The sequence below is a fragment of the Streptomyces sp. NPDC046909 genome, from assembly GCF_040644695.1.
GTDB lineage: Bacteria > Actinomycetota > Actinomycetes > Streptomycetales > Streptomycetaceae > Streptomyces.
Window position 1 is genome coordinate 592,983 of the sequence record NZ_JBEYXC010000004.1, and the last position, 228,669, is coordinate 821,651.

The 228,669-nt window shown below is 70.3% G+C and carries 202 protein-coding genes, 5 tRNA genes, 1 pseudogene and 2 riboswitches (2 of these 210 running past the window's edge); of the genes and pseudogenes, 137 read left to right on the top strand and 71 right to left on the bottom strand.

The window, feature by feature from the left end; genetic code table 11:
• From ABZ928_RS15730 to thrC, 8 genes are all read right to left on the bottom strand, one after another.
• Positions 1-1,322 carry the 5' portion of an MFS transporter gene (locus ABZ928_RS15730; RefSeq protein WP_361518513.1) on the bottom strand. It extends 136 nt beyond the left edge of the window, so the window shows 1,322 of its 1,458 coding nt (coding positions 1-1,322); the start codon lies at positions 1,320-1,322; its stop codon lies off the left edge, out of view.
• A 128-nt stretch (positions 1,323-1,450) separates the two neighbouring features.
• Positions 1,451-2,305, bottom strand: coding sequence for a metallophosphoesterase (locus ABZ928_RS15735; RefSeq protein WP_361518515.1), 855 nt, complete (start codon positions 2,303-2,305; stop codon positions 1,451-1,453).
• A 45-nt stretch (positions 2,306-2,350) separates the two neighbouring features.
• Complete coding sequence (locus ABZ928_RS15740) at positions 2,351-2,959, bottom strand: GNAT family N-acetyltransferase (RefSeq protein ID WP_361518517.1); 609 nt, start codon at positions 2,957-2,959, stop codon at positions 2,351-2,353.
• Positions 2,960-3,189: 230 nt separating this feature from the next.
• The gene (locus ABZ928_RS15745; protein ID WP_361518519.1) at positions 3,190-4,320 is read right to left on the bottom strand and encodes an NADH:flavin oxidoreductase; all 1,131 of its coding nucleotides are present in this window, start codon (positions 4,318-4,320) and stop codon (positions 3,190-3,192) included.
• Positions 4,321-4,507: 187 nt separating this feature from the next.
• Positions 4,508-6,130, bottom strand: a complete 1,623-nt coding sequence (gene groL, locus ABZ928_RS15750) for a chaperonin GroEL (RefSeq protein ID WP_059195844.1) — start codon at positions 6,128-6,130, stop codon at positions 4,508-4,510.
• A gap of 328 nt (positions 6,131-6,458) precedes the next feature.
• Positions 6,459-6,662: a cold-shock protein gene (locus ABZ928_RS15755; protein ID WP_004986573.1), complete on the bottom strand. Its 204-nt coding sequence runs from the start codon at positions 6,660-6,662 to the stop codon at positions 6,459-6,461.
• A 441-nt stretch (positions 6,663-7,103) separates the two neighbouring features.
• Positions 7,104-7,379: a ubiquitin-like small modifier protein 1 gene (locus ABZ928_RS15760; protein WP_059195843.1), complete on the bottom strand. Its 276-nt coding sequence runs from the start codon at positions 7,377-7,379 to the stop codon at positions 7,104-7,106.
• Positions 7,376-8,677, bottom strand: a complete 1,302-nt coding sequence (gene thrC / locus ABZ928_RS15765; RefSeq protein ID WP_361518522.1) for a threonine synthase — start codon at positions 8,675-8,677, stop codon at positions 7,376-7,378. Before thrC ends, ABZ928_RS15760 begins: the two co-directional genes overlap by 4 nt.
• A 17-nt stretch (positions 8,678-8,694) precedes the next feature.
• A riboswitch (SAM riboswitch) is annotated at positions 8,695-8,850 on the bottom strand.
• A gap of 136 nt (positions 8,851-8,986) precedes the next feature.
• Here thrC and ABZ928_RS15770 point away from each other — a divergent pair.
• Both ABZ928_RS15770 and ABZ928_RS15775 read left to right on the top strand, forming a co-directional pair.
• Positions 8,987-9,931 carry a glucosyl-3-phosphoglycerate synthase gene (locus ABZ928_RS15770; RefSeq protein ID WP_361518524.1) on the top strand — a complete coding sequence of 315 codons (945 nt, stop codon included), beginning with the start codon at positions 8,987-8,989 and terminating at the stop codon, positions 9,929-9,931.
• A gap of 126 nt (positions 9,932-10,057) precedes the next feature.
• Positions 10,058-11,455 (top strand): trehalose-6-phosphate synthase, encoded by a 1,398-nt coding sequence (locus tag ABZ928_RS15775; protein ID WP_361518526.1) that lies wholly within the window; start codon positions 10,058-10,060, stop codon positions 11,453-11,455.
• Between the two features lie 4 nt (positions 11,456-11,459).
• On the opposite strand, the gene otsB is transcribed toward ABZ928_RS15775, so the two are convergent.
• Complete coding sequence (gene otsB / locus ABZ928_RS15780) at positions 11,460-12,320, bottom strand: trehalose-phosphatase (protein ID WP_361518528.1); 861 nt, start codon at positions 12,318-12,320, stop codon at positions 11,460-11,462.
• A gap of 287 nt (positions 12,321-12,607) precedes the next feature.
• On the opposite strand from otsB, the gene gatC reads away from it, so the two are divergent.
• The 4 genes from gatC to gatB are packed head-to-tail and all read left to right on the top strand — an operon-like array spanning position 12,608 to position 16,178.
• Positions 12,608-12,904, top strand: a complete 297-nt coding sequence (gatC, locus tag ABZ928_RS15785; protein ID WP_007384860.1) for an Asp-tRNA(Asn)/Glu-tRNA(Gln) amidotransferase subunit GatC — start codon at positions 12,608-12,610, stop codon at positions 12,902-12,904.
• A gap of 5 nt (positions 12,905-12,909) precedes the next feature.
• Complete coding sequence (gatA, locus tag ABZ928_RS15790; RefSeq protein ID WP_361518530.1) at positions 12,910-14,412, top strand: Asp-tRNA(Asn)/Glu-tRNA(Gln) amidotransferase subunit GatA; 1,503 nt, start codon at positions 12,910-12,912, stop codon at positions 14,410-14,412.
• Positions 14,409-14,648, top strand: coding sequence for a hypothetical protein (locus ABZ928_RS15795; protein WP_361518532.1), 240 nt, complete (start codon positions 14,409-14,411; stop codon positions 14,646-14,648). Before gatA ends, ABZ928_RS15795 begins: the two co-directional genes overlap by 4 nt.
• 15 nt (positions 14,649-14,663) lie before the next feature.
• Positions 14,664-16,178, top strand: coding sequence for an Asp-tRNA(Asn)/Glu-tRNA(Gln) amidotransferase subunit GatB (gene gatB / locus ABZ928_RS15800; RefSeq protein WP_361518534.1), 1,515 nt, complete (start codon positions 14,664-14,666; stop codon positions 16,176-16,178).
• A gap of 55 nt (positions 16,179-16,233) precedes the next feature.
• On the opposite strand, the gene ABZ928_RS15805 is transcribed toward gatB, so the two are convergent.
• Positions 16,234-17,055: a methyltransferase domain-containing protein gene (locus tag ABZ928_RS15805; protein ID WP_361518536.1), complete on the bottom strand. Its 822-nt coding sequence runs from the start codon at positions 17,053-17,055 to the stop codon at positions 16,234-16,236.
• A 138-nt stretch (positions 17,056-17,193) separates the two neighbouring features.
• On the opposite strand from ABZ928_RS15805, the gene ABZ928_RS15810 reads away from it, so the two are divergent.
• The 7 genes from ABZ928_RS15810 (at position 17,194) to ABZ928_RS15840 (ending at position 24,897) form a co-directional block, all read left to right on the top strand.
• Entirely contained in the window at positions 17,194-17,499 is a 306-nt protein-coding gene (locus ABZ928_RS15810) for a hypothetical protein (protein WP_361518538.1), read from the top strand.
• Positions 17,500-17,691: 192 nt separating this feature from the next.
• Entirely contained in the window at positions 17,692-19,920 is a 2,229-nt protein-coding gene (locus ABZ928_RS15815; protein WP_361518540.1) for an MMPL family transporter, read from the top strand.
• Positions 19,898-20,470, top strand: coding sequence for a GNAT family protein (locus ABZ928_RS15820; RefSeq protein ID WP_361518542.1), 573 nt, complete (start codon positions 19,898-19,900; stop codon positions 20,468-20,470). The genes ABZ928_RS15815 and ABZ928_RS15820 overlap by 23 nt, the downstream gene beginning before the upstream one ends.
• 35 nt (positions 20,471-20,505) lie before the next feature.
• Positions 20,506-21,120, top strand: a complete 615-nt coding sequence (locus ABZ928_RS15825) for a hypothetical protein (RefSeq protein ID WP_361518544.1) — start codon at positions 20,506-20,508, stop codon at positions 21,118-21,120.
• A 198-nt stretch (positions 21,121-21,318) separates the two neighbouring features.
• Entirely contained in the window at positions 21,319-21,504 is a 186-nt protein-coding gene (locus tag ABZ928_RS15830) for a hypothetical protein (RefSeq protein ID WP_361518546.1), read from the top strand.
• A 116-nt stretch (positions 21,505-21,620) separates the two neighbouring features.
• Positions 21,621-24,665, top strand: coding sequence for an AAA family ATPase (locus ABZ928_RS15835; protein WP_361518934.1), 3,045 nt, complete (start codon positions 21,621-21,623; stop codon positions 24,663-24,665).
• Between the two features lie 37 nt (positions 24,666-24,702).
• On the top strand, positions 24,703-24,897 hold the full coding sequence (locus ABZ928_RS15840) for a DUF6191 domain-containing protein (RefSeq protein ID WP_361518548.1): 195 nt from the start codon (positions 24,703-24,705) through the stop codon (positions 24,895-24,897).
• A 26-nt stretch (positions 24,898-24,923) separates the two neighbouring features.
• On the opposite strand, the gene ABZ928_RS15845 is transcribed toward ABZ928_RS15840, so the two are convergent.
• Together ABZ928_RS15845 and ABZ928_RS15850 are read right to left on the bottom strand one after the other, a co-directional pair.
• Positions 24,924-26,132 (bottom strand): PQQ-dependent sugar dehydrogenase, encoded by a 1,209-nt coding sequence (locus ABZ928_RS15845; RefSeq protein WP_361518549.1) that lies wholly within the window; start codon positions 26,130-26,132, stop codon positions 24,924-24,926.
• A 98-nt stretch (positions 26,133-26,230) separates the two neighbouring features.
• Positions 26,231-27,229 (bottom strand): aldo/keto reductase, encoded by a 999-nt coding sequence (locus ABZ928_RS15850; protein ID WP_361518550.1) that lies wholly within the window; start codon positions 27,227-27,229, stop codon positions 26,231-26,233.
• 77 nt (positions 27,230-27,306) lie between these two features.
• Here ABZ928_RS15850 and ABZ928_RS15855 point away from each other — a divergent pair, with 77 nt between their 5' ends.
• The 6 genes from ABZ928_RS15855 to serA all read left to right on the top strand — a co-directional run bounded on the left by ABZ928_RS15855 (position 27,307) and on the right by serA (position 37,546).
• Positions 27,307-28,272, top strand: a complete 966-nt coding sequence (locus tag ABZ928_RS15855; protein WP_361518552.1) for a 2-hydroxyacid dehydrogenase — start codon at positions 27,307-27,309, stop codon at positions 28,270-28,272.
• A gap of 417 nt (positions 28,273-28,689) precedes the next feature.
• Positions 28,690-31,701 carry an EAL domain-containing protein gene (locus ABZ928_RS15860; RefSeq protein ID WP_361518554.1) on the top strand — a complete coding sequence of 1,004 codons (3,012 nt, stop codon included), beginning with the start codon at positions 28,690-28,692 and terminating at the stop codon, positions 31,699-31,701.
• 343 nt (positions 31,702-32,044) lie between these two features.
• Entirely contained in the window at positions 32,045-33,898 is a 1,854-nt protein-coding gene (locus ABZ928_RS15865; protein ID WP_361518556.1) for an acetolactate synthase large subunit, read from the top strand.
• Positions 33,899-33,919: 21 nt separating this feature from the next.
• Positions 33,920-34,444 (top strand): acetolactate synthase small subunit, encoded by a 525-nt coding sequence (ilvN, locus tag ABZ928_RS15870; RefSeq protein ID WP_361518558.1) that lies wholly within the window; start codon positions 33,920-33,922, stop codon positions 34,442-34,444.
• Between the two features lie 118 nt (positions 34,445-34,562).
• Positions 34,563-35,561 (top strand): ketol-acid reductoisomerase, encoded by a 999-nt coding sequence (gene ilvC / locus ABZ928_RS15875; protein ID WP_361518559.1) that lies wholly within the window; start codon positions 34,563-34,565, stop codon positions 35,559-35,561.
• 395 nt (positions 35,562-35,956) lie between these two features.
• Positions 35,957-37,546, top strand: a complete 1,590-nt coding sequence (gene serA / locus ABZ928_RS15880; RefSeq protein ID WP_361518561.1) for a phosphoglycerate dehydrogenase — start codon at positions 35,957-35,959, stop codon at positions 37,544-37,546.
• Between the two features lie 66 nt (positions 37,547-37,612).
• Here the strand turns inward: serA and ABZ928_RS15885 are convergent, their stop codons facing one another.
• Positions 37,613-39,148 carry an MFS transporter gene (locus tag ABZ928_RS15885; protein ID WP_361518562.1) on the bottom strand — a complete coding sequence of 512 codons (1,536 nt, stop codon included), beginning with the start codon at positions 39,146-39,148 and terminating at the stop codon, positions 37,613-37,615.
• A 102-nt stretch (positions 39,149-39,250) separates the two neighbouring features.
• Between ABZ928_RS15885 and ABZ928_RS15890 the strand changes: the two genes are divergently transcribed.
• Positions 39,251-39,835 (top strand): TetR/AcrR family transcriptional regulator, encoded by a 585-nt coding sequence (locus ABZ928_RS15890; protein ID WP_361518564.1) that lies wholly within the window; start codon positions 39,251-39,253, stop codon positions 39,833-39,835.
• Here ABZ928_RS15890 and ABZ928_RS15895 read toward each other — a convergent pair.
• The 5 genes from ABZ928_RS15895 to ABZ928_RS15915 all read right to left on the bottom strand — a co-directional run bounded on the left by ABZ928_RS15895 (position 39,822) and on the right by ABZ928_RS15915 (position 46,363).
• A complete protein-coding gene (locus ABZ928_RS15895; RefSeq protein ID WP_361518565.1) occupies positions 39,822-40,520 on the bottom strand; it encodes a dipeptide/oligopeptide/nickel ABC transporter ATP-binding protein in 699 nt (232 codons plus the stop codon). The genes ABZ928_RS15890 and ABZ928_RS15895 overlap by 14 nt on opposite strands.
• On the bottom strand, positions 40,517-41,764 hold the full coding sequence (locus tag ABZ928_RS15900; RefSeq protein ID WP_361518566.1) for an ABC transporter ATP-binding protein: 1,248 nt from the start codon (positions 41,762-41,764) through the stop codon (positions 40,517-40,519). Before ABZ928_RS15900 ends, ABZ928_RS15895 begins: the two co-directional genes overlap by 4 nt.
• A complete protein-coding gene (locus ABZ928_RS15905; RefSeq protein WP_361518567.1) occupies positions 41,754-43,529 on the bottom strand; it encodes an ABC transporter permease subunit in 1,776 nt (591 codons plus the stop codon). Before ABZ928_RS15905 ends, ABZ928_RS15900 begins: the two co-directional genes overlap by 11 nt.
• The gene (locus ABZ928_RS15910; RefSeq protein WP_361518568.1) at positions 43,526-45,007 is read right to left on the bottom strand and encodes an ABC transporter substrate-binding protein; all 1,482 of its coding nucleotides are present in this window, start codon (positions 45,005-45,007) and stop codon (positions 43,526-43,528) included. The genes ABZ928_RS15905 and ABZ928_RS15910 overlap by 4 nt, the downstream gene beginning before the upstream one ends.
• 66 nt (positions 45,008-45,073) lie before the next feature.
• Complete coding sequence (locus tag ABZ928_RS15915; RefSeq protein WP_361518570.1) at positions 45,074-46,363, bottom strand: MFS transporter; 1,290 nt, start codon at positions 46,361-46,363, stop codon at positions 45,074-45,076.
• A gap of 47 nt (positions 46,364-46,410) precedes the next feature.
• On the opposite strand from ABZ928_RS15915, the gene ABZ928_RS15920 reads away from it, so the two are divergent.
• The gene (locus tag ABZ928_RS15920) at positions 46,411-47,820 is read left to right on the top strand and encodes a PLP-dependent aminotransferase family protein (RefSeq protein ID WP_361518571.1); all 1,410 of its coding nucleotides are present in this window, start codon (positions 46,411-46,413) and stop codon (positions 47,818-47,820) included.
• A gap of 49 nt (positions 47,821-47,869) precedes the next feature.
• On the opposite strand, the gene ABZ928_RS15925 is transcribed toward ABZ928_RS15920, so the two are convergent.
• From ABZ928_RS15925 to ABZ928_RS15935, 3 genes are all read right to left on the bottom strand, one after another.
• Positions 47,870-48,526 carry an HAD family hydrolase gene (locus tag ABZ928_RS15925; protein WP_361518572.1) on the bottom strand — a complete coding sequence of 219 codons (657 nt, stop codon included), beginning with the start codon at positions 48,524-48,526 and terminating at the stop codon, positions 47,870-47,872.
• 3 nt (positions 48,527-48,529) lie between these two features.
• Positions 48,530-49,228, bottom strand: a complete 699-nt coding sequence (locus ABZ928_RS15930; protein ID WP_361518574.1) for a LysE family translocator — start codon at positions 49,226-49,228, stop codon at positions 48,530-48,532.
• A 97-nt stretch (positions 49,229-49,325) separates the two neighbouring features.
• A complete protein-coding gene (locus ABZ928_RS15935) occupies positions 49,326-50,573 on the bottom strand; it encodes a helix-turn-helix domain-containing protein (protein WP_361518576.1) in 1,248 nt (415 codons plus the stop codon).
• A gap of 182 nt (positions 50,574-50,755) precedes the next feature.
• Here ABZ928_RS15935 and ABZ928_RS15940 point away from each other — a divergent pair, with 182 nt between their 5' ends.
• From ABZ928_RS15940 to ABZ928_RS15950, 3 genes are all read left to right on the top strand, one after another.
• Positions 50,756-51,682 (top strand): proline dehydrogenase family protein, encoded by a 927-nt coding sequence (locus ABZ928_RS15940; RefSeq protein ID WP_361518578.1) that lies wholly within the window; start codon positions 50,756-50,758, stop codon positions 51,680-51,682.
• A 38-nt stretch (positions 51,683-51,720) separates the two neighbouring features.
• Positions 51,721-53,352 (top strand): L-glutamate gamma-semialdehyde dehydrogenase, encoded by a 1,632-nt coding sequence (pruA, locus tag ABZ928_RS15945; protein ID WP_361518580.1) that lies wholly within the window; start codon positions 51,721-51,723, stop codon positions 53,350-53,352.
• Between the two features lie 79 nt (positions 53,353-53,431).
• A complete protein-coding gene (locus ABZ928_RS15950; RefSeq protein ID WP_361518582.1) occupies positions 53,432-54,268 on the top strand; it encodes an alpha/beta hydrolase in 837 nt (278 codons plus the stop codon).
• 2 nt (positions 54,269-54,270) lie between these two features.
• Here the strand turns inward: ABZ928_RS15950 and ABZ928_RS15955 are convergent, their stop codons facing one another.
• Entirely contained in the window at positions 54,271-55,266 is a 996-nt protein-coding gene (locus tag ABZ928_RS15955) for an NADP-dependent oxidoreductase (protein WP_361518584.1), read from the bottom strand.
• A 104-nt stretch (positions 55,267-55,370) separates the two neighbouring features.
• Between ABZ928_RS15955 and ABZ928_RS15960 the strand changes: the two genes are divergently transcribed.
• Positions 55,371-56,282, top strand: coding sequence for a LysR family transcriptional regulator (locus ABZ928_RS15960; protein WP_361518586.1), 912 nt, complete (start codon positions 55,371-55,373; stop codon positions 56,280-56,282).
• Positions 56,283-56,513: 231 nt separating this feature from the next.
• Entirely contained in the window at positions 56,514-56,645 is a 132-nt protein-coding gene (locus ABZ928_RS15965) for a hypothetical protein (RefSeq protein WP_257540238.1), read from the top strand.
• Between the two features lie 57 nt (positions 56,646-56,702).
• On the opposite strand, the gene ABZ928_RS15970 is transcribed toward ABZ928_RS15965, so the two are convergent.
• Positions 56,703-58,286: a metallophosphoesterase family protein gene (locus ABZ928_RS15970; protein WP_361518589.1), complete on the bottom strand. Its 1,584-nt coding sequence runs from the start codon at positions 58,284-58,286 to the stop codon at positions 56,703-56,705.
• A gap of 143 nt (positions 58,287-58,429) precedes the next feature.
• On the opposite strand from ABZ928_RS15970, the gene ABZ928_RS15975 reads away from it, so the two are divergent.
• Both ABZ928_RS15975 and ABZ928_RS15980 read left to right on the top strand, forming a co-directional pair.
• Entirely contained in the window at positions 58,430-59,473 is a 1,044-nt protein-coding gene (locus ABZ928_RS15975) for a 3-isopropylmalate dehydrogenase (protein ID WP_361518591.1), read from the top strand.
• Positions 59,474-59,728: 255 nt separating this feature from the next.
• Complete coding sequence (locus ABZ928_RS15980; RefSeq protein WP_361518593.1) at positions 59,729-60,817, top strand: branched-chain amino acid aminotransferase; 1,089 nt, start codon at positions 59,729-59,731, stop codon at positions 60,815-60,817.
• Between the two features lie 22 nt (positions 60,818-60,839).
• On the opposite strand, the gene ABZ928_RS15985 is transcribed toward ABZ928_RS15980, so the two are convergent.
• The gene (locus tag ABZ928_RS15985) at positions 60,840-62,282 is read right to left on the bottom strand and encodes a cytosine permease (RefSeq protein ID WP_361518595.1); all 1,443 of its coding nucleotides are present in this window, start codon (positions 62,280-62,282) and stop codon (positions 60,840-60,842) included.
• A gap of 122 nt (positions 62,283-62,404) precedes the next feature.
• On the opposite strand from ABZ928_RS15985, the gene ureA reads away from it, so the two are divergent.
• The 8 genes from ureA to cimA all read left to right on the top strand — a co-directional run bounded on the left by ureA (position 62,405) and on the right by cimA (position 72,859).
• Positions 62,405-63,100, top strand: a complete 696-nt coding sequence (gene ureA, locus ABZ928_RS15990; RefSeq protein ID WP_361518597.1) for an urease subunit gamma — start codon at positions 62,405-62,407, stop codon at positions 63,098-63,100.
• Entirely contained in the window at positions 63,097-64,809 is a 1,713-nt protein-coding gene (locus tag ABZ928_RS15995; RefSeq protein ID WP_361518598.1) for an urease subunit alpha, read from the top strand. The genes ureA and ABZ928_RS15995 overlap by 4 nt, the downstream gene beginning before the upstream one ends.
• A gap of 8 nt (positions 64,810-64,817) precedes the next feature.
• Positions 64,818-65,837, top strand: a complete 1,020-nt coding sequence (locus tag ABZ928_RS16000; protein WP_361518599.1) for an agmatine deiminase family protein — start codon at positions 64,818-64,820, stop codon at positions 65,835-65,837.
• A 9-nt stretch (positions 65,838-65,846) separates the two neighbouring features.
• Positions 65,847-66,446 (top strand): TetR/AcrR family transcriptional regulator, encoded by a 600-nt coding sequence (locus ABZ928_RS16005; protein WP_361518601.1) that lies wholly within the window; start codon positions 65,847-65,849, stop codon positions 66,444-66,446.
• Positions 66,447-66,569: 123 nt separating this feature from the next.
• Positions 66,570-67,628, top strand: a complete 1,059-nt coding sequence (locus ABZ928_RS16010; RefSeq protein WP_361518602.1) for a protein TolB — start codon at positions 66,570-66,572, stop codon at positions 67,626-67,628.
• A complete protein-coding gene (locus ABZ928_RS16015; protein ID WP_361518603.1) occupies positions 67,628-69,688 on the top strand; it encodes a hypothetical protein in 2,061 nt (686 codons plus the stop codon). Before ABZ928_RS16010 ends, ABZ928_RS16015 begins: the two co-directional genes overlap by 1 nt.
• Before the next feature lie 59 nt (positions 69,689-69,747).
• The gene (locus ABZ928_RS16020; RefSeq protein WP_361518604.1) at positions 69,748-70,944 is read left to right on the top strand and encodes a hypothetical protein; all 1,197 of its coding nucleotides are present in this window, start codon (positions 69,748-69,750) and stop codon (positions 70,942-70,944) included.
• A 310-nt stretch (positions 70,945-71,254) separates the two neighbouring features.
• Positions 71,255-72,859 (top strand): citramalate synthase, encoded by a 1,605-nt coding sequence (gene cimA / locus ABZ928_RS16025; protein ID WP_361518606.1) that lies wholly within the window; start codon positions 71,255-71,257, stop codon positions 72,857-72,859.
• Between the two features lie 43 nt (positions 72,860-72,902).
• On the opposite strand, the gene ABZ928_RS16030 is transcribed toward cimA, so the two are convergent.
• The 3 genes from ABZ928_RS16030 to ABZ928_RS16040 are packed head-to-tail and all read right to left on the bottom strand — an operon-like array spanning position 72,903 to position 76,717.
• Entirely contained in the window at positions 72,903-75,719 is a 2,817-nt protein-coding gene (locus ABZ928_RS16030; RefSeq protein WP_361518608.1) for a hypothetical protein, read from the bottom strand.
• 6 nt (positions 75,720-75,725) lie between these two features.
• On the bottom strand, positions 75,726-75,914 hold the full coding sequence (locus ABZ928_RS16035; RefSeq protein WP_361518610.1) for a DUF397 domain-containing protein: 189 nt from the start codon (positions 75,912-75,914) through the stop codon (positions 75,726-75,728).
• The gene (locus ABZ928_RS16040; protein WP_361518611.1) at positions 75,911-76,717 is read right to left on the bottom strand and encodes a helix-turn-helix transcriptional regulator; all 807 of its coding nucleotides are present in this window, start codon (positions 76,715-76,717) and stop codon (positions 75,911-75,913) included. Before ABZ928_RS16040 ends, ABZ928_RS16035 begins: the two co-directional genes overlap by 4 nt.
• A 112-nt stretch (positions 76,718-76,829) precedes the next feature.
• Between ABZ928_RS16040 and ABZ928_RS16045 the strand changes: the two genes are divergently transcribed.
• The 3 genes from ABZ928_RS16045 to ABZ928_RS16055 all read left to right on the top strand — a co-directional run bounded on the left by ABZ928_RS16045 (position 76,830) and on the right by ABZ928_RS16055 (position 81,822).
• Complete coding sequence (locus tag ABZ928_RS16045; protein WP_361518613.1) at positions 76,830-77,255, top strand: ATP-binding protein; 426 nt, start codon at positions 76,830-76,832, stop codon at positions 77,253-77,255.
• Positions 77,256-77,350: 95 nt separating this feature from the next.
• On the top strand, positions 77,351-80,371 hold the full coding sequence (locus tag ABZ928_RS16050) for a glycoside hydrolase family 3 N-terminal domain-containing protein (protein WP_361518615.1): 3,021 nt from the start codon (positions 77,351-77,353) through the stop codon (positions 80,369-80,371).
• Between the two features lie 74 nt (positions 80,372-80,445).
• The gene (locus ABZ928_RS16055) at positions 80,446-81,822 is read left to right on the top strand and encodes a hypothetical protein (RefSeq protein WP_361518617.1); all 1,377 of its coding nucleotides are present in this window, start codon (positions 80,446-80,448) and stop codon (positions 81,820-81,822) included.
• 51 nt (positions 81,823-81,873) lie between these two features.
• On the opposite strand, the gene ABZ928_RS16060 is transcribed toward ABZ928_RS16055, so the two are convergent.
• Entirely contained in the window at positions 81,874-84,246 is a 2,373-nt protein-coding gene (locus ABZ928_RS16060) for a tetratricopeptide repeat protein (protein ID WP_361518619.1), read from the bottom strand.
• A gap of 132 nt (positions 84,247-84,378) precedes the next feature.
• Here ABZ928_RS16060 and ABZ928_RS16065 point away from each other — a divergent pair, with 132 nt between their 5' ends.
• The 3 genes and pseudogenes from ABZ928_RS16065 to ABZ928_RS16075 form a co-directional block, all read left to right on the top strand.
• Positions 84,379-85,860: an ATP-binding protein gene (locus tag ABZ928_RS16065; protein WP_361518620.1), complete on the top strand. Its 1,482-nt coding sequence runs from the start codon at positions 84,379-84,381 to the stop codon at positions 85,858-85,860.
• A gap of 100 nt (positions 85,861-85,960) precedes the next feature.
• Positions 85,961-86,107 (top strand): hypothetical protein, encoded by a 147-nt coding sequence (locus ABZ928_RS16070; RefSeq protein ID WP_361518621.1) that lies wholly within the window; start codon positions 85,961-85,963, stop codon positions 86,105-86,107.
• 168 nt (positions 86,108-86,275) lie between these two features.
• A pseudogene (locus ABZ928_RS16075) lies at positions 86,276-86,467 on the top strand (DUF899 family protein); the annotation flags it as partial.
• Between the two features lie 138 nt (positions 86,468-86,605).
• Here the strand turns inward: ABZ928_RS16075 and ABZ928_RS16080 are convergent.
• Complete coding sequence (locus tag ABZ928_RS16080) at positions 86,606-87,391, bottom strand: serine protease (RefSeq protein ID WP_361518623.1); 786 nt, start codon at positions 87,389-87,391, stop codon at positions 86,606-86,608.
• A gap of 124 nt (positions 87,392-87,515) precedes the next feature.
• Positions 87,516-88,556 carry a hypothetical protein gene (locus ABZ928_RS16085; RefSeq protein ID WP_361518624.1) on the bottom strand — a complete coding sequence of 347 codons (1,041 nt, stop codon included), beginning with the start codon at positions 88,554-88,556 and terminating at the stop codon, positions 87,516-87,518.
• Between the two features lie 125 nt (positions 88,557-88,681).
• Here ABZ928_RS16085 and ABZ928_RS16090 point away from each other — a divergent pair, with 125 nt between their 5' ends.
• Positions 88,682-89,296, top strand: a complete 615-nt coding sequence (locus ABZ928_RS16090; protein ID WP_361518625.1) for a YdeI/OmpD-associated family protein — start codon at positions 88,682-88,684, stop codon at positions 89,294-89,296.
• 81 nt (positions 89,297-89,377) lie between these two features.
• Here the strand turns inward: ABZ928_RS16090 and ABZ928_RS16095 are convergent, their stop codons facing one another.
• Complete coding sequence (locus ABZ928_RS16095; RefSeq protein WP_361518627.1) at positions 89,378-89,932, bottom strand: YceI family protein; 555 nt, start codon at positions 89,930-89,932, stop codon at positions 89,378-89,380.
• Between the two features lie 151 nt (positions 89,933-90,083).
• Here ABZ928_RS16095 and ABZ928_RS16100 point away from each other — a divergent pair, with 151 nt between their 5' ends.
• From ABZ928_RS16100 to ABZ928_RS16115, 4 genes are all read left to right on the top strand, one after another.
• The gene (locus ABZ928_RS16100) at positions 90,084-92,411 is read left to right on the top strand and encodes a polysaccharide lyase 8 family protein (protein WP_361518629.1); all 2,328 of its coding nucleotides are present in this window, start codon (positions 90,084-90,086) and stop codon (positions 92,409-92,411) included.
• A gap of 154 nt (positions 92,412-92,565) precedes the next feature.
• Positions 92,566-94,149 carry an acyl-CoA carboxylase subunit beta gene (locus tag ABZ928_RS16105; RefSeq protein ID WP_361518630.1) on the top strand — a complete coding sequence of 528 codons (1,584 nt, stop codon included), beginning with the start codon at positions 92,566-92,568 and terminating at the stop codon, positions 94,147-94,149.
• A gap of 57 nt (positions 94,150-94,206) precedes the next feature.
• On the top strand, positions 94,207-94,401 hold the full coding sequence (locus ABZ928_RS16110) for an acyl-CoA carboxylase subunit epsilon (RefSeq protein ID WP_361518632.1): 195 nt from the start codon (positions 94,207-94,209) through the stop codon (positions 94,399-94,401).
• 99 nt (positions 94,402-94,500) lie between these two features.
• Positions 94,501-94,965 carry a hypothetical protein gene (locus ABZ928_RS16115; RefSeq protein WP_361518634.1) on the top strand — a complete coding sequence of 155 codons (465 nt, stop codon included), beginning with the start codon at positions 94,501-94,503 and terminating at the stop codon, positions 94,963-94,965.
• A gap of 77 nt (positions 94,966-95,042) precedes the next feature.
• Here the strand turns inward: ABZ928_RS16115 and ABZ928_RS16120 are convergent, their stop codons facing one another.
• The 8 genes from ABZ928_RS16120 to ABZ928_RS16155 form a co-directional block, all read right to left on the bottom strand.
• Positions 95,043-95,624: an ATP/GTP-binding protein gene (locus tag ABZ928_RS16120; protein ID WP_026248371.1), complete on the bottom strand. Its 582-nt coding sequence runs from the start codon at positions 95,622-95,624 to the stop codon at positions 95,043-95,045.
• Positions 95,605-96,192 (bottom strand): DUF742 domain-containing protein, encoded by a 588-nt coding sequence (locus ABZ928_RS16125; protein WP_361518636.1) that lies wholly within the window; start codon positions 96,190-96,192, stop codon positions 95,605-95,607. Before ABZ928_RS16125 ends, ABZ928_RS16120 begins: the two co-directional genes overlap by 20 nt.
• A 97-nt stretch (positions 96,193-96,289) precedes the next feature.
• Complete coding sequence (locus ABZ928_RS16130; RefSeq protein ID WP_004983065.1) at positions 96,290-96,703, bottom strand: roadblock/LC7 domain-containing protein; 414 nt, start codon at positions 96,701-96,703, stop codon at positions 96,290-96,292.
• 10 nt (positions 96,704-96,713) lie between these two features.
• Entirely contained in the window at positions 96,714-100,007 is a 3,294-nt protein-coding gene (locus tag ABZ928_RS16135; RefSeq protein ID WP_361518638.1) for a nitrate- and nitrite sensing domain-containing protein, read from the bottom strand.
• Positions 100,008-100,386: 379 nt separating this feature from the next.
• Positions 100,387-100,962, bottom strand: coding sequence for an ATP/GTP-binding protein (locus tag ABZ928_RS16140; RefSeq protein WP_046258886.1), 576 nt, complete (start codon positions 100,960-100,962; stop codon positions 100,387-100,389).
• A complete protein-coding gene (locus ABZ928_RS16145) occupies positions 100,943-101,338 on the bottom strand; it encodes a DUF742 domain-containing protein (RefSeq protein WP_030611532.1) in 396 nt (131 codons plus the stop codon). The genes ABZ928_RS16140 and ABZ928_RS16145 overlap by 20 nt, the downstream gene beginning before the upstream one ends.
• A 113-nt stretch (positions 101,339-101,451) precedes the next feature.
• Positions 101,452-101,865, bottom strand: a complete 414-nt coding sequence (locus tag ABZ928_RS16150) for a roadblock/LC7 domain-containing protein (RefSeq protein WP_003973453.1) — start codon at positions 101,863-101,865, stop codon at positions 101,452-101,454.
• Between the two features lie 9 nt (positions 101,866-101,874).
• Complete coding sequence (locus ABZ928_RS16155; protein WP_361518640.1) at positions 101,875-105,750, bottom strand: nitrate- and nitrite sensing domain-containing protein; 3,876 nt, start codon at positions 105,748-105,750, stop codon at positions 101,875-101,877.
• 566 nt (positions 105,751-106,316) lie between these two features.
• Between ABZ928_RS16155 and ABZ928_RS16160 the strand changes: the two genes are divergently transcribed.
• The 9 genes from ABZ928_RS16160 to ABZ928_RS16200 all read left to right on the top strand — a co-directional run bounded on the left by ABZ928_RS16160 (position 106,317) and on the right by ABZ928_RS16200 (position 110,315).
• On the top strand, positions 106,317-106,502 hold the full coding sequence (locus ABZ928_RS16160; protein WP_361518642.1) for a hypothetical protein: 186 nt from the start codon (positions 106,317-106,319) through the stop codon (positions 106,500-106,502).
• 114 nt (positions 106,503-106,616) lie between these two features.
• Positions 106,617-107,393 carry a fumarylacetoacetate hydrolase family protein gene (locus ABZ928_RS16165; RefSeq protein ID WP_361518644.1) on the top strand — a complete coding sequence of 259 codons (777 nt, stop codon included), beginning with the start codon at positions 106,617-106,619 and terminating at the stop codon, positions 107,391-107,393.
• Complete coding sequence (gene gltX, locus ABZ928_RS16170) at positions 107,386-108,870, top strand: glutamate--tRNA ligase (protein ID WP_361518646.1); 1,485 nt, start codon at positions 107,386-107,388, stop codon at positions 108,868-108,870. Before ABZ928_RS16165 ends, gltX begins: the two co-directional genes overlap by 8 nt.
• Before the next feature lie 94 nt (positions 108,871-108,964).
• Positions 108,965-109,696, top strand: coding sequence for an HAD family hydrolase (locus ABZ928_RS16175; RefSeq protein ID WP_361518648.1), 732 nt, complete (start codon positions 108,965-108,967; stop codon positions 109,694-109,696).
• 90 nt (positions 109,697-109,786) lie between these two features.
• Positions 109,787-109,858 (top strand) — tRNA-Gln (locus ABZ928_RS16180).
• Positions 109,859-109,898: 40 nt separating this feature from the next.
• Positions 109,899-109,971, top strand: a tRNA-Glu gene (locus ABZ928_RS16185).
• 62 nt (positions 109,972-110,033) lie between these two features.
• Positions 110,034-110,106, top strand: a tRNA-Glu gene (locus tag ABZ928_RS16190).
• Positions 110,107-110,126: 20 nt separating this feature from the next.
• Positions 110,127-110,198, top strand: a tRNA-Gln gene (locus ABZ928_RS16195).
• Positions 110,199-110,242: 44 nt separating this feature from the next.
• A tRNA-Glu gene (locus tag ABZ928_RS16200) sits at positions 110,243-110,315 on the top strand.
• A gap of 46 nt (positions 110,316-110,361) precedes the next feature.
• On the opposite strand, the gene ABZ928_RS16205 is transcribed toward ABZ928_RS16200, so the two are convergent.
• Positions 110,362-111,006, bottom strand: coding sequence for a MerR family transcriptional regulator (locus tag ABZ928_RS16205; protein WP_361518650.1), 645 nt, complete (start codon positions 111,004-111,006; stop codon positions 110,362-110,364).
• Positions 111,007-111,095: 89 nt separating this feature from the next.
• Between ABZ928_RS16205 and ABZ928_RS16210 the strand changes: the two genes are divergently transcribed.
• Complete coding sequence (locus tag ABZ928_RS16210; protein ID WP_361518652.1) at positions 111,096-111,623, top strand: DUF4188 domain-containing protein; 528 nt, start codon at positions 111,096-111,098, stop codon at positions 111,621-111,623.
• Positions 111,624-111,696: 73 nt separating this feature from the next.
• Here ABZ928_RS16210 and ndgR read toward each other — a convergent pair whose 3' ends face one another.
• A complete protein-coding gene (gene ndgR, locus ABZ928_RS16215; RefSeq protein ID WP_189188940.1) occupies positions 111,697-112,413 on the bottom strand; it encodes an IclR family transcriptional regulator NdgR in 717 nt (238 codons plus the stop codon).
• A gap of 192 nt (positions 112,414-112,605) precedes the next feature.
• On the opposite strand from ndgR, the gene leuC reads away from it, so the two are divergent.
• From leuC to ABZ928_RS16235, 4 genes are all read left to right on the top strand, one after another.
• Positions 112,606-114,030 carry a 3-isopropylmalate dehydratase large subunit gene (leuC, locus tag ABZ928_RS16220; protein ID WP_361518654.1) on the top strand — a complete coding sequence of 475 codons (1,425 nt, stop codon included), beginning with the start codon at positions 112,606-112,608 and terminating at the stop codon, positions 114,028-114,030.
• 5 nt (positions 114,031-114,035) lie between these two features.
• Positions 114,036-114,629 carry a 3-isopropylmalate dehydratase small subunit gene (gene leuD, locus ABZ928_RS16225; protein WP_361518655.1) on the top strand — a complete coding sequence of 198 codons (594 nt, stop codon included), beginning with the start codon at positions 114,036-114,038 and terminating at the stop codon, positions 114,627-114,629.
• Between the two features lie 277 nt (positions 114,630-114,906).
• Complete coding sequence (locus ABZ928_RS16230) at positions 114,907-115,137, top strand: hypothetical protein (protein ID WP_361518657.1); 231 nt, start codon at positions 114,907-114,909, stop codon at positions 115,135-115,137.
• A 137-nt stretch (positions 115,138-115,274) separates the two neighbouring features.
• Complete coding sequence (locus tag ABZ928_RS16235; RefSeq protein ID WP_361518659.1) at positions 115,275-115,928, top strand: HU family DNA-binding protein; 654 nt, start codon at positions 115,275-115,277, stop codon at positions 115,926-115,928.
• Between the two features lie 77 nt (positions 115,929-116,005).
• Here the strand turns inward: ABZ928_RS16235 and ABZ928_RS16240 are convergent, their stop codons facing one another.
• Both ABZ928_RS16240 and cofC read right to left on the bottom strand, forming a co-directional pair.
• Positions 116,006-116,197 carry a hypothetical protein gene (locus tag ABZ928_RS16240; protein WP_361518661.1) on the bottom strand — a complete coding sequence of 64 codons (192 nt, stop codon included), beginning with the start codon at positions 116,195-116,197 and terminating at the stop codon, positions 116,006-116,008.
• A gap of 106 nt (positions 116,198-116,303) precedes the next feature.
• The gene (cofC, locus tag ABZ928_RS16245; protein ID WP_361518663.1) at positions 116,304-116,942 is read right to left on the bottom strand and encodes a 2-phospho-L-lactate guanylyltransferase; all 639 of its coding nucleotides are present in this window, start codon (positions 116,940-116,942) and stop codon (positions 116,304-116,306) included.
• Positions 116,943-117,096: 154 nt separating this feature from the next.
• Here cofC and ABZ928_RS16250 point away from each other — a divergent pair, with 154 nt between their 5' ends.
• Genes ABZ928_RS16250 through ABZ928_RS16260 form a run of 3 tightly spaced genes read left to right on the top strand, consistent with a single transcriptional unit; the run spans position 117,097 to position 120,085 of the window.
• On the top strand, positions 117,097-117,861 hold the full coding sequence (locus ABZ928_RS16250) for a lysophospholipid acyltransferase family protein (protein WP_361518664.1): 765 nt from the start codon (positions 117,097-117,099) through the stop codon (positions 117,859-117,861).
• Positions 117,858-118,868, top strand: a complete 1,011-nt coding sequence (locus ABZ928_RS16255; RefSeq protein WP_361518666.1) for an NAD(P)H-dependent glycerol-3-phosphate dehydrogenase — start codon at positions 117,858-117,860, stop codon at positions 118,866-118,868. The genes ABZ928_RS16250 and ABZ928_RS16255 overlap by 4 nt, the downstream gene beginning before the upstream one ends.
• Positions 118,869-118,927: 59 nt before the next feature.
• Positions 118,928-120,085: a D-alanine--D-alanine ligase family protein gene (locus ABZ928_RS16260; protein WP_361518667.1), complete on the top strand. Its 1,158-nt coding sequence runs from the start codon at positions 118,928-118,930 to the stop codon at positions 120,083-120,085.
• Positions 120,086-120,123: 38 nt separating this feature from the next.
• Here the strand turns inward: ABZ928_RS16260 and ABZ928_RS16265 are convergent, their stop codons facing one another.
• Both ABZ928_RS16265 and ABZ928_RS16270 read right to left on the bottom strand, forming a co-directional pair.
• Positions 120,124-120,633: a DUF3515 domain-containing protein gene (locus tag ABZ928_RS16265; RefSeq protein ID WP_361518668.1), complete on the bottom strand. Its 510-nt coding sequence runs from the start codon at positions 120,631-120,633 to the stop codon at positions 120,124-120,126.
• A 20-nt stretch (positions 120,634-120,653) separates the two neighbouring features.
• Positions 120,654-120,887: an Lrp/AsnC ligand binding domain-containing protein gene (locus ABZ928_RS16270; protein WP_003997603.1), complete on the bottom strand. Its 234-nt coding sequence runs from the start codon at positions 120,885-120,887 to the stop codon at positions 120,654-120,656.
• 206 nt (positions 120,888-121,093) lie between these two features.
• Between ABZ928_RS16270 and ABZ928_RS16275 the strand changes: the two genes are divergently transcribed.
• Both ABZ928_RS16275 and thiD read left to right on the top strand, forming a co-directional pair.
• Positions 121,094-122,059, top strand: coding sequence for a thiamine-phosphate kinase (locus tag ABZ928_RS16275; RefSeq protein ID WP_361518670.1), 966 nt, complete (start codon positions 121,094-121,096; stop codon positions 122,057-122,059).
• Between the two features lie 5 nt (positions 122,060-122,064).
• A complete protein-coding gene (gene thiD / locus ABZ928_RS16280; RefSeq protein ID WP_361518936.1) occupies positions 122,065-122,853 on the top strand; it encodes a bifunctional hydroxymethylpyrimidine kinase/phosphomethylpyrimidine kinase in 789 nt (262 codons plus the stop codon).
• An 87-nt stretch (positions 122,854-122,940) separates the two neighbouring features.
• Here the strand turns inward: thiD and rpmB are convergent, their stop codons facing one another.
• On the bottom strand, positions 122,941-123,126 hold the full coding sequence (gene rpmB, locus ABZ928_RS16285) for a 50S ribosomal protein L28 (protein WP_003993230.1): 186 nt from the start codon (positions 123,124-123,126) through the stop codon (positions 122,941-122,943).
• Between the two features lie 259 nt (positions 123,127-123,385).
• Here rpmB and ABZ928_RS16290 point away from each other — a divergent pair, with 259 nt between their 5' ends.
• Positions 123,386-125,107, top strand: coding sequence for a DAK2 domain-containing protein (locus tag ABZ928_RS16290; RefSeq protein WP_361518672.1), 1,722 nt, complete (start codon positions 123,386-123,388; stop codon positions 125,105-125,107).
• A gap of 18 nt (positions 125,108-125,125) precedes the next feature.
• Here ABZ928_RS16290 and ABZ928_RS16295 read toward each other — a convergent pair whose 3' ends face one another.
• Positions 125,126-128,221 (bottom strand): tetratricopeptide repeat protein, encoded by a 3,096-nt coding sequence (locus ABZ928_RS16295; RefSeq protein WP_361518673.1) that lies wholly within the window; start codon positions 128,219-128,221, stop codon positions 125,126-125,128.
• On the bottom strand, positions 128,221-130,059 hold the full coding sequence (locus ABZ928_RS16300; RefSeq protein ID WP_361518674.1) for an HSP90 family protein: 1,839 nt from the start codon (positions 130,057-130,059) through the stop codon (positions 128,221-128,223). Before ABZ928_RS16300 ends, ABZ928_RS16295 begins: the two co-directional genes overlap by 1 nt.
• Positions 130,060-130,224: 165 nt before the next feature.
• On the opposite strand from ABZ928_RS16300, the gene recG reads away from it, so the two are divergent.
• The 8 genes from recG (at position 130,225) to mutM (ending at position 137,411) form a co-directional block, all read left to right on the top strand.
• Positions 130,225-132,423: an ATP-dependent DNA helicase RecG gene (gene recG / locus ABZ928_RS16305; RefSeq protein ID WP_361518675.1), complete on the top strand. Its 2,199-nt coding sequence runs from the start codon at positions 130,225-130,227 to the stop codon at positions 132,421-132,423.
• A gap of 39 nt (positions 132,424-132,462) precedes the next feature.
• Positions 132,463-133,050 carry a 16S rRNA (guanine(966)-N(2))-methyltransferase RsmD gene (rsmD, locus tag ABZ928_RS16310; RefSeq protein WP_361518677.1) on the top strand — a complete coding sequence of 196 codons (588 nt, stop codon included), beginning with the start codon at positions 132,463-132,465 and terminating at the stop codon, positions 133,048-133,050.
• A 26-nt stretch (positions 133,051-133,076) separates the two neighbouring features.
• Positions 133,077-133,556: a pantetheine-phosphate adenylyltransferase gene (gene coaD / locus ABZ928_RS16315; RefSeq protein ID WP_289922877.1), complete on the top strand. Its 480-nt coding sequence runs from the start codon at positions 133,077-133,079 to the stop codon at positions 133,554-133,556.
• 57 nt (positions 133,557-133,613) lie between these two features.
• The gene (locus ABZ928_RS16320; RefSeq protein ID WP_361518679.1) at positions 133,614-134,663 is read left to right on the top strand and encodes an ATP synthase F0 subunit B; all 1,050 of its coding nucleotides are present in this window, start codon (positions 133,614-133,616) and stop codon (positions 134,661-134,663) included.
• Positions 134,664-134,826: 163 nt separating this feature from the next.
• Positions 134,827-135,477 (top strand): DUF177 domain-containing protein, encoded by a 651-nt coding sequence (locus tag ABZ928_RS16325; RefSeq protein ID WP_361518681.1) that lies wholly within the window; start codon positions 134,827-134,829, stop codon positions 135,475-135,477.
• 2 nt (positions 135,478-135,479) lie between these two features.
• A complete protein-coding gene (gene rpmF / locus ABZ928_RS16330) occupies positions 135,480-135,653 on the top strand; it encodes a 50S ribosomal protein L32 (protein WP_015657589.1) in 174 nt (57 codons plus the stop codon).
• 19 nt (positions 135,654-135,672) lie between these two features.
• Positions 135,673-136,464, top strand: coding sequence for a ribonuclease III (rnc, locus tag ABZ928_RS16335; protein WP_361518683.1), 792 nt, complete (start codon positions 135,673-135,675; stop codon positions 136,462-136,464).
• Between the two features lie 86 nt (positions 136,465-136,550).
• The gene (mutM, locus tag ABZ928_RS16340) at positions 136,551-137,411 is read left to right on the top strand and encodes a bifunctional DNA-formamidopyrimidine glycosylase/DNA-(apurinic or apyrimidinic site) lyase (protein ID WP_361518685.1); all 861 of its coding nucleotides are present in this window, start codon (positions 136,551-136,553) and stop codon (positions 137,409-137,411) included.
• On the opposite strand, the gene ABZ928_RS16345 is transcribed toward mutM, so the two are convergent.
• Together ABZ928_RS16345 and ABZ928_RS16350 are read right to left on the bottom strand one after the other, a co-directional pair.
• Positions 137,384-137,773, bottom strand: a complete 390-nt coding sequence (locus ABZ928_RS16345) for a helix-turn-helix domain-containing protein (protein ID WP_361518687.1) — start codon at positions 137,771-137,773, stop codon at positions 137,384-137,386. The genes mutM and ABZ928_RS16345 overlap by 28 nt on opposite strands.
• Positions 137,774-137,850: 77 nt before the next feature.
• A complete protein-coding gene (locus tag ABZ928_RS16350) occupies positions 137,851-139,038 on the bottom strand; it encodes a CAP domain-containing protein (RefSeq protein WP_361518688.1) in 1,188 nt (395 codons plus the stop codon).
• 173 nt (positions 139,039-139,211) lie between these two features.
• On the opposite strand from ABZ928_RS16350, the gene ABZ928_RS16355 reads away from it, so the two are divergent.
• The 4 genes from ABZ928_RS16355 (at position 139,212) to ABZ928_RS16370 (ending at position 145,500) form a co-directional block, all read left to right on the top strand.
• Positions 139,212-139,493 (top strand): acylphosphatase, encoded by a 282-nt coding sequence (locus tag ABZ928_RS16355; RefSeq protein WP_361518690.1) that lies wholly within the window; start codon positions 139,212-139,214, stop codon positions 139,491-139,493.
• Positions 139,494-139,876: 383 nt separating this feature from the next.
• Positions 139,877-140,080, top strand: a complete 204-nt coding sequence (locus ABZ928_RS16360) for a hypothetical protein (RefSeq protein WP_037649730.1) — start codon at positions 139,877-139,879, stop codon at positions 140,078-140,080.
• A 216-nt stretch (positions 140,081-140,296) separates the two neighbouring features.
• Complete coding sequence (gene smc / locus ABZ928_RS16365) at positions 140,297-143,884, top strand: chromosome segregation protein SMC (RefSeq protein ID WP_361518691.1); 3,588 nt, start codon at positions 140,297-140,299, stop codon at positions 143,882-143,884.
• Between the two features lie 197 nt (positions 143,885-144,081).
• The gene (locus tag ABZ928_RS16370; protein ID WP_361518693.1) at positions 144,082-145,500 is read left to right on the top strand and encodes a sugar porter family MFS transporter; all 1,419 of its coding nucleotides are present in this window, start codon (positions 144,082-144,084) and stop codon (positions 145,498-145,500) included.
• 132 nt (positions 145,501-145,632) lie between these two features.
• Here the strand turns inward: ABZ928_RS16370 and ABZ928_RS16375 are convergent, their stop codons facing one another.
• Positions 145,633-146,604, bottom strand: a complete 972-nt coding sequence (locus ABZ928_RS16375) for an LLM class flavin-dependent oxidoreductase (protein WP_361518695.1) — start codon at positions 146,602-146,604, stop codon at positions 145,633-145,635.
• Between the two features lie 53 nt (positions 146,605-146,657).
• Complete coding sequence (locus ABZ928_RS16380) at positions 146,658-148,079, bottom strand: cytosine permease (protein WP_361518697.1); 1,422 nt, start codon at positions 148,077-148,079, stop codon at positions 146,658-146,660.
• 118 nt (positions 148,080-148,197) lie between these two features.
• On the opposite strand from ABZ928_RS16380, the gene ftsY reads away from it, so the two are divergent.
• The gene (ftsY, locus tag ABZ928_RS16385) at positions 148,198-149,400 is read left to right on the top strand and encodes a signal recognition particle-docking protein FtsY (RefSeq protein ID WP_361518698.1); all 1,203 of its coding nucleotides are present in this window, start codon (positions 148,198-148,200) and stop codon (positions 149,398-149,400) included.
• A 146-nt stretch (positions 149,401-149,546) separates the two neighbouring features.
• Here the strand turns inward: ftsY and ABZ928_RS16390 are convergent, their stop codons facing one another.
• The gene (locus ABZ928_RS16390; RefSeq protein WP_361518700.1) at positions 149,547-150,212 is read right to left on the bottom strand and encodes a bifunctional DNA primase/polymerase; all 666 of its coding nucleotides are present in this window, start codon (positions 150,210-150,212) and stop codon (positions 149,547-149,549) included.
• Between the two features lie 448 nt (positions 150,213-150,660).
• Between ABZ928_RS16390 and ABZ928_RS16395 the strand changes: the two genes are divergently transcribed.
• The 6 genes from ABZ928_RS16395 to ftsH all read left to right on the top strand — a co-directional run bounded on the left by ABZ928_RS16395 (position 150,661) and on the right by ftsH (position 160,460).
• Complete coding sequence (locus tag ABZ928_RS16395) at positions 150,661-152,154, top strand: hypothetical protein (protein WP_361518701.1); 1,494 nt, start codon at positions 150,661-150,663, stop codon at positions 152,152-152,154.
• Positions 152,155-152,478: 324 nt separating this feature from the next.
• Positions 152,479-153,816: an ammonium transporter gene (locus ABZ928_RS16400; protein WP_361518703.1), complete on the top strand. Its 1,338-nt coding sequence runs from the start codon at positions 152,479-152,481 to the stop codon at positions 153,814-153,816.
• Positions 153,813-154,151, top strand: coding sequence for a P-II family nitrogen regulator (locus ABZ928_RS16405; protein WP_003997576.1), 339 nt, complete (start codon positions 153,813-153,815; stop codon positions 154,149-154,151). Before ABZ928_RS16400 ends, ABZ928_RS16405 begins: the two co-directional genes overlap by 4 nt.
• Before the next feature lie 23 nt (positions 154,152-154,174).
• Entirely contained in the window at positions 154,175-156,646 is a 2,472-nt protein-coding gene (locus ABZ928_RS16410; protein WP_361518705.1) for a [protein-PII] uridylyltransferase, read from the top strand.
• Between the two features lie 218 nt (positions 156,647-156,864).
• Complete coding sequence (ffh, locus tag ABZ928_RS16415) at positions 156,865-158,418, top strand: signal recognition particle protein (RefSeq protein ID WP_361518707.1); 1,554 nt, start codon at positions 156,865-156,867, stop codon at positions 158,416-158,418.
• A 104-nt stretch (positions 158,419-158,522) separates the two neighbouring features.
• Positions 158,523-160,460, top strand: coding sequence for an ATP-dependent zinc metalloprotease FtsH (ftsH, locus tag ABZ928_RS16420; RefSeq protein WP_361518709.1), 1,938 nt, complete (start codon positions 158,523-158,525; stop codon positions 160,458-160,460).
• A 49-nt stretch (positions 160,461-160,509) separates the two neighbouring features.
• Here the strand turns inward: ftsH and ABZ928_RS16425 are convergent, their stop codons facing one another.
• A complete protein-coding gene (locus ABZ928_RS16425) occupies positions 160,510-161,367 on the bottom strand; it encodes an SAM-dependent methyltransferase (RefSeq protein ID WP_361518711.1) in 858 nt (285 codons plus the stop codon).
• Between the two features lie 198 nt (positions 161,368-161,565).
• Between ABZ928_RS16425 and proS the strand changes: the two genes are divergently transcribed.
• The 18 genes from proS (at position 161,566) to ABZ928_RS16515 (ending at position 176,279) form a co-directional block, all read left to right on the top strand.
• Positions 161,566-162,981, top strand: a complete 1,416-nt coding sequence (gene proS / locus ABZ928_RS16430; protein ID WP_361518713.1) for a proline--tRNA ligase — start codon at positions 161,566-161,568, stop codon at positions 162,979-162,981.
• 261 nt (positions 162,982-163,242) lie between these two features.
• Positions 163,243-163,839, top strand: coding sequence for a hypothetical protein (locus ABZ928_RS16435; protein WP_171143234.1), 597 nt, complete (start codon positions 163,243-163,245; stop codon positions 163,837-163,839).
• A 266-nt stretch (positions 163,840-164,105) separates the two neighbouring features.
• Positions 164,106-164,525, top strand: coding sequence for a 30S ribosomal protein S16 (gene rpsP / locus ABZ928_RS16440; RefSeq protein ID WP_361518715.1), 420 nt, complete (start codon positions 164,106-164,108; stop codon positions 164,523-164,525).
• 2 nt (positions 164,526-164,527) lie between these two features.
• Positions 164,528-164,767 (top strand): RNA-binding protein, encoded by a 240-nt coding sequence (locus ABZ928_RS16445; protein WP_003973401.1) that lies wholly within the window; start codon positions 164,528-164,530, stop codon positions 164,765-164,767.
• A 93-nt stretch (positions 164,768-164,860) separates the two neighbouring features.
• The gene (rimM, locus tag ABZ928_RS16450; protein ID WP_361518716.1) at positions 164,861-165,412 is read left to right on the top strand and encodes a ribosome maturation factor RimM; all 552 of its coding nucleotides are present in this window, start codon (positions 164,861-164,863) and stop codon (positions 165,410-165,412) included.
• Complete coding sequence (gene trmD / locus ABZ928_RS16455) at positions 165,412-166,245, top strand: tRNA (guanosine(37)-N1)-methyltransferase TrmD (protein WP_361518718.1); 834 nt, start codon at positions 165,412-165,414, stop codon at positions 166,243-166,245. The genes rimM and trmD overlap by 1 nt, the downstream gene beginning before the upstream one ends.
• Before the next feature lie 133 nt (positions 166,246-166,378).
• Positions 166,379-166,729, top strand: coding sequence for a 50S ribosomal protein L19 (gene rplS, locus ABZ928_RS16460; protein WP_361518720.1), 351 nt, complete (start codon positions 166,379-166,381; stop codon positions 166,727-166,729).
• Positions 166,730-166,776: 47 nt separating this feature from the next.
• The gene (lepB, locus tag ABZ928_RS16465) at positions 166,777-167,493 is read left to right on the top strand and encodes a signal peptidase I (protein WP_361518722.1); all 717 of its coding nucleotides are present in this window, start codon (positions 166,777-166,779) and stop codon (positions 167,491-167,493) included.
• Complete coding sequence (lepB, locus tag ABZ928_RS16470; RefSeq protein WP_361518724.1) at positions 167,486-168,580, top strand: signal peptidase I; 1,095 nt, start codon at positions 167,486-167,488, stop codon at positions 168,578-168,580. The genes lepB (ABZ928_RS16465) and lepB (ABZ928_RS16470) overlap by 8 nt, the downstream gene beginning before the upstream one ends.
• Positions 168,468-169,472 (top strand): signal peptidase I, encoded by a 1,005-nt coding sequence (gene lepB / locus ABZ928_RS16475; protein WP_361518726.1) that lies wholly within the window; start codon positions 168,468-168,470, stop codon positions 169,470-169,472. The genes lepB (ABZ928_RS16470) and lepB (ABZ928_RS16475) overlap by 113 nt, the downstream gene beginning before the upstream one ends.
• Positions 169,473-169,586: 114 nt before the next feature.
• Positions 169,587-170,366, top strand: a complete 780-nt coding sequence (gene lepB / locus ABZ928_RS16480) for a signal peptidase I (RefSeq protein ID WP_361518728.1) — start codon at positions 169,587-169,589, stop codon at positions 170,364-170,366.
• Positions 170,356-170,871: an NUDIX hydrolase gene (locus tag ABZ928_RS16485; protein ID WP_361518730.1), complete on the top strand. Its 516-nt coding sequence runs from the start codon at positions 170,356-170,358 to the stop codon at positions 170,869-170,871. Before lepB (ABZ928_RS16480) ends, ABZ928_RS16485 begins: the two co-directional genes overlap by 11 nt.
• A 56-nt stretch (positions 170,872-170,927) precedes the next feature.
• Entirely contained in the window at positions 170,928-171,236 is a 309-nt protein-coding gene (locus ABZ928_RS16490) for a DUF2469 domain-containing protein (RefSeq protein ID WP_005311352.1), read from the top strand.
• Between the two features lie 107 nt (positions 171,237-171,343).
• On the top strand, positions 171,344-171,715 hold the full coding sequence (locus tag ABZ928_RS16495) for a YraN family protein (RefSeq protein ID WP_361518732.1): 372 nt from the start codon (positions 171,344-171,346) through the stop codon (positions 171,713-171,715).
• 1 nt (position 171,716) lies between these two features.
• Complete coding sequence (locus tag ABZ928_RS16500) at positions 171,717-173,342, top strand: YifB family Mg chelatase-like AAA ATPase (RefSeq protein WP_361518734.1); 1,626 nt, start codon at positions 171,717-171,719, stop codon at positions 173,340-173,342.
• Complete coding sequence (gene dprA, locus ABZ928_RS16505; RefSeq protein ID WP_361518736.1) at positions 173,339-174,502, top strand: DNA-processing protein DprA; 1,164 nt, start codon at positions 173,339-173,341, stop codon at positions 174,500-174,502. Before ABZ928_RS16500 ends, dprA begins: the two co-directional genes overlap by 4 nt.
• A 282-nt stretch (positions 174,503-174,784) precedes the next feature.
• Entirely contained in the window at positions 174,785-175,627 is an 843-nt protein-coding gene (gene whiG, locus ABZ928_RS16510; protein ID WP_361518738.1) for an RNA polymerase sigma factor WhiG, read from the top strand.
• Positions 175,628-175,721: 94 nt separating this feature from the next.
• The gene (locus ABZ928_RS16515) at positions 175,722-176,279 is read left to right on the top strand and encodes a helix-turn-helix domain-containing protein (RefSeq protein WP_361518938.1); all 558 of its coding nucleotides are present in this window, start codon (positions 175,722-175,724) and stop codon (positions 176,277-176,279) included.
• A 171-nt stretch (positions 176,280-176,450) separates the two neighbouring features.
• On the opposite strand, the gene ABZ928_RS16520 is transcribed toward ABZ928_RS16515, so the two are convergent.
• Positions 176,451-177,035, bottom strand: coding sequence for a M23 family metallopeptidase (locus ABZ928_RS16520; protein WP_361518940.1), 585 nt, complete (start codon positions 177,033-177,035; stop codon positions 176,451-176,453).
• Positions 177,036-177,291: 256 nt separating this feature from the next.
• Here ABZ928_RS16520 and rpsB point away from each other — a divergent pair, with 256 nt between their 5' ends.
• The 6 genes from rpsB (at position 177,292) to ABZ928_RS16550 (ending at position 182,520) form a co-directional block, all read left to right on the top strand.
• Positions 177,292-178,203: a 30S ribosomal protein S2 gene (rpsB, locus tag ABZ928_RS16525; protein WP_361518740.1), complete on the top strand. Its 912-nt coding sequence runs from the start codon at positions 177,292-177,294 to the stop codon at positions 178,201-178,203.
• A 95-nt stretch (positions 178,204-178,298) separates the two neighbouring features.
• Positions 178,299-179,135, top strand: a complete 837-nt coding sequence (gene tsf / locus ABZ928_RS16530; protein ID WP_361518741.1) for a translation elongation factor Ts — start codon at positions 178,299-178,301, stop codon at positions 179,133-179,135.
• Positions 179,136-179,324: 189 nt separating this feature from the next.
• Positions 179,325-180,083, top strand: a complete 759-nt coding sequence (gene pyrH, locus ABZ928_RS16535; RefSeq protein WP_361518743.1) for a UMP kinase — start codon at positions 179,325-179,327, stop codon at positions 180,081-180,083.
• A 151-nt stretch (positions 180,084-180,234) separates the two neighbouring features.
• Positions 180,235-180,792 (top strand): ribosome recycling factor, encoded by a 558-nt coding sequence (gene frr, locus ABZ928_RS16540; protein WP_041821334.1) that lies wholly within the window; start codon positions 180,235-180,237, stop codon positions 180,790-180,792.
• Positions 180,792-181,931 carry a phosphatidate cytidylyltransferase gene (locus ABZ928_RS16545; RefSeq protein WP_361518745.1) on the top strand — a complete coding sequence of 380 codons (1,140 nt, stop codon included), beginning with the start codon at positions 180,792-180,794 and terminating at the stop codon, positions 181,929-181,931. The genes frr and ABZ928_RS16545 overlap by 1 nt, the downstream gene beginning before the upstream one ends.
• Positions 181,932-182,070: 139 nt before the next feature.
• Positions 182,071-182,520 carry an SRPBCC family protein gene (locus ABZ928_RS16550; protein WP_361518747.1) on the top strand — a complete coding sequence of 150 codons (450 nt, stop codon included), beginning with the start codon at positions 182,071-182,073 and terminating at the stop codon, positions 182,518-182,520.
• A gap of 8 nt (positions 182,521-182,528) precedes the next feature.
• Here the strand turns inward: ABZ928_RS16550 and ABZ928_RS16555 are convergent, their stop codons facing one another.
• Positions 182,529-182,933, bottom strand: a complete 405-nt coding sequence (locus ABZ928_RS16555; protein ID WP_361518749.1) for a hypothetical protein — start codon at positions 182,931-182,933, stop codon at positions 182,529-182,531.
• A gap of 182 nt (positions 182,934-183,115) precedes the next feature.
• On the opposite strand from ABZ928_RS16555, the gene rlmN reads away from it, so the two are divergent.
• The 5 genes from rlmN to ABZ928_RS16580 all read left to right on the top strand — a co-directional run bounded on the left by rlmN (position 183,116) and on the right by ABZ928_RS16580 (position 188,904).
• Positions 183,116-184,222, top strand: coding sequence for a 23S rRNA (adenine(2503)-C(2))-methyltransferase RlmN (gene rlmN, locus ABZ928_RS16560; protein ID WP_361518751.1), 1,107 nt, complete (start codon positions 183,116-183,118; stop codon positions 184,220-184,222).
• 23 nt (positions 184,223-184,245) lie between these two features.
• Positions 184,246-184,353: riboswitch (TPP riboswitch) on the top strand.
• Positions 184,350-185,417, top strand: a complete 1,068-nt coding sequence (locus tag ABZ928_RS16565) for a thiamine ABC transporter substrate-binding protein (protein ID WP_361518753.1) — start codon at positions 184,350-184,352, stop codon at positions 185,415-185,417. It overlaps the preceding riboswitch by 4 nt.
• A gap of 47 nt (positions 185,418-185,464) precedes the next feature.
• Complete coding sequence (locus ABZ928_RS16570) at positions 185,465-187,066, top strand: iron ABC transporter permease (protein ID WP_361518755.1); 1,602 nt, start codon at positions 185,465-185,467, stop codon at positions 187,064-187,066.
• Positions 187,066-188,082 (top strand): ABC transporter ATP-binding protein, encoded by a 1,017-nt coding sequence (locus ABZ928_RS16575; RefSeq protein WP_361518757.1) that lies wholly within the window; start codon positions 187,066-187,068, stop codon positions 188,080-188,082. The genes ABZ928_RS16570 and ABZ928_RS16575 overlap by 1 nt, the downstream gene beginning before the upstream one ends.
• A 24-nt stretch (positions 188,083-188,106) precedes the next feature.
• Entirely contained in the window at positions 188,107-188,904 is a 798-nt protein-coding gene (locus ABZ928_RS16580) for a maleylpyruvate isomerase family mycothiol-dependent enzyme (protein WP_361518759.1), read from the top strand.
• 59 nt (positions 188,905-188,963) lie between these two features.
• On the opposite strand, the gene ABZ928_RS16585 is transcribed toward ABZ928_RS16580, so the two are convergent.
• The 7 genes from ABZ928_RS16585 to ABZ928_RS16615 form a co-directional block, all read right to left on the bottom strand.
• Positions 188,964-189,662: an LAETG motif-containing sortase-dependent surface protein gene (locus tag ABZ928_RS16585; protein ID WP_361518761.1), complete on the bottom strand. Its 699-nt coding sequence runs from the start codon at positions 189,660-189,662 to the stop codon at positions 188,964-188,966.
• Positions 189,663-189,811: 149 nt separating this feature from the next.
• On the bottom strand, positions 189,812-190,933 hold the full coding sequence (locus tag ABZ928_RS16590) for an LOG family protein (RefSeq protein WP_361518763.1): 1,122 nt from the start codon (positions 190,931-190,933) through the stop codon (positions 189,812-189,814).
• Positions 190,934-191,009: 76 nt separating this feature from the next.
• Complete coding sequence (locus tag ABZ928_RS16595) at positions 191,010-191,429, bottom strand: VOC family protein (RefSeq protein WP_361518765.1); 420 nt, start codon at positions 191,427-191,429, stop codon at positions 191,010-191,012.
• Positions 191,430-191,547: 118 nt separating this feature from the next.
• Positions 191,548-192,951, bottom strand: a complete 1,404-nt coding sequence (locus ABZ928_RS16600) for a hypothetical protein (RefSeq protein ID WP_361518767.1) — start codon at positions 192,949-192,951, stop codon at positions 191,548-191,550.
• Positions 192,933-193,673: an ATP-binding cassette domain-containing protein gene (locus ABZ928_RS16605; RefSeq protein WP_361518769.1), complete on the bottom strand. Its 741-nt coding sequence runs from the start codon at positions 193,671-193,673 to the stop codon at positions 192,933-192,935. The genes ABZ928_RS16600 and ABZ928_RS16605 overlap by 19 nt, the downstream gene beginning before the upstream one ends.
• Positions 193,674-193,863: 190 nt before the next feature.
• Complete coding sequence (locus ABZ928_RS16610) at positions 193,864-195,228, bottom strand: aspartate aminotransferase family protein (protein WP_361518771.1); 1,365 nt, start codon at positions 195,226-195,228, stop codon at positions 193,864-193,866.
• Positions 195,229-195,247: 19 nt separating this feature from the next.
• Positions 195,248-195,766: an Lrp/AsnC family transcriptional regulator gene (locus ABZ928_RS16615; protein ID WP_361518773.1), complete on the bottom strand. Its 519-nt coding sequence runs from the start codon at positions 195,764-195,766 to the stop codon at positions 195,248-195,250.
• A 182-nt stretch (positions 195,767-195,948) separates the two neighbouring features.
• Here ABZ928_RS16615 and ABZ928_RS16620 point away from each other — a divergent pair, with 182 nt between their 5' ends.
• Positions 195,949-197,388 (top strand): gamma-aminobutyraldehyde dehydrogenase, encoded by a 1,440-nt coding sequence (locus ABZ928_RS16620; protein WP_361518775.1) that lies wholly within the window; start codon positions 195,949-195,951, stop codon positions 197,386-197,388.
• A 123-nt stretch (positions 197,389-197,511) separates the two neighbouring features.
• Here ABZ928_RS16620 and ABZ928_RS16625 read toward each other — a convergent pair whose 3' ends face one another.
• On the bottom strand, positions 197,512-197,922 hold the full coding sequence (locus ABZ928_RS16625; protein ID WP_361518776.1) for a hypothetical protein: 411 nt from the start codon (positions 197,920-197,922) through the stop codon (positions 197,512-197,514).
• A gap of 124 nt (positions 197,923-198,046) precedes the next feature.
• Here ABZ928_RS16625 and ABZ928_RS16630 point away from each other — a divergent pair, with 124 nt between their 5' ends.
• From ABZ928_RS16630 to ABZ928_RS16675, 10 genes are all read left to right on the top strand, one after another.
• Complete coding sequence (locus ABZ928_RS16630) at positions 198,047-198,703, top strand: response regulator transcription factor (protein ID WP_361518778.1); 657 nt, start codon at positions 198,047-198,049, stop codon at positions 198,701-198,703.
• Entirely contained in the window at positions 198,700-199,899 is a 1,200-nt protein-coding gene (locus ABZ928_RS16635) for an ATP-binding protein (RefSeq protein WP_361518779.1), read from the top strand. Before ABZ928_RS16630 ends, ABZ928_RS16635 begins: the two co-directional genes overlap by 4 nt.
• 144 nt (positions 199,900-200,043) lie before the next feature.
• Positions 200,044-201,234, top strand: coding sequence for an extracellular solute-binding protein (locus tag ABZ928_RS16640; RefSeq protein ID WP_361518781.1), 1,191 nt, complete (start codon positions 200,044-200,046; stop codon positions 201,232-201,234).
• A gap of 116 nt (positions 201,235-201,350) precedes the next feature.
• Positions 201,351-203,492 (top strand): serine/threonine-protein kinase, encoded by a 2,142-nt coding sequence (locus tag ABZ928_RS16645; protein WP_361518783.1) that lies wholly within the window; start codon positions 201,351-201,353, stop codon positions 203,490-203,492.
• Positions 203,493-203,626: 134 nt separating this feature from the next.
• The gene (locus tag ABZ928_RS16650) at positions 203,627-204,022 is read left to right on the top strand and encodes a sortase-dependent protein (protein WP_361518784.1); all 396 of its coding nucleotides are present in this window, start codon (positions 203,627-203,629) and stop codon (positions 204,020-204,022) included.
• On the top strand, positions 204,019-204,672 hold the full coding sequence (locus tag ABZ928_RS16655; RefSeq protein WP_361518786.1) for a class F sortase: 654 nt from the start codon (positions 204,019-204,021) through the stop codon (positions 204,670-204,672). Before ABZ928_RS16650 ends, ABZ928_RS16655 begins: the two co-directional genes overlap by 4 nt.
• Complete coding sequence (locus ABZ928_RS16660) at positions 204,669-205,160, top strand: RNA polymerase sigma factor (protein WP_289922795.1); 492 nt, start codon at positions 204,669-204,671, stop codon at positions 205,158-205,160. Before ABZ928_RS16655 ends, ABZ928_RS16660 begins: the two co-directional genes overlap by 4 nt.
• Positions 205,144-205,593 (top strand): hypothetical protein, encoded by a 450-nt coding sequence (locus ABZ928_RS16665; protein WP_361518788.1) that lies wholly within the window; start codon positions 205,144-205,146, stop codon positions 205,591-205,593. The genes ABZ928_RS16660 and ABZ928_RS16665 overlap by 17 nt, the downstream gene beginning before the upstream one ends.
• 31 nt (positions 205,594-205,624) lie before the next feature.
• Positions 205,625-206,143: a hypothetical protein gene (locus ABZ928_RS16670; protein WP_361518790.1), complete on the top strand. Its 519-nt coding sequence runs from the start codon at positions 205,625-205,627 to the stop codon at positions 206,141-206,143.
• A gap of 116 nt (positions 206,144-206,259) precedes the next feature.
• Positions 206,260-207,921 carry a sigma-70 family RNA polymerase sigma factor gene (locus ABZ928_RS16675; protein ID WP_361518792.1) on the top strand — a complete coding sequence of 554 codons (1,662 nt, stop codon included), beginning with the start codon at positions 206,260-206,262 and terminating at the stop codon, positions 207,919-207,921.
• On the opposite strand, the gene ABZ928_RS16680 is transcribed toward ABZ928_RS16675, so the two are convergent.
• Complete coding sequence (locus tag ABZ928_RS16680) at positions 207,910-208,611, bottom strand: glycerophosphodiester phosphodiesterase (RefSeq protein ID WP_361518794.1); 702 nt, start codon at positions 208,609-208,611, stop codon at positions 207,910-207,912. The genes ABZ928_RS16675 and ABZ928_RS16680 overlap by 12 nt on opposite strands.
• An 18-nt stretch (positions 208,612-208,629) precedes the next feature.
• Complete coding sequence (locus tag ABZ928_RS16685) at positions 208,630-209,691, bottom strand: adenosine deaminase (RefSeq protein WP_361518795.1); 1,062 nt, start codon at positions 209,689-209,691, stop codon at positions 208,630-208,632.
• A 307-nt stretch (positions 209,692-209,998) separates the two neighbouring features.
• On the opposite strand from ABZ928_RS16685, the gene ABZ928_RS16690 reads away from it, so the two are divergent.
• Entirely contained in the window at positions 209,999-210,841 is an 843-nt protein-coding gene (locus tag ABZ928_RS16690; protein WP_361518797.1) for a DUF4190 domain-containing protein, read from the top strand.
• 49 nt (positions 210,842-210,890) lie between these two features.
• Here ABZ928_RS16690 and ABZ928_RS16695 read toward each other — a convergent pair whose 3' ends face one another.
• Entirely contained in the window at positions 210,891-211,487 is a 597-nt protein-coding gene (locus ABZ928_RS16695) for an NADAR family protein (protein WP_361518798.1), read from the bottom strand.
• Between the two features lie 181 nt (positions 211,488-211,668).
• Here ABZ928_RS16695 and ABZ928_RS16700 point away from each other — a divergent pair, with 181 nt between their 5' ends.
• From ABZ928_RS16700 to ABZ928_RS16725, 6 genes are all read left to right on the top strand, one after another.
• Entirely contained in the window at positions 211,669-213,207 is a 1,539-nt protein-coding gene (locus tag ABZ928_RS16700) for a gamma-aminobutyraldehyde dehydrogenase (protein WP_361518800.1), read from the top strand.
• 80 nt (positions 213,208-213,287) lie between these two features.
• A complete protein-coding gene (locus ABZ928_RS16705) occupies positions 213,288-214,535 on the top strand; it encodes a spermidine/putrescine ABC transporter substrate-binding protein (RefSeq protein ID WP_361518802.1) in 1,248 nt (415 codons plus the stop codon).
• Positions 214,532-215,695, top strand: a complete 1,164-nt coding sequence (locus tag ABZ928_RS16710; RefSeq protein ID WP_361518804.1) for an ABC transporter ATP-binding protein — start codon at positions 214,532-214,534, stop codon at positions 215,693-215,695. The genes ABZ928_RS16705 and ABZ928_RS16710 overlap by 4 nt, the downstream gene beginning before the upstream one ends.
• Entirely contained in the window at positions 215,695-216,624 is a 930-nt protein-coding gene (locus tag ABZ928_RS16715; protein ID WP_361518806.1) for an ABC transporter permease, read from the top strand. The genes ABZ928_RS16710 and ABZ928_RS16715 overlap by 1 nt, the downstream gene beginning before the upstream one ends.
• The gene (locus ABZ928_RS16720) at positions 216,625-217,425 is read left to right on the top strand and encodes an ABC transporter permease (protein ID WP_361518808.1); all 801 of its coding nucleotides are present in this window, start codon (positions 216,625-216,627) and stop codon (positions 217,423-217,425) included. It abuts the gene before it with no gap.
• A gap of 29 nt (positions 217,426-217,454) precedes the next feature.
• Positions 217,455-218,882 (top strand): FAD-dependent oxidoreductase, encoded by a 1,428-nt coding sequence (locus ABZ928_RS16725; protein ID WP_361518809.1) that lies wholly within the window; start codon positions 217,455-217,457, stop codon positions 218,880-218,882.
• A gap of 25 nt (positions 218,883-218,907) precedes the next feature.
• Here ABZ928_RS16725 and ABZ928_RS16730 read toward each other — a convergent pair whose 3' ends face one another.
• Entirely contained in the window at positions 218,908-219,780 is an 873-nt protein-coding gene (locus ABZ928_RS16730; RefSeq protein ID WP_361518811.1) for an aldo/keto reductase family oxidoreductase, read from the bottom strand.
• A 131-nt stretch (positions 219,781-219,911) separates the two neighbouring features.
• Here ABZ928_RS16730 and ABZ928_RS16735 point away from each other — a divergent pair, with 131 nt between their 5' ends.
• Positions 219,912-220,358: a helix-turn-helix domain-containing protein gene (locus ABZ928_RS16735; RefSeq protein WP_361518812.1), complete on the top strand. Its 447-nt coding sequence runs from the start codon at positions 219,912-219,914 to the stop codon at positions 220,356-220,358.
• 75 nt (positions 220,359-220,433) lie between these two features.
• On the opposite strand, the gene ABZ928_RS16740 is transcribed toward ABZ928_RS16735, so the two are convergent.
• Both ABZ928_RS16740 and ABZ928_RS16745 read right to left on the bottom strand, forming a co-directional pair.
• Complete coding sequence (locus ABZ928_RS16740) at positions 220,434-222,026, bottom strand: PucR family transcriptional regulator (RefSeq protein WP_361518813.1); 1,593 nt, start codon at positions 222,024-222,026, stop codon at positions 220,434-220,436.
• Between the two features lie 135 nt (positions 222,027-222,161).
• Complete coding sequence (locus ABZ928_RS16745) at positions 222,162-224,570, bottom strand: ATP/GTP-binding protein (RefSeq protein ID WP_361518815.1); 2,409 nt, start codon at positions 224,568-224,570, stop codon at positions 222,162-222,164.
• Positions 224,571-224,856: 286 nt separating this feature from the next.
• On the opposite strand from ABZ928_RS16745, the gene gabT reads away from it, so the two are divergent.
• Both gabT and ABZ928_RS16755 read left to right on the top strand, forming a co-directional pair.
• Positions 224,857-226,191, top strand: coding sequence for a 4-aminobutyrate--2-oxoglutarate transaminase (gene gabT, locus ABZ928_RS16750; protein WP_361518816.1), 1,335 nt, complete (start codon positions 224,857-224,859; stop codon positions 226,189-226,191).
• A gap of 223 nt (positions 226,192-226,414) precedes the next feature.
• A complete protein-coding gene (locus ABZ928_RS16755; protein WP_361518818.1) occupies positions 226,415-227,224 on the top strand; it encodes a phosphatase PAP2 family protein in 810 nt (269 codons plus the stop codon).
• 104 nt (positions 227,225-227,328) lie between these two features.
• Here the strand turns inward: ABZ928_RS16755 and ABZ928_RS16760 are convergent, their stop codons facing one another.
• Positions 227,329-227,781, bottom strand: a complete 453-nt coding sequence (locus ABZ928_RS16760) for a hypothetical protein (RefSeq protein WP_361518820.1) — start codon at positions 227,779-227,781, stop codon at positions 227,329-227,331.
• A gap of 294 nt (positions 227,782-228,075) precedes the next feature.
• On the opposite strand from ABZ928_RS16760, the gene ABZ928_RS16765 reads away from it, so the two are divergent.
• Positions 228,076-228,669, top strand: the 5' portion of a protein-coding gene (locus ABZ928_RS16765; RefSeq protein WP_361518821.1) for an aldehyde dehydrogenase family protein. It continues 852 nt past the right edge of the window; only the first 594 of its 1,446 coding nucleotides appear in the window; the start codon lies at positions 228,076-228,078; the stop codon falls past the right edge of the window.

A 228,669-nucleotide genomic window follows, 5' to 3' on the forward strand; every position in this document is an offset into this window, starting at 1 on the left:
ACCACCTTGAAGCCGTTCTCCGACGGCAGCGCGTACCCGCCGAAGTCCGTCGTCATCTGGGCCAGGATCACACCGGCGATCGCGCTCGCGGACGACGTACCGATGGACCGCATGAGCGTGTTGAGGCTGTTCGCCGCGGCCGTTTCCGACGCCGGGACCGCGCCCATGATCAGCGCGGGCATCGAGCCGTAGGTGAAGCCGATGCCGGCGCCGATGACGCAGGCGGCGAGGACGAAGTGCCAGACCTCGGTCATGAGGGCGATGTTGATGACGTAGCCCGCGGCCACGATCAGGGCGCCGATCATCAGGGTCGTCTTGGGGCCGCGGGCCTTCGAGACGGCCGCGGAGATCGGGGCGGTCAGCATCATGACCAGGCCGGACGGGGCCATGACCAGGCCCGCGGTCAGCATCGACTTGCCGAGGCCGTAGCCGGTCTGTGCGGGCAGCTGGAGGAGCTGCGGCAGGACCAGGGACATGGCGAACATCGCGAAGCCGACGGCGATGGAGGCGAGGTTGGTGACCAGGACCTGGCGGCGGGCGGTGGTGCGGAGGTCCACGAGGGGCTGTTCCGTGCGGAGTTCGAACCAGCCCCAGGCCAGCAGGATGACGACCGCCGCCACGAAGAGGCCGATCGTGGTGCCGCTGGTCCAGCCCCAGTCCGCGCCCTTGGAGATGCCGAGGAGGAGGGAGACCAGGCCGGCCGCCATGCCGATGCCGCCGACCAGGTCGAAGCGGCCGCCCGTGCGGACCCGGGACTCCGGGACGAAGAGCGAGACCAGGGTGAGGGCCACTACTCCCATGCCCGCCGAGGTCCAGAACAGGACGTGCCAGCTGAAGTTGTCGGCGATGAGGGCCGCCGCCGGGAGGCCCAGCGCGCCGCCGATGCCCAGGGAGGCGCTCATCAGGGCGGTGGAACCGGCGAGGCGTTCCGCGGGGAGTTCGTCGCGCATGATGCTGATGCCGAGCGGGATCACACCGGAGGCCAGGCCCTGGAGGACCCGGCCGATGATCATCGGCACCAGGGAGTCGGACAGGGCACACACCACGGAACCCGCGATCAGCATGACGACGCTGATCAGCAGCATCCGGCGCTTGCCGAACATGTCACCGAGGCGGCCCACGACCGGCGTGGCCACGGCGGCCGCGAGCAGCGTCGCGGTCACCGCCCACGCGGTGTCGGAGGCGGGCGCGTCCAGGAGCCTGGGCAGCTCGGGGACGATCGGAATCACCAGGGTCTGCATCAGCGAGACCACGATTCCGGCGAAGGCCAGCACCGCCACCACGGCGTTCGGCCGTGGTGCTGCGGCAGGGGCGTCGGACATGGCGGGGCCTCCGTAGTGATACACGCGCGGGGAACTGGTAATCGACCTAGTGATTGACCTAGGCAACTTTTGGGGAATAGGTTAAGTCAGTTGATTGACTTAACCAAGAGGGCCAGGTCAACGCCGAGTCAGGCCTGCTGCGCCACGATGGAGCGCACCCTCTCCGCGTCCAGTTCGTAGACCGTCTCGTGGGCCCGGGGGTCACGCGCGTGCAGGGTGTGGAAGAGGGGACTCGCCGACTCACCCAGCACCACCAACGAGGCGGAAGCCCCTCGTACCGCGCGTTCCGTCCCCGGCGCGGTCGTCAGGTCGATGCGGTTGACCACGCCCGGCGTTACCCACACCGGGACGGACTCCAGCAGGCCGAAGAGCTGGAGGTGGAAGTGCCCGGTGAGGACGACCTTGACGTCGGTGCCACGGATCACGGCGCCGAGGTCGGCGGGCTCGCGCAGCCCGAAGATCTGCTGGAGAGGGTTGTCGAGGGCGATGGGCGGATGGTGGAAGGCGAGTACGGTCCCGAGCTCGGCCGGAGTGCTCAACACCTCCCGCAACCAGTCGAGTTGCTGCGCACTCAACCGGCCGTACACCTCCCCCGGCACCAGAGAGTCCAGCGTCACGATCCGCCACCCGCCCACCGTGCTGACCGCCGCCCGCTCCGGCCCGTCCAGCACCGCCTCCGGCTCCGGATGCCCACTCCCGAGCACCTTCGCGAAGGCCTCGCGCTCGTCATGGTTGCCGGTGGTGTAGAAAACGGGCACGTCACCGAGCGTCCGCGCGAGTTCGCCGAGCAGCTCATGAAGTGCCGAATACGCCTCCACAGCCCCGTCGTTGGCGAGGTCCCCGGTGACGACGATCGCGTCGATGTCCTGCTGGTGCCGCAGGTCGGCGAGGAGGAGGCGCAGGGAGTCGTGGGCGTTGACGCCGTTCTTGTTGGGGGCGTCGGTGCGTTCGAGGTGCGTGTCCGAGAGCTGAAGGATCCTCATCTCCGGCACGCTAGCGGCAATTGACGACCGGGGCCCCTACTTATCTCACCGGGCCGCCCGCCACATAGTCGTGACCAACGCACCTGATTCCAGGGCCACTTCGTCCCGCACCCGGAACCCGACGCTCTCGTACCGCCTGATGTTGGCGGGATTCGTCGACTCCAGATAGGCGGGGGCTCCGACGGCGTCCACCCGCTCCAGGCTCTCGGCCAGCAGCGCCATGCCCAGGCCCTTGCCCCGGTGATCGGTGTGCGTACCGAGGATCGTGAGATGGAAGAACGGCTCCTCGGGATGCGCCGCCCCGAACCGTTCCTCGACCGCCATGATCCGCCGGGCCGTTCCGGGATCGATGCCCGTCGCGAGCCGCTCCTCCAGCCCCTCCACCTCCTCGGCGGTGAGCTCGACCCCGCCCGGCGGGATCCACACGGCAGCGGCTTCCGCCCCGGGCGTCACCAGCGTCCACGGATACCGGAGCGCCGAGGTCACATACACCCGCCACATCACCGCGGCCTGCTCAGCCCGCAGCGCCTCATCGGGGAAGACGGGACCCCAGACGGGGTCGTGGAGGAAGGCGCTGGTGAAGGCGGAGACGACGGCGTCGATGTCGTCGGGGGTGGCGGGACGGGCGGAGGGGGTGGTGGAAGGCGTGGTCATGCGGGCATCTTCTCAGCGGAACGGCCGCACCTCACCAGCCTGTCGGCACCCTCCAGCCCGCTCGGCCCCTCTCGACGCCGGTCCGCACATTCCAGCCCGTCTGGGGGTGCCCCCTCTGGGGGAGTTTGAGGGCGAGGCCTGCCGCGCAGCCCTTCGGGCCGATGGGGGTCTGGGGGCGCAGCCCCCAGGGACGCACGCCCCCACCGACCCGCACGTCACCGCCGCCCGCCTCAGCTCAGCGACTGAAGCGCCGCCGCGTCATAGGCCTTCAGCTCACCCGTCCGCCCCGCCAGCACCTTCGCCGCCCACTCCGGGTCCTGAAGCAGCGCACGCCCGACGGCGACGAGGTCGTACTCCTCGCGCTCAAGGCGGTCGAGAAGGTCGTCGATGCCACGAAGCGGCGCGCCCTCGCCCACGAAGCCCTTGAGGAAGTCCCCGTCGAGGCCGACCGAGCCGACGGTGATGGTCTGCTTGCCGGTGAGCTTCTTGGTCCAGCCGGCGAGGTTGAGGTCGGAGTCCTCGAACTCGGGGAGCCAGTAGCGGCGGGTGGAGGCGTGGAAGGCGTCGACACCGGCGGCGGCGAGCGGCGCGAGGATCGCCTCCAGCTCCTCCGGGGTCTCGGCGAGACGGGCGCGGTAGGCCTCCTGCTTCCACTGCGAGTAGCGGAAGATGATCGGGAACTCGGCCGACACGGTCTCGCGTACGGCGGCCACGATCTCGGCGGCGAACTTGGTACGGGCGACCGCGTCACCGCCGTACCCGTCCGTGCGGCGGTTGGTGCCCTCCCACAGGAACTGGTCGACGAGGTAGCCGTGGGCGCCGTGGATCTCCACGCCGTCCATGCCGATGCGCTCCGCGGCGGCCGCGGCCTCGGCGAAGGCGCCGATGACGTCGTCCAGGTCGCGCTGGGTCATCGTGTGCCCGGTGGGCTCGTCGGCACCGGGACGCACACCGGAGGGACCGACCGACGGGGCGTCCGGGACGGGGCCCTGGCCCGGGGTGCGGGTCATGCCGATGTGCCAGAGCTGCGGGACGATCGTGCCGCCCGCCGCGTGCACGTCCTCGGCGACCTTCTGCCACCCCGCGAGCTGCTCCTCCCCGTGGAAGCGGGGCACGCGCGTGCTGTCACCGGCCGAGTCATGACCGACGTACGTGCCCTCGGTCACGATCAGACCGACGCCCGCGGCCGCCCGGCGCGAGTAGTACGACGCCACGTCCGCGCCCGGGATGCCGCCCGGGGAGAACATGCGGGTCATCGGCGCCATGACGATGCGGTTCGGGACGGTCAGGCCGTTGATCGTGGTGGGCCGGGAGAGGACCTCGGCGGCGCGGGTGGAGGGGACGGAAGCGGAGACGGTCACGCGGGGGCTCCTTGGAGGTGGCTCATCTGACCAGCTGGTATGTGCGTACGCATTGTTGCACCTACTGAACTAACTGGCTGTGTGGCGCCTCACATCCCCGCCGTACCCCGGAAACGCCCGAGGGCGGCACCCCCCGCTTTCGCGGGAAGTGCCGCCCTCGGAACGAAGGACAGGCGATCCGTACGGATCAGAAGTCCATGTCACCGCCCGGCATGCCGCCGCCGGCGGGCGCGGCGGCCTTCTCCGGCTTGTCGGCGATGACGGCCTCGGTGGTGAGGAAGAGCGCGGCGATCGACGCGGCGTTCTGGAGCGCGGAGCGCGTGACCTTCGCCGGGTCGATGATGCCTTCCTTGACCAGGTCGACGTACTCACCGGTGGCGGCGTTGAGGCCGTGACCCGGGGTGAGGTTGCGGACCTTCTCCACCACGACGCCGCCCTCAAGGCCGGCGTTGACGGCGATCTGCTTCAGCGGGGCCTCGAGGGCGAGCTTGACGGCGGCAGCGCCGGTCGCCTCGTCACCCTCCAGCTCCAGCTTCTCAAAGACACCGGAGGCCTGGAGCAGGGCCACGCCACCACCGGCGACGATGCCCTCCTCGACGGCCGCCTTGGCGTTGCGCACGGCGTCCTCGATGCGGTGCTTGCGCTCCTTGAGCTCGACCTCGGTCGCGGCACCGGCCTTGATGACGGCGACGCCACCGGCGAGCTTCGCCAGGCGCTCCTGGAGCTTCTCGCGGTCGTAGTCCGAGTCGCTGTTCTCGATCTCGGCACGGATCTGGTTGACGCGACCGGCGACCTGGTCGGCCGAACCGGCACCGTCGACGATCGTCGTCTCGTCCTTGGTGATGACGACCTTGCGGGCGCGGCCCAGGAGGTCCAGGGTCGCGTTCTCCAGCTTGAGGCCGACCTCCTCGGAGATGACCTCGCCGCCCGTGAGGATGGCGATGTCGCCGAGCATGGCCTTGCGACGGTCACCGAAGCCCGGGGCCTTGACGGCGACGGACTTGAAGGTGCCACGGATCTTGTTGACGACCAGGGTCGACAGGGCCTCGCCCTCGACGTCCTCGGCGATGATCAGCAGCGGCTTGCCCGACTGCATGACCTTCTCCAGGAGCGGGAGCAGGTCCTTGACGGAGCCGATCTTGGAGTTGGCGATCAGGATGTACGGGTCGTCCAGGGACGCCTCCATACGCTCCATGTCGGTGGCGAAGTAGGCGGAGATGTAGCCCTTGTCGAAGCGCATACCCTCCGTCAGCTCCAGCTCCAGACCGAAGGTCTGGGACTCCTCGACGGTGATGACGCCTTCCTTGCCGACCTTGTCCATCGCCTCGGCGATGAGCTCGCCGATCTGGGTGTCGGCGGCGGAGATGGAGGCCGTGGAAGCGATCTGCTCCTTGGTCTCGACATCCTTGGCCTGCTCAAGGAGGGCACCGGAGACGGCCTCGACGGCCTTCTCGATACCGCGCTTGAGAGCCATCGGGTTGGCACCGGCGGCCACGTTGCGCAGACCCTCGCGCACCAGGGCCTGGGCCAGGACGGTCGCAGTCGTCGTGCCGTCACCGGCTACGTCGTCGGTCTTCTTCGCGACTTCCTTGACCAGCTCGGCGCCGATCTTCTCGTACGGGTCCTCGAGCTCGATCTCCTTGGCGATGGAGACACCATCGTTGGTGATCGTGGGGGCGCCCCACTTCTTCTCGAGGACGACGTTGCGGCCCTTGGGGCCGAGCGTCACCTTCACGGCGTCCGCGAGCTGGTTCATGCCGCGCTCGAGGCCGCGCCGCGCCTCCTCGTCGAACGCGATGATCTTGGCCATGTGAAGTGGTCCCTCCAGGACTGGGGGTGATTCTTCTGGACCGCGCCCGCGCCCGCGACGGACGGCTCGCACACCTCGTGGTTCCTTGCCCCACCCGGCCTGCGGGCCTCACCGACCCGGTCCTTCGTTGTCACTCTCACCTTCAGAGTGCTAACGCCAATGATTAGCACTCGGCATGGTCGAGTGCAAGCGCCTCTCGGGGATCGACCAGGTCCCGCAGCGGTCCCGGCAGCCCTTACAGGGGTCCGGACAGACCGAAGGGCCCGCACCCCTCACGAGGTGCGAGCCCTTCGGCAGAAGACGCTCGGTGTTCAGTCGGTCGCGCGTATCAAGCGGTGACGCGAACCATGTCGGCCTGCGGGCCCTTCTGGCCCTGCGAGATCTCGAACTCCACCCGCTGGCCCTCTTCCAGGGTGCGGTACCCGTCCATCTGGATCGCGCTGTAGTGGACGAAAACATCCGCACCACCGTCGACCGCGATGAAGCCGTACCCCTTCTCCGCGTTGAACCACTTGACGGTGCCCTGAGCCATGCCTAACTCCCCTATTACTGGCCCTTGCACAGATCCGCACTTCGCGGATCCGGGTCAGACCTCACCCCCCACGGATTGGGGGCGTGCGCCGGAACGCGTCGACCGCGGCTGAATGTATCTGTCCAACTGCCGTCTGCAACAGGTCAATCGGACGAGAATTCTGGACGTGAGGGGTCCGGAATGTAGTGAGAATTCGCCCGAATTCGGGGCAAGTCGGGCCCCATAAAAGGCGCAAAATTCGCAAAAGAACCGCACACTTTGGCTACTTCTCGTCGCACTCGGAGCGAGAACTCATATGCGGCTGGCATGGGGAGCGGAGCAGGTTCCCCAACTGTACCGCGCTCAACCATAGAGAATTGCCCCCTCCGCTTCTCTCACGGAGGGGGCAATTCAATGAACTCTTGGTAATCGACGTTACCCAGGGTAACGATCGACGTCCGGTCAGCCTCCGGCGACCGCCGGGATGATCGAGACACCGGCCCCGTCCGGGGTGGCCGTCTCCAGGCCCTGCTCGAAGCGGACGTCGTCGTCATTGACGTACACGTTGACGAACCGGCGCAGCTTGCCCTGGTCGTCGAGCACGCGTGCGGCGATGCCCGTGTGGTTCTTCTCCAGGTCGGCGATGACGTCGGCGAGGGTGGCACCCTCGGCGGCGACCTCGGCCTGCCCGCCGGTGTAGGTACGCAGGATGGTGGGGATGCGGACGGTCACGCTCATGATGCGAGGCCAGCCTCTCGGAAGGAGTCCAGGTTCGGGCGGATGGTCGCGGTGAGGCCGGTGCCGGCCACCGCGTCCAGGGTCTTGAGGCCGTCGCCGGTGTTCAGCACGACGGTGGTGAGCGTCGGGTCGAGGAGACCGTTCTCGATCAGCTTGCGGGTCACACCCACGGTCACGCCACCGGCCGTCTCGGCGAAGATGCCCTCCGTGCGAGCGAGCAGCTTGATCGCGTCGACGACCTGCTCGTCCGTCACGTCCTCCACCGCACCGCCGGTGCGGCGCGCGATGTCGAGGACGTACGGCCCGTCCGCCGGGTTGCCGATGGCGAGGGACTTGGCGATGGTGTTCGGCTTCTGGGGGCGTACGACGTCGTGGCCCGCCTTGTAGGCGACGGACACCGGCGAGCAGCCCTCCGCCTGCGCCCCGAAGATCTTGTACGGCTTGTCCTCGACGAGCCCCAGCTTGATCAGCTCCTGGAGCCCCTTGTCGATCTTCGTGAGCTGCGAGCCGGAGGCGATCGGCACGACCAGCTGGTCGGGAAGCTTCCAGCCGAGCTGCTCGCAGATCTCGTACGCCAGGGTCTTGGAGCCCTCCGCGTAGTAGGGCCGCAGGTTGACGTTGACGAAGCCCCAGCCCTCGCCGGCCGGGTCGCCGATCAGCTCGGAGCAGAAGCGGTTCACGTCGTCGTAGTTGCCCTCGATGCCGACGAGCTCACCGCCGTAGACGGCGGCCATGACGACCTTGCCCTGCTCCAGGTCGTGCGGGATGAACACGCAGGACCGGAAGCCGGCGCGGGCGGCGGCGGCGCCGACGGCACCGGCCAGGTTGCCGGTGGAGGAGCAGGAGAGGGTGGTGAAGCCGAAGGCGCGGGCCGCCTCCAGGGCCTGGGCGACGACGCGGTCCTTGAAGGAGTGCGTCGGGTTACCGGAGTCGTCCTTCACATACAGTCCGCCGGTCACGCCGAGCTCGCGCGCGAGGTTGTCGGCCTTGACGAGCTGGGTCCAGCCCGGGTTGATGTTGGGCTTGTCGGCCACGTCCGCGGGGACGGGCAGCAGGGGCGCGTAGCGCCAGATGTTCGCGGGTCCCGCCTCGATGCGCTTGCGGAGTTCCTCGGTGTCGTAGGCCGAGAAGTCATAGGCGATCTCGAGCGGGCCGAAACACTCCTCGCACGCGAAGACCGGTCCGAGAGGGACCCGGTGGCCGCACTCACGGCAGCTGAGCGCTGCGGCGGGGCCGAGGTCTACGGTCGTAGCGGTGGTGCTTGCATCGGTGGTGCTTGCAACAGTCTGCGCAGCCATGGAGGCGAGGCCCTTTCTCCTCATCTTCCTCACGACGCATCTCGCCGTGAGACGGATTTGGCACCTTCCCTAGTCGGGAGCCTCGCGGAACGATCAACAATGATCTACGAGTACCGACTGGAGGGTTGCCGGGGCTTCATCGGGCCGTATCCCTCTGCCCCTCTGGATGAGCGGTATGAAGTTGTGAACGTCCGACCATCCAGGACATGCGATGGTCATCCGCGTTGTTCAAGACTGTAACCGACGGCCAGGACAGTTGAGATAGACGTCCGAACGGCGAGATGGATCACACGTGAAGGAGCCGCCTACGTGCTGAACGAAGTCGAGCGCTGGCTGACCACCCGCTCCTGGTCAGTGACCGATCGCCCGCTCCACCAGATCATGGCCGCCAAGCAACGCACGGGGCAGACGGTCAGCGTCGTGCTGCCCGCGCTCAACGAGGAGGAGACGGTCGGCGACATCGTCGCGATCATCCGTCACGACCTCATGCAGCAGGTGCCCCTCGTAGACGAGATCGTCGTCGTCGACTCCGGGTCGACCGACCGTACGGCGCAGGTCGCGGCGGCCGCCGGGGCCACGGTCGTGCACCGCGACGCGATCCTCCCCCGCGTCCCCACCGTCCCCGGCAAGGGCGAGGTGCTGTGGCGCTCACTGCTGGTGACCAGCGGTGACATCGTCTGCTTCATCGACGCCGACCTGAAGGAGTTCTCCTCCGACTTCGTCTCCGGGATCGTGGGCCCGCTGCTCACCGACCCCGCTGTCGACCTGGTCAAGGCCATGTACGACCGCCCACTCGGGAGCGCGGCGGGCCAGGGCGGCCGCGTCACCGAGCTGATGGCCCGCCCGCTGCTGAACATGCACTGGCCGCAGCTGGCCGGCTTCGTCCAGCCGCTCGGCGGCGAGTACGCGGCCCGCAGGTCCCTCCTGGAACAGCTGCCGTTCCCCGTCGGCTACGGCGTGGAGCTGGGCATGCTGGTCGACGCCCTGCACCTGGTCGGCCTCGACGCGCTGGCCCAGGTGGACGTGGGGGTCCGCAAGCACCGCCACCAGGACGGCCAGGCCCTGGGCCGCATGTCCGCCGCGATCTACCGCACCGCCCAGCTCCGCCTGGCCCGCGGCCACCTCATCCGTCCCTCCCTCACCCAGTTCGAACGGGGCGAGGACGGCTTCGAGCCGCGCACCTACTCCGTGGACACGGAGGAACGGCCGCCGATGGCGGAGATCGCGGAGTACGCGTCCCGAAAGGTCGCCTGAAAGGTCGGCTGAGGTCGGCTGGGGTTGGCTGAGGTCGCCTGGCCAGAGCCGCGTTACGGGCTCCGGCGGGCCGTATACACAGAACCGTACGTTTGAGCGTTTACGGGTCGGGCTAGGTTGATCCGTATGGCTTCCACGCAGGCTGCCCAGGGTGCCCGGGTGCTCGTCGCGTCCAACCGCGGCCCGGTCTCGTACGAGGTCCGGGAGGACGGAACGCTGTCCGCCAAGCGCGGGGGCGGCGGGCTGGTCTCCGGTCTCTCCGCGATCGGGTCGGACGCGGACGCGCTGTGGGTGTGCTCGGCGCTGTCCGACGGCGACCGGGAGGCGGTCCGGCGCGGTGCGGGCGAGTCCGGCGTACGGATGCTCGACATCCCGGCGGACGTGCACGCGGACGCGTACAACGGCATCGCGAACTCGGTGCTCTGGTTCGTCCACCACATGCTGTACCAGACCCCGCTGGAGCCGGTCTTCGACGCGGAGTTCCGGCGCCAGTGGGCGTCGTACGAGACGTACAACCGCGCGTTCGCGCAGGCGCTGGCGGAGGAGGCGGTGCAGGGCGCCTCGGTCGTGGTGCAGGACTACCACCTGACGCTGGTGCCCGGGATGCTGCGCGAGCTCCGCCCGGATCTGCGGATCGGCCACTTCTCGCACACACCGTGGGCGCCCCCGGAGTACTTCCGGATGCTGCCGGACGACGTGGCCGAGCAGGTCCTGCGGGGCATGCTCGGCGCGGACCGGCTGGGGTTCCTCACGCGGCGGTGGGCGTCGGCGTTCGAGGCGTGCGCGGCGGACGTCGTCGGCGGGCTCGGGGAGACGCGGGTCGGGGTGCACGGGCTCGGCGCGGACGCGGACTTCCTGCGGAAGCGGTCGCACGAGACCGACGTCGACGAACGGATGACGGCACTGCGCGCGGAGATCGGCGAGGGCCGCCGGGCGATCGTCCGGGTCGACCGGACCGAGCTGTCCAAGAACATCGTGCGCGGGCTGCTGGCCTACCGGCAGCTGCTCGACGACCGTCCCGAGTGGCGGGAGCGCGTGGTGCACGTGGCGTTCGCGTACCCGTCCCGCCAGGACCTGGCGGTCTACCGCGACTACACGGCCGAAGTGCAGCGCCTGGCCGAGGAGATCAACGAGCGGTACGGGACAGCGGGCTGGAAGCCGGTCGTCCTGCACGTCAAGGACGACTTCGCCCGCTCCCTGGCCGCCTACCGCCTCGCCGACGTCGCCCTGGTGAACCCCATCCGCGACGGCATGAACCTCGTCGCCAAGGAGGTACCGGTGGTCTCCGACGAGGGGTGCGTGCTGGTGCTGTCACGGGAGGCCGGGGCGTACGAGGAGCTCGGCGAGGACGCGATCGTCGTCAACCCGTACGACGTGATCGGCACGGCGAACGCGCTGCACGAGGCGCTGACCATGCCGGTGGAGGAACGGGCCGAGCGGACGAAGCGGCTGGCCGCGGCGGCGACGGCGTTGCCGCCGGCCCAGTGGTTCCTGGAGCAGCTGCACGCGCTGGACAGCGACTGATGTCTCAGTCCAGCTGACCCGCGAGCGCCCGCAACAGCCGTACGACCCCTTCCGGACCGTCGACGATCAGATCCGCCCGCTCCGCCAGCTCGGTGACCTCCTCGCTGCCGCTGCACACCAGTAGGCCGGGGACGCCGTCGGAGCGGAGTTTGTCGACCGCCGTGTACGCGGGGAGGTCGCCCAGGTCGTCGCCGGCGTAGAGGACGGCCTCGGCGCCCAGTTCGCGGACGTGGTCGAGGAGGGCCACGCCCTTGTCCATGCCGGGCGGGCGGAGTTCGAGGACCAGGCGGCCCGGTTCGACGATGAGCCCGTTGCGGGTGGCGAGGTCGGTGAGCGGTTCACGCAGGGCCTCGAACGCGGCCTGGGGATCGGCGGCGCGGCGGGTGTGAACGGCCAGCGCCCGCCCCTTCTCCTCGACCCACGCGCCCTGCCCGGCACCGGTCCGGTCGAGCAGCCCGGGCAGTTCGGCACGGGCCCGGGCGACGCCGGGGTGGGGCGGCGGGGCGGTGATCTCGCCGGTGGCGGCGTCCCAGCGTTCCGCGCCGTAGTGGCCGAGGATGACGAGGTGGTCGAGGCCGGGGATCCCGTCGAACCCGCCGAGCCGTACGGCGACGGCGGGCGGGCGTCCGGTGATCACCGCGACGGAGGCGATCTTCGGGGCGAGCGCGGCGAGTACGGCTGCCGCCTCGGGGTGCGCGCGGGCCTGCTCGGGGTCCGGGACGATCGGCGAGAGCGTGCCGTCGAAGTCGAGCGCGACGACGGTCTTGCCGGGCCGTTCGAGAATGGCCCGCAGTCCGTCGCGACCGGCCTGAGTGGCGGGGGTCGGCAGGGAGTCGTCATCGGCGGCGTGCTGGTGGCTGCCCATGTGAGGACCCTATCGATGTCTCGCCCCCGCCGCCCCTACCCGTCCCATCACTGGGGGCTGCCGCCCCCAGACCCCCGCTATCGGCCCTGAAGGGGCCTCGTCCTCAAACGCCGGACGGGCTGAAAAACCCAGCCCCTCCGGCGTTTGAGGAGCGGGGTCTGGGGCGGAGCCCCAGAAGGACGGGACGGGTAGGGGCGGCGGGGGCGAGGAAACCGCGTAACCGACACCGGCCCCCGCCCCATAGGATTGGCCCCAAACCACACGCACTCACCCCAGAGGATCGCTGCATGCCTGGCATCACGCGCGAGGAGGTCGCCCACCTCGCCCGGCTGGCGCGTCTGGAGCTGAAGCCCGAAGAGCTCGAGCACTTCGCGGGACAGCTGGACGACATCATCGGCGCGGTCGCACGCGTCAGTGAGGTCGCCGACCAAGACGTACCGCCGACCTCGCACCCGCTCCCGCTGACGAACGTCATGCGGGCGGACGAGGTCCGTCCGTCGCTCACCCCCGAGCAGGCGCTCTCCGGCGCCCCGGCCCAGGAGCAGCAGCGTTTCAAGGTGCCGCAGATCCTGGGGGAGGACTAATCGCCATGACGGACAACGTCAACATCATCAAGCTGACCGCCGCCGAGACCGCCGCGAAGATCGCCTCCGGCGAGCTCACGGCCGTGCAGGTCGCCGAGGCCCACCTGGCCCGTATCGAGGCCGTCGACGAGAAGGTGCACGCCTTCCTGCACGTCGACCGCGAGGGCGCGCTGGCCCAGGCCCGTGCCGTCGACGAGAAGCGGGAGCGCGGCGAGAAGCTCGGCCCGCTCGCCGGCGTTCCGCTCGCGCTGAAGGACATCTTCACCACCGAGGGCATCCCGACCACGGTCGGCTCGAAGATCCTCGAAGGCTGGATCCCGCCGTACGACGCGACCCTCACCAAGAAGCTGAAGGCCGCCGACGTCGTCATCCTCGGCAAGACCAACATGGACGAGTTCGCCATGGGGTCCAGCACCGAGAACAGCGCGTACGGACCCACCGGCAACCCGTGGGACCTCACCCGCATCCCCGGCGGCTCCGGCGGCGGTTCCTCCGCCGCGCTCGCCGCGCACATGGCGCCCCTCGCCATCGGCACCGACACCGGCGGTTCCATCCGCCAGCCGGCCGCCGTCACGGGCACGGTCGGCGTCAAGCCGACGTACGGCGCGGTCTCCCGCTACGGCATGGTCGCCTTCTCCAGCTCCCTCGACCAGGGCGGGCCCTGCGCCCGTACGGTCCTGGACGCGGCGCTCCTCCACGAGGTGATCGCCGGGCACGACCCGCTGGACTCCACGTCCATCGACGCGCCCGTCCCGCCGGTCGTCGAGGCCGCCCGCAACGGCAGCGTCGAGGGCATGCGCGTCGGCGTGGTCAAGCAGTTCCGCGGTGAGGGCTACCAGGCCGGTGTCATCCAGCGCTTCGACGAGTCCGTCGCCCTCCTCAAGGAGCTGGGCGCCGAGATCGTCGAGCTGGACTGCCCGTCCTTCGACCGCGCGCTGTCGGCGTACTACCTGATCGCGCCCTCCGAGTGTTCGTCCAACCTCGCCCGCTTCGACGGCCTGCGCTACGGCCTCCGTACCGGCGACGACGGCACCCACTCGGCCGAGGAGGTCACCTCCCTCACCCGTGAGGCGGGCTTCGGCCCCGAGGTGAAGCGCCGGATCATGCTCGGCACGTACGCGCTGAGCTCCGGCTACTACGACGCGTACTACGGCAGCGCCCAGAAGGTCCGTACGCTCATCACGCGCGACTTCGAGAAGGCGTTCGAGCAGGTGGATGTGATCGTCTCCCCGACGACCCCGACCACCGCCTTCCCGATCGGCGAGCGTGCCGACGACCCGATGGCGATGTACCTCGCGGACCTCTGCACCATCCCGACCAACCTCGCGGGCAACTCGGCCATGTCGCTCCCGTGCGGTCTGGCGCCCGAGGACAACCTCCCGGTCGGTCTCCAGATCATCGCCCCGGCGCTGAAGGACGACCGGCTGTACAAGGTCGGCGCCGCCGTCGAGGCCGCCTTCGTGGAAAAGTGGGGGCACCCGCTCCTGGAGGAGGCACCGTCGCTGTGAGCAAGCTGACCAAGGCGAAGGACTTCAAGAAGTCCAAGTCCGGTACGTACCTGTCGATGGCCACCACCGCGTTCGGCGCGCTCGGTGTCGCCAAGCAGATCAAGAAGGCCCGTGCCGAGCAGGACACGCTCCGGCTGGTCGACGCCACCGTCTCCGCGGTCGCGATCGTCACCGGCCTCGCCATCCTGTACCGCGAACTGAAGCGGCTGGGCGACGACGACGTCCTGCTGGGCTGAGAGGGAATTTCCACCGTGACCACCACGACCGACCTGGTGTCGTACGAGGACGCACTCGCGTCGTACGACCCCGTCATGGGCCTTGAGGTCCATGTCGAACTCGGCACCAAGACCAAGATGTTCTGCGGCTGTTCGACCGAGCTCGGTCAGGACGCCAACACGCAGACCTGCCCCGTCTGCCTCGGCCTGCCCGGCGCGCTCCCGGTCGTCAACGCGACCGGCGTCGAGTCGGCGATCAAGATCGGTCTCGCGCTGAACTGCGAGATCGCCGAGTGGTGCCGCTTCGCCCGGAAGAACTACTTCTATCCGGACATGCCGAAGAACTTCCAGACCTCCCAGTACGACGAGCCGATCGCCTTCAACGGCTACCTCGACGTACAGCTGGAGGACGGCGAGACCTTCCGCGTGGAGATCGAGCGCGCCCACATGGAGGAGGACACCGGCAAGTCGACGCACGTCGGCGGCGCCACCGGCCGTATCCACGGCGCGTCCCACTCCCTCCTCGACTACAACCGCGCCGGCATCCCGCTCATCGAGATCGTCACCAAGCCGATCGAGGGCGCCGGCGAACGCGCTCCCGAGGTCGCGAAGGCGTACGTCCGTGAGCTGCGCGAGGTCATCAAGGCGCTCGGCGTCTCCGAGGCCCGTATGGAGATGGGCCAGATGCGCTGCGACGTGAACCTGTCGCTGCGCCCGCACGGCCGCGAGAAGTTCGGCACGCGTTCCGAGACGAAGAACGTCAACTCACTGCGTTCCGTGGAGCGTGCGGCCCGCTTCGAGATCCAGCGGCATGCCGCGGTGCTCAGCAGTGGCGGCACGATCATCCAGGAGACCCGGCACTTCCACGAGGACACGGGGTCCACGACTTCGGGCCGTGTGAAGGAGGAGGCCGAGGACTACCGGTACTTCCCGGAGCCGGACCTGGTCCCCGTGGCGCCCTCGCGTGAGTGGGTCGAGGAGATCCGCGCCGGTCTGCCCGAGCTGCCGCTGGCCCGTCGTAACCGGCTCCTCGCGGAGTGGGGCATCTCGGCCGTCGACATGCAGGCGATCCTCAACGCCGGTGCGCTGGACCCGATCGTCGCCACGATCGACGCCGGTGCCGACGCGGCCTCCGCCCGTAAGTGGTGGATGGGCGAACTCGCCCGCAGCGCCAACGAGTCCGGCACGTCGCTGGACGAGCTGGCCATCACGCCGGTGCAGGTCGCCCGCGTCTCCGAGCTCGTCTCGAAGGGTGACCTGAACGACAAGCTGGCCCGTCAGGTCATCGAGGGCGTCCTCGCGGGCGAAGGCACCCCGGACGAGGTCGTCGAGAAGCGCGGTCTGAAGGTCGTCTCCGACGAGGGTGCCCTCGGCACCGCCGTCGACGAGGCCATCGCCGGCAACCCGGGCATCGCCGACAAGATCCGCTCCGGCAAGGTCGCCGCGGCCGGCGCCCTGGTCGGCGCGGTCATGAAGGCGACCCGCGGTCAGGCGGACGCGGCCCGCGTCAAGGAGCTGATCCTGGAGAAGCTGGGCGTCAGCGAGGGCTGAGGCCTGTGACACGCGTACGGCCCCGGAGGGATGCCCTCCGGGGCCGTAGTGCTGCTTACTTACGGCGTCCTACGACCCGTACGAAGCCCAGTGCCCGGCCCTCGTCGGCACGGACCGCCTCGCGCACCCGGCGGGCCATGTCGCGGTGGAACTCCTCCGGGCTCTCCTCGGCGACGACGTCGCACCACAGCAGCCAGTCCTTCCAGCCGTCCGGCTGCCAGTCGGCCGTCTCGACCTCGACGGCTCCGCTGCGGGTCCACTGGCGGCGCCACCAGTCGGCGGAGTGGAAGCACCACCAGTCGGGCTCCCAGTGCCCCTTGAGGTGCTCGGGCGGATCGGTGCCCTCCAGTTCGTCCCGCACCGCGGGGACGACGACCCCGATCCGCCCGCCCGGCTTCAACAGCCGGGTCAGGGTGGGCAGATAGAGGTCGTTGGTGCCGAAGTACTGGTACGCGTCGATGCTCACGATCGTGTCGAAGCTCGCCTCGGCGAACGGCAGATCGTGCGCCTCGGCGTGCACGGGCAGCACCCGGTCGGCGAAACCGGCCTCGGCGATGCGCCGGGCGTTGTCGTCGGGCCCGATCCACAGATCGGCCGCGGTGACCTGGGCGTGGTACTCCCTGGCCAGGAAGACCGAGGTCATGGCCCGGCCGCAGCCCAGGTCGAGGACGCGGGCGCACGGGCGCAGGGCGTCGAGGCCCAGTGCGGGCGCCAGCCACTCCAGCAGCCACAGGGCGTTCGGGCCCATCTGGTTCTCGATGACCCAGCGGACGTCGTAGGTGTTGCTGCGGGTGTAGCGGGCGTGCGTCAGCCGCCGGGTGAGGTCATCGTCCGAGGTCCCCGGGGTGATGACGTTCGGGGTGGTGATGTCTGGCATCGGTGAGCGGGCTCCTTGAGTCCGGAAAGGCGGAAAGGGATACGTCGGAGCTCGGTCGGACGCTCAAACAATGCACCTGCTTCGGCTGGGGGCGGACGGCCCGGGGATTCTCAGCCGGACACGCTACGCTCGCCCGCCATGAACGCGCACCCGGATTCCGACTCCGACATACAGGAGGAGTACGACGACGACCAGGTCCTTGACGCCCGGCGGGCCCGCTGGACGGCGTCCGGGACCGGGACGATGCTGGCCCTCGCGGGCCTGGCGGCGTCGGCGCTCCGGCTGAGCGGCGCGGCTCCCACGCTGGTGCCGGCCGCGTACGCCTTCGGCGCGGTGGTGTGCGCGCTGGCGGCCCTCCTCGGGTCGCGCGGGCGCACCCGGCGGGCGCTGTGGCTGCTGATCGTCGGAGTGATGGTGATGGCTCTGGGCGACCAGTTCGACTGAGGGTGACAGAGCGACCGTTACTGTCCTGTGATCTGCCTCGCACTCCTGTGAATAAACCCACGAATGGCATAAACGATCAATTCTGGCTGCAAGAGTGGTCTGCGCATTGCTCATGCGTTCTTTGCGGGCCGTTCACACCATGGACGACTGTTCCCGGTCAAAGATCCACAAATCCACCCGGGAGCACGTTTCGTGGCAGCCCTCGCACGCTGGTGTGTCCAGCGCCGCCTCGTCGCCGTACTGCTGTGGCTCCTCGCCTTCGGCGGGGTGACCGCGGCCGCCGCGGTCACCGGCTCGGCGTACTCGAACGACTACGAGGTCCCCGGCACCGAGTCGGGCCGCGCCACCCAGCTGCTCCAGGAGGGCTTCCCCGACCTCGGCGGCGACAGCGACACCATCGTCTGGCACACCGCCTCCGGCACCGTCCGCGCCGCCGCCGTCGAGCAGACGATGACGCGGACCCTGGACGAGATCGCCGAACTGCCCGGAGTGGCCGCCGTCGTCAGCCCGTACGACACCCAGGGCGCGGACCGGATCAGCGAGAACGGCCGTACCGCGTACGCCACGGTCACCTTCGAGGACCGCGCCGAGGACCTCGACAAGGCCGAGGTGCAGGACGTCGTCAGCACCGCCAAGGCAGCTGAGGGCGACGGGCTCCAGGTGGAGCTGGGCGGCAGCGCCATCGCGCTCACCGAGTCCAGCGGCGGACATCTCGCCGAGGCCGTCGGAGTGCTCGTCGCCGCGGTCGTGCTCTTCCTCGCCTTCGGCTCGCTCGCCGCCTCGCTGCTGCCCATCGCCACCGCGCTCGTCAGCGTCGGGACGGCGTACGCCGGGATCGTGCTGCTCGGGCACGCCATGACCGTCGCCGACTTCGCGCCCATGCTCGGCATGCTGATCGGGCTGGGTGTCGGCATCGACTACGCGCTGTTCATCGTCACCAGACACCGGCGTGGTCTGAAACGCGGGCTCGACGTCGGCGAGTCGATCACCAACGCCGTCGCGACCACAGGACGGGCGGTCGTCTTCGCGGGTGCCACGGTTTGCATCGCCCTGCTCGGGATGCTGATCCTCAGGCTGAGCTTCCTCAACGGCGTCGCGATAGCCGCCTCGCTCACCGTCGTCCTCACCGTCGCCGCCTCCGTCACCCTGCTGCCCGCCCTGCTCTCCCTCATCGGCATGCGCGCCCTGAGCCGCCGCGAGCGACGGCACCTGGACGAGCACGGGCCCCAGCCCGAACTGCCCACCGGGCTCGCCGCACGCTGGTCGGCGTTCGTGGAACGGCACCCCAAGCTGCTCGGCGCGATCGCCCTGGTCGTCATCACCGTCCTCGCCCTGCCCACCCTGGGCCTCCGCCTCGGCACCTCCGACCAGGGCAACAACCCCGAGACCTCCACCACCCGCCAGGCCTACGACCTCCTCGCCGACGGTTTCGGCGCCGGCGTCAACGGACCGCTGACCCTGGTCACGCACGTCGACAGCGCCGAGGACAAGCTGCTCCTCGACAACCTCGACGCCACCATCCGCACCACCGAGGGCGTCGCGTCCGTGACGCCGGTGACCTACGACGCGGGCGGTGACACCGGGTACTTCACGATCGTCCCGGCGTCGTCCCCGCAGTCCCAGGACACCAGCGACCTCGTCGACCGGCTGCGCACCGAGGTGCTGCCGCGCGCCGAGACCGGGACGTCCCTCGACATCCAGGTCGGCGGGGTGACGGCGTCGTACGACGACTTCGCCGAGGTGATCGTCGGCAAGCTGCCGCTGTTCGTCGGGGTCGTGATCGGCCTGGGCTGTCTGCTGCTCCTGCTCGCCTTCCGGTCCGTCGGCATCCCGCTGAAGGCCGCCGCGATGAACGTCGCCGCCGTCGCCGCCGCCTTCGGCGTCGTCGTCGCGATCTTCCAGTGGGGGTGGGGGAGCGAGCTCCTCGGGCTGGGGAGGGCCGGGCCGATCGAGCCCTTCCTCCCCGTGATCATGGTGTCCGTGCTCTTCGGGCTCTCCATGGACTACCAGGTCTTCCTGGTCAGCCGGATGTACGAGGAGTGGCTGGAGACCGGCGACAACCGGCGGGCCGTCCGCGTCGGCCTCGCCGAGACCAGCCGGGTGATCAACTCCGCCGCGGTCATCATGATCTCGGTCTTCCTGGCCTTCGTCCTCAGCGGCGACCGGGTGATCGCGATGTTCGGCATCGCGCTGGCGGCGGCGGTCGCTCTGGACGCCTTCGTTCTGCGGACTCTTCTCGTCCCCGCCCTCATGCATCTGCTCGGCGGCGCCAACTGGTGGCTGCCGGGCTGGCTGGACCGCCGGATGCCGCGCATCAGCATCGAGCCGCCGGAATGCCGCGCATCACATGAAAGGGTGGACGCCGTCGTAGGGGAGATCGAGAGGGAGCGGGACGAGGATGTACGCGATATCGCTGGGTGACGGTGCCGAGCTGCGGCCGCTGGAGCCGTGGCACGCCGAGGAGTTCCTCGCGAACCTGGAGCGCGGGCGGGAGTTCATCGGGCAGTTCATCGCCTTCGGCTCCCAGGTCGTCGACGTGGAGTCCGCGCGGGAGACGCTCCAGCGGTACGCCCGGATGCGCGCCGACGACACCGGCGGCTACCACGGCATCTGGCTGGACGGAAAGCTCGTCGGCGGGGTGCTCACCCTGAACGTCGACGCCGCCCAGGGCAACGCCGAGGTCGGCTGCTGGCTGGAGCCCGCCGCCACCGGGCGCGGGCTGATCACCCGGGCGATGCGCATCCTCATCGACTGGTGCGTCGAGGAACGCGGCATCCACCGCGTCGAATGGGTCGCCGCCGCCGGGAACACCCCCAGCCTGAACGTGGCCCGGCGGCTGGGAATGACCCGCGACGGAGTGCACCGGCAGGCCCACCTCTATGGTGGGGTGCGGCACGATCTCGAGGTTTGGTCGGTGCTGGCGCCCGAGTGGCGTGAGGCACGCGCGCGTGCCGCTCACAAGGATCATTAAGAGACCTCTCAGACTGCGTCCGTACGGTGCGAGGTATGGGAACCAAGACTGTTGACGAGACCGGGGCCGAAACGGGCCCCGAGGCGAAGACCGACGACGCGAAGGTGGACGTCACCAAGGTCGACGAAGTGACGGAGACCGAGGTCGAGGCCGACGCCGACGCCGCGGTCGACTCCGAGAACTCCGAGGACTCCGCCGAGTCCGGGGAGGGCGACGACCTCGAAGCGGGCCTCGCCGACACCGAGCAGGAGGGCCCCTCCGGCGTCGGCCAGGGCGCGGGCGCCGTCGTGTCCGCCGCGCTCGGCCTCGTCTCCCTCACCGGTGGCTGGATCGGCTCCGTCGCCGCCGCCCGCGAGACCCTCGTGGGCCAGCTGGAGACCGCGTCGACCGCGACCGTCGCCAAGCAGGTCAAGGAGATCTACGGCGACGCCTGGCAGACCTCCGCGCTGTGGGCGGGCTTCTTCGCGCTCGCCGCGCTGATCGTCGGCGTCTTCGTGCTGGCCCGGCCCGCCTTCGGGGCGCCCGGCAAGCCGCAGGCCGTGTGGATCAAGTCGGTCGCCTGGGGCGGTGTCGCGCTCGGCGTCATCGGCCTGCTCCTGGCCGTCCTCAAGTACACCGACATCCTGCTGGGCCTGCCCTCCACGAGCTGAGACACCGCAGGTCCCGAGGGGTCTTAGGGCCGACGTAAGCACCTTACGCGGCGCCCTGAGGCCCCTTAGGCATGTCTAAGGCCCCACCGGCCGCCGAAGATGCGGAACTCTCCCGATGTGGCACCCCCGCCTTGGAGACGAAGGTAGAGGCATCGCAGAAAGCGAAGCACGAAACCGAATCTCACAAGGGACCACACCATGTATGAGTACGAGATCTCCCAGCTCCGCTCCGCCGAACTGATCCGCCAGGCCGACAACGAGCGCCTCGCCCGGGAGGCGGTCCGCAGCCGCCGCGCCGCCCGCCGTGAGGCGGCCCGCCGCGAGGCCGAGAGCGAGGCGCATACCGGGCGCCTTCGCCGGCACCGGTTCCCGCGCACCGCATGAGCGCCGAGGCAAGGGAGGACGGTCGTACGACGACCGTCCTCCCTTCTCTTTCCGCCGCCGAAGGCCCCGGCTCCGCCCCGCGGAAAACCGGTGCCGCCTTGTCGTACCCGCATGCGATGCTCGGGCCCGTGGAGACCAGGTCCGTCAGTCCCGTGTTCGTCGGTCGCGCCGATGAGCTGAACACCCTGAACGAGGCGCTCGCCCGTGCCGCCGCGGGAGAACCCCAGGCCTTGCTGATCGGCGGTGAGGCCGGGGTCGGCAAGACGCGTCTCGTGGAGGAGTTCGCCACCGCCGCCTGCCGGCAGGACGCCGTCGTCGCCCTCGGCGGCTGCGTCGAGATCGGCGCCGACGGGCTGCCCTTCGCCCCGTTCTCCACCGCCCTGCGCAACCTGCGCCGCGAACTGCCCGAAGAGATGGCCGCCGCGGCCGCGGGCCAGGAGGAGGAACTGGCCCGGCTCCTGCCCGAACTGGGCGAGGCCCCCTCGGGACGCCACGACGAACAGAGCATGGCCCGCCTCTTCGAACTCACCGCCCGCCTCCTGGAACGCGTCGCCGCCGACCGCACCGTCGTCGTCGCCCTGGAGGACCTGCACTGGGCCGACGCCTCCACCCGCCACCTCCTCTCGTATCTCTTCCGCACCCTGCGCACCGGCCGCCTGGTCGTCCTCGCCACCTACCGCGCCGACGACATCCACCGCCGCCACCCGCTGCGCCCCCTGCTCGCCGAACTCGACCGGCTGCGCACCGTCCGCCGCCTCGAACTCGGCCGCTTCAACCGCACCGAGGTCGGCCGCCAGATAGCCGGCATCCTCGCCGCCGAACCCGAACCGGCCACCGTCGACGACATCTTCGAACGCTCCGACGGCAACGCCTTCTTCGTCGAGGAACTCGCCGTCGCCGCCCACGAGGGCTGTTGCACCGGCCTCACCGACTCCCTCCGCGATCTGCTCCTGGTCCGCGTCGAGGGCCTGCCCGAGAGCGCCCAGCGGGTCGCCCGGGTCGTCGCCGAGGGCGGCTCCACCGTCGAGTACCGGCTCATCGCCGCCGTCGCCCAGCTCGCCGAGGACGACCTCATCGAGGCGCTGCGCTCCGCCGTGAACGCCAACATCCTCAGCGCCGCACCCGACGGCGACGGCTACCGCTTCCGCCACTCCCTGGTCCGCGAGGCCGTCGGCGACGACCTGCTGCCCGGCGAACGCTCCCGCCTCAACCGCCGCTACGCCGAGGCCCTGGAGGCCGACCCCACGCTGGTGCCGGCCGACGCGCGCGTGATGCGCCTGGCCAGCTACTGGTACCACGCCCACGACGCCGCCAAGGCCCTGCCCGCCGTCCTGGACGCCTCCGCCACCGCCCGCGGCCGGCACGCCTACTCCGAACAACTCCGGCTCCTGGAACGCGCGATGGAGCTCTGGGACACCGCCCCCGAGTCGGTCCGGGCCGCCCTGCGCCCCGTCGACTACACCGAGGCCTTCCCTCCCTGCGGCTGCGACCCGGCCACCACCCCGCTCCGCTATCTCGACCTGATGGCCGAGGCCGCCGTCGCCGGCCGGCTCTCCGGGGAGCGGGAACGCGCCCTGAAGATCACCAAGCGGGCCCTGCACCTGCTGGAGGAGGAGGGCGACCCGGTGCGCGCCGCCTGGTTCTGGGGGCAGCGCTCCCGGCTGATGCAGGCCCTCGCCCGCGGCAACGGCTGGCAGGAACTTGCCACCGCCCAGGACCTGGTCCGCGGACTGCCGCCCTCCGAGGTGCACGCCGACGTCCTCTCCCAGGTCGCCAACTGGTCCATGGTGCACGTCCCCGGACCCGAGGCCTTCACGGCCGCCGAACGCGCCGTGGAGTACGCGCGCATGGTCGGCGCCCGCGAGACCGAGATGAGCGCCCGGCTCACCCTGGGCACCCTCATCGTCCACGGCGGCGACCTCGAAGCCGGACTGAAGGAGATGTTCGAGGTCAAGCGGCAGACCACCGAGAACGGCATGACCGGCATCGCCGCCCGCGCCTACGTCAACCTGCCCGACGCCCTCGAAGGCGTCGGCCGCTCTGCCGAAGCCGTGACCCTCCTGGAGGAAGGCGTCGACTACACGCGGAAGTTCGGCCTCCTCGACAGCGAGGCCTGGGTCTGGGGCAACCTCGCCGAGTCCCTCTTCAGCCTCGGCCGCTGGGACGAGGCCGCCACGGCCGCCGGCCAGTCGGAACGCGTCGGCCAGAGCGCCATACCCCGCGGCTTCCGGGCCGGCCTCCGCGCCGAACTCGCCCTCGCCCGAGGCAACCTGGCCGACGCCGTCGACCACCTGGCCGCGGCCCGCGGCCACTTCGGCACCCATGACCGGGCACCCCAGTACGAACTGCCCCTCCTCCGCCTCGGCATCGCCGTCGCCGCCGCGGAGGGCCGCCTCCTGGACGCCCGCGCCGAACTCCGGCAGGTCCTGGACACCGGCTTCCCGCCCGACACCCAGCGCTACGCCTGGCCCCTCCTTCTGATCGGCGCCACCATGGAGGCCGACGCCCTCGGACTGCCCGCCGCCGACCCCGGCCGCGCCGAGAGCCTCGACCGCCTCCGCACCACCGCCAAGACCCTGACCACCAACGCCCCCGTCTGGCAGGCGCACGAACGCTGGGTCCGCGCCGAACTCCTGCGCGCCGAGGGCCACAGCGCCCCCGACGACTGGGCCGAGGTGACCGCCGCCTTCGAGTGCCTGGACCGCCCCTACGACCTCGCCCGCGTCCGCCACCGCCTCGCCGAGTCCCTCCTCTCCACCGGCGGCGACGACGAACGCCACCGCGCCACCGAACTGCTCCGCCTCGCCCAGGCCGTCGCCCGCCATCTCGGCGCCCGCCCCCTGGCCGACGCTGTCACCCAGCTCGCCCAGCGCGCCCGCCTGACCCTGGCCGCCGTCCCGAAGCAGGCCCCGGCCCCCACGGACCAGGCCGAGGCCCTCGGTCTCACCGGACGGGAGCGCGATGTGCTGCGCCTGGTCTCCGCCGGCCGCACCAACCGCCAGATCGCCGAGGAACTGTTCATCTCCCCGAAGACCGCCAGCGTCCATGTGTCGAACATCCTGGCCAAGCTCGGCGTCTCGGGCCGCGGCGAGGCGGCGGCCGTGGCCCACCGGCTGGGGCTGTTCCCCGCCGAGGGGCTCTCGAGTCGAACGGCGGGGTGAGGTTCTACGCTGTATGTGACCGACCCAGGGAGGTCCTGTGTTCAACCCCTTCGAGGAACTGTTCGCACCCGGTCGGAAACACACCCGGGATGAACAGAACCGACTGGAAATGACCCGGGTGGACGTCGGTGACGGCGACCCCGGGCATGGGCCGATAGATCTCTCGTCCGGGAAGGTCGTCGTACGCCGACCGGAGCCGGAGGCGTCCGAGGAGGGGCCGGAGGACGGCTGAGCGTTCCCAGGAGCGTTCCTGCCGGGTCAGCTCACCTGTATCTCCAGGATCCGGTCGTCCCCCTCCTTCGGGTCCCCCCGCCCGTCCGTGTTGCTGGTGACCAGCCACAGCTTGTCGCCGCCCGCCGACACCACCGTGCGCAGCCGGCCGTACTCGCCCTTGAGGAACGCCTGGGGATCGGCGGAGGCCTCCGTGCCCTTCAGCGGGATCCGCCACAGCCGCTGCCCCTTCAGACCGGCCATCCATATCGAACCCTCGGCATAGGCCACACCGCTGGGAGAGGCGTCGTCCGTGGCCCACTGGGCTATCGGGTTGATGAAGTCGCCGTCGTCGGACCTGCCCTCGACCTCGGGCCAGCCGTAGTTGCCGCCCGGCTTGATCGCGTTCAGCTCGTCCCAGGTGTCCTGGCCGAATTCCGAGGCGAACAGCCGCTGTTTGGCGTCCCAGGCCAGACCCTGCACATTGCGGTGCCCATAGGAGTACACGGGGGAGCCGGGGAACGGGTTGCCCGGAGCCGGATCGCCCTCCGGGGTCAGCCGCAGGATCTTGCCGCCCAGGGACTCCTTGTCCTGGGACAGACCGGTGTTGCCGCTCTCGCCCGTGCCCGCGTACAGCATGCCGTCCGGGCCGAAGGCGATCCGCCCGCCGTTGTGGATGAAGCCCTTGGGTATGCCCTTGAAGACGGTGTCCGGGGCGCCCAGCCGCTCCCCGGCGGGCTTCTCCTCCTCGTACAGCATGCGGACGATGCGGTTGTCCGAGGCCGAGGTGAAGTACGCGTACACCATGTGGTCCGAGGCGTAGTCCGGCGACAGCGCCAGGCCCATGAGACCGCCCTCGCCGGCCGGGGAGACCCCGGGGACCTCGCCCAGCTCGGTCTTCTTGCCGGTCTCCCCGTCGACCCGGGTGATCGTCGCGTCGTCCCGCGAGGAGACCAGCAGATCGCCGTCGGGCAGCGGGGCCAGACCCCAGGGCGTGCCCAGGCCGGTGGCGACCGTGCGGAGCACCTTCACCGAGCCCTTCGCGGGAGGTGTCTCCTCGGCGGCCTGCCGGGTGGGGGAGGACTGCGATGCCGTACCCCCGCCCGGTGTCGTACTGCCTTCGGACGGCCCGTCACCGCCACCGTCGTCCGAGGAGCACCCGGCCGTCAGCAGGAGCGCGGTCGCGGCCAACACGGCCGACACAGCTCGTCGTTGCACGATCTCGGTCCCTTCGACGCGGCAGGTTCTACTGTTCATACACCGCTCGCGTCCCACAGGTTCCCGATCTCAGGGACCGGAACCGCGACGGACTTCCGCGGAGCCTGTGCCGGCCCGCAGTCCCAGGATCCCCGTTCTCAGTCCCAGGATCCCCGTGCCCCGGGCAGCTCCGCCACGTCCGTCAGATCCTGTGCGGACAGCCGCAGCTCCGCCGCGCCCGCGTTCTCCGTCACCCAGCGTTCCTGCTTGGCGCCCGGGACCGGGATCACGTGGCGGCCCCGGGAGAGCACCCAGGCCAGGGCCACCTGGGCCGGGGTGACGTCGTCGCCGTGGCGGGCGGCTATGCGGCGCAGGCCGGCGACTATGGGCTGGTTCGCGGCCATCATCTCGGCGGTGAAGCGGGGGTGGCGGGCGCGGACGTCGTCCGGTTCGAAACCCTCGCCCGGGGTGAGGGTGCCGGTCAGGAAGCCGTTGCCCAGCGGCATCGCCGCCAGGAAGCCCACGCCGCGCGCCTCGCACCACGGCAGCAGCGCCGCCAGCGCCTCCGGCGACCACACCGACAGCTCCGCCTCCACCGCGCTCACCGGGAAGACCTGCTGGACCCGCCGCAACTGGCGGATCGTCGCGTCGTGCAGCCCGGCCCCGGAGCGGCGGCCGCCGCGCGCACCGACCGCGCACAGACCCAGCGACCGCACCTTCCCGGCCTGCACGAGCTCCGCCATCGCGCCCCAGGTCTCCTCCACCGGGACCTCCGGGTCGGCGCGATGCAGCTGGTACAGGTCGATCACATCGGTCTGAAGCCGGCGCAGCGACGCGTCGCAGGCCCGTTTCACATAGCCGGGGCGGCCGTTGGCCACGATGTGCTGCTCGCCGACCAGCAGCCCCACCTTGGTCGACACGAAGGCGTCCCCGCGCCGCTCCTTGAGCACCCGCCCCACCAGCAGCTCATTGGTGAACGGGCCGTACATGTCGGCCGTGTCCAGCAGCGTCGAGCCCAGGTCCAGCGCCCGGTGCACAGCCCTGAGCGACTCCTCGCCCCGCTGCCGCGACCCGCTGTAGGCCCAGCTCATCGGCATGCAGCCGAGTCCGACGGCCCCCATCGCGAGTGCCCCCGCGCCGATCGTCCTGCGCTCCACCTGCTCGTGACCCTCCCTCTTCCGGCACCCCACAACCTAACCTCTGCGCCCTCACGTGCCTGACATAGCCTCTGACCATGACCGCTGCTGACGTGTGGCTCCCCATCCCGCCGGACGAGATCGCCGGACTCCCCGAAGGGCCCGACTACCTGTTCTGGGACGGAGGCGAGGACGGGACGCGGGAGTTCCCCGGCGACCCCGCCGACTGCGTGCTGTACGTCGTGCCGTACATGAAGCGGCAGCCCGTCAAGATCCGCCCGCTGCGGGAGATGCGGAACCTCCAGGTCGTCCAGACACTGACCGCGGGGGTCGACGACGTCCTGGCGCACCTCGACGACATCGTTCCCGGTGTACGGCTGTGCAACGCGCGCGGGGTGCACGAGGCGAGCACCGCCGAGCTCGCCCTCACGCTGACGCTCGCCTCAATGCGCGGCATCCCCGGCTTCGTGCGCGCCCAGCAACAGGAGCACTGGCAGAGCGACTTCCACCCCGCGCTCGCCGACAAGAACGTCCTGATCGTCGGCTACGGCTCCATCGGCGCGGCCATCGAGGACCGGCTCGTGCCGTTCGAGGTCGCGCGGGTGGTGCGCGTCGCGCGCTCGGCGCGCACCACGGAGCGCGGACCGGTGCATCCGCTCACCGAACTGCCCGCGCTGCTCCCCGCGGCGGACGTCGTCATCCTCTCCACCCCGCTGAACGACTCCACCCGCGGCCTGGTGAACGCCGAGTTCCTGGCCGGCATGAAGGACGGCGCCCTGCTCGTGAACGTCGCGCGCGGCGGCGTCGTCGACACCAAGGCGCTGCTGGCCGAACTGGAGAGCGGCCGGATCACCGCCGCCCTGGACGTCGTGGACCCCGAACCGCTGCCCCAGGGGCACCCGTTGTGGCAGGCGCCGGGCGTGCTCATCAGCCCGCACGTCGGCGGACCGTCGTCCGCGTTCCTGCCGCGTGCCAAACGGCTCCTTGTGGACCAGTTGGGCCGTTTCGTGAACCAGGAGCCCCTGCGCAACGTGATCCTTACGACGGGCATGGAAAGCGCTTAGCCCCACAGAGCAACAAGCGTGTAATCCGTTTCCGGTACCCTCCGCTACCTTCCGGACGCGGTCCGTGCCCGCATCACCGCTGGTCGTCACGGAGCGTAGAGGAACTATGTCCCTGAGTGACGAGACTGGTGTATCGTCCCGACAGGGGCTGCGCCGCGCACCGTTCGGCGCCGGGGATGGACATTTGAGACTGTGAGGGGGGCGACGGGCGATGCACGGCCTATGGACGAACGATCCGACGCGGCGAAGCCGCCGGCGGCGACCCTGGCGCACAGCCGCGCGCAGACGCGGTCACCACGGCAGCCACAACTGCCGTCACAGCCACCACCACCGCAGGCACAGCAGCCGCAGGAGGCATGCGCATCCAGCGACCCCGGACTCCCGGGACCCTGGAGCGGCGCGGACCGGGAGGGCCCGGTGAGCTCGCCGCCGCCTCCCACGACCACCCTCAACGGAGCGCTGCGGGCACAGCCTTCGCCAGGGGCGCTGCTGCCCAGGCCGCCGGTCCCCGGTGGCGGGGCGAGCCTGGTCCACCAACTCGTTCTGGCCCTGGTCTGCGCGGGATACGCCGTCGGTTCCGCGCTCGGCTGGGGTTCGGAGCAAGTCGCGCTCGTCATGGGCGACTTCGGACTGGCCGCCGCGGCCGGTATCGCCGCCGTGTCCTGCTTCCTCTACGCCCGTCGACGCCGTATCCGCTTTCGACCGGCCTGGCTGCTGTTCGCGCTCTCCTCGGCCATGGCCTCCCTGGGCAATCTGATCTGGGGCTGGTACGAGGTGGTGCTGCGGCGGCCCGTGCCCAGCCCCTCGTACGCCGACGGGTTCTTCCTGTGCTTCGCGCCGCCCGCGATCGTGGGCCTGCTGGTCCTCGCCAAACGGCCGGTGACGAAGGCCGGTTGGGTCTGCCTCGGCCTGGACGCCTGGCTGATCGGCGGCTCGCTGCTCACCCTCTCCTGGAGCCTCGCCCTCGCCCAGGCGGCGAAGTCCGAAGGCCCCAGCGTCGCGCACACCGCGCTGTCGCTGGCCTACCCGCTGCTCGACATCGCCCTCGTCAGCATGGTGCTCGCGCTGCACTTCCGGCGCTCGGCGGTGAACCGCTCCGCGATCAACACCGCGATCGGCGCGCTCGCCCTGACCGTGATGTGCGACGCCCTGTTCACCTCACCGCTGCTGCACAACAACTACCGCTCCGGCCAACTCCTCGACGCGGGCTGGTTCGCGGGCTCGCTGCTCCTCGCCTACGCCCCCTGGGTCTCGCCCCGGCACGGGTACCCGGAGGCCGACCGGCAGGACGGCTCGGGGCACACGCGCGTGGTCCACGAGCACCTGCCGAGACAGCGCGGCGGCATCCACCACCAACCGCCCCTGCAAGGGGGTGATCACAGCCGGTATCCGGCCGCCCGGCCCATCGCCGGCTCCCTCGCCGCCCTCACGCCGTATCTCGCGGCCGCCGTCTGCACGCTGGGGATCCTCTACAACGTCCTCAACGGCCGCAGCGTCGACCGCGTGGTGCTCCTCACCTGCGGCACCGTCGTGCTCGCCCTCGTGGTGCGCCAGGGCATCATGCTCCTCGACAACATCACCCTCACCCAGGAACTGGCCCAGAAGGAGAGCCACTTCCGCTCCCTGGTGCAGGGCTCCAGCGACGTCATCATGATCGCCGCGCCCAACGGGATCCTGCGCTACGTCTCCCCGGCCGCCGCGGGTGTCTACGGCTGCCCCGCGGAGGACCTCGTGGGGACCGAACTGGCCAATCTCATCCACCCGGAGGACCTGGGCTGCGTGGTGCACGAGGTGCGCCGCTTCCTCGCCGCCAGCCCCCTCGATGAACCCACCACCCGCATCGAGTGCCGCTTCCGGTCGGGCGACGGCGGCTGGCTCAACGTCGAGTCCACCGTCAACCGGCACCACGGCGGCCTCATCTTCAACAGCCGGGACGTGACCGAGAGGGTGCGGTTGCAGGCGCAGCTCCAGCACAACGCCGAGCACGACCCGCTCACCGACCTGCCCAACCGCGCCCTGTTCACCAAGCGGGTCCAGCAGGCGCTGTCCGGCCGCCGCTCCTCCGACCGCGGTACGGCCGTCCTCTTCATCGACCTCGACGGCTTCAAGGCCGTCAACGACACGATCGGGCACCAGGCCGGGGACGAACTGCTCGTCCAGGCCGCCCGCAGACTCCAGGACGCGGTCCGGCACGGCGACACCGCGTCCAGGCTCGGCGGCGACGAGTTCGCGGCCCTGATCGTCGGGGACGGCGGACGGGACCGCGGTGCCCGCGAACGCCACATCCTGGAGCTCGCCGACCGCCTCAGGATCACCCTCTCCCAGCCCTACCTCATCGACGGCAACGATGTCCGCGTCGCCGCCTCCATCGGCGTCGCCTTCTCCGAGCCGGGCCTCGGCGCGGGCGAGATCCTGCGCAACGCGGACCTCGCGATGTACCGCGCCAAGTCGGCCGGAAAGGGACGCGTCGAGCTGTACGCGCCGCAGATGCAGCAGGACGTCGTACGCAAGGCGGAGCTGGCCACGCGCCTGCGTGCCGCGCTGCACGACGGCGAGTTCGCGCTGCTGCACCAGCCCGTGGTCTGTCTGGAGGACGGCCGGATCACCTCGGTCGCCGCCCAGGCGCGCTGGCGCTCCTCGCAGGGCGTGCTGTTCACGCCCGCCGAGTTCCTGCGGGTCGCCGAGGACAACGACAAGACCGCCGAGCTGGGCCGCTGGATGCTGGAGGAGGCCGTCGAGCAGGCCGCCGAGCGCACCGCGACCGGGCTCTCCGTGCCGGTGGCGGTCCGGATGAGCGCCCGGAGACTGCTGGACCGCTCCCTGCCGCTCGGCTCGATCGAGGCCCTGCTGACCCGGCACGGGCTGCCCTCCGGGGCCCTGGTGATCGAGCTGTCCGAAACCGACCCCAGGGTCTCCCTGGACGAGCTGGAACGCCGGCTCGGCGCCCTGCGCAGACTCGGCGTCCGGATCGCCCTGGACGGCTTCGGCAGCGGATACGCGGCCATCACGGCGCTGCGGCGGCTCCCCGTCGACGTACTCAAACTCGACCGCAGTCTGGTCGAGGGGGTCGTGGAGTCCGCGCGGCTGCACAAGATCACCAGTGGGCTGCTCAGGATCGCCGGTGATCTGGGCCTGCAGTCCGTGGCCGACGGCGTGGATCTGCCGGAGCAGGTCGTGGCGCTGCGGGCGATGGGGTGCACGCACGGACAGGGGATGGCGTTCTCCGGGCCGCTGGACGAGTACCGGCTGCGCCGGGCGCTCGGTTCCGGCCATTATCCGGTGCCGCACGGACCGGCCGAGCCCGCGTTCGTGGGCGGCGGCGGGAGAGAACCGCAAGGTCGCGTCGGTGTCGAGGGCGGCGGCCCGCGACGGCCGGAAGGCCTGAGCACGGTCGTGGCCTCGACGCCGACTGGAGCGCCCCGGAGGTGAGCGAGCGGAAACCGGCGGGGCGGTGTACACAAGTGATGTCCCCGGCTGTCCTCGGAGGCGGACGTGCCCTTCGCTCACATAATGAGACTCCCGTCCCACCCGCTTGACACTGGGTGTGCGCCGGGGGGAGGGTCAGTGCCATGCGCACCCGAATTCTCGTACTTGGAAAGCGCGTCGGCTGAGCTGGTGATGTCCGGACGGACCCGGAACTCCCAGCGACCACACCCGGCGCGCTCCCCTCGCTTGCCTCTTGGCACGAGGGGTTTTTTGTTGCACAGGCGCCTTTAGAGCTACTTCGCAGACCAGCACAAAACTCGCAAAAACCCTCAGCATCGAGAAGAGAATGACGATGACCGAGCAGGCCACCGGGGCCCACCATCCGCAGCCGCGGCCCCGATCCGGAGGACAGCAGTCCGCCCCCGAGCGCGTCACGGGTGCGCAGTCCCTCATCCGCTCTCTCGAGGAGGTCGGCGCCGACACGGTATTCGGGATCCCCGGCGGGGCCATCCTGCCCGCGTACGACCCGCTGATGGACTCGAAGCGCGTGCGTCACGTCCTGGTCCGCCACGAGCAGGGCGCAGGCCACGCGGCCACCGGCTACGCACAGGCCACCGGCAAGGTCGGCGTCTGCATGGCGACCTCGGGCCCGGGCGCGACCAACCTGGTCACGCCGATCGCGGACGCGCACATGGACTCGGTGGCGCTCGTGGCGATCACCGGGCAGGTCGCGTCCAAGGCGATCGGGACGGACGCCTTCCAGGAGGCGGACATCGTCGGCATCACCATGCCGATCACCAAGCACAACTTCCTGGTCACCAAGGCCGAGGACATCCCGCGGACCATCGCGCAGGCGTTCCACATCGCCTCCACCGGCCGCCCCGGGCCGGTCCTGGTCGACATCGCCAAGGACGCCCTCCAGGCCCAGACCACCTTCTCCTGGCCGCCCACCATGGACCTGCCCGGCTACCGGCCCGTCACCAAGCCGCACGCCAAGCAGATCCGCGAGGCCGCCAAGCTCATCACCAACGCGAAGCGACCCGTCCTCTACGTCGGCGGCGGTGTCATCAAGGCACAGGCCACCGCCGAGCTGAAGGTGCTCGCCGAGCTCACCGGAGCGCCCGTCACCACCACCCTGATGGCGCTCGGCGCATTCCCCGACAGCCACCCGCTGCACGTGGGAATGCCGGGCATGCACGGTGCGGTCACCGCCGTCACCGCGCTGCAGAAGGCCGACCTGATCGTCGCCCTCGGAGCCCGCTTCGACGACCGCGTCACCGGCAAGCTGGACAGCTTCGCCCCGTACGCCAAGATCGTCCACGCCGATATCGACCCCGCGGAGATCGGCAAGAACCGCGCCGCCGACGTGCCGATCGTCGGTGACGCCCGCGAGGTCATCGCCGACCTGGTCCAGGCCGTGCAGAAGGAGCACAGCGAGGGTCACCACGGCGACTACAGCTCCTGGTGGAAGGACCTCAACCGCTGGCGCGAGACCTACCCGCTGGGCTACGACCACCCGACCAACGGCACGCTCTCCCCGCAGCAGGTCATCGAGCGCATCGGCCAGCTGGCGCCGGAGGGCACGATCTTCGCCGCGGGCGTCGGCCAGCACCAGATGTGGGCCGCGCACTACGTCCAGTACGAGAAGCCGGCGACCTGGCTGAACTCGGGCGGCGCGGGCACCATGGGCTACGCGGTCCCGGCCGCGATGGGCGCCAAGGCCGGGCGGCCGGACCGCACGGTCTGGGCGATCGACGGCGACGGCTGCTTCCAGATGACCAATCAGGAGCTCACCACCTGCGCCCTGAACAACATCCCGATCAAGGTCGCCGTCATCAACAACGGCGCCCTCGGGATGGTCCGCCAGTGGCAGACCCTCTTCTACAACCAGCGGTACTCCAACACCGTGCTGCACTCGGGCCCCGACGACGTCAACCCGCAGGCCCGCGGCACCCGTGTCCCGGACTTCGTGAAGCTGTCGGAGGCCATGGGCTGCTACGCGATCCGCTGCGAGTCCCCGGACGACCTCGACAAGGTCATCGAAGAGGCGAACTCCATCAACGACCGTCCGGTCGTCATCGACTTCATCGTCCACGAGGACGCGATGGTGTGGCCGATGGTCGCCGCCGGCACCTCCAACGACGAGATCCTGGCCGCCCGGGACGTCCGCCCCGACTTCGGCGACAACGAAGACGACTGAGCGAGAGAGACGTAAAAGATCATGTCCAAGCACACGCTCTCCGTCCTGGTGGAGAACAAGCCCGGCATCCTGGCCCGCATCGCGGCCCTGTTCTCCCGCCGCGGCTTCAACATCGACTCGCTCGCCGTGGGGGTCACCGAGCACGCCGACATCTCCCGCATCACGATCGTGGTGAGCGTCGACGCGCTGCCGCTGGAGCAGGTCACCAAGCAGCTCAACAAGCTCGTCGAGGTCCTCAAGATCGTCGAGCTGGAGCCGTCGAGCGCCGTTCAGCGTGAACTCGTTCTGGTGAAGGTGCGCGCCGACAACGAGACGCGCTCCCAGATCATCGAGATCGTCCAGCTGTTCCGCGCCAAGACCGTCGACGTCTCCCCGGAGGCCGTCACCATCGAGGCCACCGGCGGCGCCGACAAGCTGGAGGCCATGCTCAAGATGCTGGAGCCGTTCGGCATCAAGGAGCTCGTCCAGTCCGGCACCATCGCCATCGGCCGCGGCGCCCGTTCGATCACGGACCGCTCGCTGCGCGCGCTCGACCGATCCGCGTAACCCTTTCGTACGGGCGGTCGCCATCGTCGGCCGCCCGTATGGCGAGACCCCGAGACTTCCCCTCACCCCGCCGTCATACGGTGGGACGCAACACCTGCACTCAAGGAGAGAACCCAAAGTGGCCGAGCTGTTCTACGACGCCGACGCCGACCTGTCCATCATCCAGGGCCGCAAGGTCGCGGTCATCGGTTACGGCAGCCAGGGCCACGCCCACGCGCTGTCGCTGCGTGACTCGGGTGTCGACGTCCGCGTGGGTCTGCACGAGGGCTCGAAGTCCAAGGCCAAGGCCGAGGAGCAGGGCCTGCGCGTGGTGACGCCCGCCGAGGCCGCCGCCGAGGCCGACGTCATCATGATCCTGGTGCCGGACCCGATCCAGGCCCAGGTCTACGAGGAGTCCATCAAGGACAACCTCAACGAGGGCGACGCGCTGTTCTTCGGCCACGGTCTGAACATCCGCTTCGACTTCATCAAGCCCCCGGCCGGCGTCGACGTCTGCATGGTCGCCCCCAAGGGCCCCGGTCACCTCGTCCGTCGTCAGTACGAGGAGGGTCGCGGCGTTCCCTGCATCGCGGCCGTCGAGCAGGACGCGACCGGCAACGCCTTCGCGCTCGCCCTGTCGTACGCCAAGGGCATCGGCGGCACCCGCGCGGGCGTCATCAAGACGACCTTCACCGAGGAGACCGAGACCGACCTGTTCGGTGAGCAGGCCGTCCTCTGCGGTGGTACGGCCGCGCTGGTCAAGGCCGGTTTCGAGACGCTGACCGAGGCGGGCTACCAGCCGGAGATCGCGTACTTCGAGTGCCTGCACGAGCTGAAGCTCATCGTCGACCTCATGTACGAGGGCGGCCTGGAGAAGATGCGCTGGTCCGTCTCCGAGACCGCCGAGTGGGGCGACTACGTCACCGGCCCGCGCATCATCACCGACGCCACCAAGGCCGAGATGAAGAAGGTCCTCGCCGAGATCCAGGACGGCACCTTCGCGCGTGAGTGGATGGCCGAGTACCACGGCGGTCTGAAGAAGTACAACGAGTACAAGCAGCAGGACTCCGAGCACCTCCTGGAGACCACCGGCAAGCAGCTGCGCAAGCTGATGAGCTGGGTGAACGAAGAGGCCTGAGCCTCCTGACGACGGGGCCGGAGCAGTGCGCTCCGGCCCCTTTGTCCAACCCGTCACATCACGGACGGGTGATCCTTCCGTAGCGGCGCAGGACGACCTATGAAGCGCCACTACACTGCCGTACTACATACGCGTCAGGCCCACAGCGTCGTGCGTCTTCCACGCGGCTAGCACAGCGACCCCGAGGAGGGGCAGGCACGTCCCCACGCCGCCCGGCACGCACTCTCGCCGCACCGGTCAAAGGCCCTAGTAGCTCCGCTACGAGGACCTTCGCCCGGCACACGGAGAGCACGCACCGACCGACGCGGGAACGCACCCGACCCTCCCCGGCGCCGCTCCCTCCACCGCCTGCGGCCGTCGGGACGGCCGTCCGCATTGGACATGTGAGGACTCACGTGAGCTCGAAACCTGTCGTACTCATCGCTGAAGAGCTGTCGCCTGCGACCGTCGACGCGCTTGGACCCGACTTCGAGATCCGGCACTGCAACGGCGCGGACCGCGCCGAGTTGCTGCCGGCCATCGCCGAGGTCGACGCGATTCTGATCCGCTCCGCCACCAAGGTGGACGCCGAGGCGATCGCCGCCGCGAACAAGCTGAAGGTCGTCGCACGAGCCGGCGTCGGCCTGGACAACGTGGACGTCTCCGCCGCCACCAAGGCCGGCGTGATGGTCGTCAACGCCCCGACCTCCAACATCGTGACCGCCGCCGAGCTGGCCTGCGGTCTGCTGCTGGCCACCGCGCGTCACATCCCGCAGGCCAACGCCGCGCTCAAGCAGGGCGAGTGGAAGCGCAGCAAGTACACGGGCGTCGAGCTCGCCGAGAAGACCCTCGGTGTCGTCGGCCTCGGCCGCATCGGCGCGCTGGTCGCGCAGCGCATGTCCGCGTTCGGGATGAAGGTCGTCGCGTACGACCCCTACATCCAGCCCGCGCGTGCCGCGCAGATGGGCGTCAAGGTGCTGTCGCTGGACGAGCTGCTCGAGGTCTCCGACTTCATCACCGTCCACCTCCCGAAGACCCCCGAGACGGTCGGCCTCATCGGCGACGAGGCGCTGCGCAAGGTCAAGCCGAGCGTGCGGATCGTCAACGCCGCGCGCGGTGGGATCGTCGACGAGGAGGCGCTGTACTCGGCGCTCAAGGAGGGCCGGGTCGCCGGTGCCGGCCTCGATGTGTACGCGAAGGAGCCCTGCACGGACTCCCCGCTGTTCGAGTTCGACCAGGTCGTCTCCACCCCGCACCTCGGTGCCTCGACGGACGAGGCCCAGGAGAAGGCCGGCATCGCCGTCGCCCGCTCCGTGCGCCTCGCCCTCGCCGGTGAGCTCGTCCCGGACGCGGTGAACGTCCAGGGTGGCGTCATCGCCGAGGACGTCAAGCCGGGCCTCCCGCTCGCCGAGCGTCTCGGCCGTATCTTCACCGCGCTCGCGGGCGAGGTCGCGGTCCGCCTCGACGTCGAGGTGTACGGCGAGATCACCCAGCACGATGTGAAGGTGCTGGAGCTCTCCGCCCTCAAGGGTGTCTTCGAGGACGTCGTCGACGAGACGGTCTCCTACGTCAACGCCCCGCTGTTCGCGCAGGAGCGCGGCGTCGAGGTCCGTCTGACGACCAGCTCGGAGTCGGCCGACCACCGCAACGTCGTCACCGTGCGCGGCACGCTCGGCAGCGGCGAGGAGGTCGCGGTCTCCGGCACGCTGGCCGGCCCGAAGCACCTCCAGAAGATCGTGGCCGTCGGCGACTACGACGTCGACCTGGCGCTCGCCGACCACATGGTCGTCCTCAAGTACGAGGACCGTCCCGGTGTCGTCGGCACCGTCGGCCGCGTCTTCGGCGAGGCCGGCATCAACATCGCCGGTATGCAGGTGTCCCGCGCGGTCGCCGGCGGCGAGGCGCTCGCCGTGCTGACGGTGGACGACACGGTTCCGGCGAACGTGCTGACGGAGGTCGCCGAGGAGATCGGCGCGACGTCCGCTCGTGCGGTGAACCTGGTCTGAGGTCGCGGTGGTTGCTGGGGGCTGCCGCCCCCAGACCCCCGCTTCGGCCCTGAAGGGGCCTCGTCCTCAAACGCCGGACGGGCTGAGGGAACTCGGCTCGTCCGGCGTCGTGCTGTGCTCGCGCACATCGGCCCTCCGCAGAGTGGCCGCGGCCAGTGCAGCCGCCCCCGCCAGCACTACCGCCCCGGCGATCGCCGCCCCGGTCATCCCACTGGTGAACGCCTCCCGGGCCACCGGCGCGAGCCCCGGCACCTGATCCGCCACCGCCAGCGCCCCGCCCAGCGTCTCGCGGGCCGCGTCCGGCGCCGTACCCGGCATCTCGTGGCGGTAGACCGCCGTACCGATGGAACCGAGCAGCGCCATACCCAGCGCACCGCCGAACTCCGAGCCCGTCTCCATCAGGGAGGACGCGGTGCCCGCGCGCTCCGCCGGGGCGGCGCCCATCGCCAGGTCCATGATCTGGGACATCACGATCACACCGCCGACGGCGAGGACCGCGCAGGCGGTCAGCACCAGCCACAGCGAGTCCGTACCGGCGAAGGCCAGGACCACGAACCCGGCCGAGGCGATCAGGAAGCCGGCGGTGACGACGGAGGCGCGGCTGACGCCCTTCTGGACGAGGCTCGTCGCGACCGGCGCCGCCGCTCCGATCGGCACCGACGGCAGCAGCGCCCACAGGGCCGCCTCCAGCGCGCTCTTGTCGAGCACCGACTGCAGATACTGCGTGGTGAAGTAGGCCGAACCCATGATCCCGAAGGCCGAGACGAGGTTCAGCGCGACGGACGGGGCGAAGCCACGGCTGCGGAACAGGGCCGGGTCGATCATCGGTGAGGCCGCGGTGCGCTGGCGGCGGACGAAGAGGACCGCGAAGAGCAGACCGACGGTGATCGAGACGACGTATCGAACGTTCCAGCCCTCGGAGGGGATCTCCTTCAGGCCGTAGATGACGGGGAGCACGGCGGCCATCGACAGCGGGACGCTCAGCCAGTCGAAGCGGCCGGTGGCGGGGTTCCGGGACTCGGGGAGCAGTGCCGGGCCGAGGAGCAGGAGCAGGGCCATCGCGGGCAGGTTGACCAGGAAGACCGAGCCCCACCAGAAGTACTCGACCAGCACCCCGCTCATCACCGAGCCGAGCGCGATGCCGGCCGTCATCACGCCGGACCACAGTCCGATCGCCTTCGCGCGCTGGCCGGGGTCGGTGAACATCGCGCGGAGCAGGGCCATCGTCGACGGCATCAGGGTCGCGCCGCCGATGCCCAGGATCGCGCGGGCCGCGATCAGGGTCTCGGAGCTGTTCGCGTACGCCGCCATCAGGGAGGCGGCGCCGAAGGCGGTGGCGCCGATCAGCAGGAGGCGGCGGTGGCCGATGCGGTCGCCGAGCGAGCCCATCGTCATCAGCAGGCCGGCGAGCACGAACGCGTAGATGTCGAAGATCCACAGCTGCTGGGTGCCGGTCGGCTCCAGGTCCGCGCTGATCGACGGGATCGCGAAGTAGAGGACGGAGACGTCCATCGAGACCAGCAGCAGCGGGAGCATCAGGACGCCGAGGGCGGTCCATTCACGCCGTCCGGCACGGGAGGTGGTGCTCGTCGAGTTCGTCATGACGGCGACTATACGGATGTCTTAAACGCTTGTCTATGACGTGCGTATAGAACGGATGTCTGTAACGGTTGTATAAATCGCTTGTCTAGATAAGGTGGGCGCATGGGACACCGTGAGGATCTGCTCGAAGGCGCCAAGCGCTGCCTGCTGGAGAAGGGCTTCGTGCGCACGACCGCGCGCGACATCGTGAAGGAGTCGGGGACGAACCTGGCGTCCATCGGCTACCACTACGGCTCGAAGGACGCGCTGCTGGCGGAGGCGTATCTGGCGCTGGTCGGTGACATGTCCGACGCCTTCGAGGGGGAGGAGTCCGCCGGGATCGTGGGCGCGCCCGGCTCGATCGAGCGGTTCCGGGAGGTGTGGTCGAACATCATCGGCACCATGCGGGGGCCGGGTTCGATGTGGCGCCTCAGCGTGGAGATCGTGGCCATGGGCGACCAGCTGCCGGTGGTGCGTGACCATCTGGCGCAGCAGCAGCGGGAGGCCGGGCGCGCCCTGGTCGCCCTCTTCATGGGCATGCGGGAGGAGGACGTCCCGGACGAGACCCTGGACACCGTCGGCAAGTTCTACACGGCCCTGATGACGGGCCTCATCGCGCAGTGGGTCTTCGACCCCGAGAACGCGCCCGACGCCGACGCGCTCACCGAGGGTCTGAGTCAGGTGGTCGCCGGGGTCACGAAGGGCTGATCCGCCCGTCCCGCATCTCCAGCACCCGGTCCGCGACATGCCGTACGACGGCCCGGTCGTGGCAGATGAACAGGTACGCCAGGCCCAGCTCGTCCTGGAGGTCGGCGAGGAGGTTGAGGATCCCGGCCCGGACGGAGGGATCCAGTGCCGACACCGGCTCGTCGAGGACCAGGAGGCGGGGTTCGGACGCCAACGCCCTTGCGATACCCACCCGTTGGCACTGTCCTCCGGACAGCTCGTGCGGACGCCGGTCGCCGTACGAGGGGTCCAGTCCGACCCGGTCGAGGAGTTCGGCCACGTCGGCGGGCGTGGGGCGGCGGCCCTGGAGGCGGAGCGGCTCCGCCACCGCGTCCCGGATGCGGTGGCGGGGGCTGAGGGAGCCGTACGGATCCTGGAAGACGGGCTGCATACGCGGCCGCAGCGGGCGCAGCTCGCGCTCGCTCAGGGCCGTCAACTCCCGCCCCTCGAAACGGACTTCCCCGGAGTCCGGGCGGCGCAGCTGGAGTACCGCCAGCGCGGTCGAGGACTTGCCGCAGCCGGAGGGGCCGTTGAGGGCGAGGGTTTCACCGGCGTCCAGGGCGAAGCTCACGCCGTCCACGGCGGTCACCGCCCCGTGGCGGACGACGAGGTCGCGGACGTCGAGGAGAGGGGTGGTCGCGGTGGTCCCGGTGGTTACGGTGGTCACACTTCCTCCCGGTGATGACAGGCGACCAGCCGATCACCGTCCGTCCGCTGCGGCTCCGGCTCGGTGCGGCGGCAGAGGTCCGTCGCGCGGGCGCAGCGGGGGGCGAAGGCGCAGCCTGGTGGGAGGGCGCCCGGGGGTGGGGGAGTGCCGGGGAGGGTGGGGAGACGGCGGCTTCGGGCGGGCCTGGGGGCTCGGGGGTGCTTGGAGTTTTGGGGCGGCTGGAGGCCTCGGGGGTGCTCGGCGTTTTGGGTGTGCTGGGGTTCTGAGGCGTGGTGGGGCGCTGGGGCCGGCTGGGCGTCGCGGTCGTCCTGCGGGTCTCGGGCAGCCCGGCGGCCCGGCTCGTGCTGGGGGTCTCGGACGTGCTCGGGGTCTCGCTCGTACTCGGAGCTGTGGGCGGTCTGGCGGCCCAGCTCGTGCTCGGGACCTCGCTCGTGCTCGGGACCTCGCTCGTGCTCGGGACCTCGCTCGTGCTCGGGACCTCGCTCGTGCTCGGCGCCCAGCTCGTCCTGCGGGAGTGATGCCAGTAGCCCCGCCGTGTAGGGAGCCAGCGGGGTGCTCAACACTCTTTCCGCCGGGCCCAGTTCGGTCAGGCGGCCGGCGTACATGACGAGGGCGCGGTCCGCGTGTCGGCGTACCGCGTCCAGGTCGTGGGTGACCAGGACCAGTGCGGCGCCGACGGCCTGGCGTCGGTCGGTGAGGAGCTTCAGGATCTGGTCGCGGCGTTCCTCGTCGAGGGCGGTGGTCGGTTCGTCGGCGATCAGGATGTCCGGTTCGTTGATGGTGGCCATGGCGATGACGGCGCGTTGCCGCATGCCGCCGGAGTACTCGTGCGGGTAGGCGCGGGACGTGCGGGCGGCGTCCGGGATGCCGACGCGGTCGAGGGCGGCGACGGCGCGGGCGCGGGCCTCCGTGCGGGAGACGCGGGTCACCGACCGTACGGCGGCGGCGAGTTGGTCGCCGACGGGGTGTACCGGGGACAGCGCGGACAGGGCGTCCTGGGGGACGAGGGCGATACGGCGGCCCCGGTGGGCGGAGAGGTCCGGGCGGATCGTGCCGGTCAGCGTGGCCTCCGGCGGGAGCATGCCCAGCAGGGCCCGGGCCGTGAGGGACTTGCCCGCGCCCGACTCGCCGACGAGGGCGAGCACTTCGCCCGCGTGCACGTCGAAGGAGAGGCCGCGCACGGCTTCCAGCCCGTCGAAGTCGATCCGCAGATCCCGCACCGACAGCAGTACGTCAGACGCCAACGGGGGTCACCTTCCTGGTCCTTGTGCGTGTCCTGGTTGCCTTGGCCTTCCGGGCCTGGGCGTACGAGGCCTGCGAGGCGTATGAGGCGTACGACGCCCCCGACACCGCCAGCCCGGCCAGCAGCGCCAGTGCTACCGCCGGGGCGAGGGCCGCCCAGGGGGCGCGTTCGACGTAGGCGCGGGACTCGTCGAGGAGCAACCCCCATTCCGGGGCGGGGGGTTGGGCGCCCAGGCCGAGGAAGCCCAGGGAGGCCAGGGCGAGGGCGATGCCGGGCAGGCGCAGCAGGGCGTGGCGGGCGACGGGGGCGGCCACCGACGGGAGGACGTGCCGGGTCAGGATCCACGACGGCGGTGCGCCGATGGCGCGTTGGGCCAGGAGGAAGCCGGACGCCCGTACCTCCTGCACCAGCGCCGCCGCGTGTGCCGCGAGCGGGGGCCAGGAGATGAGCGCGACCGCGAAGGCGGCACCGCCGGTGCCCGGTCCGGCCACCGCTGCGACCAGGATGCCGACGATCACCGGGGGCAGCGCGTTGGCGATGTCCGCCGCGCCCGCCGCGACACCGGGCAGGAAGCCGAGTGCCAGCGCGAGCAGCAGGCTCAGCAGGCAGACGGCGGCGGCCGTGCCGACGGTGGTGGCGGCGCCGTGTCCGAGCCGGGCCAGTACGTCACGGCCGAGGCCGTCGGTGCCGAGCGGGTGCGACCAGGTGGGCGCGGCCAGCCGGTCCGCCGTGCTGATGGCGTACGGGTCGCGCAGCAGGCCCCAGCCGATGGTCACGGCGAGGACCGTGAACAGGGTCAACGGGATCGCGGGGTGGGTGCGGACCGGGCGGGCGGGAGGCAGCGCGAGGGAGGCGTCGCGCAGGGCGGGGCCGAGCAGCCGGCGCCGGATGAACGCCGCCAGCGCGCCCACCACCAGGCCGAGCGTCAGCAGCGCCAGCACGGCGCCCTGGAGCAGCGGCAGATCCTGCGACTTGGCCGCGCCGAGCGCCGTACGCCCGATGCCGGGCACGGCGAACACGGTCTCGACGGCGACCGCGCCACCCGTCAGACCCACGGCGGCCATCCCGAACTGCGGTACCAGCGGCGGCAGTACACGCTTCAACGCGGCCCCCGCGACGATCCCCCGGCTCACCCCGGCACCCCGCCACAGCTCCACCCACCGCTCGTCGAGCACGCCCGGCAACGCGTCCGCGACCAGCCGCCCGAGCAGCCCGCCCGCCGGAACTCCGAGGGCGAGGGCGGGGAGCACCAGGTACTCCGGTCCCTGCCATCCCGAGGTCGGCAGCCACCCCAGCCACACCCCGCAGACCAGCAACGCGACGGTGGCCAGCAGGAATTCGGGCACCGCGGCCAGCATCGCCGCGAAGGCCCCGGCCGACCGCCGACCCCGTACGAGAACGGGCGCGACCAGCGTCGCCGCGAGCAGCACCGCGACCGCGAAGGCCGCCCCCATCAGCGTCAGCGACACCTGCAACCCGGCCACGACGGACGGCAGCACCTCGGTGCCCGACACCCACGACGTGCCGAGGTCCCCGTGCGCCAGGTCGGACGCCCAACTCCCCAGCAGGGAAAGGGGACCCGCGTCCAGACCGAGATCCCGGCGTACGGCGTCCAGGGCCTCCTTCGTCGGTTCCTGCTCGGCGGAGCGGGCGCGCAGGACGGTGAGGGCCGGGTCCCTGCCGGACAGCCAGGGGAGGAGACCTACGGCGGTCAGGACCCCCAGCAGGCACAGGACCCGGGTCGACCCGGCGGCGGTGGGCCTCACTTGACGTAGGTGGCGGCCGTGACGAGCTCCCGCTCGCGCGGGTCGTGCGCGGCGCCGACGACCCCGGCGGCGTCGCCCTGGATCACGCGCTCGTGGAGCATCGGGACGGCGGCGTCGGTGGCGAGCACGGCGGCCTCGGCGTCGATGACGGCCTGGCGCCGGGCCTCACCCGTCCTGGTACCGCCGGCCTTCTTCAGCGCCGCGTCCACCCGGGAATCGGACAGCTGGGAGATGTTGAAGGAGCCGTCGGAGGCGAAGTCGCTGTAGAGGTAGGCGGCCGGGTCGCCGGAGTCGAGGACGGTGGCGCGGGAGAGGATGAAGGCGTCGAACTCGCCCGCGAGGGCGTCGGATTCGATCGCCGCGTACTCGCGGACGTCCAGCTCGACCTTGAACCCGGCCTTCTGGAGCTGCTGTTGGAGGGTGGCGGCGACCTCGGGGAGTTCGGCGCGGTCGGTGAAGGTGCCGATGGTGATGGTCTGCCCGCTCGCTTCCGTGGCGGCCGTGCGCTTGACGGTGGACCTCAGCTCGGCCGCCCACGGCAGCGCGGGCCCCAGCAGCCCCTCGGCGACGTCCGCGCGCCCCTCGTACACGCCCTGCACGATCGACTCGGCGTCGATGGCCTCACGGGCGGCGGCCCGCAGACCGGCGCTCTTGAAGGCGCCCTTCTCGGTGTTGAGGTACAGGGTGTTGGTGCGCGGCATCGGAACCTCGGTGACGAGATCCTCGTCCAGCAGCGCGGCCTGCGAGACGGGGACCGCCTCGACGATGTCGGCCTCACCGCTGCGGAGCGCGGCGGCGCGGGCGGTGCCGTCGGGCACGAACTTCACGTCGATACCGGGGGACTTGGACTTGGCGCCCCAGTAGCCGTCGTAGCGGTCGAGGGTGGCGGAGGACGTGCCGTTGACCTTCGTGAGCTCGAAGGGACCGGTGCCGGCGCCGACGGGGTTCACCGTCTTCCCGGTGTACGCCTTCGCGGCGAGGATCGACAGCTGGGGCGAGCTGAGCCGCTGCGGGACCAGCGGGTCCTCGTCGCCGGTGGTGACGGTGACCGTGTCGGCGTCCTCGGCCTTCGCGGTGAGTGCGACGCCGTCGAGGATGCGGGGCTTGGGGGAGGCGGTCGCGGCGGTGGTGAGGGACCGTACGACGGCCTCGGCGTCGAGCTTCGTGCCGTCGTGGAAGGTGACGCCGTCGCGTATCTCGAAGGTCCACGTCCGGCCGGACTGCTGCCACTTGGTGGCCAGCGCGGGTACGGCGTCCCCGTCGGTGTCCAGCTTCACCAGCGTCTCGGCCGTCGACCAGCGGGACAGCTTGAACGCGTCGTCGGAGAGCGGGGAGAGGCCTGAGCGCGGGGGCTGCATCATCGCGACCCGGACGCGCTTGCCGTCGCCGTCGCTTTCCGTCGCGGCGCCCGAGAAGCAGCCGGTGAGCAGGGCGGACGCCACGGCGGCCGAGACGAGGTGGCGAGCGGGCAGGCGCACGGAACCCTCCGGGTAAAGGGGTGGTCAAGAGTGGGTGCGCTGACGCTAGCATGATGACAATCGTTTTCAGTAATCCTTGTGATCTGGATCCCTGTGACCTGGATCCCTGTGACCTGGATCCCTGTGATGTAGATCCTTGTGGCGGAGATCGCGGAGCGCCGGGGCCAGCGCGAGCAGCATCAGCGCGGCCGTCCCCGCGAACGCCCACGGATAGCCGGTCACCCCGGCCAGAACCCCGAATCCCGCCGCACCGACGCCCATGCCACCGTCGTACGCGAGGTTCCACAGCGCGCTGACCGTGCCGTACGAGGAGGCGGAGACCCTGGCGTACATCAGGGTCAGGGTGGCGTTCTGGGCGATGCCGAACCCGGCTCCGAACAGCGTCGATCCCGCGATGACGGCGACCGGGCTGCCGGTTGCGGCGGTGATCAGGACGCCCGCGGCCGACACGAGCAGGCCCGGCAGGACCAGTCCCGCGCCGCCGTGCCGGTCGGCGTGACGGCCCGCCAGCCAGCGGGTGACGGTCGCCGCGGCGGGCTGGGCGAACAGGGCCGCGGCGACCACGCCCGAGGACGCCGAGCCCGCCGCCAGCGGCAGGAAGGTGACCAGGATTCCGGCGGCGGTCGCGGTGGCGGCGAAGACGAGGACGGGGCGGAGGAGGGTGGGGGTGCGGAGGCCGGGGAGGACACCGAGGGGGCGTTCGGCGTGTGTGTCGTGACCGGTTCCTTCACCAGCGTTCTGGCCGACCCGCTCCCCTCGATCGGGCAGGCCGAACACCGAGGCGATCACGGCGAGCGTGACCCCGCCCGCGACGACCGCGACCGTCCCGTACCCCGCGTGTTCCGCCAGCCACGGTCCGAGCGGCAGCGCGATGAGGGACGGCACGCCCGACACCACGCCCACCAGGGCCAGCCCCTCGCCCCGGCGTTCGGTCGGGATCAGCGTGGCGGTCAGGGCGCCGCCCGCGACGATGGTGAGTGCGAAGCCCAGGCCGCGCAGCAGGCACACGGCCACGATCCATGCCATGTCCCGGGAGGCGGTGAGCGCCAGGGCCGGGGCGCCGAGCAGGAAGAGGCCGGCGATCAGGACGGTCCGGTATCCGAGGCGGTCGACCAGTCGCGGGGTGACCAGTTCGCCGAGGACCGTGGCGAGCATGAGGGCGCCCGTGGCGAGCCCCGCCGCGCCACCGCCGCCCGATTCGGCGGCATAGGCGGGTACGACCGACAGCAGCAGGAAGAAGCCGACACTCGCGCCGACCAGGCTCACGAAGCGGAGCAGCAGGGGACGGGTCAGCAGGGGGCGGGGCGGCAGGGGTGAACTCTGCGTCTGCGCGGGGCGGTTGGCCGGGGTCGTCATGTGGTCCACGCTAGGGTCGCACCGGCTCTCCGCTAAGCTCCAATTCCATGCCTGTGCAGTGGGCCGGTTTGTCGCCCGAGTTGCTCCTCACCGTCGACCGGGACAGCGCGGAACGACTGTCCGCGCAGGTGGAGCGGCAGCTGCGGGACGCCATCCGCACCGGCCGCCTCCAGTCCGGCGAACGTCTCCCGTCCTCCAGGGAACTCGCCCGCGAACTCGGCCTCTCCCGCGGCCTCGTCCAGGACTGCTACGCCCAGCTCCAGGCCGAGGGCTACCTCGTCACCCGCGTCGGCTCGGCCACCCGCGTGGCGGCCAGTGCCCAACCGGCGGCGCCCGTCACGGCGCCCTCGTCCGCCCCGCACCCCCGTCTGATCGCCGACTTCCGCCACGGCGTCCCGGACCTGACCTCCTTCCCGGTCGCCGACTGGCTGTGGGCGACCAGGGAAGCGGCCCGCCGTATGCCGGTCGCCGACCTCGACTACGGGGATCCGCGGGGGAGTCGGCAGCTGCGCGAGGTCGTCGCCGGATATCTGCGCAGGGTGCGCGGCGCCGCCGCCGATCCCGCCGGGACGGTCGTCTGCTCGGGTTACGCCCAGGGGCTGAGCCTCACCCTCGCAGCCCTCGCCCGGCGCGGTGTGCGGGTCGTGGCGTACGAGGACCCCGGCGGCCCGGCGGTCGCGCGGGCGGCGGCCGAGGTGGCGGGGCTGACGGCCGTGCCGGTGCCGGTGGACGAACAGGGCCTGGACGTACGGCGCTTGGAGGCCACCGGCGCCCGGGCGGTGATCGTCACCCCGGCCCACCAGTGGCCGACCGGAGTCGTCCTGGCGCCCGGCCGCCGCCATGCCCTGATCGACTGGGCCGTGCGCGGGGACGCGTACGTCATCGAGGACGACTACGACGCCGAGTTCCGCTACGACCGCGAACCGGTGGGCGCGCTCCAGGGGTTGGCCGCCGACCGGGTCGTCTCCATCGGCACGGTCAGCAAGTCCCTCGCGCCCGCACTGCGGTTGGGCTGGCTGCTGTGCCCGCCCGCGCTGGTGGACCCGGTCACCGACCTCAAGCGGGTCACCGACCGCGGCTCACCCACCCTCGACCAGCTCGCCCTCGCCCACCTCATCGAGTCCGGCCGCTACGACCGCCAACTCCGCCGGATGCGCACGACATACGCCGCTCGCCGCACCGCCCTGGTCGCGTCCCTGGCCGAACACGCCCCGGCGGTACGGCTGTCGGGGCTGGCGGCGGGGTTCCACGCGGTGGCGCGGCTGCCCGAGGGGGTCGGGGAGAGGGCGGTCGTCGAGGCGGCGCGGGGCCGTGGGGTCGGGCTGTACGGGATGAGTGAGTGCCGTGCGACGGGGGCGCCCGATCCGGGTCAACTCGTCCTGGGATTCGGCAATGTGACGGAGCGTGCGATCGCGGAGGGGGTGGGTGCGGTGGCGGATCTTCTCGGCGGCGGCTGAGCCGGAAGGCCGTCAGTACGCCGAGTCACCGCATCTCCCGGACACTGTGTCAGCGCTCCTTCCGGGTGCCGAGCCGGATCGCCGTGGCGGCGTCCGGTGCCACATGTGTGGGCCGGTACGCCGTCTCCGCCCACTCCCGTCCTCCCGACACCCACACACTGCGCGCGCCGACGCCGATCGCGCCCCGGATGTCGGCGTGCGGTGAATCGCCGATCACCCAGGCGCCGTTGAGGGAGGCCCCCGTGGCGGTCGCCGCCGCCTCGAAGATCTCCGGCGCGGGCTTCTTGTGTCCGGCCGCCTCGGAGATCACCCAGCCGTGGACGAGCCGGTCCAGGCCGGTGTTCCGGATCTTCGTCTCCTGCTGTGCGACCCGGCCGTTGGTGACGATCACGCAGGTCCAGCCGTCGTCGACCGCCTCGCGCAGCGCGTCTCGGGTGTCCTCGGGCAGGACGACACGGTCGGCGGCGCCGTGGTCGAGGAAGCGTCGGACGGCGTCCTCGGAGACGCCGTATCGCTCGGCCAAAGCGCGGGCCACGTCCTGCCGAGGGGTGTAGCCGCTGTTGTCGAGTGCCGTCAGCCGGCCGAGGTCCGTCCCGGGCAGCGCGTGCTCCGCGAGGAACGCGGACGCCGCCTCCCGGAAGGCGGCGTCGCGGTCGACGAGGGTGTTGTCGAGGTCGATCATCAGCAGGGGCATGGGGCGGGGCACGGGTCAGTCCGCCAGGGCCAGCCGGAGGCCGAAGCCCGCGATGACCGTGCCGGTGGCGCGGTCCAGGGCGCGGCGGGCGCGGGGGCGGCGGAGGGTGTCCCGGAAGGTGCGGGCGAAGAGGATCAGGGCGGCCGACCAGACCACGGCGAGCCCGATGTGCACGCCCGCCAGCAGGATCCCGCTCGCCAGGTGCGCGACGGCGCCGCCCTCCGGGACGAACTGCGGCAGCACCGCCATGTAGAAGGCGCCCATCTTGGGGTTCAGGAGATTCGTCAGAGCGCCCCGGCGCCAGCCGCCCCAGAAGCCGCCGCCCGTCTCGGCCTCCTCGGCGGGCTCGGACCCGTTCCCGTTCCCGGACCCGTTCCCGGACCCGTTCCCGTTCCCGGCCCCGGATCCGGTCCCGCCCCGCCGTCGCAGCGTCGACCACACCATCCGGGCGCCCATCCACACCAGATACGCGGCACCGGCCCACCGCAGGACCGTATAAGCGAGATGGGACGCGGTCAGTACGGCGGTGACGCCCAGCGCGCCGAGCGCTCCCCAGACGACGGTGCCGGTCTGGATGCCGATGACGACGCCCCACGCGCGCGTGCGGCGGCCCGTGACGGCGGTACGGAGGATGAGGGCGGTGTCGATGCCCGGGGTGAGGGTGAGCAGGCCCACGATCAGAGCGAAGGAGCCCAGTGCGGAGGCGGAGATCATGCGAGCACTGTAGAGGCCGGGGCTGTCGATTTGCCTCCCTGTTTTGCCCGAATTCGGGCAGGATTCCCCAGGGGTGCGCCCCCTGGAGTCGTGCCCCCTAGAGTCGCGCCCCCTTCAACGCCATGTGCAGCAACAGCCGGTCCTCGCCGTCGTCCAGGTCAAGGCCCGTCAGCTGCTCCACCCGCGAGAGGCGGTAGTAGAGCGTCTGGCGGTGGATGCCCAGCTCCGCCGCCGTGCGCCCTGCCTGGCCCGCGCAGTCGAGGTAGATCTCGGCGGTGCGGGCGAGTTCGCGGTGGGCGGGGGAGAGCAGGGGGCGTACGGCGGGGTCGTGGGCCGTGTCCGGGGGGAGCGAGGTCAGCAGACGGTACGGGCCGAGCCCGGCCCACTCCGCGACCGGCCCGAGCCGGGGCTCGGCCTGCGCCGCGCGCGCCGCCGCCGACGCCTCGTGCCAGGCGGTGCCCAGCCCGCCGAGATCCGCCTGCGCGCCGGCGATCCCGGCGACCACGGCACCGGTACCGACACCGATCGCGTCACGTACGGCACCCCGGTCGCTGCTGCCACCCCCCTCAACTCCCCGCCCCCGCTCCAGCAACCGCGTCGCCACCGAGTGGGCCGGCGCCAAGGTGTCCGTCGACCGCAGCCGTACCAGCACCGCCAGTGACTGGCCCGCGGCCCCCCAGGGCACCGTGCACAGCGCCGTCGCGTGCGGGACCGTACGGGCCGAAGGGGCGTCGTCCGGGTCGGCGGACGGCCAGGGCGCCACGCACACCACCGCGTGCGGCCCCTCGCCCCGCGGCCCGAGGGCCGTGCGCAGCGCCGCCACCGCCATGTCGCGTTGCCAGCCGCGCTCGGCGGTGAGGACCGCCCGCAGCTCCCGGCTCAGGTCCGCCCCGTGCTGCGCCTCGTCCGCGAGCAGCGCGCCGATCCGGACGGTCACCAGCATGGCGGCGGCGAGCTGCTGCTCGGTGGGACCGGGTTCGGACTCCAGCAGCCAGACGTATCCGAGGACGACCCCCCGATGGCGTACGGGGAGGCAGATCCGTCCGCGGTAGACCCCTGCCTCGGGGGTGGGCGGGATGCGGACCGGGGCCGTCGCGCGGGTGATGCCGAAGCCCTCGAACCAGGTCCGGACGGCGGCCGTGGAGCGCCGGGTCAGGATCGAGCGGGTGCGCACGGGGTCCAGGGCCGACGGATCGAGGTCGCCCTCACTGTCGTACGCCCCGAAGGCGATCAGCTCGAAGTCGCGGTTCTCCAGGGTCGCGGGGACACCGAGGAGCTCGGAGATCTCATCGACCAGCTCCTGGTAGTCACCCGCGCGGCTGAAGGGTCCAGCGTCGACCGTCACTCAAGCATTCTCGCCCATAATCGAAGCCCCTTCATACATCTGTCTGAGATCCGCGGCACGGATGCGTGACAGCTGTCGATGGCAGAGGATCGGAGGGATCCTTAGGTTTCACGGTGGTTCTCCGTGCCGTACCCGAGTTGTTTGGTTTCCGGCATGTTCCTGCTGGTCTGTGGAGGTGCCCCGTGCTGGGTCCCGTGATTCTTGCCGCGTCGCGCAGCGACCGGATGCGACGCCTGATCTCGGCGGCGCCCGTCACCAAGCAGGTCGTCGACCGCTTCATCCCGGGCGAGACGGTCGACGAGATCGTGCCGATCGTCAGGGATCTCACGGACCGCGGCCTGGAGCTGACGATGGACGTCGTCGGCGAGGACATCACCACCCCGGAGCAGGCCGCCGCCGCCCGGGACGCGTACCTCCTGCTCATCGACCGGCTCAAGGAGCTGGAGCTGGGCACCCGCGCCGAGATGTCCGTGAAGCTGTCGATGTTCGGTCAGGCGCTGGACGGCGGCCACGAGCTGGCCCTCGCGAACGTCCGGCCCGTCGTCGAGGCCGCCGCCGCGATCGGTACGACGGTCACGCTGGACGCCGAGGACCACACCACCCTCGACTCGATGTTCGCCATCCACGACGAGCTGCGGAAGGACTTCCCGCAGACCGGCTGTGTGATCCAGGCCTACCTCTTCCGCACCGAGGCCGACGCCCGCCGTCTCGCCGCGAACGGCAGCCGGGTGCGGCTCGTGAAGGGCGCGTACAAGGAGCCCGCCGAGGTCGCGTACCAGCAGAAGCACGAGATCGACAAGGCGTACGTCCGGATCCTCAAGGTCCTGATGGAGGGCGAGGGGTACCCGATGATCGGGTCCCACGACCCGCGCATCATCTCCATCGCCCAGGAACTCGCCCGCAAGGCCGGGCGCAAGCTCGACGAGTACGAGTTCCAGATGCTGTACGGGATCAGGAGCGACGAGCATCTGCGGCTCGCGGCCGAAGGTCACCGCATGCGCGTCTACACCGCCTACGGCACCGACTGGTACGGCTACTTCATGCGCCGCCTGGCGGAGAAGCCGGCGAACCTCCTCTTCTTCGTCCGCTCGACCCTCACCAAGGGCTGACCCGAACACCCGCTCACGTACAAGGAGTTACGGATCTCATGGACGCTGTGACCCAGGTCCCCACCCCCGTCAACGAGCCGGTGCACGGCTACGCCCCCGGCTCGCCCGAGCGTGCCCGCCTGGAGGCCAAGCTCAAGGAGCTGGCCGAGAACCCGATCGACCTGCCGATGACCATCGGCGGCGAGAAGCGGATGGGCGGCGGCGAGCGTTTCGACGTCGTGCAGCCGCACAACCACAAGTCCCGCCTGGGCACGTACGCCAACGCCACCCAGCAGGACGCCCAGGACGCGATCGACGCGGCCCTCGCCGCCGCGCCCGCCTGGCGCGCGATGGCCTTCGACGACCGCGCCGCGATCATCCTCCGCGCCGCCGAACTCCTCGCCGGCCCCTGGCGCGAGACGCTCGCCGCTTCGACGATGCTCGGTCAGTCCAAGACCGCCCAGCAGGCCGAGATCGACACCCCCTGCGAACTGGTCGACTTCTGGCGCTTCAACGTCAAGTACGCCCGTGACCTGCTCGCCGAGCAGCCCCCGGCGAACTCCCCGGGCGTCTGGAACCGCCTCGACCACCGCCCGCTCGAAGGTTTCGTCTACGCGATCACGCCCTTCAACTTCACGGCGATCGCGGGCAACCTGCCGACCGCGCCCGCGCTGATGGGCAACGTGGTGGTCTGGAAGCCGTCCCCGACCCAGACCCACGCGGCCGTTCTCCTCATGCAGCTGCTGGAGGAGGCGGGCCTGCCGAAGGGCGTCATCAACCTGGTCACCGGTGACGGCATCGAGGTGTCGAAGGTCGCCCTGGTCCACCGCGACCTCGCCGGCATCCACTTCACCGGTTCCACCAAGACCTTCCAGTACCTGTGGAAGACGGTCGGCACCAACATCGAGAAGTACCGCTCCTACCCGCGCCTCGTCGGCGAGACCGGCGGCAAGGACTTCGTCGTCGCCCACCCGAGCGCGGACAAGGCGATCCTCAAGACCGCCCTGACCCGTGGCGCCTTCGAGTACCAGGGCCAGAAGTGCAGCGCGACCTCCCGCGCCTACATCCCGGCGTCGATCTGGAACTCCGGCTTCAAGGAGGAGTTCGCGGCCGAGGTCGACTACCTGACCATGGGTGACGTCACCGACCTGTCGAACTTCATCGGCGCGGTCATCGACGAGCGCGCGTTCGCCAAGAACAAGGCGGCCATCGACCGCGCCAAGTCCGACCCCACCTGCACGATCGTCGCGGGCGGCTCGTACGACGACTCGGTCGGCTACTTCGTCCGCCCGACCGTCGTGGAGTGCAGCGACCCGGAGAACGAGGTCTTCACGACCGAGTACTTCGGCCCGTTCCTCGCCGTCCACGTCTACGAGGACGACCAGTACGACGAGATGCTGACCCAGATGGAGTCGGCGTCCGACTACGCCCTGACCGGCTCGGTCATCTCGGCCGACCGCGCGGCGGCGGCCTACACGATGGAGAAGCTCCGCTACGCGGCCGGCAACTTCTACATCAACGACAAGTCCACCGGCGCCGTCGTCGGCCAGCAGCCCTTCGGCGGCGGCCGCGCCTCCGGCACCAACGACAAGGCAGGCGCCCCCCAGAACCTGATGCGCTGGACCCTGACCCGCGCCATCAAGGAGACCCTGGTCCCGCCGACCGACTACGCGTACCCGCACATGGGCTGACGGATAGTCAGAGCACTTGAGGGGCCGGGTGATTCACCCGGCCCCTTGGCGTTCCCCGGTCTTGGGCAGACTCGTGACCATGACGGTGACGACGGACGACGGAGTACGGCTGTGGGCCTCGCGGCAGGGGCAGGGGGAGCCGTCTTTGGTGCTGTGCCACGGTGGCCCTGGGTTGTGGGACATGTTCGACGACGTGGCCGCGATGTTGGACGGCCGGGCGACCGTCGTCCGCTGGGACCAGCGCGGATGCGGGCGGTCCGAGCGGGGCGTCGCCGGGCCGTGGACGACCGCGCGTTTCGTGGCGGATCTGGACGCCGTACGACGGCACTTCGCGCTCGACCGGCCTGTGCTGCTCGGACACTCCTGGGGCGCCCAGCTGGCACTGAGCTATGCGCTGGCGCATCCGGAGCGGGTCGGTGGGCTGGTGTACGTGAGCGGGACCGGCATCGACCCGGTGTCCTCCTGGCACGGGCCCTTCGAGGAGGACTTCCACGCCAGGCTCGCAGTGGTTCCCGAACGGCATGCCCGGTGGCGGGAGTTGGAGGACGGGAGCCGTGAACGGGCCGTACTCCAGTGGTCCATCGAGTTCGAGGACCGGGAACGGGCCCTGGAGCACGCGGAACGGATGGCCGACCCCTGGTTCGAGATCGACTTCGCGTGCAACAAGGCGCTCAACACCGAGACGAAGGAGACCTGGGGTACGCCTGAGCTGTACGCCGCCTGCCAGGGGCTCGACGTGCCCGTGCTGATCGTCGACGGCGAGCGGGACATCCGGCCGCGCTGGGCGGTCGACTCGCTGGAACGGGCGCTGCCTCGGGTGCGGCGGGTAATGCTGCCCGGGGCCGGACATCTGCCGTGGGTGGAGGATCCGGAGGGGTTCCGGGAGGCGGTGCGGGCGCTGCTCAGCCTCCCCTAGTGTCACACCGCCGCCCGCACCAGGATCTTCCCCGTGTTCCCGCCCCGCAGCATCAGCAGGAACGCCTCCACGATCCGCTCGAACCCCTCCACCACCGTCTCGTCCAGGGCCAGTGCCCCACTCCGCAGATGCGGTACGGCGAACTCGTACAGCTCCTCCTGGACTTCGCGGTAGTGGCTCACCAGGAAGCCCTCGATGCGCAGGCTCTTCTCGACCACGTCGGCGTGGTTGAAGAGGACCGGTGGTGCGTCCGGGGTGTTGTACTGGCTCACCGTGCCGATGCGGACCACGCGCCCGCGTTCCCTCAACGCCCCGATCGCCGCGCCCAGATGGTCGCCGCCGACGTTGTCGACGAAGACGTCGATGCCGGTCGGGGCGGCCTTGGCGAGGAGATCGGCGACCGGGGCCGTGCGGTAGTCGAACGCCTCGTCGTAGCCGACCTGTTCGGTGAGGTGGCGGACCTTCTCCGGCGAGCCCGCGCTGCCGATCAGGCGGCCCGCGCCCAGGAGGCGTGCGAAGCGAGCCGTTGCCGTGCCGACCCCGCCCGCCGCCGCAGAGACGAACACGTCGTCGCCCTCGCGGAGTCGGGCGATGCGGGTCAGGCCGACGTAGGCAGTGAGGCCGGTGCCGCCGAGGATGCTCAGGTACGCGGACAGGGGGACGCCCTCGTAGTGCGGGAGGCGTCTCGTCTCCTCCGGGGTCACCACCGCGTGCGTGCGCCAGCCCTGGCGGTGGAAGACGATCTCGCCCTCCGGAAGCCCGGGGTGCCGTGAGGCCACGACCCGGCCCAGGGTGCGGCCCTCCAGCGGGGCGTTCAGCGCGAAGTCACCGTCCATCATTTCGCGGTGGTAGGGGTCGACCGACCAGTACAGGTTCTCGACCAGTGCCGTACCCGGGGCGGGGGCCGGGATCCCCGACTCCACGAAGGCGAAGTCGGCCGGGGTCGGGAAGCCCGTCGGGCGGGTGGTCTGGTGCACGGTGATCGCGGTGTCGGTCATGGGTCCGACCGTAGGGAGGAATGCCGGCGTGGAGCAGAGGGTTGCGCTCATGGAACCGGCACATCCATGAGCCGGCACTCATAGCAGCAGGTGGGGGACCCCGCATGAGCAGTACCGTCGATCTTGCGCCGCAGGAACTCCGTACCCTCGTCGCCGTCGCCGAGGAGGGCGGGTTCTCCGCCGCCGCCGGGCGGCTCGGCACTACCCAGTCGGCCGTCTCGCACGCCGTACGCGGCATCGAACGCAAGCTGGGCGTCGTGCTGTTCGAGCGTGGACGGTACGGGGCGCGGCCCACGGCGGCCGGTGCGCGGGCCGTCGCGCACGGGCGGCGGGTGCTGCGGCTGCTCGCCCTGCTCGTCAGTGAGGCCAGGGGTGCCCAGCGAGAGGAGCGAGAGGAAGGGGGCATCGCCGGCCCTCTCCGTATCGCCGCCTTCCGCTCCGCCGCGCTCCATCTCCTCCCGCCCGTCCTCGAAGCCCTCACCGCACGGCACCCCGCGATCGCGCCGAGCGTGACCGTCGTACGGGAGATCGGGCCCGGCACCGCCGGGGAGGTCGCCGAAGGGCGGGCCGATCTCGGGATCGCCACGTTCGGGACCAGCTCCCCGATCCCGCCGCGGCTCGTCGGGGACGTGCTGCTGGAGGAGCCGTACTCCCTGGTGCATCCGGCCGGGCATCCCGACCCGCGCTCGCTCCCGCTCGTCGACTGGCGGGAGAACTGCTCCTCGTACACCCGCACCTGGTGGGCGGCCCAGGACTGGATTCCCACCGCGACCGTGCGCGCCGAGGACGACGGGGCGGTGCTGTCGATGGTGGGCAGCGGGCTAGGGATGGCGATCATGCCCGCGCTGTCCCTCACCGGAGCGCCGGGCACGACGGAGATCACCGACCTGGGAGCCGACCGTCCCACCCGTCGGATCGGTTATGTCACCACCCCCGAACTCGCCGCCACCGCCCTCGTGCGGGCCCTGGTGCGGGAGTTGCGCAGCCATGCGAAACCGCAGGTCAGCGCCGTGTGACCCACTGCACTGTCTCAGATAGTAGGAAGTCCGAGTAATTGTGGAGACAGACCGGCCCGCCTCCCTTAGCTTTGTAGAAGCCGAACGTCTCGCTCGATCAAGCGAATGGCGGTCGTGAGCCGGGCCCCGTGCAGGCAACCCCTGCGGCCAGTGCTCCCCGCCCCTCCGGCGTCTCGATATCTCCCTGCGCACTTCCCTGTGCATCCATGAAGCCGAAGGAGTCGATTCCTCATGGCCGAGACGACCGTCCGCCGTCGAGTCCGTCACATCTCCCGTACGAGCGAGTCCGACCGCAAGAACGCCGCGGCCGCCCTCCAGCGCGCCCTCGACCGCCGTGACAACGGCGGCTCGACCGGCCACTGACGCTCACACGAGCAACCTGGATACCGGGAGCCGCACCCGCCGGGGTGCGGCGCGGACTCACGCTCCGCGCCGCACCTCGAAATGGTCGATCCGGTCGCCGTTCTGCGCCAGCGCCGACACCTTGAGCCGCGGCGCCGTACCGCTCTCCGCCTCCACCTGGAGGAAGGAGAAGCCCCGGTAGCGCACCCGCGACCACTCGACGGTCTCCGCCTTCGAGGCCCGTGACTTCGTCCACTGGAAGGTGTCGACGGAGTCGTGGTCGTGCACATGGCCCTCGTAGCTCTCCTTCACGCCCACCGGGAAGCCGTACAGATCCTTGCCGCCGCCGCCCGCGGTGACGTACACGATCCCGTCCCGCGTCGGATCGGTCGACGCCCCGATCGGCACCCGCCGGCCCACCTCGTCGCCTTTGATGGCGTCGGTGCGCTCGTAGACGTGGTTGTGCCCGTTGATCACCAGGTCCACCTGGTGCTTCTCGAACAGCGGCAGCCACTCGGCACGCACCCCGCCGTCGGAGGCGTGCGCGGAGGTCGAGTACGCGCAGTGGTGGAAGAAGACGACGACGAAGTCCACCCCCTTCGCCTCGCGCAGCTCCCCGAGCTTGCCGTCCAGCCACGCCGTCTGCTTCCCGCCCGTGTAGCCGAGGTTGGCGGGGATCTCGTACGACACGTCGTTCGCGTCCAGCGCGACGAAGGCGACGTTGCCGTAGGTGAAGGCGTACACCCCGGGTGCGTTACGGGCGTCGAAGCCGCTTTCCGGGAGGGACCAGCGGGCCAGCTGGCCGCCGTAGCCGTCGGGGGAGTACCAGGCCTCCATGTCGTGGTTGCCGGTCGTCACCATCCACGGCACCGAGCGCGAGACCTCCTCGTTCTGCTTGAGGAACAGGTCCCAGAACCCGGGGTCGTAGGCGTCCGTCCTGTCCCCGTGGCCGTTGGCGTTGGCGTAGCAGATGTCGCCCGCGTGGAGATGGAAGGCGGGGTTCCGGCGCAGCAGGATGTGGTCGTTCGCGGCCGCCGCCTTGCCCACGCCCTGGTCGCCGAAGGCCGTGAACACGAACTTCTCGGGGCTCGCGGGCGCGGTCCGGAAGGAGGCGATCGTCGAGCGGTGGGCGGCGTCCGCCGGGTCGAGGCCGTCGTGGCCGACGCCGTAGTAGTACGTCGTCCCGGGGCGCAGCCCGTCCAGGGCCGCGTGGACGTAGTACTGGTCCACCGCCAGGCGTACGCCGGTCACGCCCGGGGTGTGCAGGGCGCGCACCTCGGCCTCGACCTTCCGGCCCAGGTCGTCGGGGCGGGTGCCGATCCGGACGTACGGCTTCCGCACCGCGAGCGGGACCTGCCAGGAGATCCGCATCTGGGTCTTCGGGTCGGCGCCGAAGGCGAGGTGGCGGCCGAAGGGGGCGACGACCGAGCCGTGCACCTCGGCGGAGGAGGAGGGGGAGGGGGAGGCGGTCGTACGTCCCGACGGGGAGCCGTTCGCCGAACAGCCGGTCAGCAGACCGCCCGCCACCGTGCCGGCCGCCATCGCACCGGCCGTCACCAGTGTGCGGCGCCGGGTCAGCTTGGTGCGCACGTACTCGTACTGCTCGGCCATGCTCATCCGCCGCGCGAGCTGCGGGGGGATGCCGACGTCGGGAAGGTCCATGTCGGTGAAGTTCCCAGCGAACGTCAACACCCGCCATACGTACGGGTGAACACAGGTCGAAGGGCTGACGCCGAGGGCGCGCTCCAGTGTCCGTATGGCGGACGTCAAGTGTCATTCCATGGGACGCGGAGTAGGGTGCCCCCATGTCTCGCAGCATCAATCTCGCAGTGATTCCGGGTGACGGCATCGGCCAGGAGGTCGTGGCCGAAGGCCTGAAGGTCCTCTCCGCCGTCCTTCCGCAGGATGTGAAGCTGGAGACCAAGGAGTACGACTTCGGCGCCAAGCGCTACCACGCCACCGGTGAGACCCTCACCGACGCCGACGTCGACGCGCTGAAGCAGCACGACGCGATCCTGCTCGGCGCCATCGGTGACCCGTCGGTCCCGTCCGGTGTCCTGGAGCGCGGCTTCCTGCTCAAGCTCCGCTTCCTCTTCGACCACCACGTCAACCTGCGGCCGTCGAAGCTGCTCCCGGGTGTCGCCACCCCGCTCGCCGGTGAGCCCGAGATCGACTTCGTCGTCGTCCGCGAGGGCACCGAGGGCCCGTACACCGGCAACGGCGGCACCATCAGGAAGGGCACCCCGCACGAGGTCGCCACCGAGGTCTCCGTGAACACGGCCTTCGGTGTCGAGCGGGTCGTCCGGGACGCCTTCGCCCGTGCCCAGGCCCGCCCCCGCAAGAAGCTCACGCTGGTCCACAAGAACAACGTGCTCTCCTTCGCCGGCCACCTGTGGACGAACGTCTTCAACAAGGTGGCCGAGGAGTTCCCCGAGGTCACCACCGACTACATCCACGTCGACGCGGCGACGATCTACCTGGTCACCGACCCGGGCCGGTTCGACGTGATCGTCACCGACAACCTCTTCGGCGACATCATCACCGACCTCGCCGCGGCCGTCTCCGGCGGCATCGGCGTGGCCGCGTCCGGCAACATCAACCCGTCCGGCGAGTTCCCGTCGATGTTCGAGCCCGTCCACGGCTCGGCCCCCGACATCGCGGGCCAGGGCAAGGCCGACCCCACCGCCACGGTCCTGTCCGTCGCGCTGCTCCTGCGTCACCTCGGCTACGAGGCCGAGGCCGCCCGGATCGACGAGGCCGTCTCGGTCGACCTCGCCGAGCGCACCGGCAAGCCGGCCCGCAGCACGTCGGAGATCGGCGACGCGCTGGCCGTACGAGTAGCCGGCTGACCCGCGGCGCTCACCGAACCACCAGAAGCCGCCGGGTCGCATCCGCACCCGGCGGCTTTCCTTATGTCCCCGCCGGGTGCCACCATCATCCACTGGGTCGCATTCACGCCGTTTTCGTCCTCAGCGCCCCGCGAGCGATAATCGAACGCGGAGCCGCAGACTGAGGGAATGCTCGGACGTCCTAGCACTGGCCACTGACAGTAAAGGGCGTGAGCGCGGCCCGTCACTCAACAAACCGGTGAAGGACAACCACTCATGACGACGCCCACCATCGAGCTCAAGCCCTCAGCCTCGCCACTTTCCGACGCCGAGCGCGCCGCGATCCTGGCGAACCCCGGTTTCGGCCGCCACTTCACCGACCACATGGTCGTCATCAAGTGGACCGAGGGCCGCGGCTGGCACGACGGCCAGCTCGTGCCGTACGCCCCGCTCCAGCTCGACCCCGCGACGATGGTCCTGCACTACGCGCAGGAGATCTTCGAGGGTCTCAAGGCGTACCGCCAGCCCGACGGGACCGTCGCCACCTTCCGCCCCGAGAAGAACGCCGAGCGCTTCCAGCGTTCCGCGCACCGCCTCGGCATGCCCGAGCTGCCGGTCGAGACGTTCATCGAGGCCTGTGACGCGCTCGTCCAGCAGGACCAGGCCTGGGTCCCGGCGCACGGCGGCGAGGAGTCCCTCTACCTCCGCCCGTTCATGATCGCCACCGAGGTCGGCCTGGGCGTGAAGCCCGCCAACGAGTACCTCTTCCTCGTCATCGCCTCGCCGGCCGGCGCCTACTTCCCGGGCGGCGTCAAGCCGGTCTCCATCTGGCTCTCCGAGGACCGCGTCCGCGCCGTCCCCGGCGGCATGGGCGACGCCAAGACGGGCGGCAACTACGCGGCCTCCCTCCTCGCCCAGGCCGAGGCGGCCGCCAAGGGCTGCGACCAGGTCTGCTACCTCGACGCGGTCGAGCACCAGTGGATCGAGGAACTCGGCGGCATGAACCTCTACTTCGTGTACGAGGACAAGATCGTCACCCCGGCCCTCACCGGCTCCATCCTGGAAGGCGTCACCCGCGACTCCCTCCTGACCGTCGCCCGCGACCTCGGGTACGCCTCCGAGGAGGGCCGCGTCTCCATCGAGCAGTGGCAGCGCGACGCCGAGAGCGGCGCCCTCAAGGAGGTCTTCGCCTGCGGCACCGCCGCCGTCATCACCCCGGTCGGCACGGTCAAGCGCGCCACCGCCGAGTGGCAGCAGTCTGGCGGCGAGCCCGGCGAGGTCACCCTGAAGCTGCGCCAGGCGCTCCTGGACATCCAGCGGGGGACGGCGGAGGACAAGCACGGCTGGATGCACAAGCTGGGCTAGTGCCTGATTCGCCGGACCGGCCCTAGTGGTCGCCCGGCACCGTCACCGTCAGGGCCGCAGCGGACTCCCCGTCCGCGGCGGCCCTTTCGCGTGCCGGGGCCAGCACCAGATACACAAGACCCCCGACCAGCCCCGACAGCAGGAAACTGCAGTCCACCCCGCCGGTCAGCGACAGCAACGGCCCCTCGTACGACGGCAGCGACACCGCCAGCAGACCCGTCGCCGCACCCGCCGCCCAGGCCACCGTCGCAGGGATGTTCCAGCCGCCCCGGAACCAGTAGATCCCGCCGCGCGCACGGCGGTTGAAGACCTGGAGGGCGTCGGCGTCGTACACGCCACGACAGCGGGCGAAGCCGATGAGGGTGATGACCGCCCAGGGTGTGCCGATGGCCGTGAGCAGGAGCACGAAGGACGTCATCGCGTCCTGCGCGGACGAGGCGTAGTGGCCGACGAAGACGCAGGCCGTCGCCACGACCGCCACCGTGTACGTGGCGCGCGCCCGGGACGCCCGGGGGAGTATCGCGTCCAGGTCGAGACCCATCGAGTACAGCATCAGCCCCGCGTTGCCGACCGACCCCGCGGACGCGGCCAGCAGCAGCGGCACCAGGTACCAGCCGGGCGCCGCCGTCACCAGCGGGCCCGCGTAGTCCAGCGCCGCGCCCGCCGCGTACGCCGTGAACGTGCCGAAGAGCTGCGGGACCAGCAGCCCCAGCAGCAGACCGAGCCAAGTGGCGTGCAGGACACGGGGGTCGGAGTGGCGGGACGGGGAGATGTAGCGGGTGTAGTCGCCGAGCAGGGTGATGAAGGCGATCGGCCCGGACAGCCCCGCGGCCACCGCCGCCAGCAGCCACGTCGGCCAGAAGCCGCCCAGCAGATAGCCGCCCGCCTCCGGCAGCGCGTCGGTGGTGAAGCCGGGGCCGTAGGCGAACAGGCCGAGCACCAGCAGCGCGGTCATGCCGATCGCCAGGACGCGCGACATCGCGAGCAGCACCCGGTAGCCGTACACCGCCCCCGCCACCGTCGCCGCCGCGAGCAGCCCGTAGATCACGCCGTACGACCATCCGTCCGCGGGCAGGTCCACCAGCCGCCCCAGCACGCCCACCATCACATCGCCGCCGATCCAGACGGTCAGCGCGGTGTAGCCGAGGGCGAGGAGCAGGCCGACGACGGAGCCGACCAGCCGGCCGCGGACGCCGAACTGGGCGCCGGAGGAGGTGGAGAGATTGGTCGCGGTGCGCAGCGAGATCAGGGCGAGCGGGGCTGTCAGCAGGGTGCCGATGACCGTTCCGGCCACGATCGAGCTCACCGACGACCACCAGTCCAGACCGAACGACGGCGGCAGCCAGCCGAAGACGATGACGCCAAGGCAGAGGTTCGAACCGAGCAGGATCGAGACGAGGTCGCGTGGCCCGCTGGTGCGTTCCTCGTCGGGGATGGTGTCGACTCCGCGCTGTTCCATCGGCATGGCAGGACTCCTCCGAGCGGCAGTTAGAACGACACTCAATGTGAGCTGCTCGTTGGCGGACGTCAAGGGTTCCACTCATGGTTACTCTCATTTAGAGTGATGCTCTAAACGAAGGAGGCGAGATGCGGCTGACCCCCACCGAACGCGACCGGCTGCTGCTCTTCGGAGCCGCCGAGCTGGCCCGCGCCCGGCGCGCCCGGGGCCTGCGGCTCAACGTGCCGGAGGCCACCGCGCTGATCGCGGACACCGTGTGCGAGGCCGCCCGGGACGGGGCGCGGCTCGCGGAGGCCGTCGAGCGGGCCCGTGCCGTGCTCGGGCCGGACGATGTGCTGCCCGGGGTCGCCGATGTCGTCACCGAGGTGCATGTCGAGGCCGTCTTCGACGACGGGTCACGGCTCGCGGTGGTGAGCGACCCGATCGGCGGGGGACTGGGCGACCAGGCGCCCGGCGCGCTGCTGCCGGGCCCCGAGCACACCGAGCCCGAGGCGGTCGTACGGCTGGAGGTCACCAACACCGCGACCGTCCCCGTCTCCGTCACCTCCCACTTCCACTTCTTCGAGGCCAACCCGCGCCTCGACTTCGACCGGGGAGCCGCCTACGGCATGCGGCTCGCCGTACCCGCCGGATCCTCGGTGCGCTTCGGGCCGGGGGCGCGCGGTGAGGTCGGCCTTGTGCCGATCGGGGGCGAGCGGGTCGCGATCGGGTTCGCGGGACTCGTGGACGGACCGCTGGACGCGCCGGGGGCGAAGGCGGAGGCCCTGCTGAGGGCAGCCGCCTGTGGATATCTGGGGGCACTCACCGAGGAGGTCGACCGATGAGCCGTCCCGGAGGACACCCCGCCGAGGCCCGCCGCCTCAGCCCGTACGAGTACGCCGCCACCCACGGCCCCCGCGCCGGCGACCGCGTCCGCCTCGGCGACTCCGGTCTGACCATCCGCGTCGAGGCCGACTCCCAGCGGTACGGCGACGAATTCCTCGCCGGTTTCGGCAAGACCGCCCGCGACGGGCTCCACCTCAAGGCCGCCGCCGTGCGCGAGACCTGTGACGTGGTGATCAGCAACGTCGTCGTGATCGACGCCGTGCTCGGGATCCGCAAGGTCTCCATCGGCATCCGTGAAGGCCGTATCTGCTCCATCGGGCGTGCCGGGAACCCCGACACCCTCGACGGCGTCGACGTCGTGGTCGGCACCGGCACGTCCATCGTGTCCGGCGAGGGGCTCATCGCCACCGCCGGGGCCGTCGACACGCACGTCCATCTGCTGTCGCCGCGGATCATGGAGGCCTCGCTGGCGTCCGGGGTGACCACGATCATCGGGCAGGAGTTCGGGCCGGTGTGGGGCGTCGGGGTCAACTCGCCCTGGGCGCTGCGGCACGCCTTCAACGCCTTCGACGCCTGGCCGGTCAACATCGGCTTCCTGGGGCGGGGTTCGTCCTCCCATGAAGCGCCCCTCATCGAGGCCCTCGCGGAAGGCGGCGCCTCCGGCTTCAAGGTGCACGAGGACATGGGCGCCCACACCCGGGCGCTGGACACGGCCCTCCGCGTCGCCGAGGAACACGACGTCCAAGTCGCCCTCCACAGCGACGGGTTGAACGAGTGCCTCTCCGTCGAGGACACGTTGAAGGTGCTGGAAGGCCGCACCATCCACGCCTTCCACATCGAGGGCTGCGGCGGCGGACACGTCCCCAACGTCCTGAAGATGGCCGGCGTCCCGAACGTCATCGGCTCCTCCACCAACCCCACCCTCCCCTTCGGCCGGGACGCGGTCGCCGAGCACTACGGCATGATCGTCTCCGTCCACGACCTGAAGACCGACCTGCCCGGCGACGCCGCCATGGCCCGCGACCGCATCCGAGCCGGGACCATGGGCGCCGAGGACGTCCTGCACGACCTGGGCGCGATCGGCATCACCTCCTCCGACGCGCAGGGCATGGGGCGCGCGGGTGAGACGGTCCGCCGTACCTTCGCCATGGCCGGGAAGATGAAGGCCGAGTTCGGCGCCCCGGACGACGACCACGACAACGAGCGCGTCCTGCGCTACATGGCCAAGCTGACGATCAACCCGGCCATCGCCCACGGACTTTCGCACGAGGTCGGCTCGATCGAGGTCGGCAAGCTCGCCGACATCGTGCTGTGGCGGCCCGAGTACTTCGGCGCCAAGCCCCAACTGGTCCTGAAGTCCGGCTTCCCGGCGTACGGCGTGGTCGGCGACCCCAACGCGGCGACCGACACCTGCGAACCCCTCGTACTGGGACCGCAGTTCGGGTCGTACGGCACCACGCCCGCCGACATCTCGGTCGCCTTCGTCGCGCAGGCCGCGCTCGACCAGGGCAACGACACCATGCCGACGCGCAGAAGAAGGGTGGCCGTGCGCAACACCCGCGGTATCGGACCGGCCGATCTGCGCCTCAACTCCCGTACCGGAGCGGTGGATGTCGACCAGCGCACGGGACTGGTGACGTTGGACGGCGAGCCCCTGCACTCGGAACCGGCCGACTCGGTCTCTCTCAACCGCCTCTACTTCCTCTAGGAACCGCCATGCCTTTCCGTATGCCCCCCGAGTGGGCCCCGCACGAGCGCACCTGGATGGCCTGGCCCGGGCCCAACGCGACCTTCACCGACGCCGAGGAGCTGGCGGAGGCCCGTACCGCCTGGGCGTCCGTGGCCCGTGCCGTCCGCCGCTTCGAGCCGGTCACGATGGTCCACGGCCCGGGTCAGGGCGACTCCGCGCGCGAACTGCTCGGCCCGGACGTCGAGTTGGTCGAGCGGGAGCTGGACGACGCGTGGATGCGGGACATCGGTCCGACGTTCGTGACGGACGGCCGAGGACAACTCGCCGCCGTGGACTGGACGTTCAACGGCTGGGGCGCCCAGGACTGGGCGAGCTGGGAGCACGACTCGAAGATCGCCGGGCAGGTCGCCGACCTCGCCGGCGTGCCGGTGCTGAGCAGCACCCTCGTCAACGAGGGCGGCGCGATCCACGTCGACGGCGAGGGCACGGTCCTGCTCACCGAGACGGTCCAGCTCGGCGCGGGCCGCAACCCCGGCTGGACGCGCGAGCGGGTCGAGGCGGAGATCCACGCCAAGCTCGGCACCACAAAGGCGATCTGGCTCCCGCACGGCCTCACCGGCGACTACGGCACGTACGGCACGCAGGGCCACGTCGACATCGTCGCCGCCTTCGCCCGCCCCGGCACCGTGGTCGTCCACAGTCAGCGCGACCCCGCCCACCCCGACCACGCCCGCTCCCAGGAGTACCTGGAGATCCTGCGCGGCGAGACGGACGCGAAGGGCCGCCGCCTGGAGGTCGTCGAGATCCCGGCCCCGACCGTCCTGAAGGACGAGGACGGCGACTGGGTCGACTACTCCTACATCAACCACTACCTCTGCAACGGCGGAGTGGTCCTCTGCGCCTTCGACGACCCGCACGACGAACTCGCCGCCGGCGTCTTCCGCCGTCTGTTCCCCGAGCGGACGGTCACCCTGGTCGACGCCCGTACGATCTTCGCGGGCGGTGGTGGCATCCACTGCATCACCCAGCAGCAGCCGAGGATCTAGGAGCCGCAGATGGCCGGTGGGCGCAAGCAGGCCCCGCCGCGCGAGGACGTCCTCGTCGCCGCCATGGAGATGATCGCCGAACGCGGTCTGGAGAAGCTCACCATGGCGGCCCTCGGCCGCGAGGTCGGCATGAGCAGCGGCCACCTCCTCTACTACTTCCACTCCAAGGACGAGCTGCTGCTCCAGACCCTGGAGTGGAGCGAGGGCCGCCTCGGCGCCGAGCGCGGCCGGCTGCTGGCGCGCACCGGCACGGCCCGCGAACGGCTGGATGCGTACGTCGACCTGTACGTCCCCGATGGCCACCGCGACCCCCACTGGACCCTCTGGCTGGAGGTCTGGAACCGCTCGCAGAACGCCGACGAGGCGGCCCGCGAACGCCAGGCCGCCATCGAGGGCGTCTGGCACCGCGACCTGGTGGCCCTGCTGGCGGAGGGGGTGTCGAGGGGCGAGTTCCGCCGCGTCGACCCGGACCGCTTCGCCGCCCGGCTGCGGGCGCTCCTCGACGGCTTCTCGATCCATGTGGCGATCGGACTCCGGGGCACGGACCGTACGCAAGTTCTCGGCCATGTACGGGAGTTCCTGTACGACAGCCTCCTCGCGGACGCGTGACCCCTGGCCCGGGTTGTACGCAATAAGGCCGATTGACCCTGTGGCCGATGGTGCGTTTGCCTCGAAGGGAGCCCTCGGCGCAAGGGCTGGGGGCAAGCGTCAACGGGGACCACAGGGGGGAACATGTCCAGAGCCGTACATGTGTCCAGAGCCGCGTTAGCCGCGTCATCGGGCGCCGTGCTGCTGCTGGCGCTCACCGGAACGACCGCCGGTGCCGCGCCGCCCGCTCCACGCGTCGAACGGATCAGTGTCGCCGCCTACGGCACCGAGACCGACGGTGCCTCCTCCGCCGCCGTGACCACCCCGAACGGCCGCTTCATCGCGTTCCGTTCCTCGGCGACCAACCTCGTACCCGAGGGCATCACCCACCCGGGCACCTACTCCTACGTCCGCGACCTGCGCACGGGCCAGGTCACGAAGATGGAGAACGCCCTCAGCACACCCCGGCTGAGCGCCGACGGCCGCTGGGCCACGTACATCGACTGGGGCACCCGCAAGATCAACGTCTTCCTGACCGACCTCACCACCGGCACGCGCACCCGGATCGGCGGCGACAGTCAGGACACCGGGTCCGCCCCGGACATCAGCGCCGACGGCCGGTACATCGTCTACACCTGGTCCGGGCACCCGCAGTACCCGAACCGCATCGACCTCTACGACCGGGTCACCGGCGCCCGGGAGACCGTCAGCGCGGGCCCGCAGGACGACGAGACCCGCGACATGGACAACGCGTCGATCAGCGGCGACGGCCGCTTCGTCGCCTACCAGGACGAGGGCAGCGGAGACGTCTGGGTCACCGACCGCACGACCGGGACACGGACCGAGGCCGACGACGGCACCTCCTCGACCGTCGTCCAGCTGAGCGTCAACGGCCGTGTCCTGGCGATGGATTCGGCGGACGGCTCGTACGTACGGGACCTGCGCACCGGCCGCGTCCAGCACTTCCCCGGCGTGAGGATCCGGGCGGTCAGCCCCGACGGGAGCAGGCTCCTGCTCCAGGACGCCGACGCGAACCTGTGGCTGCGCGCGGGGTCGCGCCAGATCCCCGTCGGCCACGGCACCGCCGCCGACGGCTCGGTCTCCGGCGGCGGCCGCTCGGTCGTCTGGTCCACGGAGGACGCGGATGTCGTCCCCGGCGACACCAACGGCGTGTACGACGTCTTCCGGTGGAGGTCACACTGATGCCCAGGATCGCAAAGACCGTACTGGGCGCGGCAGTTGTCCTCGCGCTCGGCTGGACCTCGGTCGCTCCGGTCGCTCCGCTCGCTCCCGCGGCCCAGGCGGCGCCCGGTCACCGTCCCTCGCCCACCGAGCGGGTGAGCACGGCCTCCGACGGCACCCAGGCCGACGGCTCGTCGTCCGAGGCCGCGATCAGCGCCGACGGCCGGACCGTGGCGTTCGTCTCCACCGCGCCGGGCTTCGGCTGCGCGTACCTCTTCCCGTGCGTGCGCGTGAAAAACGTTGTCACCGGTGAACTGACCGCGATCGACCTCGGCCCCGGATACGTCTACGCCTCACCGACGCTCAGCGCGGACGGCCGCCACGTCGGCTTCTCCGCGGGCACCCGCTTCAAGGCGCCCTACGTCTACGACCGCACCACCGGCCGCGCGGAGCGCCTGTGGCCCGAAAACCCGCCCGGCACCAACGAGTTGGGCGGCATGCAGGCGATCAGCGCGGACGGCACGCACGTCGCGTACACCATCGGCAACCGCAACGGCCCCCAGGGCACACGGCTGTTGTACGTCCGCGACAGGGCCACCGGCACCGACGAGCTCATCTCCCCGGCGGAGGAGGGCCCCAAGCGCGGGGCATCGCTGAGCGACGACGGGCGGCGGGTCGCCTACCAGGTCCCGGGCGCCACCGAGGACGACGCCAACGACGTCTTCGTCAAGGACCGGACCACCGGTGAGCGCATCCAGGTCGACGCGGGCCTGGGCCAGGGCTCCCTGGTCCGTATGACCGGGGACGGCCGCCGGGTGCTCTTCGAGGCCGAGGGCTGGCTGTACTCCTACGACCTCGGCGCGCGCGAGGCACGGCGAGTGACCGAGGGGACCGTCCACGCGGCCACCGCGGACGGCCGGTACGCCGTCGTCTCGGCCGGGGACGGCAGGCGGGTGCGCGACCTGCGCACGGGGCTGCGCGGAGCCGACCTGCCGGACGACGCCCAGATCATGCCGGACGCGCTGGCCGCCAAGGGCCGTGCGGTGGCGTTCAGTTCGGACGCGTCCCACCTCGTACCGGGGGACACCAACCGGGAGTCGGACGTCTTCGTCTTCTCGGGCGGGCTCCGGCGGAACCCCGCCCCGATGCCGTCGGTCACCGAGCGGGTCGGAGCGGCGGGGGCCGCGGCCGGGGACGCGGCGTCGTACGACCCGGTGATGGGGGAGAACAAGGTCGTCTCCTTCACCTCGGACGGCAACGTGTACGTCAACACGCCCAGCGGTGTCTCCCAGGTCAACTCCGCCACGCAGAAACCCTCGTCAGAGGGCACCCCCTGCTCCAGCGGCCGCATGGTCGGCTACGTGGCACCGTCCGACACCGACGGCGCCCCGGAGATCTCCATCCGCAACCGCTCGGTCGGCAAGCTGACCGGCCTGAGCTCCTACCAGGGCGTGCGGTTCACCTGGATGGGACAGCCCCAGGTCGACCCCAGCTGCCAGTGGATCACCTACGCCGCCACCCTGCCCGGCCCGGACTCGGCGCCCCGGGTCTACCGCTTCAGGTTCAACGGCGGCACCACGGACCTGGTCAGCGCCGACACCGCCGAGGCCGCGGGCCATCCGTCCATCAGCTACGACGGCCGGTACATCGCCTTCGAGCAGGGCGACGACGTCTTCGTCCGCGACCTGGACACCGGCGCCCTGGAGCGGATCGGCGACGCGTCGGCGCCCTCGCTGAGCGCCGACGGCCGCAAGATCGCCGTACAGCAGGGCCGGCACCTCCTCGTCCGGGACCTCGACACCGGGGCGACCACCCGGGTCGAGGGCACGCAGCCCGCGCTCTCCGGGGACGGCACGCGGGTGGCGTACACCGCCGGGCGTTCCGTGTATCTGCTCGAACCGGCCACCGGCTCCCGGCAGTTGATCAGCGTCGACCGCTGGGGCGGCCGCAACGACCTCCCGGCCGGGCGGCCCTCCGTCAACGCCGACGGCACCGTCGTCGCGTTCGAGTCGGCGTCACCCGATCTGGTGGAGGGAGACACCAACGGGGTGTCGGACGTCTTCCTGCGGACAGTGCAATGACAGGCAGCAACTGAGCAACTGACCAATGCCCAGCAGCAATCAACCACGGGGGAACAACCATGCACAGCCGAAAAGTCCTGGCAGCCATCGCCGTCGCCGTCGCCGTCGCCGCCTCGGTGGCGCTCACCGTCCCCACGGCGAGCGCCGCCCCCAGGGGCCCGCACACCGTGCCGGTCAGCGTCACGCCGGAAGGCAAAGCGGCCGCCGGAGCCTCGTACGACGCCGTCATCAGCCGCAATGGCCGTTACGTCGGCTTCGACTCGACGGCCGAGGACCTCGACCCGAATGTGCCGCACGGCGGCATGTACATCCGTGACCTGCGCACCGGGAAGCTCCGCTTCTCGGGCTTCGGCGGCATCGTGGCGGTCCTGAATGACGGACGCTACGTCTACTACCAGAACGACGTCGTGCTCCACGACCCACGCACCGGGAAGGAGGAGAAGTTCGGCATCGAGATCCCTGCGGGCTTCGAGGGGCCGATCGGCGAGGTCTCCGTCAGTGCGGACACGCGCTACGCCGTCTACACGCTCCAGGAGACCGGCGAGGGCCGTGTCGTCTTCCTGCGCGACCGGATCGCGGGCACCACGCAGCGGATCAGCCAGCCGAAGCCGACCTGGGAGCCCCGCAACGCCTCCCGGCCCACGGTCAGCGACGACGGGCGACGGGTCGTCTACCAGTACAACTACGCCAACGGCCCGCGCGGCGACGACTGGGGCGACGTCTGGATGTACGACCGCGGCACGGGCGCGCGCACCCAGATCGACCGTTCCTACGACGGCTCGCAGACCACGCGGGAGTCGACGGACCCGTCCATCAGCGGCGACGGCCGCACGGTCGTCTTCGAGTCCGCCGACACCCACCTGGTGCCCGACGACACCGACGCCAGCTGGAACGTGTTCGTGCACACCATCGCCACCGGCGCCAACCAGCGGGTCCAGGGTCCGGGCGACGCCCCCGCCCACGTCTACACCCGGGCCCCCGCCGTCAGCGCGAACGGCCGGTACGTCACCTTCACGGGCCGGGTCGACGGGCTGCCCGGCGGCACCCGCAACCCGGTCTACCTCCGGGACCTGAAGAAGGGCACGACCACCCTGGTCACCCCCGACCCCGCCGGTGACCCGGCCTCGGCCCAGGTCGAACCGGGCGGTATCGCGGACGGCGCCCGGCGGATCACGTTCGTCTCGTGGGACGGGACACTGATCCCGGCCGGGGACACCAACGACGAACGGGACGTCTTCGTCCGCTACCTGCGATGACCACCGCTCTGCTCGCATCCTGAGACGGACGGTGAGCGCGGGGGCGACTTGTGCCAGACTGCCCCCGTGCTCTCGTTCGCCATGATTATTGGCAGCAGGCGCGCCGGTCCGCAGTGACCGCCACGTACGACCAGGTACGGGCGGACACCGTCGTCCTCGACCCGCGCGCAGACCTCTCGCACCCGCGAGAGGTTTTTCGCTTTTCTGGCCCACCCGCAGCCGGAGGCGAGAGCGCGAGGGACTATGTGGGGACGGTGGAGCCGGTCATTCCGGTACAGACCGAGATTCAATCCTCAGGAGCCTTGAGATCATGACCGCAACCAGCGAGCTCGACGACACGTTCCACGTCTTCGACACCACCTTGCGCGACGGCGCGCAGCGGGAGGGCATCAACCTCACCGTCGCGGACAAGCTGGCCATCGCACGGCACCTGGACGACTTCGGGGTGGGCTTCATCGAGGGCGGCTGGCCCGGCGCGAACCCGCGGGACACGGAGTTCTTCGCCCGCGCCCAGCAGGAGATCGACTTCAAGCACGCCCAGCTGGTCGCCTTCGGCGCGACGCGGCGGGCGGGCGGGAAGGCGAGCGAGGACCCCCAGGTCAAGGCCCTCCTGGACTCGGGCGCCCCGGTGATCACGCTGGTGGCGAAGTCCCACGACCGCCATGTCGAGCTGGCGCTGCGCACGACGCTGGACGAGAACCTGGAGATGGTCCGGGACACGGTCTCCTACCTCCGCGAGCAGGGCCGCAGGGTCTTCGTGGACTGCGAGCACTTCTTCGACGGCTACCGCGCCAACCCGGAGTACGCGAAGGCAGTGGTGAGGACGGCCGCGGAGGCGGGCGCTTCCGTGGTCATCCTCTGCGACACCAACGGCGGCATGCTCCCCGCCCAGGTCCAGGCAGTGGTCTCGACGGTCCTGGCGGACACGGGCGCCCGCCTCGGCATCCACGCCCAGGACGACACGGGCTGCGCGGTGGCCAACACCCTCGCCGCGGTGGACGCCGGCGCGACCCACGTCCAGTGCACGGCCAACGGCTACGGCGAGCGGGTCGGCAACGCCAACCTGTTCCCGGTGGTCGCGGCCCTGGAGCTGAAGTACGGCAAGAAGGTCCTGCCGGAGGGCAAGCTGCGCGAGATGACGAGGATCTCGCACGCCATCGCCGAGGTCGTGAACCTGACCCCGTCGACGCACCAGCCGTACGTAGGCGTCTCGGCCTTCGCCCACAAGGCAGGCCTGCACGCCTCGGCCATCAAGGTCGACCCCGACCTCTACCAGCACATCGACCCGGAGCTCGTCGGCAACACCATGCGCATGCTGGTGTCAGACATGGCGGGCCGGGCGTCGATCGAGCTGAAGGGCAAGGAGCTGGGGGTAGACCTGGGCGGCGACCGCGAACTGGTCGGCCGGGTAGTGGAGCGCGTGAAGGAACGGGAACTCAAGGGCTACACGTACGAGGCCGCGGACGCTTCCTTCGAACTGCTCCTCCGGGCCGAGGTAGAGGGCAAGCCCCTCAAGTACTTCAACGTCGAGTCCTGGCGCGCCATCGTCGAGGACCGCCCCGACGGCAGCCACGCCAACGAGGCCACGGTCAAACTCTGGGCCAAGAGCGAGCGCATCGTCGCCACGGCCGAGGGCAACGGCCCGGTCAACGCCCTGGACCGCGCGCTCCGAGTGGCCCTGGAGAAGATCTACCCCCAGCTCGCCAAGCTCGACCTCGTCGACTACAAGGTCCGCATCCTGGAAGGCGTCCACGGCACCCAGTCCACGACCCGCGTCCTCATCTCCACCTCCGACGGCACGGGGGAGTGGTCGACGGTGGGCGTGGCGGACAACGTCATCGCGGCGTCCTGGCAGGCACTGGAGGACGCTTACACGTACGGGCTGCTGCGGGCGGGCGTGGAGCCGGCGGAGTAGGACGCAGAGTAGGACATCGGGCGGTCGCCCAGGGACGGGGCGCTCAGGGACGGGGGTGCCGCGCACACGCGGTGCCCCTCGGCGAGGGGATCACCACCGTTGGCTGCGGCTCCTGAGCGGATATCGCGGCCAGCCCCCAGGCCGCCCGGATGCCGTCGATCAGGGTGCGTGCGCTGTACGGCGACACGGCCAGTTCCTGACGGGCCTCGGCGAGCAGGTCGAGATGCCCGTCAGGGTGCTGCGCGGCGGCCGTCTGACGCCGGTTGAAGTCGGGGCGGGCGAAGACGTCCAGCAGGGTGAGCGAGAAATACGCGTACACGGCGGCCTCGTCGATGAGCAGTCGTGACTCGTCGGGCAGGCCGGTGGCCTCGTAACCGGCGAAGTGGGTCAGCGCGCCGCGTAGTTGGGCCGTCGGCTCCGGGCAGGGGCAGGCGGTGCGCAGCTGGGCCGCCAGATCGCGGAACGCCCCCAGAACGCTGGTGGTGTCGGGCCGCCACTGCTGCTTCGCCAGCAGGGTCCGGATACCGGCGAGTGTCTCCGACAACTCCTCGGTGATCAACGCGTGGGCCACATCGGGCAGTTCGACGTGATCCCTGGCGATCTGGATCTCCATCAGACGTCGGCCGTAACGGATGAGGTCTCGCGCGATGCCGCCCGACAGCGCGTGGGCGAGCCCGATATAGGCCGCGCCGATGTGGTTCGCCCGTTTCCTCAGCACGCGCTCCGACTCCGCGAGCGCGTACGGCCGCACATGCAGTACGTCGTCCAGGGAACTGTCGGTCAGATCGCGATGCGGCAGCCCGCGCCGGACGAACGCGGCGCCCACGTCCTCGGCGACGGAGATCAGGCAGTGCACATGGGGCACCCCCAGTATCCCCTTGATCTCGGCGAGGAATTCGAGGGCCTTGGCGTCCGTGCCGAGCCGGTCGACCTCGTCGATCGTCAGGACGACCCGGTTGCCCTTCTCGTGCTCGTCCTCCGCGATACGGCTGAGCAGCTCCCTGAACTCGGCCACCAGGAGGGGATAGTTGGGCGGCACGGAGGTCAGACCGCCGGAGTGCGCCCCGCCCAGGTTGAGGAACTGGGGGAGGCCCGTGGTCATACCGGCGGTGGTGCTCTGGACCGTCTGGAGACGGTAGAGGTGATTCCGGCACGCGACGACGAGCGGGGGCGCGGGGTGCGGCAACGGCCAGGGCCGCATGGCGGCCTTGTACAGCAGCAGGCCCAGAAGGAGCGCGGCGAGCCGGAAGGGGGTGTCGTCGTCGGTGAGGAGGGGGCGCCAGCTCTCGGAGGTGGCGATGAGGACCAGGATGACGAAAGGGAGCAGCGTGACGAGGGGGCGAAGGAGTTGCCGCCACTCGATGGACCTGGTGCCCCAGCGCAGCACCCAGTCCTCGGCGGAGACGGACGCGTAGAGGATGACCGAGGCCATCCACAGCATGATGGAGATCAAGGGCCACCCGGAGAGGCCGGAGCCCTCATGGGGGGCGTCGGTCGCGCTGTTGAAGTAGCGCTGTAGGTCGGGGTCGCGGAAGAGCGAGACAGCGGCGCCGGTGAACAACACGCAGGCGCTCCCCATCAGAATCAGCCAGCCGAACCGCCTCACCAGCCAGGCGAGGGCACCGGAGCGCCGCAGCTGCCACAGCAGTCCGCCCGTGATGGCGATGACGAGACCCGCCATCTGCGCCCTGCCGCCCATGACATCCGCCGCGAAACCGGAGGCGCGGTCCAGCGCCGCGACGGCGTACCGCCATCCCCACGGCCGGTCCTCCCCTTCGACCGCCTCCTTCGTGGCGGCGAACATGCCCAGGGCGAGGAGGAGCGCGGCGGCCACCGCGAAGGGGAACGGACGCGACAGCCGGGTGAGCACCACCGTCACCCGATGCCTGACCCGGTGCACATACGACAGCCGCACTAGATCCGGCGCTTCATGGCCCGCCCTCGCGATGTACTCCCGGCAGACGCTGATGAACACCGAGATCAGGAAGTCGTGCGGGGCGTAGGCGGCGGGAGCCTGGGCGAGAACGGAGAAGTCCCGCGGCCGCACGGCACTCCGCATGAGCGTCGACTTGCCCACCCCGCGCGGACCGCTGACGGCGATGGTCCCGTCCGCCAACTGCTCCAGCTTCTGGCGCAGTTCCTCGGTGGACCGGCTGTCGATGACGAAGTCTCGCTGGTGATGGGAGCGCAGCCCTTCATGGCTGCTGGTCACGAGCAGGGTGCCGAGGTCTTCGCCTATCAGGTCCTCGACGGCACGAGCTGTCTGCCCCTGGAGGAGGTCGTCGCGGTGCAGTTCTTTGATCCAGAGCGCCCCGTTGGCCGTCTCCGCGAGCCACGTCAGGGACGTGACCGGTCCGAGCAGCCACAGGCGGGCCGAACGGAGGAAGGCGCCTACCCGGCCCGGCGGCGGCTGAGCCGGCGGAGTCTTCCTCGCGAACACGGGGGCGGTGATGGCCAGCACCACGAAAGTGACGAGTAAGGGTGCGGGCCCCAAACCCTGGAGGAGCAGGAGGAGGGGCAGACCCCAGAAGAAGGCGACCCCCAGCATCCAGGGCAGAAAGAGGTCACCCTGCTGCTGGAGCGTGCTGAGCGACGGGTGGGAGGGCAGGGCCCAGAAGTACAGATCACTCCGACGGCGACTTCGCCGGTAGGCATCGTGCAGCGGCAGAGGATCCGTCGAGCCCAGTACCCCCTCGGCGTACCTGGACCCGCACATCACCTCCGCCACGACCGCACGCGTCACATTCGGTCGTTGCGCCAGCAGCCTGCTCAGACGCGGCTCGTCGAGGCAGGCCACCACGGCCTTCGTGTAGAACTCCTTCTCGGGCTCACTGGCCCACGCGTACCCCCCGTCGGCCATGGCTCCCTAGACGTGCCCCTCCTGGCGAGCGAGCCCGAGGAAGGCGGCCCAAGTGCCGGGCGCCACGGTGAGGTTGGGCCCGGCGTTCTTGGAGTCACGGATGTGGATCGCGGCAGGCTGGGTGGCGACCTCGACACAGTCGCCGCCCTCGCTGCCGCTGTAGCTGGACTTGAACCAGTGAAGTGCGGTGCTCATCGATCTCCTAGCAATCCATGCAAGAAGCGCGCGCTCTCATCCGGCGAGAGGGCCTGTGACCGCAGCATTCCATACTTCAGCTCATAGCCCCGGACCTCTTCCGGCTCATCGACGAGAAAGCTCGTGCGCTGGACCTCCAGGTAGACCAGTCGATTGTCATCCGGCGTCTCCAGCAGCACCAACGGGCCGTCGAGGCATGCGTGCGGCGCCCGATTCGTCGGCATGATCTGGAAGCTCATGTGAACGGGCTCGGTGTACTCCAGGATCTGCTCGTACTGCTCCCGCATCACCTCTGGTCCGCCGACCTCCCGTTGCAGAACGCTCTCCTCGATGACGAAGTGGCACACGGGCGGCTGCTCCCGCTGGAGCACCAACTGCCGCTCCATACGCGCGCTCACCCACTGATCGGCCGTCTCGCTGCCGATAGCCGGGTACCGGTAATCGAAGACGGCCCGGCAGTAGTCCCTGGTCTGAAGCAGTCCGGGAACTACCAGGCTCTGATACGACAGGAAGCTGTACGCCTCCTGCTCGTGCTCCACCAACGACTGCGCGAACTGCACCACCTTCTCCCGCACCGGAATCTTGTCCACCAGCACCGCCAACGCCCCGCCCGTGCCCAGCAGTTCATCGAACTGCTCCGCCCGGTCCGGCTGCAACGCCAGCCGTCCCTGCTCGATGGACCCCACCGTGTCCACGCTGATGTTCGCCCGCTCGGTGAGCTGTTCCTGCGTCAAACCGGCTCGTTTCCGATAGTGCGCCACAAGCGCCCCGACCGCGCGCCACGAACTGACCCTCTTCGCCATGGCCAACCCCTTCCCCCGTACACACCCCAAGTCCTCGTAGTGAGGTCGTAGTAATGAGAACTACGACTTCACTCACTGCTCCACCATAGTCACTCCCTGTGACAGTCGCCCCATGAACACCGAAGCCCCACCCCTCCACGCCCGCACCGCCCTCTACCCCCGCGACCGCAGGTCAGTAGCCGTGGCCAGAGATCTGACCCGCATCACCCTCACCGACTGGGGCCTGACCGAGCGGAGCGACGACGTACTCCTCTGTGTGAGCGAACTGGCCACCAACGCCCTCCTGCACGGCGTACCGGCGACCCGCTGCTTCCGCCTCGACCTGACCCTCACCGCCGACGGAGTCCTCCTCGTCGAGGTCGCCGACAGCGGCCCGGGCGAGATCCGCATCCCGGACCCCGCCCCGGATCCCGATCCCGACTCGGAGGGCGGCCGAGGCCTGATCCTCGTAGCCGCGCTGGCCGACAACTGGGGGGTACGGCAACGGGATCCGGGCAAAGTCGTCTGGTGCGAATTCCGGGGCTGCCGACTGCCTTGACGGCCTGCTGGGTCACCAGTTCACTCACGGCGTGAGGTAAGTCATGAGTGGACTACGAGAGCCACGAGAACCACGAGAGCCAAGGGGGACGCTCCATGCGAAGAACCGCCCTGCTCGCCTCAGCCACCCTGTTATCGGCCCTGCTGCCACTGACATCCGCATCCGCCCAAACCGCCGCCGCCGACGACCCGGCCCCCGTCCCCGTCGACCGCTTCGAAGGCGAGGTCCCCTTCGCCGGCCCACCGGAAGGCGGCATCTTCACCTGGGGCAGCGACACCGACGACCCGCCCCAACTCCAGCTCAGCACCCGCGCGGACGCCCCCGAGGGCACCCAAGTCCTCTCCGGCACCTACGACATCAGCGGCTACGGCGGCTTCACGCACGACTTCGCCTTCGCCGAACCCGCCCACGACTGGTCCGCCCACAAGGGCATCCGCTTCTGGTGGGACGGCCAGAACAACGGCAAGAAGGTCGCTTTCGAGCTGAAGGACGGCGGTGCCAACGGCGAGGCCTCCGAGCTGTGGACGACGTCCTTCACGGACGACTTCACCGGCTGGAAGCAGATCGAGATCCCGTTCACGGACTTCGTCTACCGCACCGACTACCAGCCCGTGGGCGGCATCGACCACGTCCTCGGCCTCACCGAGACCTGGGGATACGCCGTCACCCTCCCCGTCGGCACACCGGGCCAATTCGCCATGGACGACGTCGAGTTGTACGGCAAGGCCGACCAGTCCCTGCGCGCCACCGTCACCACCGACGCGGCCGTTTACCCGGTCAGCGAAGGCGCTACCGCATCCGTCCAGGTCACCCTCGCCACCACCGGCTCCGCCCCCGTCGAGGACCCCGTGACCGTCGCCTACGAGACGGTCGGCGGCACCGCGTCCGACAGTGACTACACCGCAGTCAAGGGCGAGTTCACCTTCCCCGCAGGCACGGCATCCGGCACAAGCCACACCCTCCGGATCCGCACCCTCAAGGACAAGTCCGCCGAGTCCGCCGAGACGATCCCCCTCAAGCTCACCGTCACGGGCGCCAAGGCCCCGACGGAGACTCCGCAGGTCGTCATCGACGCCCACGGACTCCCGTATCTCGACGCCAAGTTGCCGGTCAAGAAGCGCGTCGCCGATCTCCTCTCCCGTATGTCCCTCGCCGAGAAGGCCGGTCAGATGACCCAGGCCGAGCGCGGAGCCGTCGCGGCCGGCGGTGACGTGACCGCGTACGCCCTCGGGTCGCTCCTCTCCGGCGGCGGTTCGACACCGACACCGAACACGGCCGAGGCGTGGGCGAAGATGATCGACGGCTTCCAACTCCGCGCACAGGCAACCCGTTTCCAGATCCCCCTGATCTACGGAGTAGACGCGGTCCACGGCCACAACAACCTGGTCGGCGCGACGGTCATGCCCCACAACATCGGCATCGGCGCGACCCGCGATCCCCAACTCGCCCAGCGGACAGGCGCCGTGACGGCCGCCGAGGTCCGCTCCACCGGCATCCCCTGGGACTTCGCCCCCTGCCTCTGCGTCTCCCGCGACGAACGCTGGGGCCGCGCCTACGAGTCCTTCGGCGAGGACCCGGCCCTGGTCGACTCCATGGAGACGGTCATCCAGGGCCTCCAAGGAGCCGCGAACGGACGGGACTTGAAGGAGAACGACAAGGTCCTCGCCACCGCCAAACACTTCGTCGGCGACGGCGGCACGACCTACGGCTCCTCCACCACCGGCTCGTACACCATCGACCAGGGCGTCACCCACGTCACCCGGCAACAGCTGGAGGCCGTCCACCTCTCCCCGTACGCCACCGCCGTCGACCGGGGCGTCGGCACGGTCATGCCGTCCTACTCCTCCCTCGACGTCCTCGGCGACGGCCAGGGCCCGGTCAAGATGCACGCCCGCGCCGACATGATCAACGGCGTGCTGAAGGGCCGTATGGACTTCGACGGCTTCGTGATCAGCGACTGGGACGGCATCGACCAGATCCCCGGCGACCGCGCCTCCGACGTCCGTACGTCCGTCAACGCGGGCCTCGACATGATCATGGCCCCGTACGCCTACAAGGACGTCCACGCCACCCTCGTGGCCGAGACGGAAGCCGGTCGCATCACGGCGCAGCGCATCGACGACGCCGTATCCCGCATCCTCACCCAGAAATTCCGCCTGGGCCTCTTCGAGAAGCCGTACGCCGACACGAGCGGAGCCTCGGAGATCGGTTCGGCGGCACACCGCGCGGTGGCCCGGCAGGCGGCGGCCGAGTCGCAGGTGCTGCTGAAGAACGCGGGCGGGTTGCTGCCGCTGCGGAAGTCCCAGAAGGTGTACGTCGCCGGCTCCAACGCCGATGACATCGGCAACCAGACCGGCGGCTGGACCGTCACCTGGCAGGGCTCCTCCGGCGACATCGTCCCCGGCACGACGATCCTGGAGGCGCTGCGGAAGAACGCCACGCAGCTGACGTACTCCAAGGACGCCTCCACCCCCACGACCGGCTACGACGTGGGTGTCGTGGTGGTCGGCGAGACGCCCTATGCCGAGGGCGTGGGCGACGTGGGGAACGGCCACGATCTCGAACTGTCCGCCGCCGACAAGGCAGCCGTCGACAAGGTGTGCGCGGCGATGAAGTGCGCGGTGCTGATCGTCTCCGGCCGCCCCCAGCTCATCGGCGACCGGCTCGGCGAGATCGACGCGCTCGTCGCCTCCTGGCTGCCCGGCACCGAGGGCGACGGAGTCGCGGACGTCCTCTACGGCAAGCGCCCCTACACCGGCCAACTCCCGCTCACCTGGCCGAAGTCGGAGGCCCAGCTGCCGATCAACGTCGGCGACACGTCGTACGATCCCCAGTTCCCGTACGGCTGGGGCCTCACCACCCTCACCAAGGTCCCGGACGGGGGCGCGGCCACGCTGAAGGCGCTCGGCATCGCGGCGGCGGTCGCGGAGCGGACGGGCGCGGACGACGAGGGCCGGGCGCTGGTGAAGAAGGCGAGGCTGATCGTCCAGCAGAAGCCGATCACGGCGGCGACGGCGGCGCCCTTCGCGGACGCGGACCACCTCCTCCTGACCGGCCGGTACGGAAAGGCGGTGGAGAAGCTGACGGAGGCGTTCCGGGCGGCGCCGACCGGCTGAGGCTGTTGATGACGGCCTGAAGCTGTCGACGACCGTCTGAGGCTGTTTTGGGAGGCTTCGGGTAGCTTCGAAGTATGAAGTCCGTCGCAGGGACCGCCCCACGGACCCGAAGCCTCCCAGGGCTGCTCGCGGCCCTGGTGCTGGCGGCCCTGACCACCCTGTGGCTGTCACCCCCGCCCGCCTCGGCGGCGACGAGCGTCTCGACGATCGCCGACGCCCTGCGCGAGAACCCGGTCTACGTCGACCCGGCGGCGTCAGCACAACTCTCCTCCGGAGAGGCCGACGTCCTGGCGAAGCAGATCAAGGACGCCGACAAGCCGCTCTTCGTGGCGGTCCTCCCGGCCGACTATCCGACCCAGGACCTGTTCCAGAACCTGCGCACCGCGACCGGCGTGACGGGCCTGTACGCGATCCGCCTCGGCGACCGCTTTGACGCGCGCGCGGACTCGACGGTCCTGTCCCGCACGGCCGTGAGCAACCTGGTGAAGAGCGTGCAGGGCGAGCAGAACGCCAGGACCCAGCTGGACGACTTCACGGACAGGGCGCTGGCGAACATGGGCGGGACGGCCCCGTCCAGCTGGGGCGAATCGTCGAATGACGGAGGCGGCGTCCCCACCACGGCCCTGATCACCACGGGCGCGGTCGTGGTCGCGGGCGGCGCGGGCGCGTACGCCCTGGTCCGCCGCAACCGCCGCCGCCACGTGGAGGAGCAGCGGGCGGCCCTGGAGAAGCTGCGCGTGGTGGTGGACGAGGACATCACGGCGTACGGCGAGGAACTGGACCGCCTCGACTTCCACCCCGCCGAACCAGGCGCCGACGACGCGATGCGCGCGGACTACGAGCGCGCGCTGGACGCCTACGAACAGGCAAAACGCCTGATGGCGGCGGCGACGAAACCGGAAGACGTACGACCGGTCACCCAGTCCCTGGAAGACGGCCGCTTCTCCCTGACCCAACTCGCGGCCCGCCGCGAGGGCACCCCCCTCCCCGAACGCCGCCCCCCATGCTTCTTCGACCCCCGCCACGGCCCCTCGGTCACGGACGCCCCCTGGACACCCCCCAACGGCGCCCCTCGCGAGGTCCCCGTCTGCGCGGCCGACGCGACCCGCCTGGCCGACGGCCGCGACCCGGTAATGAGAGAGGTGGACACCCCTGAGGGCCGCCGCCCGTACTGGGACGCGGGCCCCGCCTACGGCCCCTGGGCCGGCGGCTACTTCGGCGGCGGCCTCCTCCCAGGCCTCCTGGTCGGCACCCTGCTCGGCTCGATGATGTCCACCCCCTCCTACGCAGCCGACTACGGCTCCGGCTACGGCGACTTCGGCACGGGAGGCTACGAGGGCGGCGACGTGTCGGGCGCGGACTTCAACTCCGGTGACTTCGGGGGCGGCTTCGGCGATGGCGGGGGAGGGGACTTCGGTGGGGGTGGCGGGGACTTCGGCGGGGGCTTTTGATCTACTGGTGGCCTCTGCGTAAACGGGGAGAGTTCGTGGCCCGGGAGCCGATTACAACAACTCCGCGAGACGTCGTGCTTCGGCCGCCTGCGCGGCGGCACCGGCCCGCTCATAGGCTGCGGCAGCAGCTGTGCAAGCGGACTTGGCGCGCACCGGCCGATTCGTGACTGCGTAGACCCCTGCCATGTTGTTCAAGGTGCCTCCGACGTAGAACCAGTCTTCGGTTTCTTCGAACAACTTGAGCGCTTGCTGGAATGCGTCCAAAGCGTCCTCGCTACTACCCAGTCCGAGATACGCGCCGCCGAGGTTGAGCCACGCCGTCGCCTCTGTGTGCGTGTCTCCTAGGAATCCGTTCCAGTCCCGAGCCCGTCGATGGGCTTCGGCGGCCTTTTCGTGCAGGCCAAGACCTTGCAGGGTCAGGCCCAAGTGGTTCCACACCTTCGCCCTGAGATGCCATTCGCCGAGTTCGGCGGACAAGCCGAGGGCGCGTCTCAGCGTCGTGACGGACTCGTCATGGCGGCCGAGCTTGAGCAGAACGAGGCCGAGGCTGTTCAAGGTGGTTGCCTCTCCAGTTCGATTGCCGGCCGCGCTGTGTTCGGCGAGCGCTTGTGCCAGAGCGGCCTGGGCTTCTTCGTACCGTCCCAATTCATCCAGAGAGATGCCGACATTGGTGCGGACCGTGGCAGCTCCACGTATGTCCCCCAGCTCCACATAGCTGCGGAGACTGTGTTCCTTCGCTTCCAGAGCCTCGTCGTGGTGACGTAGCCCGCTCAATGCGAGTGCGACGTTGTGCCATGTCTTGGCCTGGCCGTCGAGATCTTCGAGTTTCAGGTAGAGGTCCCGCGCGTGATCATGGGCGTCCAAGGCTTCGTCGAATCGCCGTAGACGTGTGAGCGCCCCGCCGAGGATGTCACACGCCAGCGCTTCAGCCTCGGGAGCGTCGAGCCTGCGTGCGGTGTCACGCGCGGCTTCCGCGAGGGTTGCGCAATCGTCGAAGGCGTGACGCAGCTCCAGGTACGTGTCCATGGACAGGGCCAACCACATTGCTATCTTGGCCTGCATCCTGTCATCGGTGTCGGCCCAGCGCGCAGCCGCCAGCAGCCCAGGCCGCTCGGAGTCCAGCCAGCTCAGGGCGTGGTTCCGTCCGCCTTGGAACCATGTGGACGCTCTGTCGGGCTCCTGGATCTGGAACTTGGCCTCCAGAGCTGCTGGGTAGTAGTACTTCAGCAGTCTCCCTCTGGCCTCGGTCGCCTCAATGAGCAGATCCGGGTCCGTCATGACGACTGTTCGGATGTACAGGTGCACGAGGTCGTGCATGCGCCGATGACCGGCATGGCCGGGAGGGCCCAGGAGGGAAGCGGCGGTGAGATCCTCCAGCAGCAATTCCAGCTGCTCCTCCGGCAGTCCTGCGAGGTGGGCCGCTGAGGCAGTGCCGATCCCTTCTTCGGGAACCTGCCCCAGCAAGCGCACTACGCGCGCGAGTTCCGGCTCCAACCGGGCGTACATCACGTCGAAGACCGGTCGCAGAGCAAGCTCTCGCCGATACTGGTCGACTCCGTCCCACTCAAGGGCCCGCACCCGGTCGGTCGCCTTTCGGAGTTCTGTCGTGAGAGTGGCGATCGGACGGGTCCGCCGACGGCGCAGCATTGCCGTGACGATCAGCAGCGCGAGCGGCAAGTGGCCGCACAGCTCGGCAAGTTCACGCGTTGCGGCGGGTTCATGTTTGACGCGAGTGTCACCTGGATTGTGCTTACGCAGCGCACGTTCGATGAGCAGGCACGAGGCGTCAGGGGTGAGGGCGTCAATCACGAACTGCCGTACAGGAAGGGAGTCCTGGACATCTCGCGAGGTGACCAGGACCCGGTGTCCCTGGCCTTCCCCTGGCGCGAGAGGGGCGATCTGCGCTGGACCAGACGCATTGTCCAGGACGATCAACATGGGTTGACGGGAAGCAAGTTCGAGCCTGTACCGCGCGTACAGGTCGTCTGCGGTCGGCGGCATCTCGGCTTCGCGGACACCGAGTGCCCGCAATAGCGTCAGCGCCGCGTGGTCCGCCGTTGTCGGTGCGTCGTCATGGCCGCGAAGGTCGATGAAGAGCGCACCACCGGGAAACCACCCATGTCGGCGCGCCGCGTGTGCGACGTGCAGGGCCAGTGCGGTCTTGCCGACACCACCGAGTCCGGCGACGGCGATCATGTCCGCGGCCTCGTCTCCGCGGTCGGCATCGGGATCGAGAACGTGCAGCAGGCTGGCGACCTCTGCATCGCGTCCGGTGAACGCGGCGGGCGCCGATGGAAGAACGGACAGTGAGGGCTCGGCGTTCTCGGGCTCGGCCTTGGCTGTGAACGGTCCGAGGAAGGTGCTCCCGCGAAAGTCGATGTGGTCGCCTCGCACCTCGGTTGCCCTCTGCCCCCGTTCTGTCATGCCACCCATTGTGATCCTCTCGGCAAGGTGTGCGGGGCGAAGACAGCAGAGTGACGATCTCAACCTGTTCTCGTTAAGGGAAGCATGTTTCCGGGAAACGTATTTCCCTTAATGGCAGCTTGGAGGCAGCCGATGAGTCGTTCCCCCCACCTGCGCAAACCCCCTGACATGTTCGCCCGCGACTGGGAATGGAGCGAGCTGACCGCCTTCGCCGCCGACGGCGGGCCCGAGGCGACGATGGCCGTCGTCTCCGGGCGGCGTCGACAGGGCAAGTCCTTCCTCCTCGACTCGCTCGCCCGAGCCGCCGGCGGCTTCTACTTCTGTGCGTATGAAGCGACGGAGGCCGAATCGCTGCGTCGCTTCGGTGAGGAACTCGGCCAGTACGCAGGGAGCGTCGCCCCGATGCGCTTCGACCGGTGGGAGCAGGCCGTCGACGCGTTGCTCGCCCTGGGCAAGGAGCGGCCCGTCCCCGTAGTGATCGACGAATTCCCTTACCTGGCCCGAGCGACCCCGTCGTTGCCCTCGATCGTGCAGGTGGCGTACGGCCCCCGGCGGCCGGAGCGGCTCAAGTCCCGCACCCGGCTGCTTCTCTGTGGCAGTTCCCTGTCCTTCATGGGAAAACTGCTCAGTGGGACTTCCCCTCTGCGTGGCCGAGCCGGCCTCGAACTCATCGTGCAGCCCTTGGACTTCAGGCAGGCCGCGGCCTTCTGGGGCATCGACGATCCCAGACTCGCGCTGCTCGTGCACAGCGTCGTCGGCGGAACGCCCGCTTACCGCCGTGAGTTCGTCCGCGACGATGTCCCCGAAGACCTGGCCGACTTCGACGCCTGGATCTGCCGCACGGCGCTCTCCCCGCGCTCACCCCTCTACCGCGAGGCCCGGTATCTGCTGGCGGATGAATCCGATCTGCGCGACCGCGCGCTGTACCACTCCGTACTCGCGGCGCTCGCTTCCGGCAACGCCACCGCCGGGCGTATCGCCGGCTGTCTGGAACGGCCCATCAGCGACATCACTCATCCCCTCACCGTCCTGCAGGACTGCGGCCTCGTACGCCGGGAGGCGGACGCCTTCCGCAAGAACCGAAGTGTCTACCGCGTGGCCGAGCCGCTCATCGTCTTCGACCACGCCATTTCCCGCCCCAAACTCCCTCTGTTGGATCGCGGCAGGGCGGAGCAGGTATGGGCCAGTTCCCGCGCGCGCTTCCTGTCGGCCATCGTGGGGCCGCACTTCGAGCAGACCTGCCGCGAATGGGTGGCCCACTTCGCGGCACCGGACACCTTCGGAGGCATGCCGATCGACGTCTCGTACGGGACGGTGCCGGACCAAGCCGCACGCACCAGCCACGAGATCGACGTTGTCGTGCGAGGCGCCGTGGGCCAGGACAACGGGGTCCTGCTGGCCTTGGGGGAAGCCAAGTGGGACCAGGTCATGGGCCTCGGTCATCTGGAGCGGCTACGACACTGTGCCGCGCTGCTCGCCGGGCGCGGAGCCGACACCTCGGCGGTACGACTCGTCTGCTTCAGCGGAGCCGGGTTCACCGAGGACCTGAAAGCGGCGGAGGCAAGGGCGGAAGTCGTCCTGGTCGATCTGAAGCGCCTGTACGAGGGCGAGTGACCGGCAAGCCACGGCCAAGCCCCCGTCGTGGACTCGAAACCGCCACGGGGCCCCACCCCGGGAGGACGCGAATGATGCGGCACGCCTCCACCAGGAGAAGGTGGCCGCTCTGCGGAGGGCGCTCCCTCAGGGCCCGCCCGTCGACGACTACACCTTCGTCGAAGGTCCCGCCGACCTCGACGTCTACGTCACACCGGTCCGCGAGGTCCGTCTCGGTGAACTGTTCAGGTTCCCCAACGCCCCCTGATCATCTGCCACTTCATGTACGGCAAGCTCCAGACCGACCCTTGCCCGATGTGTCGATGCGGATCGACGGCTACAACGGCATCGCCCACCACGTCACCCGCAACGCCGACTTCGTCCTCGCGGCGGCCACCGACCCGCCCACCCTCCGGCAGTACGCCCGCACTCGCGGCTGGCCCCGGACGACCTCGGCAGAGGGGACGAGGACGGCGCGCAGGTATCCACGGTCTCCGTCTTCACCCGCGACAGTGACGGCACGGTCCGCCACTTCTACTCCGCCCACCCTCGCATGGCCGAGGACATCAAGGAACGCGGAATCGATCTCCTCACCCCGGTCTGGAACCTCCTCGACCTCACTCCGGACGGTCGCGGCGACTGGTACCCGGCCATCGATTACCAGGAGGGCTCCCCGCACCGGGTCCGGCTCCCACGCACACGGGCCCGGCGCCAACCCACGCCGGACCCGCGGAAGTTCGTACGAAGTCAGCTCGACGCCCGCCCGTCAGAGCGTCGACGCCGCCGAAGCTATCGCCGAGGCGAACGTGGACACCTCGGTGTACACCCCGGGCGCGTTGGGCCGGGCACACCCCTCGCCCCAGCTGACGATGCCCACCTGGATCCAGGCCCCGGCGCTGTCCTTGCGGAACATGGGCCCACCGGAGTCCCCCTGACAGGTGTCGACCCCGCCGGAGGCGAACCCGGCGCAGATCTCCTCGCTCGCGACGAGCCCGCTGTACGACCCGCCGTACGCCCGACACGTCGCGTCACTCACGAACGGCACGGTCGCCTTGAGGAGATACCGCTGCTGAGCCCCACCCTCCCGAGCCGCACCCCACCCGGCGACCGTGAAGTCCCCGGTGTTGTACGTCGAGTTGGTGGCGATCTTCAGCGTAGGAAGGTTGATCGGCTGGGCGAGCTTGATGAGCGCCCAGTCCTTGCCGGTGCCGTTGTAGCCGGGGGCTTGGAGCACCTTGGTGGAGCGGACCTGCACCCGCCCGCTGGTCGACTGGAGGTCGACGACCCCCGCGGTCGCGGTGATGCTGGTGTTGTTCCCGGACCCGCTCACGCAGTGCGCGGCGGTGAGCACGATCTGCTGTGTGTAGAGCGCCCCGCCACAGCCCATGGAGAGCCGGACCATGAACGGGAACTCGCCCTGCGCGGCCCGGGTCCCGCCGACGACGGGAGCCGGAGCGGCCTGCGCGGCCGAGACGGGCTGAAGACTGGCGATCGCGAGAGCCGCCGCGCCGAGAACCGCGGATCTCTTGAGGGCAGTGAGGAGTCTCTTCAACGTTCTGCCTTCCGTGGGGGGTGGAAGAAGACATGCGCATGCCAAGAGAAACAGCAAAGAGAAGCCCATCTGCTGGCATGGGCAGGTCAAATCTGTTGCTGGATTATGAGAACCCTGTGAGACCTCACACAAGGGGGGAGATTCGGCCAGCCCTCTCCTCCCGCGGTTCGGCCGTCTCGCGAGCGAGCCGCTTGAGCACGGGAAGAACGCGCCGCCGGTACACCTTGAACTGCCGTCCCTGGAGCGTGAGGGACCAGTAGGCGGAGTGGTCGCACCGGACGACCGTCGGCCGCCACGCCGTATCGAAGTGGATGAGCCCTTGAAGCCCCGACACCCGCACCAGCGAGTCGGGATTGTGCATCGGCGGAAACGGCGGGAACTCAGGAGCGAACACCGGTTCCAGCCCCTCCGCGGCGAGTTCGAGCGACCGCTTCTCGAAGGCGGCCGGTACGGCGTACCGGAACCGCTCGTACTCGAACCGGGGGTCGTCCGAGAACACGAGCAGAAGCAGCCGCTCGGGGCGCAACAGCCGTACACACTCGGTGAGTTCCCACAGCGTCCCCTCGCTCGCGCCGATGACCAGCGTGACGATCCGCGCCCGGCCGATCAGATCGCTGACGGGCGCCTGCCACTCGGCAAGCGGCAGATAGAACCGGCTCGCACCCGGCAGCGGCAGCCGCTCACCGGGCTTGCCGACCGCCACGACCCTGCCGAACCTGCGCCGCAGCAGCCGCGCCAGATCCTCCTCGTACGTCCGCCCGGTGGTGTGGGTGACCCGCTGACGGGGGCTGACCCTGGCCGCGGGCACCACCTCGGACATCGGCTGATCCACGTCGAAGGGCCGCAGAAAGAGGGTGAACTTCCGGTCCGGCAGGGCCTTCGGGTCCTCGATCACCCGCGCGGTGTGCCGCCGCCCGTGCCGGGCCAGCCGCGACCCCGCCACGACCGCCGCCATCCCCCCGGCGATCATCAGCACCCCGGTCCAGATCGCGTTCCCGGGACTCGAGTAGTCGTACACCGACGGGGCCCGCAGATGCCCGGCCCCACCCATCGCCGCGAAGAACCCCGCGATCCGCAGGAAACACCCCGTACCCCGGGCCCCACAGCCCACGGCACCCATCTGTCGCTGCTCGCGGACACCGGTGTCCGCCATGTCACTTCCCATGATTCCCGGCACGGTAGCGACGCGCCCCATGCCCCATGGCCGTATTCAGCCAAGATCCACCGGGGTCGGGTTCCGGGCCGCCATAGCGGACAGTTTCTGTCCTATTCCCCGCCTAGCTTGGCCTCATGACCGCACCCGGGGCCCAGACCACTCCCACCCCTATCTCCACCCTCACCCCTATCCCCACCCTCACCCTCCCCTTCACCTCCGCCGACGACCTCGACACCTGGCTCACCGCCCACCCCGCCCCGCACCCCGGCCTGTGGGTGAAGGTCGCGAAGAAGGCCTCCGGCATCCCCTCCGTCGGCTTCGCCGAGGTCAACGACGTAGCCCTCTGCCACGGCTGGATCACCGGCCAGCGCAAGGCGTTGGACGCCACGTACTTCCTTCAGCGCATCACTCCGCGCCGGCGCGGCAGCCTCTGGTCGCTGGTCAACGTCCGGCGGGTGGACGAGCTGATCGCGGACGGCCGGATGCGTGCCGCCGGCCTCGCGGAGATCGACGCGGCGAAGGCGGACGGGCGGTGGGCGGCGGCGTATCCGTCCCAGAAGGAGGCGGGCGTGCCGGACGACGTGGCCGCCGCCCTGGAGGGGAGTCCGCGGGCCAGGGCGGCGTTCGAGGCGCTGGGGAAGTCGGACCGCTACCAGCTGATGCTCGGCGCGCTCCAGGCACTCACACCGGAGAGCCGCGCGGCCCAAGTCGCCATGGTGGTCACGAAGTTGGAGCGTGCGCGGGCCTGAGACGCCGAGCGCCCGCCCTCGGCAACACGAGGGCGGGCGCGCTCAGGAACTCAGCGAGTCAGCGGCTTCCGGGAAGACGCGTCACGCGTTCTTGATCGCCGAGATGTCGAAGTTGAGCTTGATCTTGTCGGAGACCAGCACGCCACCCGTCTCCAGCGCGGCGTTCCAGGTCAGGCCCCACTCGGAGCGCTTGATCTCCGCCTTGCCCTCGAAGCCCACGCGCTCGTTGCCGAACGGGTCCTTCGCGGCGCCGTTGAACTCGAGGTCGATGGTGAGCGGCTTGGTGGTGCCGAGGATCGTGAGGTCACCGGTGATGCGGTAGTCCTCGTCGCCGAGGGCCTCCGCCTTGGTGGAGCGGAAGGTCATCGTCGGGAACTCGTCGATCTTGAAGAAGTCCGCGCTCTTGAGGTGCCCGTCGCGGTCCGGGGAGCCCGTGTCGATGCTCTCCATCTTGACGTCGATGGAGGCCGTCGACGCGGCCGGGTCGCCGCCGTCCAGGTGCAGCGAGCCACTGAAGTCGACGAACTTGCCCTTGACGTTGGTGACCATCGCGTGGCGGACGGTGAAGCCGATCGTGGAGTGGGAGGTGTCGATCGCGTAGTCGCCGGTCAGGGCGGTCAGGTCGGTGTTCGCCATGACGTGCTCCTTAGGAGTCGGGAAGACGGGAAGTCCAGAAGTTGAACGTTGAATCATCCAACGCAAACGACCGTAGACCTATTCCGTTCAAGTTTCAACATCATCCGCAAGGTGTTGGCGTGATGACACTGAGGTGGTAGATGCCCAGGGCATGAACCGACACCCCAGAGGCCCCCTCAGGTTCACCCGCCGGGCCGCCTTACTCACGGCGGCGCTCCTCGCCACGGCCACCCCCGTCACCCGCGCCGCCGCGCCCGACCCGTACGCCACCCTCCGTCTGCGCTGGCTCGACATCGCCCTCGGCACCGGCTACGACCCCACCGCCGAGCCCTATGCCACCCGCCTCGCCGAGACCGGCACCCTCGCCCGCGCCTTCCGTACGACGATGAACCCGACGGCGACCTCCCTGTGGCCCGGCTACCCGTACGACCCCCCGTCCGGCATCACCCAGAGCTACAGCCGCCTGTGGACCATGACCCAGGCCTACCTCCAGCAGGGCACCGGCTCCACCGCCGACGACACCCTCCTCGCGGACATCCTCCGCGGCCTCGACCACCTCTCGGCGACCATCTACAACCCCACCACCACCCGCTACGGCAACTGGTGGGAATGGCAGATCGGCAGCCCCCGCCTCCTCATGGACACCACGGCCGCCCTCCACGACCACCTCTCCGAGACCCAGCGGGAGGCCGCCTGCGCCGCCGTCGACCACTTCATCCCGGACGCGATGCTCACCGACTACTCCGGTACGTCGACGGGCGCCAACCGCGTGGACCTGTGCCGCTCGGTCGCCCTCCGGGGCATCCTCGGGACGGCACCCGAGAAGATCGCCCTCGCCCGCGACGCCCTCTCACCCGTCTTCCCTCACGTCGTCCAGGGCGACGGCCTCTACGCCGACGGCTCCTTCGTCCAGCACACCTGGGTCGCCTACTCCGGCACGTACGGCCAGGTCCTCCTCGACGGCCTGGGCCGCCTCTTCGCCCTCCTTGCCGGCTCGGAGTGGGAGGTGACCGACCCGAACCGCCAGATCGTCCTCGACGGCGTCGAGCACGCCTACGCCCCCCTGATCCACGACGGCCTGATGATGGACAGCGTCAACGGCCGTGCCATCAGCCGGGGTTACCTCAAGAGCGACGACCGGCACGTCATGCGCAGCGACCACTTCCACGGCCAGGGCGTCATCGCCGCCATCGCCCTCCTCGCGGGCGGCGCGAGCGCGGCGGAACGCGAGCGCTGGTACGGCCGTATCAAGGGATGGCTCGAACGCGACACCGTCGCACCGATCTTGACGGCCCGTCAGTTCGGAGTCGCCGACCTCGCACGCCTCCACAGGGTCGCCGACTCACCCGTCCCCGCCGCCCCCGACCCCGTCGGCCACCACCTCTTCGCCGCCATGGACCGCGCCGTCCACCGCCGCCCCGGCTTCGTCGCGAACATCGCCATGGTGAGCGACCGCATCGCGTCCTACGAGTGCGGCAACGGCGAGAACCCGCGCGGCTGGCACACGGGCGCCGGAATGCTCTACTGGTGGGCGCCGGGCCGCGGGGACCAGTACACCGACTGGTACTGGCCGACGGTCGACTGGTACCGCCTCCCGGGCACGACCGTCTCCACCCTCCGCCTCCCCGACAAGGCCGGCGGCGAGTGGGGCGAGCCCAAGCCCGACGTCCGCTGGGTCGGCGGCACCACCGACGGCGAGTACGCGGCGATCGGCCAGCACCTGAAGGGCCTCGGCTCCACCCTCCAGGCCCGTAAGTCATGGTTCTGCGTCGCGGACGCGGTGATCTGCCTGGGCGCCGGGATCAGCTGCACCGACGGCGTCCCGGTGGAGACGGTCGTCGACAACCGCAACCTGGGGGAGAACGGCACCCAGACCTTCGTACGGGGCCGGGGCTGGGCCCATCTGGAGGGCCACGGCGGCTGGTTGCTCCCGTACGGCGACCTGCGCGCCCTCCGGGAGGACCGCACCGGCGCCTGGTCGGACATCAACACGACCAGTACGACGGAGCGGGCCACCCGCCGCTGGCAGACCCTCTGGCTGGACCACGGCACCGACCCGACGGACGCGTCCTACGCCTACGTCCTGATGCCGGGCGCCTCCCGCCGCCTCGTCGCGGCCCGCGCCGCCGACCCCCACTGGCTGTCGGTCCTCGCCAACGACGCCACCCGCCAGGCCGTCCACGTCCCCTCCCTGGGCCTGACGGCGGCCAACTTCTGGCAGGCGGGCACGGCGGGCCCGCTCACCGCCACGGCGGGAGCGGGCGTGCTGCTCCGCCGCGAGGGCCGCACCGCTACCCTCTGCGTGAGCGAGCCCCCGCGCACGGGGGAGCCGCTGGAGATCACCTGGGACCACCCGGTCCGCACGGTGATCCGGGCCGACGACCCCGTCGAGATCGTCTCCACAAGCCGCCGTCTGCGCCTCCGTGTCACTCCGGGGAGGGCATGCGCCACCTTCCGATGTGAGGTGGCTCTCAGCTGACGGCTTTGTCTGACCCCTACAAGCGAGACGCCCCCTGAGCAGTCGGAACGGCTGCATGCCGCCGAGGTTCTGTTCAGGGGTACCAGGAAAACGGGCCGGAGACTGTACGGAGTCGACGGCCCGCTTTCCTTGCCGTGCTTCGTAAGGTCACTACATGACCGTTTTGGATGACGCACCGGGTGAGCCGACGGACGCACGCGGGCGAGTGGCCGAGCTGCACGAGATCCGTGCGCAGGCGCTGGCCGGACCGAGCGAGAAGGCGACCGAGGCGCAGCACGCCAAGGGCAAGCTGACCGCCCGGGAGCGCATCGAGCTGCTCCTCGACGCGGGCTCCTTCCAGGAGGTCGAGCAGCTGCGCCGGCACCGCGCGGTCGGCTTCGGCCTGGAGGCCAAGAAGCCGTACACCGACGGTGTCATCACTGGCTGGGGCACGGTCGAGGGCCGCACGGTCTTCGTCTACGCGCACGACTTCCGGATCTTCGGCGGTGCGCTGGGTGAGGCCCACGCCACGAAGATCCACAAGATCATGGACATGGCCATCGCGGCGGGCGCTCCGCTGGTGTCGCTGAACGACGGTGCGGGAGCCCGTATCCAGGAGGGCGTGAGCGCTCTCGCCGGCTACGGCGGCATCTTCCAGCGCAACACCAAGGCGAGCGGGGTCATCCCGCAGATCAGCGTCATGCTCGGCCCGTGCGCGGGCGGCGCGGCCTACAGTCCGGCTCTGACGGACTTCGTCTTCATGGTCCGTGAGACCTCGCAGATGTTCATCACCGGTCCGGACGTGGTCAAGGCCGTGACGGGCGAGGAGATTTCGCAGAACGGCCTGGGCGGCGCGGACGTGCACGCCGAGACGTCGGGCGTCTGCCACTTCGCGTACGACGACGAGGAGACGTGCATCGCGGAGGTGCGCTACCTCCTGTCGCTGCTCCCGCAGAACAACCGGGAGAACCCGCCGCGCGTGGAGTCCACGGACGCGTCGGACCGCCGTAGCGACGTACTGCTCGACCTGGTCCCGGCGGACGGCAACCGTCCGTACGACATGGCCAAGGTCATCGAGGAGATCGTCGACGACGGCGAGTACCTGGAGGTCCACGAGCGCTGGGCGCGCAACATCATCTGCGCGCTGGCGAGGCTGGACGGCCAGGTGGTCGGCATCGTGGCGAACCAGCCGCAGTCGCTGGCGGGCGTACTGGACATCGAGGCGTCGGAAAAAGCTGCGCGTTTCGTCCAGATGTGTGACGCTTTTAACATCCCGATCGTGACCTTCCTCGACGTCCCGGGCTTCCTCCCGGGCGTCGACCAGGAGCACGGCGGGATCATCCGTCACGGCGCGAAGCTCCTCTACGCCTACTGCAATGCGACCGTGCCGAGGATCTCGCTGATCCTGCGCAAGGCGTACGGAGGTGCGTACATCGTCATGGACAGCCAGTCCATCGGCGCGGACCTCACGTACGCGTGGCCCACGAACGAGATCGCCGTGATGGGCGCCGAGGGTGCCGCCAACGTCATCTTCCGCAGGCAGATCGCCGAGGCGGAAGACCCCGAGGCGATGCGGCAGAAGATGGTCAAGGAGTACAAGTCCGAGCTCATGCACCCGTATTACGCGGCTGAGCGCGGCCTGGTGGACGACGTGATCGACCCGGCGGAAACCCGCGAGGTCCTCATCAAGTCTCTCTCGATGCTCCAGACCAAGCACGCCGACCTGCCCTCCCGCAAGCACGGCAACCCCCCGCAGTAACCCAGCGGACCCTCCGCGATACCCCCGCGGAAACCTCTCTCCCGGAGACTGACACCCATGAACACTCCCGACATCCGCGTCGAGAAGGGCCACGCCGAGCCCGAGGAAGTCGCCGCCATCACGGCCATCCTCCTGGCCCGCGCTGCCGCCCAGCCGTCCACGACCGAGCAGAGCCACCGAGGCCGCCCGAAGGCCGGCTGGCGCCGCCTGGAGCGCGAGGGCGGCTTCCGCGCCCCGCACAGCTGGCACTGAGCGCGCCACAGCGACACAGAGGGCCCCGGCCGTCCATCATGGGCGGCGGGGCCTTTTGTTGTCTGCGCGGAGGGGGAACTGGTGGGAGTGCCGGGCGAGTTGGCGGACGAGGTCGAGCTGATCGAAGCGCTCCTTCAGCCCTTCAGGACGGTGAAAGACGGCCTGGACAAAGCGAATGTCCGTGAAGAGGCCGAGACGGTGGTGCATGAGTTGCTCGCGCTCTATGAACAGGGCGACGAGGGGACCCGAGTGGCCGTCCGGGGACTGTTGGGGCAGTGCGACGACTTCAGCTGGGCCACGAGAGCCCTGCCGCCAGGGCGGACGCCCGAAGCCTTCCGGCGGAGACTGCTCTACCTGTCGGCCAGGGACCAAGCTTTTGACCCCCGGGACGAGATGGTCTGGCTGAACGACATGTGCGAGCAGGCCCGTGAGGCGGGCGTCGACATGCGCCCCCTTCTTCTGGAGATCGCCGAACTCTCCAGCACCGAGGACAAGTACGGGATGGGATCCCTCCGCGGCATCCTCCTCAGGGCCGCCGAACGCGACCCCGTCGGCCTCTGGTAGCCCCCGGTCAACACAACGGCCCCTGCGCCTCCTTGGAGAGGCTCAGGGGCCGTTACGCGTTGTGCGTGCCGGAGTTGCTAGCGCAGGCGGGCCATCAGCGCATGCTCCACGAGCGTGATCAGGGCCGACTTGGCGTCCGCGCGGTGGCGGGCGTCCGTCGTGATGATCGGGGTGTCGGGGCCGATCTGGAGCGCCTCGCGGACCTCGTCCGGGTTGTACGGCTGGTTGCCGTCGAAGCCGTTCAACGCGATGACGAAGGGGAGGCCGCTGTTCTCGAAGTAGTCGACGGCCGGGAAGCAGTCGGCGAGGCGGCGGGTGTCCACCAGGACGATCGCGCCGATGGCGCCGCGTACCAGGTCGTCCCACATGAACCAGAAGCGGTCCTGGCCCGGCGTACCGAAGAGGTACAGGATCAGGTCCTGGTCCAGGGTGATACGGCCGAAGTCCATGGCGACCGTCGTGGTCGTCTTGTCTCCGGTGTGGGTGAGGTCGTCGATGCCCGCTGACGCGGACGTCATCACAGCCTCGGTACGCAGCGGGTTGATCTCCGAGACGGCCCCGACGAACGTGGTCTTGCCCACGCCGAAGCCACCCGCCACCACGATCTTCGCCGAGGTGGTGGAGCGGGAAGGACCGCCGCTAGAGCTTGCGAAGTCCACTGAGCACCCTTTCGAGCAGTGTCACGTCTGGCTGGCCGCCGGCGTTCTCGTCGCCGCCCGGCTGGTGAATGGCGACCAGGCCCGCCTCCGCCAAGTCGGCGACGAGGATCCTGGCCACACCGAGAGGGATGGTCAGCAACGCCGAGACCTCGGCTACCGACTTGATCTCCCGGCAGAGGTTGCAGATCCGCTGATGCTCGGGCAACTGGCCCTGCATCTGGTGCGGCTGCGCGGTGGTGTGCACCAGCGCCTCGATGGCGAGCTGGTAGCGCGGGCGCGTCCGTCCGCCGGTCATGGCGTACGGGCGCACCAAGGGGTTGTTCGACGCCCCCGCGGGCGCCGGCTCAGGGGAGCGTCGCTGCGGCTGCACAGGCTGGATACGCGGTGCCGGCGGCTGGTCGTACGGCGACGGACCGGGACCCTGGGGGCCCTGGGGCGCGTACGGCTGCCGCTGGCTGGGTGCGGAGGGGAAGTTGTAACGGTTCGGGTTCTGGGCACCGTCGTTCTGGCCCTGTCCGGGGCCGTACGACCAATTGCCCGACGATGAACCGCCTGGGGGTGTTGCCACTTTCTCTCCTCCTCCGACTGTGCCGGGCACCGCATCACTGTGGAGCCGCGTCCCGAAACCTTACGGCCCCGGGACGCCAAAACGCACCGTCTGTCTGTCAGTTGAGCAGGCTCCCTTGGAGCTCCGCACGCAGATCGGGCGTCAGGACCGTGCCGGCACGGTCCACCAGAAGGGCCATCTCATACCCAATGAGGCCGATGTCCGCCTCGGGGTGCGCCAGAACCGCCAGCGAGGAACCGTCGGAAATGGACATGATGAACAGGAATCCCCGCTCCATCTCCACAACCGTCTGATTCACGCTGCCGCCCTCGAAGATGCGCGAGGCACCCGCGGTCAGCGAGGTCAGACCGGAGGCCACAGCCGCAAGCTGGTCGGCGCGGTCACGCGGAAAACCCTCGGACATCGCCAGAAGGAGTCCGTCGGCGGAGACCACCACCGTGTGAGACACCCCGGGGGTGTTGTCCACGAAATTGGTGATCAACCAGTTCAGGTTCTGTGCCGCCTGGCTCATCGGGCTCACACTAACGCTCCTGGTTGTAGGTGCTGTCAGGACCGAAGCCCTGGCCGTTCGTTTCACTGCCTGCGCTGCGACCCCGCTGGACACCGCGGCGCAGGTTGCTCAACCTGCCCCGGACGTCCTCGGGAGCGCGGGAGACCTGTGGGCCCCCCTGGGGGGTGGTTTCGGCGGCGCCCTCGACCAGGTTGGCCTTGGGAACCCGCCGCGGCAGACCGGAGGAGGTGACCCCGCCCGCCTTGGGCTTCTTGAGCGCCGAGGCCTGCTGCCAGCGCTCGTCGTTGGCCGAGCGCCAGTCGCCGCTGCCATTGCCGTTGCTCTCCGCTGCGGAGGGCGCCGACTGCGAGCTGGTGTGCCGCGACTCGAACAGGCTGCCGCCCGAACCGTTCGCGCCGCCCGAGCCGTTGGCTCCGCCCAGGGTGGATCCGGCGGATCCACGGCGCGGAAGCCCGGCGTCGGTCAGGTCGTGGACGGCGGACGGGCCCGGCCCAGGACGCTCGAAGCCTACGCGGTCGCGCTCACTCACGTCAGCGGCCTGCACGGATTCCGCTTCGGGAGCGTACTGGTCGGCGTAGCCGTTCTGGTAGCTCTCCTGCTGCGGCCAGTCGTCCTGGTAACGCCGCTCCTCGAAGGCCGGGAAGGACTCCGGGGCGGAGCTGTGGGCGCCCGCGGGCTCCTCCTGGACCGGCTCCGCATACGCGGGCTCGGGGTAGCCGCCGTTCGGCGAGAAGGTGTCGTTCTGCGGGACCGAGCCGTTCGGCGCGAAGTACTGCTCGTCGTACGACGCCTGCTGGGGCTCCTCGTACGCGGCGCGCTGCGGCTCGGCGTACGCCGACTGCTGCTGCTCCTCGTAGCCCTGAGGCTGCTGGAAGCCGCTCTGGCCGCTCTCGTAGGCCGCCTGACGGGCGTCGAACTCGGCGCCGTAGGAAGCGGCCGAGGAGCCCTCCAGGGACGGCTGGCCGGTCTGCGCCTCCAGGGCCGCGCGGCGCTCCTCACGCATGAGGGAGCGGCCTACGGGGTCCAGCTCGCGGATGTCGTCCGGGACCTCGGAGTAGCGGCTGTCGTCGAAGCCGAGCTCGGCGGCCGTACGCATCGGCAGACCGTTGTTGAAGTCCTCACCCTGGAAGTTCTGCTCCGGGATGATCTGCGAGACGGTGAACTCGTCGTGCGACGGCGCCTGCTGCTCGCCACCGCCACCGTGGGTGATCGCGTCGGGCAGCATGACCAGCGAGGTCGTACCGGCCTGCTCGCCGGAGGGGCGGAGCTGGACGCGGATGCCGTGCCGGTCGGACAGCCGGCCGACCACGAACAGGCCCATGCGCTGCGAGATCGCGGCGTCCACGGTCGGCGGGTTGGCCAGCTTGTGGTTGATGTCCGCGAAGTCCTCGGCGGTGAGGCCGATGCCCTTGTCGTGGATCTCGATCATCACGCGGCCGTCGGGGAGACGGGTCGCGGTGACACGGACCTTGGTCTGCGGGGAGGAGAACGTGGTGGCGTTCTCCAGCAGCTCGGCGAGCAGGTGTACGAGGTCGGTCACGGCACGGCCGTGGATCTCGGCCTCCGGGACGCCGGAGAGCTCGATGCGCTCGTACTGCTCCACCTCGGAGGAGGCGGCGCGCAGGACGTCGACCAGCGGGACCGGCTGGTCCCAGCGGCGGCCGGGCTCCTCGCCGGCGAGGACCAGGAGGTTCTCGCCGTTGCGGCGCATACGGGTCGCGAGGTGGTCCAGGCGGAAGAGGTTTTCCAGCTGGTCCGGGTCGGCCTCGTTGTTCTCCAGGTCGGTGATGAGGGTCAGCTGGCCCTCGATCAGCGACTGGTTGCGGCGCGAGAGGTTGGTGAAGATCGCGTTGATGTTGCCCCGCAGCAGGGCCTGCTCGGCGGCGAGCCGGACGGCCTCGCGGTGGACCTGGTCGAAGGCGCGGGCGACCTCGCCGATCTCGTCGGTCGTGTTGATCGGGATCGGCGCGACCCGGGTGTCGACCCGGCCGGGGTCGGTGCGGGAGAGCTGGTCGACCAGCATCGGCAGGCGCTGCTCGGCGATGCCGAAGGCGGCGTTGCGCAGCTGGCGCATCGAGCGGGACATCTGGCGGGCCACCATGCCGGCCAGGATGAACGCGGCGAGCAGGGCGACCACGACGGCGGCACCGGTGATCAGCGCGTCACGCTTGGCGTTGTCGGCGATGGTCGACGCCTCGTTCACCGCGGTGTCGGTCATGTCGGACTCGATGGTCCGGTAGGTCTTGTACTTGAGGGTGTTGAACGCCCACCAGTTGGTGGCCGTGACGCCCTTGGCGGCGAGCGCCTGGCGCCCGGCCGGATCCGTGGAGGTGACGCCGCCCACCACGTACTTGACGAACTCGGCCGTGTCGGTCGTCGGCGCCGGCACGTACTTCGGGTTCTGCTTCGCGGCGTCCTGGGCCATCGCCTTGCCGTCCGCGAGCGCCTGCTTCTGCAGGGTCTCCAGCTTGGCCTGGTCGGCCTCGGTGCCACCGCCGATGTACTCCTCGATGGCGATGCCCTCGAGGTAGGCGTACGAGGTGAGCGCGGTGCGCTGGGAGGCCAGGTCCGTGTCCTCGGGGCCCGGGTTGATCAGCAGGTGCATGCCGATGGAGCGCTCGAGGGACAGCGAGGCCTTGGTCAGCGCGATGGCGTAGACGGTACGGCCGTAGCTGGTGATGTTTCCGGTGCCCAGACCGAGCTCGTTGGCGAACTCCATCAGGGGGTGCGCGACCTCGACGTAGCCCTCTTCGGTCTGTACGCCGGTGAGCTTGGAGGTGTAGGCGACCGTGCGGATGGTGTCGAGCTTGGGCTCCACCTTGCGGAACAGCTGGAGGCGGCGCTGGAGGCCCGCCGTCTGCGGCATGTTCTGCGCGGCCTCGTCGAAGGCGTCGGCGGCGCTGTCGGTGGTCTTGCGGGCGGCGACGACCGTCTTGTCGTCCTCACCCTTGCCCTCGAGGAGCGGTGCGGCGGTGACGTCACGCTCGTTGTAGAGGGCGTCGCCGTAGCTCAGGGCGGCCCGGACCAGACGTGCGGTCTTCTCCGCGTCCTCGGCCTGCTGCCAGGTGTCGATCGAGCTCTTCACCTGGAAGCCGCCCATGACGAGGCCGACCAGCACGGGTATGAGCAGGATCGCGTTCAGCCGCGTCGGCACGCGCCAGTTGCGCGGGGAGAGACGGCCGCCGCTCGGAGCGGGCGCGGCCGTCGGTTCCGGACCGGGCACAGGGGCGGGCGCCGCTCCGCGCGGCGGCGGGGTGAAGTTGCCCCGGGCCGACGGCTCGGGACCGTTCTTGCTTCGCCTCACTCGACCAACAACCTCTCGGCGGGGTCGGCACCAACGTTGTGCCGCAGTCTCTCAGAGCCCAGTACGCCATCGATGATGAGTACGTCTTTGACTATTGGGCAGTTCAGGCATTCCAGCACGGCGCCCTGCGCTCTTCCAAACATGGGAGGGCGAGGTTTCCGAGTGATGTAAGCCCTAGATAAAACGGTCATAAAGAGCGAGCCCCGTCAAAAGACGGGGCTTTTGTGCGCGCAGTGAGACCGGTTGGCAACGACGCGTGGCCGTACCACCCGATTCCTCTGCCGAAACGTTATGAACACCGGGGCCGACCGTGTCAAAGGACACAGCCGGCTCCGGGGGCGTCTACGACAACTTCCGTACGGCACGGACGATTTGAGTGCTAGCGCAGCCGTGCCATGAGGGCATGCTCGACCAGCGTGATCAGGGCACTCTTCGCATCCGAGCGATGCCGGGCGTCCGTCGTGATGATCGGGGTGTCCGGACCGATCTGGAGCGCCTCGCGCACTTCCTCGGGGGCGTACGGCTGGTGCCCCTCGAAGCCGTTGAGGGCGACGACGAAGGGGAGGCCGCTGTTCTCGAAGTAGTCGACCGCGGGGAAGCAGTCGGCGAGGCGGCGGGTGTCCACCAGCACGATCGCGCCGATGGCGCCGCGTACCAGGTCGTCCCACATGAACCAGAAGCGGTCCTGGCCCGGCGTACCGAAGAGGTACAGGATCAGGTCCTGGTCCAGGGTGATACGGCCGAAGTCCATGGCGACCGTCGTGGTCGTCTTGCCCCCGGTGTGCGTCAGGTCGTCGATGCCCGCCGAGGCGGAGGTCATGACGGCCTCGGTGCGCAGCGGGTTGATCTCGGAGACGGCGCCCACGAACGTGGTCTTGCCGACGCCGAAGCCGCCGGCCACCACGATCTTCGCGGAGGTGGTCGCCCGGCCTCCGTCAGAGCTTGCGAAGTCCACTGAGCACCCTTTCGAGCAGTGTCACGTCCGGAGCGCCGGTGCTCTCGTCGCCGCCCGGCTGGTGGATGGCGACGAGACCCGCCTCGGCGAGGTCCGCGACGAGAATGCGGGCCACACCGAGCGGCATGGCCAGGAGCGCCGAGACCTCCGCCACCGACTTGACCTCGCGGCACAGGTGGCAGATGCGCTGGTGCTCGGGGAGCAGCCCCATCAGCGCCGCCGGGTCGGCCGTCGTGCTGATCAGGGCCTCTATGGCGAGCTGGTAGCGCGGCCGGGTCCGGCCACCGGTCATCGCGTACGGACGTACCAGTGGCTGGTCGCCTTCATCCTCGTACGGCTCCGCGTACGGATCATGAGAGGCGGTGGGCGGGGTCATGAATCCTCCGGGCGGGACAGCAAGTCGGTCTCAGTCGTGCCGTCTGAATGTGGCCGGTGGGGGGATTGTGGCGGCCGGACGGTGATTTGGTGAGGCGGGTGGATCCGGGGCGGTCAGTGAAGCAGACTGCCTTGTAGTTCGGCGCGGAGATCGGGCGTGAGCACCGCACCCGCGCGGTCGACGAGCAGCGCCATCTCGTAGCCGACGAGGCCGATGTCGCACTCCGGGTGCGCGAGGACGGCCAGGGACGAGCCGTCCGACACGGACATGAGGAAGAGAAATCCTCGCTCCATCTCCACGACCGTCTGTGCCACGTTGCCGCCCTCGAAGATCCGGGAAGCCCCGGCCGTCAGCGAGGTGAGACCCGACGCGACGGCCGCCAGCTGGTCGGCACGGTCCCGCGGAAATCCTTCGGACATCGCCAGCAGAAGGCCGTCGGCGGACACGACGACGGTGTGGGACACCCCGGGGGTGTTGTCCACGAAGTTGGTGATCAACCAGTTGAGGTTCTGTGCCGCCTGGCTCATCGGGCTCAACTAACGCTCCTGCTGGTGAGTGGGGCTCGGGAAGCTGCCCGTCTGGCCGTTGCCGGCCTGACGACCTTGTGCGATACCCCGACGGAGATTGGTCAGCCGGCCGCGTACGTCATCAGGCGCACGGGAGACCGCCGGACCGGATTGGTGCTGTTGCTGCTGAGCCGTGCCCGGGACGAGGTTCGCCCTGGGCACCCGGCGCGGCAGGCCGGAGGTGGTGACACCGCCCGCGGCCGGCTGCCGGACGCGCTCGGCCTGCCGGACGAGGTCGTCGTTCGGCGAGCTGCGCCAGGAAGCGTTGGCCCCGGTCCGCTGGGGAGCGGACGAGGGGAGCGGGGGAACCGCGGGAGCCTGGGGCTGCTGCGGCGCCTGAGCCTGGCCGTTGCCCTGCTGGCCCTGGCCCTGCTGTTCCTGCTGACCGTGGAACCAGTTGGTCTCCAGGGTGTCGTACAGCGGCGTCCGGCCGTCGCCTCCGCCCGGCGCCGGCGGCAGTGCCTCGGGCTCCTGACGGACGGGCCGCTGCGCACGCGGCGGGACCGGGGGACGCTGGCCGCCGAAGTCGGCCGGACCGCGGCCGCCGTTCGGCTGCGGCCGCTCGAACTGGCCGGTGTGCTGCGGGGCCTGACGGCCCGGCAGGGAGTGCTGGCCGGTGGAGCCGCTGTCGTGGCCCGGCGCCGGGAACTGGCCCGTGGAGCCGCTGTCGTACGCCTGCGGAACCGCGAACTGCCCTGTGGTGGACGGGCTGTTCTGGCCCGGGGTGCCGAAGACGTCCGGGCGGACGAAGGAACCCGTGCCGTTCTGCTGCTGGGCGTACTGCCCGGAGTCCTGCGAGGTGCCCGGGCGGGCGAACTGACCCGTGTCCTGCGAGGTGCCGGGACGGGCGAACTGGCCCGTGTTCTGGGGCGCGTCGAAGTCCGGGCGCGGGAACTCGGAGGTGGCGCCGGGGCCTTGACGGCCGTCGGTGCGCGGGATGTCGGTCGGCCGCGGGATGTCGCCGGGGCGCGGGATGTCCGTCGGTCGCGGGATCGCCGGCATCTCCGTGGTCGCGCCCGGGCCCTGCCGGTCGTCGATCCGCGGCATGCGGGACGTCTGCGAGGGGTCCTCGTCGTGACCGCGCGGGGTGTCGAGCGAGGCGCGCGAGACCTGCGGCTGCGCGTTCTCGTCGCTCCAGCTCGGGGTGCGGGGCTGCTGCGGGTTGCCGCCGGGCAGCTCGGCGCGCGGACCACCGCGGCCGGAGAGCAGACGCCCACGGCGACCACCCTGCTCATTGCCGGAGTTGCCCTGCGGGCCCGGAGCGCCGGACTGCTGCTGCGGTACGGGACCGCGGCCGCCGAAGGCGTCCTGCGGCGCGGACGTGCCCGCGGCCTGAAGGCCCTGCGGTGCGCCCGGTGCCTGACCGAACCCGGCACCCGCACCGGCCGGCGAAGGCCGGCCCTGCGGAGGAGCCGACGGGGACTGCGGTCCACGCGGACCACCGGGCCCACCCGGACGGCCGCTGTTCCCGGCACCCGGCAGCGCGGCCCGCGGGCCCTGACCGGCACCGAGCAGACCACCCGGCTGCGGACCGGAGCCGAGGGCACCGCCGCCACCGGCGGGAGCGCCGGCCCCGAGCGGACCGCCGCCCTGGCCGCCCCGACGGGCCGCGGCCACACCGGCGGCCGCCTGCGCGGCGGACGGGGCACCGCCACCGGCACCCTGACCGGGCTTCGGCTGCGGCTTCTTGCCGCCCTGGGCGACATCGACGGGCAGCATGACCAGCGCGGTCGTACCACCGGAGTCGGACGGGCGGAGCTGGATGCGGATGCCGTGACGCTGGGACAGCCGGCCGACCACGAACAGACCCATGCGGCGGGAGACCGAGACGTCCACGGTGGGCGGCGAGGCGAGCCGCTCGTTGATCGCGGCGAGGTCCTCGGGGGAGAGGCCGATGCCGGTGTCGTGGATCTCGATCAGCACCCGGCCGTCGGGCAGCGCGTGACCGGTGACCTTGACCTTGGTCTGCGGCGAGGAGAACGAAGTCGCGTTCTCGAGCAGCTCGGCGAGGAGGTGCACGAGGTCGTTGACGACTCGGCCGGCGACTTCGGTGGTCGGCACGGCGGCCAGTTCGATGCGCTCGTACTGCTCCACCTCGGAGGCGGCGGCGCGGAGCACGTCGACCAGCGGGACCGGGCGGGTCCAGCGGCGGCCGGGCTCTTCACCGGCGAGGACCAGAAGGTTTTCACCGTTCCGGCGCATACGGGTCGCGAGGTGGTCGAGCTTGAACAGCGAGGACAGCTGGTCCGGGTCGGCCTCACGCGACTCCAGCTCGGAGATGAGCGAGAGCTGGCGCTGGATAAGACCCTGGGAGCGGCGCGAGAGGTTGGTGAACATCGCGTTGACGTTGCCCCGCAGCAGGGCCTGCTCGGCGGCGAGGCGGACCGCCTCGCGGTGCACGTCGTCGAAGGCCGCGGCCACCTTGCCGATCTCGTCGCGCGAGTGCACACCGACCGACTCCACGGACGTGTCGACGTCCTGCGGGTCGGACTCGGAGAGCTGCTTGACCAGCTCGGGCAGCCGGTCGGAGGCGACCTTGGTGGCGGTCTCCTCCAGGCGGCGCAGCGAGCGGATCATGGAGCGGGCCACGACGAACGCGCCGACGAGCGAGATACCGAGCACGAGCAGGATCAGCGCACCGGAGAGGATGGCCTCCTGCTCCGACTCGTTGCGCAGCTCGCGGGCCTTCTGCTCCATCTGGTCGAGCAGCGTCTGCTCGATCTTGCCCATCTGGTTGATCTTGGTGGAGCTGTCGTCCACCCAGTCCTGGTACGACCGCTTGTCCAGGTTCTGGAGACCGTCCGCGGAGTTCAGGGCGCGGCTGGCGTAGGTGTCGGCGGCCAGGATGGTCGCGTTGTTGTCGCCGATGGGCTGGAGCAGCTCGATCGCGCTCGTCTTGCCGTAGATCGACTGGAAGCTCTTGAGCTCGGCCTCCTCACTGTTCAACGCCGACTGCGCGTACAGCCGGTCGTTGGTGGAGAGGTCGCCGAACGAGGTCTTGTTCGCGGGCAGGGCCGCGGCGAGCACGGCGCGCTGCACGGATGCGTACTCCTTGGCGGCGGAGAAGGCCGCCAGGGAACGCGTCCGCTGGATCATGTCGGGGTTGCTGGTCGCCTGCGCCATGTCCTGCGAGAGGTCGAGGAGCTGCGTGATCAGCCGGTGGTAGGCCTCCACCGTCTGGGTGGAGTTGCCCTTGCTCTCGTAGGCGTCGTTGCGGATCTTCTCGATCGACCGCAGGTTGGTGACCAGGAGCACCACGTTCTCGCGGATGCCCTGGAGGCCGTCGCCCTCGGTGTCGATCTCCTCCGACGCGTCGACGAAGTCCTCACGCGCGCGGTCGGTCTTGTCCGTCAGACCCTTGATCGTGTACTTGCTCGCGCTGGAGTTGTGCGCCAGCGGGCCGGCCGACTGGTCGCGCTCGTTCTGGAGCGCTTCCGCCAGGGCCGTGGCCTGCTTGGTCATCTCCGTCAGCAGCTTCATGTTCTCGAGCTGCTGGATGTCGTCCACGTTGTCGCTGATGCGCAGCGCGCCCAGCGAGGTGGCCGCGACCACGGGCAGCGCGAGCAGCGACACCAGGCGCGTGGAGATACGCCAGTTGCGCAGCGCTATTCGTGAGCCGGGGCCCGTCGGGCCCTTCGGCGGCTTGACCGCCGGGGCGGCCGGGTTCGCGGGCCCTGCGGACGCCGTGCCCGGGCGCCCGGAGCGTTCGCCCGTGTCGCCGGACGGGGCTGCCGGGCCCGGGTTCTGGGCGTGCTGGGGCGCGGAGCTGCCTTTCATGGGGCCAGTCCCGCCGTGCGGCTCCGGCTCCGCCGAAGCGCTGCCATCCCTCTTGAAACGTCCCTGCACTAGCGTCGCAACCTCTGGACCAGGCGCCCCTCCGCGTGAACGGAAGGACACGGTGTCGGCGTACTAGGGGGCGCCCTGAATTACGCCCCCCGATGGTCGTGAGTGACCGGCGCTGGCTCCCCCTTACTCGCCGCCACCCGGCGCGCGGTGCGCCCCCTGTGCGCCGGCATGTTCCTGCGGCGGTCCGTGAGATTCCAGCACAGTGCCGGATCTCCAACAAGGGCCATGGGTTTACCCGTGACCTACGTGACACCACGTGAGGGCTGCGTTACGTGACGTAGAAAGTGATCTCATCCATAACGGACTTATCCCCACGGAACGTTGGGGTGTGGGGGGTGTCCCAGTCGCCATGATCAGGAGCGGAATGATGGCTTCAGGGGGCCAATGTCCGTTTCGTTGGGGTGAGTTGCGGGCCTGAATTGACCGCTTTGTGCAGAGGTTCGTGAGCAAACTCACATGCGGATCATGGGGTCTTCACGTCTTCGGAGGGGAATCGCATGTTTAGCCTGGCGCTTTACAAGACGTAACAAACTGCCAACTCACTCACGACAGGGCCCAGTACAACCGTGAAGACGACGATGATGTTCCGCAACATAGCCAACCCGCGGCGCACGACGCTGGCGCACCTGGAGGACGCCGACGACCTGCGGCCCCAGGAGCTCCCGGAGCACTCCGTCGACCTCCCGGCCCAGACCGCCAACCCGCGCCGCACCGTCCTGATGGACGTCCCGGTCACCGCCGCCGCCGAGTAGATCACGACCGCACGCCCGCCGGGCACCCGCCTTAATGCGCGAGGTGCCGGCCCCTCCCCGCGTTAGCCTGGAGCGTCAGACTCCAGCCGGCTCAGTGAGGGGCGCCAGGATCCCGTGCGCATCGCCAGATTCTCCATCGACGGGAACGTCGCCTTCGGCGCGGTCGAGGGCGACAAGCCTGACGAGCTCGTCCTCGACATCATCAAGGGCATCCCGTTCGCGGACTTCGAGCTCTCCGGTACGAAGGTCCCGCTGAGCAAGGTCCGGCTGCTGCCGCCGGTGCTCCCCAACAAGGTCGTGGCCTACGGCCGCAACTACGCGGAGCACGCGCGCGAACTCGGCAACGAGGTCCCCGACGCCCCCTTCGCCTTCTTCAAGCCGTCCACCTCGGTGATCGGCCCGGGCGACGAGATCCAGTACCCGTCCTTCTCCGAGGACCTCCACCACGAGGCCGAGCTGGCCGTCGTCATCGGCCGCATGTGCCGCGAGGTCCCGCGCGACCGGGTCAAGGACGTCATCCTCGGCTACACCTGCGCCAACGACATCACCGCCCGTGACGTCCAGAAGCGCGAGAAGCAGTGGGCCCGGGCCAAGGGCTTCGACACCTCCTGCCCGCTCGGCCCCTGGGTGGAGACCGACCTCGACCCGAGCGACCTCACCATCCAGCTCACGGTCAACGGCCAACAGCGCCAGCTCGGCCGCACCAGCGAGATGATCCACCCGATCGAGGATCTGATCGTCAACATCTCCGAGGCCATGACGCTGCTCCCCGGCGACGTCATCCTCACGGGCACCCCGGCAGGCGTCGGGCCGCTCACCGTCGGCGACGAGGTCGCCGTCACCATCGAAGGCATCGGCACTCTCACCAACAAGGTTGTCAAGCGTGGCTAGCGCACCCGTCCCCGCCGTCCGAGTACGGTTCTGCCCGTCGCCCACCGGTAACCCCCACGTGGGCCTGGTCCGCACCGCCCTGTTCAACTGGGCGTTCGCCCGGCACCACCAGGGCACGCTCGTCTTCCGCATCGAGGACACCGACGCGGCCCGCGACTCCGAGGAGTCCTACGACCAGCTGCTCGACTCGATGCGCTGGCTGGGCTTCGACTGGGACGAGGGCCCCGAGATCGGCGGCCCGCACGCGCCGTACCGCCAGTCGCAGCGCATGGACCTCTACAAGGACGTCGCGGCCAAGCTCCTCGACGCCGGCCACGCCTACCGCTGCTACTGCTCCCAGGAGGAGCTGGACACCCGCCGCGAGGCCGCCCGCGCCGCCGGCAGGCCCTCCGGGTACGACGGCCACTGCCGCGACCTCACGGACGCCCAGGTCGAGGAGTACACGGCGCAGGGCCGTGAGCCCATCGTCCGCTTCCGCATGCCCGACGAGACGATCACCTTCACGGACCTGGTCCGCGGCGAGCTGACCTTCACCCCGGAGAACGTCCCGGACTACGGCATCGTCCGCGCGAACGGCGCCCCGCTCTACACCCTCGTCAACCCGGTCGACGACGCCCTGATGGAGATCACCCACGTCCTGCGCGGCGAGGACCTGCTCTCCTCCACCCCCCGCCAGATCGCCCTGTACAAGGCGCTGATCGAGCTCGGCGTCGCCAAGGGCATCCCGCAGTTCGGCCACCTGCCGTACGTCATGGGCGAGGGCAACAAGAAGCTCTCGAAGCGTGACCCGGAGTCGTCGCTCAACCTCTACCGCGAGCGCGGCTTCCTCCCGGAGGGCCTGCTCAACTACCTCTCCCTCCTGGGCTGGTCACTCTCGGCCGACAAGGACATCTTCACCATCGACGAGATGGTCGCGGCCTTCGACATCGCGGACGTCCAGCCCAACCCGGCCCGCTTCGACCTCAAGAAGTGCGAGTCGATCAACGGCGACCACATCCGCCTCCTCGACGTGAAGGACTTCACGGAGCGCTGCGCCCCGTGGCTGAAGGCCCCGTTCGCCCCCTGGGCCCCGGAGGACTTCGACGAGGCCAAGTGGCAGGCGGTCGCCCCGCACGCCCAGACCCGCCTCAAGGTCCTCTCGGAGATCACCGACAACGTCGACTTCCTGTTCCTCCCGGAGCCGGTCTTCGACGAGGCCAGCTGGACCAAGGCCATGAAGGAGGGCAGCGACGCCCTCCTGACGACGGCCCGCGAGAAGCTGGAGTCCGCGGACTGGACCTCCGCGGAGTCCCTCAAGGAGGCCGTCCTGGCCGCCGGCGAGGCCCACGGCCTCAAGCTCGGCAAGGCCCAGGCCCCCGTCCGCGTCGCCGTCACCGGCCGCACCGTGGGCCTCCCCCTCTTCGAGTCCCTGGAGATCCTGGGCAAGGAGACGACCCTGGCGAGGATCGACGCGGCCCTGGCGAAGCTGGCGGCGTAACGCACGCACGCGTGAGGGGCGGCACCGGATCACCGGGTGCCGCCCCTTTGCCGTACCCCGGACAGCGCGGCAACTCCCGGGTTACGGTCGGATCATGAGCATCCGTGCCGTGGTCTGGGACGTGGACGACACCCTCTTCGACTACACCGGCGCCGACCGCGCCGGCATGCGTCTGCACCTGGCGGCCGAGGGGCTGTTGGACGGGTACGAGAGCGTCGAGCAGGCCATCGTGCGCTGGCGGGAGATCACCGACGTCCAGTGGGCGCGGTTCTCGGCCGGAGAGGTCGACTTCCAGGGGCAGCGCCGGGACCGGGTGCGGGTGTTCCTGGGGGAGGAGCTGAGCGACGCGGAGGCCGACGCCTGGTTCCAGCGGTACGTGGCGCACTACGAGACCGTCTGGGAGCTCTTCCCGGACGTCCTGCCCGCCCTCGACGCCCTCGCCGCCAGCCACCGGCACGCGGTGCTCTCCAACTCCAGCATCCACGTCCAGGACCGCAAGCTGCGCGCCCTCGGTGTGCACGACCGCTTCGAGGCGATCCTGTGCGCCGCCGAACTCGGCGTCTCCAAACCCGAGGCCGGCGCCTTCCACGCGGCCTGCGAGGCGCTGGAACTCGCCCCGGGGCAGGTGGCGTACGTCGGTGATCATCCGGAGATCGACGGACGCGGTGCCGCCGAGGCCGGACTGCGTTCGTTCTGGATCGACCGTGACGGTGTGTACGCGACCGGTGCCGCACCCGTCGGCCCGCACCGGATCGCCTCCCTCGCCGAACTCCCCGCGATCCTCGGCGCGGATACCCGTTTTGGAGCCCCGTCCACCTTCGGGTAATGTTCTTCCTGCGCCGCCGGAGAGCGGGCCGAAAGGCCGGAACTGACGGAGCGAACTAGAACAAGATCCCCTCTGGGGCTTGCGTTCCAGTGGCCTATGGTGTAATTGGCAGCACGACTGATTCTGGTTCAGTTAGTCTTGGTTCGAGTCCAGGTAGGCCAGCTCGCAGAGCTCATCTGCAGGCGGAGATCAACTCCGCAAAGCCCCCGTTGTGTAGCGGCCTAGCACGCTGCCCTCTCAAGGCAGTAGCGCCGGTTCGAATCCGGTCGGGGGTACAGATCCTTCCCGCGAGGATGGTCAGGGTAGCTCCCGCCGACCTCGATGCAGGATCGCTAGGGCCCCCGTTGTGTAGCGGCCTAGCACGCCGCCCTCTCAAGGCGGTAGCGCCGGTTCGAATCCGGTCGGGGGTACAAACTGGTCTAAACCACATTGGTCTATGGTGTAATTGGCAGCACGACTGATTCTGGTTCAGTTAGTCTTGGTTCGAGTCCAGGTAGACCAGCTCGGATCTGCGGCGGTGCAGTTTGCAAAGCTCGTAAGATCCTCGCCCCCGTTGTGTAGCGGCCTAGCACGCCGCCCTCTCAAGGCGGTAGCGCCGGTTCGAATCCGGTCGGGGGTACGTACGGCGAAGGCCCTCCACCTCGGTGGAGGGCCTTTCGCGTTGCTCACTCGAAGCCGTAGCGCCGCGTCGACTCCTCCTCCTGCGCCAGCCGGTGCAGCGCCCGCAGCATCGGCTCGACGAGCACCACACCCAGCACCGCCACCTCCACCTTCTCGGCCTCCGAGACATGCGACTCCATGAACTCCATGTCCAGCTCAGCCACTTGACGCATCAGCTGGGCGTACGGCAGGAGGGTGTCGGGGCTCCATTCGTAGCCGAGCCGGCGCAGTGCGGCCGTCGCCACCACGAGGGAGCGGAAGGACGGCGAGACCGTCGTCATGGCCAGGGCGTTGGACCACTCCAGCTTCCTGAGCAGCTCCTCCATCGCGGCCCGCGCGCCCTGGACGAACTCGTCGTCCGCGTCCGGCTCCGGCACCTGCGGCATCGCCCAGACCGCCGCCCCCAGACGCATCGCGCGGGGCAGGGAGTCGTCGTCGACGTGCCCCAGGACCTCTCGGACCGTCGCCACCGGGACCCGGCCGACCTGGATCATCGCGCGGATCAGCTTGAGCCGGCGCAGATGCTCCTCGTCGTACTCGGCCGTGGTCGCGTTGATCTGCCGGCCGGACGCCAACAGCCCTTCCCGCAGGTAGTACTTGATCGTCGCGGGGGACACCCCACTGCGCTCGCTCAGTTCGGCCAGCCGCATGCCTTGCGCCCTTCCTTGGAGAGTGCCACTATCCAAGCATCACCGAGAAGGATAGTGCCGCTATCCGATGAGGGATCCTTGGGGGAGCCGTGTTCACGAAGCCGGTGCTGGGACGTACGACCGCCGATGCCGAGGGGGACGTGGTGGTCCTGCTCATCGGGATGCGCATCAACCACTTCTGGGCGGTGCACCAGTGGGGGCTGGTGATGGGTTCGATGTTCCGCATGCTGCGGCAGCTGGAGAAGGACCCTGGCCGGGGGCTGCTGGGCAAGGTGATGCTGACGGCCTCACCGAGGACGTACTACATCGTCCAGTATTGGGAGTCCAAGGAGAAGCTGTACGCCTTCGCGCACGCGCCCGACATGCTCCACCACCCGGTGTGGGCGCTCCTCAACCGCAAGGAGCGGGAGGGCAGGATGCGCGGGCATGTGGGGATCTGGCACGAGGCCTATGTGGTGCCGGAAGGGTCCTACGAGGCGATCTACGGGGACATGCCGGCCTTCGGGCTCGCGGCGGCGCACGGCCAGATACCGCTGGAGCGGCGCGGACGCTACGCGAAGGAGCGGTACGCGTACCGCTCGAAGGCCGAGGCGGAGCCGGCCGAAGAAGCCAGGTGACGGGGGGATCGGGGGACGAGGGGGCCTGCCGCGGCGTTGAGGCAGGCCCCCTCGGCGTCGTGTCCGCGAGGAGTCAGCCGGAGCGGCGCAGGGCCTCGGAGAGGCGCGCGGCGGCGTCGATGACCGCCTGGGCGTGCATACGGCCCGGGTGGCGCGTCAGACGCTCGATGGGACCGGAGACCGAGACGGCGGCCACCACGCGGTTGGAGGGGCCGCGTACGGGCGCGGAGACGGACGCGACGCCCGGCTCCCGCTCGCCGATGGACTGGGCCCAGCCCCGGCGGCGTACGCCGGACAGGGCGGTGGCCGTGAAGCGGGCGCCCTGGAGGCCGCGGTGCAGGCGCTCGGGCTCCTCCCAGGCCATCAGGATCTGGGCCGAGGAGCCGGCCTTCATCGTGAGCGTCGAGCCGACCGGGACGGTGTCCCGAAGTCCGGACAGCCGCTCCGCCGCGGCGACGCAGATACGCATGTCGCCCTGGCGGCGGTAGAGCTGCGCGCTCTCGCCCGTGATGTCCCGCAGATGCGTGAGCACCGGGCCCGCGGTGGCCAGGAGACGGTCCTCTCCCGCGGCCGCGGCCAGCTCGGCCAAGCGAGGCCCGAGGATAAATCGACCCTGCATGTCGCGCGCCACCATACGGTGGTGTTCCAAAGCCACGGCCAACCGGTGGGCCGTGGGTCGTGCCAGTCCGGTCGCCGCGACCAAGCCCGCGAGGGTGGCCGGACCGGACTCCAAAGCGCTCAGGACAAGGGCTGCCTTGTCCAGAACGCCGACGCCGCTACTGTTGTCCATGCAACGATACTCACGTCTCACTCTGTGAAACGCAAGTTCCTTTTTTCGTGAGACGCGCAACCCTTGGATACACAGCGGCCCGCGGACCAAACGGGCCCGGCGGCGGCTGCCCGGGAAACCAGGGGCACGGGCGCTGCTTCCTGAAGATCTCTAGTTGGGCCGGCGCACCACTTGCCGGCCGGAGGGAAAGCGATGGGTAGGACACTCGCGGAGAAGGTCTGGGACGACCATGTCGTCCGGCGCGCCGAGGGCGAGCCCGACCTCCTCTTCATCGATCTGCACCTGCTGCACGAGGTGACCAGCCCGCAGGCCTTCGACGGGCTGCGCAAGAGCGGTCGCCAGGTGCGCAGGCTCGACCTGACCATCGCCACCGAGGACCACAACACCCCGACCCTCGACATCGACAAGCCGATCGCGGACCCGGTCTCCCGGGTCCAGCTGGAGACGCTGCGCAAGAACGCCGCCGAGTTCGGGGTGCGGCTGCACCCGCTGGGCGACGTCGAGCAGGGCGTCGTGCACGTCGTGGGCCCGCAGCTGGGTCTGACCCAGCCGGGTATGACGGTCGTCTGCGGCGACTCCCACACCTCCACCCACGGCGCCTTCGGCGGTCTGGCGTTCGGCATCGGCACCTCCCAGGTGGAGCATGTGCTGGCCACCCAGACGCTGCCGCTGGTCCGCCCCAAGACCATGGCCATCACGGTCGACGGCGAACTGCCCGAGGGCGTCACCGCCAAGGACCTGATCCTGGCGATCATCGCCAAGATCGGCACCGGCGGCGGCCAGGGCTACGTCCTGGAGTACCGCGGCTCCGCCATCGAGAAGCTCTCGATGGAGGCCCGGATGACGATCTGCAACATGTCGATCGAGGCCGGCGCCCGCGCGGGCATGATCGCCCCCGACCAGACCACCTTCGACTACCTCGAAGGCCGGGTGCACGCCCCCAAGGGCGAGGACTGGGACGCCGCCGTCGCGTACTGGAAGACGCTGAAGACGGACGAGGACGCCGAGTTCGACGCCGAGGTCGTCATCGACGCCGCCTCGCTGTCGCCGTTCGTCACCTGGGGCACCAACCCCGGTCAGGGCGCGCCCCTTTCGGCGAACGTCCCCGATCCCGCTTCGTACGAAGACGCATCGGAGCGCCTCGCCGCCGAAAAGGCCCTGGAATACATGGGGTTGGAGGCCGGGCAGCCGCTGCGCTCCATCAAGGTGGACACCGTCTTCGTAGGTTCCTGCACCAACGGCCGTATCGAGGACCTGCGCGCGGCCGCCGAGCTCGTCAAGGGCCGCAAAGTCGCCGACGGCGTACGGATGCTGGTCGTCCCCGGCTCCGCGCGGGTCGGTCTCCAGGCCGTCTCCGAGGGCCTGGACGTCGTCTTCAAGGAGGCCGGCGCCGAATGGCGGCACGCGGGCTGCTCGATGTGTCTGGGCATGAACCCGGACCAGCTGGCCCCGGGTGAGCGCTCCGCGTCCACCTCCAACCGCAACTTCGAGGGCAGGCAGGGCAAGGGCGGCCGTACGCACCTGGTCTCGCCGCAGGTCGCCGCCGCGACCGCCGTGCTGGGCCACCTGGCCTCGCCCGCCGACCTGTCCGACGCCCCTGTGCCCGCTGGAGTCTGAGAGTCATGGAAGCATTCACCAAGCACACCGGCCGGGCCGTTCCGCTGCGCCGCTCCAACGTCGACACCGACCAGATCATCCCTGCTCACTGGCTCAAGAAGGTGACCAGGGACGGGTTCGAGGACGGTCTGTTCGAGGCCTGGCGCAAGGACGAGAAATTCATCCTCAACCAGCCCGAGCGCAAGGGCGCCACGGTCCTGGTCGCCGGCCCCGACTTCGGCACCGGCTCCTCCCGTGAGCACGCTGTGTGGGCGCTGCAGAACTACGGCTTCAAGGCCGTCATCTCCTCCCGGTTCGCCGACATCTTCCGCGGCAACTCGCTCAAGAACGGCCTGCTCACGGTCGTTCTGGACCAGAAGATCGTGGAATCGCTCCAGGAGCTCTCCGAGAACGACCCCGAGGCCGAGATCACGGTCGACCTGGAGGCCCGCGAGGTGCGCGCCGAGGGCGTCACCGCGAGCTTCGAGCTGGACGAGAACTCCCGCTGGCGGCTGCTGAACGGGCTGGACGACATCTCCATCACCCTCCAGAACGAGGCCGACATCGCTGCGTACGAGGCCAAGCGGCCCTCGTTCAAGCCGCGGACGCTCCAGATCTGACCGCGGCCTCCCCGCGGAGCAACTGAACAGGTCGAGTTTCGGCCACGCAACACCCCCAGCCGTACCCCCGATCAGCCCGATCGGGGGTACGGCTGTGTCTGCACCCGAACGGCCCTGCGGCAGCCCGTGACGGTCCTCAACTTCCCACGTTAGGAGGGGTGTTGTCGGGGTACGCGAGTGGTGCAGCGGTGGCGACCACAAGCGCCCGGAAGGCCGTTTGAGGCGGCAGTTGCACCCTGAGCGGGCGACAACTCGCCCCAGATGGCACAATCTGTGCATGGAACACGACGGCCAACTCCAGCTCTATGCGGCAGTCGCGGACCAACTCAAGGAAGCGCACACAAGGGTGCGCGCACTGCAAGTCCCGGAGGGCGTACGGATGGCGCTGACCCGGAAGCTGCTGGTCATTACGGCCGCGGCCAAGCACGATCTCGCCGATGCGGCAAGGCGTCTGGAGGCCTTCGAGGCGGACCTCGACGCGGGTCGATTCCCCGAAGAGGAACGCTGAACAAGTCCGAGACAGCCGAACCCGTTGCGGCACAAGGGTGATAAGCCCGTTTCGTGTTTGATTTGCGGTATATATCTGCCTAACGTGCGAAAAAGCCTGAACAGTTTCGTTCCGGCAATGTCTCCGAAGGGGAAGACGTGAACAAGGCGCAGCTCGTAGAAGCGATTGCCGACAAGGTCGGTGGCCGTCAGCAGGCCGCCGACGCGGTCGACGCGGTCCTGGACGCCATCGTCCGCGCGACCGTGGCGGGGGACCGGGTCTCGGTCACCGGCTTCGGTTCGTTCGAGAAGGTCGACCGTCCGGCTCGGTACGCCCGCAACCCCCAGACGGGCGAGCGGGTTCGGGTCAAGAAGACCTCCGTTCCGCGCTTCCGTGCGGGCCAGGGCTTCAAGGACCTGGTGAGCGGCACGAAGAAGCTCCCGAAGAACGACGTCGCGGTCAAGAAGGCCCCCAAGGGCAGCCTGACCGGCGGGGCTTCCGCCACCGTCAAGAAGGCCGCCGCGAAGAAGGCCGCGCCGGCGAAGAAGGCGACGGCGGCCGCGAAGAAGACCACGGCGAAGAAGACCACCGCCAAGAAGACCACGGCGACGGCCAAGAAGACCACGGCGAAGAAGACCACGGCCAAGAAGGCCACGGGCACCGCCAAGACCGCCGCCGCGAAGAAGACCACCGCGAAGAAGGCGACGGCCAAGAAGGCCCCGGCGAAGAAGGCGACCGCCAAGAAGGCGCCTGCCAAGAAGTCGACGGCTCGCACGACCACCGCCAAGAAGACCACCGCCCGCAAGAGGTAGGGGCGCAGCGGTACTCACGCGCCGGGCCGGACTCCGAGTTGGAGTCCGGCCCGCGGCGCGTTTTTTGTTGGGCGGGGTCAGAAGGTCTGGAGGGTTACGAGGGTGATCTTGGTGTCCTCCAGTTCGATGCGGACTCGCTGACCGGGGCGGAGGAGTCGGAGGCCGCCTGCGTCGAATGCGGGTGCGTCGAAGGGGACGGGGGTGCCGTCGTCCAGCAGCACGCTGCCGGTTCTGGATTCGGCGTCGTAGGTGTATGCGGTGGCCTGCATGGCGTCAGGGTAGTGGGTTGACGGTTGGCTGCGGGTGCGTTGTGGCTGGTCGCGCCCACGCGGCGGAGCCGCATATCGATACGGCCCCGCGCCCCTTAGGGCGCTGCTACTGGCCTCTGATCAATAGTCCTGCCGTTGCCGCTGCCGTTCTTGGGCCTACGCCCAGCGCCAGTGCCGCCCGCAGGTCTTCGCCCGTGTCCACGTCCTGGCGTACAGAGTCCACCCCGGCCAGGCACAGTTCCACTGCCCCCGATGCTCGATGCCTGGCTCGGGAATCCGTGCCGAAAGCGGGGCGCAATTCGTGGCCCCTCCCGGCGGACAACAACGTCGTGCCGATTGCTGCCGCATCCGCGAGAAAAGCGCGGGGGAATTCCGCTGCCGTGTCCAGTACCCGGGCCAATTCCAGGGGGCGCAGGGCCGGGAGGTCGGCGTTCAGGGCTGCTACGGCGCTTTCGGGGTGCTGAGCGCGTACTGCCGCCGCTCCGTGGGTCAGGGCCGCGTTCAGGCCCGCTCGGGGCTCGTCGGGGACGATTCGGGCGCCCAGGGCGGTGAGCTCGCGGGTGGCCAGGGGGTCGTCCGTGACGACTGCCACATCGGCGACCGCGGGACAGGCCAGGGCGGCGGACACGGTGTCCTGGGCGAAGGCGAGGGCCAGGCCGGGGCGCAGACCGTCGGACGCGGTGTCCGAGAGCCTGCTCTTGGCCCGCGCCAGGGGCTTCAGGGGTATGACCAAGGTCCACTGCACGAGCGTTCCGTCCCTCTCTTGTCGCGAGCATTGTCACTCAGCCGTCACCTGGGCCATCTGGCGGTCGTCGCGGCGAGGCGTACGGTGTTCTCGACAGACCGGCGGCCTGGGGCGACACTTGTCCGGCCCTCAGGCCCTAGAGGAAGGTGTCCGCGTGCCCCGCCGCAGAATCGGCTTCTGGTACCGCCTCGCAGCGGTGATCGCCAAACCGCCGCTGGTGGTTCTGATCAAGCGGGACTGGCGCGGAATGGAGAACATTCCGGCCGACGGCGGATTTATCACCGCGGTGAACCACAATTCGCACGTCGATCCCTTCGCCTACGCACACTTTCAGTACAACACCGGCCGTGTTCCGCGATTCCTCGCGAAGAGCGGTCTTTTCAAGAAGGGATTCATCGGGGCCATGATGCGTGGCACCGGACAGATCCCCGTCTACCGCGAGACCACGGACGCGCTGAGCGCCTTCCGCGCCGCGATCGACGCCGTGGAACGCGGCGAATGCGTCGTCTTCTACCCCGAGGGCACCATCACCCGGGACCCCGACCAGTGGCCCATGACCGCCAAGACCGGCGCCGCGCGCGTGGCCCTGCAGACCAAGTGCCCGGTGATTCCCGTCGCGCAGTGGGGCGCCAACGAACTGCTGCCGCCGTACAGCAAGAAGCTCAACGTCCGTCCCCGCAAGACCTCGCACGTGCTCGCGGGCCCGCCCGTGGACCTGGCACGCTTCTACGACAAGGAGATGACCCCGGAACTCCTCAGGGAGGCCACCGAGGTCATCATGGCCGCCGTCACCCGCCAGCTGGAGCAGATCCGCGGCGAGAAGGCACCCGCGACGCCCTACGACCCGCGCCGGGAGCGGATCGAGCAGCGGCGCCGGAGCCAGGCGGAGACCGGTCGTGAAGGAGAGAACGCGAAGTGAGCAAGACCGTCAAAGCGGCTGTCTTCGGCAGCGGTTCGTGGGGCACGGCCTTCGGCATGGTGCTCGCCGACGCCGGCTGTGAGGTCACGTTGTGGGGCCGTCGCCCCGAACTCGCGGAGGCCATCAACTCCACGCACACGAACCCGGACTACCTTCCCGGCGTCGAACTCCCCGTGAATCTGCGGGCGACGACGGACGCCGCCGAGGCCGCGCGCGACGCCGACTTCACCGTACTCGCCGTCCCCTCCCAGACGTTGCGCGGAAATCTCGCCGAGTGGGTGCCGCTGCTCGCGCCCGACACGGTCCTCGTCTCGCTGATGAAGGGCGTCGAACTCGGCTCCGCGATGCGGATGAGCGAGGTGATCGAGGACGTCGCGAAGGTCGGACACGATCGCATCGCCGTGGTCACCGGGCCCAACCTCGCCCGTGAGATCGCCGCCCGGATGCCGGCCGCCGCGGTCGTCGCGTGCACCGACGAGTCGGTGGCGCGGAAGCTCCAATCGGCTTGCCACACGCCGTACTTCAGGCCGTACACCGAGACGGACGTCATCGGCTGCGAGCTGGGCGGCGCGGTGAAGAACGTCATCGGGCTCGCCGTCGGCATCGCGGACGGCATGGGGCTCGGCGACAACACCAAGGGCTCGCTGATCACGCGCGGCCTCGCGGAGACGATGCGGCTCGGACTCGCCATGGGCGCCGACCCGCTGACCTTCTCCGGACTCGCCGGTCTCGGCGACCTGGTGGCGACCTGCTCCTCGCCGCTCTCCCGCAACCACACCTTCGGCACCAACCTCGGCAAGGGTATGACCCTCCAGGAGACCATCGCGGTCACCAAGCAGACCGCCGAGGGCGTCAAGTCCTGTGAGTCCGTGCTGGATCTGGCCCGCAGACACGGCGTCGACATGCCGATCACCGAGACGGTCGTCGCGATCGTGCACGAGGGCAAGCCTCCGGTGGTCGCCGTCAAGGAGCTGATGTCGCGCAGCGCGAAGCCGGAACGACGCTGAGCGACGCCCCTTGAGTCACGCTGTATCGGGGCTCTACCAACGGGTACTCTCAACGCGATATGAGCACCGAGAACCTCCCCCAGAGCCCTGAGCAGCCGTCTCGCAAGCCGCGCGTGGCCGTCGTGTTCGGCGGGCGCAGCTCCGAACACGGGATCTCCGTGGTCACCGCCGGCGCCGTCCTGAAGGCCATCGACCGGACCAAGTACGACGTCCTGCCGATCGGCATCACCCAGGACGGCCGCTGGGCGCTCACCGCCGACGAACCGGAACGCATGGCGATCACCGACCGCCGTACGCCCAACGTCGAGCAGCTCGCCGAGTCGACCGAGGGCGGCGTGGTGCTCCCCGTCGACCCCGCGAACCGTGAAGTCGTCTACAGCGAGCCGGGATCGGTGCCCAAGGCGCTCGGTGAGGTCGACGTCGTCTTCCCCGTCCTGCACGGCCCCTACGGCGAGGACGGCACCCTCCAGGGCCTCTTGGAGCTCTCCGGTGTCCCGTACGTCGGCTCGGGCGTGCTCGCCTCGGCCGTCGGCCAGGACAAGGAGTACATGAAGCGGGTGTTCACCTCCTTCGGGCTCAAGGTCGGCCCGTACGTGGTGATCCGGCCCCGCGAGTGGGAGCGGGACGAGCAGGGCGCCCGCAAGAAGATCGTGGACCTCGCCGGTGAGCACGGCTGGCCGCTGTTCGTGAAGCCCGCGCGCGCGGGTTCGTCGATCGGCATCACCAAGGTCGACGACCTGTCCGGGCTCGACGACGCGATCGCCGAGGCCCAGCGGCACGACCCGAAGATCCTCGTCGAGGCGGCGCTGCGCGGCCGTGAGATCGAGTGCGGTGTCCTGGAGTTCGAGGACGGGCCGAGGGCTTCCGTGCCGGCCGAGATCCCGCCGCCGGACGCGCACGCGTACTACGACTTCGAGGCGAAGTACATCGACTCGACCCCCGGCCTCGTCCCGGCGCCGCTGACGCCGGAGGAGACGGCCGAGGTCCAGCGGCTCGCCGTGGACGCCTTCGAGGCGGCCTCCTGCGAGGGACTGGTCCGTGCGGACTTCTTCCTCACGGAGGACGGGGAGTTCGTGATCAACGAGATCAACACGATGCCCGGCTTCACCCCGATCTCGATGTACCCGCAGATGTGGCAGGCGAGCGGGGTCGGCTACGCGGAGCTGGTGGACCGGCTGATCCAGGCGGCGTTGCGCAGGACGACGGGCCTGCGCTGACCCCGGGGCGGTCCAGCGGGCGATCCCCGGGTGGTGGTCTAGTCGGCGATCCCTTTCGGGATCGCCTTCTTGACGGACGGGGCCAGGTCGATCAGCACGGACGAGGTGTCCACGCCCTTCGGTACGGTCACCTCGACATACGCCTCGCGGTTGGCGGACGTGAAGCGGTACACGCCGTCGTCCTGCTTCTCCATCAGCCAGTCGACGCCGTTCACGCCCCCCGCGACCGCGTCCGGGTCGCCGCCTTCGGCCACCTTCGGGTCGATCATCTTGGGCGGCCGTACGACACCGCAGCGCAGTATGATCGCCGGGTTCCCCCAGCCCGCGGTCAGCGCGGACGCGGGCTCGGGATCCTCGCGGCTCTCACCGTCCACCTCGGCCGGCAGCGCCTTGTCCAGTTTCCGGCACAGCTCGGTGGCCTTCGTGCCGGGGCTGGGAACCGCCGCCGACGCACTGTCGTCTGCAGATGAGCAGCCCGCCGCGGTGATCAACAGGACGAGCGCGGGCAGCCCGAAGGCAGTGTGGGGCCGGTGACGGAAAGAGTTCACCGGCCAAGGGTAGACGGGGGCTACAGATGGACGACCGGGCAGGTCAGGGTGCGGGTGATGCCGTCCACTTGCTGGACCTTCGCGACCACCATCCGGCCCAGGTCGTCCACGGTGTCGGCCTGTGCCCGCACGATCACGTCATAAGGTCCTGTCACGTCCTCGGCCTGGATCACCCCAGGAATCTTGCTGATCGTCTCGGCGACGGTCGACGCTTTGCCGACCTCCGTCTGGATCAGGATGTACGCCTGTACCACGGAACCTCCAGGGCGGCCACGAGGATCATGTGGGGAAAAGGAACGCCACGGTATCGCGTCGCCGCTCGCCGCGGGGAGACCTGCGGGACCCGCGGCCTCCGCGCCGGGGTGCAGGCATGACAGAAGTTGACGGTCTCCTCGACCGTATCGAGGACACTGGTCACGCGCGACCGGGCACAGCAAGGGACAGAAGGGGCGAAAGGGCAATGAAGGGCACTGTTGGTGAGCTCGGGGAGTTCGGGCTCATCAGGGAGCTCACCTCCCGTCTCACCACCACCCCGTCGGTCCGGGTAGGACCCGGCGACGACGCCGCGGTGGTGTCCGCTCCCGACCGCCGGGTCGTGGCCAGCACCGACATCCTCCTGGAGGGACGGCACTTCCGCCGCGACTGGTCCACGGCCTACGACGTGGGCCGCAAGGCCGCCGCGCAGAACCTCGCGGACATCGCCGCCATGGGCGCCGTACCGACCGCCCTCCTGCTCGGCCTGGTCGTACCGGCCGAACTCCCGGTCACCTGGCCCTCCGAGCTGATGGACGGGCTGCGCGACGAGTGCCAGGTGGCGGGCGCGTCGGTGGTCGGCGGGGATGTCGTACGGGGCGACACCATCATGGTGTCGATCACGGCACTCGGCGATCTGCGCAACCAGGAGCCCGTGACACGCGGCGGCGCACAGCCCGGCGACCTCGTCGCGGTGACCGGCTGGCTGGGCTGGTCCGCGGCCGGGTACGCGGTGCTGTCGCGCGGCTTCCGCTCGCCGCGGGCCTTCGTGGAGGCGCACCGGCGCCCCGAACCGCCGTACCACGCGGGTCCGGCGGCGGCCGGACTCGGCGCCACCGCGATGTGCGATGTGAGCGACGGGCTGATCGCCGACCTCGGGCACATCGCCGAGGCCAGCAAGGTCCGCATCGACATCCGCTCCGGCGCGATCGACATCCCGTCCCAGATGAACGACATCGGGCAGGCCGTCGGCGTCGACCCCATGCAGTGGGTGCTCACCGGGGGAGAGGACCACGCGATCGTGGCGACCTTCCCGCCGGACGTGAAGCTCCCGGCCCGCTGGAAGGTCATCGGCGAGGTTCTCAACCCCTCGGCGCTGCCCCAGGTGACGGTCGACGGGGCGCCGTGGACGAGCAAGGGCGGCTGGGACCACTTCGGGGACATCGAGGCGTGACGCTCGTGGACGCACCGCCGAGGGTGCTGACGGTCGCGGGCTCCGACTCCGGCGGAGGCGCCGGGATCCAGGCGGACTTGAAGACGATGCTCGCGCTCGGCGTGCACGGCATGAGCGTCGTCACGGCCGTCACCGCGCAGAACTCCCTCGGCGTGCAGGGGGTTTGGGAACTCCCGGTGGCGGCGGTGCGGGCCCAGTACCGCAGTGTCGTCGACGACATCGGCGTACAGGCCGTGAAGACCGGGATGCTGGCCTCCGCCGAACTCGTCGAGGCGGTGGCCGAGTTGATCGGGGGGACGGACGCCCCGGCGGTCGTCGACCCGGTCGGGATCTCCAAGCACGGGGACGCGCTGCTGGCCGCGTCCGCGCTGGACTCCGTACGGACGAGGCTGCTGCCGGTGGCCACCGTGGCGACGCCGAACCTCGACGAGGTGCTCCAGCTGACCGGGGTGCGGGTCGAGTCCGAGGAAGATCTGCGGAGGGCCGCCGAGGCCGTGCTGTCGTACGGGCCGAAGTGGGCGCTCATCAAGGGCGGTCATCTCGCGGGGGACGCCGTCGATCTGCTGACCGACGGGTCCGAGGAGCACTGGCTGCGGGCACCGCGGTACGACAACCGGCACACGCACGGCACGGGCTGCACCCTCGCCTCGGCGATCGCCTCGGAGCTGGCGAAGGGGCGGTCGGTGCCGGAGGCGGTGGCGGCGGCCAAGGAGTACGTCACCGGCGCGATCAAGGCCGGGTTCGCCCTGGGGAGCGGGATCGGCCCCGTCGATCACGCGTGGCGGCTGCGCTAGCCGTACGGCACGGCAAAAAGCCGGCCCACCTCTCGGTGGACCGGCTCTGTGCAGCGAACCAGCAGTGGCCGCGCGCTTAGCTGTGCGTCAGCGCGAGACCTTGCCGGCCTTGATGCACGAGGTGCAAGCGTTCACGCGCTTCGGCGTCCCGCCGACCACGGTACGAACGCGCTGGATGTTCGGGTTCCAGCGACGGGACGTACGGCGGTGCGAGTGCGAGATGTTGTTGCCGAAGCCCGGCCCCTTGCCGCAGACGTCGCAGTTGGCAGCCACGGGTCACTCCAAAGACTTCAGATGCACTTACGGTTGGATCCCGGCAAGCCGGGATCGAGATCGTAGGATCAGAGATCTGAGTGGCGCTGCCAGGGGAATGGCCCGATGTGGATCGGGCAACCGGAGCAGCATACAACGACTGCGCCAGTAGAACGAAACTACCATGGCTGCTCAGGGCCCTGCTCCCGGCCCTCTTCCGGCGGACACCGCTCCGGGGTCTACGCTGCGTCCCACATCCAGGCAGCTCAAGGAGGCGCAGGTGGCCCAGGTGCCGCAGACATTCTTCGATGCTCTCGCGGTACGCACCTGGTGCGGCCTCGCGTTGAAGGCGCTGGGGCGGGCCCGCGAGGAGATCGACGCGATCAACGTCTATCCGGTCGCGGACGGGGACACCGGCACGAATCTCTACCTGACCATGGAGTCCGCCGTCGCGGCCGTGGAGGCGGTGTTCGCCGCCTACGACGAGGACAGGCCAGCGCTGGCCGACGCCGCCCGCGCGATGGCGCACGGCGCCCTGATAGGCGCCCGGGGGAACTCCGGGACGATCCTCGCGCAGCTGCTGCGCGGTATGGCCCAGGTGCTCGCCGCGGACAGTGAGACCGCTCACACCGACGGAACCGGCCTCCGCCTCGCCCTGCGGCACGCGGCCGACTCCGCCCGCCAGGCCGTGGCGCATCCCGTCGAGGGCACGGTCCTGTCGGTCGCCTCGGCGGCGGCGGACGCGGCGGACGAGGTCGAGGCGACCGAAGGGGCCGAGCGGGAGTGCGGGGCGGTCGCACGGGCCGCCTACGAGGGTGCGCGAGAGGCCCTTGCCGCGACCCCGGGGCAGCTTGCGGTGCTGGAGCGGGCCGGGGTGGTCGACGCCGGGGGGCGGGGGCTGGTGGCGGTCCTGGGGGCGCTGGTCGAGACGTTCACCGGGGAGGTACCGGGGGGATCGGCTGTTTCCGCGCCGCACGCGCGCGTGGAGTCGGGGCGGGCGGCGACAGGGCGGGCCGAGACGGCGGACGCCGACACGGTGCGAGCCGGCGAGTGCTCCGACGGCTCCCTGGAGGGCGATGGGCCCGCCTTCGAGGTCATCTACCTCCTGGAGGCCGAGGACGCCGCCGTGGACCGGCTGCGGGGGCGGCTCGACGCCCTCGGGGACTCGCTCGTCGTGGTCGGCGGGGACGGGCTGTGGAACGTGCATGTGCATGTTGACGACGCGGGCGCCGCCGTGGAGGCGGGGGTCGAGGCCGGGCGGCCGTACCGGATCCGGATCACGCACTTCGCGGTCGGTGACGTCCACACGCGCGGGGGCGAGCGGCCGCCCCGGGAGCGGGTGCAGCGGGCCGTCGTCGCCGTCGTGCCCGGCGAGGGGCTGGCCGGTCTGTACACCGAGGCCGGCGCGACGACCGTGCTCGCGCGCCCCGGGGAGCCGCCCGCGAGCGGGGAGATCGTCGAGGCCGTACGACGTGCCCACGCGCGCGAGGTCGTGCTGCTGCCCAATGACGCCGATCTGCGCCACACCGCCGCCGCGGCGGCCGACCAGGCCCGCGCGGAGGGCATCCGCGTCGCCCTCATCCCGACCCGTTCCGCGGTCCAGGGCATCGCGGCGCTCGCCGTCCACGAGCCCGAGCGCCGCTTCGACGAGGACGTCGTGTCGATGACCTCGGCGGCCGGCGCGACCCGCTACGCCGAGGTCGCCGTCGCCGAGCGGCAGTCCTGGACCATGGCCGGCATCTGCCAGGCCGGAGACGTCCTCGGCCTCATCGACGGCGATGTCGCCGTGATCGGCTCCGACGTCACCGCGGCCGCCGAGACCGTCCTGGACCGCATGCTCTCGGCGGGCGGCGAGCTCGTCACCCTCGTCCTCGGCGACGAGGCGCCCGAGTCCATCGCCGACCACCTCGAAGCACGCGTGCGTGAGTCGTACCTCGCCGTCGACACGGTGGTGTACCGGGGCGGGCGGCAGGGTGCGCTGCTGCTCATCGGCGTCGAGTAGGGGGCAGTCCTCCGGGACTCAGTCGTCCAAGACCTGGAGCATCTGCTCCGCCTCCGCCAGCCGGGCCCGCACGGTCTCTTCCTCGTCGCTTCCGTCGTCATTGGCGTACGCCGCCAGCACCGCACGCGCGCGTGCCACCGCCCGCTCCGGGCGGCTCAGGTCGGCCTCCAGCCAGCCCGCGGCAAGTTCGGCGCCGGTACGGGCGTGCAGGGCCTCCTCGCCGAGGGAGGCGAGGACCACGACGGCCTCCGTCATCTGGGCCAGGGCGTCCTCCAGCGCGGCCTGGATGGAGTCGTCCTCGTCGTCCTCGGCGGCGCTGCGGGCGAGGAGGTCGCCGAACTGCCGGTGGGTGTGGCCGAGCTCGGCGACGAGCTGCCTGCGTGTGTCCTCGTCGCCGGGGTCCGCGCCCAGCGCCTCCTCGCACGCCCGCACCGCGGCCGTCATGAGCTCCCGTGCCTCGCCCTGTCCGTCCTCGGCGCGCAGCGCCAGCCACGCGCGGGCGCGCAGGGAGCGCACGAGGCCGTGGACGTTGCCGAGCGAGCGCCACAGGTCGCCCGCGCGCGCGTACGCCCGGTCCGCCTCGGCGGGCAGATCGGCGTTGCCGAGGGACTCGGCGGCCAGGTGGGCCAGCGTCGCGTGGTCGTGCTGCTCGGGCCAGAGCTTGGCGATCTCGGCCGCCTGGAGCCGCCGTTCGGCCGCCGCGCGGTGCTCGCCGAGTTCGCTCAGGCAGTCGCCGAGCCACCACTGGGCCTGGACGAGCGCGCCGTCGCCGTGTGTCTCGGCGGTCAGGTCGGGCAGCGCCGACTCCAGCACCTCCGCGGCCTCGGCCCACCGGCCCTGCCGCAGCAGGAACCCGCCGAGCAGCTGCCGTGCCCACGCGCCCAGCGTCGGCCCCGCACCGGCCTCGTCGGCCCAGTGCGCCGCGTCCAGGGCGTGCTCGGCGGCCTCCTCGACCTGCTCCCGGCCGCCCAGCACCTCGGCGAGCTGGAGATGCAGCTGGGCCCGTCCGGCCGCCTCCAGGTACGGCCCGCCGTGCTCCAACGCCGCCCGCAGCGCGCGCTCGGCCTCCGGGACATCGCCCAGATGGTGCGCGAGCGGCGCCAGCCGCGCCTCGTACTCCACCGCGAACCACGGCAGCCCGGCCGCCACAAACCCCCTGGCGGCCCGCCCGAACAACTCCGCCGCGGCCTCCAGCTCCCCGGCCTGCACGGCCAGCTCCGCCAGCATCGCCCGAGCCTCGGCAGCCCGGGAAGCGAGCTGTACGTCACCCCCGCCCCGCCCCCCGACGAGCGCGAGCACCTCCCGCACGGCGGCTTCGGCTTCGGCGTGGACGGAGGGGGAGGAGTGACCGCCGGGCGGGTGCGGGGCGCCGGACGGGCCGGAGGCCGAGGCCTCGCCCTGGCCGGTGATCCCGTCAGCGTCGACAGCGCCCTCGCGCAGCGCCTCGCCGGTGGGCCCCTCTCCCGGGCGCCCGCCTGCGTGGCCCTCGCCGGGAGCCTCCTCGCCGGCCTCCCCTGACGCCTCCCCGCCCACCTGCACCCGCCGCATCAGAATCCGCGCCCGCCCCATCAGCACCGACGCGGTCTGCCGTACGCCGGTGCCCTCCTCGGCGTAGAGGGCCAGGATCTCGTCGTACGGGTCGGCGACCGCCGCGAGGGCGCCCTCGACGTCACCCCCGAGGGCGCGGACGAACGCCGCACGCGTGCGTGCCGCCAGGGCCTCGCCCGGGTCGCCGGCCGCCGCGTACAGCTCGGCGGCGTGCTCGAACAGGTCGGCGCCCTCGGGGCCGAGGTCCATCGCCTGGTGGTCGGCGATCTCGGCGCGGTCGCGCGGGTCGAGTTCGATGCCCTCGGCCGCGCGGGAGACGGCGGCCCAGGCCTCGACGGCGTCCGGCCGCAGGCTGTCCGAGAGCCGCCGTGCCTCGGCGATCAGCGAGTCCAGGTCGGCCTCCTCCCGCGGCGGCGCCACCACGGTGGGTACCACCGGCGCGGAGAGGGTCCGCGGCGACCGCACGCCCAGCGGCAGCCGCTCCACCAACGGCTCCTGCGCCATACGCGCGCGTGCCCGCTCACTGACGTACGCCGTGCCGTTGCGGGCGTCGAAACGGGCCGCCAGATCGAGGGCCTCCGCACGCGCGTGTGCGGCCAGTTCGCGGGCCGTCCAGGAACGCCCCGCCGGTCCCGGTACCTGCCGGTCGCCGAGGCCGAGCGAGGTCAGCCGGTCCATGAGCAGCGTCACCACGCTCAGGAACTCCAGCCCGCTGCGCGGATGCCCGGTGTCCGTGAAGTACGCAGGGCGCTCCGCGAGCAGCTCAAGTCCGCGCGCCTCATTGCCGCTGAGGGCGCAGAACTCGACGTGGTCGGCGTAGGCGCCGCGCATGCTCTCCATGGCCCGTACGAGCCGGAAACCCCGCAGATGGTTCGCCCGTGCCTCGTCGAGGCGGCCGAGGCGCAGCAGGGGCAGCAGGGAGGCCGCGAGGGCGGTGTGCGGTTCGTGGGCGCAGGTGAGCTCGCCCTCCAGGACCGGAGCCCACAGCGTGAGCGCCTCCGCGTCCCGGCCCCGCTCCGACTGCCACCAGCCCTGCCCGTGCAGCTCGCACGCGTGGCAGTCGGCCATCCGGTCCCGGTCGGCGGCCAGCCACGCGGCGTACGCCCGCTCCGCGCGCGGCACGTCCCCGATGTGCGCGGCGACGTTGAACTCGGCGCTGCGCACCGCGCGTTCCGTGTGCCCGGCGAGCCGGTAGCGGTGCTCCATCTCGCCGAGCCACTTCTCGATCGAGGCGAGCGGCACGTGCGGCTGGTCGAGCATGCCGGACGACATCCACTTGAAGACCCAGTGCAGGGTGTGGGTCTCGTACTCGTCGAAGTCCTCGGGCCGCTCGTCCCACATGCGCAGCAGCCGCGAGAAGGGGACGAACATCTTGTCCTTCTCGGAGCTGTAGTTGTAGACCTTCAGCTGGTGTCCGAGCGCCTCGATCACCGCGAGCGGGATGTTCAGCCTCTCGGCCTCGGCCAGCAGCTGCTCCGCGCGCGCGTTGCGGGCCGGGCCCTCCGGCTCCTCGCCGTTCTCCGCCATCGCCCGGCGCAGGGTGTCGAAGTCCGTGACGTCGCCCATCAGCGACCCTCCTCGCCGTTCGTGGCCCACTCCAGCAGGCCGATGAAGGCCCGGTTCAGCAGCGCCGAGTCCGCGGGCCTGAGCGGGCGCTGCGCCATCAGCAGCGCCTGTCCGTACAGGGACTCCGTGGCGGTGCCGATCAGCTCGGGATCGCCGATCGAACTGATCCTGCGGATCAGCGGATTGAGATGGTTGAGCACCAGACGCGCGCGTGGGGCGCTGCCGCGCATCGAACCGAGGATGCCCGCCCACAGGTCGTCGGCCCCCGCCTCGGCCTCCGCGCGGGCCTGCTCGTGCCGGGCCGCCCGGTCGTCCAGGTGCAGCGCGGGCACGGACAGCGGGTGGAACGCGCGCAGGACCACGTCACAGCCCAGCGGGTCGAGCTTGGCCCGCGCGGCCGCGAGGAAGCCGGAGAGCGCCAGCTCCACGGCCGGGTCGACGGCGTCCAGATGGGCCGTCACCGTGTCCGCGTCCAGCTCGGCGACCACGGTCCCAGGGCGCACCGACGGCAGCGCCTCGACCAGGTCGCTGTCGTACGTGTAACCGCCGTTGACCACCCCAACGCCCTGCGCGGACGCGATCGGCGCGACCTGCCGGAACTCCTCCACGGTCCGCGTGAAGTGCACCACCGGGTGCCGCCGCGCGAACTCCTCCAGGGACAGCCGCCCGTCGCTCGTCTCGAACGGCAGCCACGGCAGCATCGTGCGCAGCATCTCCCGGTCGTGCCGGGCCAGCGACTTCACGCCCAGGTGGTGCACCGACAGGAAGCCCGCAAGGCGTTCCGGATCGCCGGCGGCCAGCCCCGTCAGCCAGGACCGAATCCTTTCCCCCAGCGCCTCCCGTACGGCCGCCAGCGTCTCGTCCTCGTACAGCGACTCTCGCGAGGCAGTGGGCCGCAGGCTGTCCGTGTCCAGGACGCAGCGCACGAAGAACGCCCACTCCGGCAGCAGCTGTTCGGCCCGCTCGGTCAGCAGCATGCCCTTGAGGTGGACGCGGTGCGTCGCGCGCGTGGCCGGGCTGACCGCCGACGGCAGCACGTACGCCACCCCGCGGATCCCGGCGAGCGGCACGTCCAGCGCGATCGAGTCCAGCGGAGTGAACCCGAACAGGTCATGACAGTGCCGCGCCAGGGCCACCCTCCGGGTGGCGGGGGAGGGGTACGGCCGGTCCCAGGGCGCCGGCAGGTCGGTGACCGCCTCGTCGCCCACCCGCACGTCGTAGGGCAGCAGCGAGCCGAAGTCCCGGGCCAGTTCCAGCACCTTCGCCGGGTCCAGCCACTCGGCCGCGCCGGGCCGCGCCACCAGCTCCACGGTCGTACCGGGCTCGGGGTGCGCCTCGGGCGCCAACGTCCGCACGGTGTACGAACCGTCGTCGCGCGCCGTCCACTCCACGGGCGCCGCGCCGGGCGTACGGGCACTGCGGCTGACGACCCGGATCCGCTCGGCCACCACGAAACAGGCGAGCAGCCCGATGCCGAACTGGCCGAGGAAGTCGGAGCGCACCTCCTGAAGCCCGATCTGAAGCCCCTCGGCCCGCTTGGAGCTGCGGCCGATGGTCGCCAGCAGGGTGTGCACATCCGACTCGGTGAGCCCCACGCCGGAGTCCTCGACCCGCAGGGAGCCGCCCTCCGCACGGATCCGTACCTTCGCCGGGGCGTCGGGCTGTTCGGCCCGCCGGGCGGTGATGGCGTCCACGGCGTTCTGCAGCAGTTCGCGCAGATAGACCTTCGGACTGGAGTAGAGGTGATGGGACAGCAGGTCCACCAGACCACGCAGGTCGACCTGGAACGTATGAGGTGACGGGGATGCCTGGGATGACTGTGAGGTCTGGGAGTCCATCGCTGCAGCGCCGCGGTTGGGGGAGCTCCTCGGCGCGGGGTCGGGCGGTCCCGGTGGGGCGGTGACCGCGTGATGGCCGGAGGCGCGTCATCCTAAAGCCGGAACAGCCCGTCTGACCAGGGGTTTCCCGATACGTATACGGCAATGTCAGTGGGGTGGTGTGCAATGGATCTCGTGCCCGCGCTCGAAGAACCACTGAAGAAGGTGCTCGGCCCACCCACCGCGAAGGTGATGGCCGAGCACCTCGGCCTGCACACCGTCGGCGACCTCCTGCACCACTACCCGCGCAGATACGAGGAGCGGGGCCAGCTCACCCACCTGGCCGACCTCCCCATGGACGAGCACGTCACGGTGGTCGCCCAGGTCGCCGACGCCCGTCTGCACACCTTCGCCTCGACCAAGGCGCCGCGCGGCAAGGGCCAGCGCCTCGAAGTCACCATCACGGACGGCAGCGGCCGCCTCCAACTGGTCTTCTTCGGCAACGGAGTCCACAAACCCCACAAGGAACTCCTGCCGGGCACCCGCGCGATGTTCGCGGGCAAGGTCTCCCTCTTCAACCGCCGCCTCCAACTGGCCCACCCGGCCTACGAATTGCTGCGCGGAGACGCGGAGGAAACAGTGGAGACCTGGGCGGGCGCCCTGATCCCCATCTACCCCGCCACGGCCAAGCTGGAGTCCTGGAAGATCGGCAAGGCGATCCAGACGGTCCTCCCCAGCGCCCAGGAGGCGGTCGACCCCCTCCCGGACTCCCTCCGTGACGGCCGCGGCCTCGTCCCCCTCCCTGAGGCCCTCCTCAAGATCCACCGCCCCCACACCAAGGCCGACATCGAGGACGCCCGCTCCCGCCTCAAGTGGGACGAGGCCTTCGTCCTCCAGGTCGCCCTCGCCCGCCGCCGCCACGCCGACGCCCAACTCCCCGCGGTAGCCCGCAAACCCAAGCCGGACGGCCTCCTGACCGCCTTCGACGACCGCCTCCCCTTCACCCTCACCGAAGGCCAGCAGAAGGTCTCCAAAGAGATCTTCGACGACCTGGCGACGGAACATCCGATGCACCGGCTGCTCCAGGGAGAAGTGGGTTCCGGGAAAACGATGGTGGCGTTGCGCGCCATGCTGGCCGTAGTCGACGCGGGCGGCCAGGCCGCGATGCTCGCCCCCACCGAGGTCCTGGCCCAGCAGCACCACCGCTCGATCGTCGAGATGATGGGCGACCTGGCCGAGGGCGGCATGCTGGGCGGCTCGGAGCACGCCACCAAGGTCGTCCTCCTCACCGGCTCCATGGGCGCGGCCGCCCGCCGCCAGGCCCTCCTGGACCTCATCACCGCCGACGCCGGGATCGTGATCGGCACCCACGCGCTGATCGAGGACAAGGTGCAGTTCCACGACCTGGGCCTGGTCGTGGTGGACGAACAGCACCGCTTCGGCGTCGAACAGCGAGACGCCTTGCGAGGCAAGGGCAAGCAACCCCCGCACCTCCTCGTCATGACCGCCACCCCCATCCCGCGCACGGTCGCCATGACGGTCTTCGGCGACCTGGAGACCTCCGTCCTCGACCAGCTCCCGGCCGGCCGCTCACCGATCGCCAGCCATGTCGTCCCGGCCGCCGACAAGCCCCACTTCCTGGCCCGCGCCTGGGAACGGGTCCGCGAGGAGGTCGAGAACGGCCACCAGGGCTACGTCGTCTGCCCCCGCATCGGCGACGAGGAAGTGGACCCGAAAAAGAAGAAGTCCCCCGAGGACGAGGCCGAGAAGCGCCCCCCACTGGCCGTCCTGGAGGTGGCCGAGCAACTGGCCAAGGGCCCGCTGAACGGCCTGCGCGTCGAGGTCCTGCACGGCCGGATGCACCCCGACGACAAGGACGCGGTCATGCGCCGCTTCGCCGCCGGCGAGACCCATGTCCTGGTCGCCACCACGGTCATCGAGGTCGGCGTCAACGTCCCGAACGCCACGGCGATGGTCATCATGGACGCCGACCGCTTCGGCGTCTCCCAGCTCCACCAGCTCCGCGGCCGCGTCGGCCGAGGCTCGGCAGCGGGCCTCTGCCTCCTGGTCACGGAGATGCCCGAGGCCAGCGCCGCCCGCCAGCGCCTCAACGCGGTCGCCTCCACCCTCGACGGCTTCGAACTCTCCCGCATCGACCTCGAACAACGCCGAGAGGGCGACGTCCTCGGCCAGGCCCAGTCCGGCGCCCGCACCAGCCTGCGCATGCTCACCGTCATCGACGACGAGGAGATCATCGCCGAGGCCAGAGAGGAAGCGGCGGCGGTGGTGGCGGCGGATCCGGAGCTGACGGCACTTCCCGGACTGAGGACCGCGCTGGACGCCCTCCTGGACGAGGAAAGGGAGCAGTACTTGGAAAAGGGCTGAGAAACTGGCTTCGCAACCACTCCCGAACAAGGACCGAAGATGACTCGCGTGATCGCCGGCAAGGCCGGTGGACGTCGCCTGGCAGTCCCGCCAGGAAACGGCACCCGCCCCACCTCCGACCGCGCACGCGAAGGCCTCTTCTCCACCTGGCAGTCCCTCCTCGGCGGCCCCCTGGACGGCGAACGCGTCCTCGACCTCTACGCCGGCTCAGGAGCCGTCGGCCTGGAGGCCCTCTCCCGCGGCGCGAGCCACACCCTCCTGGTCGAGGCCGACGCCAGAGCGGCCCGCACGATCCGCGAGAACGTCAAGAACATCGGTCTGCCCGGCGCCGAGGTGAGGGCGGGCAAAGCCGAACAGATCATCAAGACACCGGCGCCGACACCGCCGTACGACATCGTCTTCCTCGACCCCCCGTACGCGGTCACGGATCACGATCTTCGGGAGATTCTCCTCACACTCCGTACCGGACACTGGCTCGCGAAGGAGGCGCTCGTCACCGTGGAGCGCAGCACCAGAGGCGGCGAATTCCAGTGGCCGGACGGTTTCGAGCCGCTCCGGGCCCGTCGTTACGGCGAGGGAACCTTTTGGTACGGTCGCGCCGCCTCTACGTGCGAAGACGCACGATGACCGGACCGGAGAGCGAGGGATCTCAAGTGCGCCGCGCCGTCTGTCCCGGGTCGTTCGACCCGATCACCAACGGACATCTCGACATCATTTCCCGCGCCTCCCGTCTGTATGACGAGGTCTATGTCGCGGTCATGATCAACAAGTCCAAGAAGGGCCTGTTCGAGGTCGACGAACGGATCGAGCTGATCCGCGAGGTCACCGCCGAATACGGCAACGTCAAGGTCGAGTCCTTCCACGGCCTCCTCGTCGACTACTGCAAGCAGCGCGACATCCCCGCCATCGTCAAGGGCCTGCGCGCGGTCAGCGACTTCGACTACGAACTCCAGATGGCCCAGATGAACAACGGCCTGTCGGGTGTCGAGACGCTCTTCGTGCCGACCAACCCCACCTACAGCTTCCTGTCCTCCTCGCTCGTCAAGGAGGTCGCGACCTGGGGCGGAGACGTGGCGCACCTGGTGCCGCCGCTGGTCCTGGAGGCCCTCAACAAGCGTCTGCGTCAAGGCTGAACGGGCTACAGTCGTCCCGTCCGTCTCCAACACAGCTGTAGAGAGTGGCGAGCACAGGTGGACGTGCAGAAGAAGCTCGACGAGATCGTCGCCTCGGTCTCCGGCGCCCGGTCGATGCCCATGTCGGCGTCGTGCGTGGTCAACCGCGCCGAACTGCTCGCGATGCTGGAAGAGGTCCGGGCCGCCCTGCCCGACTCCCTCGCCCAGGCCCAGGAGCTGATCGGCGACCGTGAGTCGATGGTCGAGCAGGCCCGTCAGGAGGCCGAGCGGATCATCACCGGCGCGCACGCCGAGCGCGGCTCCCTGATCTCCGACACCGAGGTCGCCCGCCGCTCCCAGGCCGAGGCCGAGCGCATCCTCTCCGAGGCCCGCCGGGAGGCCGAGGAGGTCCGGGCGGAGGCCGACGACTACGTCGACTCCAAGCTGGCCAACTTCGAGGTCGTCCTCACCAAGACCATCGGCTCGGTCGGCCGCGGCCGCGAGAAGCTCCTCGGCACCGGCCCGGGCCTCGACGAGCAGGGCTACGAGGACGAGGACGCCCCCGAGCGCAGCCACGACCCCGAGACCCTGCGCCGGGACGCCGACACCTACGTCGACACCAAGCTCGGCGCCTTCGAGGCGGTCCTCACCAAGACCCTGGAGGCCGTCGGCAAGGGCCGCCAGAAGCTGCACGGCCGGATCGCCACGGACGACCTCGGCGCCCTCGCCGACGACACCACCACCGTCCAGCACTCCAGCGACGCCGACTACCTCGCCGACCTCGCGGCCCTGGCCGAGCAGGACAACCGGGCCGCGGCCGAGCAGCAGCAGCCCGTCCAGCCGCAGTACGAGCCGCAGCCGGCGTACGGCTACCAGGAGACCGACACCTACGGCGGCTACCCGCAGCAGCAGGTCTACGCCCAGCAGCAGGACCCCTACGGCTACCAGCAGGCCGATCCCTACGCCTACCAGGGCTACGACGCCCAGCAGGCCGCCTACGACGCCGGACAGGCCCAGCAGGCCCAGCACGCCCAGCAGTCGTACGCCCTGGACGAGACCAGCCTCTTCGACACCGGCATGATCACGCCGGAGCAGCTGAGGGCCTACGAGCAGGGTCGCGGCCAATAAGGACCAGTGAGGGACCAGTGAGAGACCGGTAAGGGACCACCGGATTGGGCCGTGAGCGAAAGGTCCAGTATCCTGGCTCTTCGGTCGCGCGTACGTCCGCGATCAGCGCTGCCCGGGAACACCGAAGGGCAGCGTCCCTTGAGCTCGAAGATCGAAAGCAGGAATGGCCCTGAACGCCCGTCTCGACCACCGCAAGCCTCTCGTGTTCGACACACACGAGCTGGGGCGGCGGCCCGGTGCGCTTCAGCGGCTGACCCGCGAGATCGACGCTCCCAAGGATCTCGGGATCGCGGGGGTCGTCGGAGTGCCGGAAGGCGCCCCGGTGGAGCTCGAGCTCCGGCTCGAGTCGGTCATGGAAGGGGTGCTTGTCACAGGCACCGCCCGTGCACTGGCCGAGGGGGAGTGCGTAAGGTGTCTGGAGCCGCTTGAGCTGGAGCTCGCAGCGGACTTCCAGGAGATGTTCTCGTACCCTGACGCCGACGACCGGGGCCGCCCCAAGGCGGAGCCGGCCGACGACGCCGAGGAAGACGAGGACAGGCTCTTCATCGAGGACGGCCTGTTCGACCTCGAACCCGTGCTGCGTGACGCGGTGGTGCTTGCCCTGCCGATGCAGCCGGTGTGCCAGGACGACTGTCCCGGCCTGTGCTCCGAGTGCGGAGCCCGGCTGGCGGACGCCCCGGACCACCACCACGACGCCGTCGACATCCGTTGGGCGGCACTGCAGGGACTCGCCGGTTCACTCGAAGATGGCGAGAAGGACGAGATGAGCGGCGCCGAAGCGGAAGCGGGCGTCGACGAGAAGCAGGAGAAGTAGCCGTGGCTGTTCCGAAGCGGAAGATGTCGCGCAGCAACACGCGCCACCGCCGGTCGCAGTGGAAGGCTGCGGTCACCCCCCTGGTTGCGTGCGAGCGCTGCCACGAGCCCAAGCAGCAGCACATCGCGTGCCCGTCTTGCGGCACGTACAACAAGCGCCAGGTCCTCGAGGTCTGAGCGGCTGGTGAGAGGCACTGTGTCCACTCCGAAGAAAAATTCTGCGGACAACACGGCCTCGTCCCACACGCTGTTGGAAGGGCGGCTCGGGTACAAGCTCGAGTCCGCCCTTCTGGTGCGTGCGCTGACCCACCGGTCCTACGCGTACGAGAACGGCGGTCTGCCCACCAACGAGCGCCTGGAGTTCCTCGGGGACTCCGTCCTCGGCCTCGTGGTCACGGACACGCTGTACCGCACCCACCCCGACCTGCCCGAAGGCCAGCTGGCCAAGTTGCGGGCCGCGGTGGTCAATTCTCGTGCGCTGGCAGAGGTGGGCCGTGGGCTCGACCTGGGTTCCTTCATCCGGCTCGGCCGGGGTGAAGAGGGCACGGGCGGCCGGGACAAGGCGTCCATCCTCGCCGACACCCTTGAAGCGGTGATCGGCGCGGTCTATCTCGACCAGGGCCTCGACGCGGCCTCCGAACTGGTGCACCGCCTGTTCGACCCGCTGATCGAGAAGTCCTCCAACCTCGGTGCCGGCCTGGACTGGAAGACCAGCCTCCAGGAGCTCACCGCGACCGAAAGCCTCGGCGTGCCCGAGTACCAGGTCTCGGAGACCGGCCCCGACCACGAGAAGACCTTCACTGCTGCCGCCCGCGTCGGAGGCGTCTCGTACGGCACCGGCACCGGCCGCAGCAAGAAGGAGGCGGAGCAGCAGGCCGCCGAGTCCGCCTGGCGGTCCATCCGGGCCGCGGCGGACGAGCGTGCCAAGGCCGCCGCGAAGGCCGCCGAGGCCGACGCCGGCGCCGATGAGACGCCCGCCTCCGCCTGAGAGAACAGAGCAGTACGCCAGAGCGCCCGTCCCCCGCAATCGGGGCGGGCGCTCGGCTCATACACCGGCTTGTCACGGGGGATCCCATGCCCGAGTTGCCCGAGGTCGAGGTCGTACGGCGAGGTCTGGAGCGGTGGGTCGCCCATCGCGCGGTCGCCGAGGCCGAGGTACTGCACCCGCGTGCCGTACGCCGTCATGTGGCCGGCGCCGACGACTTCACCCACCGCCTCAAGGGCCACCGCATCGGCGTGCCCAGCCGTCGCGGCAAGTATCTGTGGCTGCCGCTGGAGGACACCAACCAGTCGGTCCTGGCGCACCTCGGCATGAGCGGCCAGCTGCTGGTCCAGCCGCACGAGACCCCGGACGAGAAGCACCTGCGCATCCGCGTCCGCTTCGCCGACGGCCTGGGCACCGAGCTCCGCTTCGTGGACCAACGCACCTTCGGCGGACTGTCGTTGCACGACAACACCGAGGACGGGCTGCCCGACGTCATCGCGCACATCGCCCGCGATCCCCTCGACCCGCTCTTCGACGACGAGGCCTTCCACCAGAACCTGCGCCGCAAGCGCAGCACCATCAAACGGGCCCTGCTGGACCAGTCGTTGATCAGCGGAGTCGGCAACATCTACGCGGACGAGGCCCTTTGGCGCGCCCGCATCCACTACGAGCGTCCGACCGCCGGTTTCACGCGCCCGCGCACGGCAGAACTCCTGGGCCACGTAAGGGATGTGATGAACGCGGCCCTGGCTGTCGGTGGCACGAGCTTCGACAGCCTGTATGTCAACGTCAATGGGGAATCGGGCTACTTCGACCGCTCACTGGACGCGTACGGCCGTGAGGGACTGCCCTGCAAGCGGTGCGGTACGCCGATGCGCCGACGGCCCTGGATGAACCGGTCCAGCTACTTCTGCTCGAAGTGTCAGCGGGCGCCGCGCGTCTCGTCGTAACGCACCCGGGCCGCGAGGACGTCGTCCATGCGGCCTTCCAGGAACTCGATGAGACCGATGAGCCGCTCGGCGACCCCGCGGCCCAGCGGGGTGAGTTCGTAGTCCACGCGGGGCGGGTTGGTCGGCTGGGCCTCGCGGTGCACCAGGCCGTCGCGCTCCAGTGCCTGGAGTGTCTGGGAGAGCATCTTCTCGCTCACGCCGTCCACCCGTCGGCGCAGCTCGTTGAAGCGCAGGGAGCCTTCGTAGAGGGCGCCGAGCGTGAGTCCGCCCCAGCGGCCCGTGACGTGCTCCAGCGTGCCGCGCGAGGGGCAGGCCTTGGCGAAGACGTCGAACGAGAGGTCGAGCTCCTGCGTGCTGTCCATGGCTCCAGCGTACGTGAACGCAGCGCTAACGAGAAGGGAGCGCTAACCAGCGGTTAGCGCTCCCTGCCCTGCTGTGGCTAGTAGCCGAAGTCCTGCGTCCACCACGGGCCGCCCGACCCGAAGTGCACCCCGACGCCCAGCGTCTTGAAGTCGCAGTTCAGGATGTTGGCCTTGTGGCCCGGGCTGTTCATCCAGGCTTCCATCACCGCGGCCGCGTCGACCTGCCCCCGGGCTATGTTCTCGCCCCCGAGGCTGGTGATGCCGAGGGCCTCGGCCCGGTCCCAGGGAGTCTTGCCGCTGGGGTCGGTGTGGTCGAAGAAGCCCTGCTCGGCCATGGCGTCGCTGAAGGCCTCGGCGAGCTTGCCCAGCTCGCTGTTGGCGGCGAGCGCGCTGCAGCCGACCTTGGCCCGCTCCTCGTTCACCAGCTTCAGCACCTCGGCCTCGGCCTGGGCCTCCGCGGAGACCGTCACCGGGTCGGTGGTCTTCTTCGGCGGGGTCGTCTCCTTCTGCGAAGGAGTCGTCTTGGGCTTCTTGCTGGGCGTGGCCGTCGGCTTCTCCGACGGCGTCTTGGTCGGCGTGGCCGTCGAGGCCGAGGCGGACGGCGTCGGCGAGGCCGAGCGCTCCCCGTCGCGGCTGGCCGCCTCGTCGTCCCGGCCGTCGTCGGCGCTGCCGGAGGTGCCGCCCTGCTCGGTCGCGGAGTTGGTCGGAGAGTCCGCGGCCTGCACCTTGTCGGCGTTGGTGCCGCCGCCGAGCTTGTAGTTGTCGAGGCCGGGCACCACGCCGGTGGCCACCGCGACCGTGCCGATCGCGACCGCCGCGGAGACCCCGAGCAGACCGGTCTTCACCGGGGTCACGACCTTCTTCTTGCGCCGACGGCCCGAGCCGCCCCCGCGCCGCGGACCGCCGTCGCGCGGCGAGAAGCCCTCGCTCGGGAACATCGCGGTGCTCGCGGTACCCGTGGCCTGGGCGTACTCGTCGTCCGTCGCGTAGAGGTAGGCGTCACTGCGGGCGGCGTGCGCCTCGGGGTTCAGATAGGGCGCGATGCCCACGGTGGGGTACTCGCCCGTGTGGTGCCCTCGGGCGTCGGCCTCGAAGTCGTACGAGAACTGCTGGTCCAAGCCGTACGAGTGCTGCGGGTCGTAGTCGTACTGGTGGTACGAGTGCTGCGCGTCGTAGCCGCTCGTGTATGAGCCGTCTGTTTCTGTGACCCCCGTGGCGCGGCCCGTGGCGGCGCGGCCGGCGGCGGAGCGTCGGTGGCGTCCCATGTGTCCTGGCCTTCCTAGGTCTTTGTGGCCGACTCGTCCCCAGCGGTCGGACCGTACTCACGAAACTCACACGATCGAGTGAGTTTCGTATGAGATTCATTGGCAGGGGACGGTACCGCATGGCGCCAGGGGACGGAGAGTCCTGAGAGGCATTGGTTGGTTAGGTTGCATCTATGAGCGAGGATGTACGACTGGTCGCCTGGGTGCGCGGACGCGTCCAAGGGGTGGGTTTCCGCTGGTTCACCAGGGCCAAGGCCCTTGAGCTCGGTGGGCTGAGTGGTTTTGCTCTCAATTTGGGGGACGGACGGGTCCAGGTGGTCGCGGAGGGCCCGAAGGATCACTGCGAGGGACTCCTCGACTGGCTCCAGGGCGAGGACACGCCCGGGCGCGTGGACGGTGTCACCGAGATCTGGGACACACCTCGTGGGGGTTACGACGGCTTCGCCATCCGCTGAGCCGGTTCTGTAAACCACGCCAGGTGGAAGCGGAGGGGCATGCCACCGGCAACTGCCTGAAGCAGAAAGGCCCTGGTGGTTGCCAAGAACGGCATTTCCTGGGAGGCTCCGCACTTAAGAATGATCGCCACGCCCTGAGGGTCCCGCAGGAGTCGCGGCGCCGCCGTTTCCCGGCCGCGCGCCCCCGGGTTGCCCGCCAATACAGGGCGTGATCGTGTTGACCGTCAAACTTTTTGGTGAGACGCTGAATGCACCCCGCGCACCTTAGCTGTTTGGCATGGATGAACGGCAGCACAAACTCAACAGTGCCAAGCATCGCGGGTGCGAATCCCTCACGACCCACACCGCTTCGGTCGGTCACTCAGTGTGGAGGACCATCCATCATGGCAAAGGCGCTTCTCGGTTACGTCGGCGGCTCCGACCCGCGACTCATTGCCGAGATGCGACGGCTCCAGCAGCGCGTACAGGACCTCGAATCCGAGCTCGTACGGATTCAGGCCGAGAACGACGCGCTCGCGGCTGCCGCTTCTCACGACTCGCTTCTGGAGAGCATCGACGCACACCAGGCGGAGCCTGCGCTCACCTGATCACTGCATCGCACCACGACAAGCAGTGGTTGGGCGGCCTGTATCAACCGCTAAGTTGTCAGAGTTTGCAAGGGACGCTTCGGCGTCCCTTCTTTCTTTCCCCCGCGTTCCCTCACCGTCTATAACGTCTGATGTGCCCTGCACGTTCATGGGTGAAACCGCGGGAAACAGCACGTTCATGGAGTGAGACAACCCCGGAAGGTAGAGTCCAGCGGCGTGCACCTCAAGGCCCTGACCCTCCGCGGGTTCAAGTCGTTCGCCTCGGCGACCACGCTCCGGTTCGAGCCGGGCATCACGTGTGTCGTCGGCCCCAACGGCTCGGGCAAGTCCAATGTCGTCGACGCCCTCAGCTGGGTCATGGGCGAACAGGGCGCCAAGTCGCTGCGCGGCGGCAAGATGGAGGACGTCATCTTCGCCGGCACCACCGGGCGCCCGCCCCTGGGCCGTGCCGAGGTCTCCCTCACCATCGACAACTCCGACGGTGCCCTGCCCATCGAGTACGCCGAGGTCACCATCACGCGGATCATGTTCCGCAACGGCGGCAGCGAGTACCAGATCAACGGCGACACCTGCCGACTCCTCGACATCCAGGACCTGTTGTCCGACTCCGGCATCGGCCGCGAGATGCACGTCATCGTCGGCCAGGGCCAGCTCGACTCCGTCCTCCACGCCGACCCCATGGGCCGCCGCGCCTTCATCGAGGAGGCCGCAGGCGTCCTCAAGCACCGCAAGCGCAAGGAGAAGGCCCTCCGCAAGCTCGACGCGATGCAGGCCAACCTCGCGCGCGTGCAGGACCTCACGGACGAACTGCGCAGGCAGCTGAAGCCGCTCGGCCGGCAGGCGGCGGTCGCGCGGCGGGCAGCGGTGATCCAGGCGGACCTGCGAGACGCCCGCCTCCGCCTCCTCGCCGACGATCTCGTACGACTCCGCCAGGCGCTCAAGTCCGAGATCGCCGACGAGGCCGCGCTGAAGGAGCGCAAGGAGGCCGCCGAGGAGGAGCTGAAGAAGGCGCTCCAGCGGGAGGCGCTCCTGGAGGACGAGGTCCGCCGCCTCGCCCCGCGCCTCCAGCGCGCCCAGCAGACCTGGTACGAGCTCTCCCAGCTCGCCGAACGCGTGCGCGGCACCGTCTCGCTCGCCGACGCGCGCGTGAAGAGCGCCACCTCGGCACCGCCCGAGGAACGCCGCGGCCGTGACCCCGAGGACATGGAGCGCGAGGCCGCCCGGATCCGCGAACAGGAGGCCGAACTCGAAGCGGCCCTGGAGGCGGCCGAGCACGCCCTGGACGACACGGTCGCCCACCGCGCCGAACTGGAACGCGCCCTCACCCAGGAGGAACGCCGCCTCAAGGACGTCGCCCGCGCCATCGCCGACCGCCGCGAAGGCCTGGCCCGGCTCAACGGCCAGGTCAACGCCGCCCGTTCACGCGCCGCCTCGGCCCAGGCCGAGATCGACCGCCTGGCGTCCGCGAGGGACGAGGCCCAGGAGCGCGCCTTCGCCGCCCAGGAGGAGTACGAGACCCTCAAGACCGAGGTGGACGGCCTCGACGCGGACGACGCGGACCTGGCCGAACAGCACGACGCGGCGAAGGCGGCGTTGGCCGAGGCGGAGTCCGCGCTGACGACCGCCCGGGAGGCGGCGACGGCGGCGGAGCGGAAGCGGGCGGCGACGCAGGCGAGGCACGAGGCGCTGGCGCTGGGGCTGAGGAGGAAGGACGGGACGGGAGCGCTGCTGGGCGCGAAGGACCGTCTCACCGGCCTGCTGGGCCCGGCGGCGGAACTGCTGACGGTGACCCCGGGCTATGAGGTGGCGCTGGCCGCGGCTTTCGGAGCGGCGGCGGATGCACTGGCGGTGACGTCACCATCGGCGGCGGCGGACGCAATCCGCCTGCTGCGCAAGCAGGACGGGGGTCGGGCGTCACTCCTCTTGGCAGGCGGCCAGGAAGACGCGCCCTTTGGGGGCGCGGGGAACTGCGCGACCAGCCACGACGACGCCGCAGACGCCGAACTATCCCACGCCGGCAAGTTCGTCCGCGCCCCCTCCGACCTCATGCCCGCCGTACGCCGCCTGCTCCACAACATCGTCGTCGTCGGCACCCTCGAAGACGCCGAAGACCTCGTCTACGCGAACCCCCACCTCACAGCCGTCACCGCCGAAGGCGACCTCCTCGGCGCCCACTTCGCCCACGGCGGCTCCGCAGGAGCCCCCAGCCTCCTCGAAGTACAGGCATCGGTGGATGAGGCAGCCGCGGAACTGGAAGACCTCGCCGTCCGCTGCGAAGAGCTGACCGAGGCCCAGCACGAGGCCCAGGAGCGCCGCAGGCAATCCGCCGCCGAGGTCGAGGAACTCGGCGAGCGCCGCCGCGCCGCAGACCGCGAGAAGTCGGCCGTGGCCCAGCAGCTCGGCCGCCTCGCCGGCCAGGCGCGCGGCGCCGCGGGCGAGGCCGAGCGGTCCGTGGCGGCGGCCTCCCGCGCGCAGGACGCCCTCGACAAGGCCCTCCAGGACGTCGAGGAACTCGCCGAACGCCTGGCCGTGGCCGAAGAGATGCCCGTGGAGGAGGAGCCGGACACGTCGGTACGGGACCGTCTCGCCGCCGACGGCGCGAACGCGCGCCAGACCGAGATGGAGGCCCGCCTCCAGGTCCGTACGCACGAGGAACGCGTCAAGGGCCTCGCGGGCCGGGCCGACTCCCTCGACCGCGCCGCCCGAGCGGAGCGCGACGCACGCGCGCGTGCCGAGCAGCGGCGGGCGCGGATGCGGCACGAGGCAGCCGTCGCGGAGGCCGTCGCCTCGGGCGCGCGGCAGCTGCTCGCGCATGTGGAGGTCTCCCTGGCCCGTGCCGACGCGGAGCGCACCGCAGCCGAGGCCGCCAAAGCCCGCCGCGAGCAGGAGCTGACCGCCGCCCGCAACGCCGGCCGTGACCTCAAGGGCGAGCTCGACAAGCTGACCGACTCGGTCCACCGGGGCGAGGTGCTGGGCGCCGAGAAGCGGATGCGGATCGAGCAGCTGGAGACCAAGGCGCTGGAGGAACTCGGCGTCGAACCGGCGGGGCTCGTCGAGGAGTACGGCCCTCACCAGCTCGTACCGCCCTCCCCGCCCGCCGAGGGCGAGGAGCTGCCCGAGGACCCGGAGCATCCGCGCAACCAGCCGAAGCCGTTCCACCGGGCCGAGCAGGAGAAGCGGCTCAAGGCGACCGAGCGGGCGTATCAGCAGCTGGGCAAGGTGAACCCGCTCGCGCTGGAGGAGTTCGCGGCGCTGGAGGAGCGGCACAAGTTCCTGAGCGAGCAGCTGGAGGACCTGAAGAAGACCCGCGCCGATCTGCTTCAGGTGGTGAAGGAGGTCGACGAGCGGGTCGAGCAGGTCTTCACCGAGGCGTACCGGGACACGGCCCGGGAGTTCGAGGGTGTCTTCAGCCGGCTGTTCCCGGGTGGTGAGGGGCGGCTGATCCTGACCGATCCCGACAACATGCTCACCACCGGCGTCGATGTCGAGGCGCGTCCGCCGGGCAAGAAGGTGAAGCGGCTCAGCCTGCTCTCCGGTGGCGAACGCTCCCTCACGGCCGTAGCGTTGCTCGTGTCGATCTTCAAGGCGCGGCCGAGCCCGTTCTATGTCATGGACGAGGTCGAGGCCGCGCTCGACGACACCAACCTCCAGCGACTCATCCGGATCATGCAGGAGCTGCAAGAGGCCTCGCAGCTCATCGTGATCACGCACCAGAAGCGGACGATGGAGGTCGCCGACGCGCTGTACGGCGTCTCCATGCAGGGCGACGGCGTCTCCAAGGTCATCAGCCAGCGGCTGCGCTAGGTCATCAGCCGGCCGCTGCTTCAGGCCGTCCGCCTCGCCTGCCCCGTTTCCATTTCTTCAATCCTTGAACTCAATGCCCTCACCGGTGCCTGTTTTCTCACATCGCCCCGTCTGTTGACTTCACAACTTGAAGGCATAAGGTCTGCATCGTTGTTCTTGCCTTCAGGCAGCGTTGCCGATGGCCTTAGGAGTTGAACGTGACCAGCACAGCGCAGGCGTCCCAGTCAGGAGCCAGGTCGGCTCAGCCCGAGCATCTCGGGCACGTGATCTTCATCGCGGCGGCGGCCGCGATGGGCGGTTTCCTCTTCGGCTACGACAGTTCCGTGATCAACGGCGCCGTCGAAGCCATCCGGGACCGCTACGACATCGGCTCCGCGGCGCTGGCGCAGGTCATCGCCATCGCCCTGATCGGCTGTGCCATCGGCGCCGCGACCGCCGGCCGGATCGCGGACCGGATCGGCCGTATCCGCTGCATGCAGATCTCGGCCGTGCTCTTCACGGTCAGCGCGGTGGGTTCGGCGTTGCCGTTCGCGCTGTGGGACCTGGCCTTCTGGCGGGTCGTGGGCGGTTTCGCCATCGGTATGGCCTCCGTGATCGGCCCCGCCTACATCGCCGAGGTCGCCCCGCCGGCGTACCGCGGCCGTCTCGGTTCCTTCCAGCAGGCCGCGATCGTCATCGGCATCGCCATCTCGCAGCTGGTCAACTGGGGCCTGCTGAACGCGGCCGGCGGCGACCAGCGCGGCAAGCTGATGGGCCTGGAGGCCTGGCAGGTCATGCTCGGTGTCATGGTGGTCCCGGCCGTCCTCTACGGCCTGCTCTCCTTCGCCATCCCCGAGTCCCCGCGCTTCCTGATCTCCGTCGGCAAGCACGAGCGCGCCCGCGAGATCCTCAAGGAGGTCGAGGGCGAGCAGATCGATCTGGACGCCCGCGTCACCGAGATCGAGCAGGGCATGCACAGCGAGCACAAGTCCACCTTCAAGGACCTGCTCGGCGGCAGCTTCTTCTTCAAGCCGATCGTCTGGGTCGGTATCGGCCTCTCGGTCTTCCAGCAGTTCGTCGGCATCAACGTCGCGTTCTACTACTCCTCGACGCTGTGGCAGTCGGTCGGTGTCGACCCGACGGACTCGTTCTTCTACTCCTTCACGACGTCGATCATCAACATCGTCGGCACCGTGATCGCCATGATCTTCGTCGACCGCGTCGGCCGTAAGCCGCTGGCCCTCATCGGCTCCGTCGGCATGGTCATCGGCCTCGGCCTGGAGGCCTGGGCGTTCTCCTTCGACCTGGTCGACGGCAAGCTCCCGGCCGCGCAGGGCTGGACCGCCCTGATCGCCGCCCACGTCTTCGTCCTCTTCTTCGCCCTGTCCTGGGGTGTGGTCGTCTGGGTCTTCCTCGGCGAGATGTTCCCGAACAAGATCCGCGCCGCCGCCCTGGGCGTGGCCGCCTCCGCGCAGTGGATCGCCAACTGGGCCATCACCGCGAGCTTCCCGTCCCTGTCCGACTGGAACCTCTCCGCGACCTACGTGATCTACACGGTCTTCGCCGCGCTCTCCATCCCGTTCGTCCTCAAGTACGTCAAGGAGACGAAGGGCAAGGCGCTGGAGGAGATGGGCTGAGCGGCCCCCACCAACTCGGGGAGAAGGGCCCAATCCCCGCTGCCCCTCTCCCCGTAACCCTCACCGCCGCCCCGGCTCGGCCACTGCCCGAGCCGGGGCGGCGGTGTCGTGTCCGTCTCCGTGTCCGGGGGATCAGCCGCCGAGCCGCGGCAGGACGTCCTCACAGAACAGCCGCAGACTCCGCCACCCCTCCGCCACCGGCATCCCGCCCGCCAGCGGATGCAGTACGAGGTTGTCGAGCCCCTGGTCCACGCACTGCTCCGGCGTGAGGATCCGGTACACGCCCTCGGCGCGCAGCTCCTCCACGCTCGTCGCCCCCGACTTCACCGCGGACCGGATGTCCCCGGACTGCCAGGAGGCGTACGTCCGGGCCTCGTGCAGGAAATGGGAGCCGTACGCGGCCCACGCCGCGTCCGGGTCCTCGGCGATGTGCAGCAGCGGGGTCTCGGCCGCGGGCATCATGGTCCAGCCCTCGGTGCCGTACTCGACGAGCCGCTCCTTGTAGTACGCCTCCAGCTCCGGCAGATGCGCGCTGGGGAAGAACGGCAGCCCCAGCCGGGCGGCCCGGCGCGCGGCGGCCTGGGAGGAGCCGCCGACCAGGAGCAGGGGGTGCGGGTCGGTGAAGGGGCGCGGGGTGACGCGTACCGTACGGCCGCGGTACTCGAACTCCTCGCCGGTCCACGCCTTGAGCAGCGTCTCCAGCACCTCGTCCTGGATCCGGCCGCGCCGCTTCCACTCCACGTCGAAGAGGGCGTACTCCTCGGGGCGGTAGCCGATGCCCACGACCGTCACCAGACGGCCGCCGCTCAGCAGGTCCAGTACCGCGATCTCCTCGGCCAGGCGGAGCGGGTCGTGGAGCGGGCCGATGACCGCCGAGACCGTGACGGCGAGGCGTTCGGTGGCGCCGAAGACCGCGCCCGCGAAGGCGAAGGGGGAGGGCAGCCAGTTGTTGGCGACGCCGTGGTGTTCCTCGGTCTGCACGAGGGTGATGCCGTGCTGGTCGGCGTACGCGGCCATCTCCAGGGCGGCTTTGTAGCGGGCGCGGAGGGAGGCGGGGGTGGCGTCGGGCTCGACGAGGTTGAAGCGTACGACCGTTACGGGCATGGGGTCCCCCTCGGTGCGCTGGGCGGTGGAGGGGGACGCTAGCTGACGGGGCGTCAGATGGCCATGGCCGCGGGCTCCTCGACGGGGGTCTTCTTCCCGGGGACCGCCGGCTTGGGGAGTACCGCGTACAGCAGGCCCGAGACCGCGATCGTCGCGACCCAGCCGAGGCCGTACTCGCCGATCGGGTTGTTCGAGGCCAGCGGGCCCGTGAACCAGTCGGATGCGGTGAAGAGCAGACCCGTGCCGAGCCCCACCGCCCAGGCCGCCACCGCCGCCGGGCTGAAGCCGCCCCGGTACCAGTAGGCGCTGGTGGGTGTCGTGTCGAGGAGGGCCTCGGCGTCGTACGAGGTCCGGCGCAGCATGTCGACGCCGAAGACGCCGAGCCAGGCCGAGAAGGCCACCGCGAGGAGGGAGAGGAAGGTGATGAAGGGGCCCATGAAGCCGGTCGCGGCGAGCATCAGGACGCTGCCGAAGATCAGCGAGATCGCCGCGTTGACCGAGACCGCCCAGTGGCGCGGCACCTTGAAGCCGAGCGTCTGCGCGGTGAAGCCCGCCGAGTACATGGACATCGAGTTGATCAGCAGGGTGCCGATCAGGGCGATGAGGAGGTACGGGACCGCGAGCCAGAGCGGGAGGATCTCGCCCAGGAACGACACCGGGTCCGAGGCGGAGGCCAGATCGGGGGTCGCCGACGCCATCACCAGGCCCATCAGGACCATGGGCAGTACGACGATCCCGGCGCCGCCCACCGTGTTGCGCACGATCGCCGACGAGGACGCCGAGGGCGGCAGATAGCGCGTGAAGTCGGGGGCCGAGGGCACCCAGCTGATGCCGCCCGCCGCGATCAGACCCACGCCCGCGATCATCGCCGAGGTCGGTCCCGCGCTCTGCCCGAAGACCTTGCCCCAGTCCGTCTCGACGATCAGATAGCCGAGGACGAGGACGGAGAAGGCGCCGAAGAGGTAGGTCGCCCAGGTGTTGCACCGCTGGACGGCCTTGATGCCCAGGCCCGAGATCGCGAACGTCGTGATCACGAAGAGGAGGAGGGTGATGACGATGAGGGCTGTGTTGCTCTGGATGCCGAAGCAGATGTCCAGGACGGTCAGCAGCGCGTAGGCGCCGGTCACCGCGTTGATCGTCTCCCAGCCCCAGCGGGCGATCCAGATCAGTGAGCCGGGGAGCAGATTGCCCCGCGGCCCGAAGACCGCGCGGGACAGCGCCATACCGGGGGCGCCACCGCGCTTGCCGGCGATGCCGATCAGACCGACCAGACCGTACGAGACGATCGGCGCCGCGATGCCCACCACCAGGGCCTGCCAGAAGTTGAGGCCGTACGACACGGACAGGGTCGCGCCCATGGTCAGGAGCAGGACGCTGATGTTGGCGGCGACCCAGGTGGGGAAGAGTTCGCGGGTGCGGGCGGTGCGCTCGGAGTGGGGGATCGGCTCAAGGCCGTGGGTTTCGAGACCGCTCATGAGGAGCCATCGTACTTTAGTGTCACTAATCCACTTAAGTGGCTTTTGTCCCTAGTGGTGCTTGGAGGAATCCACAGGCTGGGTGCCGCCCGGACCCATGGCCGATACTGGGCGGGTTATGGAAATCATCCTTGCTGTAGTCATCGCCGTGGTCGTGCTCGGTGTGCTCGGCGGGCTCGTCGTCGGCAGCCGACGCAAGAAGCCGCTGCCCCCGCCGCCTCCCGCAGCGCCCGACATCACCGCCCCTCCGGCCGAGCCGCACGTCGGCGACGAGGCCGAGACGCCGCGCGACGAACCGCGCCGCACGATAGAGGAGGTGGACCTTCCCGACGGCTCCGTCGCCGTCGAGGAACCCCCCGTCGTCGAAGAGCTCCCGCCGACCGAGATCGAGGTCCCGGAGCCCGCCGCCGGCCGCCTGGTGCGGCTGCGCGCCCGTCTCTCCCGCTCGCAGAACGCGCTCGGCAAGGGCCTGCTGACCCTGCTCTCGCGCGAGCACCTCGACGACGACACCTGGGAGGAGATCGAGGACATCCTCCTCACCGCCGACGTCGGCGTCGCCCCCACCCAGGAGCTGGTCGACGGTCTGCGCGAGCGCGTGCGGGTGCTCGGCACCCGGACCCCCGAGGAGCTGCGCGGGCTGCTGCGCGAGGAGCTCCTCAAGCTGGTCGGCACCGACTTCGACCGGACCGTGAAGACCGAGCCGGAGACCAGCAAGCCCGGCATCGTGATGGTCGTCGGCGTCAACGGCACCGGCAAGACCACCACCACCGGCAAGCTCGCGCGCGTGCTGGTCGCCGACGGGCGGTCCGTCGTCCTCGGTGCCGCCGACACCTTCCGTGCCGCCGCCGCCGATCAGCTCCAGACCTGGGGCGACCGGGTCGGGGCCCACACCGTGCGCGGTCCCGAGGGGGGTGACCCCGCCTCCATCGCCTTCGACGCGGTGAAGGAGGGCAAGGAGATCGGTGCGGATGTCGTGCTGATCGACACCGCGGGCCGCCTTCACACCAAGACCGGGCTCATGGACGAGCTCGGCAAGGTCAAGCGGGTCGTGGAGAAGCAGGCGCCGCTCGACGAGGTGCTGCTCGTGCTGGACGCGACGACAGGGCAGAACGGTCTCGTGCAGGCCCGCGTCTTCGCCGAGGTCGTCGACATCACGGGCATCGTGCTGACCAAGCTCGACGGTACGGCCAAGGGCGGCATCGTCGTGGCGGTCCAGCGGGAGCTGGGGGTGCCGGTGAAGCTGGTGGGGCTCGGTGAGGGTGCGGATGATCTGGCGCCGTTCGAGCCGGAGGCGTTCGTGGATGCGCTGATCGGAGAGTGAGCGAGCGATAGGCCGTGGTTGTCTGCGGCTTCGTCGTGGCTTGTCGCGCAGTTCCCCGCGCCCCTTTGGGGCGCGCTGCCGAACCGCATGCGAAGAAGTGCCCGCCCCCAAGGTGCAGTTGGGAGCGGGCACTTCGCTGTGTACGTCTATGCGCGGGACCGATGGGCCACGTACGCCAGCGTCCCCAGCAGCAGCCGCGCAGCGGGTGGCTTCGTCGCCGAGTCCAGGGCCGGCGAGCGCAGCCACTGCACCGGGCCCAGGCCTCCTCGGTCCGACGGCGGTGCCGTGATGTACGTGCCCGGGCCCAGGCCGCGGAGGTCCAGGGAAGTGGGGTCGTCCCAGCCCATGCGGTAGAGGAGTTCGGGGAGTTCGGCGGCGGCGCCCGGGGCGACGAAGAAGTGGGCGCGGCCCTCGGGGGTGGCCGTCACCGGGCCGACCGGGAGGCCCATGCGTTCCAGGCGGACCAGGGCGCGGCGGCCGGCGGGTTCGGCGACCTCGATGATGTCGAAGGCGCGGCCGACCGGCAGCATCACCGACGCGCCGGGGAACTCGGCCCAGGCGCCGGTCACTTCGTCCAGCGTCGCGCCCGCGGGCACCTCCGGTGCGAAGCCGAGGGGATGCGCGCCCGGTGCCCGGCAGTCCGCCCGGCCGCAGGAGCACGCGCCCGCGGCGGCCCTGGCGCCCGGGACCACGTCCCAGCCCCACAGCCCGGTGAACTCGGCCACGGCGGTGCACTCCGACGAGCGGCCGCGGCGACGCGAGGAGGACCGGATGTCGCGGATCCCCCGACTGCTGCCGATCGTGAAGCCCATGCCCCCTCCAACGGGTCCGACGCACCGGTGGTTACGAGACGGGCACGGAAAGTGACCTGAGCGGTATGTCGAATGTCCACTCCGCACATGTCCACTCCGCGCCCGGAAGCGCCCCGGGTGGTGCGCCCGGCTTCGTGCGCCCCTGAGTGCACCGCTCCGCCCACTCCCGGCCGTCCTATGTCAAGTGAATCGCGTGCGGGCGACCGTGAGTTCATTCGAAGGGGTGGCGAATGGTGGCGTTTCCGGGATCGCCATGGCTGGAGGGGTGATCGTAGGATTACTTTGTGTGCACGAGTCCTGGGGGCACATGCACTCGTGGGTATGCCGGAGGCAACTCGGCATCCCGTTCGAAGGGTGAGAAGTACCGGACGGGCAGCCGTATTTACCGGCATTCTGATAGGGCTTGGCGCACTCAGCGACAAGTGGTCTCAGGGATGGGGGCGTTCCAGTGAGCGGCAACGGCGGAAGCGGAACGGGCGCCGGCAGCGCGGCGAACGGCGACAAGCGCCCCAATGAGCTGCTCACCTCGTGGTTCGTGCGCAGCGGCTGGTCGAAGGGCGAACTCGCCCGCCAAGTCAACCGCCGTGCCCGCCAGTTGGGCGCCAATCACATCTCCACCGACACCTCGCGCGTCCGCCGCTGGCTGGACGGCGAGAATCCACGCGAACCGATCCCCAGGATCCTCTCGGAGCTGTTCTCCGAGCGGTTCGGCTGTGTCGTCTCGGTCGAGGATCTCGGCCTGCGCGCGGCCCGCCAGTCACCGTCCGTGTCCGGGGTCGACCTGCCGTGGACGGGTCCGCAGACCGTGGCCCTGCTCAGCGAGTTCTCGCGCAGCGACCTGATGCTGGCGCGGCGCGGCTTCCTCGGGACTTCGCTGGCCCTGTCCGCGGGCCCGTCCCTCATCGAGCCCATGCAGCGCTGGCTCGTCCCCGGCCCGTCCGCCGCCCATCACGAGCCCGAGCCGTCGGCCGCGGCCCGCCGGGGCGGCCGGCTCTCCAAGCCTGAGCTGGACCTCCTGGAGTCCACCACCGTGATGTTCCGGCAGTGGGACGCCCAGTGCGGCGGCGGTCTGCGCCGCAAGGCGGTCGTCGGCCAGCTGCACGAGGTGACCGACCTCCTCCAGGAACCCCAGCCCGAGGCCACCACCCGCAAGCTGTTCAAGGTCGCCGCCGAGCTGGCCGAGCTCGCGGGCTGGATGTCGTACGACGTGGGACTCCAGCCCACCGCCCAGAAGTACTTCGTGCTCGCCCTGCACGCGGCCAAGGAAGCGGGCGACAAGCCGCTGGGCTCGTACGTGCTGTCCAGCATGAGCCGTCAGATGATCCACCTCGGCCGGCCCGACGACGCTCTTGAACTGATCCATCTCGCGCAGTACGGCAGCCGGGACTGCGCGAGCCCGCGCACCCAGGCGATGCTGTATGCGATGGAGGCCCGCGCCTACGCCAACATGGGGCAGCCGGGGAAGTGCAAGCGCGCCGTCCGGATGGCCGAGGACACCTTCTCCGAGGCCGACGAGTGGGACGAGCCGGACCCCGACTGGATCCGCTTCTTCTCCGAGGCCGAGCTGCACGGCGAGAACAGCCACTCCTACCGCGACCTGGCCTATGTCGCCGGCCGCAGCCCCACGTACGCCTCGCTGGCCGAGCCCGTGATGCAGCGGGCCGTGGAGCTCTTCGCCAAGGACACCGAGCATCAGCGGTCGTACGCACTCAATCTGATCGGCATGGCCACCGTGCACCTGCTCCAGCGCGAGCCCGAGCGGAGCGCGGTGCTGGCCGAGGAGGCGATGTTCGTCGCCAAGAAGGTCCGCTCGGAGCGGGTCAACACTCGTATCCGAAAGACGGTCGACACGGCCGTACGCGATTTCGGTGATCTCGGTGAGGTCATCGACCTCACCGAGAAGCTGGCGGTGGAACTCCCGGAGACCGCCGAAGCGGTCTGACATCCGCAGGAATCCCTTGAGCCCCGGCCGCGGCCGGCCCTCCCGAACTGCCCGACTCGGCTCCCCCATGCCAGGTCATCGGAAGGCCGCCGCGGCCGGTTCTTTTCCCTTCACCGAAGGTTGCGCCACGATAACGATCCCCCTGCCGGACATCAGGCAGTTCATCGACGCGTAACACCCAGAACCTCTTCGTCACGGCGGCGAAACAACGAGGGGCTTCGACCGAAACCGCGCTGCTGCAATCTCAGGGCGCATAACCGGCCCACCCCTCAATCCGCTCAGGCTTCGCCCGCACGGGGCCGTACTTACGACGAGGAGACGCCGATGGCACCAGCCATCACGCTGGCGGCAGACGTAGAGCTGTCGCCCGCCAACACAGGCTTCATGCTTATCTGTTCCGCCCTGGTGCTGCTCATGACTCCGGGCCTGGCCTTCTTCTACGGAGGCATGGTCCGCGTCAAGAGCACCCTGAACATGCTGATGATGTCCTTCATCAGCATGGGGATCATCACCATCCTGTGGGTGTTGTACGGCTTCTCCTTCGCCTTCGGCGCCGACAAGGGCAGCCTGATCGGCTGGACGTCGGACTTCGTCGGTCTCAGCGGGATCGACAAGGGTGACCTCTGGCTCCCGTACAACATCCCGGTCCTGGCCTTCATGGTCTTCCAGCTGATGTTCGCCATCATCACGCCGGCCCTGATAAGCGGTGCGCTGGCCGACCGTGTGAAGTTCTCCGCGTGGGCGCTGTTCATCGCCCTGTGGGCCACCGTCGTCTACTTCCCCGTCGCCCACTGGGTCTGGGGCACCGGCGGCTGGGCCTTCGACCTGGGTGTCATCGACTTCGCCGGTGGTACGGCGGTCCACATCAACGCGGGTGCCGCGGCGCTCGGCGTGATCCTGGTCATCGGCAAGCGCGTCGGCTTCAAGAAGGACCCGATGCGCCCGCACAGCCTTCCGCTGGTCATGCTCGGCGCCGGTCTCCTGTGGTTCGGCTGGTTCGGCTTCAACGCCGGTTCGTGGCTCGGCAACGACGACGGCGTCGGCACCCTGATGTTCGTCAACACGCAGGTCGCCACCGCCGCCGCCATGCTCGCCTGGCTCATCTACGAGAAGATCCGCCACGGCGCGTTCACCACCCTCGGTGCCGCCTCCGGCGCGGTCGCGGGCCTCGTCGCCATCACCCCGTCCGGTGGTTCGGTCACCCCGATCGGCGCGATCGCGGTCGGCGCCATCGCCGGTGTCCTGTGCGCCATGGCCGTGGGCCTGAAGTACAAGTTCGGCTACGACGACTCGCTCGACGTCGTCGGTGTCCACCTCGTCGGCGGTGTCGTCGGCTCGGTCCTGATCGGCTTCTTCGCCAGCGGCAAGGGCCAGTCGGAGGCGGCCGGTGTCTTCTACGGTGACCACACCTTCGACCAGCTGTGGAAGCAGCTCGCCGGTGTCGGTGGCGTCCTCGCCTACTCCCTGATCGCCTCCGCGATCCTCGCCTTCCTCATCGACAAGACCCTCGGCATGCGGGTCACCGAGGACGAAGAGGTCGCCGGTATCGACCAGGCCGAGCACGCCGAGACCGCATACGACTTCAGTGGTGCCGGTGGCGGCGCCGCCAAGGCCGTCGCGGCCCCGGCCGCCGAAGCTGCGAGCAAGAAGGTGGACGCATGAAGCTCATCACCGCCGTCGTCAAGCCGCACCGGCTCGACGAGATCAAGGAAGCCCTCCAGGCCTTCGGGGTCCACGGCCTGACGGTCACCGAGGCGAGCGGCTACGGTCGTCAGCGGGGTCACACCGAGGTCTACCGCGGTGCCGAGTACACCGTCGACCTGGTCCCGAAGATCCGTATCGAGGTCCTGGCCGAGGACGACGACGCCGAGCAGCTGATCGACGTCATCGTCAAGGCCGCCCGCACCGGCAAGATCGGTGACGGCAAGGTCTGGTCCCTGCCGGTCGAGACGGCCGTACGGGTCCGGACCGGCGAGCGCGGCCCCGACGCGCTCTGACAGAAAAGAACAGGAGCTGCTGGGTGTCGAGTACGGACGTGCGTAAAGAAGCAGAAGACTCGGGACCCAGCGGCTACGCGGCGGCCCGGCTGCGCCTCCTCACCGAGGGGGCGCGGTCCGGGCCGCCGCGCCGTTCGGCCCTCTCCGAACTGACGGACGACTGGCTGTCGGGGCTGTTCAACGCCGGTGTCCTCGGCGCCGGTGCCGAGGGGCTGCGCGGGGTGTCCCTGGTCGCCGTCGGCGGCTACGGGCGCGGTGAGCTGTCGCCGCGCAGCGACCTGGACCTGCTCCTGCTGCACGACGGCGGCGACTCCGGCGCGGTCGCGGCGCTGGCCGACCGGATCTGGTACCCGGTGTGGGACCTGGGGCTCGCCCTGGACCACTCGGTGCGCACCCCGGTCGAGGCCCGCAAGACCGCCGGGGAGGATTTGAAAGTCCAACTCGGTCTCCTGGACGCCCGCCACCTCGCCGGCGACCTCGGCCTCACCGCCGGACTGCGCACTGCCGTCCTCGCCGACTGGCGCAACCAGGCGCCCAAGCGTCTCCCCGAACTCCAGGAACTGTGCGCCGAGCGGGCCGAGCGCCAGGGCGAGTTGCAGTACCTGCTGGAGCCGGATCTGAAAGAGGCGCGCGGAGGGTTGCGCGACGCCACCGCCCTGCGCGCCGTCGCCGCCTCCTGGCTGGCCGACGCCCCGCGCGAGGGCCTCGACGACGCCCGGCGCCGGCTCCTCGACGTCCGTGACGCCCTCCACCTCACCACCGGGCGCGCCACCGACCGGCTCGCGCTCCAGGAGCAGGACCAGGTCGCCGCCGAGCTCGGACTCCTCGACGCGGACACGCTGCTGCGGCAGGTGTACGAGGCCGCGCGGGTCGTGTCGTACGCGAGTGATGTCACCTGGCGCGAGGTGGGGCGCGTGCTGCGATCGCGCGCCGTGCGGCCGCGTCTGCGCGCCATGCTCGGGGGCGGCAAGCCGGTCGCCGAGCGCTCCCCGCTGGCCGAGGGCGTGGTCGAGCAGGACGGCGAGGTGGTGCTCGCCCGCGCCGCGCGCCCCGAGCGCGACCCCGTCCTGCCGTTGCGCGCCGCGGCCGCCGCCGCACAGGCCGGACTGCCCCTCTCCCTGCACGCCGTACGGCGCATGGCCGCCAACGCGCGCCCCCTGCCCACGCCCTGGCCCGCCGAGGCACGCGAACAGCTCGTGACCCTGCTCGGCTCCGGCACCCCGACGATCGACGTCTGGGAGGCGCTGGAGGCGGAGGGCCTGATCACCCGCCTGCTGCCCGACTGGGAGCGGGTGCGCTGCCGCCCGCAGCGCAACGCCGTGCACATCTGGACGGTCGACCGCCACCTCATCGAGACCGCGGTCCGCGCCTCCGAGTTCACGCGGCGCGTCCACCGCCCCGACCTGTTGCTGGTCGCCGCGCTCCTGCACGACATCGGCAAGGGCTGGCCCGGCGACCACTCCGTGGCCGGCGAGATCATCGCCAAGGACGTGGCCGCGCGGATCGGCTTCGACCGCGAGGACGTGGCGGTGCTCTCCACGCTCGTACGGCATCACCTGCTGCTCGTGGACACCGCCACCCGGCGTGACCTGGAGGACCCGGAGACGGTCCGCTCGGTCGCCGAGGCGGTCGGCTCGCAGGGCACCCTTGAGCTGCTGCACGCGCTGACGGAGGCGGACGCGCTGGCCACCGGTCCGGCCGCCTGGTCCTCCTGGCGAGGTTCGCTCGTGGCGGACCTGGTCAAGCGGGTCGCGGCAGTGCTCGCCGGGGACGACCTCGACGAGCCCGAGGCGGCGGCGCCGACGGCGGAGCAGGAGCGGCTCGCCATCGAGGCGATCGCCACGGGCAGCCCGGTGCTGTCGCTGCGCGCGCAGACCGAGCCGCCGGCTCTCGCGGAGGGGGAGCAGCCGCCGGGGGACCCCGAGCCCCTCGGCGTGGAGCTGCTCATCGCCGTACCCGACCAGCCGGGCGTCCTGCCCGCCGTGGCCGGCGTCCTCGCCATGCACCGCCTGACCGTCCGCACCGCCGAACTCCGCGCCCAGGACCTCCCGGACGGCGTCGAGGGCTCGGTCCTGCTGCTGAACTGGCGGGTCGCTGCGGAGTACGGCTCCCTGCCGCAGGCCGCGCGCCTGCGGGCGGACCTGGTGCGGGCCCTGGACGGTTCCCTCGACATCGCGGGCCGCCTGGCCGAACGCGACGCCGCCTACCCGCGCCGCCGCGGCGTGGTCGCGCCCCCGCCCCGCGTGACGGTCGCTCCGGCGGCCTCCCGCCTGGCCACGGTCATCGAGGTGCGCGCGCATGACGCCCCGGGCCTGCTGCACCGCATCGGCCGGGCCCTGGAGGACGCGAACGTACGGGTCCGCAGCGCGCATGTGTCGACGCTGGGCGCCAATGCGGTGGACGCGTTCTACGTCACGGGGCCCGAGGGGGCTCCGTTGCCGGGCGACGAGGCGGCGAGCGTGGCGCGCAAGCTGGAGGAGACGCTGCGGGCGTGACCTTGCGGTTGCTTGTTCGTTAGGCGGACGTGCTCCCCGCAGCTGCGGGGGTGTTCCGATCGTGAACGACGAGCTCATCACGATCCTTGGTTGCTCCCCGCTGACGCAGGGGTTTCCGTCCCCGTCCGCTGGATGCAGCAGGCGGGGACGATTGTCTTGCCGGGCCAGATACTCTGGAGGGCGACCCACTTTCCCCGACTTCGAGGACCGACGCCACCGTGTTCGATACCCTCTCCGACCGCCTCAGCGCGACTTTCAAGAATCTCCGCGGCAAGGGCAGGTTGTCCGAGGCGGACATCGACGCCACGGCGCGCGAGATCCGCATCGCACTTCTCGAAGCGGACGTGGCCCTCCCTGTCGTCCGGACGTTCATCAAGAACGTCAAGGAACGGGCGATGGGTGCCGAGGTTTCCAAGGCGCTGAACCCTGCCCAGCAGGTTCTCAAGATCGTCAATGACGAGTTGGTGACAGTTCTCGGCGGCGAGACCCGGCGCCTGCGCTTCGCCAAGCAGCCGCCGACCGTCATCATGCTGGCCGGTCTCCAGGGTGCCGGTAAGACCACCCTCGCGGGCAAGCTCGGCCACTGGCTCAAGGGCCAGGGCCACTCGCCGCTCCTCGTCGCCGCCGACCTCCAGCGTCCGAACGCCGTGAACCAGCTCAGCGTGGTCGCCGAGCGCGCCGGCGTGGCCGTGTACGCGCCGGAGCCGGGCAACGGCGTCGGTGACCCGGTCAAGGTCGCCAAGGACTCCATCGAGCACGCGAAGTCCAAGGTCCACGACATCGTCATCGTCGACACCGCGGGCCGCCTCGGTATCGACCAGGAGATGATGCAGCAGGCCGCGGACATCCGTGACGCGGTCTCCCCGGACGAGATCCTCTTCGTCGTCGACGCGATGATCGGCCAGGACGCGGTCAACACCGCCGAGGCCTTCCGCGACGGGGTCGGCTTCGACGGTGTGGTGCTCTCCAAGCTCGACGGTGACGCCCGCGGTGGTGCGGCCCTGTCGATCCGGCAGATCACCGGCAAGCCGATCATGTTCGCGTCGAACGGCGAGAAGCTCGACGACTTCGACGCCTTCCACCCTGACCGGATGGCCTCCCGCATCCTCGACATGGGTGACCTGCTCACCCTGATCGAGCAGGCGGAGAAGACGTTCAGCCAGGAAGAGGCCGAGAAGATGGCCTCCAAGCTGGCGTCCAAGAAGGGCCAGGACTTCACCCTGGACGACTTCCTGGCCCAGATGGAGCAGGTCAGGAAGATGGGCAGCATCAGCAAGCTGCTCGGCATGCTCCCGGGCATGGGCCAGATCAAGGACCAGATCAACAACCTGGACGAGCGGGACGTCGACCGCACGGCCGCCATCATCAAGTCGATGACCCCGGGCGAGCGCCAGGACCCGACGATCATCAACGGCTCCCGCCGCGCCCGTATCGCCAAGGGTTCCGGTGTCGAGGTCAGCGCGGTCAAGGGCCTGGTCGAGCGGTTCTTCGAGGCCCGCAAGATGATGTCCCGCATGGCCCAGGGCGGCGGCATGCCCGGGATGCCGGGGATGCCGGGCATGGGCGGCGGCCCCGGCCGCACCAAGAAGCAGCCCAAGCAGGCCAAGGGCAAGCAGCGCTCCGGCAACCCGATGAAGCGCAAGCAGCAGGAGCAGGAGGAGGCCGCGCGCCGCGCCGCCGCCGCACAGGGCGGCAACGCCTTCGGTGTCCCGGGCCAGCAGGCTCCGCAGGACTTCGAGCTGCCGGACGAGTTCAAGAAGTTCATGGGCTGACGGTTCGTTCTCGTACGACGCCGGGGGCGCTCCTTGTCGCAAGGGGTGCCCCCGGCGTCGTAAGCGCACATGCCAGCGCCGGTTTCCTGTCGTAACGTCCGGATATGACCAACCCTGCGCCGTCGCGGAAGTCTCCCGACCAGCCCTGGCGTACCGAGGGCACCCCGGAGGAGCCGCCGAAGCCGCCGTCGGGCGGACGGAGGCCGCGCGGGGGCTGGTGGAGCCTGCTGCTCACCGCGCTGATCGTCTATCTGATCGCCAACCTCGTGCTGTCGTACTTCAACGAGGGCGACGAGCCCACGATCTCCTACACGGAGTTCAGCGAGCAGGTCGACGCGGGCAACGTCAGCAAGATCTACGCCAAGGGTGACGCGATCCAGGGCCAGCTCAAGAAGGAGCAGGACAACCCGGAGGGCGACGGGAAGTACACCAAGTTCAACACCGAGCGGCCGACCTTCGCGGACGACCAGCTCTGGGAGGACCTGACCAAGAACAAGGTCACGGTCACGGCGGAACCGGTGGTCCAGCACCGGAGCTTTCTGGCCAATCTGCTGATCGCGCTCGCCCCGATGCTGCTCCTGGTCGTGCTGTGGGTCTTCATCGCGCGCCGGATGAGCGCGGGGATGGGCGGCGCGGGCGGGATGCTGGGGCGCAAGGCGCCGCCCAAGCCGGTCGAGCTGGAGGCCGGCAAGAAGCGCACGACCTTCGCGGACGTGGCGGGCATCGACGAGGTCGAGGGCGAGCTCAACGACGTCGTCGACTTCCTGAAGAACCCGGACGCGTATCGCCGCATGGGCGCGAAGATGCCGCGCGGTGTGCTGCTCGCGGGGCCGCCCGGCACCGGAAAGACGCTGCTCGCGCGGGCCGTCGCCGGTGAGGCAGGGGTGCCCTTCTTCTCGGCGTCGGCCTCCGAGTTCATCGAGATGATCGTGGGTGTCGGCGCCTCACGCGTGCGTGAACTGTTCGCCGAGGCCCGCAAGGTGGCCCCGTCGATCATCTTCATCGACGAGATCGACACCATCGGGCGGGCGCGGGGCGGCGGTTCCGGGATGGGCGGCCACGACGAGCGTGAGCAGACCCTCAACCAGATCCTGACGGAGATGGACGGCTTCTCGGGCTCGGAGGGTGTCATCGTCATCGCCGCCACCAACCGCGCCGACGTACTGGACCCGGCCCTGACCCGTCCCGGCCGCTTCGACCGGGTGGTCATGGTCTCGCCGCCGGACCGGGGCGGCCGTGAGGCGATCCTGGAGATCCACACCCGTGACATCCCGATGGCCGAGGGTGTCGACCTCGCCCAGGTCGCTCGTACGACCCCGGGGATGACCGGCGCCGAACTGGCGAACCTCGCCAACGAGGCCGCCCTGCTCGCCGTCAAGCGCAAGCAGGAGCGGGTGACGCAGACCGACCTCTCGGAGGCGCTGGAGAAGGTCCAACTGGGCGCCGAACGGCCCCTGGTGATGCCCGAGGAGGAGCGCCGCAGGACGGCGTACCACGAGAGCGGGCACGCCCTCCTCGGCATGCTCCAGCCGGGCGCCGATCCCGTCCGCAAGATCACCATCGTGCCGCGCGGACGGGCCCTCGGCGTGACGCTGTCGACGCCGGACGCCGACAAGTACGCGTACACCGAGGAGTACCTGCGCGGCCGGATCATCGGCGCGCTCGGCGGGATGGCGGCCGAGCAGGTCATCTACGGCGTGGTCACCACGGGTGCGGAGAACGACCTGGAGCAGGTCACCAACATCGCGCGCGGCATGGTGGCGCGGTGGGGGATGAGCGAGCGGGTGGGCAGGCTCTCGGCGCTCCCCAGCGACGCCCAGCAGGCGTACGGGCTCTCGGCCGCCCCGCAGACCCTCGACGTCATCGACGACGAGATGCGGCGGATCGTCGACGACTGCTACGAGGAGGCGTGCCGCAAACTCCGCGACCACCGCGGCCAGTTGGACGCCCTCGCCCAGGCCCTCCTGGAGAACGAGACACTGGAGGAGGCGGACGCGTACCGGATCGCCGGGATCACCCGGCTGACGAAGGACGACGCGTAGGCCTCATGCGCTTCTTCAGGGCACGCGGTTCCTCAGGGGACGCGGTCCTTCAGGGGACGCGCGCGATGAGGTAGCGGAACACATTCGGCATCCACACCGTCCCGTCCCGGCGCTGGTACGGGTGGAGTGCCTCCGTGACCTCCTTGTCGACCTGTGCCTGGTCCGTCGCGGAGATCGCCGCGTCGAACAGGCCCGTCGACAGCAGCCCCCGCAGCGCGCTGTCGAGGTCGGCGTACCCGAAGGGGCAGGCCACCCGGCCGGAGCCGTCCGGCTTCAGCCCGGCCCGCTGGGCGACCTCCTCCAGGTCGTCGCGAAGGGCGGGGCGCCAACTGCCCGTGCCGCGCAGCGGATCCGCCAGCTTCGTGGCCACCCGCAGCACGGACGACGTGGCGCAGCGTTCCGGCGGACCCCAGCCGGCGAGCACCACGGGCGCCCCCCGCTCGGCGAGCGGCGTCGCGGCCGCGAGCAGCCCGCCGAGCCCCTCCGAGTCGCCCGCGAGACACCCGATGGGCTCGAAAGCGGTCACCAGGGTGTACGCGGGCGTCTCCGCGTCGGCCGCGTCCTGAGGGTGACCGTCGACGAGCCGGGTGTCCACGCGCGCGCGTGCGCCCCATGTCTCGGGCAGCAGCCGCTCCCGCGCGAGGGCCAGTCGCTCGGGGGAGCAGGAGTCGACACCGGTGACCGCGGCCCCCTTGGACGCCGCCATCAGCAGCGCGAGTCCGCTGCCGCAGCCGAGGGCAAGGAGCCGTGTGCCGGTGCCCACTTCGAGTCGCTCGTAGACGGCCTCGTAGAGCGGGACCAGCATCCGCTCCTGGATCTCGGACCAGTCACGCGCGCGTGCACACGGGTCCACACGGGTCGCCTCACCCGTATGAGTCAGGTGCTGCCGCACGAGCGTAGGTGTCATCGAAAGCGCCCCAATCCGCCGAGAGTTACTGCCGTGCCCGATTCCACAGCCCCCGTGACATGCGCTCGCACTCCCCCCGTATGCCAGGTAACTCCGCACTCGACCGCTCGTCCAGAGGCCGAGGGGCCCGGCTTGTGGGTTGGCTGTGCGGGCGAAAAGATTTCACATCCCGGCAACGTGGGCCCGTACCATCGCGCCATGGCAAAGGCACCCGTACTCACGCCCCGCGCGGACGACTTCCCGCGCTGGTACCAGGAACTGATCAGCAAGGCGGAGCTGGCCGACAACGGCCCGGTGCGGGGCACCATGGTCATCCGACCGTACGGCTACGGTCTGTGGGAGCGGATGCAGGCCGAGATGGACGCCCGTATCAAGCGGGCGGGTGCCTCCAACGCGTACTTCCCGCTCTTCATCCCGCAGTCGTATCTGTCCAGGGAGGCCGAGCACGTCGAGGGCTTCGCGCCCGAGCTCGCCGTCGTCACCCATGGCGGCGGCAAGGAGCTGGAGGAGCCCGTCGTCGTGCGGCCCACCTCCGAGACGATCATCAACGACTACTTCTCCAAGTGGGTGCAGAGCTACCGCGATCTGCCCCTGCTGATCAACCAGTGGGCGAACGTGGTGCGTTGGGAGATGCGCCCGCGCGTGTTCCTGCGCACCACGGAGTTCCTCTGGCAGGAGGGCCACACCGCGCACGCCACCTACGAGGAGGCCCGGGAGTACGCGGCGCACATCCACAAGGAGGTGTACGCCGACTTCATGGTCGACGTCCTCGGCATCGATGTCGTGCTGGGCCGCAAGACCGCGAGCGAGCGCTTCGCCGGTGCCATCAACACCCTGACCCTCGAAGCGATGATGGGCGACGGCAAGGCCCTCCAGATGGGCACCAGCCACGAGCTCGGCCAGAACTTCGCGAAGGCCTTCGACACGCGGTACCTGTCGAAGGAGGGCAAGCAGGAACTCGTCTGGCAGACGTCCTGGGGCTCCTCCACCCGGATGGTCGGCGGCCTCATCATGACTCACGGAGATGACAACGGACTGCGGGTGCCGCCCCGGCTGGCGGCGATCCAGGCCGTGGTCCTCGCGATCAAGGACGACGAGGCGGTTCTGGCCAAGGTCCGCGCCCTGGGCGACCAACTGGCCGCGGCGGGCGTACGCGTCCATGTCGACGACCGCACGGACATCCCCTTCGGGCGCCGTGCCGTCGACTGGGAGCTGAAGGGCGTGCCCGTCCGCATCGAGGTCGGCCCCCGTGACCTGGAGAACGGCACCGCGATGCTGGCGCGGCGGATCCCGGGAGGCAAGGAGCCGGTTGCCCTGGACGCCCTGGCAGCGCTCCTCCCCACGATCCTCGAAGAGGATCAGGCGCTGCTGCTGGCGCAGTCCCGCGAGCGCCGGGAGTCCCGTACGGCGGACGTGTCGACGATCGAGGAGGCGGTGGCGGCCGCGACCGCCGGCGGCTGGGCGCGCATCCCATGGGCGATCCTCGGGGAAGAAGGCGAGGCCAGGCTGGCCGAGCACGCGGTGACCGTACGGTGTCTGGTCGCCGAGGACGGGTCGGTCCCCGTCGAGGACAAGGCGCCGGGTAACGTCGCGGTCGTCGCGCGCGCTTACTGAAGCAGGGTCCTTCCGGCGGGAGAGCGACCGAAACGCCTCTTGCGCATCCGCGGACCACAGTCGTCCCGGCGCGCGGACACCGTCTACGTGCCGGGGCGTATATCAGCCTACGTACCGCCTTGGTAGGAGCTGTGAGGCTTCTCCGCAGATCAGCGCACCCGCCCTCGTCAGGACGCATCAGCGGCAACTGACGGGTACGTGCAAATTATTTGGGATGGCCCGGAATCGGAACACTGGGGCACTCCGGCTCGTTGTCATTACGTGAGCACGACACAGACACCACCTGTTCTCGCCGCCGAGCTGGCACAGGCGTGGGCCGACATTCAGCGGTACCACCCCGAGCTGCCGGACCTCGCCGCGCCAGAGTCCCTGATCGGGGAGTCGTCGTCCGCGTGCGGGCACGAACTCTCCTTCGAGCGACTGCTCCACGAGGCAGTCCATGGGATCGCCGCCTCCCGCGGCGTCCGCGACACCTCCCGCGCCGGCCGCTACCACAACCGGAGATTCCTCGCGATCGCCGAGGAGCTGGGCCTGGACCACCCCGAGGAGCCGCACCCCAGCAGCGGCTTCTCGCTGGTCACGCTCAACCCCGAGGCCAAGCGCCGCTACCGCCCGACCATCGAGCGGCTCCAGCGGGCCCTGAAGGCCCACACCGCAGCCACCTCCGCCGACACCGCCCGCTCCTTCCGCGGCCCGGCCGCCCGCCACGGCTCGTCCGGCGGCGGCGTCCGGGTCAAGGCGGTGTGCGACTGCGGCCGCAACGTACGGGTCGTCCCGTCGGTGCTGGCGCAGGCGCCCATCGTCTGCGGCGGCTGCGGCAAGCCGTTCCGGATCCCCGAGGTCGTCGGGGCCGCGTAACCGCGACCGGTGGCGTACCGGCGTCTCGTGGGTGCCGGAACACCACGTGGGGCACCCTGCCGCGCCGGGTGCCCCTCCGGCATGCCCTGGCGCGGCCTCGGTCCGACGCGACCCTGCGGGTGTGGCACAATGGCTAGCTGTACTCGACAGCCGCACAGGAACCCTCTCGCCTCCGGCTGACGCGTCCATCGGGCACTCGGGTACCGCAACCCCACGCGGCAATCTCGCCGTGCCCAACCACGTCAAAACCAGGAGAACCCACTCCCGTGGCAGTCAAGATCAAGCTGAAGCGTCTGGGCAAGATCCGTTCGCCTCACTACCGCATCGTCGTCGCCGACTCCCGCACTCGCCGTGACGGCCGTGCGATCGAGGAGATCGGCCTGTACCACCCGGTGCAGAACCCCTCGCGCATCGAGGTCGACACCGAGCGTGCGCAGTACTGGCTGGGTGTCGGCGCGCAGCCGACCGAGCCCGTCCTCGCCATCCTGAAGCTGACCGGCGACTGGCAGAAGTTCAAGGGCCTGCCCGCCCCGGCTCCGCTGCTCGTGGCCGCGCCGAAGGCCGCGCGTCCCGTCTTCGACGCCCTGGGCGGCGACGACGAGGGCAAGGGTGAGGCCATCACCCAGAAGAAGAAGGCTGAGAAGAAGGACGAGGCCGCGGCCGAGTCCGAGTCGACCGAGGCCTGAGCATGCTCGAGGAGGCTCTCGAGCACCTCGTGAAGGGCATCGTCGACAACCCTGACGATGTGCAGGTCGCCTCGCGCAACCTGCGCCGCGGGCGTGTGCTGGAGGTCCGGGTCCACCCCGACGACCTCGGCAAGGTGATCGGTCGCAACGGCCGCACCGCACGCGCTCTGCGTACCGTCGTGGGCGCCATCGGCGGCCGCGGTGTCCGCGTCGACCTCGTCGACGTAGACCACGTCCGCTGACGCAACACGCTGATAACACAGCACCGGCTCGGGCCGGGGAGGGCCACTGGGCCGTCCCCGGCCCGTAGTCGTACCTACAGGAGAACAAGCACAGTGCAGCTCGTAGTCGCTCGCATCGGCCGTGCTCACGGCATCAAGGGCGAGGTCACCGTGGAGGTCCGCACCGACGAGCCGGAGCTCAGGCTCGCTCCCGGTGCCGTACTGCTCACGGACCCCGCCGCCACCGGCCCTCTCACCATCGAGACCGGCCGGGTCCACAGCGGCCGTCTCCTCCTGCGCTTCGAGGGCGTGAAGGACCGCACCGGCGCGGAGGCCCTGCGGAACACCCTCCTGATCGCCGAGGTGGATCCGGAGGAGCTGCCGGAGGAAGAGGACGAGTACTACGACCACCAGCTGATGGACCTGGACGTGGTCACCGCGGACGGTGTGGAGGTCGGCCGGATCACGGAGATCTCGCATCTGCCCTCGCAGGATCTCTTCATCGTCGAGCGGCCCGACGGCAGTGAGGTGATGATCCCGTTCGTCGAGTCGATCGTCACCGAGATCGACCTGGAGGAGCAGCGGGCGGTCATCACCCCGCCGCCGGGGCTGATCGACGACCAGGCCGAGATCGCGTCCACGCGGGACTCCGGAGACGAGTCGTAATGCGCCTCGACGTCGTCACGATCTTCCCCGAGTACCTGGAACCCCTGAACGTCTCCCTCGTCGGCAAGGCACGCGCGCGTGGGCAGCTTCAGGTGAACGTCCACGATCTGCGTCAGTGGACCTACGACCGCCACAACACCGTCGACGACACCCCGTACGGCGGCGGCCCCGGCATGGTCATGAAGACCGAGCCCTGGGGGGACGCGCTGGACTCCGTGCTGGCCGAGGGCTATGAGACGGGCTCCCACGCGCCCGCGCTCATCGTGCCCACGCCCAGCGGACGGCCCTTCACCCAGGAGCTGGCCGTCGAGCTCTCCGAGCGGCCCTGGCTGGTCTTCACCCCGGCCCGCTACGAGGGCATCGACCGCCGCGTCATCGACGAGTACGCGACCCGGATGCCCGTCTACGAGGTGTCCATCGGCGACTACGTCCTCGCCGGCGGCGAGGCGGCCGTCCTGGTCGTCACGGAGGCCGTGGCGCGGCTGCTGCCCGGCGTCCTGGGCAACGCCGAGTCCCACCGGGACGACTCCTTCGCGCCCGGCGCGATGGCGAACCTCCTGGAAGGGCCCGTCTACACCAAGCCGCCCGCCTGGCGCGGCCGGGAGATCCCGGAGACCCTGCTCAGCGGCCACCACGGCAAGATCGCCCGCTGGCGCCGCGACGAGGCGCTCAAGCGGACCACGGCCAACCGGCCCGACCTCATCGAGCGCTGCGACCCGAAGGCCTTCGACAAGAAGGACCGCGAGATGCTCTCCATCCTGGGCTGGGCGCCCGATCCGGCGGGGGAGCCGTACGGCCGATTTTGGCGTCGGGTCGAGGGCGTGGAAGAATAGGGCGCTGTTGTGCGTCGTCCGGTGTGCGCCCCTGCCACAGGGGGACACGACGCCCGCCCCGACACGGACAGCTCCTCACGAAACACCTATCTCCCGCTTATGACCTGTGGCATGGGCGAAGAAAGCAGACGAAATGTCTCACCTGCTCGACTCTGTCGACAGCGCGTCGCTGCGCACCGACATCCCGGCCTTCCGCCCGGGTGACACCGTCAACGTCCACGTGCGCGTCATCGAGGGCAACCGCTCCCGTGTGCAGCAGTTCAAGGGCGTAGTCATCCGTCGCCAGGGCGCCGGTGTCCGCGAGACCTTCACGGTCCGCAAGGTCTCGTTCTCCGTCGGCGTCGAGCGCACCTTCCCGGTGCACACCCCGATCGTCGAGAAGATCGAGCTCGTCACCCGCGGTGACGTGCGTCGCGCCAAGCTGTACTACCTGCGTGAGCTGCGCGGCAAGGCCGCGAAGATCAAGGAGAAGCGCGAGAACTGATCTCGCCTTCCGGGGTCCACAGAGGGGCCGGATAACATCTGGCCCCGATGGACACCGAAGCACAGCAGACGGAGCGCGACCGCTCCTCCCGCCCTTCCGACTCCGAGGAGATCTCGGACACAGAGGGTCAGGAGGGACGGTCGCGTTTCGCGTTGGTGTCGCGGATCACCGAGTGGCTGCCCGGTGGGCGGATCACGCTGACCGCACTGTTCTGCCTGGTGTTTTTGCTGCTCCTCAACGCTTTCGTGGTGCAACCCTTCCAGATTCCCAGCGGATCCATGGAAAACGGATTGAGGATCGGGGACCGGGTTCTCGTAAATAAGTTGGCGTACCGTTTCGGTGCCGAGCCGCGGCGCGGGGATGTGGTGGTGTTCGACGGAACCGGGTATTTCGGGGATGCGGACTACATCAAGCGCGTTGTGGGGGTGGGGGGAGACCACGTGGTCTGCTGTGACAAGAAGGGGAGGATCGAGGTGAACGGCCGGTCGGTCGACGAGTCGACGTTCCTGTACCCCGGTGACGGTCCGTCCTCGGTGGCCTTCGATGTCGTCGTGCCCGACGGCACCCTCTTCGTCCTCGGCGACCACCGCGCGGAGTCCAGCGACTCCCGCGACCACCTCGGTTCGCCCGGCGGCGGCATGATCCCGGTCGACGAGGTCATCGGCCGCGCCGACTGGATCGTATGGCCGACCGCGCACTGGACCCGGCTGCACCGACCCGACGCCTACGCGCGCGTGCCCGCCGCGGACGGTGCCGATGGGTAACCGCGGCAAACCGCGCGGAGTGCCGGCCGGCGCCGCCGACAACCTTCTGCCCACCGGCGCGCGGCGCGCCGCCAGCCCCGCCGGCGGTCGCACGCGCGCGGAGCGGCGCAAGCTGCAACGCAAGGTCAAGCGGCGCCGACGGCGTTCCGCCCTCAAGGAGATACCGCTCCTCGTCGGTGTCGCCGTGCTCATAGCCCTGGTGCTGAAGACCTTCCTCGTGCAGGCCTTCGTGATCCCGTCGGGCTCCATGGAGCAGACGATCCAGATCGGCGACCGCGTCCTGGTCGACAAGTTCACCCCGTGGTTCGGCTCCAAGCCGCAGCGCGGGGACGTCGTGGTCTTCAAGGACCCCGGCGGCTGGCTCAACGACGAGCAGACGACGACGAAGAAGGAAGACCCCGTCGTCATCAAGCAGGTCAAGGAAGGGCTCACCTTCATCGGCCTGCTGCCGTCCGACAACGAGAAGGACCTCATCAAGCGGGTCGTCGGTGTCGGCGGGGACCGGGTCAAGTGCTGTGACGCGCAAGGGCGGGTCACCGTCAACGGCGTGCCGCTCACCGAGGGCGACTACCTCTATCCGGGCAACGCCCCGTCCAAGGACGCGTTCGACATCACCGTCCCCCAGGGGCGGTTGTGGGTGATGGGCGACCACCGCGCCAACTCCGCGGACTCCCGCTCGCATCAGAACACCGACTACGGGGGTACGGTCTCCGAGGACTCGGTGGTGGGACGGGCGATGGTCATCGCCTGGCCCTTCGGCCGCTGGAACACCCTCGACGAACCGAAAACATACGCATCCATTACCGACTCGACCTCCGGGTCGACTGCGGCTCCCCAACTGTCGCATAGGGTTGCTCCGGACGATCCGAACGGAACGATCCAACTCCCGAGCCCTGCGGAACTCCCGCTCGTTATGGGAGTAGTGGGCCTGCGCCGCGCATGGGGCAGGCGGCGGCACAGAGTGAGGAGTTGGCGTGGGGGATGTGGCGGTTGGCGCACGGTCCGGGCACGACGGCGAGGAGCACCGCGGGCGCCCCGTGGAAGCCGCCGACCCGGCCACGGACAGCGCCGTGACCTCCGGGAGTGACTCCGCTGCGGACGAGCGGACGCGGCCCGGGGGCGACGGGCCGGGCGACCCGGGCGACGGGTCGGGCGGTTCGGCCGACGGGTCGGGAGGCTCGGGCCCCCAGCAGAAGAAGCCGCGTTCCTTCTGGAAGGAACTGCCGATCCTGATCGGTATCGCGCTGGTGCTGGCGCTGCTGATCAAGACCTTCCTGGTGCAGGCGTTCTCGATCCCCTCGGACTCGATGCAGAACACCCTCCAGCAGGGTGACCGGGTCCTGGTCGACAAGCTCACCCCGTGGTTCGGCTCCGAGCCCGAGCGCGGCGAGGTCGTCGTCTTCCACGACCCGACCCAGTGGCTGGCGGGCGAGCCGACGGCCGACCCGAACGCCATCCAGACGTTCCTCAGCTGGATCGGGCTGATGCCGTCCGCCGAGGAGAAGGACCTCATCAAGCGCGTCATCGGTGTCGGCGGCGACACCGTCGAGTGCAAGGGCACCGGCCCGGTGAAGGTCAACGGCAAGGCGCTGAACGAGACGTCGTACGTCTACCCGGGCAACACCCCGTGCACGGTCGACGACTCGGGCGGTCAGTTCAAGGTCAAGGTGCCCGAGGGCTACATCTGGGTCATGGGTGACCACCGCCAGAACTCGCGTGACTCCCGCTACAACCAGGACGACAAGTACCACGGCATGGTCCCGGTCGACGAGGTCGTCGGACGCGCCATCGTGAAGGCCTGGCCGATCAACCGCTGGGGCACCCTGCCGGTCCCGGACACCTTCGACCAGGACGGCCTGAACACCCAGTCCTCGGCGTCCGCCGCCCTGACGGTGGCCCCGCAGGGCCTCGCGCTGGCGGGCGCGGTGCCGGTGGTGCTGTGGCGGCGCCGGAAGACCGAGCCGGCGCACACCCGCTGACCCGCCTCCCCTGCCCGACCCGGTTGACCTAGGGAAACCTTTACGGAGTCGGTGACCTTGGTCGCCGAAGAAGGGGCTGACCGGGTCCGGTACCGCCGGGTAGGGTGCGGACTCATGGGTGGCGAGAGCACGACACGTACGGCCCCGCGCAGCGGCGGCACCGACACGGGCCTGGTGGGCAGCCGGACCGGACAGCGACTGTCCGGGCTGGCCGTCGCGCTGGGCCTTGTGCTGTTCCTCGGCGGGTTCGCCTGGGGAGCGGTGGTCTACCGGCCGTACACCGTGCCCACCAGCTCGATGGCGCCCACCATCGGCGCCGGCGACCGGGTGCTCGCGCAGCGCATCGACGGCGGCGACATACGCCGGGGCGACGTCGTCGTCTTCACCGACAAGACCTGGGTGAGCAACGCCCCCGTGGTCAAGCGCGTGGTCGCGGTCGGCGGGGACACCGTCTCCTGCTGCACGGACGGCAAGCTGACCGTCAACGGCAAGCAGATCGACGAGCCCTATCTGCCCGAGGGCAGCGCGGCCGAGTGGAAGAACATCCCGAGCGTGACCGTCCCCGAGGGCCGGCTCTTCCTCCTCGGCGACGAGCGGCAGGGCTCCCTGGACTCCAGCGCCCACCTCACGGACGCCGCCAGCGGCACGGTCGCCCGGTCCGCCGTGTCGGCCCGCGTCGACGCCGTCGTATGGCCCATGAACGGCCTGCTGAAGCAGCCGACGGGCTTCGAGAAGCTCGGGGCGATCTCCGCGCCGGGGCCGCTGCGCACGATGACGGTCCTGATCGTGGCCGGTGCGGTGCTCGTGCTCGGCGGCGGCGCGTACGGCCCGATCGCCAAGCGGCTGGGAGGCCGCAGGTCCCGTGCCGGGACGGAGCCCGTGGGTGCGCGCTGAGGCCCAGGCGGACACCTACGAGGGCGGACTGCGCAAGGTCGCCAGGGTGGTGCTGCTCGATCCGGATGACCGCATCCTGCTCCTGCACGGCCATGAGCCGGACGATCCGGCGGACGACTGGTGGTTCACCCCTGGTGGCGGCGTCGAGGGCGAGGAGACTCGTGAAGAGGCCGCTCTGCGGGAACTCGCCGAGGAGACCGGAATCACCGAGGTGGAACTCGGGCCGGTGCTGTGGCGGCGGATGTGCTCCTTCCCGTTCGCGGGCCGCCGCTGGGACCAGGACGAGTGGTACTACCTGGCCCGTACGACCCAGACGGCCGTCGAGGCGCTGGGGCTGACCGAGCTGGAGCGGCGAAGTGTCGCGGGAGCACGCTGGTGGACGTGTCAGGAACTGACCCGGGCACATGAGACGGTGTATCCGACCAGACTCGCCGAGCTGCTCCGCAGGCTGCTCGACGAAGGTCCCCCGGCCGGGCCCGTGACCCTTGACACCGAAATCGTCTAGGGGCTGACGGGACTGGCGCACAATGGTGGGATCGCACGGCTGAAGGGGAACATGCCATGAGCGCCGAGGACCTCGAGAAGTACGAGACCGAGATGGAGCTGAAGCTCTATCGGGAGTACCGCGATGTCGTCGGTCTGTTCAAGTACGTGATCGAGACGGAGCGGCGCTTCTACCTGACGAACGACTACGAGATGCAGGTGCACTCGGTTCAGGGCGAGGTGTTCTTCGAGGTTTCGATGGCGGATGCGTGGGTCTGGGACATGTACCGGCCGGCGCGGTTCGTGAAGCAGGTGCGGGTGCTGACGTTCAAGGACGTGAACATCGAGGAGCTCAACAAGAGCGATCTGGAGCTTCCGGGGAGCTGACGTCTCCCCGTGGGGGTGACAGAGTTTTCCACAACCGCTGAGTAACTCACCAAGATCAACATCTTGGGCCGGGGTGCGTGACGGTTGGCGCCGGAGGTGGTGCCGACATGAACACGAATCTGGCACGCAGTGCACTCGGCAAGTACGGCGAGACCCTGGCCGCGCGGCGGCTGGCCGAGGCCGGGATGACGGTCCTGGAGCGCAACTGGCGCTGTGGCAGGACCGGGGAGATCGACATCGTGGCGCGGGACGGGGACGTCCTGGTCGTCTGCGAGGTCAAGACACGGCGGGCGGGCGCGTACGAGCACCCGATGGCCGCGGTCACCCCCGACAAGGCGGAACGCCTGCGAGGGCTCGCCGAGTGCTGGATCCACGCCCACGGGGGAGCACCGCCGGGCGGCGTCCGCATCGACCTCGTGGGCATCGTCCTGCCGACCCGCGGCGCACCCGTCGTCGAGCACGCGCGGGGGGTGGCCTGAGATGGGGTTCGCTCGTACGTGCTCGGTGGCACTGGTCGGGGTCGAGGGCGTGGTCGTCGAGGTCCAGGCGGATCTTGAGCCGGGGGTGGCGGCGTTCACGTTGGTGGGGTTGCCGGACAAGAGCCTGAGCGAGAGCCGGGATCGTGTCAGGGCTGCCGTGGTGAACTCGGGAGCCGAGTGGCCGCAGAAGAAGCTGACGGTCGGCCTCAGCCCGGCGTCGGTGCCGAAGGCCGGTTCGGGCTTCGACCTCGCCGTCGCGTGTGCGGTGCTCGGCGCCTCGGAACGGATCGATCCACGGGTGCTCGCCGACATCGTGATGATCGGAGAGCTGGGACTGGACGGACGGGTGCGCCCGGTCCGGGGCATCCTGCCGGCGGTGCTGGCCGCCGCGGACGCCGGATACGAGCAGGTCGTCGTACCGGAGTGCGCCGCCGCCGAGGCCTCACTCGTGCCCGGCATCTCCGTGCTGGGGGTGCGCACCCTGCGGCAGCTGATCGCGATCCTCGCCGACGAGCCCGTCCCCGACGAGGAGCCGGACGAAACGGGCCGCCCCGACCCGCTCCTGGCCGGTCTGCGCGTACCGGGAACAGGCGCGGCGACGGGGATGCACAGCATGGGGGCCGCCCAGCAGGACCTCGGACACGACCTGTCCGACGTCGTCGGCCAGCTCTCGGCCCGCACGGCGGTGGAGGTCTCGGCGGCCGGCGGCCACCATCTCTTCCTGGAGGGGCCGCCCGGCGCGGGCAAGACGATGCTCGCCGAGCGGCTGCCCGCCGTCCTGCCCAGGCTGACCCGCGAGGAGTCCCTCGAAGTCACCGCGGTGCACTCGGTGGCGGGCCTGCTGCCCCCGGGAAAGCCGCTGATCGACATCGCGCCCTACTGCGCCCCGCACCACTCGGCCACCATGCAGGCGTTGGTCGGCGGCGGGCCCGGCATCGCCAGGCCGGGCGCGGTGTCGCTGTCCCATCGAGGGGTTCTCTTCCTGGACGAGACGCCCGAGTTCAGCAGCCATGCCCTCGACGCGCTGCGGCAGCCCCTTGAGGCGGGCCATGTGGTGATCGCCCGCAGTGCGGGTGTCGTGCGGTTCCCGGCGAAGTTCCTGATGGTGCTCGCGGCCAACCCGTGCCCCTGCGGCCGTTTCTCGCAGACCGACGACTTCTGCGAATGCCCGCCGTCGTCGATCCGCCGGTACCAGGCCCGGCTCTCCGGCCCGCTGCTCGACCGGGTGGACCTGCGGGTGGAGGTCGACCGTGTGACACGGGCCCAGCTCACCGAGCGCGGCGCGCGGGGCGAGTCGACGGCGGTGGTCGCCGACCGGGTGCGGGCGGCCAGGGAGCGGGCGGCGGCGCGTCTCGTCGGTACACCGTGGCGGACCAACAGCGAGGTGCCGGGGCGTGAGCTGCGCAGCCGCTGGCAGGCCTCGCCCGGCGCGATGGACGACGCCGAGCGCAGCCTCGAACGCGGTGTGCTGACGGCCCGGGGCCTCGACCGCGTCCTGCGCGTCGCCTGGACCGTCGCCGACCTCGTCGGGCACGACCGGCCCGACGCGACCGATGTCGCCCTCGCGCTGCAACTGCGCACCGGGGTCCCCAGGGGCGTGCCCATGGCCATCGGGGCCCTCACGTGAGCGGAGGCGACGCCTCGGCCCCCGAACTGCTCGACCGTGTCTTCCTCACCCGTGTCATCGAGCCCGGCGACGAGGTCGCCGGGCGGTGGGTGCGGGAGTTCGGGGTGGGCGAGGTGGCTCGGCGGGTGCGGGAGGGGCGGGAGGTGTCGTTGCCGGGGGTGACCGGGAAGCGGTGGGGCGGGCTGGTGGCCCGAGGGAAGGGGGCCGATCCGGAGGGCGATCTCCGGGTCGCCCGGGACGCCGGGGTGCGGTTCGTGGGGCCGGGGGACCCCGAGTGGCCCGGGCAGCTCGATGATCTGGGGGACGCGCGGCCACTGGGGCTGTGGGTGCGCGGGGCGCCGAGTCTGCGGATGTGGGCGCTCAGATCGGTCGCCGTGGTGGGGGCCCGGGCGTGTACCGAGTACGGGGCTCATATGGCGGCCACCCTCGCCAACGGGCTCGCCGAGCGCGGGTGGGTCGTCGTGTCCGGCGGCGCCTACGGTGTCGACGGGGCCGCCCATCGCGGTGCCCTCGGGGCTGGCGGAGCCACCGTCGCCGTCCTCGCCTGCGGGGTCGACCGGCCGTACCCGCGGGGGCACACCCAGCTGATCACCAGGATCGCCGAACAGGGGCTGGTGATCGGCGAGTTGCCGCCCGGGGATCATCCGACGCCCAGCCGGTTCGTGCTGCGGAACCGGGTGATCGCCGCGCTGACCCGGGGGACCGTGGTCGTCGAGGCCGCGTATCGGAGCGGGTCGCTCGTCACCGCGCGGGCGGCGCAGCGGCTCGGGCGGCACACCATGGGCGTGCCCGGGCCGGCCACCAGCAGCCTGTCCGCCGGGGTGCACGAGCTGCTGCGCGGTGACGCGGTGCTGGTCACCGACGCCGAGGAGGTCGTCGAGCTGGTCGGCGACATGGGAGAGCTCGCTCCGGAGCGCAGAGGACCCGTGCTCCCGCTCGACCTGCTCGCGCCGGGCGCCCGGCAGGTTCTCGCCGCGCTGCCGTCACGCGGGGCGGCGACGGCGGCCGAGGTGGGGCGTGGTGCGCAGACGACCGAGGAGGACGCGATCGCCCGGCTGTACGAACTCCGAGCACTTGGTTACGTCGAACGACACGGCGACGGCTGGAAGTTGACACGCCAGATGATGATCTCCGTCCGCGGCGGTCGGAGTCGATGTTGACCGAGCGTGTTCGGCCGTCCGGGGGAACCCCTACGGCCTTGGGAATTCCCGCAGTTGGCCACTCGTCGCGGTCACGGAGAGCTACCGCCGTGACCCGGCGGGGCGGTCAAAGGAACGTATCTGCGCACGCCTTCCAGCCCGTCCTTCGCACACCGCGACACTCCAGTCACGCTACGCTCACGAGGATTCCGGTGCAGAACGGCAACTCGGCATCAGAACGACACCAGACAGACAGCTCACCCAGGCAACCCCACTTCACGGCAGAACGGCACAAGGCGACGAATGCCCCAGCACACCTCCGGGTCCGACCGGGCGGCGATCCCCCCAGCCGCCCGCGACGGTGGCAGCGTGCGGCCGCCCGCTCCCTCGACGCTCGACGAGCTGTGGCGCTCGTACAAGACGACCGGGGACGAGCGGCTGCGGGAGCAACTGATCCTGCACTACTCGCCGCTGGTGAAGTACGTGGCGGGACGGGTGAGCGTCGGTCTGCCGCCCAATGTCGAACAGGCCGACTTCGTCTCCTCGGGGGTCTTCGGGCTCATCGACGCGATCGAGAAGTTCGACATCGACCGGGAGATCAAGTTCGAGACGTACGCGATCACGCGGATCCGGGGCGCGATGATCGACGAGCTCCGGGCACTGGACTGGATCCCGCGGTCGGTGCGGCAGAAGGCGCGGAACGTGGAGCGGGCGTACGCGACGCTGGAGGCGCGGCTGCGGCGGACGCCGAGCGAGGGCGAGGTGGCCGCGGAGATGGGCATCGCGGTGGACGAACTCCACTCGGTCTTCAGCCAGTTGTCGCTCGCCAACGTGGTCGCGCTGGAAGAGTTGCTGCATGTCGGGGGTGAGGGCGGGGACGGGCTCAGCGTGATGGACACGCTGGAGGACACCGCCGCCGACAACCCGGTGGAAGTGGCCGAGGACCGGGAGCTGCGGAGGTTTCTGGCGCGGGCGATCAACACCCTGCCCGAGCGGGAGAAGACCGTGGTCACGCTCTACTACTACGAGGGGCTCACCCTCGCCGAGATCGGGAACGTGCTGGGTGTGACCGAGAGCCGGGTCAGCCAGATCCACACCAAGTCGGTGCTGCAACTGCGCGCGAAACTGGCCAGCTTCGGGCGCTGACCTGGTCCGATGAGCGCTCCTTGAGCCGAGTGACTCCCGTCCGGGGTGGTGCGTCCGTAAAGTGGACGACGTGCCAAGGATTCGAGCGGCCTCCGTGGCCGAGCACCGGTCGATGCAGCGAGCCGCCCTGCTGGACGCGGCTCGGTCTTTGCTGTCCGAGGGTGGGACGGAGGCGCTGACGTTCCCGGCTCTCGCCGAGCGGACGGGGCTGGCGCGGTCGTCCGTGTACGAGTACTTCCGGTCTCGGGCCGCGGTGGTCGAGGAGCTGTGCGAGGTCGACTTCCCGGTCTGGGCTGCGGAGGTCTCGGCGGCGATGGCTGCGGCGGAGGGGGCCGAGGCCAAGGTCGAGGCGTATGTGCGGCGGCAGCTGGGGCTGGTGGGGGATCGGCGGCATCGGGCTGTTGTCGCGATCTCGGCGAGTGAGCTGGATGCGGGGGCTCGGGAGAAGATCCGGGCCGCGCACGGGGGGCTTGTGGCGATGATCGCCGAGGCGCTGGGGGAACTTGGGCATTCTGAGCCTCGGCTTGCCGCGATGTTGTTGCAGGGGGTTGTGGACGCGGCTGTGCGGCGGATCGAGCTGGGGGCGGCGGAGGATCCTGCGGCGATTACTGATGCTGCGGTGAGTATGGCTCTGCGGGGTGTGCGGGGCTGAGGTCGGTGGGGGGGCTGAGGTTGGGGTGGGTTCGCTCGCCCGCGCTGGCGGGGTGCCGCCTGCGCCCACCCGTGCCGCCCCAGGCGGCACGCATGCCCGCAGGCTAGGCAGGTTTGGAGGGTGCCGCCTGTTTCGGTGGGCGTCGCCCCAGGCGGCACGCATGCCCGCAGCCTAAGTAGCGGGAGTGGGTAGCGGGACTCCCAGCACCGGCAACAGCCTCGACGGGCCCCTCCTCAGCAGCCACGGTGGTAGCAGTGACAGTGGGTCCAAGTAGGTGTCGCCCCTCCGTAAGCCCCAGTGCACGCACGTAGTCGTGCAGTGCGAGCCCGTTGCCTCCACCGTGCCGATCACCTCGCCCGCTGCCACCTCCGTGCCTTTCTCCACCATCGGCGTCACCGGTTCGTAGGTCGTTCGCAGGTCCGTGCCCGTCAGTTCCACCGAGAGCACCCCCCTTCCCGCCACCCGGCCCGCGTACAGCACCCGGCCCGCCGCCACCGCTCGTACTGGTGTGCCCGGTGTCGCCGCCAGGTCGACGCCCCGGTGGCCGCGGCTGTAGGCCGTTGCCGGGGGTTCCCAGGCGCGTAGGACCGAGGGGCGCACGCCCACCGGCCAGGTGCGGCCGATGGCCGGGACCGAGGGGGTCGGGGTGGTCGGAGGTGGGGGTGGGGCGGGGTCGCCGAGCACCGGGGCTGGGGTCAGTAGCGCCAGCAGCAGGGCCAGGAGCGAGGCCAGGCCCAATCTGCTCGCACATCGCATCGGTCGCATGGCGAAACCGTGGCCGAGAGCGCCGGATCGCGGCCGGACCTGTGGGCTACCGGCCGGTTGTGGACAGCGGCGTCACCCGGTGCCTCGCGGGTCCCGTACACTTCTTCTGGCGATCCGGGTCACCGGGTCGACTTCGCACGCCCCGACACGGCGGCCGGCAACGGTCCCTGTCAGCGCCCCTCGGTCCTTCGTGGCACGGCGCATGTGGGCGTCAGGTACATAACCGAGAAAAACAAGGAGAACGGCCATGGCCGTCGTCACGATGCGGGAGCTGCTGGAAAGCGGCGTCCACTTCGGTCACCAGACCCGTCGTTGGAACCCGAAGATGAAGCGCTTCATCTTCACGGAGCGCAACGGCATCTACATCATCGACCTGCTCCAGTCGCTGTCGTACATCGACCGCGCCTACGAGTTCGTCAAGGAGACCGTCGCCCACGGCGGCACGGTCATGTTCGTCGGCACGAAGAAGCAGGCGCAGGAGGCGATCGCCGAGCAGGCGACCCGCGTCGGCATGCCCTTCGTGAACCAGCGCTGGCTGGGCGGCATGCTCACCAACTTCTCGACCGTCTACAAGCGTCTGCAGCGCCTCAAGGAGCTCGAGCAGATCGACTTCGAGGACGTCGCCGCGTCCGGTCTGACCAAGAAGGAGCTTCTCGTGCTCTCGCGCGAGAAGGCCAAGCTGGAGAAGACCCTCGGCGGTATCCGCGAGATGCAGAAGGTGCCCAGCGCCGTCTGGATCGTGGACACCAAGAAGGAGCACATCGCGGTCGGCGAGGCCCGGAAGCTCAACATCCCGGTCGTCGCCATCCTCGACACCAACTGCGACCCCGACGAGGTCGACTACAAGATCCCGGGCAACGACGACGCGATCCGCTCCGTCACCCTGCTCACCCGCGTGATCGCCGACGCCGTCGCCGAGGGCCTCATCGCCCGCTCCGGCGTCGCCACCGGCGACAAGGGTGACAAGGGCGCGGGCGAGCCGCTCGCCGCGTGGGAGCGCGACCTGCTCGAGGGCGAGAAGAAGGCCGAGGAGGCCCCGGCCGCCGAGGCTCCGGCCGCCGCTGAGGCGCCCGCCGCCGAGGCCGCTGCCGAAGCCCCCGCTGAGGCTCCCGCCGAGGCCGCTGCCGAGGCTCCGGCCGCCGAGGCCGAGCAGGCCTGACCCCCTCACCCCTTCGGGTCAACTGACGGCGGGGGCCCCTAAGCCCCCGCCGTCGGCCCGTAGATCTTCAGACTTCGAGAGAGATTCCAGGAATCATGGCGAACTACACCGCCGCCGACGTCAAGAAGCTCCGTGAGCTCACCGGCGCCGGCATGATGGACTGCAAGAAGGCCCTGGACGAGGCCGAGGGCGATGTCGACAAGGCCGTAGAGGCCCTGCGCATCAAGGGCCAGAAGGGCGTCGCCAAGCGCGAGGGCCGCTCCGCCGAGAACGGCGCCGTGGTCTCCCTCATCGCCGACGACAACACCTCCGGTGTCCTCGTCGAGCTGAAGTGCGAGACGGACTTCGTCGCCAAGGGTGAGAAGTTCCAGGCCGTCGCCAACCAGCTCGCGCAGCACGTCGCCGCGACCTCCCCGGCTGACCTGGAGGCCCTGCTCGCCTCCGAGATCGAGGCCGGCAAGACCGTCCAGGCGTTCGTGGACGAGGCCAACGCCAACCTCGGCGAGAAGATCGTCCTGGACCGCTTCGCGCAGTTCGCCGACGGCTTCGTCTACGCCTACATGCACCGCACCATGCCCGACCTGCCCCCGCAGATCGGTGTCCTGGTCGAGCTGGACAAGGCCGACGCCGACCTGGCCAAGGGTGTCGCCCAGCACATCGCCGCCTTCGCGCCGAAGTGGCTCTCCAAGGAGGACGTGCCGGCCGAGGTCGTCGAGTCCGAGCGCCGCGTCGCCGAGGAGACCACCCGCGCCGAGGGCAAGCCCGAGGCCGCCCTGCCGAAGATCGTCGAGGGTCGCGTCAACGGCTTCTTCAAGGACGCCACGCTGCTCGGTCAGCCGTACGCGCTCGACAACAAGAAGTCCGTCCAGAAGGTTCTGGACGAGGCCGGTGTCACCCTGAAGCGCTTCACGCGTATCAAGGTCGGCATCTGAGTCCGTGCCGCGAGCGGCGCACCGGCCCGATAGGGTCGGGAGCAGTCGTCCGGTACGCCGTCACGCACGCGCGTGACGGACGACAGCAGATCTGACGAGGAGGCCATTGCCGAGCATGGGATGCGAACCAGTTCCCATCGGCAATGGCCTTCTTCGTATGTGCGACCCGTTGAAAGAAGCGAGAATCCCATGACCACCAAGGCCCAGAAGAGCGACGACGGCAAAGTACGCGGCCGGTTTCTGCTGAAGCTGTCCGGAGAGGCCTTCTCCGGTGGCGGGGGCCTGGGCGTGGACCCGGACGTGGTGCACAAGATCGCCCGCGAGATCGCGGCCGTGGTGCGCGACGGAGCGGAGATCGCGGTCGTCATCGGCGGCGGCAACTTCTTCCGCGGCGCCGAACTCCAGCAGCGCGGCATGGACCGCGCCCGCTCCGACTACATGGGCATGCTCGGCACCGTGATGAACTGCCTCGCCCTCCAGGACTTCCTGGAGAAGGAGGGCATCGACAGCCGGGTCCAGACCGCCATCACCATGGGCCAGGTCGCCGAGCCGTACATCCCGCTGCGCGCCGTGCGCCACCTGGAGAAGGGCCGTGTGGTCATCTTCGGCGCCGGTATGGGCATGCCGTACTTCTCCACCGACACCACCGCCGCCCAGCGCGCCCTGGAGATCGACGCCGAGGCGCTGCTCATGGGCAAGAACGGGGTGGACGGGGTCTACGACTCCGACCCCAAGAAGAACCCCGACGCGGTCAAGTTCGACTCCCTCGGCTACGGCGAGGTCATCACCCGCGACCTCAAGGTCGCCGACGCCACCGCCATCACGCTGTGCCGCGACAACAAGCTCCCGATCCTCGTCTTCGAGCTTCTGACGGAGGGCAATATCGCGCGCGCCGTCAAGGGTGAGAAGATCGGCACGCTCGTGGGTGACCAAGTCAGCCACGGCTGAGGACATCAGCCAGGGCTGATGACCCTGACCGGGGGATGGACAATGTCCTGCCGGTCGGGAACCGTGCAGGAAGAAGACGCGACGCAGCCGGCCGCCGCCCCTCACCAAGGAACCGCAGCCGGGCCTTACTCAAGACACGCAGGAGCAAGTGGTGATCGAAGAGACCCTCCTCGAGGCCGAGGAGAAGATGGAGAAGGCCGTCGTGGTCGCCAAGGAGGACTTCGCCGCGATCCGCACCGGTCGTGCGCACCCGGCGATGTTCAACAAGATCGTGGCCGACTACTACGGCGCGCCGACGCCGATCAACCAGCTGGCTTCGTTCTCCGTGCCGGAGCCGCGCATGGCCGTGGTGACCCCGTTCGACAAGAGCGCGCTGCGCAACATCGAGCAGGCGATCCGCGACTCCGACCTGGGCGTCAACCCGAGCAACGACGGCAACATCATCCGAGTGGTGTTCCCCGAGCTCACCGAGGAGCGCCGCCGCGACTACATCAAGGTCGCCAAGGGCAAGGCCGAGGACTCGCGCGTGTCCATCCGCTCGGTCCGCCGCAAGGCCAAGGACGCGATCGACAAGCTCGTCAAGGACGGCGAGGTCGGCGAGGACGAGGGCCGCCGTGCGGAGAAGGAGCTCGACGACGCGACGCACAAGTACGTCGCTCAGGTGGACGAGCTCCTGAAGCACAAGGAAGCGGAGCTGCTCGAGGTCTGATGAACGACTCTTCCTGGGGGGCGCCGCCACAAGCCGGGTACTGGGGGCCGTCCGACCAGGGGCCTGTCCAGGGGGCTGCCCCGGCGGGTCCCGCGTACGATGCGCCTGAGGCGCAGCACACTCGCCCCATGCCCATCGTGCCCGACGGACCCGCCTACGGCGGAGACCAGGACGACGACCGGGGGGCCGCTCGGCTGAGCGGCCCCTTGTTCCGAGACGAGACGTTCCGCACCGAGTCACCGTCGGCGCAGCCCCGTGCGGCGGCGCCGCAGAATCCGGAGCCCATGCCCGACTCCCCGCAGCCGGCGCCCGCGCCGCAGAAGAAGAGCGCGGGGCGTGACCTGGGTGCGGCCATAGGCGTCGGAGTCGGGCTCGGCGTGGTGATCGTCGCGTCGCTGTTCGTCGTCAAGGCCGTGTTCGTCGGTGTCGTGGCGGTCGCGGTCGTCGTCGGTCTGTGGGAGCTGACCTCCCGCCTGGAGGAGCGCAAGGGCATCAGGGCGCCCCTCGTTCCGCTGGCGGTCGGCGGTGCGGCCATGGTCGTCGCCGGATACGTCCGGGGCGCCGAGGGCGCCTGGGTGGCGATGGCGCTCACCGCGCTGGCCGTCCTGGTCTGGCGGATGACGGAACCGCCGGAGGGCTACCTCAAGGACGTCACCGCGGGCGTCTTCGCGGCCTTCTACGTCCCGTTCCTGGCCACGTTCGTCGCGATGATGCTCACCGCCGACGACGGCGCGTTCCGCGTCATGACGTTCCTGGTCCTCACGGTCGTCAGCGACACCGGGGCGTACGCCATCGGCTGGCGCTTCGGCAAGCACAAGCTCGCTCCGCGCATCAGCCCCGGCAAGACCCGTGAGGGCCTGCTGGGCGCGGTGTCGTTCGCGATGGTGGCGGGCGCGCTGTGCATGCAGTTCCTGATCGACGAGGGCACCTGGTGGCAGGGCCTGCTCCTGGGCCTCGCGGTCGCGGCCAGTGCGACGCTGGGTGACCTCGGCGAGTCGATGATCAAGCGGGACCTCGGCATCAAGGACATGGGCACGCTGCTGCCGGGGCACGGCGGCATCATGGACCGGCTGGACTCCCTGCTGCCGACGGCGCCGGTGGTCTGGCTGCTGCTGGTGCTGTTCGTCGGCTCCGGCTGATCGTTTCCGTACGACTGGTCGTCTCCGTACATGGGTGGAGCCCCCGCTTCGGCGGGGGCTCCTCCTGTTCTACGGGCTTCCGCGGTGGGACGATTCCCGTGTAAGCCCTCGAAAGGGATCGCCCTGGAAGGAGGGCGTCATGTCCACCATCCGTGAAGTGATCGACGTCGACCGCAGTCCCGAGGACGTCTACGCGTACATCACCGACCCCTCCCACCTGCCGGAATGGCAGCTGAGCGCCGTCAAGGCGGAACCGCTCGACGAAGGGCCGATGCACGCCGGATCCCGGGTCCGGGTCATCCGGCGGATCGGGAACCGCGAGATCCCGATGACCGTCCAGTTCGACGAGCTCGACCCTCCGCACAGCTGGGATCTGCACGGGATCGAAGGGCCCGTACGGCCCCGTACCCACGGTGAGATCGAGTCGCTCGACGACGGGCGCCGGTCCCGCGTGACCATAGAGATCGACTTCGAGGGGCACGGCCTCGGCAGGGCCCTGGTCCCCCTCGTCGTCCGCCCGCAGGTCCGCAAGGAGCTGCCCCGGGACGAGCGGCTGCTCAAGGAGCGCCTGGAAGGCACCGCGACCTAGGACGTGACCTAGGACGTGCAGACGTCCTTCAGCTCATCGGCGGCGGCGTCGATCCGGCTGCTGTCCGGGTCGGTGTCGCCGTCCAGGACGGCCTTGTTGTAGTCGTCGATGGCCTTGGCCAGGTCGTCGACGGCCTTGTCCACCTTGCCGTCGTCCGTGGTGTCGTCGATCTTGTCGAGGTTCTCCTCGATGGTGACGATGGACTCGTCGGTCTTCGAGGGATCCTTCGCCGCGTCCCAGCCCGCCTCGTGGATGGCCTTCAGACTGTCGGCGATCGTGTCGGCGTTGGTGAGGCAGTCGAGCGCGTTGTCGGTGTCCTCGCAGCCGGTCAGCAGCCCGGCGGTCAGGGTGACGGCGGCGACGGTGGTGGCGACGGCGGCGATACGGCGTCGGCGGCGGCGGTTGACGGCCATGGAACGGTCCCCTCCTGGAAGGCACAGAGCGCTGATGCGAGCTGTGCCGACCACGATTCCGCCCACACGGCCCCCCTCACGAGGCAGCGGCCACCCGTATCCGGGGTGGAGCCGGCTACACCGTGGTGACGCTCTGTGCGGACAACAGGACACACCATTCGATCTGCGACACTGGTACGACCATGCCGAAGCCCGGAGAACTCACTTTCGTCGCCCCGCGCGGAGCCAAGAAGCCGCCGCGGCACCTTGCCGATCTCACTCCTGCCGAGCGCAAGGACGCCGTGGCCGAGATCGGTGAGAAGCCGTTTCGTGCCAAGCAGCTCTCGCAGCACTACTTCGCGCGGTACGCGCACGATCCGGAGCAGTGGACCGACATCCCCGCTGCGGCTCGGCCGAAGTTGCAGGAGGCGCTGCTTCCTGAGCTGATGACTGTCGTGCGGCATCTGTCGACCGATCAGGGGACCACGCGCAAGACGCTGTGGCGGCTGTTCGACGGGACGCTCGTCGAGTCGGTGCTCATGCGGTACCCGGACCGGGTGACCATGTGCATCAGCTCGCAGGCCGGGTGCGGGATGAACTGTCCGTTCTGCGCGACCGGGCAGGCGGGGCTGGACCGGAATCTGTCCAGTGCTGAGATCGTCCATCAGATCGTCGATGGGATGCGGGCGCTCAGGGACGGAGAAGTGCCTGGTGGGCCCGCGCGGCTCTCCAACATCGTCTTCATGGGGATGGGCGAGCCGCTCGCCAACTACAAGCGGGTTGTGACCGCTGTCCGTGCGCTCACCGATCCCGCACCCGACGGGCTCGGGCTGTCGCAGCGGGGCATCACCGTTTCGACGGTCGGGCTCGTGCCGGCCATTCATCGGTTCGCCGACGAAGGGTTCAAGTGCCGGCTCGCGATCTCGCTGCACGCTCCCGACGACGAGCTGCGCGACACCCTCGTCCCCGTGAACACGCGGTGGAAGGTGCGCGAGGTGCTCGAGGCCGGGTTCGAGTACGTGGAGAAGTCCGGGCGGCGGCTTTCGATCGAGTACGCGCTCATTCGCGACATCAATGATCAGGCCTGGCGCGGTGACCGGCTCGGGCGGCTGCTCAAGGGCAAGCCCGTGCACGTCAATCTCATTCCGCTCAACCCGACTCCGGGCTCCAAGTGGACCGCCTCGCGACCCGAGGACGAGAAGGCGTTCGTCGAGGCGATCGCCGCGCACGGGGTGCCCGTCACCGTCCGGGACACCCGTGGGCAGGAGATCGACGGGGCCTGCGGTCAGCTTGCCGCGAGTGAGCGGTAGTCTGACCGGCGTAAGAACATCTTCATATCCGACAGGGGAGCGCCACAGCGCTGAGAGTGCGGCAATCGGGCCGCAGACCCTCTGAACCTCGCCCAGGTCATTCTGGGTAGGAAGTTCGGTCATCACCGTGAACACCAAGAAGTACTGTGCCGTCGTCGTGGGCCTCGGCCTGCTCGCGCTGTCCGCGTGCGGGTCCTCCGACGAGGGTGCCAAGAGCGAGTCCAAGACCGTCACCCTCGTCAGCCATGACTCGTGGGCCGTCTCCAAGGGCGTCCTCGCCGCCTTCGAGAAGGAGTCCGGCTACAAGGTCAAGGTCCTGGAGGACGGCGACGCCGGGCAGGCCGTCAACAAGGCGATCCTGACCAAGGACAACCCGCAGGGCGACGTCTTCTTCGGCGTCGACAACACCCTGCTCTCCCGGGCCCTCGACAACGGGCTCTTCCAGCCGTACGAGGCGAAGGGCGCCGGCACGATCAAGGCCGGCTTCCGGGTCGACGGGGACAAGGTCACGCCCATCGACACCGGCGACATCTGCCTCAACTACGACAAGGCCTGGTTCAGCCAACACAAGGTCCAGCCGCCTACGTCGTACGACGATCTCGTCAAGCCCGCCTACAAGAACCTCCTCGTCACCGAGAACGCCGCCACCTCCTCGCCGGGGCTCGGGTTCCTGCTCGGGACCGCCGCCAAGTACGGCGACGACGGGTGGGAGGCGTACTGGAGCAAGCTCAAGGCCAACGGCGTCAAGGTCGTCGACGGCTGGGAGCAGGCCTACAACGAGGAGTTCTCCGGGTCCGCCGGGGGGAAGAAGGCGAAGGCCGACCGGCCGCTCGTCGTCTCCTACGCCTCCTCGCCGCCCGCCGAGGTCATCTACGCCGACCCGAAGCCGTCGACCGCGCCGACCGGTGTCGTCGAGGGGACCTGCTTCCGGCAGGTCGAGTACGCGGGGCTGCTGAGCAACGCGAAGAACAGCGAGGGCGGCAAGGCGCTCATCGACTTCCTCCTGACCAAGAAGTTCCAGGAGGACATGCCGCTCAACATGTTCGTCTACCCGGTGGTCGAGGGCGCGGCCGTGCCCGCCGAGTTCACGCAGTACGGCCCCGCCGCCGAGGACCCCGAGACCATGGACCCGGCGAAGATCGCCGACAACCGTGACGACTGGGTCAAGTCGTGGACCTCGCTCGTACTGAAGTAACCCCGCGTTTCAGGCGCTTCAAGGGGAACGCGGCGCGGCTCGGGCTCATGGCCCTGCCCGTCGCGTTCTTCGGGGTCTTCTTCGCCTGGCCCGTCGCCGCGATCGTCGCGCGCGGGCTCAAGGTCGACGGGGCCTGGCAGTTCGGGCGGATCGCGGACGTGCTCGGGCAGTCCGACATCCGGCACGTCCTGTGGTTCACCACCTGGCAGGCGCTCGCCTCCACCGCGCTCACCCTGCTGATCGCGCTGCCCGGCGCCTACGTGTTCGCGCGCTTCGAGTTCCCGGGCAAACAGGTGCTGCGGGCGGTCGTGACCGTGCCGTTCGTGCTGCCGACGGTCGTCGTCGGTACGGCGTTCCTGGCGCTGGTCGGGCGCGGGGGACTGCTCGACGAGCTGTGGGGCGTACGCCTGGACACGACCGTGTGGGCCATCCTGCTCGCGCATGTCTTCTTCAACTACGCGGTGGTCGTACGGACGGTCGGCGGGCTCTGGTCGCAGCTCGACCCCCGGCAGGAGGAGGCCGCGCGGATGCTGGGCGCCTCGCGGCTGAGGGCCTGGCGGAAGGTGACCCTGCCCGCGCTCGGGCCCGCCGTGGCGGCCGCCGCGCTCATGGTCTTCCTGTTCACCTTCACCTCCTTCGGTGTGGTGCAGATCCTCGGCGGACCGACCTTCTCCACCCTTGAGGTCGAGATCTACCGGCAGACCACCGACCTCTTCGACCTTGCCACGGCCGCGGTCCTCACGATCATCCAGTTCGTCGCCGTCGGTGCGATCCTCGCCCTGCACGCCTGGACGGTACGGCGCCGGGAGACCGCGCTGCGGCTCGTGGACGCCTCCGCCACGGCACGGCGGCCGCGCGGTGCCGGACAGTGGGCGCTGCTGGCCGGCGTGCTGGCCACCATCGCCGTACTCCTGCTGCTGCCGCTCGCCGTGCTCGTGCAACGCTCCCTCGACGCCCCCGACTTCGCGTACTACCGGGCCCTGACCTCGGCCGACGGCGGAGTCTTCCTGGTGCCGCCGATCGAGGCGATCGGCAACTCGCTCTCGTACGCCGTCGCCGCCACCGCCATCGCGGTCGTCATCGGCGGTCTCGCCGCGGCCGCGCTGACCCGGCGGGACGCGGGACGGTTGGTACGGGGCTTCGACGCGCTGCTGATGCTGCCGCTGGGGGTGTCCGCGGTGACCGTCGGGTTCGGGTTCCTGATCGCCCTCGACGAGCCGCCGTTGAATCTGCGGTCCTCGTGGATCCTTGTGCCGCTCGCGCAGGCGCTGGTCGGGGTGCCCTTCGTCGTCCGGACCATGCTGCCGGTGCTGCGGGCCGTGGACCACCGGCTCCGGGAGGCGGCGGCCGTGCTCGGGGCGTCGCCCTGGCGGGTGTGGCGGGAGGTCGATCTGCCGTTGGTGCGGCGGGCGTTGCTGATCGCGGCCGGGTTCGCCTTCGCCGTGTCTCTGGGGGAGTTCGGGGCGACCGTGTTCATCGCGCGGCCCGACCATCCGACGCTGCCGGTGGCCGTGGCGAAGCTGCTGGGGCGGGCCGGGGAGCTCAACTACGGGCAGGCGATGGCCCTTTCGACGATTCTGATGGTGGTGTGCGCGGTGGCGCTGCTGGTGCTTGAGCGGCTGCGGACCGATCGGACGGGTGAGTTCTGATGCTGCTGAGCCTGGAAGGTGCGACGGTTCGCTTCGGTGGGCGGGCCGTGCTGGACGGGGTCGATCTCGCGGTCGCCGAGCACGAGATCGTGTGTGTGCTCGGGCCCAGTGGGAGCGGGAAGTCGACGCTGCTGCGGGCGGTGGCCGGGCTGCAACACCTGGACGCCGGGCGGGTGTTGCTCGACGGGCGCGATCAGGTGGGGGTGGCCGCGCACAAGCGGGGGGTCGGGCTGATGTTCCAGGACCATCAGCTGTTCCCGCAGCGGGACGTGGGCGGGAACGTGGCGTTCGGGCTGCGGATGCATGGCGCCCCGAAGGGTGAACAGGCTTCCCGGGTGGGCGAGTTGCTCGATCTCGTCGGACTTCCCGGCGCCGGTCGGCGGGCCGTCGCCTCGCTCTCCGGCGGTGAGCAGCAGCGGGTCGCGCTGGCCCGGGCCCTGGCGCCCCGGCCGCGGTTGCTGATGCTGGACGAGCCGCTCGGGCAGCTGGACCGTTCGCTTCGGGAACGGCTCGTCGTCGAACTGCGGGAGCTGTTCGGGCGGTTGGGGACGACCGTGCTGGCCGTGACCCACGACCAGGGCGAGGCCTTCGCGCTCGCCGACCGGGTCGTCGTGATGCGGGACGGGCGGATCGCCCAGTCCGGTACGCCACTTGAGGTGTGGCAGCGGCCCGCCGACGAGTTCGTCGCCCGGTTCCTCGGCTTCGAGAACATCGTCGAGGGCACGGTCGGCGGGGAGGCCGCGGACACGCCCTGGGGCAAGCTGCCGGTCCCGGAAGGGGCCCCGCAGGGGGTGCGGAGTCTGCTGGTGCGGCCCGCCGGGGTGCGGCTCGTGGAGGACGGGCTGCCGTGCACGGTCGTCGCCCGGACCTTCAAGGGCACCCATGTCGCCGTACGGCTCCAGCCGGAGGGGGACGGGCCGCGGCTTGAGGCGGCGTGTGCGTTGCGAGTGGCGCCGGAGGTCGGGGAGAGGGTCGGGGTGGAGTTCGACGCGGCGGAAATCGTCGTGCTCGGCTGATCGGCGGAGCTTTAGGGTGCGGGCATGACGCTGCTCACCCATGACCGTTACTGCGAAGAGATCGCCCACCAGGTCGGCCTGCTCCGGGCGGTCGTGACCTCCGGGGCCGACCTGTCCGCGACCGTGCCGACCTGCCCCGACTGGACGCTGGAGCAGCTCGTACGGCACACCGGGGGCGCCCTGCGCTGGGTGGAGCTGCTGGTGCGGACCCGGGCCCAGGAGGACATCCCCGAGGAGCGGGTGCCGTTGGGGGAGGGGCCGTCGGCCGCGGGGGACGCGGGCGCGCTGGACGCCTGGCTCGCCGAGACGGGCGAGCTGCTCGTGGACGCGCTGCGGGAGGCCGGGCCCGACGCCAAGGTGTGGGCGTGGGCCGGGATCCCGACGTCCGGCTTCTGGGCGCGCCGGATGGCGCATGAACTCACCGTCCACCGGGCCGACGCGACGCTCGCCGCGGGACTGCCGTACGAGGTCGCGCCGGAGATCGCCGCCGACGCGATCGACGAGTGGCTGGAGATCGTGGAGTTCGTGCAGCGGACCATGCCGCACGACGAGGCCAAGGAGTTGCGGGGCGCCGGGCGGAGCATCCATCTGCACGCCACCGACGCCCCTCCCGAGGTGGACGCGGAGTGGGTGGTCGAACTCACCGACGACGTCATCGTGTGGCGGCGCGGGCACGAGAAGGCGACCGTCGCGCTCAGGGGGCCGCTGACCGCCGTACTGCTGGCCTTCTACCGTCGACTGCCGCTGGACAGCCCGGAGTTGGAGGTGCTGGGCGAGCGGGAGCTGCTGGAGTTCTGGCTGGAGCGGGCCACGTTCGGGTGACATGACTGTGGCCCGTCCCCTGACGGAGGACGGGCCACAGCGGTACTGCTGGCGTGGCGTCAGCGGGTGCTGCTCGCCCCACGGCGGCGCAGGCCGAAGAAGACCGCGCCGCCGCCGACGGCGACCAGGGCGACCGCGACACCGGCGATGACACCGGTGTTGGAGTTCGCACCGGTCTCGGCGAGGTTGGACTCACCGGCCGCGGCGGACGGAGCGCTGCTCGGCGTGGCCGCCGGGGCAGTGCTGTCGCTCTCCGAGGCCGACGGGGTCGGGCTGGCGGACTCCTCGGCCGGCGTGGAGGCGGAGTCCGACGGGGACGGGGTGGCCGTCGGGGTCGGGGACTCCTCCTTCTTGCAGGCCGTGGCGGGAGTCGTCAGGTTGGGCGTGATGTCCTCGTCGACGTAGCCCTTGGCGGTGACGTGGACGCGGTACTCGGCGTTCGGCTTCCAGTCCTCGGTGAAGGTGATGGTGGTGCCCGCGCGCGAGCCCTTCACCTCCTGCTCGCCGATCTTCTTGAGGTCGGCGCCGTTGTTCTGGAGGTAGACGGTGATGGTCGCCGGGACGCCGGACGGGTCGACGTCGGTGACCGTGATGACGCCGTTCTCGCCGTCGCACTTGGCTTCGGCGGAGAACTCGCTGATGTTGCAGGCCAGCGCGTTGCCGGCGACTCCAAGCGCGAGCGCGGCCGAGGCGGAGGCGACACCGAGGACGCGCGCGGAGCGGGCGAGGGTGCGGCGGGATATGGACAGAACTGCCACGTTTGTCCTTACGGGAAGCGCAAATGAGGGGGGTGAGTGAGGGAGTGATGATGTGACATCAGCATTCCCATGGGACTCACAGGTTTATAAGCGTGGCGTAAGTAGTGTCAACGTGTATGCGTATCGCGGGGGTTGGCTTTACCTGCTTATTAACCACCGAGACGTTTCAGCGCCTCCGGGGCCTCCTCGATTCGGTCAACCAGGGCGATTCGCGACTCCATCGACCGCTCCCGGGCAAGTGACCGCAACAACGGCCACGTCGGCAGCCTCTCGGTCCAGTGCGCCCGGTCGACGAGCACCATCGGCGTCGGCTCCCCGCGCGACTCGTAGTAGTTGGGCGTCGCGTTGTCGAAGATCTCCTGTACGGTCCCGGCGGCGCCCGGCAGGAACACCACACCGGCGGTGGAGCGGGCCAACAGGCCGTCCTCGCGGGTGGCGTTGGCGAAGTACTTCGCGATGTGCGAGGCGAACGGGTTCGGCGGCTCGTGGCCGTAGAACCAGGTCGGGATGCCGATCGAGGTGCCGCCGCGGGGCCAGCGGGTGCGGACCTCGAAGGCGGCGGCCGCCCAGTCGGTGATCGAGGGTGTGAACTTCGGTGCCTTCGCGAGGAGTTGGAGGGCCTCGGCGAGCATCTCGTCGTCGAAGGGGGCGGCGTACGCGCCGAGGTTCGCGGCCTCCATCGCGCCCGGTCCGCCGCCGGTGGCGACGGTGAGGCCGGCGCGGGTCAGCTCCCTGCCGAGGCGGGCGGCGCCGGCGTACGCCTCCGTGCCGCGGCCCATCGCGTGGCCGCCCATGACGCCAACGACCCTGGTGTCCCTGAGGAGTTCGTCGAGGGCGTCCGACACGGCGTCGTCGTGGATCGAGCGCAGCATCGAGGCGAGTATGTCGCCGTCGGCCTTGGTCCGCTGGAACCACGCGTACGCGCGGGCGTCGAGCGTCTCCTCGTAGCCCTTGTCGAGGCCGGCGAACAGCTCGTCCGGGGAGTAGAGCAGGCCCCGGTACGGGTCGAAGGGCAGATGCGGGACGGGCGGGAAGACCATCGCGCCGTCCGCGCGCACCTTCGCCGCCGCGTTCTCCCGCATCGGGCAGCCGAGGAAGACGGCTCCCGCGGTGTCGGTCGCCAGCAACTCCCTTGTGCGGTCCGTCAGATCGACGGCCTGGACGCGGAAGCCGGCGAGGGTGGAGCGGGCCGAGACCGTCGCGTCGAACTCTTCGAGGGTCTCGATCTCGCGGTCGTCGTGGTGGGCCGCGTGGGCGGGCATGGTGTGCACGGGGCCATGCTAGGGCGCCCGCTGGTGGGTTCAACGGGCGCCGAGGTGAAGGGGCGAGGGCGGCTGGAGGGTGCGGTCAGCCCTGGACCGCGGCCGGGTCCATCCACACGACCTCCCAGGTGTGGCCGTCGAGGTCGTCGAAGGCGCGGCCGTACATGAAGCCCATGTCCTGGACCTTGTCCGACACGGTGCCGCCCGCGGCGCCCGCCTTCTCGACCAGCTCGTCGACCTTCTCGCGGCTCTCGGCGCTCAGACAGATCAGCACCTCGCTGGTCGTCGTGGCGTCCGCGATCTCCTTCTTGGTGAAGGTCGAGTAGAACGGCTTCGTGAGGAGCATCGCGACGATCGTGTCGCTGATCACCACGGACGCCGCGTTCTCATCGCTGAACTGGGCGTTGAGCGTGTAGCCGAGCTCGGTGAAGAACTTCTTCGAGGCGTCGAGGTCGTTGACCGGCAGGTTGACGAAGATCATCTGCTGGTACGCGGTGGAGGTCATCTCGGGTCTCTCCCATCGGGGTCGTGGTGTTCGGTGGGTAGACCTGGGCGCCGGGCGGAACTCATCGGCGGGTGGTCATTTTCTTTTGATTTCTTTTGGCGAGCTTCTCGGCGGGGTCTCAGCGGGTCAACGGCAGTGCCGCCAGCTCGGCCACCAGGAGGGTCAGGGGGGTGAAGAGGGCCAGTACCGCGCCTGCTCTGAGGGCCGCCGCGCTGCGGAGCATCGTCGCGGGGGCGCCCAGGCGGAGGAGGGCGGCGGTGGTGTCGGCGCGAGCGTGTTTCGCCTCCACCGCCGCGGTGAGGAGGGTGGCCACCGTGCAGCCGGTCACCAAGAGGGTGCCGAGGGTGGTGAGGGGGCCGAAGGTGTCGGTGGCGGGGGTGTGGAGTCGGGCCATGGCGTAGGTGGCGGAGGCTACGGCGCAGACCACGCCCAGGGGGCGGCCGATGCGGGTGGCTTCCTCCATGAGGACTCGGCCGGCGAGCAGGCGTAGGGCGCCTGGGCGGACGGACTGGAGCAGGCGGCCGCAGAGGTGGGTCAGGCCGGGGCCGGCGAGGGCGAGGCCGGTGGCGGTGAGGAGCCAGCCGAGGAGGACGGCGGTGGGGCCGGATGTGAGGCCGCCGGGCAGGGTGAGGGTGGGGGTGGTGGGAGTGGTGGGGGATTGGGATGCGTAGGCCTCTACGGCCAGGCCTGCGGCCAGTACCGCGATGCCCCAGGGGAGGCCTTTGGGGGCGTCCTTCGGGGGGAGGGGGAGGTTGTGGGGGGACGGGTCGGAGGGCGGATGCTCCTCGGTGGGCGCAGACGGTGGCGAGTCGGAGTCAGCGGCCCGGCTGTCCGCAAGCGGCGGAGGGTTGGTGCCGGCGGCGTGTTTGCTCGCGGGTTCTGTCGGCTTACGCGGCCGCAGGTGGGCGCCGAACCTTCCGTACGCGCCGAACGTCTCCCTCGTGCCCGTCCTGCCGTACGCGCCGAAGCGGCCGTACGGCCTCGCAGCCCGCCGGGTCGCCGTCGTGCGGGTGTCCTTCGGGCGGAGGAGGACCGCCACCGACACCGACGCGATGACCGGCACCAGCCCCAGCAGGGTCAGCGCCGCCGGCAACGGCAAGGGCTCGTCCGCTGCCAGGAACTCCGCCGCCGCGCCGTCGAAGGGCATGCCCGTCAGGTCGCCTCGCAGGTGGAGGAAGAACAGCAGGGCCAGCATCGAGCCCAGGGTGCAGGAGAGGGCCGTTGTCGCCGCCGAGACGGCCATCAGGCGGGTCGGGCCCAGGCCGATCGCTGCCAGGCCGGGGCGGGGGCGGGTGCCGGGGTCTGTTCTGGCGACCGCCAGCGCGAAGTACACCGTTGCCGCGAGGGGGGTCAGGCACCAGGCCAGGCGGAGCAGGGAACCCGAGGGGTCGTCCTGGTGGGTCATGGCGTAGCCGAGGGTGCACAGGAGGAGGAAGCCGGTGCCTGCCGCCGCCAGGGCCACCGACAGGCGGCGGAGTTGTACGGCCGGCTTGGCGCCGCGGGTCAGACGGAGAGCGAGCACGCGGCCCGGCCTTCCGACTCGGTGACCGGGGGGAGGTGGACCGTGTTCACCCGGCGGCCGTCCAGCAACGTCACCGTGCGGTCCGCCAGCGCCGCCGTCTCCGCGTCGTGCGTCGCCAGGACCACCGTGATGCCGTGCGAGCGGGCCGCCGTGGTCAGGGTGCGCAACACATGGGCCCTGTCTGCCCGGTGCAGAGGCGCCGTCGGTTCGTCCGCGAACAGGACCGTGGGGGCCGGGGCCAACGCCCTGGCGATGCAGACCCGTTGGCGTTCCGCCTGGTGCAACTCGTGGGGGCGCTTGCGGGTCTGGTCGCCCACGTCCAGGCGCTCCAGCCATTCCAGGGCCGCCGTCTTCGCGCGGCGGCGGCTCGTGCCGCGGAGCATCAGGGGGAGCGCGGCGTTCTCCCAGACGTTCAGTTCGGGGACGAGGACCGGGGCCGGGTCGATCCAGCCGAAGCGGTCGCGGCGCAGGCGCTCGCGCGTCATCGGGCCCATCGTGTGGACCGGCACGCTGTTGAACCAGACCTCGCCGCGCTGCGCCGGGACCAATCCGGACAGACAGTGCAGGAGGGTCGTCTTGCCGCTGCCGCGCGGGCCGCTGACGGCGAGGATCTCGCCCTCCTGGACGCCGAGCGAGACACCGCCGAGGCCTGGGGAGCCGTCCTTGTAGGTGAAGTGCAGGGCGCGTGCCCAGAGAACGTCGTTGTCGGGCGGGGCCACCATCGCGTACACCTCGGTTCAGATCCTTTTGGCTTGCCAAATCCCCCGTGCGGGGGAACGAAGACAGGGCCGATCGGTCACTGGGCACGCTAGGGAGTCCGTTTGGCGCGGCCGGACAGCACGCGGCCCCGGGCGCCCGTTTCTCACTCGAACGGGCGGCACCGGGGCCGTTGTTGATCACAGGGTCAGCTCATCAGAGCTTCGTCCACGCCTCCGTCAGGGTCGCCCGCAGGATCTGCTCGATCTCGTCGAACGTCTCCTGGTTGGAGATCAGCGGCGGGGCGAGCTGGACGACCGGGTCGCCACGGTCGTCGGCGCGGCAGTAGAGGCCGTTGTCGTACAGCGCCTTGGAGAGGAAGCCGTACAGGACGCGCTCGGTCTCCTCGTCGGTGAAGGACTCCTTGGTCGTCTTGTCCTTGACCAGCTCGATGCCGTAGAAGAAGCCGTTGCCGCGGACGTCGCCGACGATCGGGAGGTCGTAGAGCTTCTCCAGGGTCGCGCGGAAGGCGCCCTCGTTGTCGAGCACGTGCTGGTTGAGGCCCTCGCGCTCGAACAGGTCGAGGTTGGCGATGCCGACCGCGGCGGAGACCGGGTGGCCGCCGAAGGTGTAGCCGTGGAGGAAGGTGTTGTCGCCCTTGTAGAAGGGCTCCGCGAGGCGGTCGGAGATGATGCAGGCGCCGATCGGGGAGTAGCCCGAGGTCATGCCCTTGGCGCAGGTGATCATGTCCGGGATGTAGTCGAACTTGTCACAGGCGAAGGTCGTGCCCAGGCGGCCGAAGGCGCAGATCGTCTCGTCCGAGACCAGCAGGACGTCGTACTGGTCGCAGATCTCGCGCACCCGCTGGAAGTAGCCGGGCGGCGGCGGGAAGCAGCCGCCGGCGTTCTGGACCGGCTCCAGGAAGACCGCGGCGACCGTGTCCGGGCCCTCGAAGAGGATCTGCTGCTCGATCTGGTCGGCGGCCCAGCGGCCGAAGGCCTCGGGGTCGTCGCCGAAGAGCGGGGCGCGGTAGATGTTGGTGTTCGGCACCTTGTGCGCGCCGGGGACCAGCGGCTCGAAGGGGGCCTTCAGGCCCGGCAGGCCGGTGATGGACAGGGCGCCCTGCGGGGTGCCGTGATAGGCGACCGCGCGCGAGATGACCTTGTACTTGGTGGGCTTGCCGGTGAGCTTGAAGTACTGCTTGGCCAGCTTCCAGGCGGTCTCGACCGCCTCGCCGCCGCCGGTGGTGAAGAAGACCTTGTTGAGGTCGCCCGGGGCCTCGTGCGCGAGGCGCTCCGCGAGCTCCACGGCCTTCGGGTGGGCGTAGGACCACACCGGGAAGAACGCGAGCTCCTGCGCCTGCTTGAAGGCGGTCTCGGCGAGTTCCGTACGGCCGTGGCCGGCCTGGACCACGAACAGGCCCGCGAGACCGTCGAGGTAGCGCTTGCCCTTGTCGTCGTAGATGTAGGTGCCCTCGCCCCGGACGATGGTGGGGACGGGCGAGTTCTCGTACGAGGACATGCGGGTGAAGTGCATCCACAGGTGGTCGTACGCGGTCTGGCTGAGGTCCTTGGAGCTCACGGTTATCGGGTCCTCACGGTTATCGGGTTCCCCACATGTAGGTCTGCTTCTTGAGCTTCAGGTAAACGAAGCTCTCGGTGGAGCGCACTCCGGGGATGAGCCGGATGCGTCTGTTGATGACCTCCAGAAGGTGGTCGTCGTCCTCGCAGACGATCTCCACCATCAGGTCGAAGGAGCCGGCGGTCATCACCACGTACTCGCACTCGGACATGGAGGTCAGCGCGTCGGCCACGGACTCGACATCGCCCTCGACGTGGATGCCCACCATCGCCTGCCGCCGGAACCCCACGGTGAGGGGGTCGGTGACGGCGACGATCTGCATCACGCCCTGGTCGAGCAGCTTCTGGACGCGCTGGCGCACGGCCGCCTCGGAGAGGCCCACGGCCTTGCCGATCGCGGCGTACGGCCGGCGGCCGTCCTCCTGGAGCTGTTCGATGATGGCGAGGGAAACGGCATCCAGATGGGGAGTAGTGCCGTTCCTGGACTCGCGGGAGTCCCTGTGCTCTGCGCTTCGACTGGCCACGACCTCACTGTGCACGACGTCTCGACGGTTTCGCAAGGCCATAGCGATGAAATTCGTTGTTTACGTGAGGGAGACCTGCGGATTTCGCAGTCTTGACGGGATCAGGGGTGTTGAAAACGTGGGCGGGGCGATTAGGGTGGGTGTCTCAACCAATGGACAGTTCGAGCAGGACTTCGATCGGACACAGGAGGCCGGCAGTGAGCACCGAGCTGCGTCGTCTGCGCAACTACATCGACGGTGAGTTCCGGGACGCCGCCGACGGACGGACCACCGACGTGGTCAACCCCGCGACGGGCGAGGCGTACGCGACCGCGCCGCTGTCCGGACCGGCGGACATCGACGCCGCGATGGCCGCGGCCGCCGCCGCGTTCCCGGGGTGGCGCGACACGACGCCCGCCGAGCGGCAGAAGGCCCTCCTGAAGATCGCGGACGCGTTCGAGGAGCGCGCCGAGGAACTCATCGCGGCCGAGGTGGAGAACACCGGCAAGCCGATCGGACTCACGCGGTCCGAGGAGATCCCGCCGATGGTGGACCAGATCCGCTTCTTCGCCGGGGCGGCGCGGATGCTGGAGGGGCGCTCCGCCGGTGAGTACATGGAGGGGATGACGTCGATCATCCGCCGTGAGCCGGTGGGTGTGTGTGCGCAGGTCGCGCCCTGGAACTACCCGATGATGATGGCCGTATGGAAGTTCGCGCCGGCCATCGCGGCCGGTAACACGGTCGTGCTGAAGCCGTCGGACACCACTCCTGCGTCCACCGTCCTCATCGCCGAGATCCTCGGGTCGATCCTGCCCAAGGGTGTCTTCAACGTCGTCACGGGTGACCGTGACACCGGGCGGCTGATGGTCGAGCACCCGACCCCCGCGATGGCCTCCATCACCGGGTCCGTGCGCGCGGGCATGTCCGTCGCCGAGTCCGCGTCCAAGGACCTCAAGCGGGTTCACCTGGAGCTGGGCGGCAAGGCGCCGGTCGTCGTCTTCGACGACACGGACATCGCCAAGGCCGTCGAGGACATCTCCGTCGCCGGGTTCTTCAACGCCGGGCAGGACTGTACGGCCGCCACGCGCGTCCTTGTGCAGGAGGGCATCCACGACGAGTTCGTCGCCGCGCTCGCGAAGGCCGCCGCCGAGACGAAGACGGGGCAGCCGGACGACGAGGACGTGCTGTTCGGTCCCCTCAACAACCCCAACCAGCTCAAGCAGGTCTCCGGGTTCATCGAGCGGCTTCCCGCGCACGCGAAGGTCGAGGCCGGGGGGCAGCGGGTCGGGGAGAAGGGGTACTTCTATGCCCCTACCGTCGTCTCCGGGCTGAAGCAGGACGACGAGATCATCCAGAACGAGGTCTTCGGGCCGGTCATCACCGTTCAGTCGTTCTCCGACGAGGATCAGGCTGTCGAGTGGGCCAACGGCGTTGACTACGCGCTGGCTTCGTCTGTGTGGACGAAGGACCACGGGCGGGCCATGCGGATGTCGAAGAAGCTGGACTTCGGGTGTGTGTGGATCAACACGCACATTCCGTTGGTGGCGGAGATGCCGCATGGCGGGTTCAAGAAGTCCGGGTACGGCAAGGATCTGTCGGGGTACGGGTTTGAGGACTACACGCGGATCAAGCATGTGATGACGTCTTTGGACGCGTAGTCGGTTGGCTGCGGGTGTGTGGGGGCTGGTCGCGCAGTTCCCCGCGCCCCTGGGTGGGCACGGTGGCCCCGGATGGGAATGAACTCCCCTCCGGGGCCGCCGTGTTCCCCCTCCGGCGTGGTCTCAGGTGCCTGGCTTCCCCGGCAGCGGGGGCAGGTCCGTCGGGTTCGGGAACGTGATGCCTGCCTTCTTCAGGATCGGGGCGCAGGGCTTCAAGGACTTCTCCGGGGCGCCTGCCTTCACTTGGAGTTGGACCCGGCCCTCCTCGTCCTTCGTGGCGTGGAAGTCCGGGAACGACTCCTCACCCTGCTTGCGCATGCAGGCCGCGAAGTCCTCGTTGGCCGTGTTGACGTCGTCGGGGGCGTTCTCGGTCGGGTGGTAGGCGACCGCGAAGGCGGTGCTCTTGGGGTGGGTGTCCGTGGATGAGGGGCCGGTCGCCTGGGCGGCCGAGGCGCTGACCGTGCCGAGGGTTATCGCGGTCAGGGCGGCTATGCCCAGGGCCAGGCGTTTCGGGCGGGGTGCCGTGACTCGCATGGTTCCTCCGGGGGTTGTCGGGTGGTGGTGACTCGGATGGCGTCCACACAACCGCCGGGGCGGTTACGGCACGGGAACGGCTCTCCTTATCGCCGTGTAACCCCCCGCCCGCGACACTGACCGCATGCGTGTGCTGGTGGTCGAGGACCACGAAGAGCTCGCCGAGACCGTCGCCTCGGGGCTGCGTCGGGAGGGGATGGCGGTCGATCTCGCCCTCGACGGGCCGACCGCTCTGGAGCGCGCCGAGATCAACGGGTACGACGTCGTCGTGCTCGACCGTGATCTGCCCGGGGTGCACGGTGACCAGGTGTGCCGGAGGCTGGCGGTGGGCGGGAGCCGGGCGCGGGTGCTGATGCTCACCGCGTCCGGGACGGTGGCCGACCGGGTGGCGGGGCTGGGGCTGGGGGCCGATGACTATCTGGCCAAGCCCTTTGCCTTCACTGAACTCGTCGCTCGGATACGGGCTTTGGCGCGGCGTGCGCAGCCCGCGTTGCCGCCGGTGCTGGTACGGGGAGAGTTGCGGCTCGATCCGGCTCGGCGTGAGGCCAGTCGGGCGGGTGGTCAACTCGTGCTCAGTCCTAAGGAGTTCGCCGTGCTGGAGCTGCTCCTGGGTGCGGAGGGGGCGGTCGTGTCCAGTGAAGAGCTGCTGGAGAGGGCGTGGGACGAGGCCGCCGATCCCTTCAGTCAGACCGTGAAGGTCACCGTCAGCAGGCTGCGCCGCAAGCTGGGGGAGCCGCCGTTGATCGAGACGGTGGACCGGGCCGGGTATCGGATCCGATGAGCGGGTGGAGGGTGGCGGTGCCGAGGGGGCTGCGCGCGGTGAGGTCGGGGGTGCCGTGGTGGCCGCGCAGTATTCGGTGGCGGCTGACCCTGCTCTACAGTGCCCTGTTCGTGGTGGCCGGGGCGATGCTGCTCGCGTTCACGTACTTTCTCGCCGCCGGCTCGAAGGGGGGCCGGGCCGTCACCTCCGCCGAGGGGTTGGAACCGGCACCGGCGGGCGGGGCCGTGACGCTTGATCCGCCTGCCGTCAACGCCGTTGTCGAGGCCGTCCGTTCGGACCAGCTGCACGAGTTGCTCGTCAAAGGGTGCGTCGCGCTCGCGGTCATGGCACTGACGTCGGTCGCCCTGGGGCGGCTGATGGCCGGGCGGGTTCTGAAGCCCCTGCGGACCATGACCTCGGCCGCCCGTCGGATCTCCGCCGACAACCTCCACGAGCGGCTCGCCGTGCCCGGGCCGCCCGAGGACGAGCTGAAGGCGATGGCGGACACCATCGACGCCGTACTCGCGCGGCTGGAGGGCGCGTTCGAGGCGCAGAAGGCGTTCGTCGCCAACGCCTCGCACGAGCTGCGCACCCCGCTCACCCTCCAGCAGACCATCGTCGACGTCACCCTCGCGGATCCGGACGCCTCCGCCGAGACCCTGCGGGGCGCGTTGCTGCGGGTGCGGGCGGCGGGGGAGGAGCAGGAGGGGCTGATCGACGCCTTGTTGACCCTGGCCCGGAGTCAACGGGGCTTGGAGCGGCGGGAGTTCGTCGACCTCGCGGCCCTGGTGCGGGAGCGGTTGCCGACAGGGGGCGTACGGGTCGAGGCTCGGCTGGAGACCGCGCCCGTCCTGGGGGATCCGCAGCTCATCGAGCGGCTGGTGGTCAACCTCGCCGACAACGCCGTACGTCACAACCTGACGGAACCGGAGGGGAGTTGGGTGAGCGTGTGGACCGGGGTGGACAGTGAGGGGCGTCCTGGGCTGCGGATCGAGAACAGTGGGCCGGTGATTCCGGCGGATCAGGCGGCCGGGCTGTTCCAGCCGTTCCGGCGCCTCGGGCCCGAGCGGGTGCGGAAGCGGGATGGGCTCGGGCTGGGGATGTCCATCGTCGCGGCTGTCGTCGCCGCGCATGGGGGGCGGGTACGGGCCATCACCCGGCCGGAGGGTGGGCTGGTCGTCGAGGTTGCTCTGCCGGGGGCGGCCGTGCCCGCTTGATCAGTGCCCCCACCGCGTCGCCCTGCCGGGTGCCGAGGACCCTCCCGCTGACCTGCGCCGCATCGACAAGGTGTCCGATACACCCTCCACCGCTCGACGCACCGTCGATTGTCCCTCCACAGGTCCGCGCGGCATGCTGCCGGAATGCCCCTCCCCCTGCACACACCCCAGGTCACCCGCCGTTCCCTGCTGCGCGCGCTCGGCGGTACCGCGGCGCTGGGTGCCCTCGCCGGGTGCGGTGTGCCTGCCGCGTACGTCTCCGTCGGTGACCGGGCGGTTCCCGATCGGTCGGCCGCCGACAAGCGGCTGACCTGGGCGAACTGGCCGCTGTACATCGACACGGACGACGACGACTCGACGAAGCGGCCGACGCTGGACGCCTTCGAGAAGAAGACGGGGATCAGCGTCGACTACGTCGAGGAGATCAACGACAACGACGAGTTCTTCGGCAAGATCAGCCCCGCCCTGATGAACCACCAGTCGACCGACCGCGATCTCATCGTCATCAGCGACTGGATGTGCGCGCGGTTCGTGCGGCTCGGCTGGGTGCAGGAGATGGACCGGGACCGGCAGCCGAACGTCACCAGGTACCTGGACCCGCTGCTTCGGTCGCCCTCCTTCGACCCGGGGCGCAAGTACACCGTGCCGTGGCAGTCGGGGATCACCGGGATCGCGTACAACCATCGCAAGCTCGGCCGTGAGATACGGCATGTGTCGGACCTCTGGGCGAGCGACCTCAAGGGGCGGGTGACCCTGCTCTCCGGGCTCGACGAGGCGTTCGCGCTGCTCATGCAGGGCAACGGCGTCGACATCAGGAAGTGGAAGACCGCTGACTTCGACCTCGTCTGCGACCAGGTCGAGCGGCGCGTCCGCAGTGGCCAGATACGCCGCTTCACCGGCAACGACTACACGAAGGACCTCGTCACCGGTGACGTCCTGGCCTGTCAGGCGTACTCCGGGGACGTCATCCAGCTCCAGGCCGACAACCCCGACATCCGCTTCGTCGTCCCCGAGGAGGGCGCGGAGCTGTGGTCGGACTCGCTGATGATCCCCGACCGCGCCGCGCACAAGGCCAACGCCGAGCGGCTGATCGACTACTACTACGACCCCGAGGTCGCCGCGGAACTCGCCGCGTGGGTCAACTACGTGTGCCCGGTGCCGGACGCGAGGGACGTCCTCGCCTCCTCCAAGGACGAGGAGACGGCCGCGCTCGCCGAGAACACGCTGATCTTCCCGGACGACGAGATGCGGAAGCGGCTGGTGATCGCGCGGGACATCACGGCGAAGGAGCGGGTGGGGTTCGCGAAGCGGTGGAACGCGATCGTGGGGTTGTGAGCGGAGTGATGACGTTTCCCTGATCGCGTATCCCCCTTGGCCGGGCATCGGGCACCATATGGGTCTCTCCACTGGGGCCGGAGCTCTTGCCGGCGGGGGCAAAGGGGTTGCGGGGGATGGGGGCGTTCGAGGCTCTGGAGGCGGGGGATCCGCTTCAGGCGGGGCGGTACCGGATCGTGGCGCGGCTCGGTGCCGGGGGGATGGGGCGGGTGTATCTCGGCCGCTCGCCCGGCGGGCGCGCGGTGGCCGTGAAGGTGGTGCGGCCGGAGCTGGCGGAGGACGCGGAGTTCCGGCGGCGGTTCGCCCGTGAGGTGGCCGCGGCACGGCGGGTGAACGGTGCCTTCACCGCGGGTGTGGTGGACGCCGATCCGGAGGGCTCGCCGCCGTGGCTGGCCACGGTGTATGTGCCGGGGCTGTCCCTGGGGGAGGCCGTGGTCGCGCACGGGCCATGGGCCCAGGAGCCGGTGCTGGCGTTGGGGGCGGGGCTGGCCGAAGGGCTGGAGGTCATCCACGCGGCCGGGGTGATCCACCGGGACCTCAAGCCCTCGAACGTGCTCCTCGCCGCGGACGGGCCCCGGGTCATCGACTTCGGGATCTCCCTGGCCGGCGACGCGAGCGTGCTGACCCAGCCCGGCATGACAGCCGGCACCCCGGGTTTCATGTCCCCCGAGCAACTCACCGCCCGGCCGGTCGGACCCGCCTGCGATGTGTTCGCCCTCGGCGCGGTCCTGACCTTCACCGCGACCGGCGTCGGCCCCTTCGGCACCGGCTCGGCGCACGGTCTGCACTTCCGTACCGTCTACGAAGAACCCGACCTGAGCCAACTTCCGCCGGTCCTGCGGGACTTGGTGACCCGGTGCCTCGCCAAGGACCCCGACCGACGGCCCAGCCCGGCCGCGCTGCTGGACCAGCTGACCGACGCCGCCGGGGGCAGGAACGCCACCATTCACGCGCTCACCGAGGCCGACTGGATGCCGCGGACGGTCGCCCGGACGGTACGGCTGCGCACCGACGTCCCCGCACCGGCACCGGCACCGGCGTCGGCACCGGCACCGAGCCCCGAGTCCGCGCCCGCCTCCGCCCCCGCGCTGACCACCGGACCGCGACCGCAGGCTGCGCTCCCCTCCGCCGGCACCGCTCCCATGGGCGAACCGACGGGGTTCCGGCTCCCCGCCCCCGACCTGACACTGCCGACCCCAGGCCCAACCGGCCTGTCCCGCCGACGAGTTCTTCTCGGCCTCGCCGGAACCGCCACCGCCGCCGGGCTCGGTCTCACCGGCTGGTATCTCGCGGGCGGCGACACCGGGAGAGCGAAGTGGACGTTCGCCGACGGCGGCTCCAACTACTCGGCGCCACTGGTGTCCGACGGTGTGGTGTACGTGGGCGGCCGCGAAGCCCTGTACGCGGTGGATGCCACCACCGGCGGGCAACGCTGGAAGTTCGCCACCGGCCAGGGCCCTGAACCGTCTTCGTCGATGGCGATGTCGAAGAGCGGTGGGCTGCTGTACGCGTGCGGCGGTGAGCGGCTGTACGCCGTGGACACCGCCACCGGTAAGCGGCGGTGGACGTTCCCCACCAGCGGTAAGGCGTACTCGCCGAGGACGGGTGGCGCGCTGGTGTACGTCAGCGACGAGAAGTACCTGTACGCGCTGGACGCCACCACCGGCGAACAGCGGTGGAAGTTCCGTACCAACGACGGCACGTTCCGGACCTCGGCGGCGGTGGCCGACAAGGTGCTGTACGTCGGCAACACCGAGGACGGACTGCTGTACGCGCTGGACGCCACCACCGGAGAGGAGCGCTGGAAGGTCGACATTCCCATGGTGTCCGGGGAATCACCGGTCGTTCATGGCGGCCTGGCCCACGTCCCCACCCTCAGCGGTGAGTTGTACGCCGTGGACGCCGTAAAAGGCACAACACGGTGGACGTTCACCAATGGCGGCGGCCGCTCTCCGGCGGTGGCGAACGGGGTGGTGTACATAAGCGGCGACAGATACCTGTACGCGGTGCACGCGACCACGGGTGGCGAACAGTGGCAGTTCGCCACCGGCAGCCGCGCGTTCTCGGCGCCCGTGGTGTCCGACGGCCTCGTCTACGTCGCCACGTCCAGCGACGACATGAATCTGTTCGCGCTCGACGCCGCCACCGGCGAGCAGCGGTGGAGGTTCGCCACCCACGACCCCGCGTCCACACCGGCAGTGTCCGGCGGGCTGGTGTACGTCAGCACCTGGGAGCGGCTGTACGCACTGCGCGTCTAGCGGCCGGCAGTTGTCCGGCAGTCGGGCGGCAACGCCTCCCTTTGCCATCTCTTTACAACCCGCCCCACCCCCGGCTCGTCTCTCCGCTCGATCCGTCCGCACCGCGCGGCCGGACCGACGAAAGAGAGCGATTCATGCGCCGAACCGGCCTCAGTGCCCTGGCACTCGCCTGCACCGCCGTACTGGCGGGCGCCGTGCCCGCGTTCGCCGACGGGGGGACCTCGGCCCCCAGCCCCGTACCGAGTGCCTCGACCGTGCCGAGCGAGGCGCCGACCCCGGTGCCCAGCGAGGCGCCCTCCGACTCCGCCGCACCGACGACCGACCCGTCGGCCGAGCCGAGTGCCGTTCCGACCCTGGCGCCCTCCGACCAGGTCTCCGTCGTGCCCAGCGGGGCGCCCGACACCGGCGTCGCCTCGTCGTCCGGGTCCGGCGGCTCGGGTGTGCTGATCGGCGGGGGTGCCGCCTCGGCCGTCGTCCTGGCCGGCGGGGCCGTCGTCCTCGTACGGCGTCGGCGGGCGACCGGCGCATGAGCCCGCTCTCCAGGCGCGCCTTCACCGCGGCGGCGCTGACCACGCTGCTCGCGGGCTGCGGCGGGCCGGGGGAGGGGCAGGGGGCGGCACCGGGGGACCCGGAGGGGCGGGGGGCCGGGACCGAGGGTGCCCACTCCTCCCGTATGCCATCGTCCGCCAAGTCGGTTGCCGCGCAAGGGCGTTCCGTGCCCGTCAGGCTGCGGATACCGGACATCGGCGTCGACACCCCCGTCCTACGGCTGGGGCTGGCGGCGGACGGGAGCGTGCAAGTACCTCCGATCACCGCGCACGACCGCGCCGGCTGGTACGAGCACTCGCCGACCCCCGGGCAGACCGGGCCGTCGGTCATCCTCGGCCATGTCACGGTCGGTTCGTACGGCGACGGGGTCTTCCGGCGGCTGGGGGAACTGCGCCGGGGTGACCGCGTCGAGGCGCGCCTGGAGAACGGCACGACGGCGGGGTTCGCCGTCACCGAGGTCCGTACCGTCGCCAAGGCCGCGTTCCCGGCCGAGGCCGTGTACGGGAACGTCGACCGGCCGGAACTCCGTCTCATCACATGCGGCGGACCCCGGACCGGTACCGGGTACCGCGACAACGTGATCGTCTTCGCCGCTTCGACCGATGCTTCCAGCGATACGGGAGAACGTTGAAACGGTCCCGAGAGAGGGCGGCGTCCGAACTGTTCGCCGCCCTCTACCCCCGCCTCGCCGGCTGGTGCCGACGGCTGGTCGACGACGACGAGACGGCGCACGAGATCGCCTCGGAGGCGTTCACCCGGCTGTGGGCGCGCTGGACCGCCGTCGAGGAACCCCGCGGCTTCCTCTACGTCACCGCGGCCAACCTCGTCCGCGACCACTGGCGCAAGCTGGAGCGCGAGCGCCGGGCGGTGCGGCGGGTCGGCAACGAGGTCGCGGTGAGCCCGTACGGCCAACAGGCCGACCCCTCCGTACGGTTGCTCGTCCAGTCGCTGCCCGAGCGACTGCGCGTCCCGATCCTGCTGCACTACTACGCTGACATGCCGATCCGAGAGGTGTCCGTGCTGACCGGACGCAAGGAAGGAACCGTCAAGGCCGACCTCCACGCGGCCCGCGAACTGCTCCGCGCCCACCTGAGGAGAAGCCTTGATCACACGCCCTGACGACGACCCGGACCTCGACCCCGACGACCCGCTCACCGTCCTGCTCCGGCCTCCCGCCGAGCACCTCGGCCCGCCCGCCGGCCGTTACGAGGAGATCCGGCGCGGCGCGACCCGCCGCAAGGTGCTCCGCGCGGCGGCGGGGGCCGCGTTGACGTGCGGGGTGGCCGTGCTGGCCGTCCTGCCGCTGAGGCTGTCGGCCTCCGACGCGCCGACGTCCCCGTCGGTCCCGCTGGCACCCCCGCCGGCGACCTCGCCGGGACAGGGCATGACGCCCACACCCACACCCACGCCTACGTCCGAGCCGGTCACCCCCAGCCCCGGTCCCAGTGGGAGCCTCGACGCGACCTCGCCCACGGCCGTGCCGAGCGCACCCGCCGTGTCCCCCTCTGACGTTCCGTCGGCCGAGGCCCCCACGCCCACCGCAATGTTTTGAACATGTTCAATTCCGGGCGTACGCTGCTGCCATGAGCGACAGAGCCGCCCTGCTCAAGGGCATTCGCGCCTGGTTGGTCCTGTTCGTCGTGTGTCTCGTCCTCAGCGGCGCCACGGCCTTCCCCCTCGTCCATGAACTGCGCTGGACCGAGGACCTGCTGGGGCGACTGCCCGCCCCCGCCGCCCTGACGGACTGGATCACGCGTGTCCGGCAGGGGCTCGACACCGCCGACGCCGACCACCCGTTCCTCCTCTACGGCACCGACTGGCTCGCCTTCGCTCATCTCGTCATCGCGGTCGCCTTCTACGGCCCCTACCGTGACCCCGTCCGCAACATCTGGGTCGTCGAGTTCGCGATGATCGCCTGCGCCGGGATCATCCCGCTCGCGCTGATCTGCGGGCCGATCCGGGGGATCCCGTTCTGGTGGAGCGTGATCGACATGGCGTTCGGGGTGTTCGGGGTGATCCCGTTGTATGTCGTGCGGCGGAAGATCAAGCGGCTGGAGGCGCTCGGCGCCGAAGTCCCCTCGCGCCGGGCCGGCGGGCAGTGAAAAAGTGTTATCGCGGAGTCCCTCACTCCGTCTCCCCGCTGTGATCCCCGGCATAGCCAGGACCCCGGGGCCGCCTGAGAGGGTGAGCACGGAACCGAACAGAGGGACGGAACGACGTGGAGACGCGGCAATGGCGCGACACCATCGCGGCCGCGCAGGCCGGTGACCGGCAGGCGCTGGACGACCTGGTCGCGGGCTGGCTGCCGCTCGTCTACAACATCGTCGGACGCGCCCTGAACGGCCACGCCGATGTCGACGACGTCGTCCAGGAGACGATGCTGCGGGCCGTCGACAACCTCGGTTCGCTGCGCGACCCGGACAGCTTCCGGTCCTGGCTGGTGGCGATCGCGATGCGTCAGATACGGGACCGGGCCCGCCGCCGGAAGGCCCCCGCCCCGCTCGACGAGTCCGCCGCGAGCGACGCCGCCGACTTCGCCGAACTCACCGTCCTCAGACTCCAGTTGGAGGGGCAGCGGCGCGAGGTCGCGGAGGCGGTGCGGTGGCTCGACGACGAGGACCGGCAACTGCTGTCGCTGTGGTGGCTGGAGGTCGCGGGGGAGCTGACCCGGCGCGAGCTGGCGGCGGCCGCCGGAATCAGCAGACAGCACGCGGCCGTTCGGGTCCAGCGGCTCAAGGAGCGCGTGGAGACCGCCCGCGGCATCGTCCGCGCCCTCGACGGCGCCTGCCCCGGCCTGCGCGAACTCACCGGCCGTTGGGACGGCCGCCCCGACTCGGTCTGGCGCAAGCGGCTGGCCCGGCACATCCGCGGCTGCGGCTACTGCGGCGACACCCGCGAGGCCGTCGTCCCCGCCGAACGCCTCCTCGTCGGCATCGCCCTCGTCCCGGTCCCCGTCGGCTTCACCCTGTCGCTGGCCTTCGGCGGCAAGACGGCGGCAGCGGCGGTGGGGGCGGCGGGGGCCGCCTCGGTGGGCTGGTCCGCCAAGGTGATGGCCGCGCTCACCCAGCCGGTCGTCGCGGTGACGACGGGCGCGACGATCGTGGCGGGCGGCGCGTACGTCGTCGTACAGACGCCGGACGACCCGGCGCCGCGCGTCGCCATCAGCCCCACGGCGGCGAGTACGGCCCGCCCGCCGGTGGCGGTGTCCCCGTCCGCCGTGCCGACCCCCTCGCCGCCTCCCACCCCGACGAAGACCGACCTGTACGGCACGGTCGTCGACGCCGTCGACACGGCCCCCGACCCCGACGCCCAACCCGCCGCCCTGCCGCACCGGCCCGAGTCCGGGGTCACCAGCACCTGGGGCGCGAAGGCCGTCATGCAGCACCGGGGCGAGAAGGTGACCCTCAGCGGGCAGGGCTATGTCCTGGTCCGCTGGCAGATCTCCCCGCAGTCCCGCCCCGGCGCGCTGGCCATGCCGACCTGGACCGGTCTCAAGGGCGAGCTCTTCCACGTCGCCTCGGGCGGCGGCCGCCGCATGGACGACATCACCGACGGGGCCGACACGAGCGGTATGGGCAGCCCGTCCATCGGCTACACCGTGCTGCCCGAGGGCGCCCAACAGATGTGGCAGAACGAGTACTTCTACCTCGACGGCACCGTCACCCTCAACCAGAACGAACGCGGCGCCGACTACGGCCTCATCGTCTTCCCGTCCACCTGGGAGGAGGCCGAGAAGGACATCCAGTACGGCCCGCCACAGGGCGCGATCCGCTACGGCCTGGTCCGCGACAACGGCAAGGACACGGCCCCGGTGCCGCAGTACGTCACCCGCGCCACCCCCGCCGACCCGGCGACGGTGGCGCAACGCTCACGCGTGTAGGTCGCGCAGGGCGCAGAGGGCGTCGACGCGGTTGGTGGTGATCGAGTCGACGCCCGCGGCGATCAGGCGTCGCATCGAGCGGACCGTGTCGGGAGTCCAGACCGAGAGCAGCAGGCCGTCGCGGTGGACGCGCTCGGCGAGGGCCTTGTCGACCAGCCCGAAGCGGTAGTTGAGCCAGCGGGGACGTACCGCCTCCAGCAGCGCGGGGCGCGGCGGGGCCAGCGACGTCCAGGTCAGGGCGATCTCCGCGGCCGGATCGGCGGCGCGTACGGCGAGCATGGCGGCGGCGCCCGCGCAGTAGTAGACGCGGTCCTCGGCGCCGGCCTCCCGTACGACGTCCACGACCCGGCGGGCGGCCTTCACGTCCGGTGTGCCGGGGAGGTCGAGCATCAGCCGGGCCTCGCCGGACGCCGCCAGTGCCTCCGCCAGTGCTTCGGCCAGTGTGGGCACCTTGCCGTCCGTGAGGCCGCGGACCTCGTCCGACGACAGGGACAGCAGCGGCCGGTCGTGCTCCCACAGCCGCTTCAGCGTCGCGTCGTGCAGCAGCACGGGGACGCCGTCACGGGTGAGCCGTACGTCGATCTCGACGGCGTCCGCGCCCAGTTCGAGCGCGGAACGCAGGGAGTCGAGCGTGTTCTCACGGATGCGGTAGGGGTCGCCACGATGGGCCACTGCGGTCAGCTTCTGCATGGGCCCATTGTGTCGGCGTCAGGACGCGAGCCACGCCTCGGTGTACGTGTCGATCTCGTCCTTGATCCTCGCCTTGCCCGGCGCGTCGAGGAAGGACGCCTCGACGGCGTTCTTCGCCAGATCGGCCACGCCCCGCTCGTCGAGGTCGAGGAGGCGGGCGGCGACGGCGTACTCGTTGTTGAGGTCGGTGCCGAACATGGGCGGGTCGTCGGAGTTGACGGTCACCAGGACGCCGGCCTTCACGAACTCCTTGATCGGGTGCTCGTCGAGGTGGCGTACCGCGCGCGTGGCGATGTTGGAGGTCGGGCACACCTCCAGGGCGATCCGCTCCTGCGCGAGATGTGCGAGCAGCTTCTCGTCCCGCGCCGAGCTGGTGCCGTGCCCGATGCGCTCGGCGCGCAGGTGGGTCAGCGCGTCCCACACCGTCTCCGGGCCGGTGGTCTCACCCGCGTGCGGCACGGACCGCAGTCCGGCGGCGATGGCCCGGTCGAAGTACGGCTTGAACTGCGGCCGGGGTACGCCGATCTCGGGCCCGCCGAGCCCGAAGGAGACGAGGCCCTCGGGGCGCACCCGGTCGTCGGTGGAGAGCCGCGCGGTCTCCTCGGCGGCTTCGAGCCCCGCCTCGCCGGGGATGTCGAAGCACCAGCGCAGCACGGTCCCGAACTCCGCCTCCGCCGCCTTCCGCGCGTCCTCGATCGCGTCCATGAAGGCCCGCTCGTCGATACCGCGGCGGGTCGAGGAGAACGGCGTGATGGTCAGCTCGGCGTAGCGCACCTGCTGCCGGGCCAGGTCCCGGGCCACCTCGTACGTCAGCAGGCGTACGTCCTCCGGGGTGCGGATGAGGTCGACGACCGACAGGTACACCTCGATGAAGTGGGCGAAGTCCGTGAACGTGAAGTAGTCGGCCAGCGCCTCGGGGTCGGTGGGAACCTTGGAGTCGGGGTGCCGGGCGGCCAGTTCGGAGACGATCCGGGGGGAGGCGGAGCCGACGTGGTGGACGTGGAGTTCGGCCTTCGGCAGCGCGGCGATGAAGGCGTGCAGGTCGCGCGGCACACCGGGCTCGATGAGACGGTCGGTCAAGGTTCCTCCCCGGAACGGCGCCCTCCGCCGGGGTACGGCGGGGCGCGGGTGATCGGCTGATCGGTGACTCGGGATCATCGTAGGCCGCCCGGTCCCCGTGGGCGGCCCTGGCCTTAGCATGACGGGGCACACGAAAGAGGGGGTCCCGACCATGCCCGACGAGCCGCGGCCACCGAAGGACGAGCCCCAGCGGCCGACTCCGCCGACGGCACCGAGGGTGGGGCTGGGGAAGGCGGAGGCGCCGGGGGAGCGAGACGTTTGGGCGGCGCCTGGGAGTGACGGGGCGCGGGAGTCTTGGGGCGCGCCGGTGAGTGACGGGGCCGCCGAGGCGACGGCCACCGCGGACGAGGTACCGCTTGCGCCGTCGGGGGACACGACGTTCGGGTCGTCCGGGGGTGCGGTGGACGGGGTGTCCAGGAGTACCGCCGACGGAACGGCGGACGAGAAGCCGACTCCGTCCTCCGGGCATGCCCCTGCCTCGTCGTCCGGCGATGTGTCCGCGTCGCCGTTCGCCCCGATCGATCCCCACGCCTCGAACACCCCCCAGGCCTCCTGGCCACCCCCCTCCGTCCACGACCAGCGGACCGTCACGTCGATGCCGGGCACGGCCGGCTCGCCCGATACGGCACCCACGCAGGACGGCACACCTCCGCCCCAGCCGTGGGCCAACCCCTTCGGCCCGCCGGGCCAAGCCACACCGTCCGGCGGCCCCGCGGCCCAGCCGAGCACCCCGGCCAACCCCTACGCCCCGCCGCCCAACCCCTTCGCACCCCCCACCGGCCACGTCCCCCCGCCCCCCATCGCCCCCGACGGCCCCGGACAGGTGCCCTACGGCTATCCGGGCGGCGGCTACGGCTACCCGGGCCCCACCCCCCAGGGCTACTACAACTGGCCCGGCATGCAGCCGCTGCCCAGCAACGGGATGGGTACCGCCGGACTGGTGCTCGGGATCCTCGGTGCCATCGTCTTCTGCCTGTGGCCGCTGGCGATCATCCTCGGCATCCTGGGTGTGATCTTCGGCGCGATCGGCAGAGGGAAGGCGAAGAGAGGGGAGGCCGACAACCCCGGTCAGGCCCTCGCCGGGATCATCTGCGGAGCGGCGGGCATCGCGTTGGGCATCGGCATGGTCGTCCTGCTGGTCGTGGCATAGGCCTGGTTCGACCAGGCCTCGTCAGCCGTCAGCCGTCAGCCGTCAGCCGTCAGCCGTCAGCCGTCTCCCGCAACCGCTCCCGCGCCTCCATCAACGCGAACCCCAGCAGATTCGGCCCCCGCCACCGCTCCGGATCCGCAGCCGCCTCGTCCGTCGCCGCGAGCCCGATCCCCCACACCCGGTCCACCGGACTGGCCTCCACCAGCACCCGCCGCCCCGTACCGAGCAGAAACGCCCGCAGCCCGAGGTCCGAGCCGAACTTGTGCACGCTCCCCTCGACCACGATCCCGAAGCGCTCCCGCTCCCATATCGCGTCGTCGAAGCCCCGCACGAGCCGCCCGATCTTCTTCGCCTGCGCCGGACTCCGCGCGGCCACCGCCTGCCGCTCCGCCTCCGCGTCGCCGAAGAGCCGCGCCTTGCCGGCCATCATCCAGTGCTCGGCGGTCGCATACGTCACTCCGGCCACCTCGAACGGCGACGGCCACCACTGGCTCAGACAGCTCGACCCCAGCTGCCCGTCCGCCCTCGGCCGGTGTCCCCAGAAGTGCAGGTACTTGACCCTCGCCCCCGCCCGGACAGCCCTGACCAGGGTGTCCCGAGAATCGATCTTCGTCATGCATGCGAGTCTGGCAGGCACCACTGACATTCCGTCCCGCCTTTTTCAGGCGGACTCGACACCTGGTCGACAGATTCCGTCGCGTAACTAAAAGGCAACAACGGAATCCCTTGTCGGACGCCACTTGCTCTGTCAGGATCGGCACTCAAATCGAGCTGGAGCTACGCCACCCGCCCCTCAGTTCCGCGGGGCGAAGGCGGAGGAGAGCGACATGCACAACCCGGGCAACGCCACCCCGGAACGATTCCCCGCGCAGGAAGTCCTCGCTGACGGAGCGCAGTACATCGGAGGCCGTCTGACCAAGGGCACCTCCGGACGTACCCATGCCGTCGTCGACCCGGCGACCGGCGAGGAGGTCTACACCTACGAGCTGGCGAGCACCGCCGACGTGGACGCGGCCGTCGCCGCCGCCCGCGCCGCCTTCCCGGCCTGGTCCGCCGCGACCCCCGGCGAGCGCTCGGACGCGCTGCACCGCTTCGCCGCCGTGCTCGCCGACCGCGCCGAGGACTTCGCCCGCGCCGAGTCCCTCCAGTGCGGAAAGCCGCTGAAGCTGACGCGTGAGTTCGACGTCCCCGGGACGATCGACAACACGGCCTTCTTCGCCGGTGCCGCCCGCCATCTCCAGGGGCAGTCGGCCGGTGAGTACTCCGGTGACCACACCTCGTACGTCCGTCGTGAGCCCATCGGTGTCGTCGGGTCCATCGCGCCCTGGAACTATCCCCTCCAGATGGCCGCCTGGAAGGTCCTTCCGGCGATCGCCGCGGGCAACACCATCGTGCTGAAGCCCGCCGAGCTCACCCCGCTGACCTCGCTGCTGTTCGCGCAGGCCGCCACCGAGGCCGGTATCCCCGACGGTGTCATCAACATCGTCACCGGGACGGGCAAGGAGGCCGGTGAGCATCTCGTGGGCCACCCCGATGTCGCCATGACCTCCTTCACCGGCTCCACCGCCGTCGGCAAGCGCGTCGCCGAGATCGCGACCGCCACCGTCAAGCGGATCCACCTGGAACTCGGCGGCAAGGCGCCCTTCGTCGTCTTCGACGACGCCGACCTCGACGCCGCCGTCAACGGCGCGGTCGCGGGCGCGCTCATCAACACCGGCCAGGACTGCACGGCCGCCACGCGCGCGTACGTGCAGCGGCCGCTCTATGACGCGTTCGTCGAGAGGACGGCCGCCCTCATGGAGACCGTCCGCCTCGGTGACCCCTTCGCGCCGGACACCGACCTCGGGCCCCTGATCTCGCACGTCCAGCGGGACCGGGTCGCCGCCTTCGTCGACCGTGCGCGCGGCTACGCGCGCGTGGTGACCGGTGGCGAGGCTCCTCAGGGAGTTCTCAAGAACGGTGCGTACTATCGACCGACCTTGGTCGCGGATGCCGCCCAGGACAGCGAGATCGTCCAGTCCGAGCTCTTCGGACCGGTCCTCGTGGTCCTGCCCTTCGACAGCGACGACGAGGGGATCCGGCTCGCCAACGACACCCCGTACGGGCTCGCCGCCTCCGCATGGAGCCGCGACGTCTACCGGGCGAACCGCGCCACCCGCGAGATCAAGGCGGGCTGTGTGTGGGTCAACGACCACATCCCGATCATCAGCGAGATGCCCCATGGCGGGTACAAGGCGTCCGGCTTCGGCAAGGACATGTCCTCGTATTCGTTCGAGGAGTACACGCAGATCAAGCACGTCATGTTCGACAATACGGCGGTCGTCAGGAAGGACTGGCACCGCACGATCTTCGGGGACCGGCTGTAACCGTTTTCCGGCTACCGCCGGGTGACGTTGTCCAGGCCGCCCGACCCGCGGCCGAACCCTCCCGAAAGGGCACCACGCGCATGGAGCAGTACGAGCCCGACCGCCTGAGCCCGGCCCAAGTGGCCGCCATGCGGCGCAGCTTCCGCAATGGCCGGGCCGCCATGACCCGGCGGTCCGTCCTGCGCGCCTCCGCGGGCGGCGCGCTCGCGGTCGGCGGCCTCGGGGCGCTGACCGGCTGCGGCATCCCCGCGGCGGGCAACACCAAGGGTGGCGTCTCCGCGGAGGACCACTCGGCCGAGGAGAAGACCGTCAACTTCTCCAACTGGACCGAGTACATCGACGTGGACGAGAGCGAGAAGCACCACCCCACGCTCGACCAGTTCAAGAAGCGGACCGGTATCTCGGTCAAGTACACCGAGGACATCAACGACAACGTCGAGTTCTTCGGCAAGATCAAGCCGCAGCTCGCCGCGGGCCAGGACACCGGCCGCGACATCATCGTCCTCACCGACTGGCTCGCGGCCCGCCTCATCCGCCTCGGGTGGGTCCAGAAACTGGACCCGGCCAACCTGCCCCACGCGTACACCAACCTGTCGGCCCAGTTCCGCAACCCCGACTGGGACCCCGGACGCGCGTACTCGTACGTCTGGCAGGGCATCTCGACCGTCATCGCGTACAACAAGAAGGCGCTCGACGGCGTCGAGGTGAAGTCGGTCTCGGACCTGCTCGACAACCCCAAGCTCAAGGGCAAGGTCGGCTTCCTGTCGGAGATGCGCGACAGCATCGGCATGACCCTGCTCGACATGGGCAAGGACCCCGCGAACTTCACCGCGGACGACTACGACGCGGCGATCGCCCGGATCCAGAAGGCCGTCGACAAGGGCCAGATCCGCCGCTTCACCGGCAACGACTACACCTCGGACCTGACCAGCGGCGACTTCGCCGCCTGTATCGCCTGGGCCGGTGACGTCGTACAGCTCAAGGCCGACAGCCCGGACATCGACTTCCTGATCCCGGACAGCGGCTACATGACGTCGACCGACAACTTCCTGATCCCGAACAAGGCCCGTCACAAGACGAACGCCGAGAAGTTGATCGACTTCTACTACGAGCCGAAGCCGGCCGCCGAGCTCGCCGCGTACATCAACTACGTGACGCCCGTCGACGGGGTGAAGGCCGAGCTGGAGAAGATCGACGCGGATGCGGCGAACAACCCGCTGATCATCCCGGACAAGGCCATGGCCGCGAAGTCCCATGCCTTCCGCTCCCTGAGCTCGAAGGAAGAGACGGCCTTTGAAGAGAAGTTCGCGAAGCTGACTGGGGCGTGACCACCGTGACGAACAAGAACGAAACCGGCGGGGACGTCCGCCTCTCGGGCATCAGCAAGACGTACGACAACGGCTTCACGGCCGTACAGCCGCTGGACCTGACCGTGCCGCAGGGCTCCTTCTTCGCCCTGCTCGGCGCCTCCGGCTGCGGCAAGACCACCACCCTGCGGATGATCGCGGGCCTGGAGGAGCCGACCACCGGCACCGTGTTCCTCGGCGACCAGGAGGTCACCCACCTGCCGCCGTACAAGCGGCCGGTGAACACCGTCTTCCAGTCGTACGCCCTCTTCCCGCACCTCGACATCTTCGAGAACGTCGCGTTCGGTCTGCGCCGGCGCGGCATCAAGAGCGTCAAGAAGCAGGTCGAGGACATGCTGGAGCTCGTGCAGCTCGGCGAGCAGGCCCGCAAGAAGCCGCACCAGCTCTCCGGCGGCCAGCAGCAGCGTGTGGCCGTGGCCCGCGCGCTGATCAACCACCCCAAGGTGCTCCTCCTCGACGAGCCCCTCGGCGCCCTCGACCTCAAGCTGCGCCGCCAGATGCAGCTGGAGCTCAAGCGCATCCAGACCGAGGTCGGCATCACCTTCGTGCACGTCACGCACGACCAGGAGGAGGCCATGACCATGGCCGACCAGGTCGCCGTGATGAACGCGGGCCGCGTCGAGCAGCTCGGCTCGCCGAACGACCTGTACGAGAACCCGCAGACGACGTTCGTCGCCAACTTCCTCGGTACGTCGAACCTGATCGAGGCCGAGGTCGACTCCAAGAGCGGCGACGACATCGTCCTGAAGGCCGGCGGCGGCAAGCTCGTCCTGCCCGAGGCGCGATGTTCGGCCCCCACGACCACCGGCGGCAAGGTGCTGGTCGGCGTGCGCCCCGAGAAGATCTCCCTCATCCACGCCGACGACGCGGGCGAGATCCCCGAGGGCCGCAACCGCATCACCGGCAAGATCGCCAACGGCAGCTTCATCGGCGTCTCCACGCAGTACGTCATCGACAGCGCCGTCTGCCCGGAGTTCGAGGTCTACGTCCAGAACATCGAGCGGGACTCCCGGCTCGTACCCGGCGCCGACGTCGTCCTGCACTGGAGCCCGGCCCACACCTTCGGTCTCGACGCCGCCCAGGACATCGACGCCGGCACCGAGGAAGAGGCGACCGTCTGATGGCGACCCTCACCGAGGCGCCGCCGCCTCTCTCCCCGACCGCGCCCGAGAAGAAGCCCCCGCGCAAGCGCGGCCGCCTCGTGCCGTACTGGCTGCTGCTGCCCGGCATGCTCTGGCTGATCGTCTTCTTCGCGCTGCCGATGATCTACCAGGCCTCCACGTCCGTGCAGACGGGCTCCCTGGAGGAGGGCTACAAGGTCACCTGGCACTTCGCGACCTACTGGGACGCGCTGAGCGAGTACTGGCCGCAGTATCTGCGCTCGATCCTCTACGCGGGCTCCGCGACGATCCTGTGCCTGGTCCTCGGCTACCCGCTGGCGTACCTCATCGCCTTCCGCGCGGGCCGCTGGCGGAACCTGATCATGATCCTGGTGATCGCGCCGTTCTTCACCAGCTTCCTGATCCGCACCCTCGCCTGGAAGACGATCCTCGCGGACGGCGGCCCGGTCGTCGGCGCGCTGAACACCCTGCACGTCCTGGACGTCACCAGCTGGCTCGGCTGGACCTCCGGGGACCGGGTGCTGGCCACGCCGCTCGCGGTCGTCTGCGGTCTGACGTACAACTTCCTGCCGTTCATGATCCTGCCGCTCTACACCTCACTGGAGCGCATCGACACCCGCCTCCACGAGGCGGCCGGCGACCTGTACGCGCGGCCCGCGACCACCTTCCGCAGGGTGACCTTCCCGCTGTCGATGCCGGGCGTCGTCTCCGGCACGCTGCTGACGTTCATCCCGGCCGCCGGTGACTACGTCAACGCCGATCTGCTCGGCTCGACGGACACCCGCATGGTCGGCAACGTCATCCAGTCGCAATTCCTGCGGATTCTGGACTACCCGACAGCGGCGGCGCTCTCCTTCATCCTGATGGCCGCCATCCTCGTCATGGTCACGGTCTACATCCGCCGGTCCGGAACGGAGGATCTGGTTTAAATGGCCTTCGTCAACTGGCTCAAGCGCAAATTCGTCGTCATCGCGGGACTTCTGACCCTCGGATATCTCCTGCTGCCCAACGTCGTCGTGACGGTGTTCTCCTTCAACAAACCGAAGGGGCGCTTCAACTACGAATGGCAGCAGTTCTCCACGGACGCCTGGAAGGACCCGTGCGGCGTCGCCGACATGTGCGGCTCGCTGTCGATCAGCCTCCAGATCGCCTTCTGGGCGACGATCGGCGCCACCGTCCTCGGCACGATGATCGCCTTCGCGCTGGTCCGCTACCGGTTCCGCGCCCGCGGCGCGGTGAACTCGCTGATCTTCCTGCCGATGGCGATGCCCGAGGTCGTCATGGCCGCCTCGCTGCTCACCCTGTTCCTCAACATGGGCGCCCAGCTGGGCTTCTGGACGATCCTCATCGCCCACATCATGTTCTGCCTGAGTTTCGTCGTGACGGCGGTAAAGGCACGTGTGATGTCGATGGACCCGAGGCTGGAGCAGGCGGCACAGGACCTCTACGCGGGCCCGTTCCAGACCTTCGTCCGGGTCACCCTGCCGATCGCGGCACCGGGAATCGCGGCGGGCGCGCTGCTCGCCTTCGCGCTCAGCTTCGACGATTTCATCATCACCAATTTCAACGCGGGCTCGACCGTGACCTTCCCCATGTTCGTCTGGGGTTCGGCACAGCGCGGTACGCCCGTTCAGATCAATGTGATCGGTACGGCCATGTTCCTGGTCGCCGTACTGCTCGTACTGGCCTCTATGGTCATCAGTAATCGCCGTAACAAGCAAAAGGCTTGACCGAAATACCCTTGTAGGGAGTTGAAATCATGGCCCCAAGCGCCATGAGTCGTGGCAGTAACTGGACGAAGTCTCTTTCCGACGCCCAGCCGGTCCCGTACTGGCTGGACGACCCCGGCAAGCCCCACCCCGAACCCGCCCTCACCGGCCCCGAGACCTGCGATCTGCTGGTCGTCGGCGGCGGTTACAGCGGACTGTGGACCGCGCTCCTCGCCAAGGAGCGCGACCCGCGGCGGGATGTCGTCCTGCTGGAGGGCCGCGAGGTGGGCTGGGCCGCCTCGGGCCGCAACGGCGGCTTCTGCGCCGCCTCCCTCACCCACGGTCTGGCCAACGGGCTGACCCGCTGGCCGCACGAGATCCACAAGCTGGAGGAGCTGGGCGCCCGCAACCTCGACGAGATCGAGAAGGCGGTCGCCCGCTACTCCCTCGACTGCGACTTCGAGCGCACCGGCGAGATCGACGTCGCCACCGAGACGTACCAGGCGTGGGAACTGCGCGACTGGTACGAGGAGATGGAGCGCGAGGGCCTCGCCGAGGGCGTGGAGTTCCTGGACGCCGAGGCGGTACGGGAGCAGGTCGACTCACCGACCTTCCAGGCGGGCCTGTACGACCGCCGCGGCGTCGCCATGCTCAACCCGGCCAAGCTGGCCTGGGGCCTGAAGCGGGCCTGTGTGCAACTCGGCGTCCGCGTCTACGAGCACACCCCCGCCCTCACCCTGAAGCCGTACGGCGCCGGCATGGCCGTACGCACCCCCTACGGCTCCGTCCGCGCCCGCAAGGTCGCGCTCGGCACGAACATCTTTCCGAACCTGCTCAAGCGCGTCCGCTCGTACACCGTCCCGGTCTACGACTACGCGCTGATGACGGAGCAGTTGAGCGCCGAGCAGCTGGCGTCGATCGGCTGGAAGAACAGGCAGGGCCTGGGGGACAGCGCCAACCAGTTCCACTACTTCCGCCTGTCCGCCGACAACCGCATCCTGTGGGGCGGTTACGACGCGGTCCACCACTACGGCGGCCGCGTCCGCGCCGAGTACGACGACCGCCCGGAGACCTACGCCAAGCTCGCCGAGCACTTCTTCACCTGCTTCCCGCAGCTGGAGGGCGTCCGCTTCACCCACGCCTGGGGCGGCGCCATCGACACCTGCTCCCGCTTCTCGGCGTTCTTCGGCACCGCGCACCACGGGAACGTGGCCTACGCGGCCGGCTACACGGGCCTCGGCGTCGGCGCCACCCGCTTCGGCGGGGACGTCATGCTGGACCTGCTCGACGGCGAGGTCACCGAGCGCACCTCCCTGGAGATGGTCCGCAAGAAGCCCCTGCCCTTCCCGCCCGAGCCCTTCGCCTGGACCGGCATCGCGCTGACCAAGTGGTCGCTGGCACGGGCGGACTCGCGTGGCGGGCGGCGGAATCTGTGGCTGAAGACCATGGACAAGCTGGGGCTCGGCTTCGACAGCTGACCGGGCAGCGACAGACTCAGGGCCCTCAGCGGCCGATGTCGTCCAGCTCGGTCAAGTCCTCATGAGAGAGGGAGAGTCCAGCGCCGGCGATGTTCTCGCGCAGGTGTGCCGTCGATGACGTGCCGGGGATGAGCAGGATGTTCGGCGACCGCCGCAGCAGCCAGGCCAGCGCGACGGACATCGATGTCGCCTTCGTCCGGGCGGCGACCGCCGACAGCGCCGAGGCCTGAAGCGGGGTGAAGCCCCCCAGGGGGAAGAAGGGCACATACGCGACGCCGTCGGCGGCCAGCCGGTCGATGAGCTTGTCGTCGTGGCGGTGCGCGAGGTTGTACATGTTCTGCACGCACACGATCGGCGCGATGCTCCGCGCCTCGGCGACCTGCTCCTCGGTGGCGTTACTGACCCCGAGGTGGCGGATCAGACCCTGCTGCTGGAGTTCGACGAGGGTCTCGAACGCCTCGGCCAGTGAGCCGGGCTGGGGACCTTCGGCGTTGCCGAGCCGGAGGTTGACCAGGTCGAGTACGTCGATCCTGAGGGACTTGAGGTTGTCGTGGACCTGGCGGCGCAGATCTTCGGGTCGCCGGGCCGTGGGCCAGCCACCCTGCGCGTCGCGGGTCGCGCCCACCTTGGTCACGATGTGCAGCGACTCGGGATAGGGGTGCAGTGCCTCCCGGATCAACTCGTTGGTGACGCGTGGCCCGTAGGCGTCGCTGGTGTCGATGTGGGTGATACCGAGGCCGACCGCTTCCCGCAGAACGGCCAGGGCACCCTCGCGATCGGCGGGCGGCCCCATGACCCACGGGCCGGCCAGTTGCATGGCGCCGTAGCCGAACCGGGTGACGGTCAGGTCGCCCAGAGTCCAGGTGCCGCCGGGAAGAGCGAGGGAGGGGGTGCTCATCGTGGTGCCTTTCGTCGTGCGGTCGGGGGTGGCGCCTGCGGCGTCCCTGCATCAGCATTGGAGAGAAACTTCCTGTCGGGAAGTAGGCACTTTGGAGTGCGTAACCCGCCCATCGGGGAGAGGTGCGATCAGTGACGACGACGAAGGCGGCCCAGCAGAGGGCTCAGGCCAAGGTGGAGTACAACGCGTTCCTGGCGGGGTGCCCCAGCCGGCAGCTGCTCGACCGGATCTCGGACAAGTGGGTCGTCCTGATCCTGTGTGCGCTGGGCGGCGACAACAGCCCTGGCCGGCCTGACGCGGCACACGCAGGCGCTCCGAAGGCGATGCGTTACTCCGAGATCGCTCGGCTTCTGGCCGGGGTCAGCCAGAAGATGCTGACCCAGACGCTGCGGTCGCTGGAGGGCGACGGTCTGCTCACCCGCACCGTGACGCCGACCGTCCCCGTCACCGTCACCTACGAGCTGACCGACCTCGGCCTCTCGCTGCACCAGATGACGCGCGGGCTCAGAAGCTGGGCTCAGACGCACATGGCCGAGGTCCTCGCGAACCGAGAGGACTACAACGCGCGCACTTCCTGACGACTCACGCCGGGCTGAGGGGCGGCGGCCGAGTGCCCGCGAGGAGGGCAAGAAGGCCAGTAGTTGCGCAGGCTCCTACTCCGCCGCCGTCGCCTTCAGCGCCAGCCACAACTCCATCCGCACATCCGGATCATCCAGCGACCGCCCGAGGATCTCCTCCACCCGCCGCATCCGGTATCGCAGCGTGTGCCGGTGCACCCCCAGGTCCGCGGCGGCCGCGTCCCACTGTCCGTGCCGTGACAGCCACGCCCGCAGCGAGGCGACGAGGTCCCCCCGGCCGGTCGCGTCATGCTCGTACAGCGGCCGCAGCAGGCCGTCCGCGAAGGCCTTCACCGCGTCGTCGGCCAGCAGTGGCACCACCGACCCGGCGGCCAGCTGCTCGTGCTCCACGTACACCCGCCCCCGCCGCCGGGCCACGGACAGCGCCTGTTCGGCCTGCTTGTACGCGGCCGCCGCGGCCACCGGCCCCACCGGCGCCGACACCCCGACGACGACTTCCTCGTCCTGGCCCTGGTCCGAGGACCGGGCGGCCTCCACCGCGGCTCCGTAGTCCGCGCACGCCCCCACGGCCGCGCCCCCGTCCGCGGCCAGCACCACGAGCCGCTCGCCCTCGGGCACGACCAGCACGGCCTCCCCGGCCCGCGCCGCCGCCGACTCCACGGCCTCGGTGAGCGTCCCCAGCGGATCGCCGTCGGCGCCGCCGGCCTCGGGCCCCCGTACCGCCGTCCCCGTCTCGGCGATCACCAGTCGGAACGGCGCGTCCAGCAGTGCCCCGTACAGATCCCCGGCCACGGCCCGGGCGTGGTCCGGCTCCCCCGCCAGCAGCATCCGCAGCACCGCCACCCCGATCCGCTGCTCGGCGGCGTGGAGCGACCGGGACCGCTCCGTCGTGAGCGTCAGCAGCGCGATCGCCGAGTGGACGGCGTACCGTTCCGCAGTCCCCAGCGCCGCCGCCGTACCCACCGCGAGCGCGGCCCGCGGCCGGCGTCCGGTGCCCAGGGAGTGCAGCTCCACCCGGTCCTCGTTGCCGGGCCCGCCCACGACCGACGAGGCCGGCGCGGGCCGCTCCCGCAGCCGCTCCACGTCGGCGGTGAGCCGAGCGGCCCGCCGTCCCGCCCACTCGGGCGCGGTCGCGACGACGGCGCCCGACGCGTCGTACAGCGCCGCCCAGCCGTCGACCTGCGAGGCGAGCGCGGACAGCAGCCCCTCGGGCCCGTCCGCCAGCGCCTGCTTGGTCAGCTCGCGCTGCGCGGCGAACCCGGCGGTCACCGCCCGGTACTGGTCGGCGGCGATGGCGGCGGACACGGCCTTGCTGATGGCGAGGAATGGGGTGCGCCGAGGCACTTCGAGCAGCGGCAGCCCTTCGTGCGCGGCCGCGTCGACGAGCGCCTGGGGAATGTCCTCGTAGTTCACCCCGACGGCGAACCCGAGCCCGACGACCCCCGCCCCGACCAGCCGCTTCACATACCGCCGCATCGCCTCCGGATCCTCCGCGTCCAGCTTCAGCGCGGTGATCAGGAGCAGCTCCCCGCCCTCCATATAGGGCACGGGATCGGCGAGCTCGCTGACATGCGCCCAGCGCACGGGGACATCGAGCCGGTCCTCGCCCGCCCGCACGGTCAGCTTGAGCGCGGAGTGGTGGACGAGCGAGGCGAGCGTGGGTGGCATGAGGCCTTCAGGTCTACGGGGATCGAGCGAGCCTGGTGATCATTTGGCCGGTGTGTATGAACGGCCTACGCCGATTCTGCCTCACCGTACGGTCACCGGGTCACCGCAAGACGCCCGGCCCGCCCGACCCGCCCCCTAACCGCGCAGATCCACCAGCAACGGCGGTGCGTGCTCCCCCCGCACACTGGCCAGCGACAGCACCGCGTGCCCCGGCGGCACCCCGTGCGCCAGCTCCGACGCGGACCACCGCTCGCGTTCGACCTGCCGTACGGTCACGGCCTCCGTGGTCACGGCCTTGCCGGTGACGAGCTTGCGCAGGGCGTGCATGACCCGGGTCATCGGCTGGTCGGCGAAGACGGTGTGCTGGGCGACGTCCTTGGTCTCCACCCACTCCGTGCCCCACGCGTCGGCGAACCGGCTGCCGTCCCAGGTCGTCACCCCCGACAGGGCCATACGGCAGCCGACCGCCCCGTACAGCGGCCCGTGCAGCGCCTCGGGAACGTCGGAGACCGAGCGCAGCGCCAGCACGACCCCCGCGTTCTGCGAGCGCAGCCGCTGGATCCGCCGTACCGAGCCGGGGGTGACGGTCCCGGTGGCGTCGTCGAGGACGAGGCCGACGAAGTGGTCGCGGGCGCTCTCCTGCGCGACCCGGGTGAACTGGGCCAGCACCAGCCGGGCGATCAGCCGCCCGGCCTCCTCGTGACCGTGTTCGGGCAGGTCGATACGGACCCGCAGGGGGTGGTGGGCGACGGCACGCAGGGAGAAGGGGCGGAGGACGTCGCCGCCCGGGCCCTCACCCCCCGCTCCGAAGAACCCGTCGAAAGCCGGCCGGTCCAGCAGGGCCAGCCGGTCGGCGAGCGCCGGACCCGGGTCGCCGGGCGCGCCGGTCTGGCGGGCGCGGGCGTCGAGTTCGCGGCGCATCCCGGCGTGCCGGTCGGCGGCCAGCCGTGCCCGCAGGTCGGCGAGGGCCGCAGGGTCCCCCTCCAGCAGTTCCCGCAGGACGGGCAGGGCCGGGAAGCGGCCGTACGCGGCCCGGTACGGCCCGAGCAGCTGGGCGAGGGGGCGTACGGCGCGGTCGGCGCCCCCCGTGTCGAGGTCCCCGGCGAGCGCTTCGGCGAGGAACCCGGCCGCCTCGTCGGGGTCGTCGGACTCGGCGTACGGGTCGAGGTCGTGCACGGAGGCGGGGTCGCCGATCCGTACCACCACGTCGTAGGCCGTGTCGGGCCCGAGCGGGGTCCCCGTACCGCACACGGCGACGACGGCGCAGTCGCCGGTGAGGGCCTGGAGGGCCAGGGACTCGGCGACCGGGGCGGTCACGTGCCGGGTCTTGCCGGCGCCCGAGGGGCCGACGACGAGCAGCGAGGTGCGCAGGTTCTCCGGGCCGAGCGCCGCGCCGACCCCGCCGTAGGGCAGGGGGGTGCGCTCCGCCTCGGTCCAGCGGCCGATGCGCACCTGGCCGGTGAGCAGGTCGTGGCGGGCGGCGCGCCGGGACAGGTCGCGGGCGCCGGAGGGGTGGGTGAAGGCCGCGGCGCCGTGCCGCAGCACCGCGTCGGTGAAGGTGTCCGGGCGTCCCTGGTTCCGGGCCCTGCTCCAGGCGTGCTCGATGCGGGCGCAGTCCACGTCGTTCATCCGCCCGGCGAGCAGCTCGGCGGTGAGCAGGTCGGCGATCTTGTGCTCTCCGGCCTCGCGCAGCTCGGGCCAGCGGGAGCGGGGCTGCGCGGTCACCGGGGCCGCCTCCTGCCCCTGCGCGGCGCGGCGGCGAGCGGCGAGCCAGGTGCGGGCCAGCGGAAGCCAGGCGCCGAGCCGGGCGAAGGGCCACAGGACGAGGACGACGACGGCCGTGTCGATGAGCTCCTTGGACGGGGAGCGGTACACGCCGTACCCGTTGGTGATCAGCACGAGCAGGGAGAACAGCGGCGTCACGACGGGCACCGGGTCCCAGCCGACGCCGGGGAAGGCGCCCGGGAAGACGAAGGCGAGCGCGATCAGCGCGCCGAGGGCGGCGATGAGGGCGCGGGCCGGCTGGTGCTTGCGCCCGACGACGTGCCGGGCGACGACCGCCCAGCCACCGAGCCGGATCACGGCGAAGACGAGCACGGCGAAGGAGAGGCCGGCGTAGACCTCCAGGGCCTCCACGCCCGGGTAGGGGACCGCACGTCCCGCCAGCTCCTTGGGGCTGGCCAGCGTGCCGCCCCACCACCAGTCGTCCGGCGTGAACAGCCGCAACACCGTGAACTCGTACGGGACTTCGCCGCGCCGCCAGAAGGACCACACCACGAGCCCCACGACGAGCGGGATCAGCATGCCGGCGACGGTCACCGGGGCGAGCCGCTCCGCCTTCCGGGCCGCCTTCGGACGCTCGTACCCGAACCGCCAGATGCCGGGCTCGGCCTCGGGGCGCTTCTCGTCGAGCCAGTGGGCCACCTGTGTGCCCGGGCTGTGCCCCGGCTGCGGCGGCACCCTCGGCACGCCCGGTGGCCCCGCCGGACGCGGCACCGGGTTCGCGTGCGTACCCCGTGCGTCCTGCGTCCCGTCGCTGTCCATCGCCCCTGCTCCCTGACCAGCCGTTCCGTCCACCGTCAGCGGTCAATCTAACGCCCCCGCAAGGGGAGTTCACCGCTTACACGGCCGAGGTCCACGGAGCGGACGGGCCCGGCGGCCGGAGCTCGGTCACGTTCCGCCGCGGGTTCCCCCTCACCCGGCCGCTATGTCCACTCCGGACAACCCGCTCCGCTGACACCGCCCACATGGAGCATGCCCACCTCCCACTCCCGGTCCTAGCCTGCGAGAAAAGACAAGAAAGCGTCCGCAACACCCCCAGGAGCCCCTCATGAGCGCACTTCCGCAGGAGCGCCGGATCGTCACCGCCATTCCCGGCCCGAAGTCGCAGGAGCTGCAGGCCCGCCGTGTCGCCACGGTCGCGCAGGGCGTGGGCTCGGTGCTGCCCGTGTTCACCGCGCGGGCGGGCGGCGGCATCATCGAGGACGTCGACGGCAACCGTCTGATCGACTTCGGTTCCGGCATCGCGGTGACCAGCGTCGGCGCCTCCGCCGAGGCCGTCGTACGCCGCGCGAGCGCCCAGCTCGCCGACTTCACCCACACCTGTTTCATGGTCACCCCGTACGAGGGCTACGTGGAGGTCGCCGAGGCCCTCGCCGAGCTCAGCCCGGGTGACCACGCCAAGAAGTCCGCGCTGTTCAACAGCGGTGCCGAGGCCGTCGAGAACGCCGTCAAGATCGCCCGTGCGTACACCAAGCGCCAGGCCGTCGTCGTCTTCGACCACGGCTACCACGGCCGTACGAACCTCACGATGGCGCTGACGGCGAAGAACATGCCGTACAAGCACGGCTTCGGCCCGTTCGCGCCCGAGGTCTACCGGGTGCCGGTCGCCTACGGCTACCGCTGGCCGACCGGCGCGGAGAACGCCGGTCCCGAGGCCGCCGCGCAGGCCATCGACCAGATCACCAAGCAGGTCGGCCCGGACAACGTGGCCGCGATCATCATCGAGCCGGTGCTCGGCGAGGGCGGCTTCATCGAGCCGGCCAAGGGCTTCCTGCCCGCGATCCGCCAGTTCGCCGCCGACAACGGCATCGTCTTCGTCGCCGACGAGATCCAGTCCGGCTTCTGCCGTACCGGCCAGTGGTTCGCCTGCGAGGACGAGGGCATCGTCCCCGACCTGATCACCACCGCCAAGGGCATCGCGGGCGGTCTGCCGCTCGCCGCCGTCACCGGCCGCGCCGAGATCATGGACGCCGCGCACGCCGGCGGCCTGGGCGGCACGTACGGCGGCAACCCGGTCGCCTGCGCCGGTGCGCTCGGCTCCATCGAGACGATGAAGGAGCTCGACCTCAACGCCAAGGCCAAGAACATCGAGGCGATCATGAAGGCCCGCCTCGGGGCCATGGCCGAGAAGTTCGACATCATCGGTGACGTACGGGGCCGTGGCGCGATGATCGCCATCGAGCTGGTCAAGGACCGCGCCACCAAGGAGCCGAACGCGGAGGCGACCGCCGCCCTCGCCAAGGCCTGCCACCAGGAGGGCCTGCTGGTCCTGACCTGTGGCACGTACGGCAATGTGCTGCGCTTCCTGCCGCCGCTGGTCATCGGCGAGGACCTGCTGAACGAGGGCCTCGACATCATCGAGCAGGCCTTCGCGCGCATCTGAAGCCACACCTGACGCCCCACGGGAAACACTGGCACCCGCCACTCCCGTCACAGCCGCCCCAGGCCTGAATCCACAGCGGATTCCGGGTCTGGGGCGGACGCCGTCAGAGCGTGTGAAGAACGTGTGCGAGGTAGCGTCAAGGAAGCCGATCCGGCTGTCGTACACCCATCGCCTGCCGTAGGTTCTAGACCAGATGAGAGATACACCCCGCCCACAGGGGACTGTGGGCGACTTCAGGCCGGGGCCTCCCCAGCTTCGACCTGGTCGTGCCATCGCGCACACAACCGGAGCCTCCGGCTCCGGATCTCCTCACCGATCGGACGGTCACGCGCCCCAAACCCCCCGGGGCGCGCGGCGATCCGATCCGGACGGCCGCCCCGGAACCACCCCCCCTGTTCCGGGGCGGCCGACCTCCTTCTTCGCACTCCTCCTCGGCCTTCCGGCCGTCCTCTTCGCGCTGATCACCTGGCAGGTAGTGGCCGACGGCCCCCTCGTCGGGCTCGACGAGCGCGTCAGCCGGGCCCTGGTCCACCCGGACCGCCCCTCGGAACTCCTCACCGACCTCGGCAACGTCCAGGTCGCGGTCCCGGTCCTCGCCGCCGTGCTGCTGTACGTCGCCCTGCGCGCCCGCCGCACCGGTACACACCGCTGGTGGCGGGAACCGGTCGCGGCGGCCGTCCTGATGGCCCTGGTCCCGGCACTGATCATCCCGATCAAGGAACTCACCGCCCGCCACGGCACCCCGGTCATGCCACCCGGCAGCGGCTACTACCCCTCCGGCCACACGGCCACGGCGGCCGTCGCCTACGGCGCCGCGACCATGCTCCTCATCCCGCACGTCTCCCGTGCCGTCCGTCGAGCACTGCTCCTGACCTGCGCGGTGCTCGTCCTCGGCGTCTCCTACGGGCTGGTGCGACGCGGCTTCCACTGGCCACTGGATGTCGTGGCCAGTTGGTGTCTGTGTGTGGTCCTGCTGTCCTCGCTGTGGCTGGTCCTCGGGCGGGGGACGCCCGACGGCCGACCGCGGAAGTAGCCGCTCGAACCTGGGATGACGTCGTCCGCGTCGGCCGCACGGGCGGCCGACGAGTCAGTGGATGCGGTGATCCGGACGCGGTGATCGTCCGCGGACTGCTGTCCCTACTCGCCCTCCTCCGTCGCCAGACCGGCCGCCGCCTCGTGCATCGCCAGTTCGAGCAGCGCCGGATCGGTGAGGGTGCCGGAGCCGTCCGGAGGGACCAGCCACCGCACCCCGCCGGTGGAGCGTCCCGGATACGGCACGACGATCCAGGTCCCGGCACCGGCCGTACGGATGCCGGTGCCGACCCAGCGGGCGGCGGTTCCCGGAGGCACGAAGAAGCCCATCCGGGCATCTCCGAAGTCGACAAGCACCGGCCCCGGCTGATCGATGATCCGGGTCAGGACGTCGAGCGTGGGATAACCGAGCTCACCCGGCAGGATGAGCACGTCCCAGGCCTTGCCGGCGGGCAGCAGGGCGACCCCGAGGGGATTGCGCTCCCACTCCCAGCGGCAGGCCTCGGGATCCGGCGCCACCGATGCCAGCCACTCGACCGCCGTCTTCGCCCCAGTCATGAGAAGACCTCCCTTTCCTTCGTGTACGCGTACGTGGATCGCGTCACGAGGGAGAGGGAGGTCCAGGGTGGGCATTACGCGGGTTCGGCCATCCAGTTGGAGTGAACTGGGTCACGTGCGGCGGGCAGGTGAAACGATCGCCGTTCGAGCAGCCGGTTCCGGCGGCTCCAGTCCGCCAATCCGGCGTATCGCCGTCGCCCACTACGACGAGTCGGACAAACGACCCCCCGCCTCCCCACCCCTACCGTGGACCCCGAAAGCCAACGCACACCCCCAACGCGGAAGGGCCGGGACATGACTTCCACCCACGCCTTCTGGCTCGCCGGCCGCCAGGTCACCGGCGAGGCCAGCTTCGATGTCAGCTCGCCGTGGGACGGGCGGGTCGTCGGCAAGGTCAGCGTGCCGAGTGACGCGCAGATCGAGGAGGCCGTCGCCGCCGCGTACGCGGTGCGGGACGAGTTCGCCGCCACCCCGGCGCACGTCCGGGCCGCCGCCCTCGACCACGTCAGCCGGCGGCTCGTCGAGCGCACCGAGGAGATCGCGCGGCTCATCTCCGCGGAGAACGGCAAGCCGATCAAGTGGGCCCGCGGCGAGGTCGGCCGGGCCGTGTCCGTGTTCCGGTTCGCGGCGGAGGAGGCCCGTCGGTTCAACGGCGGCGAGGCCCAGCGCCTCGACACCGACCTCGGCGGCCAGGGGCGGCTCGCGCTCACGCGGCGGTTCCCGAAGGGCGTCGTCCTCGGCATCGCGCCCTTCAACTTCCCGCTGAACCTGTGCGCCCACAAGATCGCCCCGGCGATCGCGGCCGGTGCGCCGATCATCCTGAAGCCGGCGCCCGCCACCCCGCTCTCCGGCCTCATCATCGGCGACCTCCTCGCCGAGACCGAGCTG

What these genes read in the sequence shown, in the direction of transcription:
- ABZ928_RS15735 (WP_361518515.1), bottom strand. Translation starts at nt 2,305, where the DNA reads ATGAGGATCCTTCAGCTCTCGGACACGCACCTCGAACGCACCGACGCC.
- ABZ928_RS15740 (WP_361518517.1), bottom strand. Translation starts at nt 2,959, where the DNA reads ATGACCACGCCTTCCACCACCCCCTCCGCCCGTCCCGCCACCCCCGAC.
- groL (WP_059195844.1), bottom strand. Translation starts at nt 6,130, where the DNA reads ATGGCCAAGATCATCGCGTTCGACGAGGAGGCGCGGCGCGGCCTCGAG.
- ABZ928_RS15755 (WP_004986573.1), bottom strand. Translation starts at nt 6,662, where the DNA reads ATGGCTCAGGGCACCGTCAAGTGGTTCAACGCGGAGAAGGGGTACGGC.
- ABZ928_RS15760 (WP_059195843.1), bottom strand. Translation starts at nt 7,379, where the DNA reads ATGAGCGTGACCGTCCGCATCCCCACCATCCTGCGTACCTACACCGGC.
- thrC (WP_361518522.1), bottom strand. Translation starts at nt 8,677, where the DNA reads ATGGCTGCGCAGACTGTTGCAAGCACCACCGATGCAAGCACCACCGCT.
- ABZ928_RS15775 (WP_361518526.1), top strand. Translation starts at nt 10,058, where the DNA reads ATGGCTTCCACGCAGGCTGCCCAGGGTGCCCGGGTGCTCGTCGCGTCC.
- otsB (WP_361518528.1), bottom strand. Translation starts at nt 12,320, where the DNA reads ATGGGCAGCCACCAGCACGCCGCCGATGACGACTCCCTGCCGACCCCC.
- gatC (WP_007384860.1), top strand. Translation starts at nt 12,608, where the DNA reads ATGCCTGGCATCACGCGCGAGGAGGTCGCCCACCTCGCCCGGCTGGCG.
- gatA (WP_361518530.1), top strand. Translation starts at nt 12,910, where the DNA reads ATGACGGACAACGTCAACATCATCAAGCTGACCGCCGCCGAGACCGCC.
- ABZ928_RS15805 (WP_361518536.1), bottom strand. Translation starts at nt 17,055, where the DNA reads ATGCCAGACATCACCACCCCGAACGTCATCACCCCGGGGACCTCGGAC.
- ABZ928_RS15810 (WP_361518538.1), top strand. Translation starts at nt 17,194, where the DNA reads ATGAACGCGCACCCGGATTCCGACTCCGACATACAGGAGGAGTACGAC.
- ABZ928_RS15820 (WP_361518542.1), top strand. Translation starts at nt 19,898, where the DNA reads ATGTACGCGATATCGCTGGGTGACGGTGCCGAGCTGCGGCCGCTGGAG.
- ABZ928_RS15825 (WP_361518544.1), top strand. Translation starts at nt 20,506, where the DNA reads ATGGGAACCAAGACTGTTGACGAGACCGGGGCCGAAACGGGCCCCGAG.
- ABZ928_RS15830 (WP_361518546.1), top strand. Translation starts at nt 21,319, where the DNA reads ATGTATGAGTACGAGATCTCCCAGCTCCGCTCCGCCGAACTGATCCGC.
- ABZ928_RS15835 (WP_361518934.1), top strand. Translation starts at nt 21,621, where the DNA reads ATGCTCGGGCCCGTGGAGACCAGGTCCGTCAGTCCCGTGTTCGTCGGT.
- ABZ928_RS15845 (WP_361518549.1), bottom strand. Translation starts at nt 26,132, where the DNA reads ATGAACAGTAGAACCTGCCGCGTCGAAGGGACCGAGATCGTGCAACGA.
- ABZ928_RS15855 (WP_361518552.1), top strand. Translation starts at nt 27,307, where the DNA reads ATGACCGCTGCTGACGTGTGGCTCCCCATCCCGCCGGACGAGATCGCC.
- ABZ928_RS15865 (WP_361518556.1), top strand. Translation starts at nt 32,045, where the DNA reads ATGACGATGACCGAGCAGGCCACCGGGGCCCACCATCCGCAGCCGCGG.
- ilvN (WP_361518558.1), top strand. Translation starts at nt 33,920, where the DNA reads ATGTCCAAGCACACGCTCTCCGTCCTGGTGGAGAACAAGCCCGGCATC.
- ABZ928_RS15885 (WP_361518562.1), bottom strand. Translation starts at nt 39,148, where the DNA reads ATGACGAACTCGACGAGCACCACCTCCCGTGCCGGACGGCGTGAATGG.
- ABZ928_RS15890 (WP_361518564.1), top strand. Translation starts at nt 39,251, where the DNA reads ATGGGACACCGTGAGGATCTGCTCGAAGGCGCCAAGCGCTGCCTGCTG.
- ABZ928_RS15915 (WP_361518570.1), bottom strand. Translation starts at nt 46,363, where the DNA reads ATGACGACCCCGGCCAACCGCCCCGCGCAGACGCAGAGTTCACCCCTG.
- ABZ928_RS15920 (WP_361518571.1), top strand. Translation starts at nt 46,411, where the DNA reads ATGCCTGTGCAGTGGGCCGGTTTGTCGCCCGAGTTGCTCCTCACCGTC.
- ABZ928_RS15930 (WP_361518574.1), bottom strand. Translation starts at nt 49,228, where the DNA reads ATGATCTCCGCCTCCGCACTGGGCTCCTTCGCTCTGATCGTGGGCCTG.
- pruA (WP_361518580.1), top strand. Translation starts at nt 51,721, where the DNA reads ATGGACGCTGTGACCCAGGTCCCCACCCCCGTCAACGAGCCGGTGCAC.
- ABZ928_RS15950 (WP_361518582.1), top strand. Translation starts at nt 53,432, where the DNA reads ATGACGGTGACGACGGACGACGGAGTACGGCTGTGGGCCTCGCGGCAG.
- ABZ928_RS15955 (WP_361518584.1), bottom strand. Translation starts at nt 55,266, where the DNA reads ATGACCGACACCGCGATCACCGTGCACCAGACCACCCGCCCGACGGGC.
- ABZ928_RS15960 (WP_361518586.1), top strand. Translation starts at nt 55,371, where the DNA reads ATGAGCAGTACCGTCGATCTTGCGCCGCAGGAACTCCGTACCCTCGTC.
- ABZ928_RS15965 (WP_257540238.1), top strand. Translation starts at nt 56,514, where the DNA reads ATGGCCGAGACGACCGTCCGCCGTCGAGTCCGTCACATCTCCCGTACG.
- ABZ928_RS15970 (WP_361518589.1), bottom strand. Translation starts at nt 58,286, where the DNA reads ATGGACCTTCCCGACGTCGGCATCCCCCCGCAGCTCGCGCGGCGGATG.
- ABZ928_RS15975 (WP_361518591.1), top strand. Translation starts at nt 58,430, where the DNA reads ATGTCTCGCAGCATCAATCTCGCAGTGATTCCGGGTGACGGCATCGGC.
- ABZ928_RS15980 (WP_361518593.1), top strand. Translation starts at nt 59,729, where the DNA reads ATGACGACGCCCACCATCGAGCTCAAGCCCTCAGCCTCGCCACTTTCC.
- ABZ928_RS15985 (WP_361518595.1), bottom strand. Translation starts at nt 62,282, where the DNA reads ATGCCGATGGAACAGCGCGGAGTCGACACCATCCCCGACGAGGAACGC.
- ureA (WP_361518597.1), top strand. Translation starts at nt 62,405, where the DNA reads ATGCGGCTGACCCCCACCGAACGCGACCGGCTGCTGCTCTTCGGAGCC.
- ABZ928_RS15995 (WP_361518598.1), top strand. Translation starts at nt 63,097, where the DNA reads ATGAGCCGTCCCGGAGGACACCCCGCCGAGGCCCGCCGCCTCAGCCCG.
- ABZ928_RS16000 (WP_361518599.1), top strand. Translation starts at nt 64,818, where the DNA reads ATGCCTTTCCGTATGCCCCCCGAGTGGGCCCCGCACGAGCGCACCTGG.
- ABZ928_RS16005 (WP_361518601.1), top strand. Translation starts at nt 65,847, where the DNA reads ATGGCCGGTGGGCGCAAGCAGGCCCCGCCGCGCGAGGACGTCCTCGTC.
- ABZ928_RS16010 (WP_361518602.1), top strand. Translation starts at nt 66,570, where the DNA reads ATGTCCAGAGCCGTACATGTGTCCAGAGCCGCGTTAGCCGCGTCATCG.
- ABZ928_RS16015 (WP_361518603.1), top strand. Translation starts at nt 67,628, where the DNA reads ATGCCCAGGATCGCAAAGACCGTACTGGGCGCGGCAGTTGTCCTCGCG.
- ABZ928_RS16020 (WP_361518604.1), top strand. Translation starts at nt 69,748, where the DNA reads ATGCACAGCCGAAAAGTCCTGGCAGCCATCGCCGTCGCCGTCGCCGTC.
- cimA (WP_361518606.1), top strand. Translation starts at nt 71,255, where the DNA reads ATGACCGCAACCAGCGAGCTCGACGACACGTTCCACGTCTTCGACACC.
- ABZ928_RS16030 (WP_361518608.1), bottom strand. Translation starts at nt 75,719, where the DNA reads ATGGCCGACGGGGGGTACGCGTGGGCCAGTGAGCCCGAGAAGGAGTTC.
- ABZ928_RS16035 (WP_361518610.1), bottom strand. Translation starts at nt 75,914, where the DNA reads ATGAGCACCGCACTTCACTGGTTCAAGTCCAGCTACAGCGGCAGCGAG.
- ABZ928_RS16040 (WP_361518611.1), bottom strand. Translation starts at nt 76,717, where the DNA reads ATGGCGAAGAGGGTCAGTTCGTGGCGCGCGGTCGGGGCGCTTGTGGCG.
- ABZ928_RS16045 (WP_361518613.1), top strand. Translation starts at nt 76,830, where the DNA reads ATGAACACCGAAGCCCCACCCCTCCACGCCCGCACCGCCCTCTACCCC.
- ABZ928_RS16050 (WP_361518615.1), top strand. Translation starts at nt 77,351, where the DNA reads ATGCGAAGAACCGCCCTGCTCGCCTCAGCCACCCTGTTATCGGCCCTG.
- ABZ928_RS16055 (WP_361518617.1), top strand. Translation starts at nt 80,446, where the DNA reads ATGAAGTCCGTCGCAGGGACCGCCCCACGGACCCGAAGCCTCCCAGGG.
- ABZ928_RS16060 (WP_361518619.1), bottom strand. Translation starts at nt 84,246, where the DNA reads ATGACAGAACGGGGGCAGAGGGCAACCGAGGTGCGAGGCGACCACATC.
- ABZ928_RS16065 (WP_361518620.1), top strand. Translation starts at nt 84,379, where the DNA reads ATGAGTCGTTCCCCCCACCTGCGCAAACCCCCTGACATGTTCGCCCGC.
- ABZ928_RS16085 (WP_361518624.1), bottom strand. Translation starts at nt 88,556, where the DNA reads ATGGGAAGTGACATGGCGGACACCGGTGTCCGCGAGCAGCGACAGATG.
- ABZ928_RS16090 (WP_361518625.1), top strand. Translation starts at nt 88,682, where the DNA reads ATGACCGCACCCGGGGCCCAGACCACTCCCACCCCTATCTCCACCCTC.
- ABZ928_RS16095 (WP_361518627.1), bottom strand. Translation starts at nt 89,932, where the DNA reads ATGGCGAACACCGACCTGACCGCCCTGACCGGCGACTACGCGATCGAC.
- ABZ928_RS16100 (WP_361518629.1), top strand. Translation starts at nt 90,084, where the DNA reads ATGAACCGACACCCCAGAGGCCCCCTCAGGTTCACCCGCCGGGCCGCC.
- ABZ928_RS16105 (WP_361518630.1), top strand. Translation starts at nt 92,566, where the DNA reads ATGACCGTTTTGGATGACGCACCGGGTGAGCCGACGGACGCACGCGGG.
- ABZ928_RS16110 (WP_361518632.1), top strand. Translation starts at nt 94,207, where the DNA reads ATGAACACTCCCGACATCCGCGTCGAGAAGGGCCACGCCGAGCCCGAG.
- ABZ928_RS16130 (WP_004983065.1), bottom strand. Translation starts at nt 96,703, where the DNA reads ATGAGCCAGGCGGCACAGAACCTGAACTGGTTGATCACCAATTTCGTG.
- ABZ928_RS16145 (WP_030611532.1), bottom strand. Translation starts at nt 101,338, where the DNA reads ATGACCCCGCCCACCGCCTCTCATGATCCGTACGCGGAGCCGTACGAG.
- ABZ928_RS16150 (WP_003973453.1), bottom strand. Translation starts at nt 101,865, where the DNA reads ATGAGCCAGGCGGCACAGAACCTCAACTGGTTGATCACCAACTTCGTG.
- ABZ928_RS16175 (WP_361518648.1), top strand. Translation starts at nt 108,965, where the DNA reads ATGAGCATCCGTGCCGTGGTCTGGGACGTGGACGACACCCTCTTCGAC.
- ABZ928_RS16205 (WP_361518650.1), bottom strand. Translation starts at nt 111,006, where the DNA reads ATGCGGCTGGCCGAACTGAGCGAGCGCAGTGGGGTGTCCCCCGCGACG.
- ndgR (WP_189188940.1), bottom strand. Translation starts at nt 112,413, where the DNA reads ATGGACAACAGTAGCGGCGTCGGCGTTCTGGACAAGGCAGCCCTTGTC.
- leuC (WP_361518654.1), top strand. Translation starts at nt 112,606, where the DNA reads ATGGGTAGGACACTCGCGGAGAAGGTCTGGGACGACCATGTCGTCCGG.
- leuD (WP_361518655.1), top strand. Translation starts at nt 114,036, where the DNA reads ATGGAAGCATTCACCAAGCACACCGGCCGGGCCGTTCCGCTGCGCCGC.
- ABZ928_RS16230 (WP_361518657.1), top strand. Translation starts at nt 114,907, where the DNA reads ATGGAACACGACGGCCAACTCCAGCTCTATGCGGCAGTCGCGGACCAA.
- ABZ928_RS16240 (WP_361518661.1), bottom strand. Translation starts at nt 116,197, where the DNA reads ATGCAGGCCACCGCATACACCTACGACGCCGAATCCAGAACCGGCAGC.
- ABZ928_RS16260 (WP_361518667.1), top strand. Translation starts at nt 118,928, where the DNA reads ATGAGCACCGAGAACCTCCCCCAGAGCCCTGAGCAGCCGTCTCGCAAG.
- ABZ928_RS16275 (WP_361518670.1), top strand. Translation starts at nt 121,094, where the DNA reads ATGAAGGGCACTGTTGGTGAGCTCGGGGAGTTCGGGCTCATCAGGGAG.
- ABZ928_RS16295 (WP_361518673.1), bottom strand. Translation starts at nt 128,221, where the DNA reads ATGGGCGACGTCACGGACTTCGACACCCTGCGCCGGGCGATGGCGGAG.
- ABZ928_RS16300 (WP_361518674.1), bottom strand. Translation starts at nt 130,059, where the DNA reads ATGGACTCCCAGACCTCACAGTCATCCCAGGCATCCCCGTCACCTCAT.
- recG (WP_361518675.1), top strand. Translation starts at nt 130,225, where the DNA reads ATGGATCTCGTGCCCGCGCTCGAAGAACCACTGAAGAAGGTGCTCGGC.
- rsmD (WP_361518677.1), top strand. Translation starts at nt 132,463, where the DNA reads ATGACTCGCGTGATCGCCGGCAAGGCCGGTGGACGTCGCCTGGCAGTC.
- ABZ928_RS16325 (WP_361518681.1), top strand. Translation starts at nt 134,827, where the DNA reads ATGGCCCTGAACGCCCGTCTCGACCACCGCAAGCCTCTCGTGTTCGAC.
- mutM (WP_361518685.1), top strand. Translation starts at nt 136,551, where the DNA reads ATGCCCGAGTTGCCCGAGGTCGAGGTCGTACGGCGAGGTCTGGAGCGG.
- ABZ928_RS16345 (WP_361518687.1), bottom strand. Translation starts at nt 137,773, where the DNA reads ATGGACAGCACGCAGGAGCTCGACCTCTCGTTCGACGTCTTCGCCAAG.
- ABZ928_RS16350 (WP_361518688.1), bottom strand. Translation starts at nt 139,038, where the DNA reads ATGGGACGCCACCGACGCTCCGCCGCCGGCCGCGCCGCCACGGGCCGC.
- ABZ928_RS16355 (WP_361518690.1), top strand. Translation starts at nt 139,212, where the DNA reads ATGAGCGAGGATGTACGACTGGTCGCCTGGGTGCGCGGACGCGTCCAA.
- ABZ928_RS16360 (WP_037649730.1), top strand. Translation starts at nt 139,877, where the DNA reads ATGGCAAAGGCGCTTCTCGGTTACGTCGGCGGCTCCGACCCGCGACTC.
- ABZ928_RS16375 (WP_361518695.1), bottom strand. Translation starts at nt 146,604, where the DNA reads ATGCCCGTAACGGTCGTACGCTTCAACCTCGTCGAGCCCGACGCCACC.
- ABZ928_RS16380 (WP_361518697.1), bottom strand. Translation starts at nt 148,079, where the DNA reads ATGAGCGGTCTCGAAACCCACGGCCTTGAGCCGATCCCCCACTCCGAG.
- ftsY (WP_361518698.1), top strand. Translation starts at nt 148,198, where the DNA reads ATGGAAATCATCCTTGCTGTAGTCATCGCCGTGGTCGTGCTCGGTGTG.
- ABZ928_RS16390 (WP_361518700.1), bottom strand. Translation starts at nt 150,212, where the DNA reads ATGGGCTTCACGATCGGCAGCAGTCGGGGGATCCGCGACATCCGGTCC.
- ABZ928_RS16400 (WP_361518703.1), top strand. Translation starts at nt 152,479, where the DNA reads ATGGCACCAGCCATCACGCTGGCGGCAGACGTAGAGCTGTCGCCCGCC.
- ABZ928_RS16405 (WP_003997576.1), top strand. Translation starts at nt 153,813, where the DNA reads ATGAAGCTCATCACCGCCGTCGTCAAGCCGCACCGGCTCGACGAGATC.
- ftsH (WP_361518709.1), top strand. Translation starts at nt 158,523, where the DNA reads ATGACCAACCCTGCGCCGTCGCGGAAGTCTCCCGACCAGCCCTGGCGT.
- ABZ928_RS16425 (WP_361518711.1), bottom strand. Translation starts at nt 161,367, where the DNA reads ATGACACCTACGCTCGTGCGGCAGCACCTGACTCATACGGGTGAGGCG.
- proS (WP_361518713.1), top strand. Translation starts at nt 161,566, where the DNA reads ATGGCAAAGGCACCCGTACTCACGCCCCGCGCGGACGACTTCCCGCGC.
- ABZ928_RS16445 (WP_003973401.1), top strand. Translation starts at nt 164,528, where the DNA reads ATGCTCGAGGAGGCTCTCGAGCACCTCGTGAAGGGCATCGTCGACAAC.
- trmD (WP_361518718.1), top strand. Translation starts at nt 165,412, where the DNA reads ATGCGCCTCGACGTCGTCACGATCTTCCCCGAGTACCTGGAACCCCTG.
- rplS (WP_361518720.1), top strand. Translation starts at nt 166,379, where the DNA reads ATGTCTCACCTGCTCGACTCTGTCGACAGCGCGTCGCTGCGCACCGAC.
- lepB (WP_361518722.1), top strand. Translation starts at nt 166,777, where the DNA reads ATGGACACCGAAGCACAGCAGACGGAGCGCGACCGCTCCTCCCGCCCT.
- lepB (WP_361518724.1), top strand. Translation starts at nt 167,486, where the DNA reads ATGGGTAACCGCGGCAAACCGCGCGGAGTGCCGGCCGGCGCCGCCGAC.
- lepB (WP_361518728.1), top strand. Translation starts at nt 169,587, where the DNA reads ATGGGTGGCGAGAGCACGACACGTACGGCCCCGCGCAGCGGCGGCACC.
- ABZ928_RS16490 (WP_005311352.1), top strand. Translation starts at nt 170,928, where the DNA reads ATGAGCGCCGAGGACCTCGAGAAGTACGAGACCGAGATGGAGCTGAAG.
- ABZ928_RS16495 (WP_361518732.1), top strand. Translation starts at nt 171,344, where the DNA reads ATGAACACGAATCTGGCACGCAGTGCACTCGGCAAGTACGGCGAGACC.
- ABZ928_RS16500 (WP_361518734.1), top strand. Translation starts at nt 171,717, where the DNA reads ATGGGGTTCGCTCGTACGTGCTCGGTGGCACTGGTCGGGGTCGAGGGC.
- whiG (WP_361518738.1), top strand. Translation starts at nt 174,785, where the DNA reads ATGCCCCAGCACACCTCCGGGTCCGACCGGGCGGCGATCCCCCCAGCC.
- ABZ928_RS16520 (WP_361518940.1), bottom strand. Translation starts at nt 177,035, where the DNA reads ATGCGATGTGCGAGCAGATTGGGCCTGGCCTCGCTCCTGGCCCTGCTG.
- rpsB (WP_361518740.1), top strand. Translation starts at nt 177,292, where the DNA reads ATGGCCGTCGTCACGATGCGGGAGCTGCTGGAAAGCGGCGTCCACTTC.
- tsf (WP_361518741.1), top strand. Translation starts at nt 178,299, where the DNA reads ATGGCGAACTACACCGCCGCCGACGTCAAGAAGCTCCGTGAGCTCACC.
- pyrH (WP_361518743.1), top strand. Translation starts at nt 179,325, where the DNA reads ATGACCACCAAGGCCCAGAAGAGCGACGACGGCAAAGTACGCGGCCGG.
- ABZ928_RS16545 (WP_361518745.1), top strand. Translation starts at nt 180,792, where the DNA reads ATGAACGACTCTTCCTGGGGGGCGCCGCCACAAGCCGGGTACTGGGGG.
- ABZ928_RS16550 (WP_361518747.1), top strand. Translation starts at nt 182,071, where the DNA reads ATGTCCACCATCCGTGAAGTGATCGACGTCGACCGCAGTCCCGAGGAC.
- ABZ928_RS16555 (WP_361518749.1), bottom strand. Translation starts at nt 182,933, where the DNA reads ATGGCCGTCAACCGCCGCCGCCGACGCCGTATCGCCGCCGTCGCCACC.
- rlmN (WP_361518751.1), top strand. Translation starts at nt 183,116, where the DNA reads ATGCCGAAGCCCGGAGAACTCACTTTCGTCGCCCCGCGCGGAGCCAAG.
- ABZ928_RS16570 (WP_361518755.1), top strand. Translation starts at nt 185,465, where the DNA reads ATGGCCCTGCCCGTCGCGTTCTTCGGGGTCTTCTTCGCCTGGCCCGTC.
- ABZ928_RS16575 (WP_361518757.1), top strand. Translation starts at nt 187,066, where the DNA reads ATGCTGCTGAGCCTGGAAGGTGCGACGGTTCGCTTCGGTGGGCGGGCC.
- ABZ928_RS16580 (WP_361518759.1), top strand. Translation starts at nt 188,107, where the DNA reads ATGACGCTGCTCACCCATGACCGTTACTGCGAAGAGATCGCCCACCAG.
- ABZ928_RS16595 (WP_361518765.1), bottom strand. Translation starts at nt 191,429, where the DNA reads ATGACCTCCACCGCGTACCAGCAGATGATCTTCGTCAACCTGCCGGTC.
- ABZ928_RS16605 (WP_361518769.1), bottom strand. Translation starts at nt 193,673, where the DNA reads ATGGTGGCCCCGCCCGACAACGACGTTCTCTGGGCACGCGCCCTGCAC.
- ABZ928_RS16625 (WP_361518776.1), bottom strand. Translation starts at nt 197,922, where the DNA reads ATGCGAGTCACGGCACCCCGCCCGAAACGCCTGGCCCTGGGCATAGCC.
- ABZ928_RS16630 (WP_361518778.1), top strand. Translation starts at nt 198,047, where the DNA reads ATGCGTGTGCTGGTGGTCGAGGACCACGAAGAGCTCGCCGAGACCGTC.
- ABZ928_RS16635 (WP_361518779.1), top strand. Translation starts at nt 198,700, where the DNA reads ATGAGCGGGTGGAGGGTGGCGGTGCCGAGGGGGCTGCGCGCGGTGAGG.
- ABZ928_RS16640 (WP_361518781.1), top strand. Translation starts at nt 200,044, where the DNA reads ATGCCCCTCCCCCTGCACACACCCCAGGTCACCCGCCGTTCCCTGCTG.
- ABZ928_RS16645 (WP_361518783.1), top strand. Translation starts at nt 201,351, where the DNA reads ATGGGGGCGTTCGAGGCTCTGGAGGCGGGGGATCCGCTTCAGGCGGGG.
- ABZ928_RS16650 (WP_361518784.1), top strand. Translation starts at nt 203,627, where the DNA reads ATGCGCCGAACCGGCCTCAGTGCCCTGGCACTCGCCTGCACCGCCGTA.
- ABZ928_RS16655 (WP_361518786.1), top strand. Translation starts at nt 204,019, where the DNA reads ATGAGCCCGCTCTCCAGGCGCGCCTTCACCGCGGCGGCGCTGACCACG.
- ABZ928_RS16670 (WP_361518790.1), top strand. Translation starts at nt 205,625, where the DNA reads ATGAGCGACAGAGCCGCCCTGCTCAAGGGCATTCGCGCCTGGTTGGTC.
- ABZ928_RS16680 (WP_361518794.1), bottom strand. Translation starts at nt 208,611, where the DNA reads ATGCAGAAGCTGACCGCAGTGGCCCATCGTGGCGACCCCTACCGCATC.
- ABZ928_RS16695 (WP_361518798.1), bottom strand. Translation starts at nt 211,487, where the DNA reads ATGTCAGTGGTGCCTGCCAGACTCGCATGCATGACGAAGATCGATTCT.
- ABZ928_RS16700 (WP_361518800.1), top strand. Translation starts at nt 211,669, where the DNA reads ATGCACAACCCGGGCAACGCCACCCCGGAACGATTCCCCGCGCAGGAA.
- ABZ928_RS16705 (WP_361518802.1), top strand. Translation starts at nt 213,288, where the DNA reads ATGGAGCAGTACGAGCCCGACCGCCTGAGCCCGGCCCAAGTGGCCGCC.
- ABZ928_RS16715 (WP_361518806.1), top strand. Translation starts at nt 215,695, where the DNA reads ATGGCGACCCTCACCGAGGCGCCGCCGCCTCTCTCCCCGACCGCGCCC.
- ABZ928_RS16720 (WP_361518808.1), top strand. Translation starts at nt 216,625, where the DNA reads ATGGCCTTCGTCAACTGGCTCAAGCGCAAATTCGTCGTCATCGCGGGA.
- ABZ928_RS16725 (WP_361518809.1), top strand. Translation starts at nt 217,455, where the DNA reads ATGGCCCCAAGCGCCATGAGTCGTGGCAGTAACTGGACGAAGTCTCTT.
- ABZ928_RS16730 (WP_361518811.1), bottom strand. Translation starts at nt 219,780, where the DNA reads ATGAGCACCCCCTCCCTCGCTCTTCCCGGCGGCACCTGGACTCTGGGC.
- ABZ928_RS16740 (WP_361518813.1), bottom strand. Translation starts at nt 222,026, where the DNA reads ATGCCACCCACGCTCGCCTCGCTCGTCCACCACTCCGCGCTCAAGCTG.
- ABZ928_RS16745 (WP_361518815.1), bottom strand. Translation starts at nt 224,570, where the DNA reads ATGGACAGCGACGGGACGCAGGACGCACGGGGTACGCACGCGAACCCG.
- gabT (WP_361518816.1), top strand. Translation starts at nt 224,857, where the DNA reads ATGAGCGCACTTCCGCAGGAGCGCCGGATCGTCACCGCCATTCCCGGC.
- ABZ928_RS16760 (WP_361518820.1), bottom strand. Translation starts at nt 227,781, where the DNA reads ATGACTGGGGCGAAGACGGCGGTCGAGTGGCTGGCATCGGTGGCGCCG.